General features: G+C 70.4%; 210 protein-coding genes, 3 tRNA genes and 3 pseudogenes (1 of these 216 only partly in view). 128 read left to right on the top strand and 88 right to left on the bottom strand.

All coding sequences use genetic code 11. From position 1 onward, the window contains the following. Positions 1-309: 309 nt before the first annotated feature. The 10 genes from KBX71_RS08915 (at position 310) to KBX71_RS08870 (ending at position 13,983) form a co-directional block, all read left to right on the top strand. Positions 310-1,755 (top strand): APC family permease, encoded by a 1,446-nt coding sequence (locus tag KBX71_RS08915; RefSeq protein ID WP_210817567.1) that lies wholly within the window; start codon positions 310-312, stop codon positions 1,753-1,755. Between the two features lie 259 nt (positions 1,756-2,014). Then, a complete protein-coding gene (locus KBX71_RS08910; protein WP_210817505.1) occupies positions 2,015-2,737 on the top strand; it encodes a hypothetical protein in 723 nt (240 codons plus the stop codon). Beyond that, complete coding sequence (locus tag KBX71_RS08905) at positions 2,734-3,948, top strand: histidine decarboxylase (protein ID WP_210817504.1); 1,215 nt, start codon at positions 2,734-2,736, stop codon at positions 3,946-3,948. Before KBX71_RS08910 ends, KBX71_RS08905 begins: the two co-directional genes overlap by 4 nt. A gap of 245 nt (positions 3,949-4,193) precedes the next feature. Beyond that, complete coding sequence (locus KBX71_RS08900) at positions 4,194-5,042, top strand: hypothetical protein (protein WP_210817503.1); 849 nt, start codon at positions 4,194-4,196, stop codon at positions 5,040-5,042. Then, positions 5,039-5,809, top strand: coding sequence for a class I SAM-dependent methyltransferase (locus tag KBX71_RS08895; protein WP_210817502.1), 771 nt, complete (start codon positions 5,039-5,041; stop codon positions 5,807-5,809). Before KBX71_RS08900 ends, KBX71_RS08895 begins: the two co-directional genes overlap by 4 nt. A gap of 328 nt (positions 5,810-6,137) precedes the next feature. Next, complete coding sequence (locus KBX71_RS08890) at positions 6,138-6,272, top strand: FxLD family lanthipeptide (protein WP_124774359.1); 135 nt, start codon at positions 6,138-6,140, stop codon at positions 6,270-6,272. A gap of 112 nt (positions 6,273-6,384) precedes the next feature. Beyond that, positions 6,385-9,411 (top strand): lantibiotic dehydratase, encoded by a 3,027-nt coding sequence (locus KBX71_RS08885; RefSeq protein ID WP_210817566.1) that lies wholly within the window; start codon positions 6,385-6,387, stop codon positions 9,409-9,411. Positions 9,412-9,455: 44 nt separating this feature from the next. Next, entirely contained in the window at positions 9,456-10,670 is a 1,215-nt protein-coding gene (locus KBX71_RS08880; RefSeq protein ID WP_210817565.1) for a lanthionine synthetase C family protein, read from the top strand. A gap of 14 nt (positions 10,671-10,684) precedes the next feature. Next, positions 10,685-12,760 carry a methyltransferase, FxLD system gene (gene fxlM, locus KBX71_RS08875; protein WP_210817501.1) on the top strand — a complete coding sequence of 692 codons (2,076 nt, stop codon included), beginning with the start codon at positions 10,685-10,687 and terminating at the stop codon, positions 12,758-12,760. 125 nt (positions 12,761-12,885) lie between these two features. Next, positions 12,886-13,983, top strand: a complete 1,098-nt coding sequence (locus tag KBX71_RS08870; protein ID WP_210817500.1) for a hypothetical protein — start codon at positions 12,886-12,888, stop codon at positions 13,981-13,983. A 696-nt stretch (positions 13,984-14,679) separates the two neighbouring features. Here the strand turns inward: KBX71_RS08870 and KBX71_RS08865 are convergent. Then, positions 14,680-15,597: a hypothetical protein gene (locus tag KBX71_RS08865; RefSeq protein ID WP_210817499.1), complete on the bottom strand. Its 918-nt coding sequence runs from the start codon at positions 15,595-15,597 to the stop codon at positions 14,680-14,682. Between the two features lie 592 nt (positions 15,598-16,189). On the opposite strand from KBX71_RS08865, the gene KBX71_RS08860 reads away from it, so the two are divergent. The 7 genes from KBX71_RS08860 to KBX71_RS08830 all read left to right on the top strand — a co-directional run bounded on the left by KBX71_RS08860 (position 16,190) and on the right by KBX71_RS08830 (position 25,180). Then, on the top strand, positions 16,190-17,845 hold the full coding sequence (locus tag KBX71_RS08860) for an Eco57I restriction-modification methylase domain-containing protein (RefSeq protein WP_210817498.1): 1,656 nt from the start codon (positions 16,190-16,192) through the stop codon (positions 17,843-17,845). Further along, the gene (locus tag KBX71_RS08855; protein ID WP_210817497.1) at positions 17,814-18,905 is read left to right on the top strand and encodes a BsuBI/PstI family type II restriction endonuclease; all 1,092 of its coding nucleotides are present in this window, start codon (positions 17,814-17,816) and stop codon (positions 18,903-18,905) included. Before KBX71_RS08860 ends, KBX71_RS08855 begins: the two co-directional genes overlap by 32 nt. A 74-nt stretch (positions 18,906-18,979) precedes the next feature. Then, the gene (locus KBX71_RS08850; RefSeq protein ID WP_210817496.1) at positions 18,980-20,020 is read left to right on the top strand and encodes a ParA family protein; all 1,041 of its coding nucleotides are present in this window, start codon (positions 18,980-18,982) and stop codon (positions 20,018-20,020) included. Between the two features lie 2 nt (positions 20,021-20,022). Continuing rightward, positions 20,023-20,625, top strand: a complete 603-nt coding sequence (locus KBX71_RS08845) for a hypothetical protein (protein WP_210817495.1) — start codon at positions 20,023-20,025, stop codon at positions 20,623-20,625. A gap of 958 nt (positions 20,626-21,583) precedes the next feature. Next, positions 21,584-22,615 carry a hypothetical protein gene (locus KBX71_RS08840; RefSeq protein ID WP_210817494.1) on the top strand — a complete coding sequence of 344 codons (1,032 nt, stop codon included), beginning with the start codon at positions 21,584-21,586 and terminating at the stop codon, positions 22,613-22,615. Positions 22,616-23,147: 532 nt separating this feature from the next. After that, entirely contained in the window at positions 23,148-23,966 is an 819-nt protein-coding gene (locus tag KBX71_RS08835) for a hypothetical protein (protein WP_210817493.1), read from the top strand. Continuing rightward, complete coding sequence (locus KBX71_RS08830) at positions 23,963-25,180, top strand: ImmA/IrrE family metallo-endopeptidase (protein WP_210817492.1); 1,218 nt, start codon at positions 23,963-23,965, stop codon at positions 25,178-25,180. The genes KBX71_RS08835 and KBX71_RS08830 overlap by 4 nt, the downstream gene beginning before the upstream one ends. Positions 25,181-25,780: 600 nt before the next feature. On the opposite strand, the gene KBX71_RS08825 is transcribed toward KBX71_RS08830, so the two are convergent. Beyond that, a complete protein-coding gene (locus KBX71_RS08825) occupies positions 25,781-27,001 on the bottom strand; it encodes a glycosyltransferase family 4 protein (RefSeq protein WP_210817491.1) in 1,221 nt (406 codons plus the stop codon). Between the two features lie 159 nt (positions 27,002-27,160). On the opposite strand from KBX71_RS08825, the gene KBX71_RS08820 reads away from it, so the two are divergent. The 4 genes from KBX71_RS08820 (at position 27,161) to KBX71_RS08805 (ending at position 32,665) form a co-directional block, all read left to right on the top strand. After that, positions 27,161-29,875 (top strand): tetratricopeptide repeat protein, encoded by a 2,715-nt coding sequence (locus KBX71_RS08820; RefSeq protein ID WP_210817490.1) that lies wholly within the window; start codon positions 27,161-27,163, stop codon positions 29,873-29,875. 93 nt (positions 29,876-29,968) lie between these two features. Further along, positions 29,969-30,691: a helix-turn-helix transcriptional regulator gene (locus KBX71_RS08815; protein ID WP_210817489.1), complete on the top strand. Its 723-nt coding sequence runs from the start codon at positions 29,969-29,971 to the stop codon at positions 30,689-30,691. Between the two features lie 654 nt (positions 30,692-31,345). After that, positions 31,346-31,855, top strand: a complete 510-nt coding sequence (locus tag KBX71_RS08810) for a hypothetical protein (RefSeq protein ID WP_210817488.1) — start codon at positions 31,346-31,348, stop codon at positions 31,853-31,855. Next, positions 31,856-32,665, top strand: a complete 810-nt coding sequence (locus KBX71_RS08805; protein WP_210817487.1) for a tetratricopeptide repeat protein — start codon at positions 31,856-31,858, stop codon at positions 32,663-32,665. It abuts the gene before it with no gap. A gap of 127 nt (positions 32,666-32,792) precedes the next feature. On the opposite strand, the gene KBX71_RS08800 is transcribed toward KBX71_RS08805, so the two are convergent. The 5 genes from KBX71_RS08800 to KBX71_RS33580 all read right to left on the bottom strand — a co-directional run bounded on the left by KBX71_RS08800 (position 32,793) and on the right by KBX71_RS33580 (position 34,954). Then, positions 32,793-33,275, bottom strand: a complete 483-nt coding sequence (locus KBX71_RS08800; RefSeq protein WP_210817486.1) for a hypothetical protein — start codon at positions 33,273-33,275, stop codon at positions 32,793-32,795. Further along, on the bottom strand, positions 33,268-33,693 hold the full coding sequence (locus KBX71_RS08795) for an MFS transporter (protein ID WP_210817485.1): 426 nt from the start codon (positions 33,691-33,693) through the stop codon (positions 33,268-33,270). The genes KBX71_RS08800 and KBX71_RS08795 overlap by 8 nt, the downstream gene beginning before the upstream one ends. 58 nt (positions 33,694-33,751) lie before the next feature. Continuing rightward, entirely contained in the window at positions 33,752-34,063 is a 312-nt protein-coding gene (locus KBX71_RS08790) for a hypothetical protein (RefSeq protein ID WP_210817484.1), read from the bottom strand. Between the two features lie 191 nt (positions 34,064-34,254). Next, a complete protein-coding gene (locus KBX71_RS08785; protein ID WP_210817483.1) occupies positions 34,255-34,599 on the bottom strand; it encodes a YnfA family protein in 345 nt (114 codons plus the stop codon). 34 nt (positions 34,600-34,633) lie between these two features. Further along, a complete protein-coding gene (locus KBX71_RS33580) occupies positions 34,634-34,954 on the bottom strand; it encodes a MerR family DNA-binding protein (RefSeq protein WP_307847009.1) in 321 nt (106 codons plus the stop codon). A 297-nt stretch (positions 34,955-35,251) separates the two neighbouring features. Here KBX71_RS33580 and KBX71_RS08775 point away from each other — a divergent pair, with 297 nt between their 5' ends. Then, complete coding sequence (locus tag KBX71_RS08775) at positions 35,252-35,557, top strand: hypothetical protein (RefSeq protein ID WP_210817481.1); 306 nt, start codon at positions 35,252-35,254, stop codon at positions 35,555-35,557. Between the two features lie 61 nt (positions 35,558-35,618). Here KBX71_RS08775 and KBX71_RS08770 read toward each other — a convergent pair whose 3' ends face one another. The 4 genes from KBX71_RS08770 to KBX71_RS08755 all read right to left on the bottom strand — a co-directional run bounded on the left by KBX71_RS08770 (position 35,619) and on the right by KBX71_RS08755 (position 38,016). After that, a complete protein-coding gene (locus KBX71_RS08770; protein ID WP_210817480.1) occupies positions 35,619-36,320 on the bottom strand; it encodes a cation transporter in 702 nt (233 codons plus the stop codon). Continuing rightward, positions 36,320-36,649, bottom strand: a complete 330-nt coding sequence (locus KBX71_RS08765) for a helix-turn-helix transcriptional regulator (RefSeq protein ID WP_210817479.1) — start codon at positions 36,647-36,649, stop codon at positions 36,320-36,322. The genes KBX71_RS08770 and KBX71_RS08765 overlap by 1 nt, the downstream gene beginning before the upstream one ends. Positions 36,650-36,819: 170 nt before the next feature. Continuing rightward, on the bottom strand, positions 36,820-37,293 hold the full coding sequence (locus tag KBX71_RS08760; RefSeq protein ID WP_210817478.1) for a hypothetical protein: 474 nt from the start codon (positions 37,291-37,293) through the stop codon (positions 36,820-36,822). An 87-nt stretch (positions 37,294-37,380) separates the two neighbouring features. Beyond that, complete coding sequence (locus KBX71_RS08755; protein WP_210817477.1) at positions 37,381-38,016, bottom strand: TetR family transcriptional regulator; 636 nt, start codon at positions 38,014-38,016, stop codon at positions 37,381-37,383. 95 nt (positions 38,017-38,111) lie between these two features. Between KBX71_RS08755 and KBX71_RS08750 the strand changes: the two genes are divergently transcribed. The 3 genes from KBX71_RS08750 to KBX71_RS08740 all read left to right on the top strand — a co-directional run bounded on the left by KBX71_RS08750 (position 38,112) and on the right by KBX71_RS08740 (position 42,691). Continuing rightward, a complete protein-coding gene (locus tag KBX71_RS08750) occupies positions 38,112-39,050 on the top strand; it encodes an oxidoreductase (protein ID WP_210817476.1) in 939 nt (312 codons plus the stop codon). 63 nt (positions 39,051-39,113) lie between these two features. Continuing rightward, a complete protein-coding gene (locus KBX71_RS08745; protein ID WP_210817564.1) occupies positions 39,114-39,464 on the top strand; it encodes a DoxX family protein in 351 nt (116 codons plus the stop codon). A gap of 242 nt (positions 39,465-39,706) precedes the next feature. Continuing rightward, positions 39,707-42,691, top strand: coding sequence for a glycoside hydrolase family 3 protein (locus KBX71_RS08740; RefSeq protein WP_210817475.1), 2,985 nt, complete (start codon positions 39,707-39,709; stop codon positions 42,689-42,691). 52 nt (positions 42,692-42,743) lie between these two features. Here KBX71_RS08740 and KBX71_RS08735 read toward each other — a convergent pair whose 3' ends face one another. Genes KBX71_RS08735 through KBX71_RS08725 form a run of 3 tightly spaced genes read right to left on the bottom strand, consistent with a single transcriptional unit; the run spans position 42,744 to position 46,254 of the window. Then, complete coding sequence (locus tag KBX71_RS08735) at positions 42,744-44,837, bottom strand: CotH kinase family protein (protein ID WP_210817563.1); 2,094 nt, start codon at positions 44,835-44,837, stop codon at positions 42,744-42,746. After that, a complete protein-coding gene (locus tag KBX71_RS08730; RefSeq protein ID WP_196928092.1) occupies positions 44,834-45,655 on the bottom strand; it encodes a polyphosphate polymerase domain-containing protein in 822 nt (273 codons plus the stop codon). The genes KBX71_RS08735 and KBX71_RS08730 overlap by 4 nt, the downstream gene beginning before the upstream one ends. Beyond that, on the bottom strand, positions 45,652-46,254 hold the full coding sequence (locus KBX71_RS08725; RefSeq protein WP_210817474.1) for a DUF4956 domain-containing protein: 603 nt from the start codon (positions 46,252-46,254) through the stop codon (positions 45,652-45,654). Before KBX71_RS08725 ends, KBX71_RS08730 begins: the two co-directional genes overlap by 4 nt. Before the next feature lie 842 nt (positions 46,255-47,096). On the opposite strand from KBX71_RS08725, the gene KBX71_RS08720 reads away from it, so the two are divergent. Continuing rightward, entirely contained in the window at positions 47,097-49,769 is a 2,673-nt protein-coding gene (locus KBX71_RS08720) for an RICIN domain-containing protein (protein ID WP_374102588.1), read from the top strand. Positions 49,770-49,813: 44 nt separating this feature from the next. Here the strand turns inward: KBX71_RS08720 and KBX71_RS33565 are convergent, their stop codons facing one another. Together KBX71_RS33565 and KBX71_RS08710 are read right to left on the bottom strand one after the other, a co-directional pair. Beyond that, on the bottom strand, positions 49,814-51,004 hold the full coding sequence (locus KBX71_RS33565) for a DUF1996 domain-containing protein (protein WP_210817472.1): 1,191 nt from the start codon (positions 51,002-51,004) through the stop codon (positions 49,814-49,816). 189 nt (positions 51,005-51,193) lie between these two features. Further along, a complete protein-coding gene (locus KBX71_RS08710; RefSeq protein WP_210817471.1) occupies positions 51,194-51,505 on the bottom strand; it encodes an amphi-Trp domain-containing protein in 312 nt (103 codons plus the stop codon). Between the two features lie 144 nt (positions 51,506-51,649). Between KBX71_RS08710 and KBX71_RS08705 the strand changes: the two genes are divergently transcribed. Further along, complete coding sequence (locus tag KBX71_RS08705; RefSeq protein WP_124817598.1) at positions 51,650-51,946, top strand: DUF6582 domain-containing protein; 297 nt, start codon at positions 51,650-51,652, stop codon at positions 51,944-51,946. A gap of 90 nt (positions 51,947-52,036) precedes the next feature. On the opposite strand, the gene KBX71_RS08700 is transcribed toward KBX71_RS08705, so the two are convergent. Continuing rightward, positions 52,037-52,462 (bottom strand): VOC family protein, encoded by a 426-nt coding sequence (locus KBX71_RS08700; RefSeq protein ID WP_210817470.1) that lies wholly within the window; start codon positions 52,460-52,462, stop codon positions 52,037-52,039. A 164-nt stretch (positions 52,463-52,626) separates the two neighbouring features. Here KBX71_RS08700 and KBX71_RS08695 point away from each other — a divergent pair, with 164 nt between their 5' ends. Then, entirely contained in the window at positions 52,627-54,456 is a 1,830-nt protein-coding gene (locus KBX71_RS08695; RefSeq protein ID WP_210817469.1) for a glycoside hydrolase family 15 protein, read from the top strand. Between the two features lie 9 nt (positions 54,457-54,465). Here KBX71_RS08695 and KBX71_RS08690 read toward each other — a convergent pair whose 3' ends face one another. Then, positions 54,466-55,281 (bottom strand): DUF72 domain-containing protein, encoded by an 816-nt coding sequence (locus KBX71_RS08690; protein ID WP_210817562.1) that lies wholly within the window; start codon positions 55,279-55,281, stop codon positions 54,466-54,468. A 124-nt stretch (positions 55,282-55,405) separates the two neighbouring features. On the opposite strand from KBX71_RS08690, the gene KBX71_RS08685 reads away from it, so the two are divergent. Together KBX71_RS08685 and KBX71_RS08680 are read left to right on the top strand one after the other, a co-directional pair. After that, entirely contained in the window at positions 55,406-56,416 is a 1,011-nt protein-coding gene (locus tag KBX71_RS08685; RefSeq protein ID WP_210817468.1) for a glycosyltransferase, read from the top strand. 51 nt (positions 56,417-56,467) lie between these two features. Then, complete coding sequence (locus tag KBX71_RS08680; protein WP_210817467.1) at positions 56,468-57,196, top strand: Clp protease N-terminal domain-containing protein; 729 nt, start codon at positions 56,468-56,470, stop codon at positions 57,194-57,196. Between the two features lie 10 nt (positions 57,197-57,206). Here KBX71_RS08680 and KBX71_RS08675 read toward each other — a convergent pair whose 3' ends face one another. Beyond that, positions 57,207-57,725, bottom strand: coding sequence for a hypothetical protein (locus tag KBX71_RS08675; RefSeq protein ID WP_210817466.1), 519 nt, complete (start codon positions 57,723-57,725; stop codon positions 57,207-57,209). 120 nt (positions 57,726-57,845) lie between these two features. Further along, on the bottom strand, positions 57,846-58,040 hold the full coding sequence (locus KBX71_RS08670) for a DNA repair protein (RefSeq protein WP_210817465.1): 195 nt from the start codon (positions 58,038-58,040) through the stop codon (positions 57,846-57,848). A gap of 170 nt (positions 58,041-58,210) precedes the next feature. Here KBX71_RS08670 and KBX71_RS08665 point away from each other — a divergent pair, with 170 nt between their 5' ends. Further along, positions 58,211-58,873 carry a GNAT family N-acetyltransferase gene (locus tag KBX71_RS08665; protein ID WP_210817464.1) on the top strand — a complete coding sequence of 221 codons (663 nt, stop codon included), beginning with the start codon at positions 58,211-58,213 and terminating at the stop codon, positions 58,871-58,873. 222 nt (positions 58,874-59,095) lie between these two features. On the opposite strand, the gene KBX71_RS08660 is transcribed toward KBX71_RS08665, so the two are convergent. From KBX71_RS08660 to KBX71_RS08630, 7 genes are all read right to left on the bottom strand, one after another. Continuing rightward, positions 59,096-59,266: a TetR family transcriptional regulator C-terminal domain-containing protein gene (locus KBX71_RS08660; RefSeq protein ID WP_247683113.1), complete on the bottom strand. Its 171-nt coding sequence runs from the start codon at positions 59,264-59,266 to the stop codon at positions 59,096-59,098. Between the two features lie 149 nt (positions 59,267-59,415). Then, positions 59,416-60,111 (bottom strand): histidine phosphatase family protein, encoded by a 696-nt coding sequence (locus KBX71_RS08655; protein WP_210817463.1) that lies wholly within the window; start codon positions 60,109-60,111, stop codon positions 59,416-59,418. Further along, positions 60,108-60,551: a hypothetical protein gene (locus KBX71_RS08650; RefSeq protein WP_210817462.1), complete on the bottom strand. Its 444-nt coding sequence runs from the start codon at positions 60,549-60,551 to the stop codon at positions 60,108-60,110. The genes KBX71_RS08655 and KBX71_RS08650 overlap by 4 nt, the downstream gene beginning before the upstream one ends. A gap of 479 nt (positions 60,552-61,030) precedes the next feature. Beyond that, positions 61,031-61,579, bottom strand: coding sequence for a GNAT family N-acetyltransferase (locus KBX71_RS34780; protein WP_210817461.1), 549 nt, complete (start codon positions 61,577-61,579; stop codon positions 61,031-61,033). A gap of 9 nt (positions 61,580-61,588) precedes the next feature. After that, positions 61,589-62,230: an NUDIX domain-containing protein gene (locus tag KBX71_RS08640; RefSeq protein WP_210817460.1), complete on the bottom strand. Its 642-nt coding sequence runs from the start codon at positions 62,228-62,230 to the stop codon at positions 61,589-61,591. Positions 62,231-62,272: 42 nt separating this feature from the next. After that, the gene (locus tag KBX71_RS08635) at positions 62,273-63,319 is read right to left on the bottom strand and encodes a hypothetical protein (RefSeq protein WP_210817459.1); all 1,047 of its coding nucleotides are present in this window, start codon (positions 63,317-63,319) and stop codon (positions 62,273-62,275) included. Between the two features lie 755 nt (positions 63,320-64,074). Beyond that, entirely contained in the window at positions 64,075-65,529 is a 1,455-nt protein-coding gene (locus KBX71_RS08630) for a glycoside hydrolase family 3 protein (RefSeq protein ID WP_210817458.1), read from the bottom strand. Between the two features lie 169 nt (positions 65,530-65,698). Here KBX71_RS08630 and KBX71_RS08625 point away from each other — a divergent pair, with 169 nt between their 5' ends. After that, complete coding sequence (locus tag KBX71_RS08625; RefSeq protein ID WP_210817457.1) at positions 65,699-66,874, top strand: ROK family transcriptional regulator; 1,176 nt, start codon at positions 65,699-65,701, stop codon at positions 66,872-66,874. Positions 66,875-66,999: 125 nt separating this feature from the next. Here KBX71_RS08625 and KBX71_RS08620 read toward each other — a convergent pair whose 3' ends face one another. Both KBX71_RS08620 and KBX71_RS08615 read right to left on the bottom strand, forming a co-directional pair. Continuing rightward, positions 67,000-68,010: an ABC transporter permease subunit gene (locus KBX71_RS08620; protein WP_210817456.1), complete on the bottom strand. Its 1,011-nt coding sequence runs from the start codon at positions 68,008-68,010 to the stop codon at positions 67,000-67,002. Next, a complete protein-coding gene (locus KBX71_RS08615) occupies positions 68,007-69,005 on the bottom strand; it encodes an ABC transporter ATP-binding protein (RefSeq protein ID WP_210817455.1) in 999 nt (332 codons plus the stop codon). Before KBX71_RS08615 ends, KBX71_RS08620 begins: the two co-directional genes overlap by 4 nt. Before the next feature lie 131 nt (positions 69,006-69,136). On the opposite strand from KBX71_RS08615, the gene KBX71_RS08610 reads away from it, so the two are divergent. Next, the gene (locus tag KBX71_RS08610; RefSeq protein ID WP_307847008.1) at positions 69,137-69,979 is read left to right on the top strand and encodes an ABC transporter ATP-binding protein; all 843 of its coding nucleotides are present in this window, start codon (positions 69,137-69,139) and stop codon (positions 69,977-69,979) included. Positions 69,980-70,002: 23 nt separating this feature from the next. Next, the gene (locus KBX71_RS08605; RefSeq protein WP_196928069.1) at positions 70,003-70,899 is read left to right on the top strand and encodes a ribokinase; all 897 of its coding nucleotides are present in this window, start codon (positions 70,003-70,005) and stop codon (positions 70,897-70,899) included. Between the two features lie 39 nt (positions 70,900-70,938). On the opposite strand, the gene KBX71_RS08600 is transcribed toward KBX71_RS08605, so the two are convergent. The 4 genes from KBX71_RS08600 to KBX71_RS08585 form a co-directional block, all read right to left on the bottom strand. Then, complete coding sequence (locus tag KBX71_RS08600) at positions 70,939-71,667, bottom strand: hypothetical protein (RefSeq protein WP_210817453.1); 729 nt, start codon at positions 71,665-71,667, stop codon at positions 70,939-70,941. Positions 71,668-71,713: 46 nt separating this feature from the next. After that, positions 71,714-72,103 (bottom strand): hypothetical protein, encoded by a 390-nt coding sequence (locus tag KBX71_RS08595; RefSeq protein ID WP_210817452.1) that lies wholly within the window; start codon positions 72,101-72,103, stop codon positions 71,714-71,716. Next, complete coding sequence (locus KBX71_RS08590) at positions 72,100-72,582, bottom strand: DUF6232 family protein (protein WP_210817451.1); 483 nt, start codon at positions 72,580-72,582, stop codon at positions 72,100-72,102. The genes KBX71_RS08595 and KBX71_RS08590 overlap by 4 nt, the downstream gene beginning before the upstream one ends. A 395-nt stretch (positions 72,583-72,977) precedes the next feature. Further along, positions 72,978-73,457: a DUF6232 family protein gene (locus KBX71_RS08585; RefSeq protein WP_124822645.1), complete on the bottom strand. Its 480-nt coding sequence runs from the start codon at positions 73,455-73,457 to the stop codon at positions 72,978-72,980. A 98-nt stretch (positions 73,458-73,555) separates the two neighbouring features. Between KBX71_RS08585 and KBX71_RS08580 the strand changes: the two genes are divergently transcribed. Both KBX71_RS08580 and KBX71_RS08575 read left to right on the top strand, forming a co-directional pair. Further along, positions 73,556-74,329, top strand: a complete 774-nt coding sequence (locus tag KBX71_RS08580) for an enoyl-CoA hydratase/isomerase family protein (RefSeq protein ID WP_210817450.1) — start codon at positions 73,556-73,558, stop codon at positions 74,327-74,329. 120 nt (positions 74,330-74,449) lie between these two features. Continuing rightward, positions 74,450-76,072, top strand: a complete 1,623-nt coding sequence (locus KBX71_RS08575; protein ID WP_210817449.1) for an acetolactate synthase — start codon at positions 74,450-74,452, stop codon at positions 76,070-76,072. 48 nt (positions 76,073-76,120) lie between these two features. Here KBX71_RS08575 and KBX71_RS08570 read toward each other — a convergent pair whose 3' ends face one another. The 3 genes from KBX71_RS08570 to KBX71_RS08560 are packed head-to-tail and all read right to left on the bottom strand — an operon-like array spanning position 76,121 to position 77,259. Next, complete coding sequence (locus KBX71_RS08570) at positions 76,121-76,537, bottom strand: PLD nuclease N-terminal domain-containing protein (RefSeq protein WP_210817448.1); 417 nt, start codon at positions 76,535-76,537, stop codon at positions 76,121-76,123. Between the two features lie 27 nt (positions 76,538-76,564). After that, positions 76,565-76,870: a DUF202 domain-containing protein gene (locus KBX71_RS08565; protein WP_124822641.1), complete on the bottom strand. Its 306-nt coding sequence runs from the start codon at positions 76,868-76,870 to the stop codon at positions 76,565-76,567. Further along, complete coding sequence (locus KBX71_RS08560) at positions 76,867-77,259, bottom strand: DUF202 domain-containing protein (RefSeq protein WP_210817447.1); 393 nt, start codon at positions 77,257-77,259, stop codon at positions 76,867-76,869. The genes KBX71_RS08565 and KBX71_RS08560 overlap by 4 nt, the downstream gene beginning before the upstream one ends. 42 nt (positions 77,260-77,301) lie before the next feature. Between KBX71_RS08560 and KBX71_RS08555 the strand changes: the two genes are divergently transcribed. From KBX71_RS08555 to KBX71_RS08540, 4 genes are all read left to right on the top strand, one after another. Beyond that, positions 77,302-78,096: a GNAT family N-acetyltransferase gene (locus KBX71_RS08555; protein WP_210817446.1), complete on the top strand. Its 795-nt coding sequence runs from the start codon at positions 77,302-77,304 to the stop codon at positions 78,094-78,096. Further along, a complete protein-coding gene (locus KBX71_RS08550) occupies positions 78,093-78,506 on the top strand; it encodes a hypothetical protein (RefSeq protein ID WP_196928062.1) in 414 nt (137 codons plus the stop codon). Before KBX71_RS08555 ends, KBX71_RS08550 begins: the two co-directional genes overlap by 4 nt. A gap of 187 nt (positions 78,507-78,693) precedes the next feature. After that, entirely contained in the window at positions 78,694-79,473 is a 780-nt protein-coding gene (locus KBX71_RS08545) for an electron transfer flavoprotein subunit beta/FixA family protein (protein WP_124822637.1), read from the top strand. Between the two features lie 15 nt (positions 79,474-79,488). Next, positions 79,489-80,448: an electron transfer flavoprotein subunit alpha/FixB family protein gene (locus tag KBX71_RS08540; RefSeq protein WP_210817445.1), complete on the top strand. Its 960-nt coding sequence runs from the start codon at positions 79,489-79,491 to the stop codon at positions 80,446-80,448. A gap of 94 nt (positions 80,449-80,542) precedes the next feature. On the opposite strand, the gene KBX71_RS08535 is transcribed toward KBX71_RS08540, so the two are convergent. Next, on the bottom strand, positions 80,543-81,343 hold the full coding sequence (locus KBX71_RS08535; protein ID WP_210817444.1) for an anti-sigma factor: 801 nt from the start codon (positions 81,341-81,343) through the stop codon (positions 80,543-80,545). Further along, positions 81,297-81,899 (bottom strand): RNA polymerase sigma factor, encoded by a 603-nt coding sequence (locus KBX71_RS08530; RefSeq protein ID WP_124822634.1) that lies wholly within the window; start codon positions 81,897-81,899, stop codon positions 81,297-81,299. Before KBX71_RS08530 ends, KBX71_RS08535 begins: the two co-directional genes overlap by 47 nt. A 230-nt stretch (positions 81,900-82,129) precedes the next feature. On the opposite strand from KBX71_RS08530, the gene KBX71_RS08525 reads away from it, so the two are divergent. The 7 genes from KBX71_RS08525 to KBX71_RS08495 all read left to right on the top strand — a co-directional run bounded on the left by KBX71_RS08525 (position 82,130) and on the right by KBX71_RS08495 (position 88,638). Then, positions 82,130-82,960 carry a DUF4397 domain-containing protein gene (locus KBX71_RS08525; protein WP_196928058.1) on the top strand — a complete coding sequence of 277 codons (831 nt, stop codon included), beginning with the start codon at positions 82,130-82,132 and terminating at the stop codon, positions 82,958-82,960. Continuing rightward, complete coding sequence (locus KBX71_RS08520) at positions 82,957-83,610, top strand: class F sortase (RefSeq protein ID WP_210817443.1); 654 nt, start codon at positions 82,957-82,959, stop codon at positions 83,608-83,610. The genes KBX71_RS08525 and KBX71_RS08520 overlap by 4 nt, the downstream gene beginning before the upstream one ends. A gap of 103 nt (positions 83,611-83,713) precedes the next feature. Further along, positions 83,714-84,889 carry a cysteine desulfurase family protein gene (locus KBX71_RS08515; protein WP_210817442.1) on the top strand — a complete coding sequence of 392 codons (1,176 nt, stop codon included), beginning with the start codon at positions 83,714-83,716 and terminating at the stop codon, positions 84,887-84,889. Positions 84,890-85,076: 187 nt separating this feature from the next. Continuing rightward, a complete protein-coding gene (gene mnmA, locus KBX71_RS08510; RefSeq protein WP_205780275.1) occupies positions 85,077-86,150 on the top strand; it encodes a tRNA 2-thiouridine(34) synthase MnmA in 1,074 nt (357 codons plus the stop codon). A 37-nt stretch (positions 86,151-86,187) separates the two neighbouring features. Then, positions 86,188-87,192: a methionine synthase gene (locus KBX71_RS08505; RefSeq protein ID WP_210817441.1), complete on the top strand. Its 1,005-nt coding sequence runs from the start codon at positions 86,188-86,190 to the stop codon at positions 87,190-87,192. Positions 87,193-87,228: 36 nt separating this feature from the next. Continuing rightward, positions 87,229-87,594: a VOC family protein gene (locus tag KBX71_RS08500; RefSeq protein WP_181539234.1), complete on the top strand. Its 366-nt coding sequence runs from the start codon at positions 87,229-87,231 to the stop codon at positions 87,592-87,594. Positions 87,595-87,627: 33 nt separating this feature from the next. Next, positions 87,628-88,638, top strand: coding sequence for an ADP-ribosylglycohydrolase family protein (locus KBX71_RS08495; RefSeq protein ID WP_210817440.1), 1,011 nt, complete (start codon positions 87,628-87,630; stop codon positions 88,636-88,638). Positions 88,639-88,658: 20 nt separating this feature from the next. Here the strand turns inward: KBX71_RS08495 and KBX71_RS08490 are convergent, their stop codons facing one another. Further along, entirely contained in the window at positions 88,659-89,237 is a 579-nt protein-coding gene (locus KBX71_RS08490; RefSeq protein ID WP_307847007.1) for a type II toxin-antitoxin system PemK/MazF family toxin, read from the bottom strand. Between the two features lie 509 nt (positions 89,238-89,746). On the opposite strand from KBX71_RS08490, the gene ligA reads away from it, so the two are divergent. The 6 genes from ligA to KBX71_RS08460 all read left to right on the top strand — a co-directional run bounded on the left by ligA (position 89,747) and on the right by KBX71_RS08460 (position 100,610). Continuing rightward, complete coding sequence (gene ligA / locus KBX71_RS08485) at positions 89,747-91,882, top strand: NAD-dependent DNA ligase LigA (protein WP_210817439.1); 2,136 nt, start codon at positions 89,747-89,749, stop codon at positions 91,880-91,882. A 157-nt stretch (positions 91,883-92,039) separates the two neighbouring features. Beyond that, positions 92,040-94,682, top strand: coding sequence for a bifunctional diguanylate cyclase/phosphodiesterase (locus KBX71_RS08480; protein WP_210817438.1), 2,643 nt, complete (start codon positions 92,040-92,042; stop codon positions 94,680-94,682). 157 nt (positions 94,683-94,839) lie between these two features. After that, positions 94,840-95,145, top strand: coding sequence for an Asp-tRNA(Asn)/Glu-tRNA(Gln) amidotransferase subunit GatC (gene gatC / locus KBX71_RS08475; protein WP_091393256.1), 306 nt, complete (start codon positions 94,840-94,842; stop codon positions 95,143-95,145). Next, positions 95,142-96,617, top strand: a complete 1,476-nt coding sequence (gene gatA, locus KBX71_RS08470) for an Asp-tRNA(Asn)/Glu-tRNA(Gln) amidotransferase subunit GatA (RefSeq protein WP_210817437.1) — start codon at positions 95,142-95,144, stop codon at positions 96,615-96,617. Before gatC ends, gatA begins: the two co-directional genes overlap by 4 nt. 13 nt (positions 96,618-96,630) lie before the next feature. Further along, positions 96,631-98,130: an Asp-tRNA(Asn)/Glu-tRNA(Gln) amidotransferase subunit GatB gene (gatB, locus tag KBX71_RS08465; RefSeq protein ID WP_210817436.1), complete on the top strand. Its 1,500-nt coding sequence runs from the start codon at positions 96,631-96,633 to the stop codon at positions 98,128-98,130. 122 nt (positions 98,131-98,252) lie between these two features. Beyond that, positions 98,253-100,610 (top strand): pyruvate dehydrogenase, encoded by a 2,358-nt coding sequence (locus KBX71_RS08460; RefSeq protein ID WP_210817435.1) that lies wholly within the window; start codon positions 98,253-98,255, stop codon positions 100,608-100,610. A gap of 24 nt (positions 100,611-100,634) precedes the next feature. Here the strand turns inward: KBX71_RS08460 and KBX71_RS08455 are convergent, their stop codons facing one another. The 3 genes from KBX71_RS08455 to KBX71_RS08445 all read right to left on the bottom strand — a co-directional run bounded on the left by KBX71_RS08455 (position 100,635) and on the right by KBX71_RS08445 (position 105,382). Further along, positions 100,635-102,239, bottom strand: a complete 1,605-nt coding sequence (locus KBX71_RS08455) for a metallophosphoesterase (protein ID WP_210817434.1) — start codon at positions 102,237-102,239, stop codon at positions 100,635-100,637. Between the two features lie 60 nt (positions 102,240-102,299). Next, positions 102,300-103,472: a sorbosone dehydrogenase family protein gene (locus KBX71_RS08450; RefSeq protein ID WP_210817433.1), complete on the bottom strand. Its 1,173-nt coding sequence runs from the start codon at positions 103,470-103,472 to the stop codon at positions 102,300-102,302. Positions 103,473-103,564: 92 nt separating this feature from the next. Beyond that, positions 103,565-105,382 (bottom strand): GAF domain-containing SpoIIE family protein phosphatase, encoded by a 1,818-nt coding sequence (locus tag KBX71_RS08445; RefSeq protein ID WP_210817432.1) that lies wholly within the window; start codon positions 105,380-105,382, stop codon positions 103,565-103,567. A 186-nt stretch (positions 105,383-105,568) separates the two neighbouring features. Between KBX71_RS08445 and KBX71_RS08440 the strand changes: the two genes are divergently transcribed. Next, positions 105,569-106,495 carry a 2-hydroxyacid dehydrogenase gene (locus tag KBX71_RS08440; RefSeq protein ID WP_210817431.1) on the top strand — a complete coding sequence of 309 codons (927 nt, stop codon included), beginning with the start codon at positions 105,569-105,571 and terminating at the stop codon, positions 106,493-106,495. On the opposite strand, the gene KBX71_RS08435 is transcribed toward KBX71_RS08440, so the two are convergent. Beyond that, positions 106,489-106,881: a PH domain-containing protein gene (locus KBX71_RS08435; RefSeq protein WP_124823180.1), complete on the bottom strand. Its 393-nt coding sequence runs from the start codon at positions 106,879-106,881 to the stop codon at positions 106,489-106,491. The genes KBX71_RS08440 and KBX71_RS08435 overlap by 7 nt on opposite strands. Positions 106,882-107,098: 217 nt before the next feature. On the opposite strand from KBX71_RS08435, the gene KBX71_RS08430 reads away from it, so the two are divergent. After that, complete coding sequence (locus KBX71_RS08430) at positions 107,099-109,489, top strand: GGDEF domain-containing phosphodiesterase (RefSeq protein WP_307847006.1); 2,391 nt, start codon at positions 107,099-107,101, stop codon at positions 109,487-109,489. Between the two features lie 6 nt (positions 109,490-109,495). Here KBX71_RS08430 and KBX71_RS08425 read toward each other — a convergent pair whose 3' ends face one another. After that, positions 109,496-110,515, bottom strand: a complete 1,020-nt coding sequence (locus KBX71_RS08425) for a LacI family DNA-binding transcriptional regulator (RefSeq protein WP_210817429.1) — start codon at positions 110,513-110,515, stop codon at positions 109,496-109,498. A 111-nt stretch (positions 110,516-110,626) separates the two neighbouring features. Here KBX71_RS08425 and KBX71_RS08420 point away from each other — a divergent pair, with 111 nt between their 5' ends. Then, positions 110,627-113,071 (top strand): glycoside hydrolase family 2 protein, encoded by a 2,445-nt coding sequence (locus KBX71_RS08420; protein ID WP_210817428.1) that lies wholly within the window; start codon positions 110,627-110,629, stop codon positions 113,069-113,071. Positions 113,072-113,307: 236 nt separating this feature from the next. On the opposite strand, the gene KBX71_RS08415 is transcribed toward KBX71_RS08420, so the two are convergent. From KBX71_RS08415 to KBX71_RS08390, 6 genes are read right to left on the bottom strand one after another with little or no spacing between them, the layout of a single operon-like run. Continuing rightward, positions 113,308-114,051, bottom strand: a complete 744-nt coding sequence (locus KBX71_RS08415) for a copper homeostasis protein CutC (RefSeq protein ID WP_210817427.1) — start codon at positions 114,049-114,051, stop codon at positions 113,308-113,310. After that, positions 114,048-115,055: an asparaginase gene (locus KBX71_RS08410; protein ID WP_307847005.1), complete on the bottom strand. Its 1,008-nt coding sequence runs from the start codon at positions 115,053-115,055 to the stop codon at positions 114,048-114,050. The genes KBX71_RS08415 and KBX71_RS08410 overlap by 4 nt, the downstream gene beginning before the upstream one ends. Then, positions 115,052-115,921, bottom strand: a complete 870-nt coding sequence (locus KBX71_RS08405; RefSeq protein WP_210817426.1) for an amino acid ABC transporter permease — start codon at positions 115,919-115,921, stop codon at positions 115,052-115,054. Before KBX71_RS08405 ends, KBX71_RS08410 begins: the two co-directional genes overlap by 4 nt. Then, the gene (locus tag KBX71_RS08400; protein ID WP_210817425.1) at positions 115,918-116,562 is read right to left on the bottom strand and encodes an amino acid ABC transporter permease; all 645 of its coding nucleotides are present in this window, start codon (positions 116,560-116,562) and stop codon (positions 115,918-115,920) included. Before KBX71_RS08400 ends, KBX71_RS08405 begins: the two co-directional genes overlap by 4 nt. 16 nt (positions 116,563-116,578) lie before the next feature. Continuing rightward, entirely contained in the window at positions 116,579-117,547 is a 969-nt protein-coding gene (locus tag KBX71_RS08395) for a glutamate ABC transporter substrate-binding protein (RefSeq protein WP_210817424.1), read from the bottom strand. Between the two features lie 19 nt (positions 117,548-117,566). Continuing rightward, a complete protein-coding gene (locus KBX71_RS08390; protein WP_210817559.1) occupies positions 117,567-118,295 on the bottom strand; it encodes an amino acid ABC transporter ATP-binding protein in 729 nt (242 codons plus the stop codon). 163 nt (positions 118,296-118,458) lie between these two features. Here KBX71_RS08390 and KBX71_RS08385 point away from each other — a divergent pair, with 163 nt between their 5' ends. Together KBX71_RS08385 and KBX71_RS08380 are read left to right on the top strand one after the other, a co-directional pair. Then, positions 118,459-119,637, top strand: a complete 1,179-nt coding sequence (locus KBX71_RS08385) for an ROK family transcriptional regulator (protein ID WP_210817423.1) — start codon at positions 118,459-118,461, stop codon at positions 119,635-119,637. A gap of 177 nt (positions 119,638-119,814) precedes the next feature. Continuing rightward, a complete protein-coding gene (locus KBX71_RS08380; protein WP_210817422.1) occupies positions 119,815-120,636 on the top strand; it encodes a DUF3152 domain-containing protein in 822 nt (273 codons plus the stop codon). A 372-nt stretch (positions 120,637-121,008) separates the two neighbouring features. Here the strand turns inward: KBX71_RS08380 and KBX71_RS08375 are convergent, their stop codons facing one another. Beyond that, positions 121,009-121,194 (bottom strand): hypothetical protein, encoded by a 186-nt coding sequence (locus KBX71_RS08375; RefSeq protein WP_210817421.1) that lies wholly within the window; start codon positions 121,192-121,194, stop codon positions 121,009-121,011. A gap of 231 nt (positions 121,195-121,425) precedes the next feature. Between KBX71_RS08375 and KBX71_RS08370 the strand changes: the two are divergent. Both KBX71_RS08370 and KBX71_RS08365 read left to right on the top strand, forming a co-directional pair. Continuing rightward, positions 121,426-122,025, top strand: a pseudogene (locus tag KBX71_RS08370) (transposase family protein); the annotation flags it as partial. Positions 122,026-122,599: 574 nt separating this feature from the next. Then, positions 122,600-123,202: a hypothetical protein gene (locus KBX71_RS08365; protein WP_210817420.1), complete on the top strand. Its 603-nt coding sequence runs from the start codon at positions 122,600-122,602 to the stop codon at positions 123,200-123,202. Between the two features lie 195 nt (positions 123,203-123,397). Here the strand turns inward: KBX71_RS08365 and KBX71_RS08360 are convergent, their stop codons facing one another. The 4 genes from KBX71_RS08360 to KBX71_RS08345 are packed head-to-tail and all read right to left on the bottom strand — an operon-like array spanning position 123,398 to position 124,989. Further along, on the bottom strand, positions 123,398-123,823 hold the full coding sequence (locus tag KBX71_RS08360) for a hypothetical protein (protein ID WP_247683112.1): 426 nt from the start codon (positions 123,821-123,823) through the stop codon (positions 123,398-123,400). A gap of 27 nt (positions 123,824-123,850) precedes the next feature. After that, positions 123,851-124,453, bottom strand: a complete 603-nt coding sequence (locus KBX71_RS08355; protein ID WP_247683111.1) for a hypothetical protein — start codon at positions 124,451-124,453, stop codon at positions 123,851-123,853. After that, complete coding sequence (locus KBX71_RS08350) at positions 124,450-124,710, bottom strand: hypothetical protein (protein ID WP_210817419.1); 261 nt, start codon at positions 124,708-124,710, stop codon at positions 124,450-124,452. Before KBX71_RS08350 ends, KBX71_RS08355 begins: the two co-directional genes overlap by 4 nt. A 15-nt stretch (positions 124,711-124,725) precedes the next feature. Beyond that, positions 124,726-124,989, bottom strand: a complete 264-nt coding sequence (locus KBX71_RS08345; RefSeq protein ID WP_210817418.1) for a hypothetical protein — start codon at positions 124,987-124,989, stop codon at positions 124,726-124,728. Positions 124,990-125,151: 162 nt separating this feature from the next. On the opposite strand from KBX71_RS08345, the gene KBX71_RS08340 reads away from it, so the two are divergent. Further along, positions 125,152-125,724 (top strand): NUDIX hydrolase, encoded by a 573-nt coding sequence (locus KBX71_RS08340; RefSeq protein WP_307847004.1) that lies wholly within the window; start codon positions 125,152-125,154, stop codon positions 125,722-125,724. Here KBX71_RS08340 and KBX71_RS08335 read toward each other — a convergent pair. Next, a complete protein-coding gene (locus KBX71_RS08335; protein ID WP_210817417.1) occupies positions 125,687-126,835 on the bottom strand; it encodes a helix-turn-helix transcriptional regulator in 1,149 nt (382 codons plus the stop codon). The two genes, KBX71_RS08340 and KBX71_RS08335, sit on opposite strands and share 38 nt — an antisense overlap. Before the next feature lie 249 nt (positions 126,836-127,084). Here KBX71_RS08335 and KBX71_RS08330 point away from each other — a divergent pair, with 249 nt between their 5' ends. The 5 genes from KBX71_RS08330 (at position 127,085) to KBX71_RS08315 (ending at position 130,669) form a co-directional block, all read left to right on the top strand. After that, a complete protein-coding gene (locus KBX71_RS08330; RefSeq protein ID WP_210817416.1) occupies positions 127,085-127,378 on the top strand; it encodes a DivIVA domain-containing protein in 294 nt (97 codons plus the stop codon). Next, positions 127,375-127,626, top strand: a complete 252-nt coding sequence (locus KBX71_RS08325; protein ID WP_139586490.1) for a hypothetical protein — start codon at positions 127,375-127,377, stop codon at positions 127,624-127,626. Before KBX71_RS08330 ends, KBX71_RS08325 begins: the two co-directional genes overlap by 4 nt. Continuing rightward, on the top strand, positions 127,623-129,644 hold the full coding sequence (locus tag KBX71_RS08320; RefSeq protein ID WP_210817415.1) for a hypothetical protein: 2,022 nt from the start codon (positions 127,623-127,625) through the stop codon (positions 129,642-129,644). The genes KBX71_RS08325 and KBX71_RS08320 overlap by 4 nt, the downstream gene beginning before the upstream one ends. Before the next feature lie 118 nt (positions 129,645-129,762). Next, entirely contained in the window at positions 129,763-130,026 is a 264-nt protein-coding gene (locus tag KBX71_RS33560; protein ID WP_247683110.1) for a hypothetical protein, read from the top strand. Next, complete coding sequence (locus tag KBX71_RS08315; RefSeq protein WP_307847003.1) at positions 129,983-130,669, top strand: DNA-processing protein DprA; 687 nt, start codon at positions 129,983-129,985, stop codon at positions 130,667-130,669. Before KBX71_RS33560 ends, KBX71_RS08315 begins: the two co-directional genes overlap by 44 nt. Positions 130,670-131,179: 510 nt before the next feature. Here the strand turns inward: KBX71_RS08315 and KBX71_RS34775 are convergent. Then, positions 131,180-131,359, bottom strand: a pseudogene (locus KBX71_RS34775) (transposase); the annotation flags it as partial. A 126-nt stretch (positions 131,360-131,485) separates the two neighbouring features. Further along, a complete protein-coding gene (locus tag KBX71_RS08305; protein WP_210817413.1) occupies positions 131,486-132,382 on the bottom strand; it encodes an SDR family oxidoreductase in 897 nt (298 codons plus the stop codon). Positions 132,383-132,488: 106 nt separating this feature from the next. Between KBX71_RS08305 and KBX71_RS08300 the strand changes: the two genes are divergently transcribed. Next, a complete protein-coding gene (locus tag KBX71_RS08300) occupies positions 132,489-133,052 on the top strand; it encodes a TetR/AcrR family transcriptional regulator (RefSeq protein ID WP_210817412.1) in 564 nt (187 codons plus the stop codon). Between the two features lie 133 nt (positions 133,053-133,185). On the opposite strand, the gene ilvD is transcribed toward KBX71_RS08300, so the two are convergent. Next, on the bottom strand, positions 133,186-135,033 hold the full coding sequence (gene ilvD, locus KBX71_RS08295; protein ID WP_210817411.1) for a dihydroxy-acid dehydratase: 1,848 nt from the start codon (positions 135,031-135,033) through the stop codon (positions 133,186-133,188). A 129-nt stretch (positions 135,034-135,162) separates the two neighbouring features. Here ilvD and KBX71_RS08290 point away from each other — a divergent pair, with 129 nt between their 5' ends. The 5 genes from KBX71_RS08290 (at position 135,163) to serA (ending at position 143,206) form a co-directional block, all read left to right on the top strand. Continuing rightward, on the top strand, positions 135,163-137,517 hold the full coding sequence (locus KBX71_RS08290; RefSeq protein WP_247683158.1) for a bifunctional diguanylate cyclase/phosphodiesterase: 2,355 nt from the start codon (positions 135,163-135,165) through the stop codon (positions 137,515-137,517). 188 nt (positions 137,518-137,705) lie between these two features. After that, positions 137,706-139,586: an acetolactate synthase large subunit gene (locus KBX71_RS08285; protein WP_210817409.1), complete on the top strand. Its 1,881-nt coding sequence runs from the start codon at positions 137,706-137,708 to the stop codon at positions 139,584-139,586. Continuing rightward, the gene (gene ilvN, locus KBX71_RS08280) at positions 139,586-140,101 is read left to right on the top strand and encodes an acetolactate synthase small subunit (RefSeq protein ID WP_124815780.1); all 516 of its coding nucleotides are present in this window, start codon (positions 139,586-139,588) and stop codon (positions 140,099-140,101) included. The genes KBX71_RS08285 and ilvN overlap by 1 nt, the downstream gene beginning before the upstream one ends. Before the next feature lie 93 nt (positions 140,102-140,194). Then, positions 140,195-141,208: a ketol-acid reductoisomerase gene (ilvC, locus tag KBX71_RS08275; RefSeq protein ID WP_124815778.1), complete on the top strand. Its 1,014-nt coding sequence runs from the start codon at positions 140,195-140,197 to the stop codon at positions 141,206-141,208. Positions 141,209-141,607: 399 nt separating this feature from the next. Then, positions 141,608-143,206: a phosphoglycerate dehydrogenase gene (gene serA, locus KBX71_RS08270; protein ID WP_210817408.1), complete on the top strand. Its 1,599-nt coding sequence runs from the start codon at positions 141,608-141,610 to the stop codon at positions 143,204-143,206. Positions 143,207-143,282: 76 nt separating this feature from the next. On the opposite strand, the gene KBX71_RS08265 is transcribed toward serA, so the two are convergent. After that, positions 143,283-143,639, bottom strand: a complete 357-nt coding sequence (locus KBX71_RS08265) for a hypothetical protein (protein WP_091393184.1) — start codon at positions 143,637-143,639, stop codon at positions 143,283-143,285. Positions 143,640-143,947: 308 nt separating this feature from the next. Next, positions 143,948-144,790, bottom strand: coding sequence for an FAD:protein FMN transferase (locus KBX71_RS08260; RefSeq protein WP_210817407.1), 843 nt, complete (start codon positions 144,788-144,790; stop codon positions 143,948-143,950). 228 nt (positions 144,791-145,018) lie between these two features. Here KBX71_RS08260 and KBX71_RS08255 point away from each other — a divergent pair, with 228 nt between their 5' ends. Together KBX71_RS08255 and KBX71_RS08250 are read left to right on the top strand one after the other, a co-directional pair. Further along, complete coding sequence (locus tag KBX71_RS08255) at positions 145,019-146,050, top strand: 3-isopropylmalate dehydrogenase (protein ID WP_210817406.1); 1,032 nt, start codon at positions 145,019-145,021, stop codon at positions 146,048-146,050. A 163-nt stretch (positions 146,051-146,213) separates the two neighbouring features. Beyond that, a complete protein-coding gene (locus KBX71_RS08250; protein ID WP_210817405.1) occupies positions 146,214-147,311 on the top strand; it encodes a branched-chain amino acid aminotransferase in 1,098 nt (365 codons plus the stop codon). Between the two features lie 50 nt (positions 147,312-147,361). On the opposite strand, the gene KBX71_RS08245 is transcribed toward KBX71_RS08250, so the two are convergent. From KBX71_RS08245 to KBX71_RS08230, 4 genes are read right to left on the bottom strand one after another with little or no spacing between them, the layout of a single operon-like run. Then, on the bottom strand, positions 147,362-148,132 hold the full coding sequence (locus tag KBX71_RS08245) for a tyrosine-protein phosphatase (RefSeq protein ID WP_307847002.1): 771 nt from the start codon (positions 148,130-148,132) through the stop codon (positions 147,362-147,364). A gap of 55 nt (positions 148,133-148,187) precedes the next feature. Beyond that, positions 148,188-148,646, bottom strand: coding sequence for a PRC-barrel domain containing protein (locus tag KBX71_RS08240; protein WP_210817403.1), 459 nt, complete (start codon positions 148,644-148,646; stop codon positions 148,188-148,190). A gap of 18 nt (positions 148,647-148,664) precedes the next feature. Then, entirely contained in the window at positions 148,665-149,261 is a 597-nt protein-coding gene (locus KBX71_RS08235; RefSeq protein WP_210817402.1) for a carboxymuconolactone decarboxylase family protein, read from the bottom strand. Positions 149,262-149,263: 2 nt separating this feature from the next. Then, positions 149,264-149,440, bottom strand: coding sequence for a hypothetical protein (locus tag KBX71_RS08230; RefSeq protein WP_210817401.1), 177 nt, complete (start codon positions 149,438-149,440; stop codon positions 149,264-149,266). Between the two features lie 317 nt (positions 149,441-149,757). On the opposite strand from KBX71_RS08230, the gene cimA reads away from it, so the two are divergent. Beyond that, on the top strand, positions 149,758-151,341 hold the full coding sequence (cimA, locus tag KBX71_RS08225) for a citramalate synthase (RefSeq protein WP_196928021.1): 1,584 nt from the start codon (positions 149,758-149,760) through the stop codon (positions 151,339-151,341). Between the two features lie 108 nt (positions 151,342-151,449). Here the strand turns inward: cimA and KBX71_RS08220 are convergent, their stop codons facing one another. Continuing rightward, positions 151,450-152,433: an endonuclease/exonuclease/phosphatase family protein gene (locus KBX71_RS08220; protein ID WP_374102590.1), complete on the bottom strand. Its 984-nt coding sequence runs from the start codon at positions 152,431-152,433 to the stop codon at positions 151,450-151,452. Positions 152,434-152,775: 342 nt separating this feature from the next. Between KBX71_RS08220 and KBX71_RS08215 the strand changes: the two genes are divergently transcribed. The 7 genes from KBX71_RS08215 (at position 152,776) to arfB (ending at position 158,354) form a co-directional block, all read left to right on the top strand. Further along, positions 152,776-153,285 (top strand): hypothetical protein, encoded by a 510-nt coding sequence (locus KBX71_RS08215; RefSeq protein ID WP_210817400.1) that lies wholly within the window; start codon positions 152,776-152,778, stop codon positions 153,283-153,285. A gap of 292 nt (positions 153,286-153,577) precedes the next feature. Further along, positions 153,578-154,627 carry a MoxR family ATPase gene (locus tag KBX71_RS08210; RefSeq protein WP_210817399.1) on the top strand — a complete coding sequence of 350 codons (1,050 nt, stop codon included), beginning with the start codon at positions 153,578-153,580 and terminating at the stop codon, positions 154,625-154,627. Continuing rightward, positions 154,624-155,649, top strand: coding sequence for a DUF58 domain-containing protein (locus KBX71_RS08205; RefSeq protein WP_210817398.1), 1,026 nt, complete (start codon positions 154,624-154,626; stop codon positions 155,647-155,649). The genes KBX71_RS08210 and KBX71_RS08205 overlap by 4 nt, the downstream gene beginning before the upstream one ends. After that, positions 155,646-156,605 (top strand): VWA domain-containing protein, encoded by a 960-nt coding sequence (locus tag KBX71_RS08200; RefSeq protein WP_210817397.1) that lies wholly within the window; start codon positions 155,646-155,648, stop codon positions 156,603-156,605. Before KBX71_RS08205 ends, KBX71_RS08200 begins: the two co-directional genes overlap by 4 nt. A gap of 38 nt (positions 156,606-156,643) precedes the next feature. Next, positions 156,644-157,498 carry a S1C family serine protease gene (locus tag KBX71_RS08195; protein ID WP_210817396.1) on the top strand — a complete coding sequence of 285 codons (855 nt, stop codon included), beginning with the start codon at positions 156,644-156,646 and terminating at the stop codon, positions 157,496-157,498. Positions 157,499-157,597: 99 nt separating this feature from the next. After that, positions 157,598-157,894: a hypothetical protein gene (locus tag KBX71_RS08190; protein ID WP_210817395.1), complete on the top strand. Its 297-nt coding sequence runs from the start codon at positions 157,598-157,600 to the stop codon at positions 157,892-157,894. Positions 157,895-157,928: 34 nt separating this feature from the next. Then, positions 157,929-158,354, top strand: coding sequence for an alternative ribosome rescue aminoacyl-tRNA hydrolase ArfB (arfB, locus tag KBX71_RS08185; RefSeq protein ID WP_210817394.1), 426 nt, complete (start codon positions 157,929-157,931; stop codon positions 158,352-158,354). Between the two features lie 3 nt (positions 158,355-158,357). Here arfB and KBX71_RS08180 read toward each other — a convergent pair whose 3' ends face one another. Next, complete coding sequence (locus tag KBX71_RS08180; RefSeq protein ID WP_210817393.1) at positions 158,358-159,224, bottom strand: 3-methyladenine DNA glycosylase; 867 nt, start codon at positions 159,222-159,224, stop codon at positions 158,358-158,360. 34 nt (positions 159,225-159,258) lie between these two features. Then, the gene (locus KBX71_RS08175) at positions 159,259-160,659 is read right to left on the bottom strand and encodes a hypothetical protein (RefSeq protein WP_210817392.1); all 1,401 of its coding nucleotides are present in this window, start codon (positions 160,657-160,659) and stop codon (positions 159,259-159,261) included. Positions 160,660-160,833: 174 nt separating this feature from the next. Between KBX71_RS08175 and KBX71_RS08170 the strand changes: the two genes are divergently transcribed. The 5 genes from KBX71_RS08170 to KBX71_RS08150 all read left to right on the top strand — a co-directional run bounded on the left by KBX71_RS08170 (position 160,834) and on the right by KBX71_RS08150 (position 163,940). Continuing rightward, on the top strand, positions 160,834-161,637 hold the full coding sequence (locus tag KBX71_RS08170) for a fumarylacetoacetate hydrolase family protein (RefSeq protein WP_124820298.1): 804 nt from the start codon (positions 160,834-160,836) through the stop codon (positions 161,635-161,637). A gap of 108 nt (positions 161,638-161,745) precedes the next feature. Beyond that, positions 161,746-161,817 (top strand) — tRNA-Gln (locus KBX71_RS08165). A 134-nt stretch (positions 161,818-161,951) separates the two neighbouring features. Continuing rightward, positions 161,952-162,024 (top strand) — tRNA-Glu (locus KBX71_RS08160). A 176-nt stretch (positions 162,025-162,200) separates the two neighbouring features. Next, positions 162,201-162,273: transfer RNA gene (locus KBX71_RS08155), tRNA-Glu, on the top strand. Between the two features lie 440 nt (positions 162,274-162,713). Then, complete coding sequence (locus KBX71_RS08150; protein WP_307847001.1) at positions 162,714-163,940, top strand: IS110 family transposase; 1,227 nt, start codon at positions 162,714-162,716, stop codon at positions 163,938-163,940. A 79-nt stretch (positions 163,941-164,019) separates the two neighbouring features. Here the strand turns inward: KBX71_RS08150 and KBX71_RS08145 are convergent, their stop codons facing one another. Further along, on the bottom strand, positions 164,020-164,706 hold the full coding sequence (locus KBX71_RS08145; RefSeq protein WP_210817390.1) for an IclR family transcriptional regulator: 687 nt from the start codon (positions 164,704-164,706) through the stop codon (positions 164,020-164,022). 49 nt (positions 164,707-164,755) lie between these two features. Here KBX71_RS08145 and leuC point away from each other — a divergent pair, with 49 nt between their 5' ends. The 4 genes from leuC (at position 164,756) to KBX71_RS08125 (ending at position 169,768) form a co-directional block, all read left to right on the top strand. Continuing rightward, entirely contained in the window at positions 164,756-166,201 is a 1,446-nt protein-coding gene (gene leuC / locus KBX71_RS08140; protein WP_210817389.1) for a 3-isopropylmalate dehydratase large subunit, read from the top strand. Positions 166,202-166,215: 14 nt separating this feature from the next. After that, a complete protein-coding gene (gene leuD, locus KBX71_RS08135; RefSeq protein WP_196928012.1) occupies positions 166,216-166,803 on the top strand; it encodes a 3-isopropylmalate dehydratase small subunit in 588 nt (195 codons plus the stop codon). Between the two features lie 172 nt (positions 166,804-166,975). Further along, complete coding sequence (locus KBX71_RS08130) at positions 166,976-167,644, top strand: HU family DNA-binding protein (protein WP_210817388.1); 669 nt, start codon at positions 166,976-166,978, stop codon at positions 167,642-167,644. Positions 167,645-167,806: 162 nt separating this feature from the next. Further along, a complete protein-coding gene (locus KBX71_RS08125) occupies positions 167,807-169,768 on the top strand; it encodes an endonuclease/exonuclease/phosphatase family protein (protein ID WP_210817387.1) in 1,962 nt (653 codons plus the stop codon). 33 nt (positions 169,769-169,801) lie between these two features. Here KBX71_RS08125 and KBX71_RS08120 read toward each other — a convergent pair whose 3' ends face one another. From KBX71_RS08120 to cofC, 5 genes are all read right to left on the bottom strand, one after another. After that, a complete protein-coding gene (locus KBX71_RS08120; protein WP_210817386.1) occupies positions 169,802-170,680 on the bottom strand; it encodes an NUDIX hydrolase in 879 nt (292 codons plus the stop codon). Then, positions 170,668-172,188 (bottom strand): CYTH and CHAD domain-containing protein, encoded by a 1,521-nt coding sequence (locus tag KBX71_RS08115; RefSeq protein ID WP_210817385.1) that lies wholly within the window; start codon positions 172,186-172,188, stop codon positions 170,668-170,670. Before KBX71_RS08115 ends, KBX71_RS08120 begins: the two co-directional genes overlap by 13 nt. 24 nt (positions 172,189-172,212) lie before the next feature. Beyond that, complete coding sequence (locus tag KBX71_RS08110; RefSeq protein ID WP_210817384.1) at positions 172,213-174,573, bottom strand: RNA degradosome polyphosphate kinase; 2,361 nt, start codon at positions 174,571-174,573, stop codon at positions 172,213-172,215. 54 nt (positions 174,574-174,627) lie between these two features. Beyond that, entirely contained in the window at positions 174,628-174,825 is a 198-nt protein-coding gene (locus KBX71_RS08105) for a cold-shock protein (protein WP_030335323.1), read from the bottom strand. A gap of 104 nt (positions 174,826-174,929) precedes the next feature. Next, positions 174,930-175,577: a 2-phospho-L-lactate guanylyltransferase gene (cofC, locus tag KBX71_RS08100; RefSeq protein WP_307847000.1), complete on the bottom strand. Its 648-nt coding sequence runs from the start codon at positions 175,575-175,577 to the stop codon at positions 174,930-174,932. Positions 175,578-175,705: 128 nt separating this feature from the next. Between cofC and KBX71_RS08095 the strand changes: the two genes are divergently transcribed. The 5 genes from KBX71_RS08095 (at position 175,706) to KBX71_RS08075 (ending at position 180,777) form a co-directional block, all read left to right on the top strand. Beyond that, positions 175,706-176,443 (top strand): 1-acyl-sn-glycerol-3-phosphate acyltransferase, encoded by a 738-nt coding sequence (locus KBX71_RS08095; protein ID WP_210817382.1) that lies wholly within the window; start codon positions 175,706-175,708, stop codon positions 176,441-176,443. Beyond that, positions 176,440-177,447 (top strand): NAD(P)H-dependent glycerol-3-phosphate dehydrogenase, encoded by a 1,008-nt coding sequence (locus KBX71_RS08090; RefSeq protein WP_210817381.1) that lies wholly within the window; start codon positions 176,440-176,442, stop codon positions 177,445-177,447. The genes KBX71_RS08095 and KBX71_RS08090 overlap by 4 nt, the downstream gene beginning before the upstream one ends. Before the next feature lie 8 nt (positions 177,448-177,455). Next, positions 177,456-178,574: a cystathionine gamma-lyase gene (locus KBX71_RS08085; protein WP_210817380.1), complete on the top strand. Its 1,119-nt coding sequence runs from the start codon at positions 177,456-177,458 to the stop codon at positions 178,572-178,574. 8 nt (positions 178,575-178,582) lie between these two features. Beyond that, entirely contained in the window at positions 178,583-179,371 is a 789-nt protein-coding gene (locus KBX71_RS08080) for a putative protein N(5)-glutamine methyltransferase (RefSeq protein WP_210817379.1), read from the top strand. A 356-nt stretch (positions 179,372-179,727) separates the two neighbouring features. Continuing rightward, entirely contained in the window at positions 179,728-180,777 is a 1,050-nt protein-coding gene (locus tag KBX71_RS08075) for an ROK family protein (RefSeq protein ID WP_210817378.1), read from the top strand. A 368-nt stretch (positions 180,778-181,145) separates the two neighbouring features. Here KBX71_RS08075 and KBX71_RS08070 read toward each other — a convergent pair whose 3' ends face one another. Further along, positions 181,146-181,346 carry a DUF397 domain-containing protein gene (locus KBX71_RS08070; protein WP_210817377.1) on the bottom strand — a complete coding sequence of 67 codons (201 nt, stop codon included), beginning with the start codon at positions 181,344-181,346 and terminating at the stop codon, positions 181,146-181,148. Positions 181,347-181,351: 5 nt separating this feature from the next. Then, the gene (locus KBX71_RS08065; protein ID WP_196928000.1) at positions 181,352-182,197 is read right to left on the bottom strand and encodes a helix-turn-helix transcriptional regulator; all 846 of its coding nucleotides are present in this window, start codon (positions 182,195-182,197) and stop codon (positions 181,352-181,354) included. Between the two features lie 278 nt (positions 182,198-182,475). On the opposite strand from KBX71_RS08065, the gene KBX71_RS08060 reads away from it, so the two are divergent. Together KBX71_RS08060 and KBX71_RS08055 are read left to right on the top strand one after the other, a co-directional pair. Beyond that, a complete protein-coding gene (locus KBX71_RS08060; protein ID WP_124817270.1) occupies positions 182,476-182,694 on the top strand; it encodes a hypothetical protein in 219 nt (72 codons plus the stop codon). 197 nt (positions 182,695-182,891) lie between these two features. Beyond that, positions 182,892-183,992 carry a D-alanine--D-alanine ligase family protein gene (locus tag KBX71_RS08055; protein WP_124817272.1) on the top strand — a complete coding sequence of 367 codons (1,101 nt, stop codon included), beginning with the start codon at positions 182,892-182,894 and terminating at the stop codon, positions 183,990-183,992. Positions 183,993-184,046: 54 nt separating this feature from the next. On the opposite strand, the gene KBX71_RS08050 is transcribed toward KBX71_RS08055, so the two are convergent. Together KBX71_RS08050 and KBX71_RS08045 are read right to left on the bottom strand one after the other, a co-directional pair. Next, complete coding sequence (locus tag KBX71_RS08050; RefSeq protein ID WP_307846999.1) at positions 184,047-184,742, bottom strand: DUF3515 family protein; 696 nt, start codon at positions 184,740-184,742, stop codon at positions 184,047-184,049. Then, positions 184,743-184,976 carry an Lrp/AsnC ligand binding domain-containing protein gene (locus tag KBX71_RS08045; protein ID WP_030487446.1) on the bottom strand — a complete coding sequence of 78 codons (234 nt, stop codon included), beginning with the start codon at positions 184,974-184,976 and terminating at the stop codon, positions 184,743-184,745. Between the two features lie 96 nt (positions 184,977-185,072). Between KBX71_RS08045 and KBX71_RS08040 the strand changes: the two genes are divergently transcribed. After that, positions 185,073-186,062 (top strand): thiamine-phosphate kinase, encoded by a 990-nt coding sequence (locus KBX71_RS08040; protein WP_210817375.1) that lies wholly within the window; start codon positions 185,073-185,075, stop codon positions 186,060-186,062. Between the two features lie 29 nt (positions 186,063-186,091). Then, a complete protein-coding gene (locus KBX71_RS08035; RefSeq protein ID WP_210817374.1) occupies positions 186,092-186,553 on the top strand; it encodes a GNAT family N-acetyltransferase in 462 nt (153 codons plus the stop codon). A gap of 127 nt (positions 186,554-186,680) precedes the next feature. Here KBX71_RS08035 and rpmB read toward each other — a convergent pair whose 3' ends face one another. Further along, positions 186,681-186,872: a 50S ribosomal protein L28 gene (gene rpmB / locus KBX71_RS08030; protein WP_007456456.1), complete on the bottom strand. Its 192-nt coding sequence runs from the start codon at positions 186,870-186,872 to the stop codon at positions 186,681-186,683. Between the two features lie 287 nt (positions 186,873-187,159). On the opposite strand from rpmB, the gene KBX71_RS08025 reads away from it, so the two are divergent. Further along, on the top strand, positions 187,160-188,773 hold the full coding sequence (locus KBX71_RS08025; protein ID WP_210817373.1) for a DAK2 domain-containing protein: 1,614 nt from the start codon (positions 187,160-187,162) through the stop codon (positions 188,771-188,773). Further along, positions 188,770-190,968, top strand: coding sequence for an ATP-dependent DNA helicase RecG (gene recG, locus KBX71_RS08020; RefSeq protein ID WP_210817372.1), 2,199 nt, complete (start codon positions 188,770-188,772; stop codon positions 190,966-190,968). Before KBX71_RS08025 ends, recG begins: the two co-directional genes overlap by 4 nt. 76 nt (positions 190,969-191,044) lie before the next feature. On the opposite strand, the gene KBX71_RS08015 is transcribed toward recG, so the two are convergent. Then, positions 191,045-192,001 carry an LPXTG cell wall anchor domain-containing protein gene (locus KBX71_RS08015; RefSeq protein ID WP_210817371.1) on the bottom strand — a complete coding sequence of 319 codons (957 nt, stop codon included), beginning with the start codon at positions 191,999-192,001 and terminating at the stop codon, positions 191,045-191,047. A gap of 397 nt (positions 192,002-192,398) precedes the next feature. Between KBX71_RS08015 and rsmD the strand changes: the two genes are divergently transcribed. From rsmD to KBX71_RS07970, 9 genes are all read left to right on the top strand, one after another. Next, on the top strand, positions 192,399-192,962 hold the full coding sequence (rsmD, locus tag KBX71_RS08010) for a 16S rRNA (guanine(966)-N(2))-methyltransferase RsmD (RefSeq protein ID WP_124815330.1): 564 nt from the start codon (positions 192,399-192,401) through the stop codon (positions 192,960-192,962). Then, positions 192,959-193,441, top strand: a complete 483-nt coding sequence (coaD, locus tag KBX71_RS08005) for a pantetheine-phosphate adenylyltransferase (RefSeq protein WP_030335289.1) — start codon at positions 192,959-192,961, stop codon at positions 193,439-193,441. The genes rsmD and coaD overlap by 4 nt, the downstream gene beginning before the upstream one ends. 270 nt (positions 193,442-193,711) lie before the next feature. Continuing rightward, positions 193,712-194,209, top strand: a complete 498-nt coding sequence (locus KBX71_RS08000) for a hypothetical protein (RefSeq protein ID WP_124815448.1) — start codon at positions 193,712-193,714, stop codon at positions 194,207-194,209. A 109-nt stretch (positions 194,210-194,318) separates the two neighbouring features. Further along, the gene (locus KBX71_RS07995; protein ID WP_210817370.1) at positions 194,319-194,882 is read left to right on the top strand and encodes a DUF177 domain-containing protein; all 564 of its coding nucleotides are present in this window, start codon (positions 194,319-194,321) and stop codon (positions 194,880-194,882) included. A 5-nt stretch (positions 194,883-194,887) separates the two neighbouring features. After that, positions 194,888-195,061 carry a 50S ribosomal protein L32 gene (gene rpmF, locus KBX71_RS07990; protein WP_030335284.1) on the top strand — a complete coding sequence of 58 codons (174 nt, stop codon included), beginning with the start codon at positions 194,888-194,890 and terminating at the stop codon, positions 195,059-195,061. Between the two features lie 114 nt (positions 195,062-195,175). Next, a complete protein-coding gene (locus KBX71_RS07985; protein WP_124815452.1) occupies positions 195,176-196,159 on the top strand; it encodes a phosphate acyltransferase in 984 nt (327 codons plus the stop codon). Then, a complete protein-coding gene (rnc, locus tag KBX71_RS07980) occupies positions 196,156-197,079 on the top strand; it encodes a ribonuclease III (RefSeq protein WP_247683109.1) in 924 nt (307 codons plus the stop codon). The genes KBX71_RS07985 and rnc overlap by 4 nt, the downstream gene beginning before the upstream one ends. After that, positions 197,072-197,929, top strand: a complete 858-nt coding sequence (gene mutM / locus KBX71_RS07975; protein ID WP_210817369.1) for a bifunctional DNA-formamidopyrimidine glycosylase/DNA-(apurinic or apyrimidinic site) lyase — start codon at positions 197,072-197,074, stop codon at positions 197,927-197,929. Before rnc ends, mutM begins: the two co-directional genes overlap by 8 nt. A gap of 220 nt (positions 197,930-198,149) precedes the next feature. Continuing rightward, positions 198,150-200,369 (top strand): MMPL family transporter, encoded by a 2,220-nt coding sequence (locus tag KBX71_RS07970; protein ID WP_210817368.1) that lies wholly within the window; start codon positions 198,150-198,152, stop codon positions 200,367-200,369. 58 nt (positions 200,370-200,427) lie between these two features. Here the strand turns inward: KBX71_RS07970 and KBX71_RS07965 are convergent, their stop codons facing one another. After that, positions 200,428-201,270, bottom strand: a complete 843-nt coding sequence (locus KBX71_RS07965) for an endo alpha-1,4 polygalactosaminidase (protein WP_210817367.1) — start codon at positions 201,268-201,270, stop codon at positions 200,428-200,430. A 117-nt stretch (positions 201,271-201,387) separates the two neighbouring features. Then, entirely contained in the window at positions 201,388-202,551 is a 1,164-nt protein-coding gene (locus KBX71_RS07960; protein WP_307846998.1) for a CAP domain-containing protein, read from the bottom strand. A 371-nt stretch (positions 202,552-202,922) separates the two neighbouring features. Here KBX71_RS07960 and KBX71_RS07955 point away from each other — a divergent pair, with 371 nt between their 5' ends. The 3 genes from KBX71_RS07955 to KBX71_RS07945 all read left to right on the top strand — a co-directional run bounded on the left by KBX71_RS07955 (position 202,923) and on the right by KBX71_RS07945 (position 207,701). Then, a complete protein-coding gene (locus KBX71_RS07955; RefSeq protein WP_030487463.1) occupies positions 202,923-203,117 on the top strand; it encodes a hypothetical protein in 195 nt (64 codons plus the stop codon). 349 nt (positions 203,118-203,466) lie between these two features. After that, entirely contained in the window at positions 203,467-207,081 is a 3,615-nt protein-coding gene (smc, locus tag KBX71_RS07950; RefSeq protein ID WP_210817366.1) for a chromosome segregation protein SMC, read from the top strand. Then, the gene (locus KBX71_RS07945) at positions 207,081-207,701 is read left to right on the top strand and encodes an HAD-IA family hydrolase (RefSeq protein ID WP_210817365.1); all 621 of its coding nucleotides are present in this window, start codon (positions 207,081-207,083) and stop codon (positions 207,699-207,701) included. The genes smc and KBX71_RS07945 overlap by 1 nt, the downstream gene beginning before the upstream one ends. Before the next feature lie 7 nt (positions 207,702-207,708). On the opposite strand, the gene KBX71_RS07940 is transcribed toward KBX71_RS07945, so the two are convergent. The 5 genes from KBX71_RS07940 to KBX71_RS07920 all read right to left on the bottom strand — a co-directional run bounded on the left by KBX71_RS07940 (position 207,709) and on the right by KBX71_RS07920 (position 212,722). Further along, on the bottom strand, positions 207,709-208,230 hold the full coding sequence (locus KBX71_RS07940) for a DinB family protein (RefSeq protein ID WP_210817364.1): 522 nt from the start codon (positions 208,228-208,230) through the stop codon (positions 207,709-207,711). A gap of 43 nt (positions 208,231-208,273) precedes the next feature. Continuing rightward, complete coding sequence (locus KBX71_RS07935; RefSeq protein WP_167493090.1) at positions 208,274-208,768, bottom strand: universal stress protein; 495 nt, start codon at positions 208,766-208,768, stop codon at positions 208,274-208,276. Positions 208,769-208,777: 9 nt separating this feature from the next. Continuing rightward, positions 208,778-210,397, bottom strand: coding sequence for an MDR family MFS transporter (locus tag KBX71_RS07930; protein ID WP_210817363.1), 1,620 nt, complete (start codon positions 210,395-210,397; stop codon positions 208,778-208,780). A 146-nt stretch (positions 210,398-210,543) separates the two neighbouring features. Then, positions 210,544-210,984: a MarR family winged helix-turn-helix transcriptional regulator gene (locus KBX71_RS07925; RefSeq protein WP_238681244.1), complete on the bottom strand. Its 441-nt coding sequence runs from the start codon at positions 210,982-210,984 to the stop codon at positions 210,544-210,546. Between the two features lie 10 nt (positions 210,985-210,994). Further along, positions 210,995-212,722, bottom strand: coding sequence for an alkaline phosphatase D family protein (locus tag KBX71_RS07920; RefSeq protein WP_210817362.1), 1,728 nt, complete (start codon positions 212,720-212,722; stop codon positions 210,995-210,997). Positions 212,723-212,860: 138 nt separating this feature from the next. Here KBX71_RS07920 and ftsY point away from each other — a divergent pair, with 138 nt between their 5' ends. The 10 genes and pseudogenes from ftsY (at position 212,861) to KBX71_RS07870 (ending at position 224,729) form a co-directional block, all read left to right on the top strand. Continuing rightward, complete coding sequence (gene ftsY / locus KBX71_RS07915) at positions 212,861-214,042, top strand: signal recognition particle-docking protein FtsY (protein ID WP_210817361.1); 1,182 nt, start codon at positions 212,861-212,863, stop codon at positions 214,040-214,042. Positions 214,043-214,048: 6 nt separating this feature from the next. Continuing rightward, on the top strand, positions 214,049-214,912 hold the full coding sequence (locus KBX71_RS07910) for an aminoglycoside phosphotransferase family protein (RefSeq protein ID WP_196921516.1): 864 nt from the start codon (positions 214,049-214,051) through the stop codon (positions 214,910-214,912). Between the two features lie 275 nt (positions 214,913-215,187). Then, positions 215,188-216,600: an ammonium transporter gene (locus KBX71_RS07905; RefSeq protein WP_210817360.1), complete on the top strand. Its 1,413-nt coding sequence runs from the start codon at positions 215,188-215,190 to the stop codon at positions 216,598-216,600. Between the two features lie 25 nt (positions 216,601-216,625). Then, the gene (locus KBX71_RS07900) at positions 216,626-216,964 is read left to right on the top strand and encodes a P-II family nitrogen regulator (RefSeq protein ID WP_172862163.1); all 339 of its coding nucleotides are present in this window, start codon (positions 216,626-216,628) and stop codon (positions 216,962-216,964) included. 17 nt (positions 216,965-216,981) lie between these two features. Continuing rightward, positions 216,982-219,258 carry a [protein-PII] uridylyltransferase gene (locus tag KBX71_RS07895; protein ID WP_210817359.1) on the top strand — a complete coding sequence of 759 codons (2,277 nt, stop codon included), beginning with the start codon at positions 216,982-216,984 and terminating at the stop codon, positions 219,256-219,258. Positions 219,259-219,513: 255 nt separating this feature from the next. Beyond that, positions 219,514-220,677: a sensor histidine kinase gene (locus tag KBX71_RS07890; protein WP_247683108.1), complete on the top strand. Its 1,164-nt coding sequence runs from the start codon at positions 219,514-219,516 to the stop codon at positions 220,675-220,677. Beyond that, entirely contained in the window at positions 220,674-221,330 is a 657-nt protein-coding gene (locus tag KBX71_RS07885; RefSeq protein WP_210817357.1) for a response regulator transcription factor, read from the top strand. Before KBX71_RS07890 ends, KBX71_RS07885 begins: the two co-directional genes overlap by 4 nt. Positions 221,331-221,444: 114 nt before the next feature. After that, the gene (gene ffh, locus KBX71_RS07880; protein WP_210817356.1) at positions 221,445-223,016 is read left to right on the top strand and encodes a signal recognition particle protein; all 1,572 of its coding nucleotides are present in this window, start codon (positions 221,445-221,447) and stop codon (positions 223,014-223,016) included. A gap of 65 nt (positions 223,017-223,081) precedes the next feature. Further along, positions 223,082-224,161: an amidohydrolase family protein gene (locus KBX71_RS07875; RefSeq protein ID WP_210817355.1), complete on the top strand. Its 1,080-nt coding sequence runs from the start codon at positions 223,082-223,084 to the stop codon at positions 224,159-224,161. A gap of 89 nt (positions 224,162-224,250) precedes the next feature. Then, a pseudogene (locus tag KBX71_RS07870) lies at positions 224,251-224,729 on the top strand (hypothetical protein). Positions 224,730-224,945: 216 nt separating this feature from the next. Here the strand turns inward: KBX71_RS07870 and KBX71_RS07865 are convergent. Next, positions 224,946-225,548, bottom strand: a complete 603-nt coding sequence (locus KBX71_RS07865) for a TetR/AcrR family transcriptional regulator (protein WP_210817354.1) — start codon at positions 225,546-225,548, stop codon at positions 224,946-224,948. Between the two features lie 149 nt (positions 225,549-225,697). Between KBX71_RS07865 and proS the strand changes: the two genes are divergently transcribed. The 4 genes from proS to KBX71_RS07845 form a co-directional block, all read left to right on the top strand. After that, positions 225,698-227,104 carry a proline--tRNA ligase gene (gene proS / locus KBX71_RS07860; RefSeq protein ID WP_210817353.1) on the top strand — a complete coding sequence of 469 codons (1,407 nt, stop codon included), beginning with the start codon at positions 225,698-225,700 and terminating at the stop codon, positions 227,102-227,104. A 1-nt stretch (position 227,105) separates the two neighbouring features. Further along, the gene (locus KBX71_RS07855; protein ID WP_247683107.1) at positions 227,106-227,762 is read left to right on the top strand and encodes a DUF402 domain-containing protein; all 657 of its coding nucleotides are present in this window, start codon (positions 227,106-227,108) and stop codon (positions 227,760-227,762) included. 103 nt (positions 227,763-227,865) lie between these two features. Further along, a complete protein-coding gene (locus tag KBX71_RS07850) occupies positions 227,866-228,447 on the top strand; it encodes a hypothetical protein (protein ID WP_210817352.1) in 582 nt (193 codons plus the stop codon). A 113-nt stretch (positions 228,448-228,560) separates the two neighbouring features. Then, positions 228,561-230,686, top strand: partial view of a PKD domain-containing protein gene (locus tag KBX71_RS07845; RefSeq protein WP_210817351.1) — the 5' portion only. Its footprint extends 1,651 nt past the window's final position; 2,126 of the gene's 3,777 nt are visible here — the first part of the coding sequence; it begins with the start codon at positions 228,561-228,563; its stop codon lies beyond the right edge, outside the window.

The raw sequence follows: 230,686 nt of genomic DNA, 5'->3' as shown, positions 1-230,686 counted from the left end.
CGCCTGCACCGGTACCGACCTCACGCTCGCAGGCGACGTGACGTCGACGGAGTACGCGTGGGGGTATGCGATCCGGCGCGAGTGGCCAGACGGGGCTCACGACCTCTTCGGATTCACGCCGGATGCCGACACCGCGATTCGCCGGCTCCACCGCGATCGGAGCTTCTGGCGCGGCGGCCCGGTACGGCCGACGGCGGTCTACGTCGTGCCCGCCAACGCCGCTGATGTGGGTGCGCATCCGGTGGTTGGCTGTCGTGGGTCGGGGTGCCCGGACTCGCCGCAGCGGGGGCAGCGGTGAATTCGGCGCAGGTGCAGGTGGGGCTCGCGCGGCGGACGCTGACGCCGTTTGGGTTGTGGGTGTTTGGGGCGGCCGCGTCGGCGCCCATGGTGGTGCTCAGCGGAGGCATCGTCGGCACCTATGCGACGACGAAGGTAGCGGCTGTTCCTCTGGCCTTCGTGGTCGTGGCGGGTACGGTCGCGCTGCTGGCGGTGGGGTACGCGGCGATGGCCCGCCAGCTCGGGCATCCGGCGGCCTACTACGCGATCCTCGCGCATGGTTTGGGCCGGAGTTGGGGTGTCGCTGCCGGCATGGTCGCCCTGGTGGCCTACAACGCGATCCAGGTCAGCTTATACGGGCTGTTCGGGGCGACGATGGCTGCGCACCTAGGCGGCGCGTGGTGGGCGTGGGCGGGCCTCGCCCTGGTCGTCGTCGGGGTGCTCGGTGTGCGGGCGATCATGTTGTCGACCCGGGTCTTGGCCGTCGTTCTGGCCGCGTCGTTGCTGATCATCGCGGCGTTCGTCCTCGCCGGGGTGGGACAGCCGGCGGGCGGGGAGGCGTCGTGGGTCGGCTTTCACGCCTCGGGTTTGGCGGTCAGCGGCATCGGCGGTGCGATCGCCTTCGGCGTAGCCGCGGTGATGGGCTTCGACGCGCCGGGGTCGCTCGTCGAGGAGGCCGTCGACCGCAGGTCAGTCGGACGGGCCACCATCGGTGGGGCACTCGTTCTCGGCGGGGTGTATGCCGTTGTCGCGTTCGCGATGGGGGTGGCGGTCGGCCCTGACGTCGTGGGGGAGGTGGCCGGTGATCCGGCGTCCGGGTTGCCGTTCTCGGTCCTGGCGCGCCTGGGCAGTTGGTGGACGGTCCTCGCGAGCGTGGTGCTGATCTTCGCGATCGTCACGTCGATGCTGGCGTTTCACTCGGTGCTCGCCCGGTATGTGTTCGCCATGGCCCGGGAGAAGGTGCTGCCGGCGGGTCTTGCCCGGAGCAGTAGCGCGACCCGGGTCAGTGCGCCGCGTGGTGGGTCGTTGATGCAGACGGCCGTCGCGGCGGTGGTGGTGGGGGTGTTCGCGTTCAGCGGCGCTGACCCGGTGGCGGTGATGTTCACGTGGCTGTCGGCGTTGGGGGCGATGGGCCTGCTGTGTCTGCTGCTGGCCGCGTCGGTAGCCGCGATGATGGCACCGGCCAGGGTGCGCGGCCCGCAGGCCGGTGCGTGGGAGTGGCGGCTCGCGCCCGCTCTGGGCGTGCTGGGCGGGTCGGTGGTGCTGGCGCTGATGGTCGGTAACGCCGGGTCTCTGCTCGGTGCCGAGCCCGGATCGCTGTATCCGTTCCTGCTGCCCGTGAGCCTCCTTGCCACCGCGGTCGTCGGCGGGGTGTGGGCCGGGCATCTGCGGCAGGCCCGCCCGGAGGTCTACGCCGGAATCGGCCGTGGCACACCAAAGAGGCATGCCGTTCCCGACGCCATGAACCTCTCGATCTGAGGAGGCGATGATGAGGACCCACGCGGCTACGTCACCTGGCGGGCACCACGGCGTCGACCCCCTGGACCCGCGCTGGCAAGCGGGCCACCCGCCCGCCGCACCACCTGCCAGTCACCCCGAGCCTGCGGTCACGGTGCCGCCGCCCGGCTACGGCGCGGCACCTGTCCCCACCGGCTACCAGCGACCACCCGCGGCCGCCGTTACTCCCATCCCGCCCCCGGGCCCGGCTGGCTATGACCACCGCTATGCCGACGGCGACGTGCCGGCTGACCTGCGCTGGGCGGATCTGCGCCTACAGGTCGTCTACCGGTCCAAGCGGCTGAACACCGGCCACCTTATTGAAGCCGATCAGGCGTTCGGGGGGCGCGGCGCGGTCGGCCCTCACGCGCTGATGCTGTTCTTCGTCTCCGACGCGCCCAACGAGCCGCACGGCTACCGGTTGCACACCGCCCACCGCACGTGGCCGCAGTCGCCGGACTCCGATGTCTTGCCGCAACTGCTCGCGGAGATGACTGAGGTCGCCGCGGACAACATCGCGTCCATCGGACGCGGGTGGAGTCCCCTCGGTCCAGAGGGTTCCATGGTCAACGGCGGGGACATGACCATGCCTCCCGGTGCATGGTACGTCGGCGTGGGTGTCAGCACCCTCGACTCGGACCAGGGCCGCTGGTATCAGGTTGCTCGGGCGCTTCATGAGGCGTCGGCCGCTGGCCGCTACATGTCGGCGTTCAACGTCAAGGGTCAGTGCTGCGTCCTGTTGACCGACGGCACCGCCCTGTATATCGACCGCGATCCGCAGGCCCGCCTCGGCGCCGACGGCGTGCGCTGCAACAAAACCCTCAACCCGGACCGGATCACCTACTACAACCCATACGAGCATCTGACCGAGCAGGGCGACGACGAAACCCGCGACATCTGGCGGCAGCTTGGCGCACTGCACCACACCCTCACCGCGCACCTGCTCGCGGGACGGCGGGCGTGACGACCGGTCACCAGAGCCTCAGCCTCGCCGACGCCGCAGACCTCAGCGGAGCGCCGGTCGACGTCACGGCCGTGCTCGACCACCTGATCCACGACGCCGACGCCGCCGCCGCAACGAGCATCGGCTTTCCCGGCGCCGTGGACCTCCACTACGGCGACGTCATGACCCGCCTCGGCAACCGGCTATGGAACAACATCGGTGACCCCGCAGACCTTGGCGGAGTCGCCCACACCCGCGTGCTGGAGCAGGCCGTCATCGCCTGGGTCGCCGACACCCTCGCCATGCCCCGAGACGACCGGTGGGGCTACGTCACCACCGGCGGCACCGAAGGCAACCTATCCGCCCTGCACACCGCCCACCACCGCCACCCCACCGCCCGCATCTACTACTCGACCGCCGCCCACTACTCCATACCCAAGATCGTCCGGATGCTCGGGGCGCGTGGCGTCGTGGTCAACGCGGACGCCGACGGGGAGATGGACTACCCGCACCTTGCCGCGCAAGTCAGCCGCCGCCGACGCTGGCCCGCGATCGTGGTCGCCACCGCTGGCACGACCCTGACCGAAGCCGTCGACGACACCACCGCCATCCGCGCCGTCCTCGATGAGCACCAGGTCACCGGACACCTGCACGTCGACGCGGCGCTGTCCGGCATCCCCCTCGCACTCGACGGCCGGCTACGCCTCGATGACGACAGCGGCATCAGCAGCATCGCCATCAGCGGCCACAAATTCCTGGGCGTGCCAACGCCCTGCGGAGTAGTCCTCATCCGCGACCACGCCCGCCACACGGTCAGCCACATCGCCTACACCGCCACCCTCGACACCACCATCACAGGCTCCCGCTGCGGCCTGGCCGCCGCCCTGCTCTGGCACGCCATCGCCACCCACGGCCATGACGGGCACCGCTGGCGGGCAACTCAAGCCCGCCGCCTCGCCGCCTACACCGTCGATCAACTCAACGCCGCCGGCTGGCCGGCGTGGCGGCATCCGCACGCCTTCACCGTCGTCATGCCCACCCCACCCGAGCAGGTGCGCAAGAAGTGGCTACTCGCCACTGACGGAGCCACCAGTCATCTCATCTGCATGCCCGGCGTCACTTACGGCCAGGTTGACGCCTTCGTCGCCGACCTCAGTGCCGCCGCACCGCCCCGGTTGATCCCACGACCCCGGGCGCGACGGGACGGTCTATCAACCCCGAGCAGGCCGTGATGAGCCCCATGCCCATCGGCGCCCAGAGCCGTCCCGGCGATGCCATGGCCGCACCGCATGCTGTCCTTTCGGGCGCTGTGGACACCCGCACGGCGTCTCTGCCGTCCGTCGCCGCCTCTGGCCGGTGGGCCTATCGCGGGAAAGTCGGGGTGGCCGTTCTCGTCACCGCTCTCATCGCCGGGCAGGCGCCCCCGCCGCCCAGTCAAGAATCGCCGCTTCTACCCGGCGCATCTGACGGCTGCGACGTGCCCTCGCCACACGATGATCTCGCCGGCACCGCGAGCACCCTGATGGCGACAAAGCTGCGGCCCGGCCAACCGGCCCGCCCGATCCTGCTCCACCTAGCGCACCACACAGCAGCGGACCCCTGCGACTCGGCAGTCGGCCGATTCAATCTGGTCCACCACCGCGCCTGGTACGACAACGAAGGCGAGCAGAGCACGCGGGACATCGTGCGCTGGTACGCCGACGACGACTCCGGCGCGGAGTTGATGACCCAGCACCCGAGTGATGGGTTCGGTGTCATCGAGGACTTCTGGCCACCAGGGTGGCTACACGACAGAAACCTGTTCCACGCCTACCGCAGCACCGATTGGCTCCGCGCCAAGTCAAGGCTGCAAAACGCGCAGATCAACAGGACCACACAGCTCGTGGCCGGTCTCGCCGCGCTCGCCACCTGGCACAGCCCCGGCCCGCCGCAACGCGCCCTCGCCGCGCAAGCCCTCGCAGACACCACCGGGCTGACCGCACACCCCAAGACACGCGACCACGCCGGCCGCACCGGCATCGCCGTAGCCGCCACCAGCGACAACGGCCGTGAGCGGCACCTGCTGATCCTGCATCCCAGCACTGGACCTGTCCTTGCCTACGAACGCGCCATCCTCACGCCTACCGGCTGGCGCACACGCGTCTACCTGCTCCTGCTCACCCGCACCCACACGCCCCACCGCTATTGGGAGCCACCCGCCACCAACACGCCACCCGTGGCCTCAACAGATCAACGGGTGATGCCCCGCCGGTCCGGTGTGTGGCTTGTCCCCGCCGAGCACCCCTGCACGCCCGAACTCGAACCAGGAGAGGTATCACCGCGATGACGACTACTCACAGCGGCCAACTGCGCCCTGCCCGGCTGCGTGAACTGCTCAACCCGATCATCCGGCAGCAGCTGGACCGGCTCGACATTCAACCCGGCCAGCGCGTCCTGGAGATCGGCGCGGGTGGCGGCGAGGTCACCGCCTACCTGGCCCGCCTCGTCGGCCCCCACGGCAGGGTCACCGCGGTCGACAAGGACACCACCTACCTCAACCCAACGAGCATCATCGACGTCTATCAGCGGGACCTGAACGGTGACGACCTTCCCGGCGAGCCCGACAGCTTCGATGTCGTCGTCGCCCGATGGCTGCACGGCGCACTGCCACACCCCGCAGAGGCGCTGGAACAGATGATCGCCCGACTGCGTCCCGGTGGCTGGCTCGTCCTGGCCGACGTCACCGACACCCCGCCACGAGTCTTCTGGGCAACTGACGACGACACCCGGCTGATCCACACCGTCATGCGACGCACCTACCGCACCATCGCCGGACTCGACGGTGCCGGCACCTGGACGGCCGACACCCCCGCCCTGCTCATCGTCAAGGGCATGCCGCAGCTCTGTACCCACGCGTCCACCGAGACCTGGACCGGAGGCGGCCCCGGATGCCAGCTACTCGCCAACGTGGTCGACCACCTCCGTCCCGTCCTGACCACACCCGAGGTCACCGATGCCGACCTCGACCGGTTCGTCACGCTCATGGCCGATCCAAACGTGCTCTTGGGCTCCTACGAGGGCAGGGCTATCCACGCCCGCAAGGCAACCGCATGACATGCGTCGCGCGGAGCGCGGGCAGGGTGCGATCCGTCCGGCTGAGTCTGTGGCAGACACGACGGGAATCACCGCAATCTCCTACTTCGAGAACTTGGGCCATCGGCAGGCCGCCACCTACAACCAGCCATTTCCGACCCGGGTAGTCGCCGTGCGACGACTACCCGACCGGCCGCCGCTCATCGAGATGGGCGCGGTGGCCGGTCCCGGCCGGCGGCAGGGGTGCCCCCGTTCCCCTGCCGCCTCCGACCTGACGCTCCGCGAAGTCCGTGCCGGTAGCTGCGGGGGCTACCTGCCCACCCATCATCCCAACTTTCTAGGAGGAACCATGAACGACCTGCTCGCCGTCAACGACGACCCGTTCCAGCTGGACGTCCAGATCGTCACGGAGGGTCCGGTCGCCGCCGCACTGTTGGCCGACACGGACGACGGCTGCGACACCGTGAAGGGCAGTGACTGCTAGTCGCTTGTCCTTGCCGGTTCCGGTGAGCGACCCGAACGTTCACCGGAACCGGCGACCCCTGAAACCGAGGAAGTTCCTGTGTGAGGAGAGGACCGTGGCGGCGAGAAGCAGTGTGTACCGGCAGGTTGATGCCGCCACGATCCGCATCGCCGCGCACTCGTGGCGAGGCGGCGGCCCGCCGTGGCCGCTTCGGAGCGATGCCACGAGCATTGACGGCTGGCTGCGGGAGACATGGAGGCTCCCCGGCGCGGCCGAAGCCGTGTGGACGGCCAGTCCTGAGTTCGCTTCCCGGGTCGAGGCGGTGTGCGCCGGCTCAACACTCGATGCCGGCCGCGGCTGGAGGATGGCTCTGGCACTGGCGCGGTACCTGGTGCGTGCTCAGCGGCGGGCCACGCCCTTCGGGCTGTTCTCCGGAGTCGCGGCACTGCGTTTCGACCGGGCTGCCTCGGCCGTGCTGTTAGGGCGCTCAGCCATCCGGGTACGGCCGGACGCGGGCTGGCTCGCGTCTCTGATCGCGCGGCTCGAAGCCGACCCGCATGTGCGCCGCAACCTGCGCGTGCAGGCAAACAACCTGGCGGTGGGACAGGGACTTCGGCTGGTGGTAGGGCGCCGGCCACATGCCTCGCTACCAACGGGTGGCGTCTCCTCGGTGAGAAACACGGCAGCCGTGCGGCTGGCCGTGTCGCTAGCCGCCACGCCGGTGTCGTGGACGGAGTTGGTCGACACGGTGACCGCCGCGTTCCCATGGACTTCGCGTGCGTCCGCAGACGCGCTGGTTGCCGATCTGGTCGACCACGGCGTGCTGATCTCCAGCCTCCGACCGCCGTCAACCTGCACCGACCCGCTGCGACACATCCTGGACCAGCTCGACACCGTGCAGGATGACCACCTCAACGAACAGCAGCCCGTTGCGGCTGCACTCGCGTCGTTGCACGTTGACCTGGGTGGCATCACAGCCGGTACGACACAGCTTCGTGAGCTGGCTGACCGGATGCGTCGGGTGGCAGCGGATCCACAGCCGATCGCGGTGGATCTTCGGCTTGCGGATCAGGTCACCCTGCCGATCCAGGTCGCTGCCGAGATCGCGAGCGCTGTGGGCATGCTGCGACGCTTGACGTCACATCCGGGCGGTCGGCCGGAGTGGCGCACGTACCGCGCCCGGTTCGTCGACCGCTACGGCATGACGGCGATAGTGCCGCTGGCTGAGGTGCTCGATCCCCTGACTGGGCTGGGCTACCCGGAACACTTCACCCGCGCGGCCGAAGTACCCCCAGCCTCGTTGTCCAGCCGTGACGAGCGGCTCTTGGCACTGGCCCAGCAGGCAGTGATCGACGGTGCCCACGAGGTGAAGCTCGACGACGCAGCCGTGAAGGCCCTGGCCAGCCCTGCGCCCGATGAGGGCCACATCAGCCCTCACGTCGATGTCACGGCAGAGATCCGCGCGGCATCGCTGGACGCACTGGCGAGAGGGCGCTTCACGATCGCGCTGACCGGCATGGGCCGCTCGGCGATGGCGACGAGCGGACGCTTCCTCGACGTGCTGCCCGTTCCCGAGTGGGAGCGCATGTGCAAGGAGTTCGCCCGGCTACCCGTTGCGGTGGACGGGGCCATGCAGGCGCAATTGAGCTTCCCACCACATCGTCTGCATGCGCAGAACGTACTGAATGCCCCGCTGGTCCTTCCGTGGCTGATTTCCTTGGCTGAGCATCGTCCGGCAACCGAGGGCATCATCAGCATTGGTGATCTTGGTGTGGCTGCCGGTCGGGACCGACTGGTGTTGGTGTCGATGTCGCGGGGGAGGGTGGTCGAGCCGACGGTCGCGCACGCCGCCGCCTTGCACACGATGCCGCTGCTCGGTCGGTTTCTCGTGGAGTTGCCCCGAGCGATGGACGCCCGGCTGAAACCATTCGACTGGGGCGCGGCTTCCTGCCTGCCCTTTCGGCCCGCGCTGTGCTACGGGCGGATTTTGCTCACGGCCGCCCGGTGGCGCATCGACCCGGCCTGCCTGCCCGCTGCGGACGCGAGCGACAGCGAATGGTTCGCAGCCTGGGAGGCGGTGCGGTCGAGGCTGCGGCTACCCGGGTGGGTGCAGGTCGGCAGCGGCGACCAGCGGCTCCGGCTCAACCTCGATCAGACCATGGACCGGTCCCTGTTACGCGCCCACCTGGACGCCAGCACCGAACCGATCACCGTGGTAGAGGCGGCGGGTCCGGAGGACTTCGGGTGGCTGTCCGGGCGTGCCCACGAGATCGTCGTACCGGTCGCCTCCACGGCCGAGCCCACAGCGGCGCCGGCCGTCGTCTCCGCACGCTCGGGGCCGCCGCCCGCTCCCGCCCCGCCGATCATGCCCGGAACAGGGGGCATCGTGTCCGCGTCGCTGGCCGTCGAGCCGCCAATGATGGAACTGGTCCTACTCCGAGGGCTGCCACCGCTGCTCGCCGACTGGCCCAAGCCACCGCTGCGATGGTTCGTCCGCCTCCGACGCCCCACGCCGCACCTACGACTGCGGCTGCTCACCGACGACCACGGCCACGCCGCCGTACGGATCGGCCGGTGGGCCGACGCCCTTCGACGGCAGGGCCTTGCCGGCGACCTGAGCCTGGACACCTACCATCCCGAGTCAGGCCGGTACGGAGACGGCCAGGCCCTGGTCGCCGTGCAGGAGTTGTTCGCCGCCGACTCCACCGCAGCCTTGGCGCAGCTCAGCGCGCAACCCGAGTGTCAGGTCAACCGGCACGTCCTTACCGCCGCGAGCATGATCGACCTGGCCGCTGCGATGCTCGGCAGCCGCAACGACGCATCCGAGTGGCTGGTCGCCCACCCGGAGCAGGCCGCGCAGACACCCATCGACCGGTATCTGCTGCGCCAGGCGGTCACCCTTGACCCGACCCTCCTGCCGGAACAGGTCCAGCAGGCATGGCAAGAGCGATCCCGGGCCGCAGCCCGCTACGCCGACACACTGTCCGCCGTTCGCGGCCCACTGACCCCTACCTCCGTGCTCACCTCGCTGCTACACCTGCATTTCGTTCGCACTCACGGTCCCGACGAACCTGCCGAGCACGTCACGCATCGGCTCGCCCGCCACATCGCACTGGCGACCGTACGCCGCCGCGTCCGCACCGCAGGAGCGCCCCGATGACTGCCGTTCCCCTCGCGAGTCCACTGCTACGGGCAGCCGAAACGATGGCCTCGTGCATCACCGACACCCTCACCCAGCCGCCCCCTCCGGACTTCACGGCGGACGACTACGGGCCACGAAGTACCCGCTGGCACGCCCAATCCCTATCGCGAGGTGCCGCGGGGGTCGCGATCCTGCACGGCGTGCGCGCCCAAACTGGGCACGCAGGATGGGAACCGGCCTACGAATGGCTGCGACACGCGACCACTGACACCCTCAACAACGGCAGCGGAGCAGGACTGTGGTTCGGTGCACCGGCAGTCACCCACGCGCTGACCACGGCCGCGCCGCACGCCCACCCGGCATCCCTCGATGCGCTCGATCACTCGGTCGCGGATCTGACCAGACGGCGTCTGGGCGCTGCGGAGGCGCGCATCGCGGCATGTGCCCGGCCCACCCTGTCGGAGTTCGACCTCGTACGCGGGCTGACCGGCCTCGGCGCCCACCTGCTACGCGGTGAACCAGACGGACAACTGCTCCGGCAGGTGCTGACGTACCTGGTGCGGCTCACCAACCCGATCGACATCGACGACGAGGCCGGACGGCTCGCGCCAGGCTGGTGGAGCGCCGACCCGACCGATCCCGACAGCCCTGCATCAGGCGGGCACGCCAACTTCGGCATGGCGCACGGCATCACCGGCCCCTTGGCGCTCCTGGCGCTCGCCATGCGCCACAACATCCTGGTGCCGGGACAGGCCGAAGCAATCGGCCGGATCAACACCTGGCTGGACGACTGGCGGCAGACCAGCCCAACCGGACCATGGTGGCCAGAGAGGATCACGGCAGCCGAGCTGCACGCCGGCAAGCCCGCGACACGCCGACCGGCTCGGCCGTCCTGGTGCTACGGCACCCCGGGTATAGCCCGCGCGCAACAGCTCGCCGGGATAGCCCTCCCCGATCCCGCCAGGCAGCAGACAGCGGAAGACGCCCTGTACCGCTGCCTGGCCGACCCCGTTCAGCTCAACCGACTCGTCGACCCATCGCTGTGCCACGGCTGGGCAGGACTCGCCGCAACGGTGTGGTACGCCGCCGTTGACGCCCACACCACCAGTCTGCACACCCACATGCCCCACGTGATGCGCCTGCTGATCCAGCACGCCACCGACGCCACCCCGGCGCGATCCGGCCTGATCGCCGGCCACGCCGGAGTCGCTCTCACCCTGCACACCATGGCCACCGGCACCGACATCCGCTGGGCAACCAGCCTGCTAATCCACTAGACGAGGAGACCACCATGGACCTCGACTTCGCCTCTGACATCGCCGCACCCATCCAGGCGGTTTCGGTAAGCCAGTGGCGTCAGGTCAACCTGACCTTCGCCGACTGGCAAACCGCCGAAAAGTACGCCGCAACCCGACTCGCCCCCGCACTAACCAGCGCCGAAGACAACGGTGTGATCACCGCCTTCTGGTTCATCCGCAAAACGCAGACATGGCGGTTACGGCTCCTGCCCGGCGACCGGCAAGCCAGGGTCTACACCCTCCTCGCCGACCTCACCAACGACGACCGCGTCCGCGGCGTCACCGAGCCCATCTACCGGCCCGAGGCATACGCGTTCGGCGGCGACCAAGCGATGACGGTCGCGCATACCCTGTTCCACGCCGACAGCCGCCACATCCTCGGCCATCTCACCGTCGGCGGCGCCCACCGACGCGAACTCGGTGTCGTGCTCGCCACCCGCCTCATGCGTGCCGCCGGACTGGAGTTCGCCGAGCAAGGCGACGTCTGGCGACACCTCGCTAACCGCCGCCACCAGCCCAACGCGCCAGGACCAAGCCCTCAGCTGATCGCCGCCGTACAGCGGCTGCTCATCGCCGCCGCCGACGCGCCGGGTAGCCCGCTGGCAGCCACCGCCCAATGGCCGCAAGCCCACGAGCGGGCGGGCGCAGACCTCAGCTTCCTCGACCGGCACGGCGCGCTCACCCGCGACCTGCGCGGGGTGCTCACCCACCACCTGCTGTTCCTCTTCAATCGGCTCGGCATCTCGGCCGCCGACGCCTGGCTCCTCGCGACGGCAGCCACGCACGTCACCTTCCACCACTCGTTCACCGACGCCTACGACACGCATCAAATCGCCCAAACAACAGAGAGAAGCACACACATGGTCCACCCGTCTGACGCTCCCAGCGCAGCCGTGCTTCGCGAACAGCTCGTCACTGCCCTCCAACAGCGCGGCCACGTCCGTTCGGCTTCCGTAGAGCAGGCGTTTCGCAGAGTGCCCCGCGAGGAGTTCCTCCCCGGGGTCGACCTAGAAACCGTCTACACCCGCCGCCAGATCGTCACGAAGCGCGACCCCAGCGGCGCCGCGCTGTCCTCGGCGTCGAGCCCCAGCCTCGTCGCGGACATGCTCGAACAACTCGACCCGCACCCCGGATATCGCGTCCTGGAGATCGGCGCGGCCACCGGCATCAACGCAGCCTTACTCGCCGAGCTAACCACCCCCAGCGGCAAGGTCGTCACCATCGAACTCGACCAAGACCTCGCCGACGCCGCCCGCGCCAGCCTCGCCCGCGCCGGCTACGACACCGTCGACGTGATCCACGGCGACGGAGCCCTCGGCCACCCCGACACCGCGCCCTACGACCGGATCATCGTCACCGCCGGAGCATGGGACATCTCCACCGCCTGGTGGGACCAACTCGCCGACCACGGCCGCATCGTCGTACCCCTGCGCGTACACGAGAGCGGCCTGACCCGATGCTTCGCCTTCGACCGCACCGCCGCCCACCAACTCGTCAGCACCACGACACCGCTGGTTTGCGGATTCGTCCCCATGCGCGGCACGGCAGAACACACCGACCACCACGTGCGCCTCGACACCGACGTGGCCCTCAAACTCGACGCCTCCGACCACCCCGACCGACAGGCGCTCAGCCGCGCCCTGAGCCACCCCCGGCACGAACGCTGGACCGGCATCGAAGTCGCCGACGCGGACCCCATCGGCCATCTCGACCTATGGCTACTCGTGCACACCAGCACACCGTTCGGCCGCCTCGGCGTCGGCGACACCGCCCGCACCAGCGGACTGGTCACCCCCGCCTACCGATGGGCCGGAGCCGCCATCTACCACGGCGGCACCATCGCCTACCTCGCCTTCCAACCAACCAGCGAGGGCCATCACGAACTTGGCGCCATCGCACACGGGCCAGACGCCGACAAGCTCGCCGCCGAACTCACCAACCTGCTCGACCAATGGGACGAAGCGGGCCGCCCCAACCAACCCACCGTGACCGCCCAGCCAGCAGGAATGCGACCTGCCGAGCCTGGCGTTATTCAGCGGCCCGACACCACCTTCAACATTTCCTTCTGACGGAACACGCCGGGGCGGTGCCCAACCCCGCCCCGGCCAACCCAGGCAGAAGCAACCGCCAACCACCACGCACCACCGAACAGACCTCGATGCCAACACGGGCCTCCGCCGTACGTGAGGACACCATGACCCTGCCCCTCGCCTCCACCATCGCCGCCCGTTTCCCCCTCGTCCCCCGCAAACGACCGCCAGCCAAACCGCTCGACGCACGAGTGAACCGACTTGCTGCACTCGCCGAGACCGCCCAACGCGAACGCGACCCAGACAAAGCATCCATGGTTTTCAACGGAGCTGCCCTCGTCGCCTCCGATTGCGGAGACGCGAAACTCGCCCGCACCTGGTGCCACCAACACGCGAACCTCTACCTCAGCAAAGCGCCGCTCAACGGGCACACCGCCCGCTTCGCCCTCGAACCCGTCATCAACCTCGCCCGCCTACGCATCCGAGACGGCGACGGCGACGGCGCCCACCGCCTGCTCACCGACCTACACACAGCGATCGTCAGCGGCAGGCACGCCGTCATTGACGAACTGGAGATACATCCCCAGCAGCTCACCGCTGATCCCGACGAAATCCAACAAATCATCAACTGGCTACGCGGCATCCTGCTCTCCGATGGAACCCGCGCCCTCACCCTGTCTGGCCGCTGGGCCGACGCACTGGACCACGTGCAGCACTACGACGGAATCTGCCCCACCCTGCTCGACGGACGACAGGTCACGATCGTCGCCCACCTCATGCAGGGCAATGGCATCGAAGCCGCCGACCTGCTCAGCCGAACGAAGATCGAACAGCCATGGGAGCAAACGGTGCACGACCTCCTCCAGAGTTGGCACGCAACGACGATCAGAGGCACCCCCACAACTGATCACGCTGGCCTGATTGACCGAGCGTCGGCCGCCGCCGCGGGCAGAGGGACTTCGGTGTTCCGCGTGCGGATCAGTCTCACGGCTCTGGATCTCTCCACCGGCGTGCCGCCGTACGTTGCAGATGAACTCATCAAGTTGCTGACGGCAGACGTCATCGGTGACGGGGACGCCAACGCGGCGCGCGACCTCCTCAACCACCCAGCCGTCGGTCCCGAGCACCACCGGCCACTGAGCCAATTGATCGAGGCGAGCGGATTGGGTCGCGGGAGCTTGCCGGATACGGCACAGGAATCACTGTCGATAGCCCTCGCTCTAGCCGGATCCGTTATAGGCGGCGCGCCGACTTCCGCGTAAACCTGTCGACTTCGTGGGTCCGGCCGTGTCGCACCGAAGTCGAGGCGGCGCGGGAACAACGGGTTCGACTGCAGACCTCAGCGGCGCGCCAATCGACGTGACGGCCGTCCTCGACCACCTCGTCCACGAGGCTGATTCCACCACCTCGACGAGCATTGGATTTCCCGGCGCCGTGGGCCTCGACTACAGCGAGGTCATGGCTCGCTTCGGCAACCGTGTGGATCAAGGTTGGCGCCCTGCGGACGTCAACGGAGTCGCCCACACGCGAGTACTGCGACGGGCCGTCATCGGCTGGGTAGCTCCCGTGCTGCTGCCCAGCGTGCCGCGTTTTTCGCCTTTGGCATCCGAACCGGGATGCGGCTGCATGAGCAAGTCGCAGCGGTGAGGCGGGTGCCCTGTCCAAAGATGGACTGTGAGCACCCGCCGCCCGTAGTCTTACTAACGAACCAGCTGCAAGACCGCTGGAAGCGGGGTTCCTGCCCACGCTCCCAGCAAGGTGATCACCAAAATCATGATCATCAGGATCAGGATGAGGCGAGTTGTAGCGCCCCATCCAGCGTTGACGGCGGCCTGCACCGTGGACCACATCCCATGTTCCACCGGTGCGGGTTCGTCCGCCCGTGCCGCCGCTGGCGTGTCTCGCGCGTTGACCCTTCTTCTCCTCGCCATTTCGTTGCTTGCTCCTCCTGTCTGTCGCTATCCGGCGCGTTCTGTGCCGGCGGTCAGGCTTGCCTCGCTCGTGGTCGCCCGCATCGCGACCGTTGGCCAGGCTCCGTTCTTCTCAGCGGCTTCGGCAGCGGTTCGGACGGCGCGTGCCGACCTGGACTGCATTCGCGCCCGCGCCGTCTGGCTATATGGGTCAGACAAAGCTCGGTGCCAGATAGGCCGCAGCCCAGTGGGCGACCTGGCATCGACAACGACCTGACGATGCTCGCGCAGCACGGGCTCGCCCACAGCGGTCCGCTGTTGTCGTAGCTCCCTATATCCGCGTTCAGCGGTCCGTTCGGAGATCCCGTACCACTGAGGCGCGCGCTCTACGGCCATGCTGAAGGTCTGGTTCTGCGTAGTTTCAGCCAGCATGATCAGAAACATCGCCTTGCCGGGTAAGGCGAGGCGGTCTGCTAGGCCAGTCGTCCAGTAGTCGTGGGGGATAGTGAGGTAGCCCTTGCCTACCCTGGCCAGGTTCCTGCCTGGCCTCTCCCACGGCTCCCCGGAGCCGTCCTCGGACAACGGCTCGACGTCCACGAACCGGCCCAGAGAGCGGCGCACGACCAGCCGGTGCCGCGCGAGTGTGTCGAACGCCCGTGACGCGCCCTGAGTCGAACACTGACTCCGCGGCGAGCTAAGCATCTTGGCCCAGGTGCTCAAGGGCAGCGGACTGCCCGGCAGGACGGGTTCCAAGGCGTAGAGCAAAAGGAGCGCGTCGAGAGCCCGCTCCTGCCGCCCTCTGACCATCGCTGCGAGCATCGACGCTCGCTCTCCACCTGCTGGTCGCTGCACGAAGATCTTGTGCAGCTTCGAGAAGCCTCGCTTGGCGTCCCGGAGCAAGGCAGCGCGCAGCACGGTGCCGTCGGCGGGGGCGTCATCCACGAGGCCCTGGAACGGATCGGTCACACGTGGGAGAGTACGGCATATATGGGTTGTCATGCGAGCTCTATGACGCCCTGACGAGATGCAAGCCAGGTGCCAGTATGCTACTTCCATGAGACTACTAGGCGACGCTTGATGCGATCATTGATGAGAAACCTGAGGTAGGCAGCTGGATGGCGTGATCTTGCGACAGTGTCCACGCGCGATGCCGGGCGGTTCCAAAGAAAGTTCGACGTCCGAAACGGGTGGGCTCAACTGCAGAGGCTGCGCCCCCCGGGCCGTAGGCGGACTTGCCCCCAGGATGCTCGACAAGTCGGCCTCGTCGTGATTCGGTGCAATGGACCAGTCAGGGGCCAATGTGTGACCCTGCGTGTCCCGGCCATGAACGAATCGCATCCGCGTTAGCCCACTAGCTGGCAACCTTCGCGCTGGCTAGGGTATGGCCGTACCGATCTTACGGAGGAACACAGACGTGATGCCCGACCTACTCGTTGTCGCGGCGACGTCAGAGGCGGTGCAGAGGGTTGACGCGGAGCGTCCCCTCGGGTCGCGCGGTTCCCGCATCGAGCTATCGGATAGTGGCCCGGGGGCGTTGACGCCGTCGGCAGCAGCCGTCTTGGCTGCCGTTCCGGTGTGGTGGAAGGCTCAGGCTTTGGCGGCTGGCCTTGCAGGGCGTTGGCTTGATGTCGAGGCGGCCGTGCAGGCGACGCCACCGGTGGCGATGCCATCGGATATGCCGCCCAACGAGTTGTGGGATCCCCTGACGCCCGAGCAGGTCGGTGCAGCCTACGTTGAGGCACTCACCCCGACCACTCGCTCTCGGCACGGGCGCCACTACACGCCGCCGGTCCTTGCCGCGCATTTGTGGCGCTTGACTCGGAAGTCGCTTGAATTTTCGCCGTCGAATCGAAGGCTGCCGGGGCTCATTCGAGACCCAGCATGCGGGGCGGGAGCGTTGCTCCTGCCGGCGCTGCGGGAGCACCTGCGCGCCTCGTACGACGTGGATCCCGCACTCGTCCTCGCGGGCCTGCCCAACCTCATTGAGGGGGTAGACACGGATCCCGCAGCTGTATGGATCACGAATGTGGTGCTGGCGGCGGAGATGTTGCCGACCCTAGCCCGCACGCCAGACAGTCTTCGTAAGCCGCTGCCTGCGCTGGCTCGTGTAGGCGATGGGCTTGCCCCTGCGGAGCGGCAGGCCCGTGTGTTGATCATGAATCCCCCATACGGTCGAGTACGCCTGTCCGAGGAGGAGCGTGAGCGCTACGCACACGTGCTCTATGGACACGCGAACCTGTACGGCCTGTTCATGGCGGCTGGCGTGGACGCGCTCGATGAGGAAGGCGTTCTGGCGGCGCTCGTTCCCACCAGTTTCACCAGTGGTCGATACTTCTCAAACCTTCGCTCCCACGTCGGCCGTCAGGCCGCGATGAGTGCCGTGATGTTCGTCGAGGATCGCAGCGGGGTCTTCACTTCTGTCTTGCAAGAAACCTGTCTAGCAACGTTCGAGCGGAAGAAGCGGAGGAAGACCCGGATCACCAGTCTTGGCAGCGCCGAGAAGACAATCGCGTCGGTGAAGGTGCAGAAGGCCGACGAGCCGTGGATGTTGCCCAGGCGTTCCGATGACGCCGCAGTGGCAGCAGCGGCATCCGTCATGACGGAGTCCCTTAGATCCTTCGGCTGGAAAGCGTCAACAGGACCTCTGGTCTGGAACCGCCGAAGCGATGACCTGTACACCGCGTGGGGATCAAACCGAAGCCACGTGATCTGGGCGGCGGACCTCGACGGCGGTGTCCTGCATCGTGATAAAGCGCGAGACGCCATGCGGTACTTGGCCCTCACGAAGCCATCCGACGGCAAGGTGATGGTCTTGGACCAGCCAGCTGTACTCGTTCAACGCACGACCGCGCCTGAGCAGCCACGCCGTATCGTCGCCGCACATCTGAGCCAGGAGGCACTTGCGGCACGCCACGGCCGAGTAACCGTAGAAAACCATGTGAACGTACTGCGGCCCTCGAGCCCAGACCCGGTCCTCAGTCTTGAAGCAATGACGCGGTTGCTGGCGACCAAGACCATGGACCAGCTAATTCGCTGCATCTCCGGCTCCGTGGCGGTCAGCGCCTACGAGCTGGAATCGATACCCTTGCCGGACCGTGGAGTGGTGCGCGCCTGGAACGACTTGGAGGGTGCGGCCCTGGAAGCCGCCGTAGCAGCGGCGTATCGGCCCGGAGGGGACAGACTTGCGCAACCCGGTGGATCCGTCGGAAGCTGAACGCCGTCTCCAAATGATCTTCCCGAGAGCCGCCTTCGACACGGTGCTCTCCAACCCGCTCGCTGGGCTGGGCATCACCGCCCTGCTCTACATCGACGCCGTAAGCAAGGCCGATGATCCAGCCGACACTGTGACATGGGCAAGGCCATCGACGGTCACCTGGATGTCGCAAGAGGCACTCTCGCGCCAAAGTGATGCCGACCGCGCGCTGTGGCGAAGGGCGGCGGCGGGGCAAAAGAAACACGTGGAGGCTCTGCACCAGTCATGGGGCGTTCCCTTTGCGCCCTTGTATGCGGACAACTCCCGGGAGACGCTTCGCGATGAGACTTTCCGCCTTTGGCACGAGCATGGAGCAATGCGGAAGAAGGCCGGCGTAGCGACGTCAAGCTCACGCCCCCGCTGGGCCTTGCTCGACGACTTCGCCGACCTTTTCGACCCCACTCTCATGGGCGAAGAACTCGAAAGGGCGGCGAGCGACTGGCGTGAGCTGCACCTCGATCCGGGCACCCGCCTCAAGGTCAACATTGTTCGCAAGGCGGAGACCGACAAGCATGCTGTGACGATCACTCTGCCTGACGGCACAGCGCGCACCTTAGAGCCCGGCAAGTCGTCGCACATCTTGAAAGGCGTTGTCGAGTCCTGGGCACCCACCCGCCTGATTAAACCCGTGGTGCTGGCAATCTCCGAACCAGGCGTAAAGGTGCACTTGGGCGACGAGCAGCTATTGCAAGTCCTTGGAATCAAAATCGATCAGGCGAACATCCTCCCGGATGCGCTCCTCGCCGACCTCGGCACTGAACCCGTCCACTTCTGGATCGTTGAAGCAGTCGCCACTGACGGCCCAGTCTCCCGAAGCCGACGTATGGCGTTACTCGGCTGGGCAGCACAACAGAACATCAAGTCCGGCAGGTGCTCATTCTTGACCGCCTTCTTGTCGCGAAACGCCGAGCCCGCCAAACGCCGACTGAAGGACCTCGCGCCAGGAACTTGGGCATGGTTCGTTAGTGAACCCCATTATGAGCTGGCGTGGTACAGCTTCCTCCCGACCGTGGAGGATTAGTTGTCCTGTCGAGAAGGTCATTGAGTTTCACTATCCTTATATCTTCGATTTATTCGGCAGGAGGCCGATCATTAGTGAGCAAGACTATCGCGTTCTTTAACAACAAGGGTGGCGTCAGCAAGACGACAACCTGCTTTAACGTGGGATGGATGCTTGCGGAACGAGGTCATAGAGTTGTCATGGTTGACGCTGATCCTCAGTGCAACCTTACGGGCATGGTTCTGGACCTGCGTGAGGAGGATGCGCTAGAGAAGTTCTACGCGGATAACCCTAAGCGGAATCTTAAAGATGCGTTGGAACCCGCATTCGCATCTCGCCCAGTAAGGCTGTCGCCGGTCGAATGCATCGATGTTGAAGGGCGAGACGGACTTTTCCTGATCCCCGGCCATGTCGGTCTAGCCGAGGATGAGGTGTCTCTGGGGATTGCCCAGCAGCTATCTGAGTCTGTGCAAGCTCTGAAGAATCTGCCGGGAAGCTTCAAATACCTCTTCGATGTTACGGCTGCGCAGTATCAAGCTGATTTCGTATTGATTGACCTAAGTCCAGGTCTTGGGTCGATTAACCAGAACCTTGTGACAACAGCCGACTACTTCGCGATACCCGCGAGTCCTGATGTGTTCTCAGTTATGGCGCTGGCGTCGCTCAGTAGGGTTCTTCCCCGCTGGATGTCCTGGGGGCGGAATGCGGCTGGTTTGGAAGCGCTGGCAGATGCCGACTACCCATTCCCGAAACCTAACTTGAAGTTTCTGGGAATGATTGTGCAGCGTTACCGCCTTAAGGGAGGTGAACCGACGGAGGCTTTCCGCAACTATTTTGAGGACCTAGACCGCTCCGTCTCCGAAATCCTAGTTCCGGCCCTAACCCGCGCCGACCTATTGTTGCCTGAGGATCGGTATAGCGCCGCAGGGCTGGAGGCGACGTTACGGTTGGCGAACATCCCAGATTTCAATACGCTCATCGCGAATTCCCAGCAGGCCAGGAAGCCCGTCTTTTCACTGACCCAAGAGGACGTTAGGCGCCGGGGGTTTGTTTGGGCCACTCAGCGCACGCAGATCGCGAACTTCAAAGAGATATTTGAACGGCTGGCCGAGAGGATTGAGAGTCTGACGAGTTAATCATGGCCACCTCACGTATGCGGCAATTTACCGTAGAGATGACTCGCGCTCGAGACTTGGTTGGCCTCGGACAAAGTGTCTACCGCATGACTGGTGGGCGTGTCGACGGATCAGACATGTATCGGGCGGCGTTGGTTCACGCTGTCGCTGCCCTGGATTCCTATATTCACGGAATCGTCCTCGACCGCGGAGTCGATATGCTTATGGGGCGATTAGCGAATTCTGGATCCAAAAGTAAAGTTGGGCTACAGCTTTCCGCGGTGCAGGAGATCCTTAACGCGCCAAATGCGCTTATGCAGGAGGTCTCTGCGCGGGCTCAAATCGCGCAACGCCTGTCGCTTGAGACTTTCCAGAAGCCAGATGATGTGGCGAATGGGCTGGCAATGGTCGGAATATCAAAGGTGTGGAGCATCGCATTCCCCAACGACCCGGGCGCAGCGAAGGCGGCACTCGGAGTTATTGTCCAGAGGCGGAACAGGATTGTGCATCAATGTGATGCCGACCCTCTGACTCCGGGTGCCATCACTCCCTTGAGTGATGGCGACGCGCTCGACAGTATTAGCACTGTGCAGGCGGTAGTGGCGGCGATCGACCCCCACTGCTGAAGCTTCCGTGCCACCGAGCAGTTCCTCTCCGTTGGCACCGGGAGGTGCTACGGGACCTCCTCGCCGCCGATCCGATTCCCCGGGTTCGGCTCACGCAGGTGCTCCGCCAAGCCGCCGACTCCGGGTGGTCAGCAACGCCCATTGGATCAACGCCGGCCGACCGTCGATCCTGCAGGTCGCCATCGACGCCACCCGCCTGGTTATCGTCGTCCGCGACCCACAAACCCGGCAACCGTAACGACACCATCGTCTACCGCACCTCGGGTATCGAGGAAAACCGGACGGGCGGCCGGTGATGGCCGACGGCGGTTACCGCGCGGCAACCCCGAGGTGGTCATCCCGTACCGCAAACCGCCGACGGCGACGACCTGCCCGCCTGGAAGCAAGCCCTCAACGTCGAATACCGCACCGTCCGGGCCGGAGCCGAACACGCCCTGGCCAGGACGAGGTGTTTCAATATCCTGTGCGACTACCGCCGTGTCGGCCACACATTGGCCGACGCCGCTTCCGGCATCGCCGACCCCCACAACATCATCCTCGGCTGACTACCGGCCTGTTGCCGGGCAACACCTTCAACCAGTTACGAGAGGTCCCTTAGCCGAGGGCACGAATGAACTGTGCCCCCACGCCGGGCCATGCTGATCGCCGGAATCTACGAAGGTCCCGAGTAGTAGCGAACCGAAGGTACGAAGTCGAACTTCTGACCCTGATAGACGAGGTGAGTGGCGGAGGCGGGCCGGCCCATGATCGGCTGCTGACCGATGCTCCTCGAAGGCGGCGATCGGTGCGGGCCGCTAACCGTCTACGACCAGCGTCTTCTTACGACAAGCTCCCGACGGGGCCGCCGCTCTCATATTAGGTCGAAACTGTCGGACCAACCGGATACCTTTACGGCATGCCTCGGTCGCTGTGGCGGGTTGCCCCGCCCACCTTGTTAGTGGGCGACACCTGCGCGCTCATGAACGACGTCGTACAGGGCACACGTAACGGCCGGCTGACAAGCCTAATTGTGGCACTTGAGCACGACACCTACCGGCTATTCATCTCTCGACATGTGCTTACCGAGGTCGAACGTGACCTGCCCGGCCATGCCGCAGACCGAGGAGTTGACGCCGTAGAGGCTGTTCGCCGGTGGCGGCGCTACTACCTCCAGTACGTCCGGATCGTGGACGTCCCAGACGAGTGGGGCGTTACCCACCCGCAGGTTGCCGAGGTTGAGCAACGCCACCCCACCGACGCGCCGACGGCGCGGCTGGCCGCTGCTTTGGCCCGGTGCTGTGTCCTGACCGAGGATGGCGACCTGACCGACTACGGGTTCGGCTCCTACGACTGGCTGCCGCTCACTCACGCTGGCGCCAATCACGCCGAGTTCGAGCTGGCCGTCACCGCCGTCGGACTGCCGACGGCGACAACCTCCGTCGCGATCTGGGAGGTGGGCCGAAGATTCGCCCAGGCTCCACGCGCCCTGCAGGCAACAACGCTGCTGCTGGCAGCATCGGCTGCCTACTGGTGGCAGAAGGACGGCCGGGCCGAGCGCCATCTTCACCAGCTGAAGGCTACGGGCCAGCGGGTGTGGAATGTTGCCAGTCCAATCGCGGTCGAGCTACTGACGACGTACAGCACGGCCGTCCAGACCCAAGCTGGGCTTGCAGTCAAGCCGGCCGACGTGCCTGCGTTGAGCGAACGCGCCGCTCGAATCCTGGCACTCGCGACGGACGAGGGCATGCTTGCCCGCGAGATCGCTGACGCCTTGGGCATGACGGAGTCACCAGAGTACGCAGCGAAGAAGGTCCGCTCGGCACTTCGTTCCACTACCGCCTTCGTCGAAGTCAGCCGCGGACGTTGGCGGCTCGGATGTCGCGTTACAACCGAACCGCTGCCACTGCCGTACGACGAGCAGCAGGAATGGATGGGGCGTGCCGTCAAGTATCTGTTGAAGCAGGCTGCCGCGCGCGCTCTGCTGAACAACGAAACCAGTCCGGCCGGGTGAGCGTAAAGCGAAAACGATGCTTGGGAGCGACGGGCCGCTGGTGTCGTCCTCAGTTCGATGCGGTGTGTGCGGCATGGTTGACGCGCGGACTTGTCCTGACGGCTGACCCCGATCCCCCCGGAGTGACGTGCCAGAGGACAAGCGAGGGCGGTCTAGCGCAGACGGCATTGCCGTGACCGCTCGTCGAGGAGGCTCTGACGACAATGGGGGCTGTCGCCGCGTGGGAGGCCCGCCAGGGTCCCCCCGGCGGGCCGTTCGGTGTGCTGAGGCCAGGCGTGCGGTGCGTCCGTCGTCTTGCAGATCCCGCCGGTTCCGGCCAGTCGCCACGCGCGACCTACGGCTACTAAAGAACGCGGTGCGGCTCTCGGTCACGTTGCTATGCCCAGACGCGTACTGGGTCGCCACACAGGAGTGCTACCCATGGCTGGCACGTCACTCGGTCGGGATCCGCGCACACGCAAGGACTTCGCGTAACACGCCTGCACGGTTCACTTTTATACATCAACTTCGTACGGATGGTAGGGTTCTCGGCGTGACCGAGGACGAGAAGGTCGTCGCTGAGATGACTGCGGACGGCATCGTTGGGGCGCTCCGCTGGGCGGTAGCTTCCGCGCACACGCGTGCGTGGGCAGACTTTGACCCGGAAACGGGTCACAACCAAACCGTGCTTGGTATCGCAGCGCACACGCTGCTCGCAGACCGGCAGGACCGGGCATTCCGGTTGGAGAAGTACATCTCCACAGACGATGCCCGTGACCAGGACGTGCTGCTGGCCGGACTGCTTCCGCCGGAGCAGGGCACCATGCTCACCGTCGCGGGGGTGGAGCGTGCAGACCTCAACAACTCGCCCGCGTGGCGGTACGGGCAGTACCGTTGGTTCCTCAGCTCTTTCGAGTTCGGCAAGGTCCACGAAATCGCCTGGGGGCGGAAGAGCCCCACGAAGCGCAAGATCGCGGCGCAGACTGGGTCGGACAGCCTGGACCAGTTCGTCCTTCCGGGCACCTACGAGGATCGCGTCGGTGAGGGCCTGGACCCGGTGACTCTGCGCGAACTGCTCGCCGCGAACGAGCGCAACTCGGTGCTCAACATCGTGCTTGCACACAGTCTCGACCCTGATACCGGCGCCACCGAGCTGTTCTTGGGGCGGCCCCGCCTCAACATCGGCGGCGGGAAGCCGTGGGTATGGCTGCGCTCATTGCTGCCTGGCGATGGAGGCACTGGGTCGGGTATTCGGACCGACGCGTCGGATTCGACCGTGCCTGCGAATAGCGCCGATGTCTCAGACGCTCCAGTGCGACTGCGGCCTCGCGTCGTCGGTCAGGAGCCGGACGCGGAGTCCGCAGGGCGATGATCGTCGCACCACCGCCCGCAGCCTCGCGGCTTGCCGATGCAGCGCGGCTGTTTAGCGGCCGTCGATTGACCTTGGCGCGACAGGTCGCCGGGCTGCGCAAGAACGGCCTCGCCGAGCGGATCGGCAAGACCCCCACCGCTGTCGCCGGCTATGAGAACGGCACCAAGCGGCCGGCGACGGCAACGGTGGCACAGCTTGCACTGACTCTCAAGGTTGAGCCGTCGTTCTTCATCGGTGTCGACTCGCCCGAGGCGCCTGTTCCAACGCCACACTTCAGGTCCTTGAGGTCTACGACGCAGCTCGTACGCGATCAGGCGCACGCCTACGGGTGTCTCGTCGCCGATGTCGCTGCCTCGCTGGAGAAGTACGTCGAATTGCCGCCGCGCGATGTTCCTCGCTGGCCGGTGCCGCCCGACGAGATCGCCTCCGGCAAGGCTGAGGCGGCCGCCGCGTTCGTCCGTGCCCAATGGGGTAGGGGCAGCGGTCCCGTCGGACATCTCATCCGGCTGCTGGAGAATAAAGGTGTCTTGGTTGTCTTCTCGCTTCCGCAGACGTCCGCTGTGGATGCGTTCTCTATCGAGGCAGGCGCCCGGCCGATCGTTCTACTGAACCCGGTGAAGGAGGACTACTATCGGCAACGCTTCGATGCGGCCCACGAGCTAGGCCACCTTGTTATGCACGCCGACTCCGAACCGGGCAGCAAGCTCGTCGAAGATCAGGCACACCGCTTCGCTGCCGAATTCCTGATGCCCGCAGCTGGAATCATCGATGAGCTGCCCGCCAAGATCGACTGGCATCGGCTGTTCATGCTCAAGGAGCGCTGGGGAGTCAGCCTTCAGGCGCTGCTAATGCGATGCCGTCAGTTGAAGGTGATGAGCGAATCGACGTACCAGAGAGCCATGGTGGCATTGTCGTCACACGGCTGGCGCCGACAGGAGCCTGGCGAGGGGACTGCGGCTGAGCTACCTTCGCTGCTACCGAAGAGCGTTGAGCTTCTCGAGGCGGCTGGTTATCCAGCCCGGACCTTGGCTGCCCAGGCACGCGTACCAATCTCCATCTTTGAAATGGCGACCTCCCGCCGCCCCACTACCGACAGCTACCTAGAAGGCGAGCCAAAGATCGCGGGCCAGGATGAGGGTGTCGCCGGGCAGGCGGACGCCCGGCCGTTCCCTGACTGGGACCAGCTGCGCAGACGGCGAACGCCAGTCTCCTGACTCCGCTGTCTACGAAGCGACTCCGCACTTCGGTCACCCTTGGCACCTCCAAGCGGGCTCGGCGAAGGGCTCTGAGTCCGCAGCGAGTTCGCGGACCTTCGCACTGAGCGGGCCCTACGGTCGCCCGCCGGGATGCGTCCCGACAGGGCGCCCCTGCCGGGCAAGGAGAGGTTCCCTCGTTTACCCCCCGGAAACTCATTCCAGAGGTTGACTATGAGTGATGATTAATCATCAAGGCGAGCGGCGTTTGCGCAGCTCAGCGCTAAGAAGTGACCAACAATGACAAGCCTCATGCCCCAAATTCGACAACCGCGGGTTCGGGGTTCGAGTCCCTGGCGGCGCACCAGCGATATTCAGGGGACATGGCCGATCGGCCATGTCCCCTGAATCGTCTGTAAGCACGGGTGGGACCGTCCGCTGCACCATGTTTCCGGCTCGAATCGCGGCTCTGACGTGGACGATTACGAATGCAGTTGGCGCGAGGAGGAGCGGGAACAGTTCGGTGCGGCTGACGTTGAGGTCGACGCGATGGTCCGTACGGAGCTTGGTGATCTGCTGGGCCGGTCGAGCGGCAAACCGTCTCTGGCGTCCCGGTGCAGGTCATTGCCGCCGACGAGCGCCGCCGTACGGGCGCGGTGTAGGGGCGTACGCGACGGCGTCGAGGATCGCCGTGACGGTGTGCTGCCAGGTCAGGTGGGGCGTCAGCCGTTGCCGGACCTCCTCGGCATGACGCAGTGCCGCCTCCGGTTCTGCCAGCACCCGGGCGACGGCCGCGCTCCAGCAAAGCACATCGGTGTCCGGCTCGTCGGCGATGTCGACGAGCATCGGCTCGGCGAGCCGGCCCAGTCGGTCCCGCAGCAGTTCGGCGGCGCCACTCTTCGCGCTGACCAGCAGGGGCGTGCCGGCCGCGATCGCGTCCAGGGCGACGAGGCCGAACCCCTCCACCCGCGAGGGCATGACGCACACCAGCGACCGCAGCAGGTCCCGGCGCAACTCGTCCGGATCCGTGGTGAACGGTCGTACGTCGATCCGCTCGCGCGCCACCCCGGAGAGCCCGACCAGGGTGCGGTGCAGGGCGTCGCACTCTCCACGCGGGGCACCGCGTACCAGCAGTCCGAGCGAGGCTGCGTCGGCTCCGGGCACCGCGGCGATCGCTCGGGCGGCGAGGTCGAGCCCCTTCAGCTCCAAGTCGTCGGTGCGACCCAGGACAAGGACCTGCTTCTTCGGCGGCGGCTGGCGCCTGCCGAGGTGCAGCGGACCGAGTCCGGGGTCCAGCTGCACCACCCGGACGCGGCCGGAACCGTCCTCGACGAGGTCGGCCGTATACCGCTGCAGGCGGGGGCCGACCGCGGCGACGACGTCAGCGTCGGCGGTCACCATCCGGATGATCCGTTCTCGCTCCTCGGCCCGCTCAGTCGCATCGAGGCCACCCTTGAACCGCTCGATCTCGGCCGGCGCGGTGTGCACGATGTGCACCAGGGACGCGTCGCGGAGATATCGCCGCCTCTGCACCCAGGCGGACGGTCCGGTAAAGCGGTCGTGGCCGATCACCACATCCGGTTCGAACAGGCGCGCCGCCGGGGACTCGAGCATCATGGACGGTCCGGCGGGGCTCCGCTCCGCTGCGAAGAGATCGACGCCGTGTGCCGCCGCGTCCTCAATGTCGTCGCGGGTGGGTGCCTCCACGAGGCACGCTGTCCGGTGGCCGGCCCCAGCGAACGCGGCGAGCAGGTTCCGGTTGAACGCCGGGATGCCGCCCTTCAACGCCGGCCATGCACAGTTCAACGCCAGGACGGCAGGCTTCTTAGCAGAGTGGTTCACGTTCACTCCTCGTTGTTGCGGTTCGACCTCGCACACGAGAAGCTTCGATCTGGCGGTGCTGGTCCTGGGCAGACGCTGAAACGGATGCCGGGTAGATGGTCGTTTTCGCAGGTGAGCCGCGTGCGTCGCCGTTCATCACGCTGAAATGGAGGATGGACGGTGGCCGAAGCCGAACGCCGGGAACTTGGCCGGCGCCTCGCCGCGCTGCGTACGGGCGCGGGTCTGCAGCAGAAGGATGTCGGGGCGGTGATCGGCCGCAGTGTGGCGTGGGTGTCCACCATCGAGTCCGGTAAGTGGAGGCGCACCATCGGTCTCGAGGTCATCGACCCCTGGGTCACGCTCTGCTTGAGTGGCCGTCCCCAGGTGATTCAGGACGCCACCCGGACCGAGATCATGGAGCTGCACCGGGCACTCGAGAAGATCGCCGAGATCGAGCCGGCGAAGCACGAGCCGCCGCCGGTGAACCAACTGCGCCGCGACCTCCCGACGTTCACCGGCCGGGTTGACGAGCTTGCCCGCGTCCGGGAAGCCGTGGAGCGGGCCCGGGCAAAGGGCACGGTCATCGCCGTCCACGCGGTCGACGGCAAACCCGGTGTCGGTAAGACCGTCTTCGTCAATCACGTGGCGCGCCGGCTGATGAACCGGTTCCCGGGCAGCCAGCTCTTCATCGACCTGCACGGTTACACGCGCGATCATCCGCCGCTCAGCCCTTTTGACGCGCTCGGCGAGTTGCTGCACGCGGTTGGCGTCGCGGCGAAGCTGATTCCCGCCTCGCTGGACGGGCGGGCGACGCTGTGGCGGCAGCGGATGGCCGACCAGCGGACGCTGCTCGTCCTCGACAACGCGGTCGACGCCGACCAGATCCGGCCCCTGCTGCCAGGCGCGCCGCAGTCCCTGGTGCTGGTGACGAGCCGCCGCCGGCTGATCGAACTCGACGCCACCACGATCGCCCTTGACGTCCTGTCACCCGAAGACGCGGCGTCACTGTTCCGCAAGGTCGTCCAGCGCGACCTGCCCGCCGGGAGCCCTGTCGACGAGGTGGTCCGGCTCTGTGGTCACCTGCCGATGGCGATCGCACTGGCTGGCGCGAAAATGCGGAACCGGCGGTCCCTCACCGTCGAGGAACTGGCGGACCGGCTTCGTAAGAAGCGGCGACGATTATCGGTCCTGAAGGTCCGTCACCTGGACGTCGCGGCCGTGTTCAGCCTTTCGTACGAGACTCTGGACGCGCCGCAGCAGCGGTTCATCCGCATCCTCGGGCTGCACCCCGGGATCGACGTGGACGGGTACGCGGCCGCCGCGCTCACCGGCGACGACCTTGACGTCACCATCAGCCGCCTCGAGTCCCTGCTCGACGACAACCTCGTGGACGAGTACGTGTTCGGCCGCTTCGAGCTTCACGACCTGATCCGCGACTTCCTCTACGATCTGCGCCAGGACGACGCGGAGCGGGATGGGGCGGCCGCCCTCGACCGGCTCTTCGACTACTACCAGGACGTGGCGACTGCGGCCGACCGGCAGTTGGCCGGGGCGCCACTGCCTCCCGCCGAAGGCCCGTTCTATGCCGGGGCGAAGCCTGCCGTCGCGGATCGGCGGCAGGCCATCGCCTGGTTTACCACCGATCGCCCGAACGTCATCTCGTGCCTGGACGTGCTGTCGGAGCAGCCGACCCGGCTGGTACGGCTGACCGCGGCGCTGTCGCGGCACCTGCGGCGGACGGGGCCGTGGGACCTCGCTGTTCGGCTGCAACGGCGGGCACTCGCGTCCGCCCGGAAGCTGAACGACAGGGCCGCAGCTGAGCAGGCGGCCCTGGAGCTGGCAACCGCCCACCGAAATCACGGTGACTATCCGGACGCCCTCGCCGCCCTGGCCGCGCTGCCGGACATCCCCGGAGTGCTGCTCGAACGGGGCACCGTGCAACTGTTGACCGGCGACTACTCGTCGTCCATCGAGAGCCACACCACGGCGTTGGAGCAGAGCGAGGCTGCCGGGGAGCCGCTCGAGACAGCCGCCGCGCTGACCGGGTTGGGCACGCTGCGGTACATGCTCGACGAGTACGACGAAGCCGTCCGGCTGCTGACTCAGGCACGAGACCACTACGAACGGCTCAACGACGATGTCGGGCTGGCCCAGACGCTCAAGAACCTGGGCAACACTCTCTACTTCCTGGACCGCTACCCGGAAGCTATCGAGGCGTTGGCGTGCGCGGTGCAGCTCGCCGACGAACTCGATCTGCCGCTGTTGCGGGCACAGGCGACCACGAAGCTCGGCAGTGTGCTCCGGCTGAAGGGCGACTACGCTGAGGCACTGGAGCGCCTGGATGCCGCGCGAGAACTGAGTCGGCGATTGGCCGACCGCTCCCTGGTCGCCGAGAACCTCATCGACACCGGAGCCACGTATCGCGCTCTGGAACGGTACGAGGAGGCGGAGGAGGCGTTCACCCAGTCCGTCGCGCTGTACGAGGAAATCGGCGAGGACCTGGGCAAAGCGTGTGTGCTCAAGGAGTATGCCGACCTGCTCGTGGCCTCCGGGCGCCCGGAGGAGGCGCGCCACCTGCTCGCGGAGGCCCGCAGCACCTACGAATCCCTGCCGGACCGTCTAGGCCTCGCCGCAGTCGACAACTCGGTGGGCCGACTCGAGTTGGTGGCCGGCAACCCGGCGGCTTCTGCAGCCGCCTGCCGATCGGCCCTCGCTCTCGCCCACGAGATCGGTAACCCACTGGAGGAAGCCGAGGCTCACCTCTGTCTGGCTTACGCCCTCAGGGCGGCCGGCAGCCCTATCGAGGCCCGGGTCGCCGCGCAGCACGCACAACTGATCTTGACCCGGATTGGCGCGGCCGGCATCGATCGGGTGGAGGCACTGCTGGCCCGGTGAGACATGGGTCTGGTGCCCGTGTCGGTGGCTGTGTTAGTCATGGGCTGGAGACCTCGGGAACGGGACGGTGCAATGGGGAGAGGTCAGCGCGGCGTGGCGGACCTGCCGCCCGGCCCGGCGAACGACCTGGCCGAGCTGTTGCGCCGGGTCGCCCAGCACAACGGCCTCACCAGGACCGCGATCGCTAACAAGTCAGGGCTGTCCCTCAGTTACGTCGGTGAGCTGCTCAATGGGCGCCGGGTGCCGACCCCGGTCACCGCCAGCAATCTGGTGACGGCCATGGGCGGAAGCCGCGACGAGGCGGCGTTTGCTCGCAAGCTCGCCGGGCGGCTGCGCGAGATCCAGCAGTACGAGCGTTCCCGACAACCCTCTACCCGTACGCCGGATTCCGCCCCGGCCGCGGCCCTGTGGGAGACGTGCGTCGCCTTCACGCTGGCGCTCGACAGTGCGCACCATGCGCTTCGCCTTCGCTCGTGGGACCACACCCGCGACGATCCGATTGCGGCCGCCAATCGCGCCGTGCACGAGTCCGGGCTGTACGCCCAGCGCGAACGGTTGTTGATCTCCGGCAGTCCGGAGCTGGTCCGAGCCGCGGAGGCCGTCTTTCTGGCCCTCGTCGGTATCCGCAACGCGGTGCGGCTCGGCGCCCGTGCCGACGGCGCCGAGTGCCAGGACCTGTACCGCCGGTTCGCCGAGACCCTGTGGCTGTTCCGAGGGGCCGTCCGCGAGGAGTTTGGACAGGCTCCACTCGCGCCCCGCTTGCGGCCGCGCCAGGACCGGTCTCGCCCTGGCCGGTGCGAGACGCCCGAGCCCTGACCTTCCTGAGCACCGGTCGCAGGTTCGCTCGGTTTCGCTGAGCGAACTGCCCGCATCATTTCCAATGGCAGTTCAGGTGGCGAATCTAGTCGCAGGGTTCGAGCGACGACGCTGGCGCTTGCGCCCGCCATCCGCCTCATCTTTGATGTTGTTTGTTCCCAAGGTCTCCCGAGGAAAGGAGATCAACCCGGTTCACTCTTCTGCCCTTCCGGTCGTCACCCTTAACTGATCATCCTCGGGGATTGACTGTTCGTAGTCGCCCCGTCGCCCCGTCGACACTGCTCCCGGAGACTTTCGAGTGGCCGTCCCCACCGGTCGCCGATCCCGAATGCTACTTCGGTTCGAATGACTGCTCCAGCACTAGCTCAAGACGGAAACGGGTGGCAATCTCTAGGTCGCCGGATATCCCATCTCCGTCCCGGTGCCAGAATTCGCGTCCTACCACTCATCGGAGGTACCCATGTCGTGTGCGTGCGTCAAGGCCGGCCGCTCGAAGTGCGCGTGGTGCAAGGAGGCCGAGAAGATGGGCCGCCCCGCATCCGGGCATAACTGCCAGTGGGGCCGCTGCTCCTGAATGAACAACCGGCCACTGCCCGGCCTTTCGAGGCTTCGAAAGGTCGGGCGGTCGCCCCTCCTCCCGGAAAGGAATCGGTCATGAACGTTTCGAGAAACCACGACTTCGCTCAGTTGTTGGAAACGGCTGCAGCGGTCGGCCGCGAACGGCGACAGAACGTCGACTGGGACGTGTACGGCGAGGCGTTGGGCAACGCTGGGTTTCCGTTGACCGGCCTGCACGCGCTTAGCTGGGCAAGATTCAGCGAGGTCGGCCTCCCTGCCTTGACCGAGGGGACTTCGCTGATCGCCGTCTTCGACGACGGCATCTTCGAGAGCCTCGGCAAGAGGCGACTGATGGGCCGCGGCCCCAAGTATCGAAGCATCGATTTCCGCCAGGTTGCGGGATACGGCGATGTGGACCACGTCGACGAGCACCACCGGATCTTCAAGTACTGCATCGAGTTTCAGGGCGCGGGCAGCATCCTGCTCGGCCGTCTCGAATGGCACGCCCAGGGCAAGCGGTTCAGCGACAACCGACAAGAGATCATGGCCACGGCGCAGGAGAGGGATCGCGTCCTGGCGGTTATCAACGAGGTCGCGGGACACTAGATGTACGCAGAAGAGCGAGGGGTCGGGGCGTTTTCGGAAGACGTCGGCGGCAGTGGAGAAGCGATTTTTGGAGAGGCGATGGACCGGGCGCGGGCGGGCGATATCGTTACCGCGATCGTCCTCTTCCGGCAGGCGAGCGATGTCGGTCACGGGCCTGCCACCTTTCTTCTCGGCACCTTTCTGAAGGAGCGTGGCCAGCTCGTTGAGGCGGAGGCCCGGTATCGACTCGCGCTGCGCCTCGGCGGGTTGCCATCGGACGAGATGATCGCCGAGGCGGAACTGAGTCTGGGCTACCTGCGGGCGCGTCAAGGAGACGATCGGGAAGCGGAACACTTCTATCGATCGTCGTACGCCAGGGGCAATCTCGATGCGGCGGCGAATCTCGGCAATCTCCTGCGCCGAATTGGTCGAGACCGGGAGGCGGAAGTGGTCTACCGTCAGGCCGCCGCGGGCGAGCAGGCCGACGCGGCCTACAACCTCGCCGAGTTGCTGGCCGACCGGGGCGACTTGGCAGGCGCTGAGGTTCTTCTCCGCAACGCCGTGGCGGCCGGCGTCAGCGAGGCCGTCAACAACCTGGCAATGGTCCGGATGAGGCAGGGTGACCTTCAGGAGGCCGAACAGCTCTTCCGGCAGGCGGCCGCCAAGGGGGACCACAACGCGATCTTCAACTTGGGCGTGATTCTCGAACTACGACGTGACCTCGACGAGGCCGAGACCTGGCTGGCACGTGCGGAGGCGGCCGGGCATCAGGAAGCGGGGGAGCGTCTCCGGCGCGTCCGCCTCGCGCGACATTCCCGATCTGAGGCGTAGGCGGCCGTATTAGCCGACGCAACCTCGAACGTCCTCCGCATCGCCGCCAGTGGTTCGCCCGTGCGGCTCCAGATCCGAATGGTGTCCATCCCGCCTGCGCCGTCGGGCACCAAGGGCACCGCCTCCGTTACCTCGTCGGCGTGCCCCGTACGCCGCCCGCGGACCACCGCACGGTCGCGGCGGCGGCGCCGACGAAGTTGCCGGTGGCCAGCGCGGTGTTGAGCCGGCTCCGGGCCTCGTGGGAGAGGGCGAACGGCCGCGCCCGGTTGAGCAGGGCCTGCGTCTGGAGGGCGACGTCGAGCATGAGGATCACGATGATGACGAGGGCGACGGACCGTACGGCGAACGCGGCGACGACGAAGGCTGTGAGGGCCAGTACCCAGGCACCGCCGGTGGCCGGAAGCGACCAACCGCGATCGTGCAGCCGGCCGCCGCGCAGTCCGGAGGGGACGCCGGCGAGGCCGGCCAACCCGAACAACCCGATCACCGCCACCGGGTACCGGAACGGCGGGCCGCTGAGGAGGAACGTCAGCGCCGTCCAGAACAGCGAGAACGCGGCGAACCCGGTGGCGGCCAGGACCAGCGTCCATCGGGCCGCCCGCTCACGCACGACCACAGCGCCGACCGAGGCGATGAGCTGCGGGTAACGGCATGCGCGTCCGGGGTGCCAGCTGTGGAATCGTGCGGTAGAGCACGCCGATTGCGAGCAGGAGTACGCCGATCGACGGTGCCAGCGCGCACAGCAGCAGTGCGGCGGCCGAGGTCAGCAGCATGATCGAGACGAACCGGCGGCGGTCCAGGACGTCACCGAGCGGTACGAGCAGCAGCACGCCGACGGCGTACCCGAGCTGCGTCGCGGTGATCAGCCAGCCGGCCGTCGCGGTCGTGACGCGTAGGTCGCCGGCGATGAAGCCGAGCAGTGGCTGGGCCCAGTACAGGTTGCCGACTGCCACTCCCGCCGCCAACGCGAAAAGGAACGTCAGCCGGGGGCTCATCCCCGACGGCGGTGCCATGCGGGGTGCTGCCACCCTGCCACGCTACGTCGGCGGCGACCGGCCTGACGGCCGTCAGGCCGGCCGGCCTCCGTCACGCCACAATGTCCCAGGTCGTTCGACACTTCTCGTCGGCGCCGCTCGCGCCTTGGCGTTCGCATGCTTCGACATAGACTCTCGTGCCCGACAGCAGTCTGACGTAGTAAGGCTCGGAGCAGGTGCCGCTGCCGTTCGCCGCGTGGAGCGTGACCTTGGCGTATACGGACTCCCACCAGATGCGGCCAATGGTACGGCGACCGTCCGCTGCGCCCTCGTCGCAGGCTCTGAACGCCGAATCAATTCCGGAGTTGGTGTAGATGGCGAAGCCGTTGCCGGCGGAGTATGGGTCGGCCGAATAAACGATCACGGGGTACCGACCGGTGTGGTCGCCACGATCGATGATGGGCGCGATCCGTCTATGAATGACAGACGTGCGGACAGTTCCGAACAGGCCCGAACACTCCGAACACCTCCGGTGCACCGCTTGATCAGAACGGTGAGGTACGGCAGACGTGGACCCGACTGTCATGCAACGTCAGGCCACCGGCTTCGTGGGGATCAGGAGCCGCCTGCCGAACGGGGCGCGTACATGATCAGGGCGACGCCGATCAGGCAGACGCCGGCGCCGATGACGTCCCACCGGTCGGGCCGGAACTTGTCGACGATCACGCCCCAGGCGAGGGATCCGGCGACGAACACGCCGCCGTAGGCGGCGAGGATTCGTCCGAAGTTCGGGTCGGGTTGGAAGGTGGCGACGAATCCGTACGCGCCGAGGGCGATGACTCCGGCAGCGATCCACCACAGGCCGCGGTGCTCGCGCCAGCCCTGCCAGATCAGCCACGCCCCGCCGATCTCGAACAGGGCGGCGACGACGAACAGCAGGACAGAGCGGACGATTGTCATACGTGGACCGTACCGATGTGCCCTCGGACCCCGATCATGCCGGTGACCCGGTCGAACAGGCACCTGCTGGAGCGATGGCGGCGAAGGGGATGGGGCAGCACGGCTGGCCGGCGCACTCGACGAGGTCGTCGCAGCCGGCCTTCACCGCGGCGCCCAGTGTGCCGGCGATGACCTGCAAATCAGCGATCTTCGCCTCGACCTCGGCGAGCTTTGCTTGAGCACGGGCCCGTAGGCCGGCGTCGGGGTGGCGACCGTGACGGTGCTGGCTCGGGTCGAGGAGTTCGGCGACCTCGTCGAGGGTGAACGGCCGATCAGGTCCCGTGCGACCGCCTCCGCGGTCGGGTCGAGACGCCACAGCAGTTCGGTGGGGGACAGTCGCTGCTGCGCCAGCAGGGCGGTGGCGAACAGGTAGTCGAATTCGGCCAGCCGCAGCGGCCGTTGCCCACTCGGCAGAATGCACGACTCGGGCACCCACGTGTGGTCATCGCTCATACTGACGACGGTAAGCCTGTACCCGAGTACCGGATGCAAGCCCCAACGGTCACGGTATTGCTGACAGTGACGGCGCTGGCCGTCTACGAGCCGCGGCACGTCCCGCAAGGCCGGCGGATGACGACGACGGCGAGCACTGGGCACGCATGGCGGGTGGTCGTTGGGCGGCGCCGGCCTGGCAGTGGCTGCGGTGCTGATCCTCGCCGAGCGGCTCGGTAAGGCCATCCGCAGCCCGGCCGAGTCGGCAGGGCTCGCTGACGCCGCGAGCGGTGTCGAATGGGCCTGCGGCATCTTCGCCGCTGTGCAGGGCGCGGGAGCCCTGGCCGGCGGTGCCGCGGCGGGGCTGCTCTACGACCACTCGGTGCCAAGCCTGGTCATCGCCGTGGTGCTTGCCCAGGCGGTCGCCCTGCTCATGCTTCTCGGCGTACCGACACGAACCCTCCAGCACCGACACGACCCTGCCTAAGTCCGGCCGGGCCTGATGTCGCTGGCCGCGCAGCATGCTGCTGACCGCCCAGTTACGCCGGTCAGCAGCACCCGTCGTTGCACCCGTTGACGTCGCCGCCCGTGGCGGGAGAGCGCAGAGCGGAACCGGGGGCGCAGCAACTGTCGCCGCGCCAGGCTTCGCGGCCTTCCTTCACCGCGACCGCGGCGATGACCAGCGCGGCGGCGGGGTCGGCCCACCACCAGCCGAACAGCGAGTTGACCGCCAACCCGACCAGCAGCACCGCCGAGAGGTACGTGCACAGCAGGGTCTGCTTGGAGTCCGCGACGGCCGACGCTGACCCGAGTTCGCGTCCCGCGCGGCGTTGGGCGGCCGACAGGACCGGCATCACCGCCAGGGACACCGCGGCCAGGACCAGGCCGATCGTGGAGTGCTCCGCCCGGTCCGCGCCGGCGAGCGCGCGCACCGATTCGACGGACACGTAGGCGGCGAGGGCGAAGAACGACAGCGCGATGACTCGCAGCGCGGCGCGCTCCCGGCGTTCGTGGTCGAGGCCGGAGAACTGCCAGGCGACGGCGGCGGCGGAGGCCACCTCGATGACGGAGTCGAGCCCGAACCCGATCAGCGCGGTCGAGGAGGCCATCCTTCCGGCGCTGATGGCGATGACCGCCTCGATCACGTTGTAGGTGATCGTCCCGGCGGCGAACAGGCGTATCCGCCGGATCAGGATCGAGCGACGGGCCGGTGACGGGCTGAGCGACATGAGCGGCAGGGGCGCGTTCATCAACAGCACCCGTCGGATTCGGCGGCGGGGCAGGCGGCAGGATCGACGGCCAGGACCAGGCCGAGCAGGTCCCCGAGGGCGTGCGCGAGGCGCCCGTCGGCGAGTTCGTAGCGGCTGCGGCGGCCTTCGGGCACGGCGACGACAAGACCGCAGCCGCGCAGGCACGCCAGGTGGTTGGAGAGGTTCTGCCGGCTGGTACCGAGCAGGTCGGCGAGGTCTGATGGATAGCCGGGCCCGTCGCGTAGCGCGAGCAGGAGCCGGGCCCGGACCGGGTCGGACAGGGCGTGACCGAAGCGGGCCAGAACCTGGCCGTGCGTGAGCATCTCCATCCCCCGACAGTACATCGGCCGATGAATAAACCGAAGGCTGAACTAATTCCTGGTGGGTCTCGACGAAGTCCGATCGATTCGAGCACCCCGTCCGCCGCCGAGACCTGGAACGCCACTGAACCTGACACCACGCGTTGCCGGCGCCCGTGGACGCCGGCAACGCCCCTTGTTCAGTTGGCGTGGGTTAGGCGGGTGGTGATGCGCAGGCCCAGGAGGGTGTCGTTCATCCACGGCGCCCGCTCGCGGTGCAGACCGGCGGTCATCTGGTCCGCCCACACCTCGTACCGTTGCGTGAGGGCGCGGGACCGCGCGCTGGTGATCAGACAGTCGCCAAGTGGGTCACCGGGCAGGTTGGACGAGTCGACAGCTGGCTCGCAGGGCACCTTGAGGCTGACCTGGTCGCGCAGTGGGCGGCTGGGGTCGAGCGTGCATGGTGTGGGCCCGCAGAGGGAGTAGTTCCCGCTCGCCTTGGCACAGGCGGCACCGATCTTGGCGTCCGTCGGCATGTTCACCGGAATCTGGTACTGCCCGAACAGGTTCGCGGACAACACGTCGTCCGGGTCGAGAGCGTTGGGCAGACCCAACCGGGTGTACGCCTGGAGCAGCCGTGCCGCCGTGTTCACCTTCTTCAGGGCGGTGGGCACCGCACCGCTGACCTGGTTGTCATGCCGCGAACGTATTGAGCGGCCTGTAAGTGCGCAGAAACCGCGCTGATTCGCGCAGGGTGGCGCTCAGCCGGCGGCGGGTGACGCGGCAGGCCCGTCGAGGGCCGGCGCCACCACGGCGAACGCCTGGTCCATCAGCTCGGCCAGGTGCTGCTCGTCGTCGCCCGGCTGCCACCGCTGGAGCACCGTGTCGAGGGCCAGCAGGGCCATCCCGGCGGCCATCCGTGGGTAGGGGTCGGTGTGCGGGTCGAGGCCGCCGCGGTTGCCCAGTTCGGCGGCCAGCTCGGCGCGCCACTCGATCTGGCGTTCCAGCCAGCGGGCGTGCAGGGCGGGGGTGTCCAGGATGAGACGGACGACGACCCGGGCTCGCTCGGAGTGTTCCGGGTGGTCGTTGCAGGCGGCGAGCGGCACCCACAGGGCGTGGCGCAGCGCGACCGACTGTGGCTCGGCGCGTGGCCGGGTGGCGAGTTCGGCGATGATGTCAGCGCTGGTGTCGGCCAGGAACCGGACGACGACGTCCTCTTTGGACGCGAAGTAGCGGAAGAAGGTGCGCCGCGACATGCCGGCCGCCGCCACGATGTCGTCGACGGTTACCACGTCGAAGCCCTTGGTGGCGAGCAGCATCAGGGCGGCGTCGCGGAGTTCGTCGGCGACGAGCTGGCGTTTGCGTTCGGCCAGGCTGTTGTCCGCACGAGATCTCATCCGCCGATGCTACGTCAAGAGGTGCTACGCCATGCCCATGTTGGCATTGCGCGCCTTGCTTGACACTGAGTGCCACCGATAGCACAGTGGGTCGCATGACTGTCAATGGCTGGTCCACTGCCCAGATTCCCGACCTGAGCGGCCGTACCTTCGTCGTCACCGGCGCCTCGGCGGGCCTCGGCCTGGTCACCACCCGGGAGCTGGCCGTCCGCGGTGCGCGCGTCGTCCTGGCCGTCCGCGACGAGGAGAGGGGCCGCCGGGTGGCGGCCGACATCGACGCCGCCCGGCCCGGCGTCGACCTGGAAGTACGGCGGATCGACCTCGCCGACCTCGACTCGGTACGGATGTTCGCCGACGGGATGCACGCCGACCACCGTCGGGTGGACGTGCTGATCAACAACGCGGGGGTGATGGCAGTGCCGCGCACCCTCAGCCCGCAGGGTCACGAGGTGCAGTTCGCTACCAACCACCTCGGGCACTTCGCCCTCACCGGGCTCCTGCTCGACCTCCTGCTGGCCGGCCGGGACCCACGGGTGGTCACTGTCACCTCGGTCAACCACCGGCAGGGGAAGGTGCGCTTCGCCGACCCGACCGGCGAGCGGGGCTACTCCCCGATGGGCTTCTACAACACGTCCAAGCTGGCCAACGCCATCTTCGGCTACGAGCTGCACCGGCGGCTCGACGCCGTGGCCAGCCCGCTGGGCAGCTTCCTCGCCCACCCCGGCTACACCGCGACGAACCTGCAGAGCAGCGCCACCACGCCGATCTGGCGGCTGCTGCTGGGCAGAATCGGCAACCCACTCCTCGCCCAGCCGGTCGACCGCGGTGTCTGGCCGCAGCTGTACGCCGCCACCGCCCCCGGGGCGCGGCCCGGCCAGCTCGTCGCCCCCGGCGGGCCGGGCGAACTGCGCGGTCACCCCGCGCCGGGGAAACTCTCCGCGGCCGCGACCGACCCCGAGCACGGCCGCCGTCTGTGGGAACTGTCCGAACAGGCCACCGGCGTACGGTTCGGCGCGCTGCGGCCAACGAGCTGATCGAGTCGTCACGATCCGCAGCGCCAGATCGTCCAGGTGGCGAGCAACCACAACGGAGGAATCATGTTCGCTGCCTATGTCACGATCACCATTCTCGCGGCGATCTTCACCGGCATCGCCGCCGTCACCTACCTGATCGGCCACGACTATCCCAAGGCCCAGGCCGACATGAAGCGCGTGCCACGGTCGTGGTTACCGTGGCTGGGCGCAGCGCTGGCGGCAGGCTCGTTGGGGCTGCTGGCCGGCTTCGCCGTACCGCTGCTGGGCACTCTCGCCGCCGCTGGGCTGGTGCTGTACTTCATCGGCGCGCTGATCGCGCACCTGCGCGTCGGCTCCCGTCAGCTGGTGGGCCCGGCCGTATTCTTCGTCACCGTGGTGGCCGCGCTGACCGTGAATGTGCTCTACCACTGGTGAATCGCCGGCTCCGACGTGAGAAGCGGCGTGGGCGTCGGCGTCGAGGGGCGAGCCGGTATTGCCGGGTCATTGGCGCGCATCTATAGTTGCGCGGATCACAACAATCATGGCCGTGGTGACGCGGCCGGGTCGTCGAAGCGCTTCGACGATTCGTCGTTCAGGCCCGCCAGCCGGGTGTCGAGCCTGGTCACGTCGGTCTGGGCGCCCGCTGGGCGTCTGTCGTACGACATGAGGAGAAACGCATGCGGAACTGGCGCCTTCGGCGCGGAATCACCGCGCTCGCGCTCGCACTGCTAGCCCTACCGGCCGTTCCCGGCACCGCGCTCGCCGAGCCCACCTACCCGTTCCGAGATCCCCACCTGCCTGTGAACGCCCGGGTCGACGACCTGCTCGGCCGTCTCACCCAGGACGAGAAGATCTCCTGGTTGCACCAGTACCAGCCGGCCATTCCCCGGCTGGGCATCGGCCTGTTCAAGACCGGTACCGAGGCGCTGCACGGGGTGGCCTGGTCCACCGACATCGACAACAACGGCGCCGTGGTCAAGGCTCGCGGCACCGCCTTTCCCCAGCCGGTGGGCATGGCGAGCACCTGGAATACCGACCTGATCCGGCAGGTCGGTTCGGCCGTCGGCGACGAGGCGCGCGGCTACCACGCGCAGAATCCCCGGGTCTGGGGGCTCAACCTGTGGGCCCCGGTGGTCAACCTGCTGCGCGACCCCCGGTGGGGCCGCAACGAGGAGGGCTACTCCGAGGACCCGCTGCTCACCGCCGCGATCTCCACCGCGTACGGGTCGGGAATGACCGGCGGGGACCCGAACCACCTGAAGAGCGCACCGACCCTCAAGCACTACCTGGCCTACAACAACGAGGTCCGGCGCGACGTGACCTCGTCGAACGTGCCGCCCCGGGTGCTCAACGAGTACGACCGTGCCGCCTTCAAGCCGGCCATCACCGCCGACGCGGCGACCGGGATGATGGCCGCGTACAACCTGGTCAACGGCCGTCCGGCCACCGTGGACCCGGACCTGGCCACTGTGGTACGCGACTGGACCGACCAGCCGCTGATGAACGTCACGGACGCCTGGGCGCCGAACAACCTCGTCGCCTCCCAGGGGTACTACGCCACCCAGGCCGAGGGGAACGCCGCGATCATCAAGGCTGGCCTGAACAGCTTCATCACCGACGACACGAACGCGCAGCCGACCATCACCGCCATCAAGCAGGCCCTGGCGGCCGGCCTGCTCACCGAGGGGGACATCGACGCCCGGATCCGCGAGATCCTGAACGTCCGGTTCCGGCTGGGTGAGTTCGACCCGGGCGGTGGCCGGTACGGCGGCATCACCCCGGATGTCATCAACAGTCCCGAACACCAGCGACTCGCCCGGCAGGCCGCCGGGGAGGCGATGGTGCTGCTGAAGAACGAGCGGCAGGCGCTGCCGCTGGACCCGGCCCGGACCCGCAAGGTGGCGGTGCTCGGCCCGCTGGCCGACACCCTCTACTCGGACTGGTACGGCGGCGACCTGCCGTACCAGGTGACGGCGCTCGACGGCATCCGTGAACGGCTCGGCAGCTCGGCCAGTGTGAGTGGGCTCGACGGGGCGGACCGGATCGCCCTGAAGGACGCGGCGACCGGCCGGTACGTCACGGCCACCGGCACCACCGACACCAACCCGGTCACCGCGACCGGCGGCAGCGCCTCGCTCGACGCCCAGTTCGACGTGGTCGACTGGGGGCAGGACGTGGTGACCCTGCGCAACGCCGCCAACGGCCGCTACCTCGGCTACAACTGGGGGCCGTTCGTCACCCGCGACGAGCAGCCGAACGGTTGGTACGTCCAGCAGCAGTTCAAGCTGGAGCCGCAGGCCGACGGAACTGTGGTGCTGCGCTATGCCGGCTACGAGACCACTGAGAGTTGGTTCGGCGCCGACACGTACGTGACCGTCGGCGAGGATGGCGCCCTCAAGCTCGGCGCATCGACCCCGGCCGCCGCGACCCACTTCAACCGCGAGGTGATCAGCAGCGGTATCGACCGGGCCGTGGCGGCGGCCAAGGCGGCCGACACCGCTGTGCTGGTGGTCGGCAGCAACCCGTTCATCAACGGCCGCGAGGCGCACGACCGGACCTCCACCGCGCTGAGCGCCGGCCAGGAGGCGCTCGTCAAGGCGGTGACCAGGGCCAACCCGCGGACCGTGCTCGTGCTCCAGACCAGCTACCCGGTCACCATCCGATGGGAGCAGGAGAACGTGCCGGCCATCGTCTGGACCACCCACGCGGGCGCGGAGACCGGTCACGCCGTCGCCGACGTCCTCTTCGGCGACCGCAACCCGTCCGGCCGGCTCACCCAGACCTGGTACCGCTCGGACTCGCAACTGCCGCCGGACCTGCTGGAGTACGACATCATCTCGTCCGGGCAGACCTACCTGTACAGCCGCGCGAAGCCGCTCTACCCGTTCGGCCACGGGCTCTCGTACACCCGATTCCGTTACGGCCAGCTGCGCGCCGGTGTCCAATCGGTCGCGGCCGACGGCACCATCACGGCCAGTGTCGACGTGACAAACGTCGGCAGCCGGGCCGGGTCCGAGGTCGTCCAGCTCTACACCCACCAGCGCACCTCGCGGGACACCACCCCGATCCGCCAGCTCAAGGCATTCGAGCAGGTGAAACTCGCGCCCGGGCAGACCCGTACGGTGACCCTGCGCCTGCCCGCCGCGGACCTGGCGCACTGGGACGTCACCCGCAGCCGGTGGGTGGTCGAGTCGTCCGTCCACGACCTGATGGTCGGGGCGTCCGCCGAGGACATCCGGGCCCGCGCCGCGGTCCGGGTCCGCGGCGAGACGATCCCGGCCCGTGACCTGTCGCGTCCGACCAGGGCGGAGAACTTCGACAGGTACGCGGGGGTCCGGCTCGTCGACGAGTCGAAGCCCAGCGGCACGGCGGTCGGCGCCACCGCGGCCGGTCAGTGGATCTCCTTCGACGGTTCCGCGCTGCGAGCCGGCGCGCGCACCTTCACCGCGACTGTCGCCAAGGCCGGCGCGGATGCCGGCACCATCCAGATCCGGTTGGGTTCGCCCACCGGTCGGCTGCTCGGCACGGCCACCGTGCCCAGCACCGGCGACGACTACCGGTACGTCAGCACCAGCACGGAGTTGGCCCGGGCCGTCGGCACCCGCGACGTTTACCTGGTGTTCGACACCCCGCGGCGCCTGGCGGACTTCTCCATCTGGTGACCGGAGTCCGGGGCCGGGTCGATCGTCGACCCGGCCCCGGGCCTCTGGTTGGTCAGCTCGCCGTGCAGGTCAGCGCCGGTGTACTGGGCGTGCCGGTGGACGAGCCGAGGAACCCGAACGCGGTGCTGGCGCCAGCGCCGAGCGCGCCGTTGTAGGCGACGTTGCGGGCGGTAACCGCGGATCCCTGACTCGTGACTGTCGCGTTCCAGGCCTGGGTGACGCTCTGGCCGCTGGCGAAGGTCCACGTCACGGTCCAGTTGCTGATCGCGGAGGTTCCCGCGGTGACCCGTACCTCGCCCTGGAAGCCGCCGGTCCACTGGCTGGTCACCGCGTACGTCGCGGTGCAGCCGGCCGTCGGCGGCGGAGTGGTGGGCGGCGGGGTGGTGGGCGGCGGGGTGGTGGGCGGCGGAGTGGTGGGCGGCGGGGTGGTGACGGACCCACCCCAGCCGGCGGTGGAGTCCAGCCAGGCGGCGCGTCGCAGCATCCAGTCCCGCATGACCTGGACCTGCCCCTGCCAGGTGGGCGAGGTCGGGGTACGGAAGAAGCTGACCGTCGGCGCCGTCAGGTTGGGCCAGCGTTGGAAGTTGCGCTGGGCCGCGTTGGTCAGCGGGGTCGCGAGAGCGTTGACCCGGGTCTGGAGGGCGGCGTCGGAGAGCAGGCCCCGTCGAAGCGTCTGCCAGCGTGATCGGGCCTGGTTGACGAACGCGGGGTCGCGCAGCAACTGGGCGAACCAGTCGTTGGCCGACGGCTGCCGGGTCTGCTGGTGCTGCCAGCCCGACACCTGGTCGTTGGCGAAGAAACCACCGACGCCGAAGCTGAGGTCGAAGTCCCACAGCGGACCCGCGAAGATCTTGCTGTCCCGGTCCTTGTAGAAGTGCGAGCTACGGACGTACGCGTCCATCTCCCGGCTCAGCTCGTTGACGATCATGAGGTCGATGAAGGAGTCGACATCGATGTACTTGCGGTATCCGGTGTTCGGGTCGGCGAAGTTCGACGAGTGCAGCACGTCGTTGAACTCCTGGAGGTGACCGCGCAGCCAGTCCCGCTGCTGCGGTTGCAGGGGCGACGGGTCGGCCACTTCGAGATAGTTCCAACAGGTGGCGGCCGGCCCGGTGCACGGCAACGTGGGTTCCTCGGCCGCCATCCACTCGAACTTCCAGATGTACCCGCCCTGGATCTTCGGCAGGGTCACGTCATCCTCATCCAACTGCTTGAGGTCGAGGCGGTCCTTGGAGTTCTTGATCGTCTCCATGAACATGTAGACGCCCATGTAGTCACCGGCACCCACGGGTGCGGCGTCCGTGTTGAGATAGAACTCGGCGAACGCGTAGCGCGGAGCCGGCAGCCCCATCTCGCGTCCGAGGTCGTAGACGAGCGCCTCCCGGATCAGCGCCTTGTCGGGGAACGGGCCGCGCAACACCCAGTCGGAGTCGGCGGGCATGCCCAGCACCGGGTAGTCGGCGTCGTCGTTCTCGTTGTCCCAGAACTCGACTCGGAACGGCGTCTTCTCGAACGTCGCGGACGAGTTGCCGCGCAGCCGGAATCCCGCTCGGGTGCTGAGCGTCGGCGTGGCCGCCAGCGACGTGGTGCCGCCGCCCGTCGGTTCGAAGATCATGGTGGTGGCGTCGAAGTACTCACGGCCTGGCCGGCCCGCACCGTACGAGTCGATAAGCACCACCGGCAGGTCGTGGGCGGTGGTGACGTTCTGCGCGGTGTACATGGCGGTGCCGGGCGCGCCCGTTGGCGTCTGACCGACGAACGCCTGTGCCCGCAACTGGGTGGTGCGGGTGAAGCGCAGCGCGGAGCCCGAATAGAGCGACGACTGGGCGGTGGGCGGCTGCCCGTTGGTGGTGTAGCGGATCTGGGCGCCGCTGACCGTACTGCTCAACGTCACCGCCACCTCTCCCCGGAAGGTGCCGCTGGGAACGGAGAAGACGATGTCGCCGATCAGGTCGTCCGCCGCGGCCGGTGCGGCGGCGGCTTGGGTGGGTTCGGTGACGGGTCGGGCGGCCTGGGTGGCGGCGACGGGCTCGGCGCCGGCCGGTGGCGAAGACACCACGAGCAGGCTTGCGACGAACACGGTGGCGGCGGTGATCCCGGCGGCACGAAGGGCCGCCACCGGAAGACGGGTGTTGCGGGTGGTCATGCGCACGATGCCTCCTGTTCTGATCGGGTGGGAACTGTCAACTCCAGGAGCGCCGAGGACGGGTCGGCGCGGAAATGGCGGCGTAGCGTCCGTCGCCACGGCACGTCTGGGAGGTCCAGGCGGAGCGCCGCGAGACCTGTGGCGTACTTCGAGATGCGTACCGGCCGGGTCCCGCGCTGCCACAGCACGCGGTCGACCAACGAGGGGGCCGAGGTGGTCTTGGTCTCGACCACGGCGATGCCGGGCAGTCGGAGTGCGCGGTCACCGTCCTGCCAGGTGAGCCCCGTGTCGATGGTGACCCGGCTCGCGGTCGCCGGCAGTAGCAGAGTGGAGCGACGGTAGCTGGTGACCAGCACCGGCTCCAGCGGGCTGCCGGCGAGGTTGGACAGGATCGACTCCCGATCGAGCACATCGTCGACGAACCCGCGTCCGGACCTGACGGTGCGGCGGTCCTCGGCGAGATACGGCAGTCGGTGCTTGGTGACCCGTCCGCGCGCTCCGCTGATCTTCACCTCCAGCCAGCACTGAGCCGAGTCGAGGTAGGTCCGGGTCCGTACCTTGAAGCGCCTGCGCCGCCGGTACGCGGCGCAGTGGTAGCTGGCCAGACAGGGCGTGTCGAAGTACACGGACTCGTACCGGAAGGTGCGCTCGCCATCGATGTCCAGCACCCGGGCGTACGGGGTGAGCTGGTCCAGCAGGTGCGGCAGCTCGTCCACCGCGATCACGTACTTGCGGTCCACCCTGCACTGCAGCGCCGCTCGGTCGATCACCTCGGCGAGTGCGATCGGCGCCAGCCTCGCCAGCGGTGGGGCGGTCATCGGAGCGCCCCGGCGCGGGCCGGCTTGCTGGTGCCGGCCGCCGCGCTGCGCCGAGCGACCGAGTATCGGACGTCGACCACTGTGGTCTCGTTGACCATGTCGAGCCGCTGGACGATGGCGTTGTGCACCCGGGCGTTGAGCAGCTGCTCCAGCTGGGCGACGAGAGCGACGTGATCGGTGACGGCAGAGTCGAGCACCAAGATCTGGTGCCGGTAGTGCCGGAGCAGCCGTCGGTGGTCACCGACGAACATCACCGCGACGATGAGTGCCATCAGGCCCCCGCTGAGCCAGACCGACGTGGTGCTGAGTGCGCCGAGAATGCCCAGCGCGAGAGCGGAGAAGTAGTACGCCACCTCGTGTTGGTCGAGCTCCGTCGACCGGAGTCGGATGATCGAGAGCACCCCGAACAACGCCAGCCCCAGCCCCAGCCCGGCACCGACGTCGCTGGCGCTCAGCGCGCTCGCCACCGCGAGGACGCCGACGTTGACCCCCAGGTAGGCGACGACCAGGTCGCGCCGGCGGTGCCGCGGGAAGTAGAGCCCGAAGACGAGCAGTGCCACCGCGCAGATGTCGATCGCGAACAGGACGAGCTGCGACATCGCTGGGATTCCTCCTGGTTCGCCGCCGGAACGGACCGACGCCGGGCCGCCGTCGCTGCGTGACGACCTGCGGAAGGTGGCCGGCCTCCGGATTACTTTTCGGTAAACTTTCGGTATTTCGTTGGTGACCGTAAGCAGAACATCAATCGAAGTCAATGCGTGATCGGTGCCGACGTTCACGTCCTTTGGCCGCTCGATGGGGGTCCAGTGCCCTTGACGTGGGCAGGCGGAGGGCGCTGGCTCAGGTCGTGAGGTCGCCGAAACTTTCGGAGTCTTTCGGGGTCGACGGCAGCGGGGCCGTCGTCGATCGGCTGGTGCGGCGTCCCGAATGAGCGGGGCCCGTGGGGGTGGGTTGATCGTCGGCGCGGCCCGGCGGTGGGGTCGCGAGGGCCCGCATGTGCCGGTGATGTCGTAAACGATTCAGCTCCAAAGGAGCGCAGACGCAGGCTCGCCGCGCCGGGACGTAGCCCGGCTGGCGGCGAGTGGTGGCCCTCCCGCGCGTGGTGGGCCTCGGCGGCGAGGCCCGCGCGGTCACCCCGTCCCTGCGGATTCGTCGGACGACGTGGGTGGGGGCGTGCGGTCAGGGTGGCTGATCTGCCCGATCCGGGGGCATTTCTACATAGACGCCCCCCAATTGCCAGTTGCATTCGTCAGACGTGTAACCTACGCTCCCAGTAAGAATTTCGGGGCGGTTAACAAAGAGTGCGGTCGGGGCGACGGAAGTCCCCGCCGGCCCTTAGTGGCGTCGCTGTTCCGTACTCGTCGCTCGATACGCACTTTGGGCACCACATCGACGACCAGTGAGAGGAACAGACGTGAAGTCAGCCATATCCACCGCTCGAATGTCAGTGTTGGCGGTGGCGGCGCTTGTCGCCGCCACACTGCCGGCCGTGCTGACAAACCAGCTGCCGGCATCGGCCGCGGTTCAGGCGACCTACTATGTCGCTCCCGACGGTAACGACGCCAACCCGGGGACCCTGCAATCGCCGTTCAAGACGGTTGAACGCGCGCGGGACGTGGTTCGCACGATAAATTCGACAATGAGCGGTGACATCAACGTGTATCTCCGCAGCGGGAGATACCCGGTCACCAGCACCGTCGAGTTCGGTGCCAGCGACTCCGGCAACAACGGGTTCCGGGTCGCCTACGCTGCCTATCCCGGCGAGACGCCGGTCCTCGACGGCGGTGTCCAGGTGACCGGATGGTCCCAGCACAGCGGCAATATCTGGAAGGCGCCACTGGACCGCGCCAACAAACTGCGGGCGCTCTACGTCAATGACAAGCGCGCCTTGATGGCGTCGAAGACGATCAGCTCGGCGGGCTGCTACGGGACGTACAACATCACCGCCAACCAGGCCGCCTGGGCGTGGGAGTCGGGGTCGCAGTGTGACGGCGCAAAATACAGCCTGAACGATTTTCCTGCCGTCGCCCGTAACCAGGACGACATCGAGATCGAGACGGGCACGACCTGGACCACGGCCATCGTGGGCGTCCGCCAGGTGACCACGAGTTCCGACGGCGCGAACCGGGTCGCCCTCTTCCAGCAGCCCGGTGCGGCGATCGCCCAGGGTTCGTTCAACGGCAACGCCCAGGTGGGCGGCACGCACAAGCTCATGAACGCCTACGAGTTCCTGGACGCCCCCGGTGAGTTCTACTTCGACAAGGGCACCAAGACGGTCTACTACTACAAGGCCAGCGCCGAGAACATGTCGACAGCGACGGTCTACGCGCCGAACAACGTCACCACAGTGCTGCGGGTCGCTGGCACCTCGACGAGCAGCCACGCGCGCAACATCACGTTCTCCGGCCTGACGGTGCAGCACTCGGACTGGAACCTGGTCAACGTCGCCGGATCGGTCCTCAAGCAGGCGCAGCAGGGCAATCTGAGCGCGAACGTCTACGCCAAGGGCAACTTCCACGTCTACCACTACCGCAACGTCGACGTGGTTCCCGGCATCGTCCAGGTGCAGAACGCCGACGGGATCCTCCTGCAACGCAACCGGATCCAACACACCGGTGCCGACGGGATCAGCATGGTCAACGACGTGCAGGGCACACAGTTGATCGGCAACCACACCAACGACATCGCCGGCTCCGCGATCCTCGTGGGCCATCCGCAACACGTCTACATCGGAGACGGCACGTCGACCAACCGGGAGAAGTACTCCGCGTCGGTCGAGGGGCTGCCGAAGAACATCGACATCAAGAACAACTACCTCTACGACAGCGCGGTCCTGTTCAACGGGCACAGCCCCATCTCGGCCTACTTCGCCGACACCCTCACCATCCAGCACAACCGGATCGAGAAGACCCCGTGGTCTGGCATCACGCTCGGCTGGGGCTGGTGGAACTTCGACGGATCGTCGGGCTCGATCGTGCCGAACCGGCCGACCACGACAGCGCGAAACAACACCATCAGCTACAACCACATCATCGACACGGTGCAGCGTCTCAGCGACACTGCCCCCATCTACACACTTGGCAGCCAGCCCGGGACCACCATCACCAACAACTACCTCCAGGGTGTTCCGTCGGGCCACAAGTACGGACTGCACCCGGACGAGGGGTCGGCGTTCATCACGTTCCGCGACAACGTGTTGAGCATCGACAAGAACGTCACCTGGATGATCAACTCGGACGATTTCGGGCGGAAGCACGATCTGAGCATCACGCAGATCTACGGCCCTATCAACAAGGTCTCGAACAAGAACCTGCCGAACAGCACGGTCGCTGACATCATCGTCTCCTCCGACTATGTCTGGCCGGCGACGGCGTACGGCATCGCCGCGAATTCCGGCCTTGAGGACGCGTACCGGGACATCATTCCGGCGAGCAATTTCTCCGCGCCGAACTACGTGCTGCCGGCCAGCACCTTCGTCGCCAGTGCCACCGCGTCGATTCCGATCCGGAGCATCGGTGACGCCACCAAGTCGGTCTGGTTGGCCCCGTACGGCACGACCAGCTTCACCGCCGGGGCGACGATGACCAGGGCGGCCGGCACCGCCACGTCCATCGCCGTGCCGACCACCCAGGGCGAGTACCGGCTCTACGTCGTCGACGCACAGGGCAACCGGTCGGCCGAGTCGACATCGATCGTCCGGCAGCAGCAGGGCGGCGGCGGTACGGGGAACGGGCAACTCGTGGGTGCCCAGTCCGGTCGCTGTGCCGAGGTGCCCAACTCATCCACCACCAACGGCACCCAGACCCAGCTCTGGGACTGCTCCAGCGGCGCCAACCAGCGGTGGACCCAGACCGCCAGCAAGCAGCTGACCGTGTACGGCAACAAGTGCCTGGACGCCTCCGGGGCCGGCACGGCCAACGGCACTGCGGTCATCATCTGGGACTGCCACGGCGGGCTCAACCAGCAGTGGAACGTCAACAGCAACGGCACCGTGACGAACGCCCAGTCGGGGCTCTGTCTCGACGCCAACGGCGCCGCCACCGCCAACGGCACCAAGCTCATCCTCTGGTCCTGCAACGGCGGCACGAACCAGCGGTGGACGCTGCGTAGCTGACCCGACCAGACCCCGGGGCCAGGCCGACACGGGCCTGGCCCCGGCTACCTTTGGTAGCCGTAGTTGTCGCAGGTGCGGCGTCCCTGGACGCAGTTCCTGGTGCGCTTGTTCATGGTGTTGACGTCCCACATCACGAACGCGTCGCCGTGCATCGACGAGGCGCTCTTGCCCTCCTTGTCGGAGGAGAGGTAGTAGCCCGCCGGGGTGCCCTTCGCCGGGTACTGGATGTCGAAGGTGATCGCCGGGATCCGGACCGGGTGGCTGGTCGGGCAGGAGTTGCCGCTGCCGTACGCCACATGGTCCTTGTGGTTGGGGCTGTCCAGGTGCTTGCCGTCCCAGCAGTCGGGGAACTGCATCATGAAGTGCAGCGTCGCGTCGCCCCCGCAGATCGGCCAGTTGCCGTTGGTGCTGCGGGCGATGCCGTCGAGGTCACCGGGCCCGTAGAAGGCGCAGTAGAACTGGCCGGTCGCGCCGCGCGGTGTGGGCTTCTTCTTCTTGGCGTCGCCGGAGATCATGCGCAGGCCGTTGGGCATCGGCATCTGGCCTGTCGAGTTCCTCGCGAGCGAGCGGTAGTAGACCCGGAATCCGGTGGTCTCGACCGGCTTTCCCGTCGCGTTGTCGTAGAGCGTCGGCACCCAGTAGGCGGAGTGGTCCTGGACGGGCTTGCAGGAGGTGGCCGTGAACTTCGTCAGGTCCCCGGCGACGGTGTTCGCGTCGACTGCCTTGTTGCCGACGAACGAGTGCATGTGTGACGCGCCGGGTAGGCCGGGGGCGACGATCGGGTCGTCCGGTAGCCGGTGGCTGTACTGGCAGTCCGCCCGGAACTCCGGGAGGTTACCCACGCCGGCGGGGACGGGGTCGACCTTCAACGCCCGGTACGCGTCGGCCTGCGCCTTCCAGGCCGCACGATCGACCGGAACCCAACCGGTTGCGGGAACCTTCGGCGCGGCAGCGGTCGACGGGGTCGCACCGGGCGACGGGGTCGTGGAGGCCGACGGTGTCGCGGAGGCCGGCACTGTCGCGCCGGGCGAAGCTGGCTGCCCGGCCGGTGACGGCGGGTATTCGAGGGCGTTGGCCGCGTTCGACGGCTCGGGCTGCGCTGCGCCGCTGCCCAGGTACACACCCCCCGCCGCGATGACGACTACGGCCGCCGCGCCGAGGGCTACGCCCAGCCGGTAGCGGGCGAGCCAGCCAGGAAAGCGATGACGTGACGGCGGCGGGCCTTCGTACGACACGTGTCACTCCCAACGAGTAGACGCCAGGATGACCCGAGCGGCCACGGCCGCCGAATGGTAGGCGCTTGCGGGCCGCACTCGGAAGGTCTTTAAACCTTCCTTAAAGTACGCGGGCTTCCCGCGTCCGTGGGTACCGTCCGCCGGATCCGACGGACGGTACCCACGCCCGATCTCGGGTCGGCGCCGTCGCTAGGAGGCGGCGTGCGGCGTGGCGTCGGTCGGCTCGGTGGCCTCGTCGTCAGTCGAGGGCTCCTCCTCGTCCGTCACCTTGACGCGCGCGGGCTCGGTCCAGGAGAACTCGATCTCGACGGAAACCTCCGTCTCGTTCTCCCGTTCGATCTCCAGCTCGCAGCGCACCGTGTCCGCGACCGTCACCGCACCCGCCGCGCCGTAGAAGAGCCGCCCATCAGACTCCAGTTGGTGGGCCAGCTGACGCAGCCAGGCGGCCAGGTCGGAGCGTGACACCGTACGGGCGTCCTCGTAGATATCCATGTCGGCCATGCTCGCACTCCACAAAGGACAAGCTGCGAAGGGCTTCGGCTTCGCGTGGCCCGACCGGCATGATATGGATCTTGTCGGTGGCGATCGTCCGGAAAATGTCGGCTTCGGAGGTGCTGCCGGACAGCGTGCGGGTAATGCTGGGCGATGAAGGCAACCTGGAAGCCCCACGAGAAGCACGGCACCCTGTCGGACAAGGACAAGCGTGAGCTGCCGGAGAGCGTCTTCGCGTTCCCCGAGAAGCGCAAGGAACCGATGACCGATGCGGGCCACGTCCGCAATGCCATCGCCCGGTTCGACCAGGTGCAGGGCGTCACCGACAAGGACCGTGACCTGGCCTTTCAGAACATCCTCGCCGCCGCCAAGCACTACGGTGTCGACGTCGCCGAGACGAACTGGCGTCAACTCGGCAAACTCCCGCACACGCCGAACCCCGCCCACTGACGAGACACTCACACGATTCGGCTCACCAGCCGCGAAGCGGCAGCATTGGTGCGGCGGACGGTGGACCGGGACGAGTGGGACTGAACCGCGTCAGGTCGCCTTCAGCGAGGCGAGGACGTCGAGGTAGTGCGGATTCTTCATGACGCCCAGTACGTTGCCGAACGGGTCGAGCACCGCCGCGGTGATGAACCCCTCGTCCCCGTGCGGAGTGATCGGCTGGTACTCGGTGGCGCCCATCGCCAACAGCCGCTCGACTGTCGCGTCGAGGTCGTCGACGTACCAGTGCATGACCACGCCGCCCGGCCCGGTGGCCGCGCCGGCCGGTGCGTACCTGCGGTCGATGATGCCCAACTCGGCCTGGTAGTCCCCGATGCGGAACTCGGTGTAGGCCGGGCGTCCGTCGGGGCCGGGACGCATGAAGTACGCCTCGACGCCGAGGAAGTCCGCGTACCAGGCAGCGGCCGCTGCCACGTCGTCCGCCCAGATGTTCAGTGTGGCAAATCCTCGCAGGCTCATCAGGTGTCCTCTCGTCGATGTCGCTGGTGTTGACGCTATCGACGATTGCGGAAGGTTTGCTTCCGCAATGGGCTGGGGTCTTGACGATGTTGAGCCCTGGCCCGCATTTTTCGTCCTCGGCCGGGTAGTCGCCGCCATTGCCGGCACGGATGGCAGGGGATGGCGTGGAGAGCTACCCGGCAGTCGAGAACCACGGTCTGGTCGGTGATCTGCAGACCGCGGCGCTGATCAGCACGGACGGCACTGTCGACTGGTTCTGCGCGCCCCGCTTCGACTCGCCGAGCGTCTTCGGCGCCCTGCTGGATCGCCGCAACGGTGGGCATTTCCAGCTCTCGCCCCACGGTGTCGACTACACGAGCAAACAGCTCTACCTGCCCGGTACGCCAATCCTGATCACCCGCTTCCACAGCGCCGACGGTGTCGGCGAGTTGTTGGACTTCATGCCCATCACAGGTGCGCAGGCCACCGACCGGCATCGGTTGATCCGGCTGGTCCGGATGGTCCGGGGGACCATGCAGTTCCGCTTCTACTGCCACCCACGGTTCAACTACGGGCGCGATCCGTACGAGCTGGAGGTGCACCCCGAGGGTGACGTCTTCCGGAGCGCGACGATGAGCCTCACCCTCGCCGCCTTCAAGAACTCGGTCCGCGAGTTCGACACGAGGGACATCCGACGTGACGCCGAGGGCGTGTCCGCGTCGTTCACGCTGCACGCCGGCGACCTCGGCGGGGTGGCCCTGGAGACGGCCTGCCCGCACCCGCCCCGAGCGCTCAGCACGGACGAGGCCTGCGAGCTGCTCGCCGAGACCCGCGACCACTGGCGGCGGTGGGTGGGCGGTTCCCGCTACAAGGGCCGCTGGCGGGAGGTGGTCGAGCGCTCGGCGATGACCCTCAAGCTGATGACGTACGCGCCGACCGGCGCCCTGGTCGCCGCGCCCACCGCCGGGCTGCCCGAGCAAATCGGCGGGCAGCGGAACTGGGACTACCGCTACACCTGGATCCGGGACGCGTCCTTCTCGGTGCACGCGTTGCTGCGCCTGGGCTTCACCGACGAGGCCGAGAAGTATCTGCTCTGGCTCGACGCGCGTATCCGGGAGGCGCGGGACGGCAACCTGCCTCTGCAGATCATGTACCGCATCGACGGCTCACCGGACCTCCCCGAGGAGGTGCTGGGTCACCTGGAGGGGTACCGCGGCTCCGCGCCGGTGCGGATCGGCAACGGCGCGGCGGGCCAACTCCAACTCGACATCTACGGCGAGGCGCTCGTCGCGTTGGAACTCGCCGACCGCAACGGGCTGATCCCGCCGTACGAGGGGTGGCGCAAGACGGCCGGCCTGATGGACTGGCTCTGCGCGCACTGGGACCAGCCCGAGGACGGCATCTGGGAGACCCGTTCCGGTCGGCAGGACTTCACCTACGGTCGGGTGTTGTCCTGGGTGGCGCTGGACCGGGCCATCCGCATCGCGCGACGCCGGGGCCGCCCCGGCGACGTCGCCCGCTGGTCGGCCGAACGTGACGCCATCTACCAGCAGGTGATGACCCGTGGGTACAACCAGGAACGGCGGGCCTTCGTGCAGCACTACGGGTCCGACATCCTGGACGCGTCGCTGCTGGCGATGCCGGGGCTGAACTTCATCTCGCCGACCGACCCGATGTGGGAGTCGACGCTGCGGGCCATGGACAGCGGCTTGGTCTCCGACAGCCTGGTCTACCGCTACGACCCGAGCGCCTCGCCGGACGGACTCGCCGGCACCGAGGGCACCTTCAACATGTGCACCTTCTGGTACGTGCAGGCGCTCGCCCTGGCCGGCCGGATCGACGACGCCCGGTTGACCTTCGAGAAGATGCTCACCTACAGCAACCCGCTCGGCCTCTACTCCGAGGAGATCGCGCCGACCGGTGAGCAGATCGGCAACTTCCCGCAGGCGTTCAGCCACCTCTCGCTGATCAGCACGGCGGCCCACCTCGACGACCTGCTCGACCAGCAGGGCTGAGGTGTCCCGTCAGAACAACGTCAGCGGCTCGACCGGGATCGGCTCGGGCAACGCGTCGAGCTCGGGTACGCGTGCCCGTACCTCGTCGTGGAACCGGCGGGCGAGCACCGGCGCGTCGGCGTTGTCCGGGGTGTGGATGAACATCGTCGGCGAGCGCCCCTCGCGTAGCCAGGTGACTGTCACGTCGATCCAGCGCTGCCACCCCTCGACGGTGCGCGTCGGGTCGTCGCGACCGAGGTAGCGGACGATCGGCCGGTCGGTCAGCGCGAGGGACCGGAGCGGCACGCGCGGCTTCTTGGTCCAGGCGTCCCGCTCCGCGTCGCTGGTCGGTGGGCTGGCGAAGAAGGCCGTCGTGTCGAAGGGGATCCACTCGGCGTCGGCGGCGGCGAGTGTCGCCCCGAGCAGTCGGGCCGCGCGGGCGTCGCTGAAGAACGCGGGATGGCGGACCTCCACCGCGTACCTGTGGGCCTGCGGAAGCTGCTCAAGAAAGCGGCCCAGGGCCGGGACGTCGGCGGGCGCGAACGAGCCGGGCAGCTGGATCCAGAGGGCGTGGGCGCGCGGGCCGAGCGGCTCGATGGCGTCCAGGAAGGCGCGCAGCGGTTCGCCGACGTCGGTGAGCCGGCGTTCGTGCGTGATGACCTTGGGGAGCTTGAGGACGAACCGGAAGTCCGGATCCGTCTGCGCCGCCCACGAGGCGACCGTGTCCCGGGCCGGGGTCGCGTAGAACGTCGTGTTGCCCTCCACGGCGTCGCACCAACTGGCGTAGTGCCGCAGGCGCTCCGTGGGTGGTAGCCGATGGCCCGGCCACGACCGGTGGCTCCACATCGCGCACCCCACGTGCAGACGCATGACCGCCCTTCCCGCCGGTGACCGCGCTCGACCGGAGCCCACCGTATACGGGCCAGCGGACCCGACCGGGCCCACGGTGCGGCAGGTAGGGTCCGACGCCATGCGTGTGCTGTTCGCCAGTCTTGCGTCCGTCGGTCACACCTATCCGCTGATCCCGCTGGCGATCGCCGCCCGGGATGCCGGGCACGAGGTCCACTTCGCGGCCGGTCCGGAGGTGCACGCGCCACTCGCCGCGCACGGCCTGCGGCCGTTCCGCCCCGGCGACGCCTTCTACGAGGTGTACGCCGAGGATCTCGCACCGGAGCTGGCGCGGCTGCGGCCCGACCTGGTGGTGCACGAGTGGGGGCTGCCGGGGGCGGCCGTGGCGGCTCGTCGGGCCGGGATCCCGGGTCTGTGGCACGGGTTCGGCCGGATGTTTCCCGAGGGCATCGGCCTGGAACTGCCCACCAGGAACGCCGAGGTCGTCGGCCGGCCGCACCTGGACATCTGGCCGCCCTCGCTGCAGGACAAGGGCTTCCTCGCCACCGAACGTCGGATCGAGCTGCGACCGGTGGCCTTCTCGACACCCGCCCCGCTGCCCGAACTGGTGAACCGTCGGACGTCCCGACCGTTGATCTACCTGACTCTCGGCACCGCGTTCGGCACGCCGGAGCTGCTCCGCACGGCCATCGCCGGTCTGGCGACGCTGGACGCGCAGGTGGTGGTCGCGGCCGGCCGTGTGCCAGTGGAACAGCTTGGCGAGATCGCCGACCAGGTCAGCGTGCACCAGTGGGTGTCGCAGGCGGAGTTGCTGCCGCTCGTCGACGCGGTGGTACACCACGGGGGCAGCGGCACCACACTCGGCGCGCTCGCCGCTGGCGTACCCCAGTTGATGTTGCCGCAGGGCGCGGACCAGTTCGCCAACGCCGACACGCTCGCCGCCGCCGGTGTCGCGCTGCGGCTCGTTCCCGGCCAGGTGGACGCGTACGCCATCGCCGAGCAGGTGTACCGGCTGCTGCCGCGGCAGGGCAACGCTGGGCAGCGCGACGCGGCCCGAGCGGTCGCCGAGGAGATCGCCGCCATGCCGTCCCCGGCGGCGGTAGCCCAGCTGCTGCCCGAGTACGCCGGCTGAAATCGTCAACTCAGGGTTGACGAGGCGGATGCGTCAACCTATGGTTGACGAATGACAGATCCTCTCCAGATCGGTAACACCGTCAAGCTCGACGACCTGATCCAGGCGATCAAGAAGGCGCACACCGACGCGCTCGACCAACTCACCGACGCGGTCATCGCCGGCGATCACCTCGGCGAGGTGGCCGACCACCTGATCGGACACTTCGTCGACCAGGCCCGGCGCTCGGGCGCCTCCTGGACCGACATCGGCCGCAGCATGGGGGTCACCAAGCAGGCCGCCCAGAAGCGCTTCGTGCCGAAGGCGACCGACGCGGCGGCGCTCGACCCCAACGCCGGCTTCGGCCGGTTCACCCCTCGCGCCCGCAACGTGGTGATGGCCTCGCAGGAGGAGGCCCGAGCCAACGGCAACGCCGAGATCGGCCCCGGGCACCTGGTGCTGGGGCTGCTGGCCGAGCCGGAGGGGCTGGCCGCCAGGGTGATGGCTGGTCGGGGTGCCACCGCCGAGGCGGTACGGGAGGCGGTCGGTGCCGTCCTCCCACCGCGGGCCGAGCAGGTTCCGGACCTCATCCCGTACGACGCGCGCGCCAAGAAGGCGTTGGAGCTGACCTTCCGGGAGGCGCTGCGCCTCGGGCACAACTACATCGGCACCGAGCACATCCTGCTCGCCCTGCTGGAGCAGGAGGACGGCGCCGGCGTGCTCACCAACCTCGGCCTGGACAAGGCGGCGGTCGAGGGCGACCTGGCCGCCGCTCTCGCCGCCGCCGTCGGGAAGAAGTGAGAACCCGGGGTCAGGAGACGTCAGGAAAGCCGTAGCGCAGGGCGTGCTCCGGATCGGCCGGGTCGATCTGGCGTACGCCCGCGTCGGCGAGGCGCTTGTTGACCTCGTCGAGTTGCTCGCGCACCAGGCGGGCCTCCTCCTCGGTGACCCGGCCCCGGTGTGGCTTGCCGGCGTGCTCCAGCGTGCCGTAGTCGATCTTCTCGGTGCTCTTGCGGGCCTTGGGTGGGCGGACCCGCTCGGCCGTCTTCAACAGCTGCGCCATCGGCACGTCGGTGGCCATCGCGTCGAACTCGCTGGCGGTCAACACCACTCGACGGGGCTCGCCGCCACCGTGCCGGTCGTGGATCTCCACCACCGCCACGTCCAGCGCGGCGTCGTCGATGTTCTCCACCTCGCCCGGGGTGGCGTCCAACTGCACGGGCCCGGCGACCAGGTCCGGGTGCTCCAGCACGACGATGCGGACCACCTCGTCGTCCTGCTGCAGAACCGTGCCGGTGAAGTCGGAGACGTGGATCGTCTTCTTGCCCATGCGCGGAGCTTCTCCTGTCGTAGGCCGGGATGGCGGACCACAAGAAATTACCCGACAGGTGTGCGAAAGCCGCCGCTGGACCTCCTCCGGTGTGTCGCCCCGGGCGGGAGCGTCAGTGCCTCAGTAGGTGTTCAGGCGGTGCCTACCCGAGCTGTCGACGGACAGCTTGTTCAATCCGGCCCAGGACAGGGCTCCGCCGCCGATCGTGCGAGGGTTCCGGTAGCGCGGCTGGGGCGGATTGCCTCCGACGGCATCCGCCGACTGCCAGAGTCGCTCGGGGTTTTGCTGGTAGTTGTCGCTCGGCTGAATCGGCATGCGTTCACCGTCCCAAACAAAGGTGTCCAGGTATGGAAATACATATGACGGTCAATTCCTGCGGCTGGTTCCCGCACCCCCGGCCCACTCGGCCCTGACGTATCCCGCGCCCGCCCTGCCGTCCGGCGCGTACGGTGATCCACGACGCGTCGGGTGACGGGGAGGTGCGCATGATCGACCGGCGACTCCACCTGCACCTGGCCAGCTGGCTCGGCCAGTGGCCGGCCGGGCCGGGGTTGCACGTGGTGGCCTCGCAGCGACGGGCCCAACCGGCCTGGGACGGCCGGCTGCGCCCCGCGCTCGCCGTGGACACCGGGCAGAGCGCTGTGCTCTCCGTGGCGCCGGATCGTGTGGCGGCGATCCGCGCGTTGGCTCGCCGTACGCCGGCTCGGCTCCTCGCCGCACTGCCGGAAGCCGTCGGGCGGCCCGAATTCTGCGTGCACGACGGCCCCTTCCGGTGGAGCCTGGCGCCCGCGCCGCTGCCCGACGTGGGGGAGTGGACCGAGTCGAGCGCTCCCGGGCTGCCGCCGTGGCTGCGACTCTTCGACCGGCCGGTGCTGGTGGTCCGTGATCCGGACGGCGCCTACCTGGCCGGTGCCGGGATCAAACGGCACGACGCGTACGGGCACGAGTTGGCCGTCGGCACCGTGCGGGCCGCCCAGGGGCGCGGCCTCGCCCGTCGACTGGCGGCCCAGGCGGCGCGGCGGGTGCTCGACGAGGGGGCGGTCCCCACCTACCTGCACGAGCGGGACAACCAAGCCTCGGCCCGGGTAGCCGATGCCGCCGGGTTCCCGGACCGGGGCTGGCGCGCGTACGGGGTCTATCCGCGCTGAGCGGGCATGTGGGCGCGGACCGTGAATCCCGGGCCGGATCCACGGTCCGCAACCTCCCCCCAGGCCCCGGTTCCGGGTGTTGCGGCCCCCGCTGTGGGCGAGTCGCTACGTGTCGATCACGCTACGTATCTAACCGGCTTGGGGCAAGGCTGGAGCTGTCGGTTCGGAGTGTCGAAAAGTGGACTTGACCTGCTTCTTCGCCGACCGATGGTGCCGGCCGGGTCAGTGACGGAGCGTGCGAATCAGGTCGAGCACCTGTCGGGTCACCGGGCGGAGGACCCGAAGTCGGGACAGCGCCACGAGCCGGTCGATAAGCGGTACGGCCCCGTCGATCAGCTGGCGGGTCTTGGTCTGGCCCGGCGAGCGGTCGTGCACCCAGTAGAGGCGCTCCATGTCGGCCAACGTCGACCAGACGCATGAAGCCTTGGGGACATCGCCTGTGGGAACTCCGGCGTGATGTGCCGCATGCGAGGGATGTAACACGCGCACAGCGGTACTCAACCACCTGTGGTCCGGCTTCCCTGTGGTTGTGGCTGCGGCAATCAGTCAAGGCCGACTGTCAGTGCTAGCTCGCGCCCCCAAGTATTCATTGAAGCTGTGGGAAGGTTTGCGAATACGATATCGCTGACATTTCTATCGCTCACCCGAATAAGTGCGCTCGCGCCAAAGTCGATTGGCAGGAATCCGAAGAACTCTTTCGGGTAGTAGCCAGCCTCTCGAGCTATGCCGAGTAGAGCAGCAGTAAGAGCTGAACGATGTGCTACAACCACGGCGGCCTCTGCCGGCGCGGAGAGGATTTCCAACAGGGCGTCGTTAACCCGACGTTCTAGTTGTCGGGCCAGCGGGCCCACGTGCTTCATTGCATAAGTATCGAACAACCCAGCGCGATAAAGGTTCAACTCACGTGCGGCTTCAGGATCAATGAGGCGTAGCTCACTTAGGGAAAGACCTGCGGTCTCCGGAACTACAATTGATCTGAGGCCCTCCAGTTCGCGGGCTTGGACTCCGAGTCTTGAACAGAGGCCTGACACGGACTCGTTCGTCCTTGGTGCTGGCGAACAGTAGACTCTTACCCGCGTGACCCGCAGAAAGGCAAGGAACTCTGCGATGTTCGCTCCAACCAGCGCCGCCTCGGACCTGCCAGTCTCAGTTAGGTGGTCCTCATCCGCGCTCTGCGCGAAACTGTCACGGACGTTCTTGGCCGACTCCAAGTGCCTAACTAGCAGCAGCCACTTCACGTGAATTTCGCCATCTCTGCCAATCGACTCTCAATGAGGATGCCGGCCATTTCCTCGCCCTCCTCTAGAACTGTGGAAATGCGGGACGAAGTGAAAGCCTTCTCGACTACGAGCCTCCGCCGCCGAAAATCTTGCAGCCACTGAACCAGAGACTCCTCGACTAGCCTAATTCTTTCCAGCCCCGATAGTGTCGATTCCTGGCTTTCCGGCAGGCCCAGGAGACGGAAATAGCCACGCTCTATGTCTTGCATCGACGCAAGTTCGATGTCTGTATCTGGCGGCACTGCACGGCCTAGCGTTCGTCGAATGAATCGCCGGATCGTTAACTCATCTTCGACCAACCGAAGGTAGTTCCGGTTCGCTAAGGACATACGGTTACCGTCGATACCCAGCAGGCGTCCAGGTGATCGTTTAAGTAGTCGCGTGTCATCTTCGAACACGTGACTTCCGATCCATCGGTTCAATCGCCTCGCACATTCCCTGGTGAATGCGACAGCGTTGTCGTTGTCGTCGTTGTAGCAAGCGGTTTTGCAACCTAGCCCTAGCAAAAAGCTCGCCTGATGTACAGGAAAGACAAGGTCGCTTACGGACCCCCTGAACTCGCCCGCCTTCAAATGTCGGCGGTGGGGATGCGCCTTCTCAAGCAAGCGAAACGGCAAGATTTGCTCGATTACGGCCGCTAGCGGCGCAAGTTTGGGCCTGAGACGACTCTCGCGGGCAAGCGCGACTCTACTTGACGATAACGTGATGACATCCCGGCAAATAGCAAGAACCGATTGCTCAGAGGCGAACTTATCCGCCTCTGCGTAGTCACTAATAACGAAGATGTAGGGACTATTGTCGGAATCGCCAATGCCGGTGAAACACCCATAAGCGTGCCCAAGGTGAAGCCCTCCTTGCTGGGCGCGGCATCCGCCGACTAGAACTCTCTGCACGGGCTACACCAGTCTAAGGCACCTATTGTCGGCCATTCTTCACGACAAATACCGTAGGTGACAACATCATCTGTTCGGGTGCCTAATTGAGCCGTTCCACGACTTACGCCTTCGCGGCGTGCCCCGACGCCTTGAATGAGGCGAGCAGAAGGCACATTTGTAGACGCATGGCGGAGGATGACCCGACTGGCGCCGAGCTCGAATGCCTTGCTGATTGCGTTACACACCATCCATCGCCCCACACCGCGACGCGACCAGGCCCTTGTGCACCAAAAACCCAGCTCATAGCTCTCATCCAAACCGTAGTCTATGATCTTTGCCGAACCAGCCAGGTCGTCTGCGTGAAATGCGGCATACCGAGCGGCACCCCCATCTTGGAGCTTCTCGGTTACGCAGGTGCGTGCGGTGGCAATGTCCGTCACTCTTTGCGGAGTGGTGACCCAAGGTTCAAGGAAATCTGAATTAGTCTGAATTGCGCGCAGGAGTGCTGTTGCATCCACGGAAGTCGTGGCGCGAAAGACCAGCAGAGGCATTTCGGCACCTTAAATGCTCAGGTGACGTCGGCCCTCTAAGTAGAGGCCGGCCATGATGAATACCTTAAAATAGTAAGGATCCACCCTGGGGATAAGGTCGCTCTCTGTCACGCTGCGCGTGAACGACGTGGGGACCTTATTGTCGAGTTTAATTGCTGGGCAATCGACAGATGAAGTGGACCCCGAGAAGAGGGCCAGTCCGGAGTCTATCGGCATTTCAACGAGGCCGGAAACCTCATCATCCTGCAACTTGTAACCACTCAAATCTCTGTCGTCGCGAAGCAGAAAGACGTGGGCAAATTCGCGATTTTGAATGCCGTTCGGCTCATCCATTACGTCGTGTTTGACCCCTAGCCGAATCAGGTTTCGTGGTTCAACTTCTATACCGAGCTCTTCCTCGATCTCTCTAACTCCATCTTCTGGTCGCTCGCCGGCTTCAAGGTGTCCCGCAGCTGTAATATCTAGCATGTTGGGGTAATTTTTCTTCGACTCAGCTCGCAGCTGAAGAAGAACGAAGTCGGTGTCTCTGCGACGTCCGACTATCCAGCAATGAAAAGTGTGATGCCAGAGGCCCCGTCGGTGAGCTGCGACTCTTTCTGATTGCCCGGTATGCTTGTAGTTGGCGTCAAAAGTATCAATAAATTCTTCCACAATTCCCAGCCTTCTTCGATTTAGTAGAACCGGCGGATGAGGTCATCGAAGATCGCGCGCAACTTCAGTCATTAGGCGTTCAAGTCTGGTTGATGCCTCCCTGTATCCTTGTTTCCGCGTGTCATGAGAAAGTAGACGTACCTTTAAGCTAAGCGCTTTTGCTTCGCGTTCTGAATCCACGAGAGTAGCGAAAGATTCTTCGGCGCCCTCAGCTAGTGCGACGGCCTCGGCAAGTAGAATTCCCAGCGCTCCGGATGGATCAATTTGTCCGGTCGTTCCTACACGCGCCTCAAGATGACCTAGGATGACGTATGCTTCGGAGTGATCAAGCTGTGCGTTCTGGAGGTCATGGTCAGGAACTGGAAGTAGTTGTGCGAGCCGGCGGGGTTCGTCGAACGCCCTCCGGGCGTCGTCTAGCTTGCTGGAGCTTGCACACATATTCGCGGTGTGTCGAAGGGCTTTAATTTTTAGGTCAATAAGCGTGTCGCTTGTGCCGCTCGCCGCGATCTTATCATCAATAATTGATAACGCTTCGTTAATGTTCGCGAGTGCCGTTTGAGTGTCCCCTGATTCGTGGAGCGCCCACCCTAAATCATCTATGAGTATAGAGGCTTGGGTTTCCTTGTCTTTAATTGCGGCGGCTGCGGTTAACGCTATTTGGCCGAGTTCAGACCGTTCTTTCGATGCCCTCATAAGATGAAGAAGGCGGCTTGACCAACGCCGAAGCTCCAAAATTGCCTGATCACGGCGATTGCCGCTGGATGCCAGCGTGCGAGCGTATTGAAGTAAAGCCACGGCAAAGACCTCCTCGGGTGAGCGAGCTTCGCTGAGAGGCGAGGGCCTGCTTCTGAGTACAACGAGGAGTTCTGCAAGAAGGAACGCTATGGCGATTCCCATAACAAAAATAACGACGCCCGTACTCGACGTTGGTAGAACTTTAACGGAAAATCGATCTGCAAACTGAATCACGCCCCAGCTGAGGCCGGCAATTGTGGCTAGTCGAGTGCATCGAGCAAGAAATCCTTCTGAGGCTGCCCATTCGCCTAGGGAGCGCCGGCGGACAACTTCAGGGAGAGGCACTCCTGTCACCGACCCATGGTCAGAACCAAGGCTCGGTCGCGGAACAGAGGTTTCATCCACCCGGCTTGGTCATCGTGGTGAGGCTGGCAACCGTTTGCGTTGAAGCAAGTTGCACGGCGTTCAAGTGTTCCTTGCACTGGATCACTCCTAGACGCCCGGGCGCCCCTGCGTCTACCGCTTCCAATCGACCCTATTCGATCATCTTCTCCCGAACGTGAACCTTCCGCCGAGACTGAGTCGCTCATCCGACAGTCGGATCATTCGGTGAGCGTCCGTTGGCGCCAGCTACTGCGAGCGTTCCAACATCATCCAGAGGTGGGTGCTGGTCACCACGTGGTCGTGTCGCAAGGGATGCAGCTCCCTAAAGCGAGTTCATCTCAAGTCCTTGGTCCACCCGGGACTTCAACATGTTGTTCCCGTCGTGTCTGCTGTCGATTCAGCGCCAAGACAGATGGTCGCCTCGCTCGCGCCTAAGTGTCCCGAGCTGCTGGAGATGTTGCTTAGCGGCGTCAGTCGCAGGAACCCCATGGCAACACCACGTTGCTCGCGGCGCCCTGGCATCGGCTTGTTTCGTAGCACCGATACTGCCCAAGTAGGCGAGCCGGAGCAGTTGGGTTAGCGGCGAGTGCAGCTTGGCGTCGACCTCGGAGCTGTCGAAGCCTGTGGGCACCTCGGTGACGAGCGCGACGGGCGCCCTTGTCGGAGCACTCCGCGGAGAAGAAGTTCAACGCCAACCGCTACGCCTTGTCCTCGGAGCGTGCCGATCAGCGGGCGAGTCCCAGCACCTCGGCCGCCGCGCGACCGTTGGCGTGACTCGCACCGTAGGTGGTGACGAAGGCGCGGACGCCCGTCGGCCGCCACTGTGCCGGCCAGCCCATCTCCACCACTGTCACCGGGTGCTGGGCCGCCAGGTCGGCGATCAGCTCCGGGCCGCCGGGCAGCCGGTGCAGGTGTCGTCCGACAAGCACGATCGGGCGTTCACCGGCCAGCTCGCGAAGCGTCGCCGGATCGGTCTCGGTGGCGATCACCCGGATCTCCGACACCCCGTCCAGGTGTGGACCGAGGCCCCACGGCACCCGACCCTCGGCGATCGTCGACTCGGTGTGCAGTTGCACCACAAGTGGCTGTTCCAGGCCGGTGAGCAGGCCGTCCACGCGGACCGCTCGGCGCGCTGCCGCGTACCCCAGCTCGGTGTCCCCGGTGGCCGACGACCCGCTGGCGGCCCGGGTCCAGGCGGCGAGGTCGGCGGCACGTCCGGCCGCCTCCTCCACCCGCGCCCTTGCGAGCCGGCCGTCGGCGAGCGCGTCGACGATCTCGGCGGCCACCCGCTCGACCATCTCGGCGTCCACCCTCGCGCCGATGCAGAGCAGGTCGGCGCCCGCGCTCAGCGCCCGGACCGCGGCCGGCCCGACGCCGCCGGCCGCCACCGCGGCACCCTTCATCTCCAGCGCGTCGGTGATGACGGTGCCGGTGAAGCCGTATTCGGTGCGCAGCAGGTCGACCAGGACGGCCCGGCTGAAGGTGGCCGGGTCGGCGCCGGTGAGCGCCGGCACCCGGATGTGCGCGGTCATCACGGCGCGCGCTCCGGCGGCGACGATGGCCGCGAACGGCGGTAGGTCCCGCTGACGGAGCAGGCTCAGCGGAGCATCCACTGTGGGCAGTTCGTGATGGGAGTCGGTGACGGTGGCGCCGTGCCCGGGGAAGTGCTTGGCGCAGGCGGCCACGCCGGCGGCCTGCAACCCCGCCACGGCGGCGGCCGAGTGGGCGGCCACCCGCACCGGATCCGCGCCGAAGGACCGGGTGCCGATCACCGGGTTGTCGTCGGCGGTGTTGACGTCGACAGTGGGGGCGAGGTTGACGGTGATGCCGAGCGCGGCCAGTTCGGCGCCGATCGACTGGTAGACCCGTCGGGTGAGCGCCACGTCGCCGATCGCCCCGAGAGCGGCGTTGCCGGGGTACGGGCTGCCGGTGGCGTGCGCCAGCCGGGTCACGTCGCCGCCCTCCTCGTCGATGGCGATCAGCGCGTCCGGCCGGCCGGCGCGCAGCGCGGCGGTGCTCGCCGCCACCTGCGCGGGGTTGTGCACGTTGGTGCCGAACAGGGTGTGCCCGGCCAACCCGTCGGCCAGCAGGTCGACAGCCCAGTCCGGCGGGACCGGTCCCGGGTACGCGGCGAGGAGCGTGCCCAGCGCCAGCCGGCGCAGTCCTGGATCCAACCCCACGTGATCTTCCCCCTTCGGTGCCCCGCGGGTACGAAACGTCGTACCGGTGGTGGTCTTGGCCCTGCCGACTCGGCCGAGCGTCCGACCGCCGAGTGGCCGTTACGCTACGGCTACCCGTTCGCAGGTTGGTTTACAGTTAGCAAAGTTTACTAAAACTAGAGGACGTGTCATGAGTGCGACCCGGCTGCCCGGCACCCCCCGCCTGTTGCGGGCGCTCAACGACCGTGCCGCGCTGGAACTGCTCCTCGAACGCGGCCCGCTGACCCGGGCTCGACTCGGCGAGCTGACCGGGCTGTCGAAGGTCACCGCCTCGCAACTGGTCGAGCGGTTGGAGGAGCGCGGCCTCGTCGCGCGGGTCGGCGAGCAGGCCGGCGGACGCGGGCCGAACGCCCAGCTCTACGCGGTCCGCCCAGGCAGCGCGCACGTGGTCGGCGTGGACGTCGGACCGGACCGGGTGGTGGCCGCCTGCGCCGACATCACAGGTGCGGTCATCGGCCGGGTGGAGCAGTCGACCCGGGACACCGACGACCCGGTGGGCGTGGTGCACAACGCCGTCGTGCAGGCCGCGAGCAGCGCCCAGGCGCAGCTGAGCAGCGTACGACGGATCGTGCTCGGCACCCCGGGCCTGGTCGACCCCGGCACCGGCGACATCACCTTCGCCTTCAACCTGCCCCGCTGGCACAGCGGCCTGCTCGCCGCGCTGCGGGACGACCTGCACACGCCTGTGGTCTTCGAGAACGACGTCAACCTGGCCGCGGTGGCGGAGGCGCAGTCCGGCGCTGCCCAGGGGCTGGCGGATTTCGTGCTGGTCTGGGTGGGTGCCGGCGTCGGCCTGGCGATCGTGCTGGGCGGACGGCTGCACCACGGCAGCAGCGGCGCGGCCGGCGAAATCGGCTACCTGCCGGTGCCCGGCGCGCCCATCCCGCGCGACGTCTCCCGGCGCGCCAAGCCGGCCTTCCAGCAGTTGGTCGGTGCGGACTCGGTGCGCGCGGTGGCCCGCGAGCACGGCTACCCGGACGCCGACGCCGCCGAGGCGGTCCGTGCGGCCGTCGCGGCCGGCGCCGACGGCGGCCCGATGCTCGACGAGTTGGCCCGTCGGCTCGCGCTCGGCGTGGCCAGCACCTGCGTGGTGCTGGACCCACCGCTGGTCGTGCTGGCCGGTGAGGTGGGCCAGGCCGGTGGCGCGGCGCTCGCCGACCGGGTGCAGCAGGAGGTCGCGGCGATCACCCTGGTCCAGCCGCGAGTGGTGCCGACCGGGCTGACCGAGGAGCCGATCCTGCGCGGCGCGCTGCGCACCGCCCTGGACGCGGTACGCGACGAGGTGTTCGGCTCCACCGTCGGCTGAGCCCGCTGCGGCGGCCATGTGAAGGAATATTTCACCGCGCGCCCGCAGGGTGCAAGCTCTTGCCGAGCGCCGGCTGGGCCCGGTCCGTCGGGCCGCCCGGACTCGGGCGACCCGACGGCCTCGACTCAGATCAGGTCGCGGCGACGGAACACGGCGAACGCCGCCGCGGTCAGCCCGCCAGCGAGCACGAGCAGCACCAGCAGCGACGACCCCCAGCTGATCGTGTAGAACGAATCGCAGTTGAGGCTGGGGCCACCCGCGCAGAGCCGTTCGTCGTAGAACCGCGCACCGCCGTTGAGCCACGCCCCGATGTGGCTGGAGAGCATGAACAGGTCCGACTTCCGCGCGTCGACGATCTCCAGGACCAGCCGGGCGCCCAACTCCCAGACCACCGCGTACGCGGCGAACGCGCCGAGCGCCGCCGACGTGTGCCGACCCAGCGTGGCGATCGCGAAGCCCAGCGCGGAGGCCAGCAGCACCAGCACCAGGCCACGGCCGTGCACCGCGCCGAGCGAACGCCAGAAGTCGCCGTCCAGTCGGCCCGGCAACCCGGCCGTCTGCCCGATCACCCAGAACGTGGCGAGGTAGGCCACCGACGCCAGCAGGGCCAGCACCAACACCGTGCCGAGCAGGGTGCCCAACTTGGCCGCGAGCACCGTCACCCGGCGCGGTCGCCAGAGCAGCAGGTTCACCACCCCGCCCGAGGTCAGGTCCGCGCCGATGTAGGAGGCGCCGACCAGGAACCCGAACAGCACCAGGAACGCGATGAGGAAGTACAGCAGGGGCTGTGCCTGCTCGGCGAAGCTGAACACACCCGGCAGGAAGTCGGCGGGGATCGGCAGCCGGTCCTGCCGGATCGGGTCGATCTCCGAGCAGTCGCTGGGGAAGTACCTGTCCGTGTCGGCCGGCAAGGTGCCATTCTGGCGGGCCAGACACTCCTGGTGGCTGGCCTCCAGGTCGCGCCGCGCCTCGGCGGCCTGCGCCCGCGCCGAGTTCATCTCACTGGCGCTGGGCTTGTGGGAGCCGGCCATCGTGGTCGCCGCCGTGACGGCGAACGCCAACACCAACAGGACCACCATGAGCTGCACGAAGCGACGCGCGGACAGTCGCTCCAACTCGGCACGCACCAGATTCACGCGTCCACTCCCCGATCGAGGTCGATCACAGCTTCACCCTGCGGCAGCGACGGGTCGCCGCCCTGCCGGGGCACCGACGGCTGCTCGTACGCGCCGGTCAGCTCCAGGAAGACGCTCTCCAGATCCGGCCGCAGCGGCGTCAGCTCGCCCACCCACAGACCCTGCTCACCGAGCACCCGGCTGATCACTGTCGGGTCACTCGCCCCGCCCACCACCAACGCTCCGCCGTCCACCACCGCCGTCAGCTCGGCCGCGTGCAGCAGCTCGACGGCCCGCTCCGGCTCGGCCACCCGGACCAGGAACTCGTGCCGGTCGTGGCCCGCCAGCACCTCGTCCACCCGACCGGTCGCGACCCGCCGCCCCCGGGAGATGATCGTGACGTGGTCGCAGATCAGCTGGATCTCGCCCAGGATGTGACTGGACACCAGCACTGTCACCCCGCTGGCCGCCAGCGACCGCATCAGGTCCCGCATCTCCCGGATGCCCGCCGGGTCCAGCCCGTTCGCGGGCTCGTCCAGGATGAGCAGACGCGGGTCCTTCAGCAGCGCGGACGCCACCGCGAGCCGTTGCTTCATGCCCAGCGAGTAGCCCTTCACCCGATCATCGCCCCGGTCGTGTAGGCCCACCAGATCCAGCACCTCGTCCACCCGGGAGACCGGCACCCCACCGGCGCGGGCCAACAACCGCAGCGTGCGGTAACCGGTGAAGTTGCCGAAGAACTGTGGGCTCTCCACGATGGCGCCGACCTGGCCCGTCACCCGGGTCAGCAGCTCCGGCGACGGTTCGCCGAGCACTCTCATCCGGCCGCTGTCGGCGCGTACCAGCCCGAGCAGGGCCCGCAGGGTGGTGGTCTTGCCGGAGCCGTTCGGGCCCAGGAAGCCGTGGACCTGGCCCGCCTCGACCAGCAGGTCGAACCCGTCCACCGCCACCCGTCGGCCGCTACGCAGGCTGTGGAAGGTCTTGCGCAGACCCTCGATCTCGATGACCGCGCTCATCTGCGCGGCTCCGTACGTCGGCGGGGCATGGGCCGTCCTTCGGGCTTGGTGATCAATGACACGGCGCTTCACCCTATGGCCGAGGTGCCGCCCATGGGGGGCGCCCCGGCGCTGCGTGGTTGGATGGTGTGGTGACTGGTGACCTGATCCCCGGCGCTGCCGGCGCCGCGCCTGCCGCCGCTCTCGTGGACCCGGATCTGGTGGTCAGCCTCGACGGCGTCGGTGTACGCCGCTCTGGCACCGCCCTCCTTCAGGACCTGACCTGGCGCGTCGAACTGGACGAGCGGTGGGTCGTGCTCGGCTCCAACGGCGCCGGCAAGACCACGCTGCTCAACCTCGCCGCCGGCCGGCTGCACCCCACCACTGGTGTCGCGCACGTGCTCGGCGAGCGGATCGGCCGCACCGACGTCAACGAGCTGCGTACCCGGATCGGGCTCACCACCGCCGCGATCGCCGAGCGACTGCCCGCCGACGAGCGGGTCAGCGACGTGGTGGTGACCGCCGCCTGGTCGGTGGTCGGCCGCTGGCGGGAGAACTACGACCGTGGCGACGAGGCGCGGGCCCGGGCACTGCTGAGCCAACTGGGCGTTGGTGGCCTCGCCGAGCGCCGTTACGGCACCCTCTCCGAGGGCGAGCGCAAGCGGGTGCAGATCGCCCGTGCCCTGATGACCGACCCGGAGCTGCTGCTGCTCGACGAGCCCGCCGCCGGGCTCGACCTGGGTGGTCGGGAAGACCTGGTCGCCCGACTGGCCGAGCTGGCGTACGACCCGGACGCGCCGGCGATGGTGCTGGTCACCCACCACGTCGAGGAGATCCCGCCCGGGTTCACCCACGCGCTGCTGCTGCGCGAGGGTGGGGTGGTCGCCCAGGGCCTGCTCGCCGAGACGCTGACCGGTGACAACCTCTCCAAGACCTTCGGGCTGCCGCTGGTGGTCGAGCGGACGGGCGAGCGCTTCACGGCTCGCGCCGCCTGAGCGTCGGACCGGCGGAGACGATCGTGCCGCAGACCCGGGTCGCCGTGGTGGGCAGCGCCAACATGGACCTGGTCGCGATGGCACCCGCGCTGCCGCGACTGGGCGAGACCATCCTCGGCACCGACTTCGTGATGGTGCCCGGCGGCAAGGGCGCCAACCAGGCCGTGGCCGCGGTCCGGGCCGGCGCCTCATGTGCCTTCCTCGGCGCGATCGGCTCGGACGCCTTCGGCGTCACCCTCAAGGCCCGCATCACCGCGGCGGGCGTGGACACCAGTCAGCTACGCGTGGTCTACGGCGCCTCCGGCGTGGCGCTGGTGATGGTCAACGCCCAGGGGGAGAACGCCATCGTGGTCACCCCCGGCGCGAACGACGCCCTGGTCGGCCTCACCGAGGAGGAGTTGGCCACGGTGCGCGCGGCGGACGTCCTGGTCGCCCAACTGGAGATCCCGGTGCAGACCGTGACCGCCGCCGCGGTGGCCGCCCGCGACGCCGGCACCAGGGTCATCCTGAACGCCGCCCCGGCGCGGGACCTCCCGCCCGAGCTGCTCGCCGCCGTGGACCTGCTTGTCGTCAACGAGGGCGAGGCGCAGGCGCTCGCCGGGCGAGGCAGGGAGGAGCCCCGGGCGCTGCTCGACCTGACCCCCCGGGCCGTGCTCACTCTCGGCGGTGAGGGCGCCTGGTACGTCGACCGGGACGGCACCGAGGTGCACGTGCCGGCGGTACGTGTCGACGTGGTCGACTCCACCGCCGCCGGTGACGCGTTCACCGCCGCGCTGGCCGTCGGCTGGGGCGAGGGGCGCGACCTGGTCGACGCGGTGCGCTGGGCGTCGGCGGCCGGCGCTGCCTGCGTCCGCAAGCTCGGCGCCTCGGTGGCGCTACCGCGACGCGCCGAGATCGACGAGTTGTACGTACCGGCCTGACCGCGCCCCCGTCGCACGCCGGCCGGCCCGCTCGGGCGTTCAGCCGACGGGTTCGTCGGCGAGCTTCTCGCCGCGTCGGCGCAGCATGCCCAGCCCGGGGATGCCGGCCACGGCGAGCTTGAGGTCGCGGGTCACGTCCAGCAGGTCGTGCAGGTCGGGGCCGACCCGGTCCAGCGTGGCCAGGATCGGCAGGATGTCCGCCGTCAGGTGTTCCTTGAGCTTGGGCAACTCGTCGATCAGGTGGATCGCCGCGCTGATCTCCTCGTGACTCAGCTCCTCGACGAACCGCCCGGCCATCGGCGCGGCCCGGCGCAGCGCCGGCTCGTACGCGGCCAGCAGTTCGGCCGCCGTGGCGGCGGCCTCCGTCGCGGTGCCCACGGTGGCGGCGGCGCGGCCCGCGACCCGGTCGGCCTCGGCGACCAGCGTGCCCGCCGTCCGGGAGACCCGGTCGGCCTCGGCGACCACCACGGCGGCGGCGGTGGCCACCTCGGTGGCCGTGTCGATGGCGGTGGTCGCGGCGGCGCTGATGACGGCCACCTCGCGAACCGCCGCCTCGGCGTCGGTGAGCACCTGGTCGGTCCGGTCCACTGTCGCCTCGATCCGGTCGACCACGCCGTTGATCCGGGCCAGCAGCGCCTCCACCCCGTCCAGTACCGCGAACGCGCGGGCGGGCACGGCGGCCATCGAGGTGGCCGAGCCGAGCGCCTGGTCGAGAGCGGAGCGGGTCAGGCCGACCACGGCGGCCGGGGTGGGGAGGGGAATCGCCATGGGTCAAGTGTGCGTCGGCCGTGCCACAACCGCCCGACGGGGCTGGTCAGCGGGGCTGTCGACCGGCGGTGTCGGCACGGGCCACCCGCAGCGCCCACCAGATCAGCGGCACTTGCAACGGCACCCGGCCGTACGCGATGGCCCGCTTCGTCGGGCGTCGGTGCCGCCAGTCCGCTGCCATCTTCACGTTCGCCGGCAGGACGGCGACGAAGAGCGCGGCGGCTGCCCGACCGCCGGCCGAGCGGGTGGCCGGGTTCGCGACCGCAGCCGCCACCGCAAGTTCGACCACCCCGCTGGCGTACGTCCAGAACCGGGGCGGGCCGGGCAACGCGCGGGGCACGATCGGGTCGTAGACGCCGGGGCGTACCAAATGGGTGACGCCGGCCGCGGCGAGCAGGCCGGCCAGTGCGACGGCCTCGCCGCGGCGGGTGGTCATCGATGGTCCCCCTGCTGTTCGACGGCGCGCTGCACGGCCCGGTAGATCTGCCCGAACCGTAGCGCGTCCGGGGTGCGTATCAGCAGGTCCTCCCGGCCGTGGTGCTGCACCCACAGTTCGTGCACGTGGCTGCCGCGCTCGTAGGAGCGGTCCAGCCAGCCCAGGGGGATCTCCAGGAACGGTGCCAGCGCGAGCGCTCCCACCGCGCAGGCGGCGAGAATGATCAGCGCCAGCTGCCAGTTACCCCGGTCCTGAGCCGACCAGGCCAGTGACAGCACGCAGACCACGGCGACCAACGGCGGCAGCGAGAGCAGCAGGACCAGGACACCGCGCCCCAGCACACGGCCGCGGACGGCGAGGGTCTTCTGCCCCCGCGCGTGCCAGACGAACGTCACGTCGGACAGGGCGATCACGTGACCGCCCGCCCGGATCGACTCGGAGGTCACCTGCACCGCGTCGTCCCGGTAATAGAGGGTCATCACTAAGCCTAACCACCGACAGGCAACCTGCGCCTCGCTCGGACCTCGGCATCTGACCTTCTTCGCAGCGGATCGCGCCTTCCTCACAGAGGATTCGACGGAGGCCGTCCGGCGGGTAGAGGTGGTGGTGCGCCGGTCCTTTGGAGCTGAATCGTCTGCGACATCAAGCGTCGCGTCGCGGTGCCGGCGTCGCGGTGCCGGCGTCGCGGCGTCGCGGTGCCGAAGGCCCCTGGTCCGATTCGTTTGCGATATCAGCTCCATAGGCACTGGAGGAACGCTGCGCCCGCTGCGCCCGCTGCGCCCGCTGCGCCCGGCTAAAGGGCGCGTTCGCTGCGCAGGTCCCGCCGGTGACGACCGGCCTGGTCAGTTCGGGACGTGGAGCGGAACCAGGCTGGCTAGCGGCGCGTGACGGGGCGGGCCGGCTGGCTGTGCTCGACCGCGCGCTGCACCGCCCGGTAGATCTGCCCGAAACGCAGCGCGTCACCGGTGCGCAGCAGTCGCACCGGCTGCCCCCGCCAACGGGCCCAGATCTCCAGTTGGCGGCTGCCCCGGGCGTACGAGCGGTCGAGGTGTTCGAAGAGGAAGTCGGCGACCGGCCCGACGGCCAACCCGACCAGGACCGACGCGCCGACGATCGCGATCGTCACGGTGGGGGAGCGGTGCAGCCAGACGGCCACGCCGATGCCGAGCACCGCCGCGACCAGCGGACCGGCGAGCGCGGCGCCGATGGCACCCCGCCCCACCAGCACACGCCAGGAACGGGTGCCACGGCGGTGCCAGATCACTGTGATGTCCGCCAGCGCGTAGCTGCGACCGTCGACGCGGACGCTGGTGGAGGTGACCTGCACCGATCTGTCGTCGTAATACGTGATCATGGCTGGACTCCCGCCCACGGGGCTGACACCACACTACTTACCCAAACGAGCCGGGTCGTAAGGTTGGCACGCGACTTCGACGAGGAAGTGAGGGCAGCGTGGGCGAGTTCGTTCGGCTGGAGACCACTGACGGCATCGGCACGATCCGGCTGGAGCGGCCGCCGATGAACGCGCTCAACACCCAGGTGCAGGAGGAGTTGCGCGCCGCCGCCACGTCGGCCACCGCCGATCCCGAGGTCCGCGCCGTCATCGTGTACGGCGGGGAGAAGGTCTTCGCCGCCGGCGCCGACATCAAGCAGATGGCCGAGATGTCCTACGTGGACATGGCCGACCGGGCCGCGAACCTGTCCAGCGCGCTCGGCGCGATCGCCCGGATCCCCAAGCCGGTGGTCGCCGCGATCACCGGGTACGCGCTCGGCGGTGGCTGTGAGCTGGCGTTGGCCTGTGACTGGCGGGTCGTCGCCGAGGACGCCAAGCTCGGCCAGCCGGAGATCAAGCTGGGCATCATCCCGGGTGCGGGCGGCACCCAGCGGCTGGCCCGCCTGGTCGGCCCCGCCCGCGCCAAGGACCTGATCATGTCGGGGCGGATGGTGGACGCGCAGGAGGCGCTGCGCATCGGCCTGGCCGACCGGGTCGCCCCGGCCGCCGAGGTGTACGACACGGCCGTCGCGCTGATCACTCCGTACCTCACCGGGCCGGTGCAGGCACTGCGCGCGGCGAAGCTGGCGGTCGACGGCGGCCTGGACATGGATCTGAACTCGGGTCTGGCCTGGGAGAGTCAGCTCTTCGCGGCGCTCTTCGCCACCGAGGACCGGCGGGAGGGCATGGCCGCCTTCGTCGAGAAGCGCAAGCCGGACTTCACCGGCCGCTGACCCGTCGCTTCCCGGCCCGACGGCCCTGACCTCGGCAACGTCCAGCCGCCGGGGCCACAGTCGAAAGGTCAAGTGACTGGCCGGTAACCTGTGATCCCGGCCACGGACGATGGGAGCGACATGACGGAGCGGATCGAGGGTCACGGCGGCGAGTTGGCGCTCGCGGCACTACGCGCGCACGGCGTACGGGAGATGTTCACGCTGTCCGGCGGGCACGTCTTCCCGCTCTACGACGCCGCGTACAAGACCGACTTCCCGATCTACGACGTCCGGCACGAGCAGTCCGCGGTCTTCGCCGCCGAGGCGGTGGCCAAGCTCCAGCGCCGTCCCGGCCTCGCCGTGCTCACCGCCGGGCCCGGCGTCACCAACGGCATCTCCGGCATGACAAGCGCGTTCTTCAACGCCTCGCCGGTGCTGGTGCTCGGGGGCCGAGCGCCCGCGTTCCGCTGGGGTTCCGGCAGCCTCCAGGAGATGGACCACCTGCCGCTGGTCGCCCCGGTCACCAAGCACGCCGAGACGGTGTTCAGCACCGACGACATCCCGCGTGCGGTGGGTGCGGCGCTCAACGCCGCGCTCACCCCGCACCGCGGCCCGGCCTTCCTCGACTTTCCGCTGGAGACGGTCTTCTCGGTCGCCGAGGCCGAGCTGCCCACCGTGACGGGTGTCGACCCGATCGCCCCGGACCCGGAGGAGGTCGGCCGCGCGGCGATGCTCATCGCCGGGGCGCAGCGGCCGGTCATCATCGCCGGCTCCGACGTGTACGCGGGCGACGCGGTCGCCGCCCTGCGCGAGGCGGCCGAGGCGTTGCAGGTGCCGGTGTTCACCAACGGAATGGGTCGCGGCTCGCTTCCGCCGCAGCACCCGCTGGCGTTCGCCAAGGCCCGCCGGGCCGGGCTCTCCGGCGCCGACGTGGTCGTGGTGGTGGGCACCCCGCTGGACTTCCGGCTCAGCTTCGGTGACTTCGGTGACGCCAAGGTGGTGCACATCGTCGACGCGCCCAGCCAGCGGGCGACGCACGTGCAGCCGGCCGCGGCCCCCGCCGGTGACCTGCGCCTGATCCTCTCCGCGCTGGCCGATCACTCCGGCGACCGGGCCGACCACGCCGACTGGATCGCCGACCTGCGTGTCGCCGAGAACGCGGCGAAGGCTCGGGACGCCGCGGAGATGGCCGCCGAGACCGACCCGATCCGTCCGGCCCGGATCTACGGTGAGCTGCGTCGGGTGCTCGCCCCGGACGCGATCACCATCGGCGACGGCGGTGACTTCGTGTCGTACGCCGGGCGGTACCTGGAGCCGGCCCAGCCCGGCACCTGGCTGGACCCGGGCCCGTACGGCTGCCTGGGCACCGGCATGGGGTACGCGATGGGCGCCCGGGTCAGTCACCCGGACCGGCAGATCTGCGTGCTGATGGGCGACGGCGCGGCCGGGTTCTCGCTGATGGACGTCGAGTCGCTGGTCCGTCAGAAGCTGCCGGTGGTGATCATCGTCGGCAACAACGGCATCTGGGGGCTGGAGAAGCACCCGATGCGGGCCATGTACGGCTACGACGTGGCCGCCGACCTGCAGCCGGAGCTGCGGTACGACACGGTGGTCAGCGCGCTCGGCGGGGCGGGGGAGACGGTCGCCAAGGCGGCCGACCTGGGCCCGGCGCTCCAGCGGGCGTTCGACTCCGGAGTGCCGTACCTGGTGAACGTGCTCACCGACCCGACCGACGCGTACCCCCGGTCGTCGAACCTGGCCTGAGTCGTACCCGCCGCCGCCGTCGCCCCTGCGTCGGCGGCGACGGCGCGCTCACACCTCCGGTCGGTCACCCTCCCGCGGCGGCTCACCGTCGCGGCGGCGCAGGTCGTCCTCACGCCGCCGCAGGTCTTCCTCCCAGCGCTGAAAGAGTTCCTGGTCCTGCTGCTGGGCGCGTTCCTCGACGGAGCGCAGGAACTCCGGGTCGTCGTCGGGGGCCACCAGCCGTGGGCGCTGCCGCTCACCGCCGCCGATACCGCCCGACCAGCCCTTGCCGGCGCCGGGGCTGGGCTGCCGGCCGACGATGAACCAGGCGATCGAGCCGACCAGCGGGAAGAACAAGATGATCAGCACCCAGGCGATCCGGGGAAGAGCACGGATCTTGCCCTCCTCGGCGGAGAGACAGCTGATCAGCGCGCAGACCGCGAGAACGATCTGCACCAGGAAGAGGAGTACGCCAAGCCGGGCCATGCAACCATCATGGCGCACCGAATCCCGTCACCACAGTCCGCGCAGCACCAGCAGCACTCCCAGTAACGCGAGCACCACCGTGCCGGCCGTGACCAGGGGCAGTGTCCGGCCGCCGGTGCGGGTCGGACCGGTGCCGGTGCCCCTGGGCCAGCAGAGCACCAGCAGGGCGCCCCACACCAGCACGGTCCCCCCGGCGATCAACGCATCGGTCGGGTCGCCCGTCGACGCCAGCCGGACGGCGAGCACTGTCACCACGGTCACCGTGAGCAGGGTGCGCCGCCAGGCCAGCCGGGTCCGCTCCGGTTGCAGCCCCGGGTCGCGTCCGCTGCTCACCGCCCGCCGATCGCCCGCATCAGGACGGCGACCACCAGCAGCAACGCGCCGACGCCGACGGCGAGGGCCAGGATGGCGGGGAACCGGGACGCGGGCAGCTCCTGGCCGAGCCGGATGGCCCGCTCGGTACGCGCCCAGTGGTCCACGGCGCGGATCGCGACGGCGCCGCCGAGCAGCAGCAGCGCCACCGCGATCACCTCGCGCAGGTGGCTCATCGGCAGCGGCGGCAGGAACTGCGCGGCGGCCAGCCCACCGCCGACCAGCGCCAGACCGGTGCGCAGCCAGGCGAGGAAGGTCCGCTCGTTGGCCAGGGAGAACCGGTAGTCGGGCGTCTCGCCGACCGAGCCCAGCTCCGCCGGGTCGAACCACCGCCTGATCGCCTCCCACACAATGGGAGATTATCCGCTTCCCCTCCCGCTTAGCCTGGGCCGGTGACTGATCTCGACGTACAGACGCTGCGGACCGCCTACGACAACCAACTCCGCCCGGAGATCCCCGACCCGATCCCGGCCGGGGTGACTGTGGAGCGGGACGGGCCGCTGGTCCGGATCTCCGGGCTCGATGCCGGTGGGTTCATCACCTACCGCGACCTGGGCGGGTTGACCGGCGACGCGCTGGACGAACTGATCGCCCGGCAGGTGCGGCTGTGCCGTGAGCGGGGCGAGTCGGCGGAGTGGAAGCTCAACGAACACGACGAACCAGCGGACCTGGCGGACCGTCTGCGCGCCGCCGGCTTCGTGCCGGAGGACCGGGAGACCGTCGTGGTCGGCCCGGTCGCCCCGCTGGCCGCCGCGCTGCCGGTCGCCTCCGAGGGGGTACGCCTGCGTGAGGTGACCTCCCGCGCCGACCTGGAGCGGATCGCCGCCATGGAGGAGGTCTGGCAGGCGGACCGTTCGCACCTGGTGTGGGGTCTGGCCAAGGAGATCGACGCCGACCCGAACTCGATCACCGTCGTGGTGGCCGAGGCGGACGGAACGGTGGTGAGCGCCGGCTGGGTGCGTTTTCCGGCGAACACCGGCTTCGCCACCCTGTGGGGTGGCTCGACCCTGCCGCAGTGGCGTCGCAAGGGCATCTACCGGGCCTTGGTCAACTACCGGGCGCGGCTGGCCGACCAGCGGGGCCGGACGTTGATGCAGGTCGACTGTTCCGAGGACAGCCGGCCCATCCTTGAGCGGCTCGGCCTCGTCGCGGTCACCACCACAACCCCGTACGTCTACACTCCGTGATCATGGAGCAGCGGTTGACGGACGAGGAGCGGCTGACCCTCAAGACCGGCGCCTTCGGCGCCGTCTTCCTGGTCTCCAACGCCGACCCGGGGGTCCTGGGGGTGATCCGGGAGAGCATCGCCGCGTCCGGCGCGTTGGCCGACGCCAGTGGCACGGTGAAGGAGGCGCTGACCACCGGCCCGCTGCCGCGACTTCCCCGGGACTCGCAGCTGGAGATCGAGTCGGTGGTGCTGCCGGCGCTGGGGCAGGCGGTGCGGATCCTGCGCGAGAAGTCCCCGCGGGACGTGGACGCGTACCGCTCGCTGGTGTTGGCCGCTGCGGACCAGGTGGCCCGGGCGCACGACGGGGTGGCGCCCGCCGAGGCGGCGGCCATCGACCAGATCCGGGTCGCGTTGGCCGAGCCGGCCTGACCGGCCGCGCGGCGGTGAGCTGTGTCACTCTGAGTGCTGCCGGAGCGCAACCTACTGGCAGGTAACATTGCGTCGTGGGCAACCGCACAACCGCCCTCGGTTGACCTGGCGTCGACCGACGCGCGACGCTGCGCCCCAGACCGGGCGAGCGAATCGCAACACCACACAGGAGGGTCGTCGAAGCGCGATGAATATCGTCGTACTCGTCAAGCAGGTGCCTGATTCGGGCGCGGACCGCAACCTGCGCAATGACGACAACACCGTCGACCGCGGTTCGGCGAACAACGTGATCAACGAGATGGACGAGTACGCCATCGAGGAGGCCCTGAAGATCAAGGAGGCGCACGGCGGCGAGGTCACCATCCTGACCATGGGTCCGGACCGGGCGACCGAGTCGATCCGCAAGGCGCTCTCCATGGGCCCGGACAAGGCCGTGCACGTGCTGGACGACGCCCTGCACGGCTCGTGCGCCGTCGCCACCTCGAAGGTGCTGGCCGCCGCGCTCGGTCAGCTCAATGCCGACCTGGTCATCTGCGGCGCCGAGTCCACCGACGGTCGGGTCCAGGTCATGCCGCACATGATCGCCGAGCGACTGGGCGTCGCGGCGCTCACCGGTGCCCGCAAGCTCACCGTCGACGGCGCGACGCTCACCGTCGAGCGGCAGACCGAGGAGGGCTACGAGGTGGTCACCGCCTCCACGCCGGCCGTGGTCTCCGTGTGGGACACGATCAACGAGCCGCGCTACCCCTCCTTCAAGGGCATCATGGCCGCCAAGAAGAAGCCGGTGCAGACGCTCTCGCTGGCCGACCTCGGTGTCGCGCCCGACGAGGTGGGCTTCGACGGCGCCACCAGCGCCGTCCTCGAGCACGCCAAGCGCCCCCCGCGCTCCGGCGGCGCCAAGGTCACTGATGAGGGCGAGGGCGGCGTTAAGCTGGTCGAGTTCCTCGCCACCGAGAAGTTCGTGTGAGAGGGGGGTTCTGACATGTCTGAGGTTCTCGTCGTCGTCGAAGCCACGAAGGAATTCGGCGTCAAGAAGGTCACCCTGGAAATGCTCACCCTCGCGCGTGAGCTGGGCACCCCGAGCGCCGTGGTGCTCGGCGGCGCCGGCGCCGCCGAGGCGCTGAGCGGCAAGCTGGGCGAGTACGGCGCGGAGAAGATCTACGCCGCCGAGGGTGACGAGATCGACGGTTACCTGGTGGCACCCAAGGCGACAGTGCTGGCCGAGTTGGTCAAGCGGGTGCAGCCGGCCGCCGTGCTGCTGGCGTCGGCCCAGGAGGGCAAGGAGATCGCCGCCCGGCTCGCCGTCAAGCTCGACAACGGCATCCTGACCGACGTGGTCGGCCTGGACGCCGACGGCACCGCGACCCAGGTCGCCTTCGCCGGCTCCGCCATCGTCAAGTCCAAGGTCACCAAGGGCCTGCCGCTGGTCACCGTCCGGCCCAACTCGGTCACCCCCGCCCCGGCGGCGGTCACCCCGGCGATCGAGCAGCTCAGTGTGTCGGTCACCGACACCGACAAGCTGGCCACTGTCGTCGAGCGGGTCGCCGAGCAGAAGGGCTCCCGCCCCGAGCTGACCGAGGCCGGCGTGGTCGTCTCCGGCGGCCGCGGCGTCGGCAACGCCGACAACTTCAAGCTGGTCGAGGAGCTGGCCGACCTGCTCGGCGGCGCCGTCGGCGCGTCCCGCGCGGCCGTCGACTCCGGCTTCTACCCGCACCAGTTCCAGGTGGGCCAGACCGGTAAGACGGTCTCCCCGCAGCTCTACGTCGCCCTCGGCATCTCCGGTGCCATCCAGCACCGGGCCGGCATGCAGACCTCGAAGACCATCGTCGCGGTCAACAAGGACGGCGAGGCGCCGATCTTCGAGCTGGCCGACTTCGGGGTGGTGGGCGACCTGTTCAAGATCGTCCCGCAGGCCGCCGAGGAGATCCGCAAGCGCAAGTAAGCCAGCGACACGGCAGTGGCCGCCCGTGCGAACGGGCGGCCACTGCCGTGTGGGGAGCTGATCGGCGAGCCGGGGAGCTGAGCCGGCCCGCCGATCAGCCCGTCAGGGAGCCCCTCAACAGGCTGTCGCCGGAGTGGCGGGTGTTGTTGTCGTACTGCTCGGCGGAGACGTCGACCACCGAGTAGCTCTTGAGGTCGGCATTCGGGGGCAGGGGCAGCAGGGCGTCCGAACCGCCCCCCAGGGTGCCGATCGAGAACATCTCCATCGTCGTCGGATTGATGAGCCAGACCTCGTAGTACCCCGGGACGGTCGGGAGATTCGCCACATGCAGATGTAGTTGGCCGTCCTGGAGAACCCGGGCGTCACCCTTGGCCTCCCGTGGCGTCGTCCCGTACGCCGCCAACGGCGCGCTCGCCACCACCACCGGCGTCGGGGTGGGCGCCGGATCGTCGGGTCGGAGCACGGAGACGGTGCCGATCACGCCGACCGCGGCGGCGGCGGCCGCGGTCACCGCGGTGGCCGCCCAACGGGACCAGCCACCACCCCGGCGGGATCGTCGCGCCGGGTCCAGTCGGGCCACCGTCGGCCTGGCCGCCGCGCCCGGGATCGGCTCGGCCGTTCTGGTGCCGGCCTGCCCAGGAACCCGGGTCTCGGCCGGCGAGGTGTCGACCTCCGCGGCCCTGACCTGGTCTTCGATGCCCTGCCAGACGTGCTCCGGCGGGTCGGGCAGGTCGGCCATGCCCCGTGTCTCGGTGCCGAGCCCCGCCACCCGCTCAAGTGTCGCCAGCTCCGTACGGCAGTGCGCGCAGGTGCCGAGGTGGGTGCTCTCCCCGTTGTCCGCCTCGCTCTCACCGAGCGCCAGAAATACCAGCCGGTCGTGGTCCAGGTGCTGCACCGTCCACCTCCCATCTGCGTTTCAAGCTCGCCATGCCGCGTCGGATGTGACTCTTCACGGTGCCCAACGGCACACCGGTCACCGTGGCTATCTGCTGGTGTGTCAGGTCGTCGTAGAAGGCCAACTCCAGCATCCGTCGCTGGTCGTCCGGAAGACGAGCCAGCTCGTCGGCGATCACCAGCCGGTCCACCACGCGGTCCGGGTCCGGGTCGGTAGGCGCCTGCTCGGGTAGCTGTCGGACCGTCTCCACCACCCGCGTCTCCCGGGCCGAGGCGCGCATCCGGTCGATGACCTTCCGCCGGCCGATGCCGAGCAACCAACCGATCAGCGATCCCTTGGCCGGGTCGAACGTGTCGCGGCCCAGCCAGGCGGCGACGAACGTCGCCTGGGTGACGTCCTCGGCGTCGCTGCGGTTCGCCAGCATGGACGTGGCCAGGTGGAGCACGGCACGACCGTAGCTGTCGTACGCCTCGCGGAGCGCCACGTCGTCGCCGGCGCGGAACCTGCGGTCGAGGTCGTCCACCGGAGGGTCCGGTTCCGGTCGTGGCGCCGTCACCGAGCGGCTCGCCTTCGATGGGGCATGCCCGACTGTAGCCGCCACAGTCTCCGCCCCACTTCCCCGGTCGATGTCATCTCACCAGCTCTTCGTCCCCCGACCCCCTTCCGGATGCAGCCGGAGCGGGAAAAGAAAAGTGCCTCCGGATCGCATCCACCCGTCCGAGAGCGGGCGTAACCCGTTCTGCAAGCCAGGCCTGACGAATCAGCACCAACTATCAGGAGGCAGACATGCAGCTCTCGTACTTCCGTCGGGTCGCCGCAGGCGGCGCGGTCGCCGCGCTGGCCTTCGCCGGCGTAGCAGCGTTCACCGCCGGCCCCGCGTACGCCGCCACGTCGAAGGTCTCCGTCGTGCACGGCATCCCGGACACCCCTGTCGACGTCTACGTCAACGGCAAGAAGACGTTGGACAACTTCAAGCCCGGCGACGTCGCCGGCCCGCTGAGCCTGGAGGAGGGCGACTACGACATCGCGCTCACCAAGCCGGGCGAGCCGATCGCCAGCGCGATCCTCACTGTCGACAACGCCGCGGTGCCGGGCGGTGCGAACATCAGCATCGCGGCGCACCTCGACGCCGCCGGCCAGCCGAAGATCACCCCGTTCGTGAACGACGTGTCGAAGGTCGACGCCGGCAAGGCCCGGCTGATCGTCAGGCACACCGCCGCCGCACCGGCGGTCGACGTCCGTGCCGGTGGCACCCCGGTCTTCGAGGACCTCACCAACCCGAACGAGGCCAAGGGCGACGTCGACGCGGGCAACGTGAAGGCGGACGTGGTGCTGGCCGGCACCGACACCGTGGCCATCGGCCCGGCCGACCTCGACCTCAAGGAGGGCACCGCCACGATCGTCTACGCGATCGGCTCCGCCGAGGGCAAGACCCTCGACGTGGTGGCCCAGACCATCACCGGCCTGCACTCCGCCCCGGGCGGCGTGCCCAGCGGTGACGGCGGCCAGGCCGGCACGGGCGTGGACACCTGGTGGTACGTGCTCACCGGCGCCGGCGTACTCCTGCTGCTTGGTGGTGGGGTGCGGATGGCGACCGCACGGACCGGCCGCAAGTGACGGTGCGCAATCGCGGCGCGCTGGCGGCCCTGGCCGCCGGCGTTGCCGCGCTCACCGTCGCCGCCCTGGTGGCGTGCGCAGCCCAGCCGGCCGGGAGCGTGGGCGCCGAGGAGGCGAGCACGCTGGCCAGCCCTCCACCGACCGCCGCCACCGTCCCGTCGGTGCCGGTGACCGCCGGTGAGCTGCCCGCCGGCCCGAAGACCATCCCGCCGGTACGACTGCTGATCCCGGAGATCGACGTCACCGCCACCGTCAACGCGGTAGGCATCAACCAGCGGACCAACGAGTTCGAGGTGCCGCCGAGCGTCGACCAGATCGGCTGGTACCGCTACGGCCCCGGCCTGGAGGCGGATGCCGGCTCGGTGGTCATCGCCGGTCACGTGGACAGCGCCAAGCAGGGCAAGGGGGCGTTCTTCCGGCTGCGTGAGCTGGACCAGGGCGACACGGTGACCGTGACCGGCAGCGACGGCGAGGCTCGGCGCTACCGGGTCGTCGCCCGGGAGGAGTACGCCAAGACCAAGATCCCACTGGACCGGTACTTCGCCCGCGACGGCAAGCCGCGACTGACCCTGATCACCTGTGGTGGGCCGTTCGACGCCAAGGCGCGCAAGTACCGCGACAACATCGTCGTCACCGCGGTGCCCGCCTGACCGGGCCAAGCGCATCGGGCCGGGGTGGAGTTCCGCCCCGGCCGTCGCGTGTGGTCCCCTCCGGCATCCGGTCCCCAAGGCGTCGGCCGTACGCTGAACGACGATGGCTTACCTGGATCACGCGGCGACGACTCCGATGCTCGACGAGGCACTGGAGGCGTACGTCGCTACCGCCCGCGAGGTCGGCAACGCGTCCTCCCTGCACGCGGCGGGTCGCCGTGCCCGCCGCCGGGTCGAAGAGTCACGCGAGCGGGTGGCCGCGGTGCTGGGCGCCCGGCCCTCTGAGGTGATCTTCACGGGTGGTGGCACCGAGAGCGACAACCTCGCGGTCAAGGGCATCTTCTGGGCCCGCCGCGGGGCCGCCCCCGACCGGCGCCGGGTGGTGTCCAGCTCCGTCGAGCACCACGCGGTGCTGGACGCGGTCGACTGGCTGGCCCAGCACGAGGGCGCCGAGGTCGGCTGGCTGCCGGCGGACGCCGTCGGTCGGCTCGACCCGCAGGCCCTGCGCGCCGAGTTGGCCGCGCACGCCGACCAGGTGGCAGTGGTCACCGCGATGTGGGCGAACAACGAGGTGGGCACCGTCCAGCCGGTTGCCGAACTGGCCGCCGTCGCCGCCGAACACGGTGTGCCCTTCCACACCGACGCCATCCAGGCGGTCGGTCAGGTGCCCGTCGACTTCGGGGCCAGCGGGGTCGCCGCGCTGACCGTCACCGGGCACAAGTTGGGCGGCCCGACCGGCGTGGGCGCGCTGCTGCTCGCCCGGGACGTGCCGGCCACGCCGCTGCTGCACGGCGGCGGCCAGGAACGCGACATCCGCTCCGGCACCCTGGACACCGCCGGCATCGTCGCCTTCGCGGTCGCCGTCGAGACGGCTGTGAAGGGCCAGCAGGAGTACGCGGCCCGGGTGGCCGCGCTGCGCGACGACCTGATCGAGCGGGTTCGCCAGGCGGTGCCCGAGGTGATCTACAACGGTGACCCGACCGACCGGCTGCCCGGCAACGCGCACTTCTCCTTCCCCGGCTGCGAGGGCGACGCGCTGCTGCTCCTGCTCGACGCGCAGGGGATCGCCTGCTCGACCGGCTCCGCCTGCTCGGCCGGCGTGGCCCAGCCCTCGCACGTACTGCTCGCGATGGGCGCCGACGACGACCGCGCCCGCTCCTCCCTGCGGTTCACCCTGGGCCACACCAGCACCCAGACCGACGTCGACGCGCTGATCGCGGCCCTCCCGGCAGCGGTAGAACGAGCCCGCCGAGCCGCCGCCCTCCGCACCCCCCGCTAGCCAGCCCCGCCCAGCCCTCCATCCCCGCGATCTTGCACTTTCGGATGGCCGTTCGCGCCTTGTGCGGCTTATGTCGCCACAGAAACTGCAAGATCGCGCGGGCGGGGGGCCGGGGCGGGCACGGGAGCGGAGGGTTTCGGGGCTGGTGGATAGGGTTGTTGAGGGGACGGCGAAGGGGAGTGGGTCGGTGAGGGTTCTGGCGGCGATGTCGGGTGGGGTTGACTCGGCCGTGGCGGCGGCGCGGGCGGTGGCGGCCGGGCATGACGTCACAGGCGTACACCTGGCCCTGGCCCGCAACCCACAGACCTATCGGACCGGGGCGCGCGGCTGCTGCACCCTGGAGGATTCCCGGGACGCCCGGCGGGCGGCCGACGTGATCGGCATCCCGTTCTACGTGTGGGACATGGCCGACCGCTTCCACGAGGACGTGGTCGACGACTTCGTCGCCGAGTACGCCGCCGGCCGTACACCGAACCCCTGCCTGCGTTGCAACGAGAAGATCAAGTTCGCGGCGGTGCTGGACCGGGCCGTGGCCCTGGGCTTCGACGCGGTGGTCACCGGGCACCACGCCCGCCTCGGCGCGGACGGGCTGCTGCGGCGCAGTGTCGACCTGGCCAAGGACCAGTCGTACGTGCTCGCCGTGCTCACCCGCGAGCAGCTCGACCGGTCGATCTTCCCGCTCGGTGACTCGACCAAGGCGCAGGTCCGCGCGGAGGCCGCCGAGCGTGGCCTGGCGGTGGCCGACAAGCCGGACTCGCACGACATCTGCTTCATCGCCGACGGGGACACCCGCGGCTTCCTCGCCGGCCGGCTCGGTGAGGCACCCGGCGACGTGGTGGACGCGTCCACCGGCGCGGTCGTCGGCAGTCACAGCGGCGCGTACGCGTACACGGTGGGGCAGCGTCGCGGGCTGCACCTGGACCGGCCGGCCCCGGACGGCCGACCGCGCTACGTGCTCTCCATCACCCCGAAGACCAACACGGTGACGGTCGGCCCGGCCGAGGCGCTCGAGGTGTCCGACGTGCACGCCGTACGCCCGGTCTGGACCGGCAGCGCGCGCCCGGACGTGCCGGTCGAGTGCGAGGTGCAGTTGCGCGCGCACGGCGACGTGACGCCGGCGACCGTCGCCCTCGACGGTGACCGGCTGCACGCCGAGCTGCGTCGACCGGTACGCGGCGTCGCCGCCGGTCAGGCCGTTGTGGCGTACCGACCGGACCCGGCCGGCGACGTGGTCCTCGGCTCCGCGACCATCACCGGCTGACCGCACGGCCCAGGTGTTCGCGGGATAGCCTTCGCCCGTGACAGATCAGGCGTGGCCCTGGCCGGCCGGCGCGGCAACCGGAATTGGTTCGCTGCCCGGCACCGACATCGGCGAGGCTCAGCGGGTGGTCCTCGGTGAGCTTCCCGAGCTGCCCCACCTGCCCGAGCTGCCGGCCCGTGGCCCCGGGGCGGACATGATCGGCCGGTCCCTCGGGCTGCTCGTCGAACTGCCCGTCGAGGTGTACGCGGGGCGCTGGCGGGTCGCCCCACGGCCGGGCCGTGACCTGCGCCGGTCTCGTGACCTGATGGAACGCGACCTGGACCAGCTCGCCGAGCAGGCCGAGGGATACGCCGGGCCGATCAAGGTGCAGGCCGCCGGCCCGCTCACGCTGGCCGCCTCCCTGGAGTTGCCGATCGGTGGCCGGATGCTGCGCGATCCCGGCGCGGTCCGCGACCTGACCGGCTCCCTCGCCGAAGGGCTGCGCGCGCACGTCGCGGCGGTCGCCCGCCGGCTGCCCCAGGCATCGGTGCTGCTGCAACTGGACGAACCGTCACTGCCGACAGTGCTGGCCGGGCGGGTGCCGACCGAGAGCGGGCTGGGCGCGTACCGGGCGGTCGACTCGGTGGACGCCGCCGCCCTGCTGCGTACTGTCGTCGAGGCGGTCGGCGTGCCGACGCTCGTGCACTGCTGCGCCCCGGACGTGCCGCTGGAGCTGATCCGTTCCACCGGCGCCGTCGCGGTCGCCCTCGACCTGGACCTCGTCACCAAGCTCGACCCGCTGGGCGAGGCGCTCGACGCCGGCCTCGGGTTGCTGGCCGGGGCCGCACCGACCCGGCCGCCGTCGGCCGGTGGCGCGCCGACCTCCGCGCAGATCGCCGAACGGGTACGCCAGGTCTGGGACCGCCTCGGCTTCCCCCGTCGCCAACTCGCCGAGCAGGTGGTGGTCACCCCGGCCTGCGGTCTCGCCGGCGCCACCCCGGAGTACGCGCGGGCGGTGCTCGCCGCGTGCCGGGACGCCGGCCGGCGCTTCGCCGAGGACTGAGGTTTCCTGTCGTACCCGGTGGGCAGGATGACGGTCATGATTGGACAGCTGCGTTCAGTGGTGATCGACTGCCCGGACCCGCGGGCATTGGCGGCGTTCTACGCCGAGCTGCTCGGCGTACCTCTCGCCGAGGGCGACTCCGATGACGACTGGGTGGTGCTGGGCGGCCCACCCGGTCACCAGCCGCGCCTCGCCTTCCAACAGGCGCTCAACCTGCGGCCCCCGGCCTGGCCGGATCCCGAGCGTCCACAGCAGTTCCACCTCGACGTGACGGTGGACGACATCGAGGCCGCCGAGAAGGCGGCACTCGCGCTCGGGGCTCGGCGGCTGCCGGGTGAGGGCGAGGGCTTCCGGGTCTACGCCGACCCGGCCGGCCACCCGTTCTGCCTCTGCTGGGACTGAGCACGCACCCGTGGGTTGCGGCGGTCGGGCATCATGGCCGCCGTGATCCACACCTCCGCGCTGCGCGCCTCCGGCTCGCTCTTCGGCCTCGCCTACGGTGACGCGCTGGGCAAGCCGACCGAGTTCCTGACCGTCACCGAGATCGAGCGTCGGTACGGCCCGGCCGGTCCGCGTGAGCTGTCCGGCGAGCCGGCGCTGGTCACCGACGACACCCAGATGGCGCTGGCCGTGGGTTGGGCGCTGCGCGAGGCGCCGTCGTTCACGCCGGAGGCGGTGGAGCCACTGCTGCGGCGACGCTTCCTGGCCTGGGCGGTCAGCCCGGACAACAACCGTGCCCCGGGGATGACCTGCCTCCGGGCCTGCGCCGAGCTGAGCCGTGGGGTGCGCTGGCAGGAGGCGACAGTGGTCGGCTCGAAGGGCTGCGGGGCCAACATGAGGGTCACCCCGATCGGGTTGCTCGACACGGACCTCGACACGCTCGCCGGGTTGGCCCAGTTGCAGGCCGGGCTGACCCACGGCCACCCGACCGGCCTGGCCGCCAGCGAACTCACCGCGTACGCGGTCTTCGCGCTGCGCGCGGGCGTCCCGCTGCCCGAACTTCCCGCGGTGCTGACCGAGCGGGCACTGTCCCAGCGCCTGCTCTACCGGGAGCGGTGGCTGGGCGGCCTCTGGCAACGCGCCGGTTCCGGCTCTCCGGAGGAGTTCATCGCCCAGGGCTGGGACGAGTGCCTGACGGTGCTGGGCCGGCTGACCAACACCCTGGCACAGCCGGACGACGGCGCCGACCCGTGCCAGGCCACCGGGGAGGGCTGGGTGGCCGAGGAGGCGCTGGCCACCGCGGTGCTCTGCGCCGTGCGGCACGCCGACGATCCGGTCTCGGCACTGGCCCGGGGCGCGACCACCGCCGGCGACTCCGACTCGATCGCCGCCCTGGCCGGCGCTTTCGTGGGCGCGGCCGTTGGCATGACCGCCTGGCCGCGCGAGTGGGCCAACCGCATCGAGTACGCCGACCAGCTCGCCACGCTCGGCGCGACCTGGGACTGATCCGGCGGCCACGAGGGCGGTCAGGGGGTGGGTAGGTGGCGCAGGCTGCGGACCTTTCGCCACAGGTCGGCGTCGCAGCGCCCGGCGTGGTCGGCGAAGGCGGCCGAACTGAGTCGGATCGGCTCGGTGAGGCTGAGGTAGCTGTCGTGCTCCGCACCCGGGTCCCAGTCCCGGGTGGGAATCCGGACGTGGTCGTCCCGGTCGCTCTTGTCCTGGCTGGTGATCTTCAGGACGTCGGCGCCCCGGGAGTCGGCGCGCAGCACCAGACACGGGCGCACCTTCGATCCGCTGCCGTCGGCGTACGGCACGTCGGCCCACCAGATCTCGCCGGGCTGCGGGGTGTCGCGCGAGCGGGGTTTGGCAGATGGTCGATCGGTGCCGCGTGGCCTCGGCGCCGTGGGACGGCGGCCGCCGGTGTCACCCCGACCCGGCCGAGTGCCCGGCCGGCCTGCACGCCGGTTGGCGACCCGGTGTCGCCAGCTGTTCCACGCCCAGCCAGCGGCCACCGCCAGCAGGATCGCCACCGCCCAGAGCAGCGCCTCGGGCATCCGTACCTCCGCCTCCCGTCGCGCCGTCGCGCCGTCCGGCGATCCTCGCACGCCGCCGCACGTGCCGCCCGCCACCACACCGCGGCTGCCCCGCCGCCCCGAGCCACCCCACGGTCACCCTTGATCACGTCATGCTGAGTAGCTCAACACCGTCGCGTCAGCGATCCGGTTGCTGGGCGAAGGGCCCCGCCCGCGTCGATCTTGCAGTTTCGGTTGCCGATATGCGCGTAATGCAACCTTATGTCGCAACAGGAAACGCAAGATCGCGGAGGAAGGGCGGTCCGGCTTCATCGATCATGGAGTTGTGGCGCCTTTTTTGGCGCGATATAGGCGCTTGTTGCCCACCATGACTCCATGATCGACGGGACAGTGCGGGGTTTGACGAACAGCCACTCCGTCTGGCGCAAAGGTGTTGGACTACCCAGCATCGAGTGATCACCGAACGGGGCTGAGGGCGAGGTCGCTCCGGGCGCGGGCGGGCGGCGGATTGTCCCACCGGCCCGATACCGTGCCGCAGTAGCGTGATCAGGGAGGTCGCAGGCGTGTCCGAAGGTGGCGGTGTGTCCGAGGAGCAGATCGGTCAGCAGGTCAGCCCGGCGCAGGAGGCGGCGGCCGGGGCTGAGCCGACGCCGCAGGCCCGGGAGCGGCATGCCGCGCTCAGCCAGGAGTTGACCGAGCACCAGTACCGCTACTACGTCCTGGACGCGCCGACCATCCCCGATGCCGACTTCGACAGGCAGTTGCGCGAGTTGGAGGCACTGGAGGCGGAGTTTCCGGCGCTGCGGACGCCCGACTCGCCGACCCAACGGGTGGGCGGCACGTTCTCCACCGACTTCACAGCGGTCACCCACGCCGAACGGATGCTCTCGCTCGACAACGCCTTCGCCGACGAGGAGCTGGCGGCCTGGGCCGAGCGGGTCGAACGGGACGCGGGCGGTCCGGTGCCCTACCTGTGCGAGTTGAAGGTCGACGGGTTGGCGATCAACCTGACCTATGAGAACGGCCGGCTGGTCCGGGCCGCCACCCGGGGCGACGGGCGCACCGGCGAGGACGTCACCGCCAACGTGCGCAGCATCCGGGACGTGCCCAGCCAGCTCGCCCCGTCCGGCGAATTCCCGGACATTCCCGAGCTGGTGGAGGTCCGGGGCGAGATCTACTTCCCGATCGCCGCGTTCGCCGATCTCAACGCGGGTCTGGTGGAGCAGGGCAAGGCGCCCTTCGCCAACCCTCGCAACGCCGCCGCCGGCAGCCTGCGACAGAAGGATCCGCGGGTCACCGCCACCCGGCCGCTGCGCCTGGTGGTGCACGGCATCGGCGCCCGCCGTGGGTTCCAGCCCGCTGCACAGTCCGAGTCGTACGCGGCACTGAAGTCGTGGGGGTTGCCGACCAGCGACCGGTGGCGGGTCGTTCCGGACCTGGCCGGCGTGGCGGAGTTCATCGCCTACTACGCCGAGCACCGGCACGACGTCGAGCACGAGATCGACGGTGTGGTGGTCAAGGTCGATCCGGTCTCCATCCAGGGCCGGCTCGGGTCGACAAGTCGTGCCCCGCGCTGGGCGATCGCCTTCAAGTACCCGCCGGAGGAGGTCACCACCAAGCTGCTCGACATCGACGTCAACGTGGGGCGCACCGGCCGGGTCACTCCGTTCGCCGTGCTCGAGCCGGTGCGCGTGGCCGGTTCCACAGTCGCGCTCGCCACCCTGCACAACGCCCGCGAGGTGGAGCGTAAGGGTGTGCTGATCGGCGACACGGTGGTGCTGCGCAAGGCCGGCGACGTGATTCCCGAGGTGCTCGGGCCGGTGGTCGACCTGCGGCCCGCCGATGCCCGGCCGTTCGTCATGCCGACCAGCTGCCCCGCCTGCGGCACCCCGCTCGCGCCGTCGAAGGAGGGCGACGTCGACATCCGTTGCCCCAACACCCGCAGCTGTCCGGCCCAGTTGCGGGAGCGGGTGTTCCACCTCGCCGGCCGGGGCGGGTTCGACATCGAGGTGCTCGGCTACAAGGGTGCGGCCGCCCTGCTCGACGCGGAGATCATCAGCGACGAGGGTGACCTCTTCCACCTCGACGCCGAGCAGTTGTCCCGGTCGCCGTTCTTCGTCAACAAGGACGGCAGCCTGGGCAGCAACGCCACCAAGTTGCTGGACAATCTGGCGGTCGCTCGGGAACGGGACCTGTGGCGGGTGCTGGTGGCGCTCTCCATCCGGCACGTCGGCCCGACGGCCGCCCAGGCGCTCGCCCGGCACTTCCGCTCGATGGACGCCATCGACGCGGCCACCGAGGAGGAGCTGTCCTCCGTCGACGGGGTGGGGCCGACAATCGCGGCCAGCATCCGTGAGTGGTTCGCTGTGGACTGGCACCGCGAGGTCGTCCGCAAGTGGGCCGAGGCCGGCGTACGGATGGCCGAGGAGGCGGTCGACGAGGGGCCGCGCCCGTTGGAGGGGTTGACAGTGGTGGTGACCGGCACACTCGCCGGGTTCTCGCGTGACCAGGCCGCCGAGGCCGTGCAGAGCCGGGGCGGCAAGGTCAGCGGGTCGGTCTCCAAGAAGACGAGCTTCGTTGTGGTGGGGGACAACCCCGGGTCCAAGGCCGACAAGGCCGCCAGCCTCAAGGTGCCGGTGCTCGACGAGGACGGGTTCCGGCTCCTGCTGGACGCGGGCCCGGACGCCGCCCGGGATGTCGCTCAGCTGGGAGGCTGACCCCGTCGGCCGCTGGACACGGCGACTGGCCGCGTATACCAACTTAATTACGACTACGACCGATTCGTGACTGTCATACCGGGAAACTGGGGGCCGAGGGCGTTTCATTGGGTCACGGCGCGCGCACCGGCACGCCGATGGTCGGTCGGGAGGTGTGGTGGAGGTCGCCGACCCACGCAACTCGCTTCCTGCGGGGCGGGTCGCGCCGTTCGCCGCCTTCGTCGCCGGCATCCTGGCGGTCGCCGCGCTGACCGCCGCCGTTCCACTCGCGAGGCTCCCCGACGAACTGTCCGGGCTGCCGGTGGCGTTCTGGACGATGGCCGCGCTCGCCGTGGTCTGCGACGCGCGCCCGTTCGTTCCACCGGGGCGCCGGCAGACGTCGGCGGTGTTCCCGTCCACCTGCTTCACCTTCGCGATCCTGCTCGGCTGGGGTCTCGGCCCGGCGGTGGTGGTGCAGGCGCTGGGGGTGGTCCTCTCGGGTTGGCGGATGGGGCACGCCGCGTGGCGCACGGCGTTCAACGTCGGCCAGTACGCATGTGCCCTCGCCGCCGCGTACGGGGTGATCCAGCTCGGGTCGGGCACGATCTTCTCCGGCGGGCGGTTGCACTGGACCGACGTGGCCGCCGTCGGCGGCGCCGCGCTGGCCTGGTTCGTCGTCAACTACGGGTTGGTCAGCTGGGCGGTGCGGCTGCGTTTCGGAGATCGCTGGTGGCCCACCGTCCGTCAGGGCCTCGGGTTCGAGTTGCTCTCCACCGGCTCACTGCTGCTGCTCGCCCCGGTGCTGGTCGCCGCGGCGCGGGTCAGCGCCGCGCTGATCCCGCTGGTGCTGGTGCCGCTCTTCGCGGTCTACCGGATGGCGCGGTTGACAAACGAGCAGCAGCACCTGGCCGCCGCCGACCCGCTGACCGGGCTGCCCAACCGCAAGGCCCTGTTGGCCGAGGTGGCGGAGCAGGTGCACGTGCATGCCGAGCGGACCGCCCGCGGTGAACCCGACGGGCAGTTGGCGCTGCTGCTGATCGACCTGGACCGCTTCAAGAACGTCAACGACGCCCTCGGGCACGCTGTGGGCGACCGGCTGCTGGTCGAGGTCAGCGCTCGGCTCACCGATGTGCAGCCCCGACCACAGATGATCGCCCGGCTCGGCGGTGACGAGTTCGCCATCGTGATGACCGGGCTGACCGACGTCGGTCAGGCGCGGGAGTTGGCCGACCGCGTGGTCGAGGCGCTGGCCGAGCCGGTGCCGCTCGACGGGCTGCCGTTGGACGTGGGCGGGTCGATCGGGATCGCCCTCTTCCCCGAGCACGGCGAGGACTTCGCCACTCTGATGCGCCACGCCGACGTCGCGATGTACGACGCCAAGCACCGCAACGACACGGTGGCCGTGTACGCACCGGAGTCCGACCACAACTCCGCCGAGCGACTCGGCCTCCTCGCTGACCTGCGCCGCGTACTGGAGGCCAGCCCGTCGGCCGAGGGGCCGTTCGACGCCGATGCCGAACCGACAGGTCAGGGTCAGGATGCGGCTGCGCCGGCGGACGGAAACGGCCGGCACGGCGTGCCGAGCGACGCCGAGCGGACTGTCGACGTACCCCTTGCCGTGACCGCGGAGGTGCGAGGCGGTGACGGGGCGGCGCTGCCCAGCCCAGCGCCGGGCCAGCCCGGACCGGCGGCGGACCCGGCGCCGGCGGTCGCCACGGCACCTCCGGGAGCTGCTCGGTGGTGGGCACGCCGTCGGCGCACCGACGCCGAGCTGGTGCACTCCGATGAGCTGATCAACCGGATCGCCACCGGAGCCGACCCGATCCGGGGCCGCAACGCCCGTGCCACGGTCGCCGGCACCCGTTCCGGCTCGACCCGGGAGCGGCGCGCCGGGGGCGGGAACGGACGCCGGTCCCCGAACGGCAGCGCGGTGGGCAGGGGTCGCACTGGGTCGCGGCGGGACGTCGGCCCCGGTACTCCCGGGCAGCCACTCGAACCGACCGGGTGGGCGCACGCGGACGACGAGCCGGCCGACGACGCCGGGGAAATCACGATGTACTACCAGCCGCAGATCGCCATCGCGACCGGCGAGGTGGTCGGCGTCGAGGCCCTGCTGCGCTGGCGGCACCCCCGGCGGGGCATGGTCGACCCGGAGGAACTCATCCGGGTCGCCGAGCAGAGCGCAGTGATGCGACTGCTCACCCGTCGTGTCGTCGACGATGTGGTGGAGCAGCTCGCCAAGTGGTCGGCGGCCGGGATCATCCTCCGCGCGGCGCTGAACGTGAGCGTGCGCGACCTGCACACCGGTGAGATCGCCGATCAGATCGCCGACCGGCTGGCCCGCCACGGGGTGCCGGCCGAGCGGCTGCAGGTCGAGATCACCGAGGGCGCGTTGATGGCCGACCCGCGCCGGGTGCTGGCCACAATCTCCCGGCTGCACCGGATCGGGGTGGCCATCGCGCTTGACGACTTCGGCACCGGCTACTCCTCCCTCCAGCACCTGCGCCGGCTGCCGCTGTCCGAGGTGAAGGTGGACCGGTCGTTCGTCCTCGGCATGGCCGACGACGCCGACGACGCGGCGATCGTCCGGTCGATGATCGAGCTGGCCGGCGCTCTGGGGCTGCGGGTGGTCGCCGAGGGTGTCGAGGACGAGCGGACCTGGCGGATGTTGCACGCCGCCGGCTGCGACGCCGCTCAGGGCTGGTTCTACGCCCGGCCGATGCCGGCCGAGGATTTGGTCACCTGGCTGGCCCGGTACCGGCCGGTCCGCCCGACCGGCGGGCACCCGCAGCCGAACGTCGCTCGCCGCCCCACCCGCTGACCCGCCCGCCGACACGGCACGACGGCCGGCGGAGGGGGAGTCGGGGACGCGGCACCGGAGCGGAACAATAGACTCGCTCCGGTCACCGCGTGTCACGCTCCACCTGTCGCGCGGCCGGCACATCGCCCGACCAGCAGGAATTCAGAAGGGGGCACGGATGGCCGCCATCTCCCGCGAGGAGGTCGCGCACCTGGCGCGCCTGTCGCGGCTCGCCGTCACCGAGGAGGAGCTGGACACGTTCGCCGGCCAGCTCGACGTGATCCTCCAGGCGGTCGCCCAGGTCGGCGAGGTCGCTGCCGCGGACATCCCGCCGACCTCGCACTCGGTGCCGCTGACAAACATCTTCCGCGAGGACGTCGTCACGCCGTGCCTGACCCCGGAGGAAGCGCTGTCGGGCGCGCCCGACGCCGAGGACCAGCGGTTCCGCGTACCGCGGATCCTGACCGAGGATGTGGCCTCATGACCGATTTGACCAGAATGACCGCGACGGAGATCGCGAGCCTGGTCGCCGGGGGCGAGACCTCCGCCGTCGAGGTGACCCAGGCGCACCTGGACCGGATCGCCGCTGTCGACGACCGCGTGCACGCCTTCCTGCACGTCGACACCGACGGCGCGCTCGCCGCTGCCCGCGCCGTGGACGAGCGCCGGGCTGCCGGCGAGGAGCTGGGCCCGCTCGCGGGTGTGCCGGTAGCGGTCAAGGACGTGCTCGCCACCCGGGGCGTACCGACCACAGTGGGATCGAAGATCCTGGAGGGCTGGCGTCCGCCGTACGACGCGACGATCGTGCAGCGGCTGCGGGAGGCCGGCACGGTGATGCTCGGCAAGACCAACATGGACGAGTTCGCGATGGGCTCCTCCACCGAATACTCGGCGTACGGCCCGACGCACAACCCGTGGGACCTGGGCCGGATCCCCGGTGGCTCGGGTGGTGGCAGCGCCGCCGCGCTTGCCGCGTACGAGGCGCCGCTGGCGATCGGCTCGGACACCGGCGGCTCGATCCGTCAGCCCGGCGCGGTCACCGGCACGGTGGGCGCCAAGCCCACCTACGGCGGCACCTCCCGTTACGGGCTGGTGGCCTTCTCCTCGTCGCTGGACACCCCTGGCCCGTGCGCCCGCAACGTGCTCGACGCGGCCCTGCTGCACCAGGTGATCGGCGGGCACGACCCGCGGGACTCCACCTCGATCCCGCAGCCCGTGCCGGACGTGGTGGCCGCGGCGAAGCTCGGCGCGACCGGCGACCTGACCGGTGTGCGGCTCGGCATCGTGAGCGAGTTCGTCGGCGAGGGCGCCGAGCCGGGCGTGATGGCCGCCTTCCGCGAGTCGGTGGACGCGCTGACCAAGATGGGCGCCGAGGTCGTCGAGATCTCCTGCCCGACGTTCGCGTACGCGCTGCCGGCGTACTACCTGATCGCCCCGAGCGAGTGCTCCTCCAACCTGGCCCGGTTCGACGGCGTCCGGTTCGGCCTGCGGGTCGGCGACGACGGCAACCGGTCGCTGGAAGAGGTCATGTCGCTGACCCGCGAGGCCGGCTTCGGCCCGGAGGTCAAGCGCCGCATCATGATCGGCACGTACGCGCTGTCGTCGGGTTACTACGACGCGTACTACGGGCAGGCGCAGAAGGTCCGGACGCTCATCACCCGGGACTTCACCGCCGCGTTCGAGCAGGTCGACGCGCTGATCTCGCCGACCACCCCGTCGGTGGCGTTCCCGCTGGGCGCGCGGACCGCCGACCCGTACCAGATGTACCTGGCCGACCTGTACACGATCCCGGCCAACCTGTACGGCGGGCCGGGCATCTCGGTGCCCTGCGGGCTCTCCGAGGGGCTGCCGGTCGGCCTGCAGGTGATGGCCCCGACGCTGGCCGACGACCGGATGTACCGGGTCGCCGCCGCGTTGGAGTCGGCCGTCGGCACGTTCACCCCACCGACGCTGTGAGGCAGGAGCCCCGATGACCACGACACTGCCCGCGTACGACGAGGTCGTTGCGCGCTTCGAACCGGTGATCGGCCTGGAGACCCACGTCGAGCTGGGCACGAACACCAAGATGTTCTGTGGTTGCCCGACCGACTTCGGTGGCGAGCCGAACACCCGGGTCTGCCCGGTGTGCCTGGGTCTGCCCGGTTCGCTGCCGGTGGCCAACAAGGCGGCCATCGAGGCGATCATCCGGATCGGCCTGGCGTTGAACTGCTCGATCGCCGAGTGGTGCCGGTTCGCCCGGAAGAACTACTTCTACCCGGACATGCCGAAGAACTTCCAGATCAGCCAGTACGACGAGCCGATCTGCGTCGACGGTTACCTGGACGTCGAGGTGGGCGGCGAGACGGTGCGGATCGAGATCGAGCGGGTGCACCTCGAGGAGGACACCGGCAAGACGCTGCACGTCGGTGGCGCCACCGGCCGCATCCACGGCGCGACGGAGTCGCTCGTCGACTACAACCGGGCCGGCATCCCGCTTGTGGAGATCGTCACCAAGCCGATCACGGGCACCGGTGCGCTCGCCCCCGACGTGGCCAAGGCGTACGTCACCGAGCTGCGCGACGTGATCCGCACCCTCGGCGTCTCCGACGTGCGGATGGAGGAGGGTTCGCTGCGCTGCGACGTGAACACCTCGCTCAACCTGCCGGGCGCGGAGTGGGGCACCCGTACCGAGACCAAGAACGTCAACTCGCTGCGGTCGGTGGAGCGGGCGGTCCGCTCGGAGATGCTGCGGCAGGCGTCGGTGCTCGACGCGGGCGGCCGGATCACCCAGGAGACCCGCCACTTCCACGAGGAGACCGGCGACACCACCCCGGGTCGCTCGAAGGAGACGGCCACCGACTACCGGTACTTCCCGGAGCCGGATCTGGTGCCGATCGCCCCGGACCCGGCCTGGGTCGCCGAGCTGAAGGCCGCCCTGCCAGAGTTGCCCCGGGTGCACAGGCGTCGGCTCCAGGAGCAGTGGGGCCTCTCCGACCTGGACATGCAGTCGGTGCTGAACGCCGGCGCGGTCGAGCTGATCGAGGCCACCGTGGCCGCCGGAACCACGCCGGCGGCGGCCCGCAAGTGGTGGCTGGGTGAGTTGTCCCGCCGGGCCAACGAGAGCGGCGTGGAGCTCGCCGAGATCGGTGCCACCCCGGCCCAGGTCGCCGAGCTTCAGGGGCTTGTCGACGCAGGCAAGCTCAACGACAAGATGGCGCGTACGGTGCTGGAGGGCGTGGTTGACGGTGAGGGCTCACCCACCGAGATCATGACCAACCGGGGCCTGGAGGTCGTGTCGGACACCGGCGCGCTCACCGCAGCCGTGGACGAGGCGATCGCCGCGAACCCCGGCATCGCCGACAAGATCCGCAGTGGCAAGGTCGCGGCGGTCGGCGCGCTGGTCGGCGCGGTCATGAAGACCACCCGGGGCCAGGCCGACGCGAAGACCCTGCGTGAGCTGATCCTGGAGCGCCTCGGCGTCCAGGGCTGACACCCACCCGGAGCACGCCGCCGCCGCGACCCGGCGGCGGCGTGTCGCCACCCCCTGTCGACTACGCGGCCACCCCGCACCCCTCGCGAGGGCGTCAACGGCGACGCCTGGATGGAGCCACAGTGACCGAGCACGACCTCGATGTCCTCGACGAGATCCAGCGGCGGGTGCTCTGGCTCGCCACCCGGATCGTGGACGCCGCCAACCATGACCGGGCCACCGGCGACGGTGTGAAGGTCGGCGGCCACCAGGCGTCCAGCGCCTCCCTGGTCACGGCGATGACAGCGCTCTGGTTCGCGCACCTGGACGCCGAGGACCGGGTCGCCGTGAAGCCGCACGCGTCCCCGGTGTTCCACGCCATCCAGTACCTGCTCGGCAACCTGGACCGCTCCTACCTGCCCCGGCTGCGGGCCCGTGGCGGCCTCCAGTCGTACCCGTCGCGTACCAAGGACCCGGACGCTGTGGACTTCTCCACCGGTTCGGTCGGCCTGGGCGCGGCGGCGCCGCTCTTCGCCGCCGCCACCCGGCGGTACGTCGACGCGCACTTCGGGGCCCGCCCGCACTCCCGGTTCGTGGCGTTGATCGGTGACGCCGAGCTGGACGAGGGCAACATCTGGGAGGCGGTGGCCGACCCGGCGACCACCGGGCTGGGCAACGTCATGTGGCTCGTCGACTTCAACCGCCAGTCGCTGGACCGGGTGGTCCCCGGCATCCGGATCAACCAGTGGCGGGGCCAGTTCGAGGCGGCCGGCTGGCACGTCGTGGAGGTCAAGTACGGCCGTCGGCTCGCCGACGCGTACGCCCGGCCGGGCGGCGAGGCGTTGCGCGACTGGATCGACGCGATGCCCAACGAGCAGTACCAGTCGCTGTTCGGGCTGGCCGGGCCGGCGCTGCGCAAGCAGTTCCTGGACGGCGCGCCGGCCGGCATCGACGAGCTGATCGCCCACGTCAGCGACGAGGAGCTGAGCCCGCTCGTCACCGACCTGGGCGGGCACGACCTTCAGGCGATGCTGGACGCGTACGCCCAGTGCGACGCGGTCACCGACCGGCCCAGCGTCGTCTTCGCGTACACGGTGAAGGGTTGGGGGTTGCCCATCGCCGGCAACCCGCGCAACCATTCCGCGCTGCTCAGCTCGGAGCAGGTCGACACGCTGCGCGCCGCGCAGGGGTTGACGGCCGAGACCGAGTGGGACCGCCTCGACCCGGCGTCACCCGCCGGGATCCAGGCCGGCGCCCGCCGGGAGGCGCTGTCCCGCGCGCCGCGCGAGCGCGCGCTCGGGGTCACCGTTCCGGAGAGCACTGGAGTACGCGCCAACAAGCCGATCTCCACGCAGGAGGTCTTCGGTCGGGTGCTGGTGGACCTGGCGCGGGACCGGGAGGTGGGCCGCTACCTGGTCACCACCGCCCCGGACGTGGCCACCTCCACCAACCTCGCCGGGTTCATCAACAAGACCGGGGTGTTCGCCCCGACCGAGCAGCGCTCCTGGACCGAGGACCGGATGCTGCGCTGGACGGAGAGCCCCGCCGGGCAGCACATCGAGCTGGGCATCTCGGAGATGAACCTGTTCCTGCTGCTCGGCCAGCTCGGGCTGTCCTGGGACATGTCCGGGCAGCCGCTGCTGCCGGTGGGCACTGTCTACGACCCGTTCGTGCTGCGCGGCCTCGACGCGTTCCTGTACGGCACGTACTCCGGCTCGCGGTTCGTGGTCGCCGGCACCCCGTCCGGCATCACCCTCGCCCCGGAGGGCGGCGCCCACCAGTCCACCATCACCGCGTCGGTCGGTCTGGAGCTGCCCGGGGTGACGTTCCTCGAACCGGCGTACGCGGGCAGCCTCGACTGGCTGCTCTGCGACGCGCTGGGGCAGATCGCCGGCGGGGCGGCCCCGGCCGCGACGGCCGCACCCGCCGAGGACGGCGCGTACTACTTCCGGTTGAGCACCCGACCGTTGGACCAGGCGCCGTTCGAGGCGGCCCGGGCACGGCTCGGCGACGCCGTGCTGCGCCGACAGGTGGTCGCCGGGGCGTACCGGCTGGTCGACGCGCACCAGGCGTACCCGCACCTGGTCGACGCCCCGGTGGTGCAGTTGGCCGCCTCCGGCGCGGTGCTGCCCGAGGTGCTGGCCGCCGCGGCGGAGCTGGCCGACGAGGGCATCGCCGCGCACGTGGTGGACGTGACCTCGCTGGACCGGCTCTACCGGGCCTGGCAGCGCACCCTGCGCCAGGGCGTACGGACGGCCACGGTGCCCAGTGTGCCGGGCGCGCTGCGGTCCGCGTTCGCCGATCGGGTGCCGGTGGTGAGCGTGCACGACGCCGCGTCGCACGCGATGGCCTGGCTCGGCTCGGCGGTCGGCGCCCCGGCGGTGCCGCTCGGCGTGGACGAGTTCGGCCAGTCCGGCAGCGTGGCCGAGCTGTACGAACTGCACGACCTGCTGCCCGGCAGCATCGTCAACGCCGCCCTGGCCGCCATCGCACTCCGCTGACCGTCCGCGCCCGCCGGCGTCGGCTCAGCCGGTCGGCGTGGGTGTGGGTGTGGCCGGGACACCGTCGGTCGGCGTGGGTGTGGGTGTGGCCGGCACACCGGCGGTCGGGTTCTCCACCAGGCGTCGTTCCAGGTTGACCTGGGCCTGCCCGGTGCCGCCGACGGTGATGGTGTCGTACGCCTGGAGCATCTTCTGCTGGTCGAAGTAGAGCACGCTCATCGACAGTGGGGTGGGCTTCTCGCCCTCCAGGCCGCGCAGCCCGGCGCCGCCGGTGGAGCCCTCCACCATCAGCGTGGTGGGCTGCTGCCCGGGTGCCTGCGGCAGCTTGGAGACCTGCCGGGAGTGGGTGTGCCCGGCCAGCACCAGCGGGCAGGTGCCGGCGAGCGGTCCGGCCGACGCCGGGTCGTGCACGAGCGCGATGTTGACCGGCCGCGGTGAGCTGCGGACCGTCGCGGCGAGCTGGTTGCCGACCCCGATCACCTGGTCGGCCACCTGCTGGGTCAACCCGCTGCCGGCCGGGGAGGTGTTCTTGTCCGGGGTGAAGCGCGGGTCGCCGATGCCGGCGATGGTCAGCCCGGCGACAGTCGTGGTCGTGTTGTTCAACACGATGGCGTTCGGCTGGCGGGCCACCGCGGCGGCGGTCTTGCCGGAGTCGTGGTTGCCCCTGATGAAGACGTACGGCTTCTTCAGCAGGCCGATCGAACCGACGAAGGATGCCTCCGGCTCGCTGCCCCAGTCGGTGATGTCCCCGGTGTCGATCACCACGTCGATGCCGAACTGCTCCACGACGGTCCGGATCAGCTGCCAGCCGGTCGGGTTGAGGTGCATGTCGGAGACGTGCAGCACCCGCGTGGTGCCCGGGGTCGGCTCCAACAGGGGAAGCGCCGAGACGGTGGTGTAGAGCTGGCTGACGTTGCCGACCAGGCGCTGCAACTGCTCTGCGTACTTGGTGTAGTCGTTGGCGATCCGGCGGGCGTCACCGACGATGGCCGGCGCGTTGACCAGCAGCCCCTCGTAGCGGGGTTCCTCGATGGCCTGCGGGCGAAGGGTCGCCGCCGCCGTGCCGAGGCTGCCGGCGGTGACCAGCAGCGCCAGCCCACCCGCCCAGGCGGTGCGCCGGACGTCGCGGAAGATCAGCCCGGCCAGGACCAACGTGACAAGGACCGACGCGCCGAGGGTGCGCAGGCCGAGGCGCATCACCCCGGAGCGGACGTCCTCCACGGCGCTCTGGCTGGCCCGGCTGATGCTGGCCGGGTCGTCGATCAGCGCCTCGGTGCGCCCTTGGTCGAGGGCGCCCAGCCGGACGGTGAGGTGGGTCGGCCCGTCGTGGCTGTCGAGCAGCAGCGCGCCGAGCGGCGGGATGTCGACGGTGGTGCCGCCGTCCCGGGCGGGGGAGATGCTGAGGTTGGCCCGGAACGGGCCGATGTCGGTGCTCACCCGGCCACCGGCCAGCACCCCGAGCACCGCCCCGGCCAGGGCCACGGCGAGGACGGCGACGATCAGCCCGAGGCGGCGCAGCGGGCCGGCGGCGCCGACCCGCCAACCCCTCGGGCGCGGCCGGTCGTCGCCGGTCACCGGGTCGTCCCGGTCATCGGCGTCGTCGTGCCGCTCGTCGCGTTGGCCGTCCATGCTGAGAGTCTGACCTGCCCGTCGGAAGATCTTGGTAAACCTGAACGGATGGTGACGAAATCAGCTGCGTCCGCCGTCGCCGCCCGCGAAGACCACCCGCAGGAGCCGGTCGTCGTCGCCCGCCGGGTCGCCCCGCCCGTCGTGGTTGGAGGTGCTCACCCAGAGCGACCCGTCCGGCGCCGCGGCCACCGCGCGCAGCCGGCCGTAGCGGTTGGTGAGCAGCTCACTGGGCTGACCGAGCAGCGTGCCGGTGTCGGTCAGCTCCATCACCCAGAGGCGCTTGCCGCGCAGGCAGCCGGTGACCAGCAGCCGGTCCGTGGCGGCCAGACCGGAGCAGGACGCGTCCGACGTCGCCCACTGCGCGATCGGGTCGGTGAACCGCCTGTCCCTGGCCTGACCCTCGACCTCCGGCCAGCCGTAGTTGCCGCCCTTGGTGATCTGGTTGATCTCGTCCCAGGTGTTCTGGCCGAACTCGACGGCGTACATCCGTTTCGCGGGGTCCCAGGCGAAACCCTGGACGTTGCGGTGGCCCATGGACCAGACCGGGGAGTTGGGGTACGGATTGCCGGCGGCGGGCTTGCCGTCCGGAGTGATCCGGAGGATCTTGCCGCCGAGGCTCTTCACGTCCTGGGAGAGGGGGCGCTGACCGGCGTCACCGGTGCTGACGTAGAGCTGCTTGTCCGGGCCGAAGCCCAACCCACCACCGTTGTGCACATTGGCCTTGGGGATGCCGGTGAGGATCGGGGTGGGCTGCCCGCCGAGTCGCAGCCGGGCGACCCGGTTGTCCCGTTCGGTGGTGTAGTAGACGAACACCGTCTGGTCCCGGGCGAAGTCGGGGGAGACGGCGATGCCGAGCAGGCCGCCCTCGCCCGCCGCCGCCACGTCGGGGATGGTCTGGAGCGGGCGGACCCGCAGCCCGTCCGGCCCCGACTCGGGGCCGACCTGGAGGATCCGGCCGTTGTCCCGTTCGGTGACCAGCGCGCCGCCGTCCGGCAGGAAGGCGATGGCCCAGGGCACCCGCAGACCCTTGGCCAGCACTGTCGCCACCGCCTGCTGGCCGGCGCCGCCGGGGCTCGCCGACGCGGACGGGGTGGGCAGGTTTGGCGGTTCGCCGGCCGGGTCGGGCTCGGGCTCGCCGAAGCTGCAACCGGCGGCGAACAGCAGCGCCGCGCAGGACGCCGCGAGGGCCACCCGGAGGCGGCTGATGCGAGAGTACGGGGGGCGGGCGCTCACCCGGCCCAGGGTAGCCCGTCGCGCGGCCCGGCCGGGCCCGTCGAGATGCAACGGGTGCCGATGGACCCGCTCGGTGGCCCCCGGTGGACCGCTCACCGTGCCCGTACGGCCAGCAGCGCCGTGTCGTCCTCGCGGTGCTGGATCGAGGCGAGCAGCAGGTCGCACAGGTCGTCGAGGGGCAGCGTGTCGGTGCCGGTCAGCCGGCCCGCCAACTCGGCCAGCCCCTCGTCGATGGAGCGGTCCCGCCGTTCGATCAGCCCGTCGGTGTAGAGCAGCAGGGTGTCACCGGTGGCCAGGCTGGTCGAGTGGCTGCTCCGCGGCGACGGACGGGCCAGGCCGAGCAGCGGCTCCGGTGTGCCCTGAAGGACCTCGACCGCCCCGCCGACGCGGACCACCAGGGCCGGCGGGTGCCCGGCGTTGGACCAGGTCATCTCGTGCACACCGGCGCGCTGCGGGCAGATCCGCACCAGCGTCGCGGTGGCGGCGATCGGCAACCGCAGGCCACGGATGGCGCCGTCCAGGTTGCTCAGCAGTGACCCCACCGCGTCCGGCCGGCCGAAGGCGTTGCCGCGCACCAGGTTGCGCAGCTGGCCCATGGTCGCCGCCGCCTCGATGTCGTGCCCGGCCACGTCCCCGATCGCCGCGATCACGTCGCCGTCGGGCTGCACGAAGGCGTCGTACCAGTCGCCGCCCACCTCCACCCGGTCGGCGGCCGGCTGGTAGCGGGCCGCCAGCTCCAGTTCCGCCACCACCGGCAGCCGGGGGAGCATGCTGTGTTGCAGGACCTCGGCGACGTGCCGCTGCTCGCCGTACATCGAGCTGTTGCCGACGGCCTGGCCGGCCCGCCGGCCGATGTCGACGGCGGTGAGCAGGTCCCGGTCGTCGAACTGCTGACGTTGGCCGCCGTTGACGAGGGTGATCGCCCCCAGCACCGTGCCGCCGACACCCCGTACCGGCACGCTCAGGTAGGAGGCGATCCCCAGCCGACTGGCGATGGATGCCATCTCCGGGTCAGTGGTGCCCCGCGTCACGTCGGCCAGGGACGCCATGCTGCCCAGCCGGGGCTGGCCGGTCCGGAGCACCGCCCGGATGCTCGACTCGGGGCTCAGCCCAGTGCGCAGCAGTTCGCCGAAACGGTCGACGTCCGCCGCGCGGGCCGGGTCCCGGTGCACCGAGACCACCTCGCGGGGCAGGCCATTCGGCCCGATCAGGGTGAGCAGGCACCAGTCGGCGAGCAGCGGCACCATGGTGGCGGCGAGTCGGCGCAGCGCGGTGCCCACGTCCAGGGTGCCAGCGAGGGTCTCGCTCACCCCGGCCAGCAGCTCCAGCCGTTCGTGCGCCTGCACGACCCGCCGCCGTGCCTCCTGCGCGCCGTCGAGCGCGATCCGCAGTCGCAGCTCCGACGAGCAGGCGGCGGCCAGGTCGGCCAGGGTCCGCAGCTGCGCGGCCGTCCAGGCGCGGGGCTTGTTGTCGATGGCGCAGAGCGAGCCGAGCACCCGACCGGAGAGGTCGGTCAGCGGCATCCCGGCGTACGCGACCACGCCGAGGTCGTCGATGGCCAGGTTGTCCCGGACGCGGGGGTAGAGCCGGGCGTCCGGCAGCACCATCGGCGCCTCGATGTCCACCACGTGCTGACAGAACGAGTGGCTCAGCGGGGTCTGTCGGCGCTCCGACCAGGGCTCCGGCAGACCGACCGCGCCCGGGAAGAACTGCCGGTCGGCGGAGACCAGGGACACCAGCGCGACCGGCACGTTCAACAGGTCGCTGACCAGCCGCGCGAACCTGTCGAACGCCTCGTCCGGGGCGGCGTCCAGCCCGGTGTCGGCGAGCGCACGCAACCGCCCTGGGTCGCCGAGCACCGAAGGTGGCGCTATCGAACGCCGGGCGGTGCCGGGGGAGCCGTCGGTCATCGAGCACCTGTCTGCCGGGGCGGAGGCCGACCGGCCCTCCGACCCTTCGTTATACCTCGTCCAGGTCGGAGTCGAACATCGGTGTGCTGAGTCTCGCCCGCCCCGCACCCGCGCGCCATCCCCCGGGGCGCCGGTTCGCCGCCGTGCCTCCACCGGCCGCGGCATCGGGGACTATCGTCGGCGGACGTGAAGGTATGGATTCCGCACCAGGCCGGCCTGAACCTCCTGGGCGAGCTGCCCGCGGACGTGACAGTGGAGGTCTTCGAGCACACCGATCGGATGCCGTCCGAGGCGGCCGACGTCCGCTTCTGGGTGCCGCCGTTCCTGGGTGGCTCGGACGCGACGGCGGTGCTGGGTGACCTGCCCGACCTGGCGGTGGTGCAGTTGCTCTCCGCCGGGGCGGACGCGTGGGCCGGCCGGACACCCCCGGCTGTCACCCTCTGCGATGCCCGGGGCGTGCACGACCCCTCCACCGCCGAGTGGGTCGTCACCGCGATCCTCACCCAGCTGCGGGCGTTCCCGGCGTTCGTCCGCGCGCAGGCCGAGCGGCGCTGGACGTTCGCGGAGAACACCCCTACCGACGAGCTGACCGGCAAGCGGGTGCTCATCATCGGCGCCGGCTCGATCGGCACCGCGGTGCGTGACCGGCTCGCCCCCTTCGACGTGAGCTTCACACTGGTCGCCAGGACGGCCCGCCCGGAGCAGGGGGTGCACGCCGTCGAGGAACTGCCCCGGCTGCTGCCCGACGCGGACGTGGTGGTGGTGCTGGTGCCGCTCACCGACCAGACCCGTGGCCTGATCGACAAGGCGTTCCTGGCCGCGATGCCGGACGGGGCGCTGTTGGTCAACGCCGCCCGGGGTCCGGTGGCGCACACCGAGGCGCTCGTCGCCGAGCTGGGCGCCGGTCGGATCTCGGCGGCGTTGGACGTCACCGACCCGGAGCCGCTGCCCGCCGACTCCCCGCTCTGGGCCATGCCGAACGTGCTGCTCACCCCGCACGTGGGCGGGTCGGTGCGCGGGTTGTTGCCACGGGCCTACCGGCTGGTGGGCGATCAGGTACGCCGCTTCGCCGCCGGGCAACCGCTGATCAACAGGGTGGTCGACGGCTACTGAGGGGGCGCGTCCGCCGCGGCGCCCGGCAGCGGCTGGCCGGTTGCCGCGACCAGCCGCGGCAGATCTGCCCCACGGACGGCCGGCAGCGTGACCTGGCGGCCGTCGTCGAGTCGGGCGACCGCGCGCCCGCGCTGGTCGGTGGTCAGCTCGAGGACCTGCTCCCAGCCGATCCGACGCTGCCCGGCCAGCGCCCGCACGCGCAGTTCCCGTGCGTCGGCGTCGGTGCCGGCCCGCCAGGCCCACACCGCGACGGCGAGCGGGACGAGCAGCACCGGCAGCAGGTAGTCCCGGGCGTTGGCCAGCGGCAGGGCGCCCACGAAGGCGATGATCGCGGCCACCAGGATGGCTTGGTTGTACCGGAAGCGGACCGTGTCGGGCTTACTCACCCTCCGATGATCCCACTCCCTGTCGTTTCGGCTCGCGGCGGGCGGTGCCGGCAGCGTGCGGTACGCCGTACAGTGACACGGGTCGTTGTCTTCCCTGAGTGACCGGCAAGTAACCAATTCGGCCGTCCATCGTTGCCAATCGTGGGTAGCGGACTCGCAACGTCCGATGTCCCGCACCGCCGCACCGCCCCCGTGCCCCCTCACGAAGGCGACCGCCGTGCTCCTCGCGTACCCGTTCCGCGTCCTCGTCCCCCGCCGTGCGGCACCGGAAGCCGCCACGTCCGTGGCGGTGGCGCTGCTCCTCCTCGCCGCTGCCGCCGACCTGGTCCCGACCTCGGTGGTGATCGCGCTGGCCGCCGGTGCCGGCGCCACGCTCGCCGGGCTGCGACTCTCCCGGCTGGCCACCCGGCGCGACACCGACCCGACCCCGCGTGCGGCGGGTGTGCTGCTCGACGCGGCGGTGGTGGCGGCAGGTCTCACCGCCGTCGTGCTGCCCCTGACCGACCTCGGGCACACCCTCGCCGTGCTGATCGGGTCGCTGGTCGTGGCGGCCCTCGCGACGGCCGGTCTGCACCTGCTCCCCGGCCGCTCGCGGCCGGCGGCCTCGGTCCGGCTGCGCTGGCTGGTCGAGTCGACAGGCCCGGCCGTCGGTCTGGCCCTCGCCGGCTGGCTGCTGCTGCCCACCGACGGCCTGCCGGTCCCGGTTCGACTGGGCGCCGCGTTGACGCTCGGCGGGTTGGGGATGGCCGCGCTGAACGCGTTCGCGGGGCCGCGGCGGCGCTCGGGTGCGGCGGTCTGCCGGGGCGGTGTCCTGCTCACAGTGGGCGGGCTGGTGCTGCTGGCCACGTTGCCGTCCGCACCGGCCGGCCGGGTGGCCCTGCTGGCCGTACCCCCGTTGGTGTTCGGGATGTTGCTCGTCGCGGTCGGCGCGGCGGATGCGGCGGACGACGCGGAGCCGGCCGACGCGGCAGAGCCGGCGGACCCGGCCGCCGCGGCCTGGCCCCGGACGGTGCTTCCCGCGGCGGTGCTGTTGCTGGCGTCGGGCCTGCACCTGGGCGCCGGCCGCGCACCGGACCGGACGAGCGTGTTGTTGGCCCTGGTGGCGGTGCCGCCCCTGGTGCTGCGTGAGCTGCTGCGCGCGGGTGACGCGCCCACGTCCGGTCGGCGGGCCGCTCATCGCCGGCCGGCGGGCCGGTCGCTGCGGCACCGCCGTGCCACCCCGGCACGATGGCCGGGCACACCGGAACCGCCGCCCGAGCGAGGCCCCGGCGCGCCGGAGGGCACGTCCACCGCGATGGGTGCTGGCTCGACCTGGTCGCCTGATCACAGTTCCGCCTGGTGGGGGCCCAACCGGCGACCCTCGCTGACCAGCGGCACACCCGGCGACCGGGCTGCCCTGCTGGACGCCCTGGCCGCGATCGGCGAGGTTTCGGTGCCGGCCGGCGCGCTGCTGCTGGTGGACCTGCACGGCACCGAAGGGATCGGCCCGACGGCCCGGGAGGACGTGCTGGCCGAGGCGGTGCACCGGGCTCGCGCGGTCATCGCCGCCGACGATCTGGTCACCGGGTGCACGGGTACCGGCTTCGCGGTGGTCACCGCCGCCGGCCCGGTGCTGGCGTACGCCCTGGGCACCCGGCTGTTGAGCGCGCTCAGCCCGCCCTACCGGCTGGCGGGCGCGATGCTGCGCGTGCAGACGAGCATCGGTTTGGCCGAGGTGAGCGGCGCCGGGCCGGCGGACGTGCTCCGGCAGGCCGAGCTGGCCCGACGACGGGCCGTGCAGCTGGGCCGGGATCGGGTGGAGTGGTACGACGCGTTCCTGGAGGAACAGCTGGTACGCCGGCTCGACCTGGAGCGCGAGCTGCCCGGTGCGGTGGCGCGCGGCGAGCTGGACCTCGTCTACCAGCCGGTGGTCGATCTGGCCGACGGGCAACCGGTGGGCGCGGAGGCACTGCTGCGGTGGCGCAGCCCGGTGCTCGGCACGGTGCTCCCGGCCGAGCTGCTGCCGGTCGCCGAGGACCTGGACCTGGTCGGTGAGTTGGAGTGGTGGGTGCTGGACCGGGCCTGCCGGCAGTTGTCCGACTGGTCGGTGGGCGTACGGGAGCTGTGGATGGCGGTCAACGTCACGACCCGGGAGCTGACCACCCCCGACTTCGTCCAGCGGCTCGCAGCCGTGCTGGCCGCGTACGGGGTGCCGCCGGAGCGACTGGTGGTGGAGGTGAGCGAGCCGAGGGTCGCCGGTGACCTGCCGACAGTGGTGGCTCGGTTGGCCGGGCTCCGGTCGCTTGGCGTACGCACCGCGTTGGACGACTTCCGGGCCGAGCACGCCTCACTGGCCCAGCTGCGCCGACTGCCGATCGACCTGCTCAAGGTGGGCCCGGAGTTGGTGGGCGCACGGCCGGACGGGCAGCCGCCACTGATCGACGTGGTGGTCAACGTGGGCGAGCGGCTGGGCGTCGAGCTCGTCGCCGAGGAGTTGGAGTCGTCGACCCAGGTCGAGGGGGCGCGCCGGGGCGGTTGCCGGTACGGGCAGGGGTTCGCGCTGGCCCGGCCGGCGACGGCCGAGCGGGTCGAGGCGTACTTCGAGGAGTTTCCCTCAGCATCGCGCTGAACCGGTTCATCTGTTGCGGGGCGGTGCCGTGCTGCCGCGCGGTGTGAGATGGGGCGTCTCGTCCTGCACCCGGCCGGCCGGCTGCCCGGCGACGACGGCGAGCAGTTGCCGGGCGGCGTGCGCGCCGTACGCCGGGATGTCCCGGCCCAGCGCGGTCAGCGGCGGGTGCACCAGGCGGCACAGCGGCGAGTCGTCCCAGGCCACGATGGACAGATCGCCGGGCACGGTCAGACCCATCTCCTGGGCCACGGAGAGCCCGGCGATGGCCATCACGTCGTTGTCGTAGATGACCGCCGTGGGTCGGTCGGCCGAGCTGAGCAACCGGCGGGTGGCCCGGCCGCCCTCCTCGCCCGTGTAGTCGGACCAGACGGTGACCGCGTCGACCAGGCCGAGCCGCTGGCGGACGGCCGCGAAGGCGTCGGTGCGGATCTCGGTGTGCCGCAGGTCGGGCAGGCCGGCGACCCGGGCGATCCGTCGATGCCCGAGGACGACCAGGTACTCCACCGTCTCGGTCAGCGCGGCGGCGTCGTCGGACCAGAGACTCGCCAGCTCACCGGTGCCACCGGGGCCGCCGATCACCACCGCCGGCAGTTGTAGCTGCTCGAGTGCGGGGATGCGACTGTCGTCGGTGCGCAGGTCGCAGACCAGCACCCCGTCCACCCGTCGTTCGCCCCACCAGCGCCGGTAGACGGCGATCTCGGCGTCGTGGTCGGCCACCACCTGGAGGGTCAGCGCGTAGGAGCGGGCGGACAGTTCGGCCTCGACGCCGCTGATCAGCGCCATGAAGAACGGCTCGACGCCGAGTGTCCGGGCCGGTCGGCACAGGGCCAGGCCGATCGCCCCGGCGGTGGCGGCCGAGAGGGCGCGGGCGGCGCTGCTCCGGCTGAACCCGATCTCCGTGGCGATGGCCAGGATGCGCTGCCGGGTGGCCTCGGAGACGCCGGGCTGCCCGTTCAACGCGTAGGACACGGCGCCCTTGGACACCCCGGCGCGTTGGGCGACGTCGGCGATTGTCGGCCGCTTCACCGGCGTACTCCTTTGCTCCCTGGCCGTTGACAGCCCAGAATTCGAACCGTACGGTTTCTCAGCTTATCCGGTTCAGTAAGCGTCTTTCGATGCGGAAGGTGCGGTGAGGTCTTGCGCCGACAGGCACTCTACGACGGTTGGACAGTGCGAGCGGCCCCCGGAGCGCAGGTGCCCGAGGAGGTCGCCGGCCGGTCCGTGCCGGCGACAGTGCCCGGCTGCGTGCACACCGATCTGCTCGACGCCGGGCTGATCGGAGACCCCTACCTCGACGACAACGAACGAGCGCTGGCCTGGATCGGGCGCACCGACTGGGTCTACCAGACCACATTCGTCCATCGCTCGGGCGACGACGAGCGGGTCGACCTGGTCTGCGCCGGCCTGGACACCGTCGCCACGCTCACAGTCAACGGCGTCGAGGTCGGCCGCACCGCGAACATGCACCGCGGCTACCGGGTCGACGTCCGACCGCTGCTGCGCGACGGGAACAACGACCTGGTCGTCACGTTCGGCTCCGCGTACCGCTATGCCGAGGCGCAGCAGGAGCGGCTCGGCGACCGGCCCAACGCCTACCCGGAGCCGTTCCACTTCATCCGCAAGATGGCCTGCAACTTCGGCTGGGACTGGGGGCCGACACTGGTCACCGCCGGCATCTGGCAGGAGATCGGCCTGCACGCCTGGTCGACCGCCCGGCTGGCCACCGTCCGTCCACTCGTCACCATGGACGGTCGCGACGGCCGGGTCGAGGTGCACGTCGAGGTCGAGCGGGTCGCGGACGTCCCGCTGACCGTCCGCGCCGCCGTGGCCGGCGTCCGCGCCGAGGTGGTCGTCCCGGCCGGCCAGCGCACGGCCGTGCTGACCCTCACCGTCCGCGAGCCAGCACTGTGGTGGCCCCGGGGGTACGGCGACCAGACGCGCCACCCGATCGAGGTGACACTGCACGCCCCGGACGGAGACGCCCTGGACAGTTGGTCGCACCGGATCGGCTTCCGCTCGGTCCGGCTGGACACCACACCCGACGAGCACGGCACCCCGTTCTCGTTGTCGGTCAACGACGTCCCGGTCTTCGTCCGCGGGGTCAACTGGATCCCGGACGACGCGTTTCCCACCCGGATCACCCGGGCCCGGCTGGCCGAGCGGTTCGACCAGGCGGTCGCCGCCAACGTCAACCTGCTGCGCGTCTGGGGCGGCGGCCGGTACGAGTCGGCGGACTTCTACGACCTCGCCGACGAGCGTGGGCTCCTCGTCCAGCAGGACTTCCTCTTCGCCTGCGCCGCGTACCCGGAGGAGGAGCCGTTCGGCACCGAGGTGGCCGCCGAAGCCGCCGAGCAGGTGACCCGGCTCGCCCCATACCCGTCGCTGGTGCTCTGGACCGGCAACAACGAGAACATCTGGGGCTGGCACGACTGGGACTGGCAGCAGGCCCTCGCCGGGCGCACCTGGGGGCGCGGCTACTACCTCGACGTGCTGCCCCGGATCGTCGGCGAGCTGGACCCGACCCGCCCGTACTGGCCGGGCAGCCCCTGGTCCGGCAGCGAGGCGATCCACCCCAACGACCCGGCGCACGGCACCACCCACATCTGGGACGTCTGGAACACCGACGACTACACCAAATACCGGGAGTACGTCCCGCGCTTCGTCGCCGAATTCGGCTACCAGGCCCCACCGGCGTACGCCACGCTGCGCCGCGCGCTGAGCGACGAACCCCTCGCACACGACTCACCGGGCATGGCGCACCACCAGAAGGCGGCCGGCGGTGACGCCAAGCTCCAGCGCGGCCTCGACGCGCACCTGCCCACCCCGGCGGACTTCGACGACTGGCACTACCTGACGCAGCTCAACCAGGCCCGCGCGATCCAGCTCGGGGTGGAGCACTTCCGCTCCCACCGGAACGTCTGCGCGGGCACCATCGTCTGGCAGCTCAACGACTGCTGGCCGGTGACCTCCTGGTCGGCCGTCGACGGCGACGGCCGCCGCAAACCCCTGTGGTACGCGCTGCGCCACGCGTACGCCGACCGGCTCCTCACCGTGCAGCCCCGCGACGGCGGGCTGGCCCTGGTCGCGGTCAACGAGACCGCTGAGGTGTGGGCCGCGCCGGCCGCGGTCACGCGGTTCACGCTCACCGGGGAGCCGAGGGCGAAGACCTCGGTCGACCTCGACGTCCCGGCGTACTCGGCGATGACGCTGGCACTGCCGGCGGAGCTGGCGCGGCCGGAGGATGCCCGGCGCGAGGTGCTGGTCGCGGAGGCCGGTGGCACCGCGGAGCGCGCCCTGTGGTTCTTCGCCGAGGACCGGGAGGTGGACTGGCCGGCGGCGGCCTGGGACGCGACGGTCGAGCCGTTCGACGGCGGGCAGCGGGTCCGAGTCACGGCCCGAACGGTGCTGCGCGACCTGACGTTGTTCCCGGACCGCCTCGACGCCTCAGCCACTGTGGACACCGCCCTGGTCACGCTGTTGCCCGGCGAGTCGACGACCTTCACCGTGCACGCGGACGGGTTGCTGGACCCGGCGGCCCTCGTCGCCCGCCCGGTGCTGCGCTGCGTCAACGACCTCGCCTGAGACCGCGAGGTCGCGCACAACCAGCGCGAGTTGAGCGTCGATCTTGCAGTTTCGGTTGTCGGTATGGGTTGGTAAGCCCGTTGTGTCGGGGCAGAAAGTGCAAGATCGCCGGGGCCGGGGCCGGGCTTGAGGCCCATGATCGTGCTCGATGCATGAAGTAGTGGCCTCCCCGTTCAGGGAGGCCACTACTTCCATGTTCGAGCACGATCATCGCGCCCTGGGCGCGATCAGCGCCGTCAGGCGCGGGAGGCGGCGAGCACCTGGCCGACCAGGGCGCCCGAGGTGCCCGAGCGCTCGTACTCGGGTCGGTTCAGGCTGCCGCCCATGAGCGGCGCCGGGTTGCGGTGCACGGCCGGGCTGTCCGAGCTGACCAGGGCCGCGAAGTGGTACTCGTCGGCGCCGGTCGCCTCGACGATCCGGGCGATGTTGCGCGGGGTGATGCCACCGCCCGGCATGATGATGATCCGGCCGGCGGCCCGGCGCACGAGGTCGGCGATGAGCGGAGCGCCCTCCAGCACGCTGACCTCCTGACCCGAGGTGAGCACTCGCTGCACGCCCAGCTCGATCAGCTGCTCCAGCGCCGCGTGCGGGTCGCGGGTCATGTCGAACGCCCGGTGGAAGGTGATGCTGGCGTCGCCCGCGGCGGCGATGAGCCGGCGGGTGGTCGGCACGTCGACGTCGCCCTCGGCGGTCAGCGCGCCGATCACGATGCCGTGCGCGCCGGCCGCCACCGCGGCCCGGACGTCCCGCTCCATCGCCTCGACTTCGAACGGCGAGTAGATGAAGTCGCCGGCCCGGGGACGGACGATCACGTGTACCCGGATCCGGCTGACCGCGCCCACTGTCGTCTCGATGGTGCCCAGGCTGGGGGTCAGCCCGCCGTCGAAGAGCGCGGAGCACAACTCCACCCGGTCGGCGCCGGCCTCCTCGGCGGCGACCGCCCCTTCGACGCTGTCGATGCAGATCTCGAATGTGTTCATGACTCTTCCTTTTCCGTGCGAGACGTGCGAGGCGATGCTGTGGTCCAGTCGATGACGGCCGTGACGGCGCCGACGGGTACGCCGCCGCCGAGCACCGGCACCTGGCGCAGCGCGTCGGCCCCACCGACAGGTACGCCGACGGCGTCGAGGGCGGCGAGGGCGATGGCGGTGGTGGCGCGGGGTGAACCGTCGATCGCCTTCACCGCCACCGCGTGACCGTCCGGTGCGGCCACCGCGAGCACGCCCTCGGCTCCGCCCTTGGCGAGGACTCCGGGTAGCGCCCGCATCAGGTCGGTGTTGGGGTGCCCGTGCCAGCCGCCGACGTACTCCGGGTGTTGGCGCATGGCCTGCGCGACAAGCGCCTCGTCGCTCCCGGCGGGCGCGGTGACCAACGCCTGGAACGTGCGGGCCAGGCCGGTCAGCGGCAGACCGAACAGCGGTGCGCCGCAGCCGTCGACCGCGTGGTGCGCGATCGGCGTGCCGGCCAGCCGGGCGACGGCGGCAGCGGTCTCCCGCTGGAGCGGGTGGTCTGGGTCGAGGTAGTCGTGGGTGCTCCAGGACCGGGCGACGCAGGCGACGAGCATCGCGGCGTGCTTGCCGGAGCAGTTCATGCGGATCCGGTCACGCTGCCCGCCGGCGCGGATCAGCCGGTCCCGGGTCGCTTCGTCCTCCGGCCAGTCCACCGGGCAGCCGAGCGCGTCCTCGGTCAGGCCGGCCCCGGCCAGCATCGCCCGAACGACCTCGACGTGCCTGTCGTCGCCGGTGTGGCTGCCGGCGGCGAGGGCCAGCGCCGGGCCGGTCAGCTCGTCGCCCGCCGCGACCCGGCAGGCCAGCGCCTGCACCGGCTTGAGGGTCGAGCGGGGGAGCACCGGCTCGTCGGGTACGCCGGCGGCGAGGGCGACCTTGCCGTCCGGGGCGAGCACCACGACGCTGCCGTAGTGCCGGCTCTCCACGAAGCCGTTGCGCACGACCCGAGCCAGTTCGGCGTAGCGGAAGATGGTCACCGGGGGGTGTTCCCTTCGAGTAGCGGCGGGGGCAGCTCGGCGGTCCGCCGCCGACGCCGGGTGCCGAAGCGGCCGTTACGGGCCTGGAGTACGCGGGCGAACTTCGACAGCGAGGCGTTGACCACCAGGTAGATCAGCGCCACCACCAGGAACGTCTGGATCAGCAGGTGGGTGTACGAGGCGAGCACCTGCCCGCTGTAGAGCAGCTCGGTGTAGCTGACGACGAAGCCGAGCGAGGTGTCCTTGAGCAGCCCGACGAGCTGGCTGACCAGGGACGGTGCGAGTTGGAGCAGCGCCTGCGGCAGGACCACCAGTGCCATCACCTGCCCGCGGCGCAGCCCGATCGCGAGGCCGGCCTCGGTCTGCCCACGGTCCAGCGCCAGGATGCCGGACCGGAAGATCTCCGCGAACGCCGCCGAGTTGGAGACCACCAGCGGCACCACGAGCTTCCAGAACAGTGGGAAGTTCAGCCCGTACTGCGGCAGGGCGAACAGCGTCACGTAGATCAGCAGCAGGGTGGGGACGGTCCGGAAGACCTCCACGTACGCGCCGGCCAGCCAGCGCAGCGGTCGATGCGTCGACAGCCGGCCGAGCGCCAGGAGCAGCCCGAGCGCGGCGCTGAGCACGGCGGTCGCGGCGGCGGCGCGCAGCGTGGCCCACAGGCCGTTGAGCAGGTACCGCCAGATGGGCCAGGTGGTGAACGGTTCCCACCGGGCGGCGGCCAACTCGCCGTGGCTGGCGAACTGGTAGACGGCCGCGGCCAGGGCACCGGCCAGCAGAACGGCGCCCAGCACTGTGGCGATCCGGATGCGCCGTTGGGCGCGGGGGCCGGGCTCGTCGAAGAGGATCTGTTGCGTCTTGTTCATCGGACGATCGCCAGCCTTCGTTCGAGCAGGCCGGTGACCTGACCGATGATCAGCGCCAGCAGCATGTAGGCGAGACCCGCGCCGGTGAAGACGGCGATGGGTTGGGCCTCGACCAGGTTCACGTTGTTGGCCGCCTGGGTCAGCTCGACCACGCCGACGGCGGCGGCCAGTGAGGTGTTCATCAGCAGCGCGATGCAGATGTTGCCGATCGGCTGGATCACCGCCCGCAGTCCCTGCGGCAGGATCACGTGCCGCAGGGACTGGCCGAAGGTGAGCCCGATGGCGCGGGCCGCCTCGGCCTGGCCCACACCCACCGTGTTGATCCCGGCGCGGATCGCCTCCGCCAGGTACGCCCCCTCGTACACCGCGATGACGATCGCGGCGGAGCTGAACAGCGGGAACGTGATGCCGATGGTCGGCAGCGCGAACACGAAGAGCACCAGGAGCGCCAGCAGCGGCAGGTTCTGGAACACCTCGACGTACGCGGTGCCGATGGCGCGCAGCAGCGGGACGGGGGCGATCCGCAGGGTGGCCACGACGATGCCCAGCAGCATCGCGCCGACGGTGGTCACGACTGTCAGTTCGACAGTCGTGACCAGGCCGTGGCCAAGCTGGCTCAGGTGGGCGGTGAGGGCTTCCATCGGTACGGGAGACTGCTCAGGAGCCGTCGGCGGATCCGAGGGCGGGCGGGGTGGGCGCGCCACCCTCCACCACCGAGCCGAGGGTGCCCTCCCAGACCTTCGCCCACGTGCCGTCGGCCTGGATCTTCTTCAGCCAGTTGTTGACGAACTCCTTGAACTGCGCGTCCGCCTTGTTGAGGCCGATGCCGTACGCCTCGGTGGTGAACGGCTCGCCCACCACCTTCATCCCCGGGTTGGCCTTGGCGCCCGAGGCGAGCAGCGTAAAGTCCTGCACGTACGCGTCGCCGCGCTTCTGCAGCAGCGCCTGCAACGCCTGCGGGTCGGTGCCGAAGGCGATCTGCTTCGAGCCGGGCGCGGCGGAGGGCAGCGCGGTGACGGCGGGGGTGTTCGCCCCGACGATCACGGTCTTGCCGGCGAGGTCCTTGACGCTCTTGATCGAGGTGTCGTCCTTGCGGACCCCGACGGCGAGGCCGGAGGTGAGGTACGGCCCGGCGAAGGCGACCTGGGTGGCCCGCTGCGGGGTGATCGTGTACGTCTGGAAGACCGCGTCCACCGACTTGGCCTGGAGCATGGCCTCCCGGGTCTGGGTGCCGATGGTCGTCGTCTTCACCTCGGGCTTGCCGATGATGTATTTCGCCAGCAACTTCGCCATGTCGGCGTCGAAGCCCTCGATGGTGCCGCTGACCGGGTTCTGCTGGGCGAGCAGCGGCGCGTCCAGGGATCCGCCGATGTTCAGGTAGCCGCGCTTGCGGATCGCCTCCATCGTCGAACCGGCCGGGATGTCTGCGTCGGTGGCGACCGGTGCGGCGTCGTACACCGACTGGGCGATGACGCCGTCGCCGCCCAGGCCGGGGTTGCCGGGCAGCGCCGGAGTGCTGCCGCCGCTGTCACCGCCGCAGCCGGTGGCGGCGAGGGCCACCGCCACAGCGGTGGCGGTGAGGGCGAGCGACCGCCGCCCGGTGAAGCTCATCTTGAGGATTGACATGACACCCTCCCGTTGGGGGCTAGTGCTGGAGGATCTTGGATAGGAAGTCGCGGGCCCGCTCGGTGCGCGGAGCTGCGAAGAAGTCGTCGGGAGCGCCGGATTCGACGATCCGGCCGTCGTCCATGAAGACCACCCGGTCGGCGGCGCGACGGGCGAAACCCATCTCGTGGGTCACCACGATCATGGTCATCCCCTCGGCGGCCAGGGAGACCATCACGTCGAGCACCTCGTTGACCATTTCCGGGTCGAGGGCCGAGGTCGGCTCGTCGAAGAGCAGCACCTTCGGTTGCATCGCCAGGGCCCGGGCGATCGCGGCCCGCTGCTGCTGCCCGCCGGAGAGCTGGGCCGGATGGTGGTTCGCCTTGTCGGCGATACCGACGCGCTCCAGCAGGGTCATCGCCTGCTGCCGCGCCTCGGGTCGAGCGATCCGGCGGACCCGGGTGGGGCCGAGGGTGATGTTGTCCAGCACCGTCTTGTGGCCGAAGAGGTTGAAGGACTGGAAGACCATGCCGACATCGGCGCGCAGTCGGGCCAGTGCGCGGCCCTCGGCGGGCAGTGGCTCGCCGTCGATCTCGATGCTGCCCTTCCCGGCGGTCTCCAGCCGGTTGAGGCAGCGGCACAGTGTCGACTTGCCGGAGCCGGAGGGCCCCACCACGACGACCACCTCGCCGGCGGCCACCGTGAGGTCGATGTCCTTCAGCACGTGCAGCGGACCGAACCACTTGTTCAGACCGCGTACCGACACCATCGGTCGGTCCGCACCCGTCGTCTCCGGTGCCACCAGGTGGCCTCACTTCCTTCGACTATAAAACTAAGTCAGCTTCATATCGAACCAACAGCGCCATCTAAAGGTAGCCAGCAAACTAAGTCAACCGGTTGCTTGAACAAACTCCGGGTGCTAAGAAGCTGACGTGACGATTGACGACGCGCCACGCGAAGCCCTCCGGGGCGGCCCCCGGGAGCTACTGCGCTGGGTGGCCACCGGTGCGGCCGTCAGTCGGGCCGACCTGTCCCGCCTCTCCGGGCTCTCCCCGTCGACGGTGTCCCAGCGGGTCGAGGCGTTGATCAGCCAGGGGTTGCTGGAGGAGACCGGCGCCGGGCGGTCCCGGGGTGGGCGACGGCCCCGCCAGCTGGCCGTGCCCACCGGCGGTGCCGTTGTCGGTGCCATCGACCTCGGCGCACATCACGCCCGCGTCGGCACGCTGGATCTCTCCGGGCGGGTGGTCCAGGCCCGCACCCTGCCGGTCCGCATCGAGGACGGTCCGGAGGCGGTGCTCGGCGCGCTGCTGGCCGAGGTCACCACGCTGGTGGGCGGCGATCCAGCGGCCTCGGCCGACGGCTCGGCGGCGGACGCGCTCCGCGGCATCGGCATCGGGATTCCCGGTCCGGTGCAGCACGCCACCGGGCGGATCGTCAGCCCGTCGCGGATGCCCGGCTGGAACGGCTTCGACGTCGCCGCGTTCTGCGCGGGCCGGGTCGACGTGCCGGTCATCGTGGACAACGACGCCAACCTGATGGCGCTCGGCGCGCACCGCACCGCTCATTCCGAGTTGGACCACGCCGTCTACATCAAGGCTGGCACCGGGATCGGCTCCGGTGTGATCTCCAGTGGACGGTTGCACCGGGGCGCGCAGGGCTCGGCCGGGGACATCAGCCACTGCCGGGTCGTGGCGGACCCCGCGCCACCGTGCACCTGTGGAAACGCCGGTTGCCTGGAGGCGGTGGCCAGCGGCGCCGCACTTGTTACCGCCCTCCGGGGTCAGGGCGTACAGGTCTCCGACCTGACCGGTGTGATCCGCCTGATCGACGACGGTGACCGGCAGGCCACCGCCCTCGCCCGGCAGGCCGGCCGCGCCGTCGGCGAGATCCTGGCCGTGGTGGTCAACTTCTTCAACCCGCAGGTGGTGGCCATCGGCGGCCGGCTGGCCGACTGCGAGCCGTTGCTGGCCAGCATGCGGGCCACCCTCTACGAGCGGTGCCTCCCGCTGGCCACCCAGACCCTGCTCATCGAACGGGTCGCCGCCGGCCAGGACGTCGGCATCACCGGTGCCGCCCACCTGGTGATCGACCACGTCGTAGCGGCCGCCTGACCTCGCTCAAAGCGACAGCTTCCATCACCTAGGGTGACTTTCCTGTGGTGCTGCATGCCGGATCTATGCGCTTTTGCGGCTGTGCCTCCACCGATCATCCTGACATTTTCCTTACAGGCAGTCACGTAGCCTTCCGGTGTTCCTCACTCACCCGTGATTGCTCCTGGAGGTTTCGACGTGCGGATCAACGGACGGCTGCTCGTGCCGATCTCGTTGGCAGTGATGCTGGCGACCGCCGGGTGTGGCACGTCGACACCGGCTTCCGGGCAGGCGGATGTCCCACTCTCCGGGCTGAGCACCCAGAGTGCGGACCCCGGCGATACGCCGACCACCAGCCCAACCCCGGAGATCCCGACCGACAAGCAGATTCCCACCAGGGCCGCCGGCACCTTCACCACTGCCAGCGGCAACGGTCGCGTGATCGGCAAGGGCAAGAAGCGGGTGCGCTACAGCGTCTCGGTGGAGAAGGGCATCGCCTGGGGTGAGGTCCCGGCGTGGAAGCCGGACCGGTTCGCCGCGAGCATCGAGCAGGTGCTGGCGGCACCGAACGGGTGGGCCACCTCGGCGCAGCACCCGGTCACCAACACGGCGGTGAACCTGACCCGGGCGTCATGGTCCTTCCAGCGGGTCGGCGCCTCCACTGTCGACGTCGACGTGCGGCTCGCGACACCGAGGACAGTGGACAGACTCTGCGGCGCGAGCGGCGTCGACACCGAGGGCGTCTACTCCTGCAAGTACGGCAAGACCATCATGATCAACCTGAGGCGTTGGCTCCAGGGCTCACCGGGATACCCGGTCAGCATCGACGACTACCACGCCGGCGTGATCAATCACGAGTTCGGCCACTTCCTCGGCTTCGCCCACATGAAGTGCGGCGGTCGCGGGAAGCCGGCCCCGGTCATGATGACCCAGACGATGAGCCTGGGCGGGTGCGTGCCAAACGTCAGCCCGTTCGTCGGCAACGGGCAGTTCGTCAGCGGACCGTGGGCACGATCCTGACCTGGTGATCCCCCAGAGCTCAGGCGAGGTAGCGGTATGCCCGTCGTGAGCGTTTCGGGCGGATTCTCCTGATCATGGTGGTATAGGTCGGGCGCGGCCTTTCGGTGATCATCGAGGTGTCGAAGCCGAAAGATCATCGAGGACCGCGCCCGTTGGGTACGTCATCGCTGATCGGTGTGCTGGCTATGCACGTGGATCATGTCGGAGTGTCACTGCCTGCCTCGTGCCGGCCGAGTCTGGTTTGAGGCGTTGACGCGTGCCGGACCGACGGGACCCGCGGGACGTGGTGAATCCCCTCGCGGGAGTCCTGGCTACCGCGGTCGCGGCGGTGCTGGACGCTGCCCTCCGGCGCCCGCTGGCACATCCGCAGGATCAACCGATGCGTTTCGGTAGGAACATCGACCGGATACGTCGGAAGACGGCTTCTCTGACGGCACGAGAGCGGGCAGTGGCCGCTTGACGACGTTCGGCATCCATCTGCTTTTCCTGCTGAAGGGCCTTTGCGCCCGCGTCGTTGCGCACGCGCCCCCACTGACCGCTACCACCCATCATGCTCATCAATGCACCCCCTCGGGGGTCCCATCGTAGGCCGTCGCATCGAGATGGCTGCGAATAAGAGGTCCTAAATACTCCAGCCGCACACAGTGGAGGGGGTCTGTGGATCTAAGCCGCGATCCGTGGATGTGGGTCGAGTTGGTCTCGCGTCGATGGGCGAACCTTTCTCCACCGCCACGACGAGGTGGTGCTCAAGCCACGGCTCAATCCGGAGTCCTTCGAGCTAGACTCGACTACCTGCACGAGGGCATCGACGTGCTCGCCGCCCGAGCGCCCGGCCTGCACGGCGCGCTGCTGGCCGCCAAAACCGCTGGGCGCTGCCACGTGAACATCGACGGCACCCTGATCGAGACCGATCGGTGCCGCACCCCAGGCCCGACACAGGGGGTCGATCTGTGGTGGTCAGCCAAGCACGACAACCACGGCGGCAACGTCCAGGTGATCACCGTCGGCGACGGCTGGCCGATCTGGACCTCGCCGGTGCGACCCAGCCGCGAGCACGACACCACCGCTGCGCGTACCCATCCCGAGATCCTCCCGGCACTGCGAGCCGCCGCCGGCGACCTGCGCACCCTCGGCGACCTGGGCTACGAAGGCGAGTCCGACACCATCACCGTGGCGTTCAAGAAACCCAAGGGCGGCCGGCTCACGGCAACCCAGCAGCAGCTCAACAAGGCCCAAAACAGCCTGCGCGCCATCGGCGAACGCGGAAACTCGCTGCTCAAGACCACGTTCAAGGCACTTCGCAACGTCAGCCTCAACCCATGGCGCATCGGCGAGATCGTGGCAGCCGCCCTCGCCCTGCTGCACTTCGACCATGCCCGAACCACATGATCACCACCCGTGATCAAGTCCTTGGGCCGAATGGCTCACTGAGCCTCGGTGTCAGATTCCGTACGCGGCCAAGCTTCAACGCCGGGCCGCCGGGGTCCGAGGGCGTGCAGGTCGACCGCGGGTGTGACCGTCAATGGGGTCGGATGGCCGGAAAGGTCACCCGATGCCGTCACCATCTGGGGACTGCGCACCGTCCGAAAGCGAAGGTATCGCCGGCGGATCGGCTGTTGCCGCTGCTGGCGGGCATCGCGGAGCTGGGGCACTGGCTGCACCAGTGGTGGGCCGACGAGCGGCCTGGTCCCCTGGCTCGCCGGCCCAATTCTTCAGCGACCTGATCGGCGTGGAGCTGTCGCAGCTTGGCGCTGACCGGGCCGTCCTGGCCGGGCTGCGGGCTAGGACTCACTCTTGCGCAAAAATATATCCCTATGTAGGTCGATCAATGGAAATCGCTCGGCAACATGCTCCTGCTGATTTTTGACTTTGTTTGGCCTATGTCTCAACGCGGCAGCAGGTCAGAATGAACAGGCATTGACCCTTCTCGCAGGAGGTTTCTATGAGTCGTGTTCAACGGATAATGCTCGCGCTGGCGCTTGTCGTAACCGCGACACTGCTGGTGCCAGCCACTCCGGCCAGCGCTGCTGGTCGGCCGGTGACAGTCTGTTTCATAGTCGGCAATATTGGCGGCCGGCCGATCTTCGACTGTTTCACGATCCTTTTGCCGGACTTCACACCGAAGCCTATCGGGCCGGTCGGGTGTCTCAGTTGCCCGCCGGTTATCGACCTGTGGGACCGGATCGACCCGCAGGAGCGATTCGAGTATCTGGACCAGTTGGGTCGAGGGCTGTCGCTGCTGGGGGAGTCGGCGCAGGCCGTGGACCCGGGCAAGGCGAAGCACCTACGGGAGGCGGCAACGGAGAACTTCTGGTCGTCGGCGAAGCTGCTGGACGGCTCTGAGGTAAAGCTCGGCCAGGTCGGCTGGGCGGATCTGAAGAACGAGAAGTTCTACGGCGACCCGGATCCGGAGCCGTCGCTGGTAGCGAGCGGGGAGAACCTGGCCGGCGGGCTCGGGCTGATGCAGAAGGCGCTCGGTGATCCGCATCCAGAGCCCAACATCGAGGCGGCTATGGCCCGCTTCGACGAGGCGTACAGGGACTTTGGGGCACTGTTCGCCGGGTGATCCTCACGGTCGTCACGGGTGCGGCGGCCCCGAGCAGGGGGGCGTCGCATCCCGGTCCCAGGTGCCCCCGGTTGGTGGGGCGCGTCGGCGGCAACAGGCAGCCTGGTCGAACACCCGCCTATGCCTCTATTGGAGCAGGTCAGAGCCGTTCGATCGTCCGCGTTGCCCGTTGGTGCTGACCGAGGAAGCGTCGGCTCACACTCGGCTAGCCAGCGCTGCAGCCTCAGCGAGAAGTGCCTCCAGATCGTCGTCGGCAACGGCGTCATTGCTCAAGATGGCGAGGATGACCAGACCCTGGATTCGTCCGGCCATCTGTGGATCAATGGCCGTCTCGACATCGGGATCCACAGCGGCTCGGATCAGCGTCTCGGCGGCATTGGCGTCGATTTCTGGTGTACCGGTCTGAGTTGCCGCACGTATGTCGGCCACGAACCGCATGATCGCACCGGGGGGTGTCCGCTCATCAAAGCGTCGGTTGACTGCGAAGTAGAAGACGGCACCAAGGAGAGTAGGGAAGCCGTCCCAGCCGATTTGGTCAAGGCGGGCCTCGATTCGGTCGTTGGCCTCATGGTCGCCTCTGACCATCGTTCGGATGTAGTCGACCATCTCAGGGCTGCTCATCAGATCGTTTCCTCTCGCGGCGTTTCTTTACGATGTTCCAGACACCTCGAAGTCCCACGACGACCGCGCCAGCAGCCATGATGATGATGTGACCGGATGCTCCAACTGAGGACGGTCAACCGGCGTGCCGGGGTTGGCGGGTGTGGAAGTCGTGCTACCACTCGATCCCGAGCCCTTGAGACTTTTCTGTAGCTCGCGAAGGCCAGTGGTAATCGCCTGTTCGGTCTGCTTGAGGGTGTCCTCGGAGCCGTCTGCCCTCTTGACGTGTCGGCGGAGGAATGCCTCGCCCTTCCGGCTGCGACCTTCTGCTGCCTCCACCAGACGTTCCCCGGACGGGAAGGCGTCTTCCTCCGCCGGCCCGGACGTGGCGGCACCCGGTGCGATGGTGTTGACGTGGCCGGCAGCGTCGGCCAGAAGGCGGGTGTAGCGGCGGGATTTGTCGCGGGCCACCTCGGCATCCGCGACGGCCGCCCGCAACCGCTGGTCGCTGCTGCCCTGCTGCGCGCCGGCCAGGTGTGCCAGTGCCTGCTCCGCGTCCGTCCGGGCGCGCAGCGCCGTGATGGCGGCGGCATCAAGCTTTCCGCGTACGGCGAGAAGCTGCGCGACGACCTCGCCGATGCTGTCGCTCATCCGAGCCGGGTGAGGTAGGCGGTTGCGTGCTTGGCGGTGTTGTCGAAGCGGCGGCGGGTCGGCTCGACCTCTGCGCTGGCAGCGGCAAGCGCCTGATGTGCCGCTTTCACGTCGTCGTTCCGGCTGCCCCGCAGCACGGCGTCCGCCATCCGGGTCGCCGCCTCCGCGTCATAGGCTGCCTGGTCGAAAACCCGCCGTCCCTGGCGGGCGGCTTCGATGGCGGCGCGAAGCGACACCTTGACGTCGCCAACGCTCATCGCTGTAGCCGATGCTCAGCCGAGGACGTTGATGTAGCGGCGCGCCGCCTCCGAGCTGCCCTGCACCAGGGCCATGGCTTCGGCCAGGCGCTGCTTGCTCTGTTCGCCTCGGGCGATGGCCTCGGCGATGGTCGGGTGCCCGGTGCCGGCGGAGATTGCGCGTAGCCGGGCCAGCATCTGTTCGGTGTTGTCGGCGGCGGCTCGGATCTGGTTGATGGTGGCGTTGCCCTGCTCGGCGGCCTGCATCAGCGCTGCCTTGACTTCCTCGATGCTGGCCATGCCGCCTCCGTCTGCCGATCGCGCTAACGGTTCACGTCTGCGTGGTCGGACGGACACTATCCGACAGCAAGTCGGCGCGCAGCCCTGCATTCACGAGTCAAGATCAGGTGCTGCCGCTACGGATGGGATGTCCGGTGCGGTAGGCGACGGTAGCTTCACGGGGTGCAAGAGAACACGACGGGCGAGCCAGGGCCATGGCGGATTCTGGGCGAGCGGACGGTGTATGAGGACCGTTGGCTACGACTTGAGCTGGTCGACGTGGAGCCGCCAGGACTCGAACCCTTCGCCCACCATGTCGTTCGGCTGGATCGTGTCGCCGTCGTCGCCGTGCTCGACGAGCACGATCGAGTTCTGATGTTGCGGCGCTACCGATTCATTCCTGGTGAAACAAGATGGGAGCTGCCCGGCGGCATCGTCGAACCAGGCGAGGAGGCGGTAGCGGCGGCAAGCCGAGAAGTGGAGGAGGAAACCGGCTGGCGGCCCTCGCCTCTGACCCGTGTGGTGACCTACCAGCCGATGATCGGCATGGTCGACTCGCCGCACGAAATCTTCGTTGGGCGTGGTGCCACTTATGTCGGCCCGCCAACAGACGCAGAGGAGGCCGGTCGCGTCGAGTGGGTGCCGCTGAGTGAGATACAGGACCTGATGGCGCGCGGCGAGTTGGCGGGGTCGGGAACCTTGGTCGCCATCCTGCACGTCATTGCTGGCCTGACGCCCAATCCGTCAAGCCCTTGATCCGATCTATCCGGCGTCGGTATCGCACAGATCCGGTCAGGTTCACCAGCGAGCCGGCCTCTCGTAGATGAGAGCGGGCCTCCTCACTTTCTCCCCGAACCAAATGCGCCTGCGCGAGATCGCAGCGCATTCCCGCCGCGGCTCGCACGAAGGTGTCGTCCATCGCGACCAAAGCCGCCGACAACTCGTCGATAGACCGAGGGTCGCCCAGCAGCGCAAGCGAGTGTCCCCGCCATCGACGGAGGTGAGTTTCGTCGAGGAAAATCCCTGGCAGATCGGGGTCGCGAACTCCTGTGACGCCTGAGAGATGTCGGCTCGCTCGGTCGAGTGAGTGCCGGCACTCGTCCGGGCGTCGGTTGAGCGCCCACAGCTCTGCTTCGGCGGCGGCCAACCAGGACAACAGTCGAGGCGACAACCGACTTGCTCCGTAAGCCTGTGCTTCCTGCACGAGCTGTGCCCCCAGCTCCGGTCGACCGGCATCGGCCAGGACGTATGCCTGCTCGCCCATGGCATGGGCGAGGTGAAACGGGTCGTCAGCCTCCCGTGCGGCGCTCTTCGCCAGTTCGTAGTGCCGCCAGGCGCGATCCGCCGCTCCGACGTCGAGGGCCTGCCACGCCGCGAGCGATGCGGCTTCTGCCAGCGCGCGGGCGAGCGGTTGCCTGGCAGATGGCAGCACGGTAAACGACAGGCTCTCCTGAAGACGGGACAGATGGCTCTGCATCTGGTCGACAAACTGCGCCGCCCCGAGCTGACGGTCCATGGTGCGAAGGAGTTCCGTCTGATGCCGAAGGGTGTGCACCATCGATTGACCGACCGACTGCGAGGCATCGAGTTGTTCGACCAGTCGTGCGTAACCGTTCCTGTCGTCGTCAACGGGCACGTCATCGGAAAATAGTTCGTCATCGGTCGTGCCGAGGAGGCTCCGCAGGATGGCCGCGTAACTGCTTGAGATCTTCCGCCGGCCGTTCTCCCATTCGGAGACGTAGACCCCAAGGCTATTGGTGGAAGCGATCATAACCATGCGTCGGCGGCTGTACTGCTCGATCTCATGGACCAGCCTTGCCTGAGACCATCCCCTGGCAAGACGAGCGCGACGCAGGTTATTTGCCATAGCTCCCTGCCGATCGATGATGGCGGGTTCAGCCTGCCGTAACCGCGTCCCTATTCCAAGTGGCAGCGGTTAACAGCAGCGGGTTAACCCCTGTTGTCTATCGCAGACCTATGACATCCGGTCTGCTTTGGACAGCACTCCGCTGCTTTACGGCTGAACAAGCTACGGCGATGGGGTGGGCGACGCCGCCTGAGCGATGCTGCTCGGGCGACGTCGCTTCCAGGGTCACCTGCCAAGGAGGACACTGTCGTGCGCGCGTTTCTCCGTCATCTCCGGGCCGAGCCACCCCGGCCGGTGCCCTATCGGGCGGCCAACTACGTACCCCTGAAGCCCTGGCAGGTCCGCGGGCGCCGGTTCACCCGCCGCGGGCGGCATGGCGTGGACGCCGTGGAGGTCGCCGAGTTCCTCGACCGCGTCGCCCATGATCTGGCGGAGGTGTACGCGGCGCTGGGCAGCAGCCGGCGGGAGACCGAGCGGATCAAGGATGCGCTGACGTGCTGGCAGTCACGGCGGGCCCGCGAGGACCTGGCGGCCCGCCGATGAGCGCCCGTTGGGTGGCGCACCTGCCGTTCACCGCTGCCGACCTGCCGGCCGCCCAACACTTCGCCGGCACCCTGGCCCGTTCGCTGACCTTCCTGTCCGAGGTGGACGCGGGCGAGACCACGGTGTCCGCCGAGGACGCGCAGGGCGTACGCCATCGGGTGTTCTGCGACCTGCCCCTCGACGGCGGTCGGCGGTGCGTGCGGCGCGTCGAGCACGACGGTGACTGCGCGGCCCGGCGGTGTCGGTGACCGCCGTGCCCGTCGTCGTCTGCCCGGACTGCGACGGGATGACCTTCACGCTGGAACCGTGCCGGTGCACCACCTACGGCGACCGGTTCCTCGCCGACGCCGACGTGCTCGGGCCGCGCCGGGAGGCGTACCGGAGCTGCGAGCAGTGTCGCGGCGCGGGCAGCGTCGCGCATTCCTGTTACCGCTGCGGGCGGCGCGGCCGGCGGCGGGCACAGCTCGTGGTCACCGTCGCCAACCTGGACACCGGCGCGGTCGCGTCCCACCAGGTCGTGCCCGGCGGCCTCGACCCCCACCGCGACCCGGCGGGCCGCTGGGTGGTCGACCTTTCTTCCCGGGTACGCGAACTCGCCGCTACCGTCGGCGCGGTCCTGGACGAGGCCGACGTGCCTTCGCTGTGGCTGGACCGGCAGTGGCGGCCCGACCTTCCCGCAGCGCTTCGGCATGAGCTGGAGGCCCACGCCATCCTGCGGGCCGATCACGCCTCCTGGCGGCTGGTGCTGGGCCGATCCACCGCACCGGCGACCGTCGACCCGACCGCACGGCTGGCCTGGCTGTGTGCGCTGGCCGACCTGCTGCTGCTGGACCTGGTCGTCGAGGCCCGCCGGCAGGATGCGGGGTTCTGCTGGGCCATCCGGTACGAGGTGCCCGGCTCCCCGGTGCCGCTCGGGTCGCCCGGCTGGTGCCGGGAGCTGCCGGAGGTGTTGGCCCGCACCGATGTGGCCAAGGCGCTCAGCGGCCTTGCCGAGCGCGGCCTGACCGCTCCCGCCCGGCTGCTGCGCCCCGACTCGCCGCGCCCGCCCGCCGCCCCGGCCGTGGACGTCGACCAGCTCGAACGACGCGTTCTCGCTGACTGCGTCGACCTGGCCGGGGGCGAGTTGCCCGGCGCGCAGGCCCTGTGGCGCAACGGCCGCTGGTGGCACACGACTCTGCGCGCCGGCGAACCGGTGGAGACCCTCGCGGAACAGTCCACCGGCCAGGTCGTCCGCCGGGTGCGGGTGCCGGTGAGCCGCGGCTACGAACCACCCGACCCGTCCTGGCTGGGTGAACCCGTCGACTGGCGGCAGTGCCCGGACTGCCGACCATACAGCCGGCTGCGCGCCTGCGACTGCCGGATCGGCGGTCGCGCGCCCGACCCCGACTGCCCGCACTGCTGCGGTGCTGGGCTACGCCCGTCCGCGCTGCACTGCTTCACCTGCGGCGACACCCAGCGCCTGCACCAGACAACGCTGGTCACCGTCACCGACCTGCGGCACCGGGTGGTGCACCTGGCCTGGCAGGCCGGTACGCCCGAAGTCGCTCCGCTGGTCGCCACCCAACCGGGCGGCAAGCCCGTCGTCCAGCTTCCGGACCGTTACCGGCTCGGCTCCTGGGCGGCGGTCCTCGGCGCGCGGCCCGACGACCTGGCCGACGCCGACGGCGGGCAGCAGATCGGCAAGGACCTCCGCGACGGTTACGTAACCCTGCCCTGGGCCGGAGCCGACCCGGTCGGGGAGCACGTCCGCAGCACAGGCCGGGGTACGCCGGCCGGCCGTCTGATCGTGGTGGCGACGCCTCCCGACGCGCCACCGCTGGTCGAGTTGCTGCGGCTCGCCCTCGGCCTTGACCTGGCCCTCGTAGTGGCCATGTGCGACCTACGGCACAACGCCGCAGACCCACTGCTGGCTGACGGATTGCGCTGGTCGGTCGAGGTGAAACCGCTTGATGCACCTGTCCGCCCCGACGACTTCCCCTACCGGCCGAGTCTGGCCGCGGCGCTCTCCTGGTGCGTCGAGTGCCTGACCGACGCCGTAGCTGGGGCCGCCCCTACCGACCCGATGGTGCCCATCCCGGTGCCCGGCTCGGGGCCGCGTGACGTCGCCAATCCCGAGCCGGAACTGCTACGCCTGGCGGCCCAGCACGCCGGACATGTGGTCACCGTTCGCTTCACCCGCGCCGGCTGCACCGTGCACCGACACGACGAAGACGGCGTACGCCTCCTCGCCAAAGCTCCTGACCTGCGCGACCTTCGGTTGACCTGAAGGCTGAGGGAACATATGTTCGAACATGTGGGGCGATCTGAGGTGCGCCGGGCTTCTCTGCCGGCTCCGTGTGGCCGGTGGGCTGAGCGGCCGGGAGTTGCCACTACGATCAGGGGGCATGGACCGGGTGACGGTGGAGCGGGCTGCGCTGATCGCGCTGCTGCGGCAGCCAGACCTCGGCTGGTCTGATGCCGTGCACGACATTCAAGAGGTCGGCACCGCGCTGGCAGTCCTGCGCCGGGTCGTCGGGCAGACCGACACGCTCTTTCCCGACACCCGCTCCGTCGACTCGCTGATCGAGGCCGCGGCCGGCGACCTCGCGGGCTGGCGGCATCACCGTGCGGGCCTTCTTCGACGACGACTACCCCGCCCAGCTGCGTGACATCCGCGAGATGCCGCCAGTGCTCTTCGCCCGAGGTGAGTCGCGCCGCGACGCTCGGGCCATCGCGGTGGTCGGCAGCCGCGAAGCGAGCGATCGAGGTGTCGAGATCGCCAGCTCGGTTTCAGAATCGCTGGCCCGCCGTGGTGTGACGGTGGTCAGCGGTCTGGCGAGAGGGATCGACACCGCGGCCCACCAGGCGGCACTCGCGGCAGGGGGCCGCACCGTCGCGGTCATCGGCACCGGAATTCATCACCACTACCCGATGGTCAACCGCGCGCTCCAAGAGCACATCGCAGAGGTCGGATTGGTGCTCAGCCAGTTCTGGCCCGACGCCGCCCCGACAAAGCAGAGCTTCCCAATGCGAAACGCGGTGATGAGCGGCTACGCCGCTGCCACCGTGGTCATCGAAGCCGGCGAACGCAGTGGAGCCCGGATCCAGGCGCGGCTCGCTCTTCAGCACGGTCGGCCCGTGGTGCTCACCAGTCAGGTGATGCGGCACGACTGGGCACGCGCCTTCGCCGCCCGGCCCGGCGTCCACGTCGCGCACGGGACCATGGACCTGGTGGAGGCGGTCGACGCCATTCTCGACCGTTCACCGGCTGCGGCCGACTTGGAGGGCTTTCCTGATTTCGCCAGCCTCTGACCCGTGGGCCAGGGTCCGCGAGTACGTCGAGACCCAGCGGAACTTCCTTCGAAATCCTCTGCCCACCCTTTCCTGGATCTGCCCGACGTGTCGTGGTGTCCGCACTCCCGGGTTCGACTACTGCTACCCCTGTCAGGAACACCAGACGGCGTCTGGTGGCCTGCTCGCCGACGTGGTCGTTCCAATCGCTTACTCGCCGCGTACCGGTCAGCATCACCACCACCTGCGCTTGGCCGGAGCGTGGCACACGCGATCTGTGCGGGATTACCTTGCACCTTCGGTGGATCTTGTTGTGGGTCGGCTGTTCGGAGCTGGACGAGTTCCTGTTGGCCCGCGCGTTGGAGCATGACTCGCCGCTGCCGTTGTTCCGGCCGGCAACATCAACTTCTTCGGCTCGATCGACGTCGACATCGAGGGCGAGTTGGCCCAGCTCGGCCCGACCGGAAACCGACCGCTGCGGGTACGCGACACCTTGTTCTGAACGGCCGAGCGGCTTTCAGTGCGCACCGGTCAGCCTGCGCGCTCGGCATTGTTCAACGTGCCCTGGGGCTGCTCGTTCTGGCGTCGGTCGGCCTGCACCCAGTTGTGAAGGGTGTGGGGGCTGACCCCCAGGTCTCGTGCGACCTGAGCGACCGGCTTGTCGGCCTCGACCACGATGCGCGCCACACCGGCGCGGAACTTCGGATCGAACCGGCGTCTGGTATTTCCACGACCTGATCATCTCTCTTGGTTCAGTCTCCACGGTACGAGGAGAAGTACAGGGGCGGTCCCTGCTCCCTGGGTCCGCAGGACGGCCTACGTCTCGTCGTCGGGTTGTCAGGCGTGGGAGTAGGCGCCTGTGTTGAGGTCGTCCAGGAGGGTGGGGCCGGTGGGTGTCCAGCCGAGGATTTCCTGGGTGCGAGTACTGGAGGCGGGGATGTCCATGCCGAAGAATCCGCCGATCCAGCCGAAGTGAGCTGGTGCGTTCTCGGCCGAGATGGAGGCGACGGGCAGGTCGAGCGCGTGGCCGATCGCCTCGGCGATCTGGCGTGTCGGGACTCCTTCCTCGGCGATCGCGTGCAGGAGCGAGCCCGCGGGTGCTTTCTCCAGTCCGAGGTGGACGAGGCGGGCGGCATCGGAGCGATGCACTGCGGGCCACCGGTTCGTACCGTCGCCGATGTAGCAGGCAACGCCCTTCTCCCGCGCGATGCCGACGAGAGTGGTCATGAGGCCGTTGTCGCCCGCGCCGTGCGTGGTGGGGGCGAACCGCACCCCGACCACGTGCACGCCTCGGGCGAGGTAGTCCAGTGCGAGGTTCTCGCCGCCGCCGCGAGGGGTGTCGGGGCCGTGGAACGGGGAGGCATCGTCTTCGGTGGCGGGACGGCCACCGCCGACCGGGATGATGCCCGAGGCGAACAGGAACGGCCGACCCGAGCCTTCGAGGGTGCCCCCGATTGCCTCGATCGCGGCTCGCTCGGCCTTGTTCGAGACGGCGGGGTTGTCGAAGTCGTGCTTGTTGGCGAGATGAATCACGGCCTCCGCGTCCGCGGCGCCCGCGCGGATGCCGTCGAGGTCGTCGAGGTCGCCGCGCCGGACCGTGACGCCCATGGCTTCCAGAGCGGCGGCGGAGGTGTCGGAGCGGGCGAGGCCGACGACGTCGTGACCGGCCGCGAGCAGCTCGTCGACGGTGGCGGAGCCGATCCAGCCGGATGCCCCGGTGACGAAAACGCGCATGGATGGATCTCCTTCTTGATGCCCGCCAACCAACACCCCGATGATGTCAGTTGCTGTCGTCACCTTAGCGCATGATGTCAGCCGCTGTCATCAGTATGCTCTCGCTATGGCGCGATGGGATCCAGGTGCGAGGCAGCGCCTACAGATAGCGGCACTGGAGCTCTATGTCCGACAAGGCTTCGAGAAGACGACCGTCGAAGAGATCGCCCAGAGCGTCGGCCTGACCGAGCGCACGTTCTTCCGTCACTTCGCCGACAAGCGCGAGGTGCTGTTCGACGGACACGACATGCTGCAACAGGCATTCCTGGACGGCGTGCGCGCGGCCCCGCCGTCCGCGTCGCCGCTGGAGATGGTCACCGCAGCCCTGGCGGTCTCGGCGGAGTCCTTCACCGACGAACGACGACCCTGGTCACGTCAGCGCCACGCGGTCATCACGGCGAACCCCGGCCTACTGGAACGCGAGCTGCTGAAGAGGGCATCGCTCGCGGCGGTGGTAGCCGGCGCGTTGCGTGCGCGCGGCGTCGCCGAGCGAGCGGCCGTCCTCGCGGCGGAAACCGGCGTGACGGTTTTCAACGTGGCCTTCTCCGAGTGGATCACCGAGGACGAACAGAGGTCACTAGCCGAGGTCGAGCGTGAGGTGCTGGAAGAGCTGAAAGCACTGGCAGCTTGACATTCTTCGCCGTCGAAGCCCCGATGGGGGACCGCCTTTTGCGCCGGCGCATAGAGATCGTTGATATCGGGGTGTCCCGTGGACGCGTACACCCCGATATCGCTCATCTCTCTCTTGTGGATCAGGCTGGTGGTTACTCCGGGACGCGCCGGTAGGCGCCGTCGCTGGCCGAGGTTGCCATCGAGGCGTACGCGCGCAGCGCCGCCGACACCGGGCGCTGTCGATCGGTCGGGGTGTACGGCTTGTCGCGCTTCTCCTCGGCCACCCGTCGCGCTTCCAGCTCCTCGGCGGGCACGTTCAGCTCGATCGACCGGTTCGGGATGTCGATGACGACCTCGTCGCCGTCGCGGACCAGGGCGATCATTCCGCCGGAGGCCGCCTCGGGGGAGACGTGCCCGATGGAGAGCCCTGAGGTGCCACCGGAGAAACGGCCGTCGGTGAGCAGCGCGCAGGAGCGGCCCAGCCCGCGTCCCTTGAGGAACGAGGTGGGGTAGAGCATCTCCTGCATGCCGGGGCCGCCCTTGGGCCCCTCGTACCGGATCACCACGACGTCCCCGGCGACCACCTGCTTGGCGAGGATCGCTGTCACGGCGTCGTCCTGCGACTCGTAGACCTTCGCCGGGCCGCGGAAGGTCAGACAGTCGTCCGGCACGCCGGCGGTCTTCACCACGCTGCCCTCGGGCGCCAGGTTGCCGTGCAGGATGGCCAGCCCACCGTCGGCGGAGTAGGCGTGCTCGCCGTCCCGGATGCAGCCGCCGGCCGCGTCGGTGTCCAGCGACGACCACCGGTTGGTGGTGGAGAACGGCTCGACGGTACGCACCCCGCCGGGGGCGGCGTGGAACAGCTCGACCGCCGTCGGGGTGGGGGAACCGCCGCGCACGTCCCAGTCGGTCAGCCACTGCGCCAGCGAGGGGGAGTGCACGGCGTGCACGTCCCGGTTGAGCTGCCCGGCGCGGTCCAGTTCACCGAGGATCGCCGGGATGCCGCCGGCCCGGTGCACGTCCTCCATGTGGTAGTTCGGCGAGTTCGGCGCGACCTTGGCCAGGCACGGCACCCGGCGGGAGATCGCGTCGATGTCGGCGACGCCGAAGTCCATCTCGGCCTCGCGGGCCGCGGCGAGCAGGTGCAGCACCGTGTTGGTGGAGCCGCCCATCGCCACGTCCAGGGCGACCGCGTTCTCGAAGGCGGCCTTGGAGGCGACGACGCGCGGCAGCACCGAGTCGTCGTCGCCGTCGTACCACCGCTTGGAGATCTCCACGATGGTCCGGCCGGCCTCGACGAAGAGCGACCGGCGGGCGGCGTGGGTGGCCAGCGTCGAACCGTTGCCGGGCAGCGCGAGCCCGATCGCCTCCGTGAGGCAGTTCATCGAGTTGGCGGTGAACATGCCGGAGCAGGAGCCGCAGGTCGGGCAGGCGGAGCGTTCGATCTCACCGAGCTGCTCGTCGGTGACCGCCTCGTTCGAGGATGCGATCATCGCGTCGATCAGGTCGATCTTGCTGTGCACGACGCCCTCGATCGCCATCGTCTTGCCGGCCTCCATCGGGCCGCCGGAGACGAAGACGGTCGGGATGTTGAGCCGCAACGCGGCCAGCAGCATCCCGGGCGTGATCTTGTCGCAGTTGGAGATGCAGACCAGGGCGTCCGCGCAGTGCGCGTTGACCATGTATTCGACAGCGTCGGCGATCAGCTCACGGCTGGGCAGCGAGTAGAGCATGCCGCCGTGGCCCATCGCGATGCCGTCGTCGACAGCGATGGTGTTGAACTCCCGGCCCACCCCGCCGGCCTCGGCGACCGCGTCGGCGACCAGGCCACCCATGTCCTTGAGGTGTACGTGACCAGGCACGAACTGGGTGAAACTGTTGGCGATGGCGACGATCGGCTTGCCGAAATCGTCGTCGGTCATCCCGGTGGCCCGCCAGAGGGCCCGGGCGCCGGCCATCGTCCGACCGTGTGTGGAGGTCCTCGACCGCAGCTCAGGCATACACACCAGCATGACACCGTCGACGCGCCGGCCCACCCGGGTATCTGCCGTGTCCCAACAGATGCACACTCAGCCCCCCACGACGTGCGCCCATCCGGCACTCTTGGAGGCGTGCATCTTCCACCGGGCATGGTCGCTGTCGCGGCGCTCAGCGGGCTCGTCGCCGCGGTGGCCGCCGTGTTGCTGACCGTCGTCGCCCGGCGGCGGACGGGCCCGCGTCGACCGGCACACGTGCTGCTCGCGGTGGCCGCCGGGGGTGCCCTGCTCAGCCTCCTCATCGGGGTGGTCGCGGCGCTCAGCGCGAACGACCACTGGGCTCACGAGCAGGGGCAGCGCACCGGTTGGGCGACAGTTGTGGCGATCGGCATGGCGGTGAGCGGGCTGGCCTTCGCCGCCGGTCTGCTCCGGTTGCCCGGGGTGGCCGCCGGCGCGGCGGGAACGGCCCGGCTCGCCCTGGACGGGTTGGTCATGGCCGCGGCGCTGTGGTTCGTCGGTTGGGTGCTCTTCTCCGAGCCCACCCGGTTGCTCGGTGCCGCAACCCCGATGGCCTGCCCGGCGATCCTGGTGGCCACGGTGAGCGCCGCGCTCGGCGCCGGGCTCGTCGTGATCGTCGTCTTCCGGGCCGCCACGCCACGTCGGCGGCTCGCCGCGCTCGGCGCCGGCATCAGCGCGGTGACCTGCGGTGGGCTGGGCCTCAGCGCCGGGCTGTGCCAGGCCGGGCCGACCATGGCGCTGACCGGTGCGGCGATGCTCGCCGCCGGCCTGCTGACCGTCGCGCTCGCGGTCTACCGGGCCGACCGGCCGGGGCAGGTCGACCTGGACCTGGTCGGGAGCGACGGCGAGTACGCGATCGCCCCGATGCTGGCGATGGCCGCCTCGGCGATGTACCACCTCGCCCAGGACGGCCGATTCACCGCGGCGGGCATCGTGGCCGGCAGCGTGGAGGGCTTCGCCCTGGTCGCACGGCAATACCTCACCCTTCGCGACGTCCGGGGGTACGCGGGCCGCCTCGCCGAGCGGGAGGCGCACTTCCGTGAGCTGGCGCACACCGATCCGCTGACGTCGTTGGCCAACCGGCGCGGGCTGCTCCGGGCGCTGCACCGCAACGCCGCGGACCACAACCCGTGCGTGCTGCTCGGCCTCGACCTGGACGGCTTCAAGAACGTCAACGACATGCGGGGCCACGACGTCGGCGACGCCGTGCTGGCCGAGGTGGGCCGGCGGCTGCGCGGCAACCTGCGCCCCGGTGACGTGGCCGCCCGGCTGGGTGGCGACGAGTTCGCCGTACTCATGCAGGGCCGGCCGGTCGAGGCGGACCGGGTCGCCGAACGGCTCCTCGGGGTGCTCAACCGGCCGTACGACCAGCCGGAGGGGCCGGTCTTCCTGTCGGTGAGCATCGGGGTCGCCGACTGGGCCGACGAGCCGGACGTGGAGCTGTTGCTGCGGCACGCCGACCTGGCGCTGCGCTACGCCAAGCAGCGGGGCAAGAACCGGATCGAGCGGTACGACGCCGCGTACGACAGGCTGCTGCGCCGCCGTACGACGGTGGAGCACGAGCTGCGCGGGGCCATCGACCGCGACGAGCTGCGGTTGGCGTTCCAGCCGGTGGCGTCGCTGCCGTCGGTGCGGCCGGTCGGCGCCGAGGCGCTGCTCCGCTGGCACCATCCCGAGCTGGGCAACGTCCGTCCGGACGAGTTCATCCCGCTCGCCGAGGAGTGCGGGATGATCGCCCCGCTCGGCGCCTGGGTGCTGCACCAGGCCTGCTACCAGCTCTCCCGGTGGCTGGCGGACGGGCACGACGTCTGGGTGTCGGTAAACGTCTCCCCGCGCGAGCTGCACGCCCCGGCGTACGTGGTCCAGGTCGCCGAGGCGCTGCGCGCCCACCACGTGCCGCCGCAGCGGTTGGTGTTGGAGGTCACCGAGCACGCGGTCGCCACCGACCTGGACGAGCTGATCCGGCGGCTCACCGCGCTGCGGTTGACAGGTGTCCGGATCGCGCTCGACGACTTCGGCGCCGGCTACTCGTCGTTGGGGCAGCTGCGCCGGCTGCCGATCGACATCCTCAAGATCGACCACAGTCTGGTCGCCGAGCACGAGCCGGTCCGCCCGGTCGACCAGGACGGCCCGGCGTTCGCCCCGATGGTCGACATCGTCATGCGACTGGGCCACCAGTTGGGGCTGGAGGTGATCGCCGAGGGGGTGACCACCCCGACCGAGTTGGCCGCGGTGGTGGCCGCCGGTTGCCGGTTCGGCCAGGGCGCGCTCTTCGGCTGGGGGGTGCCGGCCGAGCACCTGGAGGCGATGCTGGAGGCGGCCACGTCCCCGGGTGCGCGTCCCGCTCCGATGCCCGCGCCACGTCGCGCTCCGGGTGGATCCGGGCAGCTCACCCCGCCTGCCGATGGCGCGTCGTCGGCAGGCGCGCCGACCTCCGTTAACCAACATGTGGGATCAGTTGACTCATCGCGTGAGATGCGTCAGGCTTAGCCGCATGTCGTCGTACCGGTCGCTGCGAGTACTTACCTGAGCGCACTCTCCCCCATCGAGAGTGCGCTGGCCCCGTGCATCTGCACGAGGGCCGTTTTTATTGCCATCGGAACCTGGCGAAGCGGGCCGCGCCCGCCTCGCATCGCTTGACTAGCCACCAGCCACTCCAGCCGAAGGCCAGAACCGCCATGACGAGACCCACGCCCGAGACCCTCGCCCACACCGCCCGCCGGGCCCGCGCGGCCGCCGACCCGACCGTCGACGTCGACCAGGCCGCCACGCGCACCGCCACCCCGGCCGTCCCGGCGGTACGGCCCACCGCCGCGACCCCGATCTCCGGTGCCGGCTCGCTCGTGCGGTCCCTTGAGGCGCTCGACGTCGACGTCGTCTTCGGCATTCCGGGCGGCGCGATCCTGCCGGCGTACGACCCGCTCTACGACTCGACTGCCCGGCACATCCTGGTGCGGCACGAGCAGGGCGCGGGGCACGCGGCGACCGGCTACGCACAGGCCACCGGCAAGGTCGGCGTCTGCATCGCCACCTCCGGCCCGGGCGCGACGAACCTGGTCACCCCGATCGCCGACGCGTACATGGACTCGGTGGCGATGGTCGCGATCACCGGGCAGGTGGCCAGCCCGTTGATCGGCACCGACGGCTTCCAGGAGGCCGACATCCAGGGCATCACCCTGCCGATCACCAAGCACAACTTCCTCGTGCAGAACGCCGAGGAGATCCCCCGGGTGCTGGCCGAGGCGTTCCACCTGGCCAGCAGCGGGCGGCCGGGCCCGGTGCTCGTCGACATCCCCAAGGACGTGCTCCAGGCCCAGACCACCTTCGCCTGGCCGCCCACGCTGGACCTGCCCGGGTACCGACCCACCCTGCACCCGCACGGCAAGCAGATCCGGGAGGCGGCGCGGCTGATGGCCGCGGCCCGACGTCCGGTGCTCTACGTCGGCGGAGGGGTGCTCAAGGCCGGTGCCGCCGACGGGCTGCGCCGGCTGGCCGAGCTGACCGGCATCCCGGTGGTCACCACGTTGATGGCGCTCGGGGCGTTCCCCGACTCGCACCAGCAGCACCTGGGGATGCCCGGCATGCACGGCACGGTCGCTGCGGTCTACGGCCTGCAGAAGGCGGACCTGATCGTCGCGCTGGGCGCACGCTTCGACGACCGGGTCACCGGCAAACTGGACTCGTTCGCCCCGGACGCGGCAGTGGTGCACGCGGACATCGACCCTGCCGAGATCGGCAAGAACCGGCACGTGGACGTGCCGATCGTCGGCGACGCCAAGCACGTCATCGACGAGCTGATCGTCGCGTTCACCGCCGAGCGGTCGGCGGGGCACGACACCGACCTCGGTGACTGGTGGACGCAGCTGGACGACCTGCGCAACCGTTACCCGCTGGGCTACGACGAGCCGGTCGACGGGACCCTGTCCCCGCAGTACGTGATCAAGCGGCTGGGCGAGATCGTCGGCCCCGACGCGATCTTCGTGGCCGGGGTGGGCCAGCACCAGATGTGGGCGTCGCAGTTCATCTCCTACGAGAAGCCGTACACCTGGTTGAATTCCGGCGGCCTCGGCACGATGGGTTACGCGGTGCCGGCGGCGATGGGCGCCAAGGTCGGCAAGCCGGACACGGTGGTCTGGGCGGTGGACGGTGACGGTTGCTTCCAGATGACCAACCAGGAGCTGGCCACCTGCGCGCTGGAGGGCATCCCGGTCAAGATCGCCGTCATCAACAACGGCAACCTCGGCATGGTCCGACAGTGGCAGACGCTCTTCTACAACGAGCGCTACTCCAACACGGAGCTCGGCACCCACAAGCACCGCATCCCCGACTTCGTGAAGCTCGCGGAGGCGCTGGGCTGCGTCGGGCTGCGGTGCGAGAGCGCCGATGACGTGGACAAGACCATCGCCGCCGCCATGGAGATCAACGACGCGCCCGTGGTGATCGACTTCGTGGTCGGCAAGGACGCGATGGTCTGGCCGATGGTCGCCGCCGGCACCAGCAACGACGAGATCATGTTCGCCCGTGGCGTCCGCCCGACCTTCGACGAGGATGACATCTGATGACCATGCACACCCTGTCCGTGCTTGTGGAGAACAAGCCCGGCGTGCTCGCCCGGGTCTCCGGCCTGTTCTCCCGCCGCGGGTTCAACATCGACAGTCTCGCCGTCGGCGAGACCGAGAACCCAGACGTCTCCCGGATCACCATCGTGGTCAACGCGGAGTCGTCCCCGCTGGAGCAGGTCACCAAGCAGCTGAACAAGCTGGTCAACGTGCTCAAGATCGTTGAGCTGGACCCGCAGGTCTCGGTTGCTCGGGAGTTGCTGCTGGTGAAGGTTCGCGCCGACCGGTCCGCGCGGTCGCAGGTGCTGGAGACCGTCAACCTTTTCCGCGCCCGGGTGGTCGACGTCGCACCGGACACGCTGACCATCGAGGCCACCGGCACCCCGGACAAGCTCGACGCGCTCCTGCGCGACCTCGAGTCCTTCGGCATCAAGGAAATGGTCCAGTCCGGGTTGGTGGCCATCGGGCGCGGCTCGCGTTCGATCACCGCCGGCCCCGCACTGCGGGCCGCCTGACCCGCCGCCGGTCGGCCCCGGCGGGCCGTACCGGAATCCATCCGCACAGACCACGACGGGCCGCCCCGGCCGTCGTACGAAAGGGAAGTTCTCATGAGCGTTGAGGTGTACTACGACGACGATGCCGACCTCGGCCTGATCCAGGCCAAGAAGGTCGCGGTGATCGGTTACGGCAGCCAGGGCCACGCCCACGCGCTGTCGCTGCGTGACTCCGGCGTCGACGTGGTGATCGGTCTGCCGGAGGGCTCGAAGAGCCGTCCCAAGGCTGAGGAGCAGGGCCTGCGGGTGGTCACGCCGGCGCAGGCCGCCGCCGAGGCCGATGTGATCATGGTGCTCGCACCGGACACCGCCCAGCGCGGGATCTACGCGGAGTCGATCGCACCGAACCTCGCCCCGGGCAAGGCGATCTTCTTCGGCCACGGCTTCAACATCCGGTACGGCCTGATCAAGCCGCCGGCCGAGGTGGACGTGGCGATGGTCGCGCCCAAGGGCCCCGGCCACCTGGTCCGCCGCCAGTACAGCGACGGCAAGGGCGTGCCCTGCCTCGTCGCCGTCGAGCAGGACGCCAGCGGCAACGCGTTCGCGCTCGCCCTCGCGTACGCCAAGGGGATCGGCGGCACCCGGGCCGGTGCGATCAAGACCACCTTCACCGAGGAGACCGAGACCGACCTCTTCGGCGAGCAGGCCGTGCTCTGCGGCGGTGCCTCGGCGCTGGTGCAGACCGGTTTCGAGGTGCTCACCGAGGCCGGCTACGCCCCGGAGATCGCCTACTTCGAGTGCCTGCACGAGCTGAAGCTGATCGTCGACCTCATGTACGAGGGCGGCATCGCGAAGATGCGTTACAGCATCTCCGACACCGCCGAGTACGGCGATCTCTCCCGTGGTTCGCGCATCATCGACTCCCGCGTCAAGGACGAGATGCGCAAGATCCTGGGTGAGATCCAGTCCGGCGAGTTCGCCCGCGAGTGGGTCGCCGAGGACGAGGCCGGCCGGCCCAACTTCACCAAGTGGCAGGCCGAGGGCGCGGCGCACCCGATCGAGGAGACCGGCAAGAAGCTGCGCGGCATGATGAGCTGGGTGGACCGCCCGATCACCGAGACCGCCTGACCGTCCGGCTCGGCCGGACGACGATTCACCGACAGCCCCTGGGCTGGCGCTCTCCCCAGCGCCGCCCCGGGGCTGCCCGGCATGCTGCCGCCCGTCGATGCGTCGGGCGGCAGTGCTCGTGCGCCACGACTCCCCTGGACTGCCCGGGTGCCCGGCGTCACCGGTGCCCGGCGCGGCCGGAGCAACCGTTTCGGTGCGGTGAACGGCCGATGTCCGTCGCTCGACCGGGCGTGTGAGGGCACTCACCCCGAAGACCAGAACACGCCGACGAGCGGGCCCCCTACGATCGCCTGTAGGTGCAGCAGCCGGCACCTGACGGCCACGGCACGGATCAGCGCAGGGCGCAGTGCGGCGCCCGGCCGCCCGGGCCGATCGCAAACACGACCTCTACGAGGACCGATGAATCCTGTCGTACTGATCGCCGAAGAACTCGCCCCTGCCGCCATCGAGGTGCTCGCCCACGACTTCGACGTCCGTCACGTCGACGGCACCGACCGTCCGGCCCTGCTCTCGGCGCTCTCCGAGGCCAACGCCGTCATCGTGCGCAGCGCGACCCAGATCGACGCCGAGGCGATTGCCGCCGCGCCGCGACTGAAGGTGGTCGCCCGGGCGGGCATCGGACTGGACAACGTCGAGGTGCCGGCCGCCACCGCGCGGGGCGTCATGGTCGTCAACGCGCCCACCTCCAACATCGTCTCCGCAGCCGAGCAGGCCGTCGCGCTGCTGCTGGCCGTCGCCCGCAACACCGCGAGCGCCAGTTCGGCGCTCAAGGCGGGGGAGTGGAAGCGGTCGAAGTACACGGGTGTCGAGGTGCAGGGCAAGACCGTCGGCGTGGTCGGGCTCGGTCGGATCGGGGTGCTCTTCGCACAGCGCATCGCCGCGTTCGGCACCCGGCTGATCGCGTACGACCCGTACATCCAGCCGGCCCGTGCGGCGCAGCTCGGCGTTCGCCTGGTCGGGCTGGAGGAGCTGCTGCGGGAGAGCGACTTCATCTCCATCCACCTGCCGAAGACGCCGGAGACGGTGGGCCTGATCGGTGAGAAGGAGTTGGCGATCGTCAAGCCCGGCGTGCGCATCATCAACGCCGCCCGCGGTGGGCTGGTCGACGAGCAGGCGCTCGCGGACGCCATCGCCGAGGGGCGTGTCGCCGGCGCCGGTGTCGACGTGTACAGCAAGGAGCCGTGCACCTCGTCACCGCTGTTCGCCTTCGACAACGTGGTGGCCACCCCGCACCTGGGTGCCTCCACCCACGAGGCGCAGGACAAGGCCGGCCTCGCCGTGGCCAAGAGCGTCAAGCTGGCGTTGCAGGGCGAGTTCGTCCCGGACGCGGTGAACGTGCAGGCCGGCGGCGTGGTCGCCGAGGACGTTCGGCCGCTGCTGCCGCTGGCGGAGAAGCTCGGCCGGGCGTTCACCGCGGTCGCCGGCGTGGTCGCCGCGAGCGTCACCGTCGAGGTCCGCGGTGAGATCGTCAACCACGACGTGTCGGTGCTCAAGCTCGCCGCCACCAAGGGCCTGTTCAGCTCAGTGGTCGAGGAGCAGGTCACCTACGTCAACGCCCCGCACCTGGCCGCCGAGCGTGGCGTCGAGGTCACCCTGGTCACCCTGGCCGAGACGGCCGAGCAGCCGACCCTGGTCACGGTGCGCGGCGCGCTGCCGGACGGCCGGACGGTGAGTGTGTCCGGCACTGTCACCCACTCCGGCGCTCGGGACGTCCTGAAGCTGACCGAGGTGGACGGCTTCGACGTGGAGATCGGCGCGGAGGGCATCCTGCTCTTCCTGCGCTACGCCGACCGACCCGGTGTGGTCGGCACGGTCGGCACCCTGCTTGGCGAGTCGGGCATCAACATCGCCGCCATGCAGGTGGCTCGTCGGGAGGCGGGTGGCGAGACGCTGATGACGCTCACCGTCGACCAGGCGCTCGGCGCCGACCTGCTCACCTCGGCCGCCGAGTCGATCGGCGCCACCGCGGCGAGCGCCGCGGACCTGCGCGACGAGTAGTAGACGGCAAGCACCGTGGGGGGCCTGGCGATTCGCCGGGCCCCTCTTCGTTTCCCGTCCGTGCCGCCGGTCGACGTCAGCCGGGCAGCCGCGCCGGGGGCGGGTAGACCGAGCCGTCCTGCGGGTCGAACAACATCAGCCCGTGCTCGCCGGCCAGCCGCTCGATGTCGAGCAGCACCTGGTCCGCGCAAGTCGGGTGCAGGTTCAGCTCGACGTGGTCGTGGGCCGCGTGCAGCGGCGCCACCGCCCACGGGCTGTTCGGGCCGGGGTGACGGTCCGGATAGGAGGCGGTAATCGCCCGGTAGAAGCTGACCACCCGCGGGTCGGGGTAGCGGTCCACGTGCCGACCCTGCCGGCAACCGTTGACCGCTGTCCGCACGTCCTCGGGCGTCGCCCCGTCCTCCAGGGCCCACACGCTCAGATCGAAACTCACGGCGGATAGCGTGCCATCCGCCGTTCACCATGTCGAAACTGCCTCGCCGCCGGTCAACCATCGATCACAGCGGTCTCCGGTCGCGACGGTCCGGTGTGGAGACTCTTGCGTCGAGTTGCGTCGATTCGCTAGCGTACGCACTGCGGTCACTGGCCGAGTTCGAGGCGCCGGCCCGTCTTCGGGTGGCGCGGTCGACGTCCGGCCCGACCGGTCCGCACCCCTCGGTTGTGCGAGCCACGCGCACTCGTCGCTGACCGGCCCCCACTGTCGTTGCCGAGACCGTGGGGGCCGATCGCGGCTCGACCAGCTCAGCGACGGTGTGCGAAGAGCGCGCGATAGTCGGAGCTGCCCCGGAACCACGCCAGGCCGGTGGGGCCGGCGGCGTAGAGCGCGGTGGCGTAGGCGTCGGCGATCGCCAGGTCGGGGCCCACGACGGTGGCGGCGACGAGGTGGTCGGCTGGCTCACCGGTGTGCGGGTCCACCACGTGCTCCTGCCGCCCGGTCACCCCGGAGGTGCCGACCGCGCCGGCGGTCATCTCCAGCACCAGCGGCGCGCGCTCGGGTGCGGTCGGGTGGTGCACCGCGACCCGCCAGGGTCCGCCGTGCGGCGCGCGGCCCCGGACGACCAGGTCAGCGCCGGCCAGCACGGCGTAGTCGTGGATGCCGGCGGCGCGCAGCCGCTCGGCGGCGCGTTCCACAGCCCAACCGCCGAGCATCCCGCCCGGGTCGAAGCCGCCGGGCACCGCCCAGGCGTCGAACCACCCGTCGGTGGCCGCGCGCATCGCCGCGCAGCGGTCCACCAGATCGGCGAGCGGAGGGTACGAGTCCGGGCTGATCTCGCCCCGACGCAGCCGGGAGACCAGGCTCTCCGGCCGGTTGGGACCGTAGGTGAGGTCGATGGCACGCAGCTCGGCGACGCTGTCCCGCAGCGCCTCGCCCACACCCCGGCGGCCGAGCCACTCGGGGGCGTTGAGCAGGAGGGTGTACTCGGCGGTCGCGGTGCGTACGGTGTGCTGCACCGCGATCCGGCCCTCGGTGGCGGCGGTCGGGTCGATCCGGTGCCGGCGGCTGCCGAGTCGAAGGTCCGGCCGGCGGTTGCGGAACGCGGACGGGTCCGGCCAGCGGGTTCGCGGCTGCTCGTCGATGCGCATCGCATCTGCCCCCTCGCACATGGCGCCGCGTCATCGCGACCCCGTTGGTCAGCGAGCCCCCGCGACCCACTGAGCACTACGGTAGGCAGCGGAGATGACCGCCCCATGAGTCCCAGCTGAGAGGGTGCTGTGCATTCCGCCTCCCAAATGGTGGACGCCGCGTACCGGGAGGCGGGACGGCGACGTACCGTTGCCGGGTACGGAACCGTTGAGCAGAGGAGTGCGGTCGTGGCGCGGATCGCGGTGGTGGCCGGAGACGGCATCGGGCCCGAGGTGGTCGCGCAGGCCCGCAAGGTCCTCGACGCGGTGCTGCCCGACGTGCAGGCCACCGAATACGACCTCGGTGCCGCCCGCTGGCACCGTACCGGAGAGGTGCTGCCCGACTCGGTGCTTGCCGAGCTGGCCGGGCACGACGCGATCCTGCTCGGCGCGGTCGGTGACCCGACGGTTCCGCCGGGCGTGCTGGAGCGGGGGCTGCTGCTCAGGCTCCGCTTCGCCTTCGACCAGTACGTCAACCTGCGCCCGTCCCGGCTCTGGCCCGGGGTCGCCGGCCCGCTGGGCAACGTGAAGCCGGGCGAGGTCGACCTCGTGGTGGTGCGCGAGGGCACCGAGGGGCTCTACGCCGGCGCCGGTGGTTCCCTGCACCGGGACACCCCGGCCGAGGTCGCCACGGAGGAGAGCCTGAACACCCGGCACGGCGTGGAGCGGGTGATCCGCGACGCGTTCGCCCGCGCCGGTCGCCGGGAGCGGCGCAAGGTCACTCTCGTGCACAAGACCAACGTGCTCACCCACGCCGGGTCGCTCTGGGCCCGCACGTTCGACGCGGTCGCCGCCGAGCACCCGGACATCGACACCGAGTACCAGCACGTCGACGCGGCGGCCATGTTCCTGGTCACCCAGCCGCAGCGCTACGACGTGGTGGTCACCGACAACCTCTTCGGCGACATCCTCACCGACATCGCCGCGGCCGTCACCGGCGGCATCGGGCTGGCCGCCAGCGGCTGCATCAACCCCGAAGGGGCGTACCCCTCGATGTTCGAGCCGGTGCACGGCTCGGCGCCGGACATCGCCGGGCAGGGCATCGCCGACCCGGTCGCCGCGGTGCTCTCCGCCGCGTTGCTGCTGGAGCAGCTCGGGCACAGCGAGTCCGCCGCCCGGGTCAACGCGGCGGTCGCCGCCGAGCTGGCCAGCCGGGTTCCGGGCGTAACGCTGCGTACCGAAGAGGTCGGCGACCGGCTCGCGGCCAACGCCGTAGCCTGACCGTCCCGGCCCGAGGGGCGACCGACCTGGCGTCGGTCTGCCCGGGGCAGTCCGCCTCGCCCGACCGGCGCTACCTTCTGAACGACCGTTCGGGGTAAGTTTCTGGCACAGCCATGTCGGTGTGCGGTCCCGCATGCCGTTGTTCCGCAGGGAGGTCAGCGCGATGAGCGGTGGTGACAAGCTCGACTTCGAGATCCGTCCGAATCCCGCACCGGTATCCGCCGCCGACCGGGCCGCCCTGCTGGCCAACCCGGGTTTCGGCCGTGTCTTCACCGACCACATGGTCACCGTCCGCTACGCCGACGGCAAGGGCTGGTACGACGCCCGGGTGGAGGCCCGTGGGCCGATCCCGATGGACCCGGCCAGCGCGGTGCTGCACTACGCGCAGGAGATCTTCGAGGGGTTGAAGGCGTACCGGACCGCCGACGGCGGCGTGACGATGTTCCGGCCGGACGCCAACGCGGCTCGCTTCGTCACCTCCGCGCAGCGGATGGCGATGCCGGAGCTGCCGCCGGAGGTGTTCGTCGACTCGTTGCACAGGCTCATCGAGATCGACCAGGAGTGGATCCCCACCGGCGAGGACGGCAGCCTCTACCTGCGACCGTTCATGTTCGCCAGCGAGGTCTTCCTCGGCGTCCGCCCGGCCAACGAATACCTCTACGTGGTGATCGCCTCACCGGCCGGCTCGTACTTCACCGGTGGCGTCAAGCCGGTCACCGTCTGGGTCTCCCCGGACTACACCCGGGCGGCGCCCGGCGGCACCGGCGCGGCCAAGTGCGGCGGCAACTACGCCGCGTCGCTGGCGGCCCAGGCGGAGGCCATCGAGGCCGGGTGCGACCAGGTCGTCTTCCTGGACGCGGTGGAGCGCCGGTACGTCGACGAGCTGGGCGGCATGAACGTCTTCTTCGTCTACGACGACGACACGGTGGTCACCCCGCCGCTGGGCGGCACGATCCTGCCGGGCATCACCCGCGACGCCATCCTCACGTTGGCCGGGGCGGCCGGGCACCCGGTCGAGGAGCGGGCGGTCAGCTTCGCCGACTGGCAGGCCGACGCCGCCAGCGGTCGCCTCCGGGAGGTGTTCGCCTGCGGCACCGCCGCGGTGGTCACCCCGATCGGTGGGGTCCGCTTCCCGGACGGCGAGTTCCTGATCGGTGGTGGCGAGCCCGGCCGGGTCACCATGGCCCTGCGTCAGCAGTTGGTCGACATCCAGCGTGGCAAGGCGGCCGACCCGCACGGCTGGGTGCAGCGGGTCCTCTGACCTCAGTCGCCGCGCCGGCCCGTCCATCTGGACGGGCCGGCGCGGGCGGCCTACGCGTCGGTGGGCTTCGCCCTGGTGGGCTCGTCGAGCAGGTGGTCGCGGAGCGCCGCGAGCTGCTCGTCGGTCACCCCGGCGTGACGCAGGTACGCCTCGACCGAGCCGTGCCCCTCGCGCAACTCGTTCAGGAAGATCTGCATCGCCTCGGCGGGTGAGCTCAGGAACGGCGCCGGCACGTCCACACCGCCCGGGGTGACGGAGGCCAACCAGGCGCTGTACCGGGCCGACGCCGCACTGCTCAACGCGTAGTCCGCGGTGATGTCCGCGTCGTCGACGCCGAGTACGGCGAGGGTCAGCGCGCAGACGATGCCGGTGCGGTCCTTGCCGGCGACGCAGTGCACCACCACCGGTGCGTTGGCGGAGTCGGCGATCAGCCCGACCGCCTCGGCCAGCCCGGCGGTGCCGGTCTGGGCCAGGTCGGCGTACCGGTCCGCGAGGTACTGGGCGAGGCTCGCGCCCTCCTCGTGCGGCGTACCCGCCCAGTCGGCGTGCTCCGGGTGGATGTGCCGGTAGGCCAGCCCCTGGTACGCCGGCACCCGGCCGTCCCGCTCCACCTCGGTGGGGCGGCGCAGGTCGATGACGGTGCGGATCCCGATCGCGGCGAACGCGTCGCCGTCCTGCTCGGTGAGGCGGTGCAGCGAGTCGGAGCGGTAGAGCCGGCCTCGGCGTACGGAGCGGTCGTCGTGGCCCAGGTAGCCACCGACGTCGCGGAAGTTGAAGGTGGCGGGGAGCGAAAGCGGGGGGTTGTCCTCGGTGGCGTCCACGTTCACACGGTAACGGCCGGTGGGACAGTGCCCCACCGGCCGTCGGGTCGAACGGTCACCGTGCCGTGCCGGGTGGGAGCGCGCCGTACGTCTCGTCGTAGTAGCCACCCAGCTGATCCCGGTAGCTCGGGTCGCTGTGGGTGGTCTCGTCGTACTCCGGGGCGGCCTTGATCTGGTCCCGGGTCCGGTCGACGGAGACGGTGCGCTGGTCGTGGTCGACCTGGTTGACGGTGCCGGCCGGCAGCATCACCTTCTTGCCGAAGATCCATGGCCCGGTGTCCACGACCAGGTAGCTGCCGTCCACCTCGTGGCTGGCGCTGTCGATCTTGCCGATTCCACCGTCGGTGGCCTCGACCTTGTAGCCGACCAGGTCGGCGTCGGCCACGCCGGCCTGGTCGCGGTAGCGCCAGGGGTCGAACGTGCCGGCCGGCGCGCCGCCGGGCACCGAGCCCTGGCCGCCGCCGCGCAGCGGATCCGGCCCGGCGTGGGTGGCGTGCGGATCGATCCTGTCCATGCCGTTCACTCCTGACTGTCACCGATCAGATCGTGTCTCCGCAGGAGCTACCCGGCCGTCGGGGGCCGGAAACGGTGAGAAATCGAGGCGCAGTGCGGCCTCGGCGTCCAGGGTGACCGCCGCGGCGTGCACCACGGCGGAGATCCGTAGGGCCTCGTGCAGCTGCTCCCGGGTGAAGCCGACGCGGCGCAGCTTCTTCTCGTGCAACTCCAGGCACACCCCGCAGCCGTTGATGGCCGACACGGCGAAACACCAGAGCTCGAAGTCGCCCTTGTCCACCCCCGGCCTCGCGACGATCTGCATCCGAAGGCGGGCTGGCATCGAGGCGTACTGCTCGTCGCCGATGAGGTGCTTGGCCCGGTAGTAGATGTTGTTCATCGCCATGATCGCCGCGGCGCCCTTGGCCGCCTCGACACCCTCCGGCCCGAGGTGCCCGAGCGCGTCGGCCGCGATCTCCCGCAGTACCACCGGGTTACGGGCGGCCACCGCACAGGCCAGTGCCGTGCCCCAGCTCTGCGCGGGGGTCAACGTCGAGGCGCCGACGGTGGAGCCCAGGTTGAGCCGGATGTCCTTGGCGTAGTCGGGCAGGGCCGCCCTGATCGCGTCCAGACCCATGATCAAACCCCGGCGATCTCCGTCGGGCTGATGGAGACGAAGTCCATCGGCCCGACGAAGACCACACGCCACGTGCCCTCGTGGGACGTGTGGCTGGTTGTCTTGGACGCGTTGTTGGCGTCCAGCGATCCGCAGGCGGTGAGTCCGTGCTCAGGTAAGCGGTCACTGACGGTGAGCACAGGTCCTCCTTGCAGACGGCGCGGTGGCCATCATTGGATCCGTTGCCGATGCTTCCGCATGGCCGTTTGCGCCGTTGAGTGGCCTGGTGGGCTTGTGAAGCCGATCACGAGCGGCGGTTCGGGGTGAACGAACCCTCAGTCACCATCCCGCCATGTGGATTGTTCCTCCCACATTCGGGGGAGGGGTGGCAGAGTGGCGAGCGTGACCAGCACCGTCCTGATTATTGCGACCTAGCGCGCCGGCCCTCCCCTCTGCCGAGCGCGCAGACCTCCCGCATCCGCGGGAGGTCTTTTTGTTGCTCCGAGAAAGGATCCTGATGACGTTCCAGGTCTTCGACACCACGTTGCGCGACGGCGCCCAGCGCGAGGGACTCACCTACTCGGTGGTCGACAAGCTGGCCGTGGCCCGGCTGCTCGACGAGTTCGGCGTCGGCTTCATCGAGGGCGGCTGGCCGGGCGCGGTGCCCAAGGACACCGAGTTCTTCCGTCGCGCCCGCACCGAGCTGGACCTGCGGCACGCCGTACTCGTCGCGTTCGGCGCCACCCGCAAGGCCGGTGTTCCGGTCGCGGACGACCCCCAGGTGCGCGCCCTGCTGGACGCGCAGACCCCGGCGGTGGCCCTGGTCGCCAAGGCGCACTCCCGCCACGTCGAGCGCGCCCTGCGTACCACCGGCGCGGAGAACCTGGCGATGATCCACGACACCGTCAGCCACCTCGTCCGCGAGGGCCGACGGGTCTTCGTCGACGGCGAACACTTCTTCGACGGCTACCGGCACGACCCCGCGTACAGCGCGGCTGTGGTGCAGACCGCGCTCGCCGCCGGCGCCGAGCGGATGGTGCTCTGCGACACCAACGGCGGCATGCTGCCGTCCCAGGTGACCGCCGCGGTCCTCGACCTGACCGACAAGCTGGGGATCGACGCCGGGTTGCTCGGCATCCACGCCCAGAACGACACCGCCTGCGCGGTGGCCAACACGATCGCCGCCGTCGAGGCGGGCGTCCGCCACGTGCAGGGCACCGCCAACGGGTACGGCGAACGCCCGGGCAACGCCGACATCTTCGCGGTCGTCGCCAACCTCCAACTCAAGCTGGGCATGCCCGTCCTACCGGAGGGCTGCCTGGCGCAGATGGTGCGGGTCTCGCACGCCATCGCCGAGATCGCCAACATCGCCCCCGACACCCACCAGGCGTACGCCGGGGCCGCCGCCTTCGCCCACAAGGCGGGGTTGCACGCGAGCGCGATCAAGGTCGACCCGTTGCTCTACAACCACGTCGACCCGTCGGTGGTGGGCAACGACATGCGGATCCTGATCACCGAGATGGCCGGTCGGGCCAGTGTCGAGCTCAAGAGCCGCGAGCTCGGCCTGGACCTGGCCGGCAGCCCGGACGCCCTGACCCGGGTCACCAAGCGGGTCAAGGAGTTGGAGGCAGGTGGCTGGTCCTTCGAGGCGGCCGATGCGTCCTTCGAGTTGCTGGTCCGCTCCGAGCTGCCGGAGGGCAGCCCGGCCCGACCGTTCAAGCTGGAGTCGTACCGGGTGTTGGTCGAGCACCGCGAGGACGGCGCGGTGGTCTCCGAGGCGACCGTCAAGATCCGGGTTCGCGGTGAGCGGGTGATCGCCACCGCTGAGGGCAACGGCCCGGTCAACGCACTCGACGAGGCGCTGCGGGTGGGGCTGGCGCGGCACTACCCGCAGCTGCGCGACTTCGAGTTGGCCGACTACAAGGTGCGCATCCTGGAGGGCAGCCACGGCACCGGCGCTGTCACCCGGGTCCTGCTGGAAACCTCCGACAGCAGCGGCCGAGACTGGACCACTGTCGGCGTTCACCCCAACGTGGTCGAGGCCAGCTGGCACGCCCTGGTAGACGCCCTCACCTACGGCCTGGCCCCCACCACGGTCTAACCCCCACCCCCACCCCCGCGATCTTGCACTTTGTGTTGGCGTTATGAAGCCCTTTGTCGCTGATGCCGGGACAGTAAGTGCAAGATCGACGGGGTGGGGGGCGGGGGTTTAGGGGGTGGGGAGGGTGAGGGTGGCTTGGACGGGGCGGTGGTCGGTGTTGGGGAGGTTCAGCACCTTCACCGAGCGGACCGCTATGCGGTGGTCGACAAGTACGTGGTCGATGGTGACCGGTGGGATGAGGTCACCGTCGTACGGACCCCAGGTGCCGGTCAGGCCCCGTCCGGTGGCGTCGGCGGCGTCGACGTAACCGGTGCGCAGCAGGGCCCGCAGTGGACTGTGGTCGAGGGTCGCGTTGAAATCCCCGGCGAGGATCCGCAGGCCACCGTCCGGAGTGGCGGCTGGTTGGGCGGTCAGGTCGGCTCGCCAGGCGCCCACCTGGTCCAGCGCGTAGGGCGCCGAGGGGTGGGCCGACTCGACCCGGACCGGGGGGCCGCCGGGGACGGACACCATCGCGTACGCCTGGGTGAAGCCCCAGCCCTCGAGGTTGCGCCGGACGCCGACGTCGCTGATCGGCCACCGCGAGTAGAGCCCGGAGCCGGCGGTGCCGATCACCGGGTTGAGCTGCCGGTGCGGCAGCAGCGTGTCGAGGCCGAGCTGATCCAGGGCGGCCTGCGCGTCCGGTGTGAACTCCTGCACGGTGAGCACGTCCACCTCGTATCGCTGGACCAGCTCCACAAGCGTCCGCGCGTCGGCGGCGCCGGCGAGCAGATTGGCGGTGAGCAGCCGCACTGTCGGCCCGGCCGCCGCCGGCTGAGAGCTGGCCAGCGCCCGAGGTGCGACGGCGCCGAGCAACGCCACCGCCGCCAGGGCCGCGAGTGCCGCCGGCCACCAGCGCCGTAGGGCGAGCGCGAGGGCCAGGACCAGCACGCTGACGCCCGCGACATACGGCGTGAAGGCGAGCGCCTGCACCAACGGCCCCCGGTCCAGGCCGAGTAGCCGGACGGCCGCCCAGAGAGCTGTGGGTACGACGGCAAGCCAGCAGAGCACCGTGCGGAGCCGAGCGCCCCGGTGCGCGGGTGGAGCGTCGACGATCACGACGATGATCGTAGTCGGGCCGGGGCGAAGCCATTTCATGAATGGTGTTGGGCTCACATTTCACAATTATCTGACGGTTGGTTGACACCCCGGAAAAGCGAGATCAACTATTGACTGGCGGCTTTTTCCGGTGCTACGTTCCATCTGGCTTAAACGACGCAACTCTGAGTAGTAACCGCAGCTCAGGTGGGATGTAGATTGCTGAGAAATCAATCTCATCGGGTGTGAGCGAGGCAGCTTTCCCCCGCCCAACTGTTGTCGTACGCCTATTTATGGGCAGTCATCCGTCCCGCCCCGCGGGTCGGCCGAATTCGCACGGTCACACAAGGGGGACCTGTCATGAGCACATCCTTCCGACGTAAGGTGGCGGCGGTCACGTTCGCCGTCCTGGCGCTCAGTCTCGCCGGCGGGGGCATCGCAATCGCCCAGCCGTCGGCGAAGGCGCCGCAGGAGGCCGTCCAGCCGGCGGCACGCGGCACGAACTCCCAGCCGCCGGTCAGCGCCGAGTCGGCGCGTCTGGCGAAGGCCGCGCTGAAGACGGGTGCTGCCACCCCACTGGTGGCCACCAACGTCTTCACCGTCGTCAACTCCAACGGCACCAAGGCCCGCGGCAGCGGCACCGTGGTCAAGTACGGCGTCGGGGAGTACGAGGTGATCTTCGGTTACACCGTCTCGGCGGGCGCCTTCCTGGCCACCCTCTCCCTGTCCGGCTCCTGCTGCATCCCGCCGGGTGGCGAGGTTTCCGTCGCCCCGCGGCTGCTGACACCCAACGCGGTCTTCGTGCAGACCCGCAACTCGGCCGGGACGCCCGCCAACCTGGGCTTCACCCTGCTCACCCACACACCCTGACCGAACCGACAGTCCGGCCCCCGTCGCCGCTGGCACGGGGGCCGGACTCTGTCTGCCCGGGCGCGCGCACCGTCCGCCGGGATCGGCGGCCGGGGGAGGCGGTCGGGCCGTCCTCGACCGCTTCGTGCCGATCGGGCGCACACTGGCCGGTCACCCGCCGGTTGTCCGCCCCTCGGCATGCTCGCGACGGTCGTCACCCTTCCGCGCGGCTCATCCCCATTCCGGTCACTCCGGGCCGGTCCCTGCCGCACAATCCCACGTTTGCCGGGCGTGTGCCCGGGAAGCAAGCACCGTGACGGACATCTCGGACACCCTGGCCAGCATGCCCAGCCCGGTCGATCCGGAGCCGACCGGCATCGAGCTGGAACAGACCCTCTTCGAGGTCAAACGCGTGATCGTCGGGCAGGATCGCCTCGTCGAACGCCTGCTCACCGCCCTGGTCGCCAACGGACACTGCCTCCTGGAGGGGGTCCCCGGCGTGGCCAAGACCCTGGCCGCGCAGACCCTCGCGACAGTGGTCGGCGGCACCTTCTCCCGGATCCAGTTCACCCCGGACCTGGTGCCCTCCGACATCGTCGGCACCCGGATCTATCGGGCGTCCAAGGAGACCTTCGACATCGAGCTGGGCCCGATCATGGCCAACCTGGTGCTGGCCGACGAGATCAACCGGGCCCCGGCCAAGGTCCAGTCGGCGCTGCTGGAGGCGATGGCCGAACGGCAGGTTTCGATCGGCGGGCGCAGTTGGCCGGTCCCGGAGCCGTTCCTGGTGCTGGCCACCCAGAACCCGATCGAGTCCGAGGGGGTCTACCAGCTCCCGGAGGCGCAGCGTGACCGGTTCCTGATGAAGGTGGTGGTCGACTACCCCAGCGACGCCGACGAACTGGCCATCCTCTACCGGATGAGCACCGACCGGCCGAGCCCGCGCCGGGTGCTCGACGCGCAACGGCTGCGGGACCTCCAGATCCACGCCGAGCGGGTCTTCGTCCACCACGCGTTGGCCGAGTACGTGGTGCGGCTGATCCTCGCCACCCGCGAGCCGGGCCGATTCGGGCTGCCGGAGATCGCCCCGCTGCTGGCGTACGGGGCCAGCCCGCGGGCCACCCTGGGCCTGGTCGCGGCCGCCCGGGCACAGGCCCTGCTGCGGGGGCGGGAGTACGTGCTGCCCGAGGACATCCGGGAGCTGGCCGTCGACGTCCTCGCCCACCGGCTGGTGCTCTCCTTCGACGCGGTGGCCGACGGGGTGTCGGCCGAGAGCGTGGTGCGACGGCTCGTCGAGGCGGTGCCGCCGCCCCGGCTGGCCACCGGACACCCGCAGCAGACACCGGATCTGGCGGCGGCATGAGACGCGCGAACGTCGCGTCGGCCAGCACACCCGCCGACCCCGGCCTGGCCGAGCTGGCCCCCGACCAACGCCTGCGCCGCCTGGAGCTGACCGTCACGCGCCGGCTGAACGGCCTGCTGCACGGCCAGTACCGCGGTCTGCTGCCCGGTCCGGGCAGTGAACCGTCCGGCAGTCGTGAGTACCGGCCGGGCGAGGACGAGGTCCGGCGGATGGACTGGGCGGTGACGGCCCGGACCGGGGTGCCGCACGTCCGGCAGGTCGACGCCGACCGGGAACTGACCACCTGGCTGCTCGTCGACGGCAGCGCCAGCATGGAGTTCGGCACCGCCGAGCTGGACAAACGGGAACTGGCGGTGGCCGCCGTCGCGGCTGTCGGTTTCCTGACCGCTGGCGTCGGCAACCGCCTCGGCGCCCAGGTGCTACGCGCCGACGGGATACGCCGCTTCCCGGCCCGCAGCGGGCGTACCCATCTGCTTGCCCTGCTCCGCACGCTGCTCGCCGCCCCGCGTGCCACCGCGCCCACCGACCGGCCGGGGCGGGGGCCGTCGGCCCGGCCGCCCGACCTGGCCGACGGGCTCGACGCGCTGCACCGGATCGCCAACCGGCGGGGGCTGGTCGTGGTGGTCTCCGACTTCCTCGACGGCCTACCCGACGAACCCGCCCAGGCGGCGCCCTGGGAACGGACCATGCGCCGGCTGTCCGTCCGGCACCAGGTGCTGGCGATCGAGGTGACCGACCCGCGTGAGCTGGAACTACCGGACGTCGGCCTGATCACGCTCGTCGACCCGGAAACCGGTCGGCACCGCGAGGTGTGCACATCGGACCGTGGGCTGCGCGAGCGGTACGCCGAGGCCGCCGCCGCCCAGCGCGAACAGGTCCACCAGGCGTTGCGCCGCAGTGGGGCCACCCACCTGCCGCTGCGCACCGACGGGGACTGGAGCGCGGACATCGTCAGGCACGTGCACGCCCAGCGTCGGATGGCCGCCGCGCCGGCCGGCCAGCCCCGGGGCGGTGCCTCGTGATCTGGCAGTCGCCGTTGCGACTCTGGCTGCTGCTCGGCGTGCTCGCCCTCGTCGTCGCGTACCTGGTGCTGCAGCGGCGACGCAGCCGGTACGCGGTGCGCTTCACCAACCTGCGGCTGCTGGACCGGGTGGCGCCGCAGCGGCCGGCCTGGCGTCGACACGTGCCGGCCGGGCTCTTCCTGGCCATGCTGGCGCTGCTCGTGGTCGGCTTCGCCCGCCCGACCGCCGAGGTCCGGGTGCCCCGGGAGCGGGCCACGGTGATGGTGGCGGTGGACGTCTCCACGTCGATGCTCGCCACCGACGTCGAACCGGACCGGTTGGCCGCGGCGAAGGAAGCTGCCCGGCGCTTCGTCGAGGGACTGCCCGACGAGTTCAACGTGGGTCTCGTCGCGTTCGCCGGCAGCGCCGCCGTGCTGGTGCCCCCGGGCACCGACCGGGACGCCCTCGACGAGGGGATCGGTCGGCTCGCCGAGGGGATCACAGGCGTGCAGGGCACCGCGATCGGCGAGGCCATCAACACCTCACTCGGCGCGGTCAAGAGCCTGGACAGCGAAGCCGCGAAGGAGACCCCACCGGCCCGGATCATCCTGCTCTCCGACGGCGCCAACACCTCCGGGATGGACCCCATGGAGGCGGCGGCGGAAGCGGTGAAGGCGGAGGTGCCGGTGCACTCGATCTCGTTCGGCACACCGTCCGGGTTCGTCGACCGCGGCGGACGCCCCATCCAGGTGCCGGTGGACGGGCAGACCCTCAAGGCGGTCGCCGAGGAGACCGGCGGCATGTTCCACGAGGCCAGTACCACCGACGAGCTGCGCGCCGTCTACGACGACATCGGCAGCTCGGTCGGCTACCGCACCGAGCGGCAGGACGTCTCGGCTCGGTTCATCGGCCTCGGACTGGTGTTCGCGATGGGTGCCGCCGCCGGCTCGATGCGCTGGTTCTCCCGGCTGCCCTGACCGCCGCGCACAACCGACGTCGACAGTGAGGAGTACGCATGGCAGTGCAGACCGGACTGGGCGAACCGCGCGGTCCCTGGTTCATCTCGCCCGAACTCGACCCGGACGGGCGCGGGTGGTGGGACGCGCCCGAGCGCGACCCGGGCGGGCGGCGGCCTCGCCGGCTGCTCGCCGCGCTGGCCGTGGTGGCGCTCTCCGCCGTCTCCGGCGCCATCGCCGGTGGGGTGGTGGCCGGCCGGGACGGGGCTGGGGGGCCGGCCGCGGCGTCCGCCGCCCCGGTGCCGGCCGAGCTGGTCACCGCGGCCGAGCGGACCGTACCCGGGGTGGTGTCGGTGCTGGCCGGCGGTGCGACCGGCGGATCCGCGACCGGCTCCGGCTTCGCAGTGGACGACCAGCAGCACCTGATCACCAACGACCACATCCTCGCCAAGGGGGGTGGCGGGCCGGTGACAGTGGAGCTGCCCGACGGCCGCCGGTTCGCCGCCGAGGTGGTCGGACGGGAGCCGCGCAGCGACCTGGCGGTGCTGAAGGTGCCGGCATCGGCAGGCCTCACCCCGCTGCCCCTGTCCAAGCCGGGCGCGACCCGGGTCGGTGAGCCGGTGCTCGCTGTGGGTTCGCCACTCGGTCTGGCGGGGACGGTCACCGCCGGCATCGTCAGCGCGCTGGACCGCGAGGTGCGGCTCGGCAACAACCGGCACAGCGCGGTGCAGACCGACGCGTCCATCAACCCCGGCAACTCCGGCGGACCACTTGTCAACGCGCGCGGGGAGGTGGTCGGGGTGAACACCGCCATCGCCACCATCGATGGAAACGGATCGATCGGCATCGGGTTCGCCATCCCGATCGACCAGGTGCAGCAGACCGCCGACACGATCATCGGCAAGGGCGGCTGAGCTGCCCGAACGCCCTCGTAGAGGGCTACCACTGTCAGATATCCGGCCGGACGGCATCGGACCATGGAAATATTACGCTCGGTATGGATACTGGCGGAGGTGGAGCGTCCTCTTCTCACGGTCCTCCTGCTGGTGGGCCTGGTCATCGGATGTGCAGTGGGGTCGGCGTACGCCCGGGCACGACGCGGGTGGAACGATTACCAGACCGTCAAGAAGTCGGTGCCAGGCGCCCGCCGGGGCGCCTGGTCGCTGATCCGTGGGGTCGCCGTGAAGGCCGCGGTGATCGGGCTGCTGCTCTTCGGCGCGGTCGCGTACGCGGCGGTCGGCTCCGACGAGGAGACCGCCGGGCCGGCGCCCAGCCAGTCACCGACCCAGAGCCAGCCTCCGAACCGATAACCCCTGGCGGGTCGTCGCGGGTTAGCCTCGGGGCGTGGACGACGGACTGCGGGTGACCGACCGGTGGGTCGTCCCCGCCGGAGAGCTGCGGGAGCGTTTCTCCCGATCGTCGGGGCCGGGCGGGCAGGGTGTGAACACCGCGGACTCCCGCGTCGAGCTGAGCTACGACCTGGCCAACTCGCCGGCAGTGCCCGATTGGCTGCGGCCGCGGGCGCTGGCTCGGCTGGCCAACCGCCTCGTCGACGGGGTGCTGACGATCGCCGCCAGCGAGCACCGGGCCCAGTTGGCCAACCGGGAGGCGGCCCGGGCGCGGATGACCGCCCTGCTGCGGGAGGCCGCCGCGCCCCCACCGCCGACCCGCCGAGCGACCCGCCCGTCCCGTGGGGCCAAGGAACGCCGGCTGGCCGAGAAGAAACGTCAGTCGCAGCGCAAGCGGGACCGCCGCGCCGACGACGACTAGACCCTAGGCGGGGACGGCGGCGAGTAGCCGGTCGCGCAGCATCGCGGCCCGCTCGGCGAACGCGCGCTGCGCCGCCGCGTACTCCGCCCGGCCGTCCGGAGTCTCCACCCGCACCGGCGGGTAGCCGAGTGCCGCCAGGTCGTACGGGCTGGCCCGCATGTCCAGAGTGCGGATGTCCCGGGCCAGGTCGAACGCGTCGGCCACCAGCTCCGAGGAGACCAACGGCGACAGCTTGTACGCCCACTTGTACAGATCCATGTTGGCGTGTAGGCAGCCCGGCTGCTCGTGCGCGTGCTGCGTCTCCCGGGTCGGGGTGAGCAGGTTCAACGGGCGGGCCGGCGGTGTGAAGAACCGGAACGCGTCAAAGTGGCTGCACCGCACGCCCCGCTCCTCGACGACCGCGGCGGTGCGCTCCGCGCTCAGCCGCAGCGGCCAGGCGTTGTGCCGCAACTCCTCCCGGGTCTGCCGGTAGACCATCGCCCACTCGTGCATCCCGAAGCAGCCGAAGTGCGGCGCCCGTCCACGCGTCGCCGTCAACAGGGAGCGGATCCAGGTGATCGACTCGGCGCGCCGCGCGCGTACCCCATCGGTGTCGAGGGTGACCCCGGCGGTGCCGGCGCGGTAGTCGCGGCCGAACTCGGCCGGATCGGCGTCGCGCAGCTCGACCCCGGGCCCCGGATGCCAGCGACGCAGCTGGGCCGGGCGGTGCGAGTAGTAGGTGAACAGGAAGTCGGCCACCGGATGCCGCTCGCCGCGTCGCCGCCGGGCCAGGTGCGGCGTCAGCCAGACATCCACCCGCTCCTCGTGGGCCCGCCGGCGGGCCTGCCACTGCGCCACGTCGAGGACGGCGGGGGCGAGGGCGGCGGTCACGCACCCAGGGTACGACCGCCGCCCGGAACACAGGTCAGGGCATCTGCACCCGCACGCCGGCGGAGAACACCCCGCTGCGCAACTCCAGATGCTGGGGCGGGTCCCGCCCGTCGACGGTGAAGACCAGCGGGAGCACCATCCGGGTGCCCGCCGCCATCGGGTCGGCGAAGACGTCCCGTCCCAGGTTCGCCGTCCGGGTGGCCGACTCGTCGGTGCTCACCCAACGCCCGCCGGGCAGGTACGCCCGTTGCAGCTCACTGTGCCAGGGCTGGTGGTCGCCGGTGACGTTGCGCACACCCACGGTGGCCTCGCAGCGTCGACCGTTCGCCGGTGCGGCACCGCCGCCGGCGGTCTTCCCGGCGGTGCCGGGCGCGCCGCAGGTCATCCGGTACACGGTGAACTCGAACGCCGACTCGCGCAGCGGCACGCCCAGCGGCCCGTTGACCCCGGTGCCCGTCCACGCGCCGCTGGTGGGCTGCTTCTGCGTGTCGATCGCCGCGACCTGCCGGGTCGCCGTCCAACCCGCGGTGCCGACCACGCCGGCCAGCACCACGACGGCGGCGCCCACCAACATCCAGACCGGCGGGGTACGCCGACGGCGCACCGGGCTCGGGGCTGCCGGTCGCGGATAGATCGTCCCGCGGTCACCCCCGGATCCGCCGCCGGTGGACAGTGCGGCAGCCGTCACCCGACGCCCGCGCCGACGCCGCCACACCCACACCAGGGCGGCACTGATCAGCAGCAGGACCGCCAGTCCGGCGAGCAGCACCGGGTAGCGGCGCCACGGCGGCGCCTCGGTCACCTCGGCCGCCGGTGCGGCTGCCGCCTGCCAGGTGGCCGTGGCGCAGTCGTACGGCCGACTGCCGTCACTGGTGAACGCGCAGGTCGGCGCGGTCAACGGCCGGCCCGGCGCGGTCGCGGCGAGCGCGGTGCCCAGCGTGGTCGTGCTGTGCGCGGGCAGCCGCAGCCGCCAGGTCACCTCGGTGGTCGATCCGCCGGCCGGCGTGGACCGGCCACCACCGCTGATCGCGGTCGTCGACGAGCCGGGCGGCAGTTCCTGACGCACTGTGGTCTCCAGCGGCGAATTGCTGACGTTGCGCACCTGGATCCGGTACCTCGGTGCCGGGCTGCTCTCCGTCGCGACCGCCACCGTGACCTGTTGCGGGGGCGCCGACGCCGGTGCCCGGGTGGGCGGTGCCAGCGCCGGTGGCGCCGAGGGCGGGGTGGGCTCGGTCACCCGGGCGACCATCGCCACCGGTGACCGGGTGGCCACCGCTTCTGGTGTGGCGGCTGTTGGTCGTGGTGTGGCGGCCGCTGGTCGTGGCGCGGCCGCCGCCTCCGGAGCCGCCGTCGGCAGGGCCGGCACGGCGGCGAGGATGCCGAGGCAGTGCACGAACACTGCGAGGGCTCTGTGGTGTCGTGTCGATGCAGGCATACGAACGAACCTCCGGAGCCGACGCTAGGGGCGAGCAGCCTCCGTGCGGGTACGAAGTCGGGAAGCCCGCCCCGGTCACCTCCAGCTCCGATAGGGTGCCGCGCGCTGACGGGTTGAGCACACCCGACCGCCGGTCCTGGCCGGTTGGGGTGCCCGCGGGGCTAGATTGGCCGGGTGCGTATCGCTCGTTTCGCCCATGCCAAGGGAATGTCGTTCGGTGCCGTCGAAGGCGAACCGGAGGCCGGGCCGCAGGGCCTGACCATCGCCGAGATCGAGGGCCACCCGTTCGGCAAACTCTCCTTCAGTGGGGCCCGGTGGGCCCTTTCCGACGTTCGGCTACTCTCGCCGATCCTGCCCAGCAAGGTCGTGTGTGTCGGTCGCAACTACGCCGACCACGCCGCCGAGCTCGGCAACGACGTGCCCAAGGAGCCGCTGCTCTTCCTCAAGCCGTCCACCTCGGTGATCGGCCCCCGGGACGCCATCCGCCTGCCGATCTTCTCCAAGCAGGTCGAGCACGAGGCCGAGTTGGCTGTCGTGATCGGGGCGCCGGGTGCCCGTCGCGCCGACCGGGCCGCCGCCGAACGCGCCATCTTCGGCTACACCTGCGCCAACGACGTCACCGCTCGGGACCTCCAGCGTTCGGACGCGCAGTGGACCCGGGCCAAGGGCTTCGACTCGTTCTGCCCGATCGGCCCGTGGATCACCACCGGGCTGGACGTCTCCGACCTGGAGATCAGGTGTGAGGTGGGTCGCAACCCGGAGGAGATGGAGGTACGCCAACTCGGCCGGACGAAGGACATGGTCTTCGACGTGCCGGGCCTGGTCTCGTACATCTCGCACGTGATGACTCTGCTGCCCGGCGACGTCGTTCTCACCGGCACTCCGGCCGGGGTTAGCCCGCTTGTCGAGGGGGATACGGTCACCGTGCGGATCGACGGCATCGGCGAGCTCACCAACCCGGTGGTTCCCGTCGCCTGATCCGTCTGATGCCCCTGTTTCCGCAGCTCACGGGTGGTTCGGGGGGATCGGATTTGGCCTCTCGGCACCGGGAGGGTAAAGTTCACTCCCGGCGCCGCAAGGGGCCAATGGGGTATGGGGTAATTGGCAGCCCGACTGATTCTGGTTCAGTTAGTCTAGGTTCGAGTCCTGGTACCCCAGCGCTGCTGGAGTTCGCGAGAATTTCCAGACGCTGGATTCTGACGGAGTTCGACTCCGCCCCTCCGGGGGCGGAGAGCGGTCTTCGGTAGAGTGCAGCTCCTCCGCCGCCAAGGTGGGGGAGCGAAAGTTGTTCTGGCCCCGTCGTCTAGTGGCCCAGGACGCCGCCCTCTCAAGGCGGTAGCGCCGGTTCGAATCCGGTCGGGGCTACATTGTGCACAGCCCGTCTCACCCTGGTGAGGCGGGCTGTTTCGTGTCCACCGCCGGGTCTCGTTCCGGCCCGCCGCCAGCTCCGAAGGCGAGCCCGCACCCCGCGCTCGTGCCCGGGTACGGTGCCGCTAGACTACAGTCGTACCGCCCGCGAGGGTGGTGAACGGAAAAGTTCTGGCCCCGTCGTCTAGTGGCCCAGGACGCCGCCCTCTCAAGGCGGTAGCGCCGGTTCGAATCCGGTCGGGGCTACAACCAAAGGCTCATCTCGCCAAGCGAGATGAGCCTTTCTCGTCCCCCCACCCCGACTGCCCTCTCCTTCGGTTGATCATGAGGTTAGCGTCACGACACGCCGATGCCGGTGTCGCTAACCCCATGATCAACGCGGCCAAGGGGTGGGAGGAGGGGGAGTGGGGGTGGGGTTAGTCCCTGTCGCCTCTGGCGATGCGGCCCGTTCCGGGCTGAAAATCGTGGTGGTCGCTCGCTGACGTCGTATCTCCTTGGTCCGTGTGAGGTCGTGGGTTAGTCGGACGCTGGTAGCCGCGTTATGGGCCCTTCACTGTTGCTGCGAGCACGCGAGTTAGATTCACCCGTTCTGTGGCTGCCGCGAGCGACCGCCCTGATGTTCGCGCTGGTGGGGAGGGGTTCGGTTGTTGGAACAGGCCCAGGATGAAGAGCAGATCATCACGCGTGTGGCGGGGTTGGATATCGGTAAGGCGTCGTTGGTGTGTTGCGCGCGGGTGCCGGACGAGGCGAATCCGGGACGGCGGCTGCAGGAGGTGCGGACCTACCCGACGATGACCCGTTCGCTGACCGGGTTGGCGCAGCGGCTGGCCGTGCTGGGGGTGACCCGGGTGGTGATGGAGGCGACCAGCGACTACTGGAAGCCGGTGTTCTACCTCCTCGAGGCGCATGGGTTCGAGGTGTGGCTGGTCAACGCCCGTGACGTGAAGCATCTGCCGGGGCGGCCGAAGACCGACAAGCTGGACGCGGTGTGGTTGTGCAAGGTCGCCGAGCGGCAGATGATCCGGCCGAGTTTCGTGCCACCCGCGCCGATCCGGATGCTGCGGGATCTGACCCGCTACCGGGTTGATCTGATCGCCGAGGCCGGCGCGGAACGCAACCGGGCGGAGAAGCTGCTCGAAGACGCGCAGATCAAACTGTCGGTCGTGGTCAGCGACCTGTTCGGCACCTCCGGGCGGGCGATGATGGCCGCGCTGATCGCCGGGCAGCGTGACCCACACACCCTGGCCGAGCTGGCCCGTTCCAGCCTGCGCCGCAAGATCCCCGACCTGCGGGAGGCGTTGACCGGGCACTTCACGGATCATCACGCGTTCCTGCTGGGCAAGATGATCACCCGGATCGAACAGATCGAGGCCGACATCCGCGAGGTCGACGCCCGGATCGAGGCGCACCTGGCCCCTTTCGCCCCCGCGGCGGCCCGACTACGTGAGATCCCCGGGATCGGCTCGGCCGCCGCTGCCACGATCATCGCCGAGATCGGCGTGGACATGACCCGCTTCCCCACCCCCGCCCACCTGGCCGGCTGGGCCAAGTTCGCCCCCGGCGTCAAGGAATCAGCCGGCCGCCGCAAAGGCAACGGATCAACCGGGCACGGCAACCGCTACCTCGCCCGCGTCCTCGGACAGATCGCGGTCTCCGCCGCCCGCACCAACACGTTCCTCGGCGAACGCTACCGGCGCATCGCCCGACGACGCGGCGCCAAACGCGCGATCGTCGCAGTCGGCCGCTCGATCCTGACGATCATCTGGCACCTGCTGTCCGACCCCGCAGCCGGGTTCCGTGACCTCGGCGCCGATTTCTACCTCAGCCGCACCGACACCGAACGCCGCAAACGCAACCACATCCACCAACTCGAAGCCCTCGGCTACCGCGTCACCCTCGACCTCGCCGCCTAACAGCCACACCACAACCCATCCCACGCCGCTTCGCGACGCGGGATGCTGCCGCGTGTCTACGCACGGTTCGATTTTCGAGTTAGAGGCCGGATAGGCGTTGGCCGGCTCTTACTACGGCCATCGCGTGGCGTTCGCCGGGGCGGCGACCCAGGCGCTCGATCGGGCCGGAGATGCTGACCGAGGCGATCACCCGGCCCGTGCGGTCGCGGATCGGGGCGGAGACGCTCGCCACACCGGCCTCCCGCTCGGCGACGCTCTGCGCCCAGCCGCGGCGGCGTACCTCGGCGAGGGTGCGGCCGGTGAACTTGCTACGCGGCAGCAGCGGCATCACCGCCTCCGGCGGTTCCCAGGCGAGCAGGATCTGGGCCGCGGAGCCGGCCGTCATCGGCAGCACCGAGCCGATCGGAACGGTGTCCCGTAGGCCGCTGGCGCGCTCCGCCGCGGCCACGCAGATCCGCTCGTCGGCGCGGCGCAGGTAGAGCTGCGCGCTCTCACCTGTGGCGTCGCGCAGCGCGGCCAGCAGTGGCTCGGCGGCGGTCAGCAGAACGTCCGGTGCGGCGTTGGCCAACTCGCCCAGACGGGGGCCGGGCCGCCATCTGCCCTGGGTGTCCCGGACCAGCATCCGGTGGATCTCCAGGGCCTGGGCCAGGCGATGTGCGGTGGCCCGGGGCAGCTTGGTGCGTTCAACGAGTTCGGCCAGGCTGGCGCCGTCGACGCAGGCGGCCAGGATGACCACCGCCTTGTCGAGAACGCCGACACCGCTCATACTGTGTCCCACAAGCCGAAACTTACCTCCCAGAATTTAGGATGTCCAGATGGTGGGAGTCACTCCTGAGCCGAGGACCCTGGCCGAGAAGGTCTGGGACGCGCACGTCGTACGGTCCGCCGCTGGTGAGCCGGACCTGCTCTTCATCGACCTGCACCTGCTGCACGAGGTGACCAGCCCGCAGGCGTTCGACGGGCTGCGGCTCGCCGGGCGCCGGGTGCGTCGTACCGACCTGACCCTCGCGACCGAGGACCACAACACCCCGACCGGGTACGCGGACCCGGCGTTCCGCCTCCGCCGTGGTGACCTGCTCACCATCGCGGACCCGACGTCGCGTACGCAGATCGAGACGTTGCGCCGCAACTGCGCCGAGTTCGGGGTGCGACTGCACCCGCTCGGCGACGACAACCAGGGCATCGTGCACGTGATCGGCCCGCAGCTCGGTCTCACCCAGCCGGGCCTGACGATCGTCTGTGGCGACTCGCACACCGCCACCCACGGCGCCTTCGGCGCGCTCGCCTTCGGCATCGGCACCAGCGAGGTGGAGCACGTCCTGGCCACCCAGACGCTGCCGCAGAGCCGGCCGAAGACGATGGCAGTCAACGTCACCGGCCGCCTCGCGCCCGGCGTGACCGCCAAGGACCTGGTGCTCGCGCTGATCACGCAGGTCGGCACGGGTGGGGGTCGCGGGCACATCGTCGAGTACCGAGGCGAGGCGATCCGTGCCCTCTCCATGGAGGGGCGGATGACCATCGCCAACATGTCCATCGAGTGGGGCGCCAAGGCCGGCATGATCGCGCCGGACGAGACCACCTTCGCGTACCTCAAGGGTCGACCGAACGCGCCGCAGGGCGCGGACTGGGACGCGGCGGTGGCGTGGTGGCGGACGCTGCCCACCGACGAGGGCGCGCGCTTCGACGCCGAGGTGACCCTGGACGCCAGCCAGATCACCCCGTTCGTCACCTGGGGCACCAACCCCGGCCAGGGCGCCCCGCTGAGCGCCCCGGTGCCGGACCCGGAGGAGTTCACCACCGACTCGGAGCGCTCCGCCGCCCGTCGGGCCCTGGAATACATGGACCTGCGTCCCGGCACCCCGCTGCGGGAGCTGCCCATCGACGTGGTCTTCGTGGGGTCCTGCACCAACGGCCGACTGGAGGACCTGCGGGCCGCCGCCGACGTGCTGCGCGGCCACCGGGTCGCCGACGGCGTCCGGATGCTCGTGGTGCCGGGTTCCGCCGCGGTGCGCGAGGCCGCCGAGGCCGAGGGGCTGGACAAGGTCTTCGCCGACGCCGGGGCCGAGTGGCGGTTCGCCGGCTGCTCCATGTGTCTGGGGATGAACCCGGACACGCTGAAGCCGGGTGAGCGCTCCGCCTCCACCTCGAACCGCAACTTCGAGGGCCGGCAGGGCCGGGGTGGGCGTACCCACCTGGTCTCCCCGCCGGTGGCCGCCGCCACCGCAGTGGTCGGCCGGCTGGCCGCACCCGCCGACCTGTAGAAGGGACCGACGAGATGGACAAGTTCACCACCCACACCGGCACCGCCGTGCCGCTGCGCCGGTCCAACGTGGACACCGATCAGATCATCCCCGCCGTGTACCTCAAGCGGGTGACCCGGACGGGTTTCGCCGACGGGCTGTTCAGCGCTTGGCGGGAAGATCCGGCATTCGTGCTCAACGATGAAAACTATTCCGGGGCGTCGATCCTCATCGCCGGCCCGGAGTTCGGCACCGGCTCCTCGCGGGAGCACGCCGTCTGGGCGCTCCGGGACTGGGGCTTCCGCGCGGTGGTGGCCCCGCGCTTCGGTGACATCTTCCGTGGCAACGCCCTCAAGGAAGGTCTGTTGCCGGTCGAGTTGGAATTGAAAGCCGTCGAAGAGTTGTGGGACCTGGTCGAGGCCGATCCGACCACTCCGGTGACCGTCGACCTGACCTCCCGGCAGCTCCGGGCGGGGGACGCGAGCTGGTCGTTCCCGCTGGACGACTTCAGCCGTTGGCGCCTCCTGGAGGGCCTCGACGACATTGGACTCACCCTCCGGCACGTCGCCGACATCGACTCCTACGAGGCGCGCCGACTGCCGTTCCTGCCCGCCGTCGCATAGCCGTTAGGCCGCTCGCACAGCGGATTTCACCCCCATCGGTCCATCCGGTGGGGGTGAATCCGTTACGACACAAGGGCTTTTTTCTACCGAATGTTTGTGTCCCGGCAGCACAGGGCATACCGTGCGCGCAGAATGGCTCGCGACGAGTCAGTTGCACAATCGGGAGGAAGTCGTGAACAAGGCCGAGCTCATCGAGGCGCTCGCTGTTCGCCTGGGGGACCGGAAGATGGCGACGGCCGCGCTCGACGCGGTCCTCACCGAGGTCCAGGCGGCGGTCACCAAGGGCGAGAAGGTGGCGATCACCGGATTCGGAGCATTCGAAAAGCGTGTGCGTGGCGCGCGAACAGCGCGCAACCCGCGTACCGGCGAGGCGGTGAAGGTCAAGAAGACGTCAGTCCCGACCTTCCGCCCCGGCGCCGGGTTCAAGGAGATGGTGGCCAGCGGCAAGGTGCCGAAGGCCACGGTGGCGGCGAAGAAGACCGCCACCAGCACCGCCACGGCCAAGGCGGCGGGCACGAAGGCGGCCAGCGCGAAGGCCACGGGCGCCAAGGCCACCACGGCCAAGGCGGCCAGCAAGAAGACCGCCCCGGCCAAGGCCAGCAAGACCGCCACGGCGACGAAGACGGCCGCCAGCAAGAAGACCGCCCCGGCCAAGGCGAGCAAGAGCACCACGGCGACCAAGACGGCCGCCAGCAAGAAGACGACCGCGGCGAAGAAGACCACCGCGGCGACCCGGTCGACCGCGGCGAAGAAGACCACCGCGTCGGCGAGCAAGAGCACGGCGGCCAAGAAGGCGCCGGCGAAGAAGGCTCCGGCCAAGAAGGCGGCCAGCAAGCGCTGACCGACCGGCTCCGCAAGGGCGTCCACCCGTGGGTGGGCGCCCTTGCGGCGTACCGAGACCGTCTTTCGGCATACGGGGGCCGTTGACCCGGTTGCCTCGCTCGCGCAGAATCGCCGTGCCGGCCACCCCTGGGCCGGCCCGTCGACGGGAAATGGGGCGCCGGTGCGCTACCGCCAGCTCACCACCGGGACGCTCGCGCTGGGGGTGCTCCTCCTCATCGACGTGCTGCGGGTCTGGCTGCCCGGCATCATCACCATCTTCGGTCAGGCGGCGTCCACCCCCGCCGAGCTGATGGGGGCGTTCGCCCTCGGCTGGTTCGTGCTCGCGCTGGGCGCACCCGCCGTGGTCCGCCGCGTCGGAGCGCGCCCGGTCACCGTCGCCGCCGCTGTCGCGCTCGCCGTCGCCCGGCTCACGCTCACCGCCGCACCCGGCGGGCGTACGCAACTCTGGGTGGCCACCGCCGGGTTGCTCGCCGGGCTGGTCTGGCTTGTCGGCGTCGCCGCCGACACCGACCGGCCGGTCCCGGGGCTGGCGTTGGGGTTCGCGGCCAACGCGGCAGTGCACGCGGTGCTGGACACCGCCGACCTGGTCTGGCGGGGTGACTGGGTGGCCTGGCTGCTCAGCGCCGTCGCGGTGGCGGTGTTCCTGGCCGGCACGGCGCAACCCGGCCGGCGCGGCGGCGCAGGTGGCGCCCTCGCTGGCCCCGCTGACGCCCCTGCTGGCCCCGCTGACGCCCCGGCCGGCGCTGGTGGTGGCCGAGCCTGGCTGCTGGCCGGGCCCGCGCTGCTGCTGGCCGGAATGGTGGCGCTCTCTCCGGCGCTGGCCCGGACCGGGATGTCGTACCTGGTCGCCGGAGATGGCGTGGCCCGTTCGCCGCTGTTCGGCCTGGCGCCGGTGCCGGTGGCGGTCGCCGGGTTCCTGTGCGCCGCGTTGACCCGGCCGCCGCCCGGGTGGGCCCGAGCGTACGGCCCGGTGGCGCTGCTCGGCGGCGCCGTGCTGTTTGCCCTCGACCGGGGCGACCTGCTCCTCCCCGCCATCCTCCTCGCCGCGGTCGGCCTCGGCGCCTGCCTCGCCCTCACCGACGACGCCAGCACCGACGACGGCCTCGCGAACGTCAGCACCGGTGGGGGCGCCAGCGCCTCGCGGCGGGGGTACGCGGTCGCCGCCGGCATGCTCGTCTTCGCGCTGGGGGCGGTCGGCTACTACTCGGCCTACGACCTCGGCTATCCCAACGCCCCGGTGCCCGTGGTGGTGGCCGTGCTGGTCGCCGCCGTGGCGTTCACCGCCCGTCCCGTCGTCCACCGGCTCGCCGGGCCGTTCCCGCCGCTCCGGGCCGCCGCCGCGGTCACCGCGCTGGCCCTGCTGGCACCGGTGCTCGCCGACGAGGTGCCGGTCGCCAGCAACCGGGACGGCCCGCCGGAGCGGTTGACAGTGGTGGCGTACAACATCCGGATGGGTTTCGGGCTGGACGGCCGGTTCGACCTGACCGGCCTCGCCGAGGTCGTCGTCCGGCAACGGCCCGACGTGGTGCTGCTCAGCGAGGTGGACCGGGCGTGGCTGCTGAACGGCGGCCACGACACTCTGGACCTGCTCGCCGACCGGCTCGGTATGCCGTACGTCTTCGGGCCGGCGGCCGACCCCGTCTGGGGTGACGCGGTGCTCAGCCGTTGGCCGGTGCGCGATCCGCGGACCCTGCCGCTGGCCGCCGTCGGCGCGCCCACCGGTGCGCAGGCGCTCGCCGTCACGCTGGACCTCGGCGACGGTGTCCGTACCGCGGTGGTCAGCACCCATCTGCAGCCGCCACCCGGCAGGGGCCCGGTGGTCCAGGCCCGCGCGGTCGCCGACTTCGCCATCCGGTACGCGGCCGGTCGGCCGTTGGTGGTGGCGGGTGACCTGAACACCGAGCCGGGCGACGAGGCGTTCACGGAGTTCGTCGACGCGGGACTTGTCGACGCGTTGGCCGCCGCCCGACCGCTGGCGACCAGCCCGGCGGACGACCCGCGCCAGCAGATCGACCACATCTTCGTCTCGCCCGGCCTGGCCCCGAGTGATCCGGTCGCGCCGCGCAGCACGGCCAGCGACCACCTGCCGGTCGCGGTGACAGTGACCCTGCCGCCCCGCTGACCAAGTGGCCCGGGGCGAACGCGGCCGCGGGCCCTACAGGCGATCGGCGGCCAGCAGCCGGTCGGCGGCGAAGGCGAGCAGCCAGCCGCCGCCCTTCGGCGTGGTGAAGTCCTCGTCGGTGCGGCCGGTCAGCCGCTCCAGGGCACCCGGCAGGACCTTGCCCTGGCTGCACACCGCCGCCTGCCCGCCAGTGCCGGCCAGCTCCAGCAGCCGGGCGGCGGTGGCCAGGATCTGCTCGTCGCTCTGCTGGCCGGGTTGTGGCTCGTCCAGGTCGCCGCAGACCTCGATCGGCAGGTCGAGCAACACGGCGGCCGGGTCGAGGGTCTGCACGCACCGTCGCGGCGACGCCGACACCAGCCGGGCCGGTCGGATCAGGGCGATCAGCCCGGCCAGCGCGCTCGCCTGGGCCCACCCCTCGGCGTCCAGGGGTCGCCCGACGTCCGGGCCGGACCAGGTGGCCCGCTTGCCGGCGTGCGCGTGCCGCACCAGCGCGACCGTCGCCGTCACCGACGGCAACACGGCGAACGCCCCCAACACGTCGGCGTCATGGGAGTAGCTCACCAACCGGATCGCGTCGTCGACCGCTAGCCAGCGGATGTCGTCCACCTCGGTGCCCGGTTGGAAACCGCCGCTGGCCACCGCGAGCATCGACCAGTAGTCGACAAGCTTGGGCTGCCCCTCGCTGCGGTACCGCACCGACGGCAGCCGCACCTGCGGCACGCCCCGCACATCGGCCTCCTCGGCCACCTCACGGACCGCCGCGGCCAGCGCGTGCTCGCCCGGTTCCAGCTTGCCCTTCGGCAGCGTCCAGTCGCCGTAGCGGGGGCGGTGCACCACGCAGACGCGTACGCCGTCGTGGGTCGGCCGCCAGGCCACCCCGCCCGCCGCCCGGATGCCGGTCACGGCAGCCAACTGGTTCGCCGTCGCCGGGTGGCCCGGTGCCAGGCGGCCGGGAAGAGACCCCGCATCCGGCGTACCGACAGGCGTTCCCGCTCGGCCAGCCGCCCGGCGGTGACCGCCAGCTCGTGGTCTTCCGGCCGCTCGGTGGCGATCTGCAGCCAGGTGTCCGCCGCCACCGCCGCGTCCTGGTGCTCGCCGAGCACGTCCTGCACACGGGCGAGGGCGCGGGACAGCCGGCGCGCGCCCTTGCCGACCGTCGGGGCCACCGCGTTTACCGCGTACCGGGCCTGCTTGCCCTCCTTGCGAACGGCGTGCCAGCGGTCGTCCGGCGACTGCGCGTCGAGCCCCTCGACGCCGTCCGGCCCGGTCAATCGCCGCCAGGGGCGCGCCACCAGCGCGGGTAGCGCCTGCGCGGCGGGAGCGGCCGCTCGGCGGGTGAGTCGGGGCGCGCGGGCGGCCAGCACCAGGGAGTCCACCAGGGCAACGTAACGCGCGGAGCGCAGCGTCTCGTCGATGGCGGTGAGCGCCTGCCGCTGCCGGTCGGCGAGCACCTCGTCGAGCCGGTTCACCGCGCTCTGGTCGAGCGGGCTCAGCGGATCGGCGTCGGCGGTACGGCGCAGCCGCGCGCGCAGCACCTCGGCGTCGCGGGCCGCGCCGAGAACACCTGCCAACCAGCCAAGCTCGGTACGCAGCGGGCGGGACCAGGTCTTGCGCAGCAACGGTTTGAAGGTGCGCAGATCACTGCGCAGGCGTCGACAGGCCACCCGCATCTGATGCACTGCGGTGTCGCCACCGGCCGCCGGGGCGCGCAGCCGGACCAGCGGGTCATGCGCCAACAGTCGGCGGATCTCCTTGCGTACCGCCTCGGTCACCACGTCACCGGCGCTCGGCTCGGCGGCCAGCCCGGCCGGCGCGACCAGGTCCGGATCGGCCTGCGCCGTGGCGCCGAGCGCCCGTACGTGCTTCGGCGTGAACGACCCGCCCTGGGCGCCAGCCTCGCGCAGCACACCGCCGACCCGGTCGAGCAGCTTCCGGTCGCCGGCCTTCAGCTCCACCTCCACCTCGCGGAACGTGTCGGTGGTGGTGCCGGCGTCGTCGAGCACTGTCACCCGGTCGTCCACCACCTCGGCGAGCACCGTGCCGGCCGGGTCACACACCTCGTACGCGTGCCGCACCGTCCGCACCACAGTCACCGGGGTGAGCGGCGCTCCCCGGTGCAGAGCGGTGACCAACTCCACGAGCTCCGGTGGCGGCTGCCCCTTCGGCCCGGCCCGGGAGATCTCGTGCCGGACGCCCGGTGTCCCGGTCGGGAGTTTCACAGTCCAGGGCAGCTCGTCACCCCGGCGGTGGCGCAGCGAGGCACCGGCGCGGGCCAGCCGCAGGTCGACAGTGTCGAGGTAGCGGGCGACAAGCGTCACCGGTGGCAGCGCCCGGACCCGACCGCCGGCCGGAGCCGTGCCGGCCAGGTCCGGCAGCACGTAGGCGTCGTCCACCTCGTACTTCTGCTCCTCCTCGACCATCAGCTCAGCCTATGCGCTGGGCGGTCAGCTGGCCGTGCCACCGACGCGGCGCAGCAGCAGTTCCTGCAGATGCGCCCGGACGGCGTCGTCATCGCCGGTACGCCGGGTCCACGTGCCGTCTCCGGCCAGCTCGAACGCGTCCACTTCGGGGCTCATCGCGGCGGTGAGCACCTCATCCAGCTCGGCGCGGGCGATCGGGTCGCTCACCTGCACCAGCGCCTCGACCCGACGGTCCAGGTTGCGGTGCATGAGGTCGGCCGAGCCCATCCAGAACTCGGCCTCACCGTTGTTGCCGAACCGGAAGACCCGGGAGTGTTCCAGGAACCGGCCGAGGATCGAGCGGACCCGGATGTTCTCCGACAGCCCCGGCACCCCGGGGCGCAGCGTGCACATGCCCCGGATGAGCAGGTCGACGTGTACGCCGGCCTGGGAGGCGCGGTACAGCGCGTCGGTCACCCCCTCGTCGACCAGCGAGTTGACCTTGAACTGGACCAGGCCGGGCATGCCCAGGCGGACGTGCGAGATCTCCCGTTCGATCCGCTCGATGAGCCCGCTGCGGATGCCCTGCGGTGCGACGAGCAAGCGCCGGTACGCGGTCTGTCGGCTGTACCCGGTGAGCACGTTGAACAGGTCGGTGAGGTCCGCGCCGACCTCCGGGTCGGCGGTGAGCATGCCGAAGTCCTCATACAGGCGGGCCGTCTTCGGGTGGTAGTTGCCGGTGCCGATGTGGCAGTAGCGACGGATCTGGTTGCCCTCCTGCCGCACCACCAGCGCGGTCTTGCAGTGCGTCTTCAAGCCGACCAGGCCGTACACCACGTGGCAGCCGGCGCGTTCCAACGTGCGGGCCCAGCCGATGTTTGCCACCTCGTCGAAGCGGGCCTTCACCTCCACCAGCACCACCACCTGCTTGCCGGCGGCGGCCGCGTCGACCAGCGCGTCGACGATCGGGGAGTCGCCGCTGGTCCGGTAGAGGGTCTGCTTGATGGCCAGCACGTTCGGGTCGGCGGCGGCCTGCTCGATGAAGCGCTGCACGCTTGTGGCGAACGAGTGGTACGGGTGGTGCACCAGGATGTCCCCGTCGCGCAGGGTGGCGAAGACGCTGCGCGGCACCTCACCCTCGGCGAGCCGGGGATGGGTGGCCGGCACGAACGGCGGGTCCTTCAGGTCCGGCCGGTCCGCCTCGCCGTAGACCTGCCACAGCGCGGACAGGTCCAGCAGGCCGGGCACCCGCAGGACGTCCTGGTCGTCCATGTCCAGCTCGCGGACGAGCAGCTCCAACATGTGGTCGGAGATCGACGCGGCGACCTCCAGGCGGACGGGGGGACCGAACCGCCGCCGGGCCAGCTCCCGTTCCAGGGCCTGGAGCAGATCCTCGTCGCGGTCCTCGTCGACCTCCACCTCGGCGTTGCGGGTGACCCGGAACAGGTGGCACTCGACCACCTGCATGCCACTGAACAGCTGCCCCAGGTGCACCGAGATCAGGTCCTCCACCGGCAGCATCCGGACGCCCGGCTGGTCCCGGTCCACCCGGACGAAACGGGGGACGTTGTTGGGCACCTTCACCCGGGCGAACAGCTCCGAACCGCCGTCGGGGTCACGAACCGCCACCGCCAGGTTCAGCGACCGCCCCGAGATGTACGGGAACGGGTGCGCCGGGTCCACCGCGAGCGGGGTCAGCACCGGGAAGATGTGCTCCCGGAAGTAGGTGCGCAGCCGTTCCCGCTCGCCGTCGCCCAGCTCAGCCCAGCGCAGGATCCGGATGCGTTCGTCGGCGAGCTTGGGCAGCACGTCGTCGACGAAACAGGCGGCGTGCCGGGCGCCCAGCGCGGCGGTCCGCTCGGCGATCAGCTCCAACTGCGTACGCAGGGGCAGTCGGTCCCCGCCGCGCACCGGCAGGCCGGCGGAGAGCCGCCGCTTCAGCCCGGCGATGCGCACCATGTAGAACTCGTCGAGGTTGCTGGCGAAGATGGCCAGGAACTTGGCCCGCTCCAGCAGCGGTGTGTTCTGGTCCTCGGCCAGGGTGAGCACGCGGGCGTTGAAGTCGAGCCAGGACAGCTCCCGGTTGAGGAAGCGGTCCTCCGGCAGCGGCGGAGCGGGGGGCGCGTCGTCGTCCCCCTGCCCGGCACCCGCCGACAGGTCGGTCGGCAGGACCGGGTGGAGGTCACCGGCGGCCGGGCCGTCCGCCTCGATCTTCGGCGCGGGTTCGATGACCTCGTCCAGCCCGGAGGAGGCGGCGCCGGGATCGTCCGCGAGGGTGTCGGCGCGGGCGGCGCTGGCGCGTTCGGCGCGGGACGGGCGGAAGCGTCCATCGGTGCCGCGCGCGCGGGAGCCGTTGCGGAGGTCGGTGGTGGGCGGGTGGACCGGTTGCTCGCGAGGGGTGCTCACCCGCTCATAATCACCCGATTACGGTAAACGCAAAATGAACTTGGGCTCGCCGGGTCAGATCATCGTCGGCAATGTCACCCGGACAACCTCTCCGTCGGGATCGGTGTCGATGCGAACCCGCTGACCGAGCCGGAGAAGTCGCAGCCCGGAGGCGTCGAAGGCCCGGGCGGGGAAGCGCATCTCGGTGCCGTCGTCGAGCAGCAGGACACCGCTGCGCGTCGCCGCATCGTAGCTGGCCACCGTGCCCTGCATGCTGGCACCGTACACCCGGGGGTTCAGCCCGCGGAGCCGGCCGGGTGAGCTCAGCCGGCGGAGCCGGCAGGGTTAGCTCAGCCGGCGGAGCCGGCAGGGTTAGCTCAGCCCGCGGCGCGGGCGGGGTGAGCGGCGGCCACGAGCGCGGCCGTGCGCGGCCCCAGCCCGAGCCGGGCGGCGGCGGCCAGGTCCGCGGAGGTGTCCACGTCCCGGCGCAGGCTGGGCCAGTCGCCGTCGAGCGGCAGCGCCCCGCTCGCCGCGTGCGCGACCGCCGACCCCACCCCGAAGCGGGGATCCAACGGCACGCCAGGCGGGGCGGTGAGCAGCACCGTGCCCCCGCCGGGTGCGTCCGGCAGGAAGCGGCGTGCCGCGGGATGGCCGTTCTGCGCCGCGAGCAGCGCGCCGGCCAGCTCGGCCGGGCGTAGCGCCGGCACGTCCCCGGTGATCCCGGCCACCCACCCGGCGGCGGCCCCGGCCGCTCCGTGCCGGAACGCGGCGTTCAGGCCGGCGCGTGGCTCGTCCGGCAGCACCCGCGCGCCGGCCGCCCGCGCCGCCGCCGCCACCCGGGGATCGTCGGTCACCACCAGGGCCTCGGCGACCGCCGGGCAGGCCAGCACCGCGCGGAGCGTGTCGGTCGCCAGGGCCAGCGCCAACTCCTCATGGGGTACGCCGGGCAGCGCGCCCCGCAGCCGGCTCTTGGCCGCGGCAAGCTGCTTCACCGGCACCACCACGGCCCACCTCGGCTGACTCACGTCCGCAATCCTGCCAGCCGGACGGCGGGCCCCTCGCTGGCCGTACCGGGGGCGAGCAGGCATGATTTCCGCTGCGGGTGTCGCGGGCGGGATTTCGCGGCGGGGTTGGGGCGCGACGAGGAGGCACAGTGGCACGGCGGAGGCTGGGGTTCTGGCAACGGTTCGCCGTGGGGCTGGTGAAGCCGGTGATGACCGTCTGGACCCGGCGTACCTGGCGTGGTCAGGAACATCTCCACGGCGACGGCGGCGTGATCGTCGTGGCGAACCACATCTCGCACGCCGACCCGTTGGTGTCCGCGCACTTCATCTACGACTCCGGGCGCTGGCCGCAGTACCTGGGCAAGGCCAGCGTGTTCCGGGTGCCGGTGGTCGGCTGGATCCTGCACCGGTGCCGGCAGATCCCGGTCGAGCGGGGCAGCACCGACGCCGTCCGCTCGCTGGACGCACTGGTCGCCGCGCTCGACGAGGGCGGCGCGGTCGTGATCTACCCTGAGGGCACCACCACGCGTCAGCCGGAGCTCTGGCCGATGAAGGCCAAGACCGGTGCGGCCCGGCTGGCCCTGGCCACCGGCGCCCCGGTCGTACCGGTGGTGATGTGGGGGCCGGAACGGATCTTCGACCCGCGGACGACCCGTGTCAGCCTGCGCCCCCGGATCCCGGTGACCGTTGCCGCCGGGGAGCCGATCGACCTGAGCCGGTGGGCGGACGCCCAGCCGACCCGGGCCACCCTCGAGGAGATGACGGACACCATCATGTTGCGGCTGCGGGACATGCTCGCCGAGGTCCGTGGCGGTACCCCGCCGCCACTGTGGGAGCGACCGGCCCGGTCCTCCGTCGCCCGCGAGCAGCAGGATGACGCGGCATGAGCGGTCACGTCGCGGTGCTCGGTGCCGGTTCCTGGGGCACCGCGTTCGCCAAGATCCTCGCCGACGCGGGGCGGGACGTGACGGTGTGGGCCCGCCGCGCGCCGGTCGCCGAGAGCATCCGGGCCGACCGCCGGAATCCGGAGTACCTGCCCGACCTGCTGCTGCCGGCCCGCGTCACCGCCACCGCCGACGCCGCCGAGGCGATCACCGGCGCCGAGGTGGTGGTGCTGGCCGTGCCGTCGCAGACCCTGCGCGGCAACCTCGCCGAATGGGCCGGGCACCTGCACCCGGATTCCACACTGGTGTCGCTGATGAAGGGCATCGAGCTGGGCACCACCAAGCGGATGAGCGAAGTCATCGTGGAGACCGCAGGGGTCGCCGCGGACCGGGTGGTCGTCGTGTCCGGCCCGAACCTGGCCCCGGAGATCGCCGCCGAGCAGCCCGCCGCGACGGTGGTCGCCGGGACGAACAGCGCCCGCGCCACGCTCGTCCAGTCGTCCATCCGGACGCCGTACCTGCGCCCCTACACCAACGACGACGTGATCGGCTGTGAGCTGGGCGGGGCGGTCAAGAACGTGATCGCCCTGTCGTACGGCATCGCCACCGCTATGGGGTTCGGCGACAACACCCGGGCCATGCTGATGACCCGTGGGCTGGCCGAGACGGCCCGGCTGGGCGTGGCGCTCGGCGCGGACCCGATCACCTTCGCCGGCCTCGCCGGCATGGGCGACCTGGTCGCCTCCTGCTCGTCCCCGCTGGCCCGCAACCGCACCTTCGGCGAGCACCTGGGCCGGGGCGAGACGCTGGAGCAGGCCCAGGCCGCCACCCGGCAGACCGCCGAGGGCGTGAAGAGCTGCCTGGCGATCCGCGACCTGGCCCGGGCGCACGGCGTGGAGATGCCGATCACCGAGCACGTGGAGCGGATCTGCCACGAGGGGATGGACCCGCGCCTCGCCGTGGAGACCCTGATGAGCCGCACCGCGAAACCCGAGTCGTACGAGTGAGGAACCCGATGACCGAGTGGGGAGACGGCACCCGCTGCGTACGCGCCGGCCTGCCCGAACCGGCACCGGGGGACCCGTTCCTACCCGGGCCGGTCTTCGCCGCGCCGTACCACCTCGACCCGTTCCAGGGTCAGGGCGCGTCGCCGAACGGCTACGGTCGCCCCGACAACCCGACCCGGCGGCTGCTGGAGGCGGCGGTCGGCGAGTTGGAGGGCGGTGACTGCCGGGTCTTCGCGACCGGTCAGGCGGCCATCACCGGCCTGCTGCTCAGCCTGCTGCGTCCGGGGGACACAGTGGTGCTCCCCACCGACGGATACTTCCCGGTCCGGGCGTTCGCCACCGGAGTGCTGGAGGCCATCGGCGTCCGGGTGCTCTTCGTGCCGACCGTCGGGCCGTACCCGTCGTTCGAGGGCGTCCGGCTGGTGCTGGTGGAGACTCCCGCCAACCCGGGCCTGGACGTGGTCGACGTGGCGGCCCTGGCCGAGCGGGCGCACGCCGCCGGCGCGCTGCTCGCTGTGGACAACACCACTGCCACCCCGCTCGGTCAGCGCCCGCTGGATCTCGGTGCCGACCTGGTGGTCGCCTCCGGCACGAAGGCGCTCACCGGCCACTCCGACCTGCTGCTGGGCTACCTGGCCAGCCGGTCCACCGAGCTGATCGACGCGGTGACGACCTGGCGTACCACCACCGGGGCGGTGCCGGGCGCGTTCGACGCCTGGCTGGCCCACCGGTCGCTGGCCACTCTCGACCTGCGGCTGGCCCGGCAGAGCGCGAACGCCGCCGCGATCGTCGACCTGCTCGCCGGCCGGTCGGACGTGACCGGCCTGCGGTGGCCGGGGCGGCCGGACGACCCCGCGTACGCGGTGGCCTCGGCGCAGATGCGCCGGATACCGGGGGTGCTCTCGTTCGACCTGGGCGACGCCGACCGGGTGGGCCGATTCGTCGAGGCCGCCCGGCTGGTGGCGGCGGCGACCTCCTTCGGCGGCCTGCACACCACTGCGGACCGGCGGGCGCAGTGGGGCGACGACACCGCTCCCGGCTTCGTCCGACTCTCCTGCGGCGTGGAGGACACCGCGGACCTGGTGGCCGACATCGCCGCCGCGTTGGATGTGGCCGGGGCGGTCTGACGTCTCCGATGGCGCCTTCTTCCCACTCCGACCGGGCCGCTCTGGTGGGCCGGTTGCGGGCCGCCGGTTGCGTCTACGCCGAGGACGAGGCCGAGCTGCTGCTGGCCGCCGCGCACAGCCCGGCGGCGTTGGCCGACCTGACCGACCGCCGGGTGGCCGGTGAACCGTTGGAGTATCTGCTCGGTTGGGCGGAGTTCTGCGGCCTGCGGATCGCCGTCGACGGGGGCGTCTTCGTGCCCCGTGCCCGGACCGCCCTGCTGGTGGAGCTGGCGGCCGAACTGACCGGCGCGGCGCCGGCCGTGGTCGACCTCTGCTGCGGTTCAGGGGCCACCACCGTCGCGCTGGCGCATCGGCTCACGCCGCGCTGGCTGGCCGCCGCCGACATCGACCCGGCGGCCGTGGCATGCGCGCGCCGCAACGTCGTCGGGCTGAACGTCGAGGTGTACGAGGGTGACCTCTTCGCCCCGCTGCCCCCGCGGTGGAGGGGTCGGCTGGACCTGGTGGTCGCCAACGCCCCGTACGTGCCGACCGACGCGGTCGCGCTCATGCCGCCGGAGGCGCGACTGCACGAGGCCCCGGTGGCGCTCGACGGCGGCCCGGACGGGCTCTCCGTGCTGCGCCGGGTGGGTGCCGACGCGGCCGACTGGCTGGCCCCCGGTGGCCACCTGGTGGTGGAGGCCGGCACCACCCAGGTGGACACGCTCTGCGACGCGTTCCGCGCGGCCGGACTGCTGCCGACCGTCCGCCACGACGACGACCTGGACGCCACAGCGGTAACCGCCCGCCGTCCCGGCTGAGCCGGCACGCTGACCTTCGGCCCCGCCCAGTGGCAGGGTTTCGTCGACCTCGCGAAGGCCCTCGGCTGACCAACTCGACACCGAAGTCCCCGGCAGGCGTCGGGGGCTTCCGTGCGTCCGGGGGCCTCGACGGCTGTCGGCGCTGACCGTCGGCGCGGGCTTTTGGCGCGGGCTTTTGGCGCGGGCTCATGGCGCGGGCTCATGGCGCGGGCTCATGGCGCGGGCTTTTGGCCGGGAAACCGGCTGAGCGTCCGGTTCAGGTCACGGAGCAGATTCGGTTGGGTGGCCGGGCGTGGCGGGGGAGAGGGCTTGGCACTAGCCTCGGCTCACACTCATCACGGCGGGAGGCGGTTTCGGTGGGCAGCGCAGGGGTGCCGGTGGTCGTCGGCTTGGACAACGGCGGCACCAGCAACAACGCCACCGTGCTGACGGTGGACGGCCACTTCCTGGTGGACGGCCTGTTGGAGATCCCCAGCGAGGTGCAGGCCGGGCCGGAGGCAGCCATCGAGGCACTGGCCCGGGCACTGGACGGCGCCCTGGCACAGACCGGCGTACCACGTGACCTGGTTCAGGCGGTGGGGCTGGACACTCCCGGCCCGGCCAGCGCCGACGGCGTCATCTCGTCGCGGGGGTCCACCAACTTCTCCCAGCCGGCCTGGCGGGGCTTCGACGTGCGAGGAGCGCTGGAGCGACGCCTCGGTCTGCCGGTGATCTATCACAACGACGGCAACGCCGCCGCGCTCTACGCCCACCACGTCTACTTCGGCGTCGACGCGATGAACCGCTCGTCGGTGTCCGCCATCGTCGGCACCGGCCTCGGCGGCGGTGTGGTCGAGAGCGGCCGGGTGATCGCCGGTGCGGCCGGGATGGCCGGCGAGCTCGGCCACGTGCACATCCCGCTGAACGGGCTGCTCGGCCCCGACCAGCCGGAGCCCAGATGTGCCTGCGGCTTCACCGGAGACGTGGAGAGCGTCGCCTCGCTGACCGGCATCGAGCGCAACCTGCTGCCGTACTGGCTGACCCGGTACCCCGACCACCCGCTCGCCGCCGAACCGGTGGCCCGGGCGGCCAAGCTGGTCCGCGGGTACGGCGAGCGGGGTGACGCCCTCGCCCGGGACCTCTTCGCCCAACAGGCGATGGCGCTGGGGCGGCTGTTCACCGTTGCCGCGAACTTCACCGACCCGCACGCGTACTTCGTCGGCGGTGGCGTGGTGGAGGCGGCACCGGAGTTCCGCGACTGGTTCCTGGCGACGGTCCGCGAGCACACAGTGCTCCGTGAGGAGCAGGCGGCGGTGGCCACCTTCGCGCTGGTGCCGGACCGGGACATGGCCGGCGCCCGGGGAGTCGCGATCGCCGCACTGGAGACGCTCCGCACCGTCCCGCAGTCCCGCCCCCTGGTCGCCTGAGCGTCCCGCCCCGCGCCGGTCCCGTCCCGCCCGCCCTCGCCCTCCCCCTCGCCCTGCCCCCGCCCTCGCCCCGTCGATCATGGACTTGTGGTGGGGAACAAACTAGCCGTTACGTTCCTAAGCCAGGCACCACAACTCCATGATCGACCAGCTCCACCGCGATCTTGCGCTTTGTGCGGCGGCATAACGGGTCATTCCGCAGATTTCGGCAACAGAAAGTGCAAGATCGGCGCGGGCGAGCGGCCTGCGGCGCGGCCGAGGGGTCCGTACCTCGGCCAGGCGCACTCCGGCCCGCCGCGAGCCGTGGTCAGCGGCGCGGGGCGGGCCGGGTCAGTGGTTGGTGCGTTGCGGGTGTGCGACGGTTCTGGTCAGGGGCGGGGCGGCGCCTGGGCGAAGGCGGCCCAGGCCGCCGTGGGGAACAGCAGGGCCGGGCCGGCCGGGTCCTTGGAGTCGCGGACGGCCACGAGTCGCGGAATCGCGGCCACCTCCACGCAGGCGCCTTCGTCGCCGCTGCGGCTGCTCTTGCGCCACGGCGCCGCGGCCAAGGCTGCTGTGATCATCGGGGTCATCGGTCCTACCGTCCCTTCAGGACTGACAGGAGCATCTCGCGGCTGTCCGCCGGGCTGAGCGCCACGCTTCGGAGATGCTCCATGATCTTGGTGCAGGTACGCGTCTCGCCGGCGCGGTCGAGGATCATCTGGCCCGCGACGGTCTCCACCGACGCGATGATCGGGTCCTCCGGGTCGGCGAACTCGAGGATGTGCAGAGAACCCCGGGTGCCCCGGTGGTAGCCGGCGGAGAGCGGGATCACCTGAACGCTGATGTTCGGCAGCTCGGCCATCTTGACCAGGTGCCGCAGTTGCCCGTTCATCACCGACTGCTCACCGACCGGGCGTAGCAGCGCGCCCTCGTCGATGATCGCGTCGAAGATGGCTGGGTTCTCGCCGGTGAGCCGTTGTTGACGGTCCAGCCGGATCTTGACCCGCTGCTCCACCAGGTCGTCGCCGAGGGTGTGCGGCCCGCCGCGCATCACGCCACGGACGTAGTCCGCGGTCTGCAACAGACCGGGCACCACCGAGGGCTCGAAGTTGGCGATTGCGGTCGCCTCGGCCTCCAGTGCGATGAAGTCGATGGTGCGGGGATCCAGCAGGTACGAGTACGACACCCACCAGCCCGGCTTGCGGGCGTCCTTGGCCAGTTGCACCGCCGCGGCCACCTCCTCGGCACTCACCCCGTACGACGTGAGCAGGGCGCGCACCGTGGCGGGGCTGATCAGGGTCTGGGCGTTCTCGTACCGGGAGAGGGTGCTGCGGGTGCTGTTGATCTCATCCGCCGCGGTCTCCAGCGTCAGCCCGGCGGCTTCCCGGTGGTGGCGTAGGGCGATGCCGAGCCGGCGGGCACGGGCGGTCTTCGGGGCCATGCATCGATGGTCGCACACATTTGCGGGAACGTCTGCATGAGAGAACGTCGATGAGAGTTGCATTCATGGCTGTACACGTGTCAATCTGTTATCGCGTCCTCACCGCCGGTTGTCGTGGCGACGGTGGTGGTGAGCGACCGGAGGGGATGGGGCGCGCGGCGATCGGGTTTCTCCCCCGTTCCCGATCGTCGCGTGCCGCCCCTCCACCCCGGCCTGCCGGAAGGAGACGACGTGCGAACCCGTCCGGAGCCCCCCGCCATACCCTCGGGCGGCGTGCGATGACCCGCTTCCTCGTGGTGCTCACCGACGTGCGCACCGCCGAGGGCGTCAACCGCAACGAGCGGGTCGCGCCGGAGCGGCGCCGGCAGGTGGTCGGTGCCAGCAGCCGGGAGGCCGCCGATCGCATCGCCGGAGCGTTCATGGCGCTGGGCATGGTGCGGGCCGGCCGGCAGCGGGTGAAGGTGATCGCGGTCGGCCGCCGGCACTCCCGGGACTGAGCGTGGGCCCAGGTCAGCGGTCCGCGACACCGCTACCGACCGATTACGCACCGTACATCCTCTGGTGACCGAATGCCGTGTCGCGCCGTGGCTCGCCGGGTATCGCCTCGCCCTGTGGCCACGCACAGTAAGGTCAACCGGGTGAGCGCCACCGGCGAGCACGACCAGCCGCAGTCGCGTACGAAGAGGTGACCGGAGTGACCACCCCAGGCAAGACCCGCGTGGCGATCGTCTTCGGCGGCCGCAGCCCGGAGCACGGCATCTCCTGCGTCAGCGCCGGCAGCGTGTTCGGCGCACTCGACCCGGACGAGTTCGAGGTGGTGCCGGTGGGCATCACCCGGGCCGGCCAGTGGGTGCTGACCAACGGGGATCCCGCCCAGCTCGCGATCAACGCCCGTCAGCTGCCGGAGATCACCGCCGACTCCGGCGACGACATCGTGCTGCGCGCCGACCCCACCGGCAACGGACTGATGGTGCTCGACCCGACCGAGGGCCCCCGGGCGCTCGCCGACGTGGACGTGGTCTTCCCGGTGCTGCACGGCACCTACGGCGAGGACGGCACCATCCAGGGAATGCTGGAGATGGCCGGCATCCCCTACGTCGGGGCGAACGTGTTCGCCTCCGCGGCGGCCATGGACAAGGAGTTCACCAAGAAGCTCTGTGCCGTCGAGGGCATCCCGGTCGGCACGTACGCAGTGCTGCGCAACGGCATGACGCTCAGCGAGCAGGACAAGGATCGGCTCGGCCTGCCGGTCTTCGTCAAGCCGTCCCGGGCCGGGTCGTCGTTCGGCGTCAGCAAGGTCACCGACTGGGCCGAGCTGGACGCGGCCGTCGCCGCCGCCCGGCAGTTCGACCCGAAGGTCATCATCGAGGCCGCGATCGTCGGCCGCGAGATCGAGTGCGGTGTGCTGGAGGGCGAGGCCGGTGGCGCGCCCGAGGCGTCCGTGCTGGCCGAGGTGCGGGTCGTCGCCGACCACGACTTCTACGACTTCGAGGCCAAGTACCTCGACGACTCCTGCGAGTACGACATTCCGGCCAACCTGCCGGAGAAGGTGACCCGCCAGGTGCAGGAGTACGCGGTCCGCGCGTTCACCGCACTGGACTGCGCCGGCCTGGCCCGGGCCGACTTCTTCGTCACCCCCGAGCTGGACGTCTACCTCAACGAGATCAACACGATGCCGGGCTTCACCCCGACGTCGATGTTCCCGCGGATGTGGGCGGCCTCCGGCCTGGAGTACCCGAAGCTGGTCAACCGGCTGATCCGTACCGCCCAGCGGCGCGGCGTCGGCCTGCACTGAGCCGTCCGACCCCGCCCGCGCAGGTCAGCCGGCGCGGGCGGAGTCGGGCCGAGCTCAGCGCTGGCAGCCGGACGGGATGGCGCCGCCGGAGGGCACGCTCGCCACGATCGTGCTGGAGATCGTCGGCAACCACTGCAACGGCTGCTCGTACGAGCGCGGGACGCGCACGGTGATCAGCGTCTCCCGGTCGACCGTGGAGAGGACCGCCGTGTCGGCCTGCTCGGCCAGGTGCCAGCAGACCTGGTTGACCGTCCAGACCTCGTCCGTGCTGGGGAATGTCGGCTCGGTGCCGCCGCAGGCCACTGTGAGCGCGGGGTCGCCGTACGCGGCGTTCTGCTCCGGACCGGCGGTGACCGGCCGCTGGGCCAGGTCGCGGATGCTCGCCGGGAGCTGGGAGAGCAGGGCCCGGCAGACCGTGGCCGGGCGGGCGGCCAGCGCCGGGGCGGCCATCTCCACCGGGGCGGTGGACTGCACCCGGGCGCTGGTCGCGGAGGGTGTCGGCGCGGCGGCCGGCGCGTCCGGGCTGAGCTTGCTGAAGGCCAGCACGGCCACCAGCAGCGTGATCGGCAGCGCGATCAGCGTGGCCAGTAGGGCCGCGCCGCGCATGGTCCGATCGCGACCGGCCGGCGCGGCAGCGGCGTGATCGGTCGACTCGCGGATACCGTCAGCCGGCTCGGCCGTGCCATCGGCCGCGTCGCGCGCCGCGTCGTCGTCCAGGGCGGAGGAAGAGGAGGTCGTCATCTCGTCCACTTACAGCCGCACCACCGAACACGTGAGGGTGCGGGTGATGCCGGGCACCATCTGCACCTTGCTGACGATGAGCTTGCCGAGTTCGTCGACGGTGTTCGCCTCGGTGAGGACGACCACGTCGTACGGCCCGGTGACGGCGTCGACGCGTACCACGCCGGGGATGTCCGCGATGAGCCCCGCCACGTCACGTGCGCGGCCGACCTCGGTCTGGATGAGGATGTACGCCTGTACCACGACTCGACCTCCGTCCGTCGCCGCCCGGGAGCGGCCCGAAGGGTGAAACTACCCTACGGACCAGGTCTGATCCCTATCGGTCGTCAAGGAGCAGCGGTGAGCGAGCACGGCGGAGCCGGGCAGCACGGGCGGAACGCCCGCAGCGGCGTCGGTGTGTCCGGGATCGGGGAGTTCGGGCTGATCGGGAAGATCACCGCCCGGCTGTCGTACGGGCCGACGACCCTGCTCGGCCCGGGCGACGACGCGGCGGTGGTGGCCGCGCCGGACGGCCGGGTGGCAGCCTCCACCGACGTGCTTGTCGACGGGCGACACTTCCGGCGGGACTGGTCCTCGGCCCGCGACGTCGGCCACCGCGCGGCAGCGGCCAACCTGGCGGACATCGCGGCGATGGGTGCCACGCCGACAGCCCTGCTTGTCGCTCTCTGCATGCCGGCGGACCTGGACACCGGCTGGGCGGAGGAGTTGGCCGACGGGCTCTCCGCGGAGGCGGCGACGGTCGGCGCGAGTGTCGTCGGCGGGGACATGTCGGCCAGCCCCACCCTGACCGTCGCGGTCACCGCGCTGGGTGACCTGGCGGGACGTCCGCCCGTGCTGCGCTCGGGGGCCCGACCCGGGGACGTGCTCGCCCTGGCCGGGCGCACCGGGTACGCGGCAGCCGGTTTGACAGTGCTGACCCGGGGCTTCCGTACGCCCCGGCTGTTGGTCGAGGCGTACCGGCGTCCGGAGGTGCCCTACCGGGCTGGCCCGCAGGCCGCCGAACTCGGTGCCACCTCCATGATCGACGTGTCGGACGGGCTCCTCGCCGACCTCGGGCACGTCTCGGCGGCCAGCGGGGTGGCGATCGACGTACGCCGCGAGGGGTTCGAGGTGCCCCGGCAGATGGCCGACGCGGCGCAGGCGCTCGGCGTCGACCCGTACACCTGGATCCTCGCCGGTGGCGACGACCACGCGCTGGCCGCGACCTTCCCCCCTGCGGTGGTGCTGCCGCCGGGCTGGCGGCCGATCGGCCTGGTTACCGACGGTGCCGGCGTGACTGTCGACGGCGGCGCCTACGACGGCCCGACCGGCTGGGACCACTTCCGCTGAGGTCCGAGCGCGGCCGTACCCTGGATACCGTGAGTGAGATCGAGATCCGGGTGGTGCGGTTCGACGCACCTGTGGCACAGCACCTGATCCACGCCGCACTGGCCGACCTCGGCGCCCGCTACGGCGGCACCGGCGACGACACCCCGGTGGACGCGGCCGAGTTCGAGCCGCCCGATGGCGCGTTCCTCGTCGCCTACCTGGCCGGCGAGCCGGTCGGCTGCGGTGGCTGGCGCAGCCACGGCGCGGACACCGCGGAGCTGAAGCGGATGTACACCGCACCTGCGGCGCGGGGGCGGGGGGTGGCCCGCGCGGTGCTGGTGGCCGTGGAGCGCTCAGCCCGCGAGCACTGCCGCAAGCGGGTGGTGCTGGAGTGCGGCGACAAGCAGCCCGAGGCGATCGCCATGTACGGCTCCGCCGGGTACGAGCGGATCCCGAACTTCGGCTTCTACAAGGACGCGGAGGGTTGCATCTCCTTCGGCCGTACCCTCTGACCTGCGCGCCGAGCCCCGGCGGACCCGGCGCGGCAGGTGTGCGGTGTCTGCCCCGGTGACACGACAGAGCCGGCGGACCCTCGAGGTCCGCCGGCTGAGCCGTACGAGAAAGGTGGGTGCTACCGCGTCAGGCGCGGGTGACCTTGCCGGCCTTGATGCACGAGGTGCAGACCTGCAACTTCTTGGTGTTGCCGCCACCGGCCGGGGTACGCACCGACTGGATGTTCGGGTTCCAGCGGCGGTTGGTCCGCCGGTGCGAGTGGGACACGTTGTGGCCGAAGCCCGGTCCCTTGCCACAGACGTCGCACACGCTAGCCACGGGATACTCCTGGGATTGATACGTTCATGAGGTCGCCGGCAGGTGCTGCCCGGGCAACCTGGTCAGGTTACCCGATGACTCGCCGACTCGGCCAACCGGCCCGGTCCGGCGCTCGCCCGTGCTCCGGCTCACGCCTGGTCGTGGGCCCGTCCGCACATCGGCTGGCCGGCCCGGCGGCAAGGGTACCGGAGACGTTGATCCCCGCCGCGGCCAGCGCCGGCCCGGGGCGCGGGGGACACGCCGGACGAGTCCGACGGGTGTCGGTGCGCGCCAGTAGGCTTCTGCCCGTGCTGGACACCCTCGACGCCGCCGCGGTCCGCCGCTGGTGCGCGAGCGGGTTGGCCGCACTGAAGCGCCACCAGGGCGAGATCGACCAGCTCAACGTCTATCCGGTGCCCGACGGCGACACCGGCACCAACCTGGTGCTCACCCTCACCTCGGCCCAGCAGGCCCTCGCCATGGATCTGGACACTCTCCCCGACAGCGGGCCGACCGCGCACGGGCACGCGCTGCGGCTGATGGCCCAGGGCGCGCTCCTCGGCGCGCGGGGCAACTCCGGGGTGATCCTCTCGCAGATCCTGCGCGGTTTCGCCGACCAGGTCGCCGGGGCGCCGGCGGTCCGTGGCCGCGAGCTGGCCGCCGCGCTGCGGTCCGGCACCGCCGCCGCGTACGCCGCGGTCTCCCGGCCGGTCGAGGGCACAGTGCTCACAGTGGTCGCGGCGGCCGCCGCCGCGGCCGAGGGCGCGGACAGCGACGACCTGCCGACGGTGGCCGGCGTCGCGGCCCGGGCGGCGGCCGAGGCGCTCGCCCGGACCCCGGAGCAACTGCCCGCGCTGGCCCGCGCCGGCGTGGTCGACGCCGGTGGCCGAGGACTCTGCGTGCTGCTCGATGCCCTGGTCGAGGTGCTGACCGGGGAGCGCACGGCCCGGCCCGCGCCGACGCCGCGCTCCGCCCGCCCGGCGGCCACCGTCGCCCGCGAGACCGGTTCGGACGAATACGCGTACGAGGTGCAGTTCCTGCTCGATGCCCGAGGCGAGGCGGTCGCCGGTCTGCGGCGGGCACTGGACGCGTTGGGAGATTCGCTCGTCGTCGTCGGCGACGGGCGTGAGCCGGAAGGCACCTGGAACGTGCACGTGCACGTCAACGACGTGGGCGCGGCGGTCGAGGCCGGTGTCGCCGCCGGCCGCCCGTACCGGATCTCGGTGACCCGTTTCGCCGACCAGCCGCAGTCGCCCTCCGGCCCGGCGGTGGCCGGCCGGGCCGCTGTGGTGGTGGCCACCGGCGGCGGCATCGCCGACCTGTTCGCGGCGGAGGGCGCCACAGTGGTACCGGGCAACCCGTCCACCGGCGAGTTGCTCGACGCCGTCCGCAGCACCGGCGCGGCCCGGGTCGTGGTGCTGCCCAACGACCCCAACACCGAGGCCGTGGCGAGCGCGGCAGCCCGCGAGGCCCATCGGCACGGCATCAAGGTGAGCGTGGTGCCGACCCGCTCGCCCGTGCAGGCGTTGGCCGCCCTCGCGGTCCGCGACGCTGACCGCCGTTTCGAGGACGACGTCATCGCGATGGCCGAGGCGGCCGGCGCCTGCCGTTACGCCGAGGTCTGCCATGCCAGCCGGGAGGCGCTGACCGTGGCCGGTCCGTGCCGCCCCGGTGACGTGTTGGCGCTGGTGGAGGGTGAGGTGCACCTGATCGGCACCGATCTCACCGACACCTGCGCGGCAGTGGTCGACCGGATGCTCGGTGGTGGCGGCGAGATGGTCACCCTGCTGGCCGGGGTGGACGCTCCGGCCGGGCTCACCGATGCCGTCCGCGCGCACGTCGCGCGACGTTGGCCGTTCGTCGAGGTGCACGCGTACCCGGGCGGCCAGCCGTTTTATCCGCTCCTGGTAGGGATCGAATGAGCGAACCAGCCACGGTGGACACTCCGCTGAAGAAGCTGGTCGGGGACAAGACAGCCAAGGCGCTGGCCTCGCACCTCGACCTGCACACAGCGGGTGACCTGGTCTACCACTTCCCGCGTCGCTACGACGAGCGTGGTGAGCACACCGACATCCGCGCACTGGACGTCGGTGAGCAGGTCACCGTGCTGGCCCAGGTGCAGCGCACCGCGGTGCGCCCGATGCGTCAGCGGCGGGGCAACCTGCTGGAGGTGACCGTCGGCGACGGCTCCGGCGGGGTGCTGACGTTGACCTTCTTCGGCAACCAGGCGTGGCGCGAGCGGGAGCTGCGCCCCGGCCGGTGGGGCCTGTTCGCCGGCAAGGTCACCGAGTTCCGCAGCAAACGGCAGCTCAACGGACCGGAGTACGTCCTGCTCGGTGAGGGTGGCGACGGCGAGGCGGCGGTCAGCGACGACATCGAGGAGTTCGCCGGGGCGCTGATCCCCGTCTACCCGGCCGCCGCGGCCGTGCCGACCTGGGTGATCGCGCGCTGCGTGCGTGTCGTACTGGACACGTTCACCCCGCCGGACGATCCACTGCCGAGCGCCGTGCGGGCCAGCCGCAAGCTGGTCGGGTTGGGTGCCGCGCTGACCGAGATCCACCGGCCGTCCAGCAAGGAGGCGCTGCACCAGGCGCGGCGGCGACTCAAGTGGGACGAGGCCTTCGCCGTCCAGGTGACCCTTGTGCAGCGCAAGCACCGGGCGGCCGACTGGCCGGCCCGGCCCCGCCCGGCGCGCCCGGGCGGGCTGCTGGAAGCCTTCGACGCCCGACTCCCGTACGAGCTGACGGCCGGTCAGCGCGAGGTGGGTGTGGAGATCGCGGCCGATCTGACCACCCCGCACCCCATGCACCGCCTGTTGCAGGGCGAGGTGGGCTCGGGCAAGACGGTGGTGGCGCTGCGGGCGATGCTCCAGGTGGTCGACGCGGGCGGGCAGGCCGCGTTGCTGGCTCCCACCGAGGTGTTGGCCGCCCAGCACCACCGCGGCATGCTCGACCTGCTCGGGCCCCTCGGGCGGGCCGGCGAGCTGGGCTCCGCCGAGCACGCCACCCGCGTCGAGCTGGTCACCGGCTCGCTGGGCGCGGCGGCCCGCCGTCGGGCCCTCGGCGAGGTGGCCAGCGGTGCCGCCGGCATCGTGCTCGGCACCCACGCCCTGCTGTACGAGGGGGTCGACTTCGCCGACCTCGGCCTGGTGGTCGTCGACGAGCAGCACCGCTTCGGCGTCGAGCAGCGCGACGCCCTGCGGGCCAAGGCCGACCAGCCGCCGCACGTGCTGGTGATGACGGCCACACCGATCCCGCGCACGGTGGCGATGACCGTCTACGGCGATCTGGAGGTCTCCACGCTCTCCCAGCTGCCCCGGGGGCGGTCACCGATCGCGTCGCACGTGGTGCCTGCCGCCGAGAAGCCGGCCTACCTGGACCGGGCCTGGCGTCGGCTGCGCGAGGAGGTGACCGCCGGCCACCAGGCGTACGTGGTGTGCCCGCGAATCGGTGACGGGCCGACCAGCGATGAGGAACCGCCGGCCGAGGACGACAACGGTCGGCGGCCGCCGCTGGCGGTGACCGAGGTGGCCCCGCTGCTGGCCGAGGGCCCGCTGCACGGCCTGCGCATCGGGGTGCTGCACGGTCGCCTGCCGGCCGACGAGAAGGACGCGGTGATGCGTTCCTTCGCCGCCGGTGACCTGGACGTGCTGGTGGCGACGACAGTGGTCGAGGTCGGCGTGGACGTGCCGAACGCGACGGTGATGATCGTGCTGGACGCCGACCGGTTCGGTGTCTCCCAGTTGCACCAGCTGCGGGGCCGGGTCGGCCGGGGCGCCGCCGCCGGGCTCTGTCTGCTGGTCAGCGAAGCCGCCGAGGGTTCGTCGGCACGGGAGCGGCTGGACGCGGTGGCGTCCACGAGCGACGGTTTCAAGCTCGCCGAACTCGATCTGGAGCAGCGCCGTGAGGGCGACGTGCTGGGCGCCACCCAGTCCGGGCGCCGCTCGCACCTGCGGTTGCTGTCCCTGCGACGCGACGCCGACCTGATCCGCGACGCCCGCGCCGAGGCGATCACACTGATCGAGGACGACCCGGAGCTGACCCGCAGTCCGGCGCTGGCCGCCTCGGTGGCCGCACTGGTGGACGAGGACCGCGCGGAGTACCTGGAAAAGGGCTGATCACGTCGGTCATCACATGGCTGAGGGCGCGTCGACCGGGTGGTCGACGCGCCCTCAGGTGTCAGAGCGGGTTGTCTCAGACGGTGAAGCGAACCCGACGACGACGGGCCACCATGAACAGCGCCACACCGGCGGCCAGCAGGACTGCGGCGCCGGCGATGATGCCGCCGGTGGCAGCACCGGTCAGCGGCAGAGCCGGCTCGTCCTTACCGCCACCCTGACCCGGGGCGCAGTCGGCCGGCTGCTCCCAGGCGATCGGCGCGGTGTCGTCGAGGCCCTCGGCGGCCGGCGTGACGACGAGACCCTTGGTCGCGTCGAAGGAGACGGAACCGGTCTCGCCCGGCTTCACGACAAGCGTCTTCACCTCGCCCTTGTTCGGGGTCAGGGTGAGCGTGACGGTCTCACCGTCGGCGGGGTTCTCGATCGTGAAGGTGAGCTTGTCGCAGGTCGACTCGACCGAGCCCACCGGCTCCGCCGGAGCCGGGGTGGCAGGCGGGGTCGGGGTCGGGCTCTGGGTCGGAGGCTGGCTCGGCGACGGAGAGGCGGCCGTGGGGGTCGGGCTGGGGGTCGCCGTCGGGGTCGGGCTGCTCGGCGAGGGCGTGGGCTCTGCCGCGCAGGTGCCCACCGGCTTGGCGGCCACGGTCCGCTTCTCGGTCACGACCCGTTCGGGGCGTACCCATCGCGCCTCGACGGTCAGCTCGATCGTCGGCCGCTTCTCGTCGAAGCGGTGGGCCTGGGTGCCGGTGAGGAAACCCTGACCCTTCGCCGGGAGAGTGGCGTCCTTGGCCAGGCCGCCGGTGAAGTCGCCCGGGACGGTCGACTCGAGCGTGGTGATCGTCGCGCCGATGTTCTCGCTGTTGCCGACCGTCCAGGTCACCTTGACCTGGCCGTCGGCGGCCAGGCAGTAGGTGCCGGAGGGCTCGGGGTGGTGGGCGCTCGCGGGGCTCGCGATGGCGCCGACGCCGGCGAGGCCGATCAGCGCGCCCGCGGCGATGGCCGCTACGCGCCGGAACGGAGACTTGGGAGGGTTCACGCCTGCTCCTGGTGAGGGGGGTACGGATCGCGTGGCGGGAGGCCGGGAGACATCGTGACCGGGGAGTCACCTGCTCACCGGGGCGTCGCGCGACGCGGTGGTGTTCCCGCGGCGAAAGCGGGGACAGGGGGAGACTGTACTGATGGGTGGTTAATGAGGGGAGTTCAGATCATTGCCATCCGGCAATGTAGTCGATTCGTGATCTTTGATAAACCGAAGGTGTCGGTCTGGTCACTGGGGGCGGTCCGCCCGTCCGGTCTCCACGATGGATGCCGCACCGTCGGGGCAGCTCAGGTGCTCCGCGTCGTCGCCGGCTGGCCGGCTGCTCGGATCCACGCCGTCCTGACCGGGTGTGCGCCGCATCGCGTAGCGTCGCGGGCATGAGCAGGAGGAAACGGTGACCCGGATCGTGGCCGGGACGCTCGGTGGCCGGCGGATCGCCGCGCCGCCCGGCGCCGGCACCCGACCCACCTCGGACCGGGTCCGGGAGGCGCTCTTCAGCGCCGTCCAGGCCGAGGTCGATCTCGACGGCGCCCGCTTCGCCGACCTGTACGCCGGCTCCGGCGCGGTCGGCCTGGAGGCGCTCTCCAGGGGTGCCCGGCACGTGCTGCTGGTCGAGTCCGACCCGCGGGCGGCCCGGGTGATCCGGGAGAACGTGGCGGCCCTCCGCGCCGGTCCGGCGGCCCGTCTGGTCACCGGCAAGGTGGCGACGGTGCTGGCCGGCGGACCGGACGGCGAGCCGTACGACGTGGTCTTCGCGGACCCGCCGTACGCGGTGCCGGACGAGGAGATCACCGCGCTGTTGGCCGCGCTGGTGGACGGCGAATGGCTGGCGCCCGACGCGTTGGTGGTGGTGGAGCGGTCCCGCCGTACCAGGGAGTTCGACTGGGTGGAGGGGATCACCGCCGAGCGCAGTCGCCGTTACGGCGAGACCACCCTTTGGTACGGTCGCCGATCATGAGACGTGCGGTGTGCCCCGGTTCGTTCGACCCGGTCACCAACGGACACCTCGACATCATTGGGCGGGCCAGTCGGCTCTTCGATGAGGTGATCGTCGGTGTGCTGGTGAATCAGTCGAAGAGTGGCCTGTTCACCGTCGAGGAGCGCATCGAGATGCTCCGCGAGGTGACCTCGTCGTACGGCAACGTGCGGGTCGAGTCGTTCCGAGGGCTGCTGGTGGACTTCTGTCGGGCCCAGCAGGCAAGTGTGCTGATCAAGGGTCTGCGGGCGGTCAGTGACTTCGACTACGAGCTGCAGATGGCCCAGATGAACATCGGTCTGGCCGGTGTCGAGACGCTCTTCATGCCGACGAACCCGCTCTACTCGTTCCTCTCGTCGAGCCTGGTCAAAGACGTGGCCAAGTGGGGCGGCGACATCTCCGCCCACGTCCCCGATCCGGTCCGCGAAGCCCTCCAGGCCCGTCTGGGCCCCCGCCGCTGACCTGCCCCCTCACCCCTTCGCCCGCGATCTTGCACTTATGGTTCCCGGATCGCCCCCCTTCGGGGTGGTTTGGTGCAACCGAAAGTGCAAGATCGGCGCGGAAAGAGGCGCGGGGAGGGGCGCGGGAGCGGGGGGTGACTATGTCGCGACTCGCCGGGTTGGGGTGAGTGGGGCGGCGGTGGGGCGGGCACGACATGATTGGTGGCGCGGGGAACGGCCGTAGCCCGCATCATGGAGGTCGGCCGACGAACGACAGGAGTGAGGTAGCCGGTGGACCCGCTCGATCGCATCGACGAACTGATCGCCATCCTGGAGCAGGCCCGCTCCGTCCCGATGTCGCGCAACAACTGCATGGTCGACCGGGGTGAGATGATCGCTGCCCTCGATGAGATGCGCGCCGATCTTCCCGCCGACCTGCGTCGTGCCGCCGCGCTCCTGGAGGAGCGCGACAAGATCATGGACGCCGGCAAGCGCGAGGCGGACCGGATCATCAGCGAGGGTGAGGCAGAACACGCCCGCCTGGTCTCGGTGAACGAGATCACCGTGTCGGCCGAGCACGAGGGTGCCCGGATCATCGGCGAGGCCCGTGCCGAGGCACAGCGCCTGCGTGAGGAGGTAGACGACTACGTCGACACCGCGCTGGCCAACTTCGAGCAGTTCCTGACCCGGGCGCTGGCCTCGATAGAGCGCGGCCGGGACAAGATGCACGCGCTGCGGGAGATCGGCACCTTCGCTGGGGATGAGCCGGAACGCCCGCTACCCTTCTGAGCGGCACCTCACCAGCCGACTTCTCAGGCGGGCGTCGCCCCCGGTTCGACGGTCCGGCGGTCGTCCAGGTAACCTTTTTTGTCGGCCTCTCACCGGCCGGAGTCTAACTATGCCCAAGCACTCGCCATCGACACTCAACCCCAGGTCGCCGTTGGTCCTCGACACGAGAGACCTGCCGCGTCGCCCTGGCGCGTTGCGTGAGGTCCGGCGGGTCGTGCCGGCACCGGCGGACCTCGGTGTGGAGTTGATCGCTGTGCCGGAGGGCGCGGACCTCGACCTCGATCTGAGGTTGCAGTCGGTGTCCGAGGGCGTGCTCGTCTCCGGGACCATCACCGGTCCTGTCCGGGGCGAGTGCGGCCGTTGCCTGCGCGAGATCAACGACTCGATGGGCGTGACGATCCAGGAGCTGTACGCGTACGAGGACAGCACCACGGACGCCACGACCGACGAGGACGAGGTGGGCCGGATGCAGGGCGATCTGATCGACCTGGAGCCGGCGCTGCGGGACGCGTTGGTGCTCACGCTGCCGACCAACCCGCTCTGCCGGGAGGACTGCCCAGGACTGTGCCCCGAATGCGGGGCGCACTGGGACGATCTGCCGGCCGACCACAGTCACCAGCAGATCGACCCGCGTTGGGCGGGCCTGTCGCAACTGACCGTTACAGAGGAGTAAGAACCGTGGCCGTCCCGAAGCGCAAGATGTCGCGCAGCAACACCCGGTCCCGCCGGGCGAACTGGAAGGCGACAGTGGTCGCGACCGTTGCGTGCCCGCAGTGCAAGTCCCCGAAGCTGCCGCACGCCGCCTGCTCCGTCTGCGGCACCTACAACGGCCGCCAGGTTCTCGAGGTCTGACCTGGACGCCGAGTGACGCCCCCGACCCCAGGTCGGGCGGCGCGCGCATCCTGGCATTCGCCCGGTGCTCCGGCTCCCTCCGACGCCGGCCGGCCTACTCCGGCCGGCGTTCCGGTGGAGCCGGGCGCCGCGCGGATCGCCGTTGACCTCCTCGGCGGGGACGACGCTCCCGCCGTCGTGGTTGACGGCGCTCTGCGGGCCATGCGCGCCGACCCTGACCTGCATCTGCTTCTCGTCGGTCCGACCGAGGTCGCCGACGAGTTGATTGCTGCCCTCGACCCGGGGCAACGCGCCCGGATCACGGTGCGGCCCGTCCGCGACGTCGTCGGCATGGCCGACCATCCCAGCGCCGCCCGCGCCGAGAGCACCGTCCGGGCCGCGGTCACCGCCGTCCGTGACGGGACCGCCGACGCCCTGGTCTCCGCCGGTGCCACAGGTGCCACCGTCACCGCGGCCGTGCTCGGCCTCGGCCGCTCGCCGGAGATCCGCCAACCCGCTCTGGCCGCCACCCTGCCCGCCGTGGCGGGGCCTGTCGTGTTGCTCGACGTCGGCGGCTCCCTGGAACCCCGCCCGGCCACCCTCGCCCGCCACGCCGTGCTCGGCGCCGCGTACGCGGCGGTGGCCCACTCGATCGCCGCGCCACGGGTCGGTTTGCTCTCGGTCGGCACCGAGGCCGGCAAGGGCGACCGTGTCCGCCGCGCCACCGACCCTCTGCTCGCCGTCGAACCGCTGCCCGGTGGGGCGCGCTACGTCGGTCTGGTCGAGGGGTACGACGTGGCCCTCGGCGCGCGCGCCGATGTGGTCGTCACCGACGGGTTCACCGGTAACGTGCTGCTCAAGGCCATCGAGGGCGCGTACGCGATGGCCGGCGGCCCACCTGCCCAGGGCGGTGCGCCCCGCGCGGCTGCCCTGTTGGGCGTCGCGGGGACGGTGGTCGTCTGCCACGGGTCCGCCCGCGCCGACGACGTCGCCTCCGGCATAGCTCTCGCCGCCCACCTGTGGCGGCGGCGCGCCACCGATCTGGTCTCCGCGTTGCTCGACCGCGACGCCGGAACGGATCGCACCGATCGCTCCACCGACACCGAGGTACGCACATGAGCAACGACAAGCGGCGGCGGGCGTCCGTCGGTCACCTGGAAGCCGCCTTCGGAGTGAGCCTGGAACCCGAGCTGCTCCAGCGCGCGTTGACCCACCGGTCGTACGCGTACGAGAACGGCGGACTGCCGACCAACGAGCGGCTGGAGTTCCTCGGCGACTCGGTGCTCGGCGTGGTGATCACCACGGCGCTCTTCCACAACCACCCGGATCTGCCCGAGGGGCAGCTGGCCAAGCTGCGTGCCAGCGTGGTCAACATGCGGGCGCTCGCCGACGTGGCGCGTGGTCTGGGCCCGGACGGGCTCGGCGCGTACCTGCTGCTCGGCAAGGGTGAGGAGACGACCGGTGGTCGGGACAAGGCGAGCATCCTCGCCGACACGCTGGAGGCGCTGCTCGGCGCGATCTACCTCCAGTACGGTCTGGACACCACGGGCATCGTCATCCACCGACTCTTCGACCCGCTGATGGCCGAGTCGGCCGGCCGCGGGGCCGCACTGGACTGGAAGACCAGCCTCCAGGAGCTGACGGCGGCGCTCGGGCTCGGCGTGCCGGAGTACCGGATCGAGGGCACCGGCCCGGATCACCTGAAGACGTTCACCGCCTGGGTGGTGGTGGCCGGCAACCGGTACGGCGGCGCCGAGGGGCGCAGCAAGAAGGAGGCGGAGCAACGGGCCGCCGAGGCCGCCTGGCGGAAGCTCGCCGAGCAGAACGGCCAGAACGGCGACGACGGCCAGGACGGTCGGGCCGGCGACGACCGCCGGGACCAGCCGACCGGCCGGGACGACTCGGGCGACCGGGACGAGCCGTTCGGGCCGCTGGAGCGCGCGGAGCGGGCTGCTCAGGCCGAGCAGGCCGACCACCTGGCGCAGGCGCTGCCGGCAGGGGGCGCCGACGGCCACGAGACGGGCCCGCGACGTGCCTGAGCTGCCCGAGGTGGAGACCGTCCGACAGGGGGTTGCCCAGTGGGTCGTCGGCCGTCGGATCGCCTCGGTCGAGGTTCGTCACCCGCGTGCGGTCCGTCGACATGTTCCGGGCGACGTGCACTTCGCCGACGTGCTCGCCGGCCGGACGGTGCTGGACGCCCGTCGTCGCGGCAAGTACCTGTGGCTGCCACTGGACAGCGGTGACGCGATCGTCGGGCATCTCGGTATGTCGGGTCAGCTGCTGCTCCAGCCACCCGGCACGACGGACGAGACCCATCTGCGGGTTCGGTTCCGGTTCGCCGACGACGGCCCGGAGCTGCGCTTCGTCGACCAGCGCACGTTCGGCGGGCTCTCGGTGAGCGAGGGCGGCGCCGAGTTGCCCGACGAGATCGCGCACATCGCCCGCGACCCGATGGACCCGGAGTTCTCCGACGAGACGTTCGTCGCGGCGCTGCGCCGCCGGCACACCGAGGTGAAGCGGGCCCTGCTCGACCAGACCCTGATCTCCGGGGTGGGCAACATCTACGCCGACGAGGCGCTGTGGCGCGCCCGGCTGCACGGCGGCCGACCCACCGACGCGCTGACCGGCCCGGCCGCGCAGCGGCTGCTCGGCCACGTCCGCGACGTGCTGGCCGAGGCGATCAGCGAGGGCGGCACCAGCTTCGACGCCCTCTACGTGAACGTCAACGGCGAGAGCGGTTACTTCGACCGGGCGCTCAACGCCTACGGGCGCGAGGGCGAGCCGTGCCGCCGGTGCGGCGCACCGATCCGCCGCGAGGCGTTCATGAACCGCTCCTCGTACAGTTGCCCGCACTGTCAGCCACGGCCCCGGGGTTCCCTCCGGGGATGACCCCGAGCCGGCTCGGGGGGATGCCGGCGGGTCGCGGCGGGTCGCTCCGGGCTGGACCCCGGTGTACGTCCGGATCGCGGGCTTACGCCCGATGAACGCACCCCCGCGACCGGGCTGATCGGTCCAGGGTGGACCGGGGTCGATCCCCGATGTGACCGCCTCGTCACGCACCTAACGTCAGCACCGTTGACAGGGGGTTGACGTGACAGGGGGACGCGAGATGGGCAGCAGACCGGTGACGGTGCGGATGGCACGGTGGAGCGCCGAGCATCCATGGCGGGCGATCGCGCTGTGGGTCGTGTTCGTGGCCGTGTGCTTCGTCGGTGGCAGCGCCGCCGGTCTCAACGAGGCCACCAGCGGCGACCAGGCGATCGGCGAGGCGGGGCGGGCCGGCCTGATCGTGGACGCGGGTGAGTTCGACGACCCGGCCGTGGACAACGTCCTCATCACCTCCCGGGGCGGGGCGCTCGACCAGGCCGCGGCGAAGGCGGCGGCCGACGACGCGGCGGCCCGGCTGCGTACGGTCACCGGGGTGGCCGAGGTGGGCCAGCCGATCACCGCCCGCAACGGTTCCGCGCTGCTGCTGCCGATCACCATGTCGGGTGACCCGGAGACCGCCTCGGACCGGGTGCAACCGCTGCGCGACGCCACCGCCACCGTTCAGGCGGCGCATCCGCAGCTGCGCGTCGAGCAGGTCGGCGGGCCGTCGATCGGCCAGGCCCTCGACGACACCCTCGACAAGGACTTCAAGCGTGCCGAGCTGCTCAGCCTGCCGGTCACCCTGGCCATTCTGATCATCGCGTTCGGCGCGCTGATCGCGGCCAGCGTTCCGGTGCTGCTGGCGCTCTCCTCGGTCGCCGCCGCGATGGGTCTGTCCACTCTCGCCTCGCACCTGGTACCGGCCACCGACACCACGGCACCGGTGATCCTGCTGATCGGCATGGCGGTCGGGGTGGACTATTCGCTGTTCTACATCCGCCGGGAGCGGGAGGAACGGGCTAAGGGCAGGTCCGGTCTGGACGCGGTGGAGATCGCTGCGGAGACCTCCGGGCACGCCGTGGTGGTCTCCGGTCTCGCCGTGATCATCGCGATGGCCGGGTTGCTGCTCGCCGGCGACGTGGTCTTCTCGTCCCTGGCGGTCGGCTCGATCCTGGTGGTCGCGGTCGCGGTGACCGGTTCACTGACCGTGCTGCCCGCCCTGCTGGTCAAGCTCGGCCGCTGGGTCGACCGGCCCCGGGTGCCGCTTCTCTGGCGGTTGACCGCGCCGCGCACCGGTCGGCACGGCGAACCGCGCTCGCCCCGGCTCTGGCCCGCGCTGCTCCGGCCGGCGCTGCGCGCACCGGTGGTGACGCTGATCATCTCGGTTGGCCTGCTGCTCGCGCTCGCCGCGCCGGCGCTCGGCATGAAGTTGAAGTTCATCGGCATGGAGGACCTGCCCCGCACCACTCCGGCCATGCAGGCGTACGACCGGCTCACCGCCGCCTTCCCCAGCAACGGCACCAACCACGTGGTGGCCGTCCGGGCGCCCGCCGAGCAGGCCGACCGGGTTCGCGCCGCCCTCACCGAGCTGTCCACCCGGGCCGCAAACGATCCGCTGTTCGCCCCGGTCGAGGCGAACGGCCCGAAGATCCAGGTGTCGGCAGACCGGCGGGTGTCGGTCCTGGACATCGCCACTCCGTACACCAGTCGGGATGACCGGTCGGTGCAGTCGCTGGAGAGGCTGCGCGCGGACCTGGTCCCGGCCGAGCTGCGGGGCGTCCCCGGGATCGAGTACGCGGTCGGCGGCGGCGTGGCCGGCAGCGAGGACTACGCACAGCATGTCCGGGACAAGTTGCCGCTGGTGATGGGTTTCGTGCTGGTGCTCACCTTCCTGGTCATGACGCTCACCTTCCGGTCGGTGGTGGTGGCCGCCAGCTCGATCGCGTTGAACCTGCTCTCCGTCGGGGCCGCGTACGGGCTACTGGTGCTCGTGTTCCAGCGCGAGTGGGCCGAGGGGCTGCTTGGTTTCACCTCGATGGGCGCCATCATGTCCTGGCTGCCGCTGTTCCTCTTCGTGGTGCTGTTCGGCCTCTCGATGGACTACCACGTCTTCGTTGTCAGCCGGATCCGCGAGGGGGTCCGGGCCGGCATGTCCAACCGGGACGCCGTGTCGTACGGGATCACCTCGTCGGCCGGGGTGGTGACCAGCGCGGCCATCGTGATGGTCGGGGTCTTCTCGATCTTCGCCACGCTGAGCACGATCGACATGAAGCAGCTCGGCATCGGCCTGGCGGCGGCGATCCTGCTGGATGCCACGATCATCCGGGGCGTGGTGCTGCCGGCGTTGATGACCATGCTCGGCGACGCCAACTGGTGGGCCCCGCGCTTCCTGCGCCCCCGCCCGGCCCCCGCCCCCGCCGATCCGCCGGCCCCCGCCCCGGAACTGGTGCCGGTCCCCTAACCACCGCACTCCCGCCCCGCCCCGCCCCGCCCCGCCGATCGGGGGCGGGGCGGGTTGGTTAGGGGAGGGGGCAGGCTTCTCGGGGGGCGTCCAGGGTGCGGTCCTTGCGGATCGACGCGAAGCCGTAGCCGACGGTGGTGACACAGAAGTCGTCGGTCGAGCCGGTGTACTCGACGTGGAAGACCGGCTTGCCGGCGTCGCCGAACGGCAGCAGCTTGGCGCACAGGGCCAGCCGGACGCACTCCTCGTTGACCGCGAAGTCGAAATCCGGGGCCAGCGCGGCGAGCTGCGGCACGTCGTTGGCCAGCCCGGGGGAGAGGCTCAGCGAGCGGGCCAGCTCGGCCAGCCGGCGGTTGAACAGCAGTTGATCGTCGAAGTCGAGCGGGAAGCCGGTGCGCGTCGCGTACCCGTCGGCGTCGAAGAGCGCCACCGCGCCGAAGCCCTTGCCCCGGCAGAGCCGGAACCGGTCGGCCAGCACCGGCCGGAGCGCGTCCCAACTCCGGACGTCCAGCCACCGGCTGTCGGGTCGACGCCCGGCCGTACCCCGCACGATCTCCGGAAACCGGCCGGCGTCCGGGTCGGCGGAGCGGACCGACCCCACGTTCACCTGGCAGATCAACCTGCGGTCCCGGGAGCGCAGCTCGGCGGTCTGCGCGGCGGTGGTGGCCACCGGGTCGAGCAGGAAGACATCGGCGTCCACCGCCGGGTCGAGCGGGCCGCTGAGCTGCCACTGCCACTGCCAGTGCCGGGCCTGTTCCGTCGGCCAGGTGGTGGGCGCCCCCGGCGGGGTCAGCGCGGGCCGACACCCGTACGCCGGCACCACCAACGCGAGAGCGACGCCGGCGGACAGGACACGGCGCAGCGGGCGTACGGCGACGCGTCGCCGCGGCCGGATCCGCATCGGCAGCTCCCGGGTCCCGGGCGGCCGGTCGCCGCCCGCACCGGTACGCGGCCCCCACGCTCCGGCCCGACGTACCTCACCGGGTCAAACGAGCGCGGGGGCGGGAACGACGCGCGGTCAGCGCGGCGCCGCGAAGACCTGCGTCCAGTACGGTCCGTTGCTGTTGGCGATGCCGACGCCGATCTCGGTGAACGCGCAGTTCAGGATGTTGGCCCGGTGGCCGGAGCTGTTCATCCAGGCGTCCATCACCGCGGCCGGGTTCTTCTGGTTCCAGGCCACGTTCTCGCCGTACGTGCGCCAGGTGTAGCCGGCCCGGTCCAGCCGGGTGCCGGCGTTGCTGCCGTCGCTGCCGGTGTGTGACATGTTCTGGTGGTCGGCCTGGTCCTGGCTGTGCCGCTGGGCGGCGGTCATCAGCTTGTCGTCGATGCTCAGCGCCTTGCAGCCGGCCTTGGCCCGCTCGGCGTTGACCAGGTCCACCACCTCCTGGGCCTGGGCGCTGACGGAGCCGCTGGAGCCGTTGGAACCGGTGGAGCTGCCGGTGTTGCTGGGCGCGCTGCTGCGCTCGACGCTGCGGCGCGAGGCGGCGGTGCTCCGCGACGACGCCGGCGTGGGCTTGATGACCTTGCTCGGCGACGGGCTCGGGGCCGACGGGCTGGGGATGGCGGACTCCGAGGGCGCGGCGAGGGTGTCCAGCACCGGCTCGTCGGTCGGCACGGCCGACGCGGCGAAGGAGTCGTCGACGGCCGTCGGCTGGGCGGCCCCGTCGTCACCGCCGGGCAGGGTGAGCGCGCCGACGCCGAAGCTCACCACGAGGGTGGCGGCCGCGGCCGCGCCTCCGATCATCAGCGGCCGGCGCCAGCGGCGTGGGGAGCGGTGCCGTCCCTCGCCGGATCGCCCGGTCTCGGCGGCGTCGCGCCAGCCGTCGGTGGTCTCCGGGTCGGTGTCGGCGTGCCAGCCACCGGGCGTCTCGGCGCGCCGGCCGCCGGTGCTGTCCTGCGTCGGGCGGCTGTCGCCCCAGCCGCCGGCCTCGCCTTCCGGCTGGTACGCCGGCCAGGCTGCGGTGTGGGCGTCGGCCGGCTCGGCGGGGGTCGCCGGTTCCGACTGGAGGCCGCCGGTGGGCTGTTCCCGGTGCCACTCGTCGCCCGGCTGACCGGGCTCGTCGCCGAACAGGTAGGCCGAGCGGGGCTCCGGGCGGTCGTGCAGCCAGGCCGGCTCGTCGGTCGGCCCCCCGGCGCGCCGGGGGGCGCCGTTCGGGTCCATCGGATCGGTCCAGCCGTACACGCCTATGCCTCCAGGGGTCGGTTGCGGGCCGGGCTGACGCTACGGCGCGCCCGAGACCTGCGGCAACGTGGCTAAGAAAGAGTTAAGGGGAAGTCGGACGCCAGGGTGCGGACTTCTGCAGATCCGGGCGTAGAGTAAAGGCGTCCGGACAGAGAGTGTCCGTGCCTTGCGGCAGCCCCCCGACAAGTGGACAGGTCGACGTGGAGATGATCTACGGCCTGCGAGAACTTGACGAAGGAGGGGTTTGCGGCTCAATATATAGGTGTCGCCAGTCGCGCCCGGTCATGCCCAGATACAGCCTGGAATGACAGCCGCGTACAAATGGGCGCGCGTTGGCCGGCCTTTCCGGCAGCGCATATCAAGGAGTCAGCATGGCGAAGGCCCTCTACGGCCACGTAGGTGCAGCGCCCGACCGGCGTCTGCTCGACGAGGTCACCCGACTGCGTTCCAGGGTCCAGGCACTGGAGTTCGAGATCACGCGGCTGCGTGCCGACAATGATCGGCTCGCGGCGGCTGCGGCGGAGGCGGACGATCTGCTCCGTCTGGCCGAGCCGGCGCTGACCTGATCTCCAGGTCGTAAAAAAACTGAATCGCACCACCGCAAAAATGCGCGCCGACACGTCTGTGCCGGCGCGTAACACTGTCCGGCACCTTTTCGGCGCCGACGATTCGTGATCTTGTGGCCGATCGTGCGGGAAGCGCGCCGCGCAGTTACCGAAAGCGCGTCTCCGGATAAGCCGATCATGAAAGGCGCTTGTCTTTCTCGCGGTCGGCGGAACGGCAGTGCGCCCACTGTCGACGCGACCTGGGGCGGGTCGCGTGCCGGCCCACTCCCACCGCCGGGTTAGTCTGCGAGTTCACCCAGGTCCCCACAGCCGGCGACGGTACGGCGGCCACCGGACGAGGATCGAGTAGGTGTATCTCAAGAGCCTGACGGTGAAGGGGTTCAAGTCCTTCGCCTCCGCCACGACGTTGAAGCTGGAGCCGGGGATCACCTGTGTGGTGGGCCCGAACGGCTCGGGCAAGTCCAACGTCGTCGACGCCATCGCCTGGGTCCTCGGCGAGCAGGGCGCCAAGGCCCTGCGTGGCGGCAAGATGGAGGACGTCATCTTCGCCGGCACCGCCGGCCGGGCGCCGCTGGGTCGCGCCGAGGTCACCCTCACCATCGACAACACCGACGGGGCGCTGCCGATCGAGTACACCGAGGTCTCCATCACCCGTCGGATGTTCCGCTCCGGCGAGAGTGAGTACGAGATCAACGGCAACACCTGCCGGTTGCTCGACATCCAGGAGCTGCTGTCCGACTCCGGCATCGGCCGGGAGATGCACATCATCGTCGGGCAGGGCCGCCTCGACGGGATGCTGCACGCCAAGCCGGAGGACCGCCGGGCGTTCATCGAGGAGGCGGCCGGCGTCCTCAAGCACCGCAAGCGCAAGGAAAAGGCGCTGCGCAAGCTCGACGCGATGCAGGTGAATCTCAATCGCTTGACCGACCTCACGGCCGAGCTGCGTCGTCAGCTCAAGCCGCTGGGCCGGCAGGCCGAGGTGGCCCGACGGGCCGCCGCCATCCAGGCCAACCTGCGCGACGCCCGGTTGCGCCTGCTCGCCGACGACCTGGCCACTCTGCGGACCACCCTTGACCGGGAGATCGCCGACGAGACCGCGCTGCGTGAGCGGCGCGAGCAGATCGAGGGTGAGCACGCCGAGGTGCAGGGCCGGCTCGGCGAGTTGGAGGCCGCCCTCGCGGAGGACGCGCCGCTGCTGGCCGCCGCCCAGGACACCTGGTACAAACTGTCCGCCCTCCAGGAACGCTTCCGCTCGATCGAGCAGTTGGCCCGGGAACGGCTCCGGCACCTCAGCGCCACCGGCGACGACGAGCGACCCGGCCGGGACCCGGAGCAGCTGGAGGCCGAGGCGGAACGCGTCCGCGAGCAGGAGGAAGAGCTGCGCGGCGCGCTCACCGACGACCAGATCCGACTGGCCGAGGCGGTCGAGCGCCGGCAGGAGCTGGAGCGGCAGCTGGCCGCCGCCGAGCGCGAACTGGTCGCCGCGGCCAAGGCCATCGCCGACCGGCGGGAGGGGATGGCCCGCCTGACCGGGCAGGTCAACTCCGCCCGGGCCCGAACCACAAGCGCCGGCGAGGAGATCGAACGCCTCGCGATCGCGCACGCCGACGCGCTGGGCCGCGCCGAGCAGGCGCAGGCCGACCTGGACGCGGTCGCCGCCCAGTCCACCGAGGCCGACCGGGACAACGCGGACCTGGACGCCCGGCACGACGAAGCGGTCGCCGTGCAGGAACGGGCCCAGGCCACCGTCCGATCGCTGGCCGACGCCGAGCGGGCGGCGGAGAAGGACGCCGCCACCTGGAAGGCCCGCGAGGAGGCGCTCGCCCTGGGGTTGCGCCGCAAGGACGGCGCCGGGGCGCTGCTCGCCCGCGCCGGGGACGTCCCCGGCCTGCTCGGCAGCCTCGCCGGGCTGCTCACCGTCGCGCCGGGCCACGAGGCCGCGCTGGCCGCCGCGCTCGGCGGCCTCGCCGACGCGGTCGCCGTCAGCGGGGTGGACGAGGCCGTCGAGGCGATTCGGGTGCTGAAGATCTCCGACGCCGGCCGGGCCGGCCTGCTGGTCGGCAGCCCGGCGGGGCCCGGCATGACCGGCTCCGCGGACGCGCTGCGCCCGAAGCTGCCGGACGACGCCCGGTGGGCGCCCGACCTGGTGGAGTGCGGTGCCGAGCTGCGGCCGGCGGTGCACCGGGCCCTGCGGGACGTGGCGCTCGTCGATGATCTCGCCGCCGCCGCCGAGCTGGTCGCCAGCAACCCCGAGCTGCGGGCGGTCACCCCCGACGGTGACGTGGTCGGGGCGTACGCGGCGGCGGGCGGGTCGGCCAAGGCTCCCAGCTACATCGAGGTTCAGGCCGCCGTCGAGGAGGCCCGCGCCAACCGGCTCACCGCCGAACGCGCCGGCCTGGAGCTGCGTGATCAGTTGGTCGAGGCGCGCGCCGAGGTGGCCGCCGCCAAGGAGACCGTGCAGCACGCCGCCGCCGAGAAGCGCGAGGCGGAGAGCCACCGCAACGCCGCCTCTCGTCGGCTGGCCGAGCTGGGTGCGGCGGCCCGGTCCGCGAAGGCCGAGACCGACCGGCTCGGCGACTCCCGCTCGCGCGCCGAGGCTGCCCGGCAACGGGACCTCACCGCGCTCGCCGAGCTGGAGGAGCGGCTGCGGTTGGCCGAGGAGACCCCTGTCGACGCCGAGCCGTCCACCGAGGAACGGGACCAACTGGCGGCGATGGTGCCGCAGGCCCGGCAGAACGAGATGGAGGTCCGGCTCGCCGTGCGTACCGCCGAGGAGCGGGTCTCCTCGATCGCCGGCCGCGCCGACTCGCTCGCCCGGCAGGCCACCGCGGAGCGGGCCGCCCGGGAGCGCGCGGCGGCCCGGCGGGCCGCCCGCGCCCGAGGCGCGGGCATCGCCCGGTCCGTCGCCGGGGGCGCCCGGGAGGCGCTGACCCGTTTGACCACCTCGATCGCGACGGCCGAGGAGCACCGCGACGCGGTCGCCCTGGAGCGCGCCGCGCGGGAGGCAGAGCTTCAGGAGGTACGCGGGGCAGCCAAGCGGCTCGGCGCCGAGCTGGAGCGGCTGACCAGCCAGGTGCACCGCGACGAGGTGGCTCGTGCGGAGCAGCGGCTGCGCATCGAGCAGTTGGAGGCGAAGGCCGCCGAGGACTTCGGGCTGGACGTGGAGACGCTGGTGGCCGAGTACGGCCCGGCTCAGCCCGTTCCGCCGACCCCTGTCGACGTCGCGGCGGCCGAACGTGACGGTCTGCCGGTGCCCGAGCCGGTGCGCTACGAGCGGCCGGTGCAGGAGAAGCGGGCCGCGAAGGCGGAACGTGAACTCACCCTGCTCGGCAAGGTCAACCCGCTCGCGCTGGAGGAGTTCGCCGCGCTGGAGGAGCGTTTCAAGTTCCTCTCCGAGCAGTTGGAGGACCTCAAGGCCACCCGTCGGGACCTGCTCACCGTGGTCAAGGACGTGGACGAGCGGATCCTGGAGGTCTTCGCCAGCGCCTTCGAGGACACCGCCCGGGAGTTCGAGCAGGTGTTCACGGTGCTCTTCCCCGGCGGCGAGGGGCGGCTCATCCTCACCGAACCGGACGACCTGCTCACCACAGGTGTCGAGGTGGAGGCCCGCCCACCGGGCAAGAAGATCAAGCGGCTGTCGCTGCTCTCCGGTGGTGAGCGGTCGCTGACCGCGGTGGCCATGCTGGTGGCGATCTTCCGCGCCCGACCCAGCCCGTTCTACATCATGGACGAGGTGGAGGCGGCCCTGGACGACGTCAACCTGGGCCGGCTGATCCTGTTGCTGGCACAGTTGCGCGAGAAGAGCCAGCTGATCGTCATCACGCACCAGAAGCGGACGATGGAGATCGCCGACGCGCTCTACGGCGTGACCATGCGCAGCGGGGTCACCCAGGTGATCAGCCAGCGGCTCAACCGGGCCGACGAGGACGACCAGCGGCACGGCCGCGGCGAGGAGAACGGGTAGTGGCTCGGGAACGCGCGACGGCGCTCCTGCTGGACTTCGACGGCGTACTGCGCCGGTGGGATCCGGCGGTGGCTGCCGGTGTCGAGCGGGAGTACGGCCTGTCCGAGGGGGTGCTCGGCGAGATCGCCATGCAGTGGGGCCGGCTTCAGCCGGTGCTCACCGGCCAGGTCAGCCACGCCGAGTGGGTGAGCAGCGTGGCCGACGCGCTCGCCGAGCCGGCCGGCGGCCCGGACCGGGCCCGCGCGGCGGTGGAGCAGTGGCAGCGCTACCGGGGTGAGGTGAACACCGAGGTGCTCGACTTCGTCCGGGAGGTGCGCGCGGCCGGGATCACTGTCGGGCTGGGCACCAACGCCACCGACCTGCTCGACGCCGACCTGGCCGCCCTCGGCCTGGTCGGCGAGCTGGACGTGGTGGTCAACTCCTCGACGGTCGGCGTGCACAAGCCCGCCCCGGAATACTTCCAGGCCGCCTGCGTGGCCCTGGCCACCCCGCCGGCCCGGGTCCTCTTCGTCGACGACGAGGACTGGGCCGTGCGGGGTGCCCGCGCCGCCGGGCTGTCGGCGCACCGCTGGGGCGGCCACGCCGACCTGCGTTACCTGCGGGCCGCCCTGAACCACTGAGCGCCTGTCACTCGCCTGTGACGCCGTCGATGCGTTCCCGGATCAGGTCGGCGTGCCCGTTGTGCCGGGCGTACTCCTCGATCATGTGCACGTACACCCAGCGCAGGTTGAAGGTGCGCTTCTTCGCGCCGACCTCGGTGAACGTCTCGTCGAGCGAGCGACCGGCGGCGGCCTTCCGGGCCAGCGCCACCTCGCGGTGGAAGATGGCGAAGTCGGCAGCGGCGTCGGCGGCGCTGACGTCGTGGTCGGCGTCCGGGTTCTCGGGGGTGAAGTACGGGTAGTCGACAGGCTCGCCGGCGAAGTTCTCCCGGAACCACCAGGCCTCGACCTCGGCCAGGTGCCGGACCAGGCCGAGCAGGGTCAGCCCGGACGGTTCCACGCTGGGTGTCCGCAACTGCTCCTCGGTCAGGCCGGCGCACTTGAGCAGCAGTGTCTGTCGGTGGTAGTCGAGCCAGCCGTCGAGCATGGTGCGCTCGCCGCCGACGTACGGTTCGGGGGTCCGGGTGATCTCCGGTGCGGTCCACGTCATGCCGCGCATCCTGCCCGGCACCCGGACACGCCGCGACGGGTTATCAGGGCACCACGACGACCGGCCAGCGGCCGGCGCGGACCAGCCGGGTGGCGACCGAGCCGACCAGCCGGTGTCCGGCCTGCTCGGAGGCCCCGACCACCACCATGTCGGCCTGGAACTCGTCGGCCGCCGCGCACAGCTCGCCGTACGCGTCGCCGCGCCGCACCAGCAGGGTCACCGGAATGCCCCACTGCTCGGCCCCGCGCCGGCACTCCCGGCGCAGCTCGTCGGCCAACTCGTCGTGGGTGCGCTGAACCGCGCCGGCATCCATGCCGGGCACGAGGGCGGTCAGCCCGCTCGGCGAGCTGACGAAGACCACCACCAGAGCGGCGCTCTGCCGACGGGCCAGGCCCGCGGCGTAGGAGCCGGCCCGCTCGGAGGTACGGGTGCCGTCGACGCCCACCATGATCACCCGAGGCCCGTCCGTGCCGCGTTCGAAGGGCAGCGGACGGGTCCGGGGACCGTACTCCTCGCGGTCCGGTGCTCCCACGCCCATGGTTCTACCTCACCTCTGCTCGCCGGTACGGATCACGGCTGCGCCAGCGCCGGCGGCGACTGTCGATTCCCGCTCGACCTCGTCGGAAACCGGGTTGCCGTTGTGCTGGCGCAGCGGCACCTCCTTGATGAAGGTCACCGCGATCAGCGCGATCAGCGCGAACGGGGCGGCGGCCAGGAAGATGTCACCGGCGCCGTGGCCGTACGCGCCCTCCACCACAGCCCGCAGCGGGCCGGGCAGGGTGTGCACGTCGGGCAGGGCGCCGCCGCTGCCGGAGCTGGACGCCGGGATACCGAGCTGGGCCAGCCCGTCGGCCGTGTAGTCCTTGACCTTGTGGGCGAGCACCGCGCCGAGGGCGGAGACGCCGATCGCGCCACCCAGGCTGCGGAAGAACGCCACCACCGAGCTGGCCGCGCCGAGCTCGTGCGGGCCGACGGTGTTCTGCACGGCGAGGACCAGGTTCTGCATTGTCATGCCCAGGCCGACGCCGATCAGCAGCATGTAGACGCTGAGTAGTGTGAAGCTGGTGTCGGCGCGGAGGGTGCCCATCAGCGCGAAGCCGATGGTGAGCAGCGCGGACCCGATCACCAGGTACCGCTTCCAGCGGCCGGTCTTGCTGATGACCCGCCCGATGACAGTGGAGGCGACCAACAGGCCGAGGATCATCGGCAGGGTCATCAGACCGGACATTGTCGGGCTCTGCCCGCGGCTGATCTGGAAGTACTGGCCCAGGAAGATCGACGCGCCGAACATGCCCACGCCGACCGCGATGCTGGCGACGACGGCGAGGGTGATGGTGCGGTTGCGGAACAGTCGCGGCGGGATCATCGGCTCGGCGGCCCGGGTCTCGACCCGGATCGCGAGCGCGCCGAGGACCAGGGCGCCGACGACCATGACGGCGCTCTGCCAGGAGGCCCAGGCGAACTGGTCGCCAGCGAGCGAGACCCAGATCAGCAGTACGGAGACGGCCGCGGTGATCAGGGTGGCGCCCCACCAGTCGATCTGGGCCTTCCGCTTGACCACCGGGAGGTGCAGGGTCTTCTGGAGCACGATCAGCGCGAGGATGGCGAACGGCACGCCGACGTAGAAGCACCAGCGCCAGCCGAGCCAGGAGGTGTCCACGATCACGCCGCCGATCAGCGGGCCGCCGATGGTGCCGACGGCCATCACCGCGCCGAGGTAGCCGCTGTAGCGGCCGCGCTCGCGGGGCGCGATCATCGTGGCCATGATCACCTGGGCCAGCGCGGTGAGACCGCCGGCGCCGACACCCTGGAGCACCCGGCAGGCGATCAGCTCACCGGTGCCCTGGGCGAGGCCGGCCAGCACCGAGCCCAGCACGTAGATCCCCAGGGCCAGCTGGACCAGGGTCTTCTTGCTGGTCAGGTCGGCCATTTTGCCCCAGATGGGGGTGGTCGCGGTGGTGGCGAGCAGGGCCGAGGTCACCACCCAGGTGTACGCGGACTGGCCGCCGTGCAGTTCGGTGATGATCCGCGGCAGCGCGTTCGAGATGACCGTGGAGGAGAGGATCGCGACGAACAGACCCAGCAGCAGGCCGGAGAGTGCTTCCAGGATCTGCCGGTGGGTCATGGTCACGGCGGTCGCCTGGGGAGGCGCTGTCGCCTGGCTCATCGTTTGTTGCCTCCGAGCGGAGTCGAGGTGGAACGGCGGGGCTGGTACGCACGGGCCGCCTGTGAGTTGCCTGAGGCAACCGTATGCCTTAGTTGCCTGAAGCAACAACTTGCCGGACCGGTGCCCTATTCCCCGGTTCTGTGCGGCTACTGCCAGGAGTCGTTGAACCGGCCGAGCAGCCGGGCGAACTCCTCGACGTCCCGTTCCGGCCAGCCGTCCAGGGCGCGCAGGAACTCGCCCAGCCGGGCTGCGCGGGCCACGTCGAAGCGGCGCTGCCCCTCGTCGGTCAGGCTGATCTGCGCGGCCCGCCGGTCACTCGGATCGGGGTCGCGGTGGACCAGGCCGAGGACTTCCAGGGCGTTGATCTGCCGGCTCAGCGTCCCCTTGCCCACGCCCAGCCGCGCCGCCAACTCGGTCAACCGGATCGACCCGCTACGCCGCAACCAGAGCAGCAACCCGTAGGTGTTCGGCTCCAGGTTCGGGTGCACCTCCCGGGCGATCTCCCAGGAGACCGCCCGGCCACGACGCAGCAGAGCGGTCAACTCGTGCTCGACCGCCCGGATCGGCTCCGGCAGGTGCTCGTCCACGGCGTAGAGACTACGGCGCGGCCGGCTCGCCGCCACCGGAGAGTCGGCGCCGCATCACCGGGCGTAGATGGCCGTCCTTGGTGGTGCCCTCGATGACCACGTCGGCCCCGCGCCCCTCATGGGTCAGGGTGGCGACCGCGTTACCGAAGTACGGGCCGGTCAGCTTGCGCCACCGCACCCCCGGCCGGCGTACGCCCACCGAACGGGCCAGCGCCCGGGTCGCCCCTGCCGGACCGGGCGACCAGCCCAGCCGCATCAGCGGACGGATGCCCGCCGGCACCTGGTTGTGGATCGGCGAACACGTGAGCTGGTGCACCGGGGTGACCACCGCCGGGTCCGCGAACCGGGCCCGCGCCACGTACGAGTGGTGCACGTCACCGGAGAGCACGCTGATCGACGCCGGCGGGGCGTACGCCGGGCCGGCCCCGATCCGCGCGCCGGACTGCTGTGGCGTGCCGGTGCCGATGCGGGCGAACGTCTCCGCGAGCGCCTCGAAGGACCGCCGGAACGCCGCCCAGTGCTCCAGGTCCAGGGCACGGCGTAGCTTCTCCGCCCCGCGCGCCACCCACGGTCGGCGTGAGTCCGCCAGCTTCTCGTTCCACGCCTCGATGTGGTGGATGCCCTGCGGCAGCAGCCAGGGCAGCGAGGCGCCCACCACCAGGTGGTCGTAGACCCCGTGCGCCTGGTCGAGGAACCAGGCCCACTCGCCGGGCGGCAGCATCGCCCGGCTGTTGGGCTCGAGCACCCGGCTGCACCTGTTGTCCAGCATGACCAGCCGGGTCCGGCCCAGGTCGAGTGCGTAGCTCCACTGATATTGCACCGCGCGCCAGCGCTCGGTGTCGTGCGCCAGGTCGGACTCCTGGTCGACCCGGTGGCCGAACTCGCGCAGCACGCTTGTCGCGTCCTCGGCGGCGGCGACCTTCGCGAAGACCGGATCGGCGACGATCTCGTCGGGGGAGAGGTTGCCCAGGTGCTGGTAGACCCAGTACGAGGCGAGCCCACTGCCGATGCGCTCCTGCCACCACGGCTGCTCGCGCACCTCGGCTCGCCACGCCGCCGAGGTGTTCCAGTCGTCGATGATCTCGTGATCGTCGAAGATCATCACGCTCGGCACGGTGGAGAGCAGCCAGCGGATCTCCGGGTCACGCCAGGACTCCAGGTAGAGCTTTGTGTACTCGTCGAAGCTGACCACCTGGTCGGCCGGAGCGCCCTTCGGCCGCCGCCGCCGTCGACGCAGCAACCGGCGCACGGTGGGCGAGGTGACGTCGGCATAGACCTGGTCACCGAGCAGCACCAGCAGGTCGGGCAGCGGATTCGACTCGGGGTCGGCCATCAACCGCCTGGCGTACGCGTCGAGCGCGTCCGGCGGCAGTTTGCGGGTGGTGGCGTGCTGGGTGGTCTCCCGGCACGAGCCGAAGATCAGATTGACCGGCTGGTCCCGATCGTCGGCGGCCCGGGTGCGGATCACGCTCGGCGGGAACCCGCTGCTCGGCACCGGCCAGACGACCTCGTCGTCGACCAGGACCTCGTAGGTGGTCTCGCTGTCCGGGGCAAGCCCCTCCACCACGACGAGGGCGTAGTGGTGGTCGTACGCCGAGAAGGTGGGCGCGGTGCCGGTGGCGCCGCCCGCGGTGCGGACGGTGACCACGGCGGGCGCCGCCGTCTCCACCCAGATCGTCGCCCGGGTGTCCACCACTCGCCGCAGAAGTGGGCCGATGAGGAGGTGTGCGGCGGGCATGCGGCCGAGCCTACCGTCGGTTCCAGACCCCGGCCGGGCGCGGTGGCTGAGACTCCGAGCACCGGTGGCTGAGACTCCGGGCACCGCTCGGGGTGCGGTGGCTGGGACGCCGCCGTCCGCATCTGACAGGATTCCGGCATGGCCGAATATCTCGTCCTCGCTCTGGTCCTGCTCGGCGTGCTGATCGCCGGCACAGTCGGGCTGGTCGTGCCGCGATTGCGGCGGCGGCCCGAGCCCCCGCTGCCGCGCACCGAGGTCGACACCAGGGCTGAGGAGGATCTCGCCGGCCCGCCGGTCGAGGCACCGGAGTCCGATCTGTCCACCGGCGTCCTGGTCGAGCCGCCGTCGGTGCTCGAACCGCAGGTGGAGGTCCCCGAGCCGACCGCCGGGCGGCTGGTCCGGCTCCGTTCGCGGCTGTCCCGCTCACAGAACGTGTTCGGCAAGGGTCTGCTCGGCCTGCTCGCCCGTGACCACCTCGACGAGGACGTCTGGGAGGAGATCGAGGACAGCCTGATCACCGCCGACGTCGGCGTCGACGCCACCCGCGACATCGTCGACCGGCTTCGTGAGCGCACCAGGGTGCTCGGCACCCGCTCGGCCTCCGAGCTGCGCGCGCTGCTCGCCGCCGAGCTGGTCAACGCGCTCGACCCGAGCCTGGACCGCTCGTTGCGCACCGCCCCCAAGGACGGCGTGCCGGCGGTGGTCCTGGTCGTCGGCGTCAACGGCGCCGGCAAGACCACCACTTGCGGCAAGATCGCCCGGGTGCTGGTGGCCGACGGTCGCAGCGTGCTGCTCGGCGCGGCGGACACCTTCCGGGCCGCGGCGGCCGACCAACTGGAGACCTGGGGCTCGCGCGTCGGCGCGGAGACCGTCCGGGGCCCCGAGGCCGCCGACCCGGCCAGCGTCGCCTTCGACGCCGTCAAGCGCGGCATCGACACCGGCGTGGACACCGTGCTCATCGACACCGCCGGCCGCCTGCAGAACAAGGTCGGCCTGATGGACGAGCTGGGCAAGGTCAAGCGCGTGGTGGAGAAGCAGGGCCCGATCGACGAGACACTGCTCATCCTGGACGCCACCACCGGTCAGAACGGCCTGGAGCAGGCCCGGGTCTTCACCGAGGTGGTCAACGTGACAGGTGTGGTGCTGACCAAGCTCGACGGCACCGCCAAGGGCGGCATCGTGATCGCCGTGCAGCGCAAGCTCGGCATCCCCGTGAAGCTGGTCGGCCTCGGCGAAGGCAAGGACGACCTGGCTCCGTTCGACCCGGCGCAGTTCGTCGACGCGTTGCTGGGGACCGAGGCCACCGGCCGGGACGCGTAGTCTCGGGTGACCACTGACGATCGCGCGTACGCGGGCTGGCGCGACCCCGGCCATCCTTCGCAGCGCCTCGGGAGACCGTACGTGACTTCGCAGGAGATCCCGCTGCACGGCGGCAACGTGAGCACAGTTGTCCGTGTGGGTGACACCGTCCGGCGCAACGCCGGACCGTGGACCCCGTCCGTGCACGCGCTGCTGCGCCACCTGGAGTACGTGGGGTTCACCGGCGCCCCGCGGGCGCTCGGAATGGACGAGCGCAACCGTGAGGTGCTGTCGTACCTGGAGGGGGAGTGCGGAGAATATCCGCTCGCCCCGCACTGGGTGACCGACGAGGCCCTGGTCACCGTCGCCACCATGCTGCGGATGTTCCACGACGCGCAGTACGGTTTCACCCCTCCGCAGTCGGCGGTCTGGCGCTCGTTCGGGCCCCCGCCACCGGACACCGAGGTGATCTGCCACCACGACGCCGCGCCGCACAACGTGATCTGGCGTCCGGACGGCACCCTCGGGCTGATCGACTTCGACCTCGCCTCACCCGGAGCGCGGATCTACGACGTGGCGTACGCGGCCTGGACCTGGGTGCCGATCTTCGCGGACCGGGACTCGATCACGCTCGGCTGGAAGCACCCGGACCGGCCGCGTCGCCTCCGGCTCTTCGCCGACGCGTACGGGCTGATCCCCCGGGACCGGCACCGGCTGATCCGGACCATCCGCAAACGGATCGTGGACCACGTCGAGGGGATCCGCCGGATGGCCGCGGCTGGTGAGCCGGCGTTCGTCCGGATCGTGCACAAGGGCCACCTGCGCCGACCGATGCGCGATCTGCGGCTGCTCGACTACGAGCGGCACGCTCTGGAGAACGCCCTCCGCTGAGCGTCGGTTGGCCGATGCTCGGCCGGGCCTGTCAGGCCCACCGGTCGATGCCTCTGACCGGTCAGCCATCGACGTTCGCCGTCCGGGCGATCCACAGTCGTCCATGCTCCTGACTGTGCGGACTTCGTGACACGTACGAAACAACCCGTCACGAAACGGAAACCCGCATGGGACCCAAAGTGAAACAGCCGGCCGCGAAGCTTCCGCCCAACCGGCCTACGGGCGACGCTGCCCCGGAAAGCCGCGAAGGAGGACTTCACCTTTAGGAGGCCAGCGTGCCTGAAGCACCGACGATCGACGGCGCCAATACCACGTGGCTGCTGGTTTCGACCGCGCTCGTGCTGCTCATGACCCCCGGACTGGCGCTGTTCTATGGCGGCCTCAACCGGGCCAAGGGCGTACTCAACATGATGATGATGAGCTTCTCCGCTATCGGGCTCATCTCTATTCTGTGGTGGTTCTACGGTTTCAGCGTCGCCTTCGGGACCGACGTGAACGGCTTCTGGGGCGACCCGGGCGCATACCTCGGCACCAAGACCTTCCTCGCCGAGACCGACCTGTGGGGTGCCACGGCGGAGAACCCCAGCGGCATCGGGGTTCCGCTCTACGTGTTCATGGCCTTCCAGATGGTCTTCGCGGTGATCACCGTCGCGCTGATCAGTGGTGCCATCGCCGACCGGGCCAAGTTCGCCGGCTGGCTGCTGTTCGCCTTCGGCTGGGCCACCCTGGTCTACTTCCCGGTCGCGCACTGGGTGTGGGGCGGCGGCATCATCGGCGCGGACATCCACGCACTGGACTTCGCCGGTGGCACCGCGGTGCACATCAACGCCGGTGCGGCGGCCCTGGCCGTGGTCCTGGTCCTCGGTAAGCGGCTCGGTTGGCCGCGTGAGGGCATGAAGCCGCACAACATCCCGCTGGTCGCGCTCGGTGCGGGTCTGCTGTGGTTCGGCTGGTTCGGGTTCAACGCCGGTTCGGAGCTGACCGTCGACTCGGTCGCCGGCCTCGCGTTCATCAACACCCAGCTCGCCACGGCGGCGGCGGTGCTCGGCTGGATCGCTGTCGAGTGGGTCAAGTCCCGTAAGCCGACGATGGTCGGCGCCTCGTCCGGCGCCATCGCCGGTCTGGTCGCCATCACCCCGGCCTGTGGCTTCATCGCACCGTGGGCGGCCGTCCTGCTCGGCGTCGTCGCCGGTGTGGTGTGCGCGCTCGCCGTCAGCCTCAAGTACAAGCTCGGCTACGACGACTCGCTCGACGTGGTCGGCGTGCACTTCGTCGGTGGTTGGATCGGGTCGCTCTGGCTCGGTCTGTTCGCCACCAACTCGGTAAACGCCGCGATCACCGACGTGGTGGGCGCCTCCGACGGCCTCTTCTACGGCGGCGGAGCGACCCAGCTGGGGCGGCAGGCCCTCGCCGGCCTGATCGTCACCGTCTGGTCGTTCGGCGTCGCCTGGGTGCTCGCCTTCGTCATCGAGAAGACGATCGGCTTCCGCGTCAAGGGCGAGGCGGAGGTCGAGGGCATCGACATCGCCGAGCACGCCGAGAGCAGCTACGACCTGTCCCCGGCCGGCGGCGGCACGGGCAGCGCATTCGCGATGGCCGGCATCGGCACCCCCGGTGGCGGCACGACGAGCGGTGCCAAGCCGGAGGCGGAGCCCGCCGAGCCGGTAAGCGAAAAGGTCGCCGGTTAACGTTCCTGGGATGGAGGGGTTGGACATGAAGCTGGTGACAGCAGTCATCAAGCCGTACCAGCTGGACGCGGTGAAGGAGGCCCTGCACGCCCTCGGGGTGGCCGGGTTGACCGTCAGCGAGGTTCAGGGGTACGGGCGGCAGAAGGGGCACACCGAGGTCTACCGGGGTGCCGAGTACACGGTCGAGTTCCTGCCCAAGATCCGGGTCGAGGTGCTCACCGACGAGATCGACGTCGACAAGGTGGTGGACGCCATCGTCGGGGCGGCCCGCACGGGCAAGATCGGTGACGGCAAGGTCTGGGTCACCGGTGTCGAAGAGGTCGTCCGGGTGCGTACCGGCGAACGCGGCCTCGACGCCCTCTGATCTCGGCCACGACTGACATGACCTCGTTGATCAAGAAGAATGCGTCAGGAAACGCCGATGACGGCGACGCGAACCTCTTGATCAACGAGGTCGTCGGCGTTCCCGGGGGGATCGGGGAAGCGGCCCGGCGGGGGCGGGCTGCCGCCTACGACTCGTTCCTGCGAGGGTTGCTGCCGGCGCGGGACGGGGTGGCACTGCTGGCCGTCGGGGGGTTGGGGCGGAGGCAGTGCGCCCCGTACGGCGACCTCGACCTGGTGCTGGTGCACGCCGGGGTGTCCGGCATCGACGAGTTGGCCGCCTCGGTCTGGTACCCGATCTGGGACGTGGGCCTGCGGCTGGACCATTCGGTACGCACCGTCGCCGAGGCGCTCTCGGTGGCCCAGGACGACGTCAAGGTCGCCCTCGGGCTGCTCGACGCCCGGCTGGTCGTGGGGGACCAGGCGCTGGCCGACGCGCTGATCAACACCGCAGCCGATCACTGGCGGCGCACCGCCGTCCGGCACCTGCCCGCTCTGCGGGAGGTCACCGAAGCCCGCTGGCAAGCCCACGGTGAGCTGGCATTTCTGCTGGAGGGCGACCTCAAGGAGGCCGCCGGTGGGTTGCGTGACGTGGGCCTGCTGCGGGCGATCTCCGCCGCCGGCATCACCGACGCGCTGCGTCCCGCCGTACGCGCCGCCCACCTGCGTTTGTTGGACACCCGCGACGCGCTGCACCAGCAGGTCGGCCGACGGGTCGACCGTCTGGTCGCCCAGGAACGCGACGGGGTGGCCACCCTGCTCAATCTGGAAGACGGCGACGCGCTGCTGCGTCGGGTCGCCGGTGACGCGCGCACGGTCAGCCACGCCCTGGACGACGCCTTCCGGGCCGCCGACCGGCTGCGCTCCGGCCGCTCCCGGGGAGGGAACGGCCGCCCGGCTCGCCGCCCGGTCGCCCGCGACGTGGTCGAACACGACGGCGAGTTGGTGCTCGCCCGCACGGCGATCGGCGCACGCCCCGATCCGAGCCTCTCGCTGCGGATGGCCGCCGCGTCGGCCACGACCCGAATCCCCATCGCGCGGGCCACCTGCGAATGGCTGGCGGCGTACTGTCCGCCCCTGCCCGCCCCCTGGCCGGCCGAGGCCCGGGCCGCGCTGGTCACCCTGCTCGGCGCCGGTCCCGGCCTGGTGCCGGCCTGGGAGACCTGCGACCGGTACGGGCTGGTCGACGGCTGGCTGCCCGAGTGGACCCGGCTGCGCAGCCTGCCCCAGCACAACCCGGTACACCGCTTCACCCTCGACCGGCACCTCGTGCAGACCGCGCACGAGGCCAGCCGGCACGCCCGCGAGGTGGAGCGCCCCGACCTGCTGCTCCTCGGCGCCCTCCTGCACGACATCGGCAAGGGCCTCCCCGGTGACCACAGCACCGTCGGTGTGCCGGTCGCCCAGGCGGTGGCCACCAGAGTCGGTCTGCCCGCCCCGGAGGTCGAGCTGATCGGCAAGCTGGTCCGGCTGCACCTGCTGCTGCCCGACGTCGCCACCCGCCGGGACCTGTCCGACCCGGTCACCATCGCCTCGGTGGCCGACGCGGTCGGTGACACCGGCACCCTCGACGTGCTGCACGCGTTGGTGCGCGCCGACGCGGCGGCGACCGGGCCTGCGGCCTGGTCCGACTGGAAGGGCCGACTCGTCGCCGAGCTGGTCGCCCGGGTTCGCACCGCGCTGGACACCGGCGTACTCCCCGAGCCGCCCGCCCCGGACCCGGAGCTGCTGGCCGGGCCACTGCCGGTCGTCCACCTGACCGGCGACCGGGTGTCGGTCGCGGCGGCCGACAGGCGTGGTCTGCTCGCCACTGTGGCCGGCTGCCTGGCGCTGCACCGGCTGGAAGTGATCTCCGCGGACGCCTCCGCCGTCGACGGGCGGGCCTTGGTCGAGTGCCGGGTGCAGCCCCGCTACGGCCTCCCGCCGGACCCGGTCCCCCTCCGCGCCGACCTGCGCCGGGCGGTCGCCGGCGACGTGTCGGTCACCCAACGGCTGCGCGGCCGTGCGCTCGCCAGCCGTGCCGGCGGCGCGGCTCCACGAGTGGTCTGGCATCGCGAGGCGGCCACCGACGCCGTACTGCTGGAACTGCGCGCCGCCGACGCCGCCGGCCTGCTCTTCCGGGTCGCCTGTGCGCTCGACGAGGCCGGCGCCCTGGTTCGCGCGGCCCGTATCTCCACCCTCGGCGCCGACGTGGTCGATGCCTTCTACCTGGTCGGCGGTTGGCCGGACGACGCCACCCGGGCCCGCCTGGAAGCCGCGGTCCTAGCCGCCGTCTAACCGCCCCCGCACTCCCGCCCCACCCCGGCCCCGCCCCGGCCCCGCCCCGCCCCGCACTCCCGCGTCGATCTTGCACTTAGTGTCGCCGTATACCGCGCAAAAGCCCCCATAGTGGCGACACAAAGTGCAAGATCGCGGGCTCGGGCCGGGGCTGGGGCTGGGGCCGGGGTGAGGGTGGGGTACGTCCGGGGGCGTAGGGGCGGTGCCGCTCGTGGACGCACGTCGAGCGGCGTCGGCGCGGGCAGAATGACGGCCATGCGACGAGGCGGGCAGTGGCGGTGGCCGGAGGTGGCGGCAGACGCCGTGCTGGCCCTGGTGCTGCTCGGGTTCGGGTTGCTCGCCACCGGTCTGGCCGGCGACAACCAGCCGGGGTCGAGGCCGGTGGACGCCACCTGTCGGGTGCTGATCGCCGTCGCCGCGCTCGCCCTGCTGGTCCGGCGGCGTGCTCCGGTCGCCGCCCTCGCCGTGGTCACAGTGGTCACCTCGACGTACCTGCTGATCGGCTACCCGTACGGGCCGATTCTGGTCACGTTCCTGGTCGCGGTGTACACCGTGGCGCTGCGGCTGCCGGTGCGACCGGCGGCGCTCGCCACCGGTGGCGCGTTCGTCCTGTTGTTGGCGCACGTCTTCTTCGGGCGGGGGCCCGCGCCGGGTTGGACGGGAGTGCTGCCCGCGTCGGCCTGGGTGGTCGTACCGTTCGCGGTGGGGGTGGTGGTGCGGGTGAGTCGTGAGGCGGCCGCGCGTACCCGTGCCGAGGAGGCCCGCAGTCGAGTTGAGCAGGCGCGACGGCAGGCCGACGAGGAGCGGCTGCGCATCGCGCAGGAGGTGCACGACGTGGTGGGGCACGGGCTTGCCGCGATCAGCATGCAGGCCGAGATCGCCCTGCACCTGCTGCCGAAGCGGCCGGAGCAGGCGGAGGTGGCCCTGACCGCGATCAGTCGGACCAGCCGCGAGGCGCTGGACGAGCTGCGGGTCACCCTGGGGGCGGTCCGGCGGGGTGCCGAGCGTGAGCCGGTACCCGGCCTGGCCCGGCTTTCCGCACTGCGCGACCGGCTCGCCGGGGCGGGCCTCGCGGTCGAGGTGCGCGTGGTCGGTGCCCCCCGCGAGTTGCCGGCCGCGGTGGATCTCGCTGCGTACCGGGTTGTGCAGGAGGCGTTGACAAACGTGCTGCGTCACGCCGGGGTGGGGATTGCGGAGGTGACCGTGGACTACCGCGCGGACGAGGTGACAGTCGAGGTCACCGACCGGGGGATGGGCACGGGCCGCGCCGGAACGGCTCCGGTCGACGACGAGGGCGGTCACGGTCTGGCCGGGATGCGGGAGCGGGTCGCGGCGCTGGGCGGGCGGTTGACCACCGGGCCGCGCGCCGGTGGTGGGTTCCGGGTGTACGCCGGGCTGCCGGTGGAGCCGACGACATGATCCGGGTGTTGATCGCCGACGACCAGGACCTGGTCCGGCTCGGGCTGCGCGCGCTTGTGGAGAGCGAGGACGACCTGGCGCTGGCCGGCGAGGCGTCCGACGGGCTGCGGGCGGTCGAGTTGGCGCGTCGGGAACGGCCGGACGTGGTGCTGATGGACATCCGGATGCCCGGCATCGACGGCATCGAGGCGACCCGCCGGATCGTCGCCGACCCCGACCTGACCGGTACCCGGGTGGTGGTGCTCACCACCTTCGAGCTGGACGAGTACGTCTTCGACGCGCTCCGGCACGGTGCGAGTGGGTTCCTGACCAAGGACACCAGGCCGGCCGAACTGCTGCGCGCGATCCGGCTCGTCGCCGAGGGGGAGGCGCTGCTGTCGCCGTCGGTGACCCGTCGGGTGGTGCGGGAGTTCGCCACCCGGCCGTCCCGGGTGCTTCGTCCGCACCCCCGGCTGGACACGCTCACCGATCGGGAGCGTCAGGTCGTCGGCCTGGTCGGTGAGGGCCTCAACAACGAGGAGATCGCCGCCCGGTTGGTGGTGAGCCCGGCGACCGCGCGGACCCATGTCAGCAGGGCGATGGGCAAGCTGGGAGCCCGGGACCGGGCCCAGCTCGTCGTGTTCGCGTACCAGTCGGGGTTGGTGTCGGGGTGAGGCCCGGGCCGGGCGACAGCGGCCCTACGGTCGGGCGGTTACCCTAGCGGTGGCCGGACTCCGCAGTGCCGGCCGCGTTGTGCCCGCCGGAACACTGACAAACGGGATGTTCGCGTGTTTGACACCTTGAGTGACCGCCTGTCCGGGATCTTCACCAAGCTCCGCGGCAAGGGGCGGCTCACCGACGCCGACATCGACGCCACCGCGCGCGAGATCCGCCTCGCGTTGCTGGAGGCGGACGTCGCGCTGCCGGTGGTCAAGGGCTTCATCGCGGCCGTCAAGGAGCGGGCGCGCAGCTCCGAGGTCTCCCAGGCGCTGAACCCGGCCCAGCAGATCATCAAGATCGTCAACGAAGAGCTGATCAAGGTGCTCGGCGGTGAGGGGCGACGGCTCCAGTTCGCCAAGCAGCCGCCCACGGTGATCATGCTGGCCGGCCTCCAGGGTTCCGGTAAGACGACCCTCGCCGGCAAGCTGGCGCGCTGGCTCAAGGGCCAGGGGCACCAACCGCTGCTCGTCGCCGCCGACCTCCAGCGCCCCAACGCCGTCGGGCAGCTCCAGGTTCTCGGTGGCCGGGCCGGTGTCGAGGTGTACGCCCCGGAGCCCGGCAACGGCACCGGTGACCCGGTGCAGGTGGCCCGCGCGTCGATCGAGCACGCGAAGCGCTCCGCCCGCGACATCGTCATCGTCGACACCGCCGGCCGGCTCGGCATCGACGCCGAGATGATGCAGCAGGCCGCCGACATCCGCGACGCCGTCTCGCCGGACGAGGTCATCTTCGTCATCGACGCGATGGTTGGTCAGGACGCCGTCCGCACCGCCGAGGCGTTCCGCGACGGCGTCGGCATCACCGGTGTGGTGCTCTCCAAGCTCGACGGCGACGCCCGTGGTGGTGCCGCGCTGTCGGTCCGTGAGGTCACCGGGCAGCCGATCCTGTTCGCCTCCACCGGTGAGAAGCTGGAGGACTTCGACGTCTTCCACCCCGACCGGATGGCCAGCCGCATCCTCGGCATGGGCGACGTCCTCACTCTGATCGAGCAGGCCGAGCAGGCCTTCGACTCCGATCAGAAGGAGAAGATGACCGCCAAGCTGATGGGCGGTGAGCAGTTCACCCTGGACGACTTCCTCGACCAGCTCATCGCGGTGCGGCGGATGGGCCCGATCGCCAACGTGCTGGCCATGATGCCCGGCATGGGGCAGATGAAGGACCAGCTCGCCGAGCTGGACGACAGCCACTTCGACCGGGTCACCGCGATCATCCGGTCGATGACCCCGGGCGAGCGAACCAACCCGAAGATCATCAACGGCTCCCGCCGGGCGCGCATCGCCAACGGCTCCGGGGTCACCGTGATGGACGTCAACCAACTGCTCAACCGCTTCGCCGACGCGCAGAAGATGATGAAGCAGATGGGCGGCATGATGGGCCTGCCCGGCGGTGGCCGCCGCAAGGCCACCAAGTCGCCCAAGAACAAGCGCAAGGGCACCAAGGGCGGCGGTCGTCCGCGTACCGGCGCTGGCGCTGGCGCCGGCGCCGGGCTCCCGGGCGGTTTCCCGGGTGGCATGCCGCAGCTTCCGCCGGGGATGGACCCGAACGATCTCGCCGGCGGCCAGGGCCTTCCGCCCGGCTTCAAGCTCCCGAAGATCGACTTCAACAAGCTCGGCAAGGGCGGCGACAACCGCCCCCGCTGACCTCCCTGCCGGTCGGGGGCGACCTGCTCGCCCCCGACGGGGAGTGATCGGGTAGGACTGTGCGCATGGCTCTTCATGTGCGCGGCGTGCTGCTCCCCGACGACGAGGTCCGGGATCTCTGGCTGGTCGGCGACCGGGTGACCTTCAACCCGGTGCCCGGCGCGGAGACCGTCGTCGACGGCGGCTTCGTGCTGCCGGGGCTGGTCGACGCGCACTGCCACATCGGCATCGCCCGAGGTGGCGCCCCGATCACCTCCCTCGACCAGGCCCGCGAGTTGGCCCACACCGACCGGGATGCAGGTGTGCTGGCGATCCGCGACGCCGGCTCGCCGTACCCGTACCCGGAGCTCGACGACGAGCCGGACCTACCGCGACTGGCCCGCGCGGGCCAGCATGTCGCCCCACCGAAGCGCTACCTGCGTGACATCGGCGTGGAGGTCGACGCGACCGAGGTGGCCGCCACGGTGGCCGCGCAGGCGCGGGCCGGCAACGGCTGGGTCAAGCTGGTCGGCGACTGGATCGACCGGGGGGTGGGTGACCTCGCGCCGGCCTGGGACGCGGACACCCTCACCGCCGCCGTGCGGGCGGCACACAATGCCGGGGTACGCGCCGCGGTGCACACCTTCTCCGAATCAGCCGTCGAGATCATGGTGCGGGCTGGCGTCGACTCGGTGGAGCACGGCACCGGGCTCAGCCTGGACCTGATCGACGAGATGGCCCGCCAGGGCACCGCGCTGGTCCCCACAATGATCAACATTGCCACCTTCGGAGGCATCGCCGAACAGGCACGGGGCAAGTTCCCCGGGTACGCCGAGCACATGCTCGCGCTGCGCGACGGCTTCCCCGAGGTGGTGCGTGCCGCGCACGAGGCGGGGGTGCCGATCTACGTGGGCACCGACGCCGGAGGCGGCATCGACCACGGGCTGGCCGCCGAGGAGATGCTGCTGCTGCACGAACGAGCCGGCATGGCCCCCATCGACGTACTCGCCGCCGCCTCCTGGGGCGCCCGCGAATGGCTCGGCTTCCCGGGCCTGGTCGAAGGCGGCCTGGCCGACCTGACCGTCTACCCCGAAGACCCCCGTAGCGACCTGCGCGTCGTCCGCGCCCCGTCCCGCACGATCCTCCGCGGCCGCGTCATCCGCTAACCCCCGCGAGCGCCGTGCCGTGCCGTATGCGGCGCAAGGTCGCGCTCGAACCAGGATGTAGGGGCCTCGGCGTTGAGGGATGCCACAACATCCAGGATCGAGCGCGACCTTGGTGGGGATTGCGGCGGGCTTACGGTGCCTTGTTCGTGGAGGTCGACGCCGGTGGGTTCGGTCCGGCTCCGGAGGGGCAGCTCAGTGCCGAGCAGATCGTTGCGCATCTGGTCGCGAATGACGAGTTGATGATCCAGGCCACCGAGGCGTTGTTGGCGGGGTCGCCGTTCGCTTACTACGAGTTGGAGGGGACGTGCACCGTCCGCAGTTGGACGCGCTCGCCGCTGAGCAGGGTGGTCTGCGTGGTCTGGCGGCGCTTCTGCGCGGCACCAGTCATCGGCTGTGCGGGCTGGTCGATCGGCTTGGTTTGGCCGCTGAGACTCCGGTCGCGACGCACCTACGGGAGGGCTTCGACCTCGTCGTTGACGAGCCGCTGCCTTGGTCCCGCACTCTGGATCTGCACATGCGGGTGCACCTGCCGAAGCATCAGTCCCAGCTGCACGTCCTGCGGTCCTGAGCGACGTCGATCGTGCTGCGGGTCTTGCTCTATTGAGCATGATGTCTGTGAGTCATCACGATGACCCCCAGACATCACGCTCGCACCAGTGCTGCCCCGCCTGCCCCCAAGCCCGCCGTCGATCTTGCACTTTCCGTCCCGACAAAAGCCGCATAAAAGAGCAGATTGACAACAGTAAGTGCAAGATCGCGGGGGCGGCCGGGGGCGGCCGGCGGATCAGGGGGTTGGGCGGGCGGCGGCGCTGAAGAGGTGTACGGCAAGGTCGGCGAGGGCCGTGGCGGTCTGCCCGATCGGTTCGCGGGGGAGCACGATGTGGCTGACCACCAGGCGGACGGTGGTGTCGGCGGCGAAGGCCAGTGCGGCCCGGTCCGCCCCGGGCAGGTGGTCGCCGGCCCAGTCGATCAGCGCGCCGGACGCCTCGGTGAGCACCACCTCGGCCCTGGTGGTGAGGTACGGCAGTAGCTCGTCCGAGCCGCCCCTGGCGCTGGTCAGGATCGCTTTGACCAACGGGTTGTCCGCCGCTGTGGAGAGGGTGCGCGCGATGGCGGCGTACGCGCCGGCCCGTACGTCGGAGCCGTGTGCGAGCAGCGCGTCGCGAACGTCGCCGACGAACCGGTCCACCTCGGCGCGGGCGAGCGCTTCGGCGAGGCCCGCCTTGCTGCCGAACTCGTTGTAGACGGTCTGCCGGCTCACCCCGGCAGTGGTGGCCACCCCGCCCATCCGGACCGCGTCCCACCCGGCGGCGATGGTCAGCGCGCGGGCGGCATCCACGATCGTGTCCCGCAGCCGCTGTCGCGGGGAGTCCGTCGATGTAGCCATGGTGGTCGAATTCTACGGTCGCACCCTCGGCCCGCCCGGGGTCTCGGGACCACTCGGAGCGGCACGGCGCGGGCGCGGAGTGCGGCACAACACGTCGCGGCGACTCCCGGACGCGGTGGCCGCCCGCGTGGCGCATAGGATGTGCGGTCATGGCACGCGTGCTCACTCCCCGTGCGGAGGATTTCCCCCGCTGGTACCAGGACCTGATCGCCAAGGCGAAGCTGGCCGACAACGGCCCGGTTCGCGGCACCATGGTCATCCGACCGGCCGGCTACGCCATCTGGGAGCGTATGCAGCTCGAGATGGATGCCCGGATCAAGGCGGCGGGTGCGGAGAACGCGTACTTCCCGCTGTTCATCCCGGAGAGCTACCTCAAGCGCGAGGCGCAGCACGTCGAGGGCTTCTCGCCGGAGCTGGCGGTCGTCACGCACGGTGGTGGTAAGCTCCTGGCCGAGCCGATCGTGGTGCGTCCGACAAGCGAGACGGTCATCGGCGAGTTCATGGCCAAGTGGATCGACTCGTACCGGGACCTGCCGCTGCTGCTCAACCAGTGGGCGAACGTGGTCCGGTGGGAGCTTCGTCCGCGGATCTTCCTGCGTACCAGCGAGTTCCTCTGGCAGGAGGGGCACACCGCGCACGCCACCCGCGAGGACGCCCGGGCGTACGCGCGGCGGATCCTGCACGAGGCGTACGAGGACCTGATGGTCAACGTGATCGGCATTCCGGTGGTGGTGGGCCTGAAGACGACGCGTGAGCGGTTCGCCGGCGCGACGGCCACGTACACCTGCGAAGGCATGATGGGCGACGGCAAGGCGTTGCAGCTGGGCACCAGCCACGAGTTGGGCCAGAACTTCGCCAAGGCGTTCGACATCAGCTACTCCTCCAAGGAGGGCGGCCGGGAGCACGCCTGGACCACCTCCTGGGGCACGTCCACCCGCATGTTGGGTGGGCTGATCATGGCGCACGGCGACGACAACGGCCTGCGCGTGCCGCCGAGGCTGGCGCCGATCCAGGCGTACGTCATGGTCGTCAAGGACGGTGACGGCGTCGGCGCGGCGGCGGCCAAGCTGCGCGACGGCCTGCGCGACGCCGGTGTCCGGGTCGCGCTCGACGACCGGACCGACACCCCGTTCGGCCGCCGGGCCGTCGACGCCGAGCTGCGCGGCTATCCGGTACGCGTCGAGGTCGGCCCTCGTGACCTGGCCGTGGGCAACGCGACGGTGGTGCGCCGGACCGACGGCTCGAAGACCCCGACGCCGGTGGCCGACGTGGTCGCCGCGGTGCTGGCCGCCCTGGAGACCGATCAGCAGGTGCTGCACGACCAGGCGCTGGCCAACCGCGAGTCGCGCACCGTGGAGGTGGCCACCCTGGCGGAGGCGATCGAGGCCGCCGCGACCGGTTGGGCGAGGGTGCCGTGGTCGGCGGTCGGCGTGGCCGGCGAGGCGGAGGCGAACGGTCAGGGCGTCACGGTGCGCTGTCTGCTGCGCGCCGACGGTTCGGTACCGGACTCGGAGGACGAGCCCGACCTGGTCGCGATCCTCGCCCGCGCCTACTGAGTTGACTGTCCAGCGCTTCGAGCCAGGTCGGCTGATCCTGCACCGTAACGTGCGGCGGGGGCGGATCGGGTGGGTCCGGCCGGCGCGGGTCGTCCTCGACGACGAGCGTGGGCTGCTGCTCTGGATCGCGGAGGGCTCGCCGGTGGCCCACGAGGTGAACGAGGTCGGCCTGACCATGCGGGGGCTGCCGTTCGCCGACTGGATCACACCGACGTACCAGCTCGCACAGGGACGCTGGAACGGGCCACCGCTGCTGAAGTTCCTGCCCACCGCCTCGGCGCACTCCGTCTGGTGGTTCCGCGACGCGGTGGGTCGGTTCAGCCACTGGTACGTCAATCTGGAGGAGCCCGGCGTCCGCTGGGACGACGGTCCGGCGGCCGGGGTCGACGTGATCGACCAGGACCTGGACGTGGTGGTAAGACCCGACCGCACCTGGCAGTGGAAGGACGAGGACGAGTTCGTCGAGCGGCTGGCCTTCCCCGCCGACTACTGGGTGACCGACGAGAAGGCGGTCCGCGCCGAGGGGGAGCGGGTGATCGCGCTCGCCGAGGCGGGCGCGTTTCCGTTCGACGGCACCTGGTGTGACTACACTCCGCCGCCGAGCTGGGGTGTACCGGACGGGTTGCCCGCCGGCTGGGACCGACCATCAGTTCGCTGACCTGCTCCGATTACTCGGTGTCATCCTGCGGACATAGAGCGTGCGTGCGCGACTTGGCAGCCTAGGGTTCAGGCAACGTCACCACCAGTAATGGGAGACCCTCATGGTCGACCAGATCAACACCTTCTCCGACCTGCAGGCCCGCGCCGGCGTGATCCTCGCCAGGCTGAATGCCGCTCCCGCCGTCGCGATCGCGGCGGCCACGAATCCGCTGCTGGCCGTCGAGCACCTCGGCTACGAGTTCAACCCCGACACCCGTACCGGCATCGGCGACCGGATCCGACTCGGACCGACCGCCGCCGAGAAGCTCGCCGAGCTGCGTACCACGATCGCCCGGCTTGTCGATCGTCAGGTCGACCCCGACGACGGCCCCACCGTCCGCCGGCTCCTGACCGACCTGGGCGTGCTCCCGGCCTGCCCCGACGGTGATGAACCGGACACGGACCCGCCGCGCTGGCAGCCCGGCGGCGCCGGCCCCGACCCGCTGGAACCGCTCCGGGACCGGCACCCGGTGATGGAACCGCTGCTGGAGTACCGGAGGGTTTCCGCCCGCCGGCCGAGGTTCGCGCCCCCGCGGGCCTTCGCCGCGATCCTCAGCGGTGCGGTGACCACACCGTTGACGGCCGTGACCGGCCGGCTCCAGTCGCCAGCGCCGGAGCCGGAACCCGATACCCACCCTCGCTGACCAACAGGCGGCCCGTCGCGCGGCGACGGCCCCAGGCAACTCCCGACGTCCGGCCCGGCATCCGGCCGTCCACACCCTCCGGCCTCCACCACACCGGCCCCGAAGGGGGACCAATGGCCGACACCCATGGCTTCGAGGTCGTCATCGAGGCGACCCCGCCCGTTCTCCGCAAGGCCCTGCAGGGCGCCTGGAAGTCGGCCGAGTGTGGCGACACCAGCACCGACGAGGGACGTATCCCGCAATACCTGCCGGTCCCGGCCGGCCTCGGGATCGGCGGGTTCACCACGGCCGGCGGCCAGGTGGAGATCCCCCGGGACCAGCTCGACGCCACCCCACGTCCCGACATCGACGGTTGCGAACTCACCTTCGGCTTGATCATCCAGGTGACCGTCGCCGACCCGCCGGTGCCATCCGCGCAACTGCTGGACCTCACCGCCATTGCGCATGCCGCCGTGCCGATCGGGGTGCTGCCCGACTCGAAGAACGTGGGGCTGCGCTTTGACGGCCTGCCCCGCAGCGCGGTCACCGCGACCCTGACCAGCGGCGACCCTCTCGCCCCGAAGCTCGTGCAGATCCTCGGCGAATACGTCCACTTCGCCTACGAGAACGGCGGCCCCGGGGGCGTGCTGCATCCCGGTATCCCGGCGATCCCGCACGAGCAGGACGCCACCGGGCTGGTACTGGGCCTCGGCGTCGGCAGTTACACCCTCGACACCCACCTGGAGATCTACGACGACCAGGCCGACCCCGCCCACCGGATCGACGTCAGTCAGCCCGATCCAGGGCACGTCCTCATCAGCATGCCGGTCTACCTGCGGATGTTCCACATCGTGGGTAGTGGCGTGGCGCCCGCGCTGGCAGACCCGATGGCTGTGGAAACCCGGCTCGCCATCACGGTGCCGCTGGAGACCCCGCCGGGGGCGTACACGCTGCGGTTCGACACCGCGACAGTGGTCGCCGGACCGATCAACCCGGCGCCCGGCACCGAGGGCACCCACTTCACCACCAACAACGCCACCCTTTTCGGATTCCTCGACAACGCGCTGCAAGCCCAGCTCAACCAGCAGGGGGCGGCGCTGGTGCACGGCTTCGGGGCGCAGAGCGTCGTGGTGCCAACCGTGGCGCAGATCGAGACGGCCATCGGCGACCTGCTCTTCGGCGACCTGGTCGGGCGGGGCTTCCTGGCACTGTGGACGCCGGAGGTCGGTGGCGAGGTTTTCGAGGCCGACAACGTCGCCACCCGGGTCTTCGCCGATCTGCTGGTGATCGCGATCAACGCCGGCGAGGGCGCCGACATCGGGGCGATGACCAACGTCGTACCGGCCGGTCGGGACTTCGCCATCCTGCTCGACGGGACGATCGTGCAGGAGAACATCGACTCCGCCCGGGTCACCAACGGTTGGGCGGACAGCGACCTGCCGCGCCGCGTCGACCAGGGCGACGACAAGGCGGACGTCCGTGAGTTGGACGTCGTACTCCGTGACGGGTCGATCCGGATGACCGGAGAGTTGACCGTCATCGACGCGATCCTCGGCAGCATCGACGTCGACGCCAGCTTCCGGGCCGACGTGGGACTGCACTGGACCCCGAGCGGCGACCTCGATCCCGACGGGGTCCAGCGGATGGACAACCACCTGATCGGCGAGCCGGACGTCGACCCCGAGGAGTCGGTCCTGTTCTGGGTCATCGCCATCATCTTGGCGATCATCAGCTTCGGCGCCGGGAGCATCCTGATCGGGGTCATCATCATCGTGGTCGCCGCGGTGATCACGGCCGTGGTCAACAACATCGGCGGGTCGCGCCTCGTCGACCCGATCACCGGAGCGGTCAGCGGCATCACCGGCTGGCCGCCCGAGTTGGCCCGGATCGGGAGGGTCAGGGCTGTCTTCTTCGACCCAATCGTGATCAACGCCGACGGGCTCCTCCTCGGCGGTGACCTGGAGGTGCTCAGCTCCTGCGAGAGCACCGAGGTGCTCGCCGCCCGCAGCAGCGGGCCGTACACCGGGACGGCCCAGTCGGCCCTCCTGTTGGCGGCCGGGCACACCAGCGCCGCGGCCGGCTACACCTGGCTGACCGGCGACGGCGCGGGACCGGCCGCCACCTCGGACGTCAACCACGTCTACGCGGCCAGCGGCACCTACCTGGCGGCGCACTCGTTGACGATCAACCAGCCCGGCGGCGCCACCAGCCGCCACTTCGCGCTGGTGTACGTCGCCAACGTGCCGCCCACTGTCGACGC

Origin of the sequence: Micromonospora sp. D93, assembly GCF_018070365.1 — a bacterium.
Taxonomy (GTDB): Bacteria; Actinomycetota; Actinomycetes; order Mycobacteriales; family Micromonosporaceae; genus Micromonospora; species Micromonospora ureilytica.
The sequence above is the reverse complement of the archived record's forward strand: the minus strand, read 5'-3'. Positions and strand labels throughout refer to the sequence as shown.

What these genes read in the sequence shown, in the direction of transcription:
- KBX71_RS08895 (WP_210817502.1), top strand. Translation starts at nt 5,039, where the DNA reads ATGACGACTACTCACAGCGGCCAACTGCGCCCTGCCCGGCTGCGTGAA.
- KBX71_RS08890 (WP_124774359.1), top strand. Translation starts at nt 6,138, where the DNA reads ATGAACGACCTGCTCGCCGTCAACGACGACCCGTTCCAGCTGGACGTC.
- KBX71_RS08880 (WP_210817565.1), top strand. Translation starts at nt 9,456, where the DNA reads ATGGCCTCGTGCATCACCGACACCCTCACCCAGCCGCCCCCTCCGGAC.
- fxlM (WP_210817501.1), top strand. Translation starts at nt 10,685, where the DNA reads ATGGACCTCGACTTCGCCTCTGACATCGCCGCACCCATCCAGGCGGTT.
- KBX71_RS08870 (WP_210817500.1), top strand. Translation starts at nt 12,886, where the DNA reads ATGACCCTGCCCCTCGCCTCCACCATCGCCGCCCGTTTCCCCCTCGTC.
- KBX71_RS08845 (WP_210817495.1), top strand. Translation starts at nt 20,023, where the DNA reads ATGGCCACCTCACGTATGCGGCAATTTACCGTAGAGATGACTCGCGCT.
- KBX71_RS08840 (WP_210817494.1), top strand. Translation starts at nt 21,584, where the DNA reads ATGAACGACGTCGTACAGGGCACACGTAACGGCCGGCTGACAAGCCTA.
- KBX71_RS08830 (WP_210817492.1), top strand. Translation starts at nt 23,963, where the DNA reads ATGATCGTCGCACCACCGCCCGCAGCCTCGCGGCTTGCCGATGCAGCG.
- KBX71_RS08810 (WP_210817488.1), top strand. Translation starts at nt 31,346, where the DNA reads ATGAACGTTTCGAGAAACCACGACTTCGCTCAGTTGTTGGAAACGGCT.
- KBX71_RS08805 (WP_210817487.1), top strand. Translation starts at nt 31,856, where the DNA reads ATGTACGCAGAAGAGCGAGGGGTCGGGGCGTTTTCGGAAGACGTCGGC.
- KBX71_RS08785 (WP_210817483.1), bottom strand. Translation starts at nt 34,599, where the DNA reads ATGACAATCGTCCGCTCTGTCCTGCTGTTCGTCGTCGCCGCCCTGTTC.
- KBX71_RS08770 (WP_210817480.1), bottom strand. Translation starts at nt 36,320, where the DNA reads ATGAACGCGCCCCTGCCGCTCATGTCGCTCAGCCCGTCACCGGCCCGT.
- KBX71_RS08765 (WP_210817479.1), bottom strand. Translation starts at nt 36,649, where the DNA reads ATGGAGATGCTCACGCACGGCCAGGTTCTGGCCCGCTTCGGTCACGCC.
- KBX71_RS08755 (WP_210817477.1), bottom strand. Translation starts at nt 38,016, where the DNA reads ATGAGATCTCGTGCGGACAACAGCCTGGCCGAACGCAAACGCCAGCTC.
- KBX71_RS08750 (WP_210817476.1), top strand. Translation starts at nt 38,112, where the DNA reads ATGACTGTCAATGGCTGGTCCACTGCCCAGATTCCCGACCTGAGCGGC.
- KBX71_RS08745 (WP_210817564.1), top strand. Translation starts at nt 39,114, where the DNA reads ATGTTCGCTGCCTATGTCACGATCACCATTCTCGCGGCGATCTTCACC.
- KBX71_RS08740 (WP_210817475.1), top strand. Translation starts at nt 39,707, where the DNA reads ATGCGGAACTGGCGCCTTCGGCGCGGAATCACCGCGCTCGCGCTCGCA.
- KBX71_RS08735 (WP_210817563.1), bottom strand. Translation starts at nt 44,837, where the DNA reads ATGACCACCCGCAACACCCGTCTTCCGGTGGCGGCCCTTCGTGCCGCC.
- KBX71_RS08730 (WP_196928092.1), bottom strand. Translation starts at nt 45,655, where the DNA reads ATGACCGCCCCACCGCTGGCGAGGCTGGCGCCGATCGCACTCGCCGAG.
- KBX71_RS08725 (WP_210817474.1), bottom strand. Translation starts at nt 46,254, where the DNA reads ATGTCGCAGCTCGTCCTGTTCGCGATCGACATCTGCGCGGTGGCACTG.
- KBX71_RS08720 (WP_374102588.1), top strand. Translation starts at nt 47,097, where the DNA reads ATGTCAGTGTTGGCGGTGGCGGCGCTTGTCGCCGCCACACTGCCGGCC.
- KBX71_RS08710 (WP_210817471.1), bottom strand. Translation starts at nt 51,505, where the DNA reads ATGGCCGACATGGATATCTACGAGGACGCCCGTACGGTGTCACGCTCC.
- KBX71_RS08705 (WP_124817598.1), top strand. Translation starts at nt 51,650, where the DNA reads ATGAAGGCAACCTGGAAGCCCCACGAGAAGCACGGCACCCTGTCGGAC.
- KBX71_RS08700 (WP_210817470.1), bottom strand. Translation starts at nt 52,462, where the DNA reads ATGAGCCTGCGAGGATTTGCCACACTGAACATCTGGGCGGACGACGTG.
- KBX71_RS08690 (WP_210817562.1), bottom strand. Translation starts at nt 55,281, where the DNA reads ATGTGGAGCCACCGGTCGTGGCCGGGCCATCGGCTACCACCCACGGAG.
- KBX71_RS08685 (WP_210817468.1), top strand. Translation starts at nt 55,406, where the DNA reads ATGCGTGTGCTGTTCGCCAGTCTTGCGTCCGTCGGTCACACCTATCCG.
- KBX71_RS08680 (WP_210817467.1), top strand. Translation starts at nt 56,468, where the DNA reads ATGACAGATCCTCTCCAGATCGGTAACACCGTCAAGCTCGACGACCTG.
- KBX71_RS08675 (WP_210817466.1), bottom strand. Translation starts at nt 57,725, where the DNA reads ATGGGCAAGAAGACGATCCACGTCTCCGACTTCACCGGCACGGTTCTG.
- KBX71_RS08670 (WP_210817465.1), bottom strand. Translation starts at nt 58,040, where the DNA reads ATGCCGATTCAGCCGAGCGACAACTACCAGCAAAACCCCGAGCGACTC.
- KBX71_RS08665 (WP_210817464.1), top strand. Translation starts at nt 58,211, where the DNA reads ATGATCGACCGGCGACTCCACCTGCACCTGGCCAGCTGGCTCGGCCAG.
- KBX71_RS08660 (WP_247683113.1), bottom strand. Translation starts at nt 59,266, where the DNA reads ATGGAGCGCCTCTACTGGGTGCACGACCGCTCGCCGGGCCAGACCAAG.
- KBX71_RS34780 (WP_210817461.1), bottom strand. Translation starts at nt 61,579, where the DNA reads ATGCCTCTGCTGGTCTTTCGCGCCACGACTTCCGTGGATGCAACAGCA.
- KBX71_RS08625 (WP_210817457.1), top strand. Translation starts at nt 65,699, where the DNA reads ATGAGTGCGACCCGGCTGCCCGGCACCCCCCGCCTGTTGCGGGCGCTC.
- KBX71_RS08615 (WP_210817455.1), bottom strand. Translation starts at nt 69,005, where the DNA reads ATGAGCGCGGTCATCGAGATCGAGGGTCTGCGCAAGACCTTCCACAGC.
- KBX71_RS08600 (WP_210817453.1), bottom strand. Translation starts at nt 71,667, where the DNA reads ATGGCGATTCCCCTCCCCACCCCGGCCGCCGTGGTCGGCCTGACCCGC.
- KBX71_RS08595 (WP_210817452.1), bottom strand. Translation starts at nt 72,103, where the DNA reads ATGACCACCCGCCGCGGCGAGGCCGTCGCACTGGCCGGCCTGCTCGCC.
- KBX71_RS08590 (WP_210817451.1), bottom strand. Translation starts at nt 72,582, where the DNA reads ATGACCCTCTATTACCGGGACGACGCGGTGCAGGTGACCTCCGAGTCG.
- KBX71_RS08585 (WP_124822645.1), bottom strand. Translation starts at nt 73,457, where the DNA reads ATGATCACGTATTACGACGACAGATCGGTGCAGGTCACCTCCACCAGC.
- KBX71_RS08575 (WP_210817449.1), top strand. Translation starts at nt 74,450, where the DNA reads ATGACGGAGCGGATCGAGGGTCACGGCGGCGAGTTGGCGCTCGCGGCA.
- KBX71_RS08570 (WP_210817448.1), bottom strand. Translation starts at nt 76,537, where the DNA reads ATGGCCCGGCTTGGCGTACTCCTCTTCCTGGTGCAGATCGTTCTCGCG.
- KBX71_RS08545 (WP_124822637.1), top strand. Translation starts at nt 78,694, where the DNA reads ATGAATATCGTCGTACTCGTCAAGCAGGTGCCTGATTCGGGCGCGGAC.
- KBX71_RS08540 (WP_210817445.1), top strand. Translation starts at nt 79,489, where the DNA reads ATGTCTGAGGTTCTCGTCGTCGTCGAAGCCACGAAGGAATTCGGCGTC.
- KBX71_RS08525 (WP_196928058.1), top strand. Translation starts at nt 82,130, where the DNA reads ATGCAGCTCTCGTACTTCCGTCGGGTCGCCGCAGGCGGCGCGGTCGCC.
- KBX71_RS08515 (WP_210817442.1), top strand. Translation starts at nt 83,714, where the DNA reads ATGGCTTACCTGGATCACGCGGCGACGACTCCGATGCTCGACGAGGCA.
- KBX71_RS08500 (WP_181539234.1), top strand. Translation starts at nt 87,229, where the DNA reads ATGATTGGACAGCTGCGTTCAGTGGTGATCGACTGCCCGGACCCGCGG.
- KBX71_RS08495 (WP_210817440.1), top strand. Translation starts at nt 87,628, where the DNA reads ATGGCCGCCGTGATCCACACCTCCGCGCTGCGCGCCTCCGGCTCGCTC.
- gatC (WP_091393256.1), top strand. Translation starts at nt 94,840, where the DNA reads ATGGCCGCCATCTCCCGCGAGGAGGTCGCGCACCTGGCGCGCCTGTCG.
- gatA (WP_210817437.1), top strand. Translation starts at nt 95,142, where the DNA reads ATGACCGATTTGACCAGAATGACCGCGACGGAGATCGCGAGCCTGGTC.
- gatB (WP_210817436.1), top strand. Translation starts at nt 96,631, where the DNA reads ATGACCACGACACTGCCCGCGTACGACGAGGTCGTTGCGCGCTTCGAA.
- KBX71_RS08455 (WP_210817434.1), bottom strand. Translation starts at nt 102,239, where the DNA reads ATGGACGGCCAACGCGACGAGCGGCACGACGACGCCGATGACCGGGAC.
- KBX71_RS08445 (WP_210817432.1), bottom strand. Translation starts at nt 105,382, where the DNA reads ATGACCGACGGCTCCCCCGGCACCGCCCGGCGTTCGATAGCGCCACCT.
- KBX71_RS08415 (WP_210817427.1), bottom strand. Translation starts at nt 114,051, where the DNA reads ATGAACACATTCGAGATCTGCATCGACAGCGTCGAAGGGGCGGTCGCC.
- KBX71_RS08405 (WP_210817426.1), bottom strand. Translation starts at nt 115,921, where the DNA reads ATGAACAAGACGCAACAGATCCTCTTCGACGAGCCCGGCCCCCGCGCC.
- KBX71_RS08400 (WP_210817425.1), bottom strand. Translation starts at nt 116,562, where the DNA reads ATGGAAGCCCTCACCGCCCACCTGAGCCAGCTTGGCCACGGCCTGGTC.
- KBX71_RS08395 (WP_210817424.1), bottom strand. Translation starts at nt 117,547, where the DNA reads ATGTCAATCCTCAAGATGAGCTTCACCGGGCGGCGGTCGCTCGCCCTC.
- KBX71_RS08390 (WP_210817559.1), bottom strand. Translation starts at nt 118,295, where the DNA reads ATGGTGTCGGTACGCGGTCTGAACAAGTGGTTCGGTCCGCTGCACGTG.
- KBX71_RS08375 (WP_210817421.1), bottom strand. Translation starts at nt 121,194, where the DNA reads ATGAGCATGATGGGTGGTAGCGGTCAGTGGGGGCGCGTGCGCAACGAC.
- KBX71_RS08365 (WP_210817420.1), top strand. Translation starts at nt 122,600, where the DNA reads ATGCTCGCGCTGGCGCTTGTCGTAACCGCGACACTGCTGGTGCCAGCC.
- KBX71_RS08360 (WP_247683112.1), bottom strand. Translation starts at nt 123,823, where the DNA reads ATGAGCAGCCCTGAGATGGTCGACTACATCCGAACGATGGTCAGAGGC.
- KBX71_RS08355 (WP_247683111.1), bottom strand. Translation starts at nt 124,453, where the DNA reads ATGAGCGACAGCATCGGCGAGGTCGTCGCGCAGCTTCTCGCCGTACGC.
- KBX71_RS08350 (WP_210817419.1), bottom strand. Translation starts at nt 124,710, where the DNA reads ATGAGCGTTGGCGACGTCAAGGTGTCGCTTCGCGCCGCCATCGAAGCC.
- KBX71_RS08345 (WP_210817418.1), bottom strand. Translation starts at nt 124,989, where the DNA reads ATGGCCAGCATCGAGGAAGTCAAGGCAGCGCTGATGCAGGCCGCCGAG.
- KBX71_RS08335 (WP_210817417.1), bottom strand. Translation starts at nt 126,835, where the DNA reads ATGGCAAATAACCTGCGTCGCGCTCGTCTTGCCAGGGGATGGTCTCAG.
- KBX71_RS08325 (WP_139586490.1), top strand. Translation starts at nt 127,375, where the DNA reads ATGAGCGCCCGTTGGGTGGCGCACCTGCCGTTCACCGCTGCCGACCTG.
- KBX71_RS33560 (WP_247683110.1), top strand. Translation starts at nt 129,763, where the DNA reads ATGGACCGGGTGACGGTGGAGCGGGCTGCGCTGATCGCGCTGCTGCGG.
- KBX71_RS08305 (WP_210817413.1), bottom strand. Translation starts at nt 132,382, where the DNA reads ATGCGCGTTTTCGTCACCGGGGCATCCGGCTGGATCGGCTCCGCCACC.
- KBX71_RS08300 (WP_210817412.1), top strand. Translation starts at nt 132,489, where the DNA reads ATGGCGCGATGGGATCCAGGTGCGAGGCAGCGCCTACAGATAGCGGCA.
- ilvD (WP_210817411.1), bottom strand. Translation starts at nt 135,033, where the DNA reads ATGCCTGAGCTGCGGTCGAGGACCTCCACACACGGTCGGACGATGGCC.
- KBX71_RS08290 (WP_247683158.1), top strand. Translation starts at nt 135,163, where the DNA reads ATGGTCGCTGTCGCGGCGCTCAGCGGGCTCGTCGCCGCGGTGGCCGCC.
- KBX71_RS08285 (WP_210817409.1), top strand. Translation starts at nt 137,706, where the DNA reads ATGACGAGACCCACGCCCGAGACCCTCGCCCACACCGCCCGCCGGGCC.
- ilvN (WP_124815780.1), top strand. Translation starts at nt 139,586, where the DNA reads ATGACCATGCACACCCTGTCCGTGCTTGTGGAGAACAAGCCCGGCGTG.
- ilvC (WP_124815778.1), top strand. Translation starts at nt 140,195, where the DNA reads ATGAGCGTTGAGGTGTACTACGACGACGATGCCGACCTCGGCCTGATC.
- serA (WP_210817408.1), top strand. Translation starts at nt 141,608, where the DNA reads ATGAATCCTGTCGTACTGATCGCCGAAGAACTCGCCCCTGCCGCCATC.
- KBX71_RS08260 (WP_210817407.1), bottom strand. Translation starts at nt 144,790, where the DNA reads ATGCGCATCGACGAGCAGCCGCGAACCCGCTGGCCGGACCCGTCCGCG.
- KBX71_RS08250 (WP_210817405.1), top strand. Translation starts at nt 146,214, where the DNA reads ATGAGCGGTGGTGACAAGCTCGACTTCGAGATCCGTCCGAATCCCGCA.
- KBX71_RS08240 (WP_210817403.1), bottom strand. Translation starts at nt 148,646, where the DNA reads ATGGACAGGATCGATCCGCACGCCACCCACGCCGGGCCGGATCCGCTG.
- KBX71_RS08235 (WP_210817402.1), bottom strand. Translation starts at nt 149,261, where the DNA reads ATGGGTCTGGACGCGATCAGGGCGGCCCTGCCCGACTACGCCAAGGAC.
- cimA (WP_196928021.1), top strand. Translation starts at nt 149,758, where the DNA reads ATGACGTTCCAGGTCTTCGACACCACGTTGCGCGACGGCGCCCAGCGC.
- KBX71_RS08215 (WP_210817400.1), top strand. Translation starts at nt 152,776, where the DNA reads ATGAGCACATCCTTCCGACGTAAGGTGGCGGCGGTCACGTTCGCCGTC.
- KBX71_RS08205 (WP_210817398.1), top strand. Translation starts at nt 154,624, where the DNA reads ATGAGACGCGCGAACGTCGCGTCGGCCAGCACACCCGCCGACCCCGGC.
- KBX71_RS08195 (WP_210817396.1), top strand. Translation starts at nt 156,644, where the DNA reads ATGGCAGTGCAGACCGGACTGGGCGAACCGCGCGGTCCCTGGTTCATC.
- KBX71_RS08175 (WP_210817392.1), bottom strand. Translation starts at nt 160,659, where the DNA reads ATGCCTGCATCGACACGACACCACAGAGCCCTCGCAGTGTTCGTGCAC.
- KBX71_RS08145 (WP_210817390.1), bottom strand. Translation starts at nt 164,706, where the DNA reads ATGAGCGGTGTCGGCGTTCTCGACAAGGCGGTGGTCATCCTGGCCGCC.
- leuC (WP_210817389.1), top strand. Translation starts at nt 164,756, where the DNA reads ATGGTGGGAGTCACTCCTGAGCCGAGGACCCTGGCCGAGAAGGTCTGG.
- leuD (WP_196928012.1), top strand. Translation starts at nt 166,216, where the DNA reads ATGGACAAGTTCACCACCCACACCGGCACCGCCGTGCCGCTGCGCCGG.
- KBX71_RS08115 (WP_210817385.1), bottom strand. Translation starts at nt 172,188, where the DNA reads ATGGTCGAGGAGGAGCAGAAGTACGAGGTGGACGACGCCTACGTGCTG.
- KBX71_RS08105 (WP_030335323.1), bottom strand. Translation starts at nt 174,825, where the DNA reads ATGCAGGGCACGGTGGCCAGCTACGATGCGGCGACGCGCAGCGGTGTC.
- KBX71_RS08090 (WP_210817381.1), top strand. Translation starts at nt 176,440, where the DNA reads ATGAGCGGTCACGTCGCGGTGCTCGGTGCCGGTTCCTGGGGCACCGCG.
- KBX71_RS08085 (WP_210817380.1), top strand. Translation starts at nt 177,456, where the DNA reads ATGACCGAGTGGGGAGACGGCACCCGCTGCGTACGCGCCGGCCTGCCC.
- KBX71_RS08080 (WP_210817379.1), top strand. Translation starts at nt 178,583, where the DNA reads ATGGCGCCTTCTTCCCACTCCGACCGGGCCGCTCTGGTGGGCCGGTTG.
- KBX71_RS08070 (WP_210817377.1), bottom strand. Translation starts at nt 181,346, where the DNA reads ATGACCCCGATGATCACAGCAGCCTTGGCCGCGGCGCCGTGGCGCAAG.
- KBX71_RS08065 (WP_196928000.1), bottom strand. Translation starts at nt 182,197, where the DNA reads ATGGCCCCGAAGACCGCCCGTGCCCGCCGGCTCGGCATCGCCCTACGC.
- KBX71_RS08060 (WP_124817270.1), top strand. Translation starts at nt 182,476, where the DNA reads ATGACCCGCTTCCTCGTGGTGCTCACCGACGTGCGCACCGCCGAGGGC.
- recG (WP_210817372.1), top strand. Translation starts at nt 188,770, where the DNA reads ATGAGCGAACCAGCCACGGTGGACACTCCGCTGAAGAAGCTGGTCGGG.
- coaD (WP_030335289.1), top strand. Translation starts at nt 192,959, where the DNA reads ATGAGACGTGCGGTGTGCCCCGGTTCGTTCGACCCGGTCACCAACGGA.
- KBX71_RS07995 (WP_210817370.1), top strand. Translation starts at nt 194,319, where the DNA reads ATGCCCAAGCACTCGCCATCGACACTCAACCCCAGGTCGCCGTTGGTC.
- rnc (WP_247683109.1), top strand. Translation starts at nt 196,156, where the DNA reads ATGAGCAACGACAAGCGGCGGCGGGCGTCCGTCGGTCACCTGGAAGCC.
- KBX71_RS07970 (WP_210817368.1), top strand. Translation starts at nt 198,150, where the DNA reads ATGGGCAGCAGACCGGTGACGGTGCGGATGGCACGGTGGAGCGCCGAG.
- KBX71_RS07965 (WP_210817367.1), bottom strand. Translation starts at nt 201,270, where the DNA reads ATGCGGATCCGGCCGCGGCGACGCGTCGCCGTACGCCCGCTGCGCCGT.
- KBX71_RS07955 (WP_030487463.1), top strand. Translation starts at nt 202,923, where the DNA reads ATGGCGAAGGCCCTCTACGGCCACGTAGGTGCAGCGCCCGACCGGCGT.
- KBX71_RS07940 (WP_210817364.1), bottom strand. Translation starts at nt 208,230, where the DNA reads ATGACGTGGACCGCACCGGAGATCACCCGGACCCCCGAACCGTACGTC.
- KBX71_RS07935 (WP_167493090.1), bottom strand. Translation starts at nt 208,768, where the DNA reads ATGGGCGTGGGAGCACCGGACCGCGAGGAGTACGGTCCCCGGACCCGT.
- KBX71_RS07930 (WP_210817363.1), bottom strand. Translation starts at nt 210,397, where the DNA reads ATGAGCCAGGCGACAGCGCCTCCCCAGGCGACCGCCGTGACCATGACC.
- KBX71_RS07920 (WP_210817362.1), bottom strand. Translation starts at nt 212,722, where the DNA reads ATGCCCGCCGCACACCTCCTCATCGGCCCACTTCTGCGGCGAGTGGTG.
- ftsY (WP_210817361.1), top strand. Translation starts at nt 212,861, where the DNA reads ATGGCCGAATATCTCGTCCTCGCTCTGGTCCTGCTCGGCGTGCTGATC.
- KBX71_RS07900 (WP_172862163.1), top strand. Translation starts at nt 216,626, where the DNA reads ATGAAGCTGGTGACAGCAGTCATCAAGCCGTACCAGCTGGACGCGGTG.
- KBX71_RS07895 (WP_210817359.1), top strand. Translation starts at nt 216,982, where the DNA reads ATGACCTCGTTGATCAAGAAGAATGCGTCAGGAAACGCCGATGACGGC.
- KBX71_RS07890 (WP_247683108.1), top strand. Translation starts at nt 219,514, where the DNA reads ATGCGACGAGGCGGGCAGTGGCGGTGGCCGGAGGTGGCGGCAGACGCC.
- KBX71_RS07885 (WP_210817357.1), top strand. Translation starts at nt 220,674, where the DNA reads ATGATCCGGGTGTTGATCGCCGACGACCAGGACCTGGTCCGGCTCGGG.
- KBX71_RS07875 (WP_210817355.1), top strand. Translation starts at nt 223,082, where the DNA reads ATGGCTCTTCATGTGCGCGGCGTGCTGCTCCCCGACGACGAGGTCCGG.
- KBX71_RS07865 (WP_210817354.1), bottom strand. Translation starts at nt 225,548, where the DNA reads ATGGCTACATCGACGGACTCCCCGCGACAGCGGCTGCGGGACACGATC.
- proS (WP_210817353.1), top strand. Translation starts at nt 225,698, where the DNA reads ATGGCACGCGTGCTCACTCCCCGTGCGGAGGATTTCCCCCGCTGGTAC.
- KBX71_RS07850 (WP_210817352.1), top strand. Translation starts at nt 227,866, where the DNA reads ATGGTCGACCAGATCAACACCTTCTCCGACCTGCAGGCCCGCGCCGGC.